Here is a 230,686-nt window from a genome sequence, read left to right on the forward strand (position 1 = left end):
GCATCAGGCCGTGCAGAGCGCCGGACGGCTCGTAACGATGGACGTTGCCGAACTCGGCAAGCTTGATCGGCAGATCGCGATAGGATTTCAGGCCGTGCTTGAAAATCTGCACGTGACCTGGGCAGTTCATCGGCTTCAATGCAAAGACGCGGTCGTCGTCGGTATCGTCACCGGCAACCGTCACCTTGAACATGTTGTCGCGATACCAGCCCCAGTGACCGGAGGTTTCCCAGAGCGACTTGTCCAGCACCTGCGGCGCGTTGACCTCCTGATAGCCGTGGCTGTCGAGGCGACGGCGCATATAGCTCACCAGATTCTGGAACATTTTCCAGCCCTTGGCATGCCAGAACACAACGCCCGGACCTTCTTCCTGAAAATGGAACAGATCCATTTCGCGGCCAAGACGACGGTGATCGCGCTTTTCGGCCTCTTCAAGCATATGCAGGTAGGCCTGAAGGTCGTTGTCGTTTGCGAAAGCGGTGCCGTAGATGCGGGTGAGCATCGGATTGTTGGAATCACCGCGCCAGTAAGCACCGGCAACCTTCATCAGCTTGAAGGAATTGCCGATCTGGCCGGTGGAAGCCATATGCGGACCACGGCAAAGATCGAACCAGTCGCCCTGGTAATAGATTTTGAGGTCCTGACCTTCCGGAATCGCATCGACGAGTTCGACCTTATAGGCTTCGCCCTTGTCGGCAAAAACCTGCCTGGCCTTGTCGCGCGACCAGATTTCCTTGGTGAACGGCTTGTTGCGCTGAATGATCTCGCGCATCTTCTTTTCGATCACCGGAAGGTCGTCCGGGGTAAACGGTTCATTGCGCGCAAAGTCGTAATAGAAGCCGTTTTCGATGACGGGGCCAATCGTAACCTGAGTGCCGGGGAAAAGCTCCTGAACGGCTTCCGCCAGAACGTGTGCCGTGTCGTGGCGGATCAGTTCGAGCGCGCGCGGATCTTCGCGGGTCAGAATCTCGATCTTGCCGGAAGCGCCAAGCGGATCGGAAAGATCGCGCACGGTGCCGTCGACGGCATAGGCCACCGCCTTTTTTGCGAGAGATTTGGAGATTGATTCCGCGAGTGCAGCGCCGGTGGTCGACGCATCATAGTCCCGTACGGAACCATCGGGGAATTGCATGGAAACGGTATTCGACATTCTATTCGTCCTTATCCAGTCCCGCCAACGATTGCGGGTGGTTCATGATCATGCGTGCTTGTATCGTGAGGCTTCTAATATTTTTTGTCCGGCCAGTAAAGCACGGCATCCCGACAGGGCTATTTGTCGGGATTTATAAGCCAATTTGTAAATGGGATGTCAGCCCTTGATAGGCAAGCAGTCGATATTCTGCTTTTTCAACTTGGCGCAGGCCTTTTCGGCGGAAGCGGAATCCTTGAAGCCGCCAAACCAGACGCGATAGACCTTGCGGCGCTTGCCGTCCGGCGAAATCTCGCCCTTCAGCCCATGAGCGACCTGATCCACCGCGGGACGGAACTTTTCCTGAAGTTCGTTGGCTCCGGCACGCGTGGGTGTTGCGGCAAGCTGAATGCGCCACGCCGCGCCTGCCGATGCGACGAGATAACCGCCGTCACCCTGTTCGATCTGGGAATCGTCGATCAGGTCTGCAACCGAATCTCTTTTCGGAGCTGCTTTTTGCGCTGGCGCAAAAGCGACCGGCTTTGCCATAGCCACAGCCGTGCCCTCGCCGCTGGCATTGCCATAGCGGGTCAGAAGCTTGGCCATCTGGCCGTCCCGCTCGCCTGCCGACCCGGCGCCCAGAACAACGCCGACAAGATGCTTGCCATCAATGATCGCAGACGAAACAAGATTGTAGCCGGATACATTCGTATAGCCCGTCTTGATTCCATCGACGCCGCCATAACGGTACATCAGATTGTTGTGGCCGTTATAAACCCGGCCGCGATAGGTGAAGGAGCGCTGGGAAAACAGCGCATATTGTTCCGGGAAATCACGGCGCAGCGCCATGCCAAGCACCGCCATGTCGCGTGCTGTGGTGAGCTGCGTCATATTGGCGGTCAGTCCTGACGGATTGACGAAGAAAGTGCTCTTCATGCCGATCTGGCGTGCGCGCTGTGTCATCAGACGCCCGAAGGCCGCTTCGGACCCGCCGATATATTCGCCCATCACAGTGGCAGCATCATTGGCCGAGATGATGATCATTGCATTGACGGTGTCGCGCACTGAAATGGTTTGCTCCGGCTTGAGCCAGAGCTTCATGCGGACTTTCGCAGCGGCATTTTTGGAGACGGGCATCTCGTCTTCCCAATGGAGACGACCCGTCTTCAGCGCTTCGAATGTGATGTAGAGCGTCATCATCTTGGCGAGCGAGGCCGGTGCGCGCTGGAGATTCGCGTCGTCCTGACCGAGTATTCGGTTGCTATCAGCGTCGAACACGACCCACGACGGCTTTGCCAATGCTGTAGAGGCACACAGAACGGTGGCTCCAAACGCTACGGAAGCAACGAAACGTGCGAAACGGGACGGCGATGTTAGCATGATGGCTCGCGGATATGGAATTGCTAGCTGGATGTGCAGGCAAATTGCGGCCTGAAAAAGACCATAACGATGCCTCAATTCTTATTCCCTAAGAAACATTGATATCGTTAATGAATTCTAAGCATCGCGTAAAAACATGGGTATTTAGTCGTGAGGAGCCGAACAGCGCCAGTAGCGCCAGGGCAAATACCATTTGAGGTCGTCCGCCAGTTCGCGCGGCACCGGATCGAAGCCATGGGTGCCAAACGGGCCACAGCGCATGACCCGAAAAAGCCCCATCCAGCCGCCGCTCCACAGGCCGTGGCGGGCGATTGCCTCATAGGCATATTCGGAACAGGTCGGCATATGGCGGCAGGAATTGCCGATCAGCGACGACAGCGTCAGCTGATAGAATCGAACGAAAGCCGTGCCGAACACCCTCCCCGGCGTTTTGCGCCAGCCTTCGGTGAAGTTGCGGCTGTATCGCTTTGCTTGAGGCGGCGTATCAGTCGTGTGGTCTTTACCACAGGAACACATGGCGTCAGGCGGCCTTGGCATTGTCTTCGATCTGGCGAATGCAATCGACAACAGCATCGAAGGTCAGAAGCGTCGATGCATGGCGGGCCTTGTATTCGCGCACCGGCTCGAAATATTTGAGGTCTTCGAATCGCCCTTCCGGAGCCGGGGCGTTTTCCTTGAGCATGGCATACATCGCATCGCGGACGGCTTTCAGTTCTTCGGCGGTCGCGCCAATGATATTGCGCGCCAGGACCGACGAGGACGCCTGCCCCAGCGCACAGGCCTTCACCTCATGCGCAAAATCGGTGACCACACCATTGGCCATCTTGAGGTAGACGGTGACCGTCGAGCCGCACAGTTTGGAATGCATGGTTGCGACGGCATCCGGCTCGGCCAACCGACCGATACGCTCCATATTGCCCGCAAATTCCAGAATGCGCTTGTTGTAAATGTCGTCGATCATATGCGTGAGCCTTCCGCCCGGTATGCTGGCTATGCAGCCTCATGTTCTTACATGGTGCCAGCAGTCAGGAACTTCAAATCCGTAGATAGCGCCAGATTCAGCTGATTTCGAATCCTGCCCCTGCCGCTTTTCATTGCGCCGAAATGATACGAATTTCACAATGGTGACACCAGCCTGAGAAAAAACAAAAAAAATGTTTTTCGACGGCAGTTTGAAGTTGCAATTTACTCCCTATATATTAGGCAAGTAATGCCTGCACTTTGGATGGTGTCAGGACGTTGGACTTAAAACTATTGTTGAACGTTCTGATAGTGTGTTTTAGAGCATGATAACGTATAAAAAAGCCTTTGTGCTTTCAGGTATCATGTTTTAGCACAACGCCGTGGTGGCGGCATGAAAACCTGTCCGGTGGGCCTAAACCGCCGGATCAATACATCGCCCGCTCGCAAAGCGTATCGTTGTATTGTCCGTTTAACTCGTCTCCTCCCCGAAGGAGACTACTGGAGAATACTGATGGACGCGCGCATCCTCAAAGAAGATGACGAATCCGGCCTGCCTTCGAAGAAGCAGGCAAATGTAACCCGTTGCACGGCACGCCAACGCAGGCCGACGCGGAAGCGGCAGTCCGCACGCTTTTGCTGTGGGCTGGCGATAATCCGGACCGCGAAGGCCTTCTGGAAACGCCAAAGCGTGTTGCCAAAGCCTATAAGGAGCTTTTTTCCGGTTATGCGGAAAGCCCCGAAGAAGTGCTTGGCACCGTGTTCGAAGAAGTCGCCGGTTATAACGATATGGTGCTGGTGAAGGACATTTCCTTCTTCTCGCATTGCGAACACCATATGGTTCCGATCATCGGCAAGGCGCATGTCGCCTATCTGCCCGACCACAAGGTTGTCGGCCTGTCGAAGATCGCCCGCGTGGTCGATATTTTCGCGCATCGCCTGCAGACGCAGGAAAGCATCACCGCCCAGATCGCCGACAGCATTCAGACCATTCTGAAGCCACGCGGCGTTGCCGTGATGATCGAGGCCGAGCATATGTGCATGGCCATGCGCGGTATCCGCAAGCAGGGTTCGACCACCATCACCACCACCTTCACCGGAGAGATGAAGACCAAGGTGGATGAACAGGTGCGCTTCATGACCCTCTCGCGCAGCAAATAATGCACTGTCCCGAAAGGTTTCGGCTTTTCGGGCATGCATGACCGACGTTGTTCAAATATTTCGAGGCACGTGGTAAAAAGCCCGTGCCTCTTATCCGTTTCAGGCGAGACAATGACGACCTTCCCTGCCCAGCCTTCCGATAAAAAGACGATAGAAGAAGGTGCGGTATTCATGCCGCGCTTCGACGCTTCCGGCCTCATCACGGCTGTCGTCACCGATGAACGGGACGGCGTGCTTTTGATGGTGGCTCATATGAATGCGGAAGCGCTGCGCCTGACGCTGGAAACGGGCATCGCGCATTACTGGTCACGCTCGCGCAACACACTTTGGAAAAAGGGTGAAACGTCCGGTAATCTGCAAAGCGTCATCGAATTGCGCACCGATTGCGATCAGGACGCCTTGTGGCTGAAGGTTCGGGTCGCTGGTGACGGTCCTACTTGCCACACCGGACGCCGGTCCTGCTTCTACCGGCAGGTGGTTACCGAGAACGGTGAAACGATGCTGGAAATGGAAGCCGACGGCGCTTGCGATCACGATCATTGATCGTTTTCAATTCGATGTGATGACGCGAATAGGTCTCGCGTCATCAATTTGCAGCATTTATTCTTTGGATACCAAGTTTCGCTAGTCTGAACGAAACGATGAGGTGTCCGTGGTGATGCTTAACTGGGGGTAAGGCGCAGGACTGTCAGTGTAGACGTCGAAGCACCTGCTCAGGAAGTCATTGAGAAGCCTGAAATCAAGCGTGAGCCGCGCAAGATTGCGCTGGCGCTTGGCGGCGGTGCTGCACGCGGCTGGTCGCATATCGGTGTGCTGCGCGCGCTGGACGAGGCCAATATCAAAATCGAAATGATTGCCGGCACATCCATCGGCGCGCTTGTCGGGGGCTGTTATCTGGCGGGCAAGCTGGACGAGCTGGAAGAATTCGCCCGCAGCCTGACCCGACGCCGCATGTTCAATCTCCTCGACATTACCTTTCGCGGCAGCGGTCTTTTCGGCGGCATGAAGCTCGATGGACGCCTTCGTGAACATCTCGATGGCCTGCGGATAGAAGAGCTTACACGGCCCTTTGTGGCGGTCTGCACGGAGTTGCGTACCGGCCATGAGATATGGCTGTCGTCGGGGCCGCTTGTGGATGCCATGCGGGCTTCCTATGCCCTGCCCGGCGTGTTTGAACCCGTGCGCTGGGACGAGCGCGTGCTTGTCGACGGTGCGCTTGTCAATCCTGTGCCGGTTTCCGTTTGCCGCGCCTATGAGCAGCGGCTCGTTCTGGCGGTCAACCTTCATTACGATCAGTATGGCCGCGCAGCGGTCATCAAACACGCGCAGATGCGTCAGGAGAGTCTGCCCGGCGCGATCCATGGTGAAAAGGAAGCGCGTCTGGGAATCACCGGCGTGATGATGGACGCCTTCAACATCATTCAGGACCGCATTTCCCGTGCGCGTATGGCGGGCGATCCACCAGACCTTTCGCTGATGCCTGTGGTTGGCCAGATTGGCCTTGCAGATTTTCACCGCGCTTCCGAGGCGATTGATGCCGGATATGTCGAAACGATCAAGCGTCTGGAGGATATCCGGCGTCTTCAGGGCATAGCGGGCTGATTTTTCAGTTTTTCACGAATCTTCTGGAGCGAGGATTCGCGATTCTTCGGACTTGCTGATCGTGTCAGCTGTTTTTGCGCTCCCAAGACGGGTTCTGTGAAGTTTTTCTGAAAAAAATATCATCCGAGGGAAGCCTTTGAAAAAGCCCGCAAAATAAGGGTTCCCGGTATTGGTGATGGTGAACGCGACGCGGTTTTTCACATTCTTTTCGAAAAAGATTGGCTGATGATGCAGATGGGGCTTGTGCACCCCAAGGTGATTTGCTAAATGCCCACTCGCCGGAGCAATTCGGCTTCTACCACGGGCGGTCGTGGCGGAATTGGTAGACGCGCAGCGTTGAGGTCGCTGTGGGGCAACCCGTGGAAGTTCGAGTCTTCTCGACCGCACCATTCTCTTTATAGAGAGTTGAAATCGTTAGATTTTAAGCAAACGCCCTTTCGGGCGTTTTTGTTTTTCCGGCTCTCGAAAGTGCTTCTCCAGCGCAAAGAAAACCCCGCCGGAGCGGGGTTGATCACTTCATTTCCGATCCAGTTCAGACCGGACTATTTCGCTATGCTCCCCAAGATTGGGTGAGCGATGGTCGGTTTTCAATTCTGCATCGGAGAAGCGGATCGGCGTACGCAATCCGGGCACGCCCTGCGGATCGATCTTCATCCCGCGTGCGATGAATTGCGGATCGGCGAAGACATCGGCGACCGAATTGATCGGCCCTGCCGGAACGCCGATCTTTTCCAGACGCGCCAGAAGGTCGTCGCGCTTCCATTGCCGCGTGCGTTCTTCCAGCCGTTCTGTCAGCGCCGTCCGGTTCGCAACGCGAGCAGCATTGGTGGCAAAGCGCTCGTCGCTCGCAAGTTCTGCAAGGTCCAAGAGACCGACCAGCCGGCCAAACTGGCCGTCATTGCCACAAGCGATGATGAAATAGCCATCGGAAACCGGCAGTGTCTGATATGGCGCGATATTGGGATGTGCGTTGCCCATGCGCTTCGGGGATACGCCGGAAGCCAGATAGTTCATGGCCTGATTGGCGAGGACTGCTGACATGCAGTCGAACAGCGCCATATCGATGTGCTGCCCCTTGCCCGTGCGCTGGCGCATGATCAGCGCCGACTGGATGGCAATCACGCTATAAAGGCCGGTGAAAATGTCCGCAAAGGCCACGCCGATCTTCTGCGGCTCGCGATCCGGCTCGCCGGTCAGGTCCATGATTCCGCCCATGCCCTGGATCATGAAGTCATAGCCTGCCCGTTCGGCATAAGGGCCATCATGTCCGGATCCGGTGATGGAGCAGTAGATAAGGCGCGGATTGACGGCCTTGAGGCTCTCATAATCAAGGCCGTATTTATCGAGGCCGCCGAGCTTGAAATTCTCGATGACAATATCCGCATCAGCCACAAGGCGGCGCACCAGATCCTGCCCTTCTTCCGAGCGGAAATCCGCTGTAATCGAGCGTTTGCCGCGATTACAGGCATGGAAATAGGCAGCCGACTTCTCGCCTTCGACTTCAATGAAGGGAGGCCCCCATTTGCGCGTATCGTCGCCTTCCGGGCTTTCGACCTTGATAACGTCCGCTCCCAGATCGGAAAGCGTCTGACCGACCCACGGGCCCGCCAGTATACGGGCCAGTTCAACCACCTTCAAACCGTCAAGCGGTGTGTTCTGCATTTCGGATACCTCGAAAAAGTAGAAAAGCCCGCCCGCGAGAAGCGAGCGGGCCTTGGGAGGATAGTGCGGGCGTTTACGATCAGAAGAAAGCCTGAATGCCGGTCTGCGCGCGTCCGAGGATCAGCGCGTGAACGTCATGCGTGCCTTCATAGGTATTCACGGTTTCGAGGTTTTGCGCGTGGCGCATGACGTGGTACTCGATCTGGATACCGTTGCCGCCATGCATGTCGCGTGCCTGACGGGCGATATCGAGTGCCTTACCGCAATTGTTGCGCTTGACGATGGAGATCATTTCCGGCGCCATTTTGCCTTCGTCGAACAGACGACCGACGCGCAGCGATGCCTGAAGGCCGAGCGTGATTTCGGTCTGCATGTCGGCGAGCTTCTTCTGGTAAAGCTGCGTACCAGCCAGCGGCTTGTCGAACTGCTTGCGATCGAGGCCGTATTGACGCGCGCGGAACCAGCAATCTTCGGCGGCGCCCAGAACGCCCCACGAAATGCCGTAGCGCGCACGGTTGAGGCAGCCGAACGGACCCTTGAGGCCCGATACGTTTGGCAACAGGGCGTCTTCCGAGACTTCCACACCGTCCATGACGATTTCGCCGGTGATCGAAGCGCGCAGCGAAAGCTTGCCACCGATCTTCGGGGCGGAAAGCCCCTTCATGCCCTTTTCGAGCACGAAGCCGCGAATGGCATTGTCATGGGCTGCCGACTTCGCCCACACCACGAACACGTCCGCGATTGGCGAATTCGAAATCCACATCTTTGAGCCGGTCAGGCGATAGCCGCCGTCGATCTTTTCAGCGCGGGTCTTCATGCCTGCAGGGTCGGAACCGGCATCCGGTTCGGTCAGACCGAAGCAGCCGATCAACTCGCCGGAGACGAGACCCGGCAGATATTTCTTGCGCTGTTCGTCAGAGCCATAGGCGTAGATCGGATACATGACGAGCGAGGACTGTACGCTCATCATCGAACGATAACCGGAATCAACGCGCTCGACTTCGCGCGCTACGAGGCCATAGGCAACATAACCGGCATTGGCCGCGCCATATTCTTCCGGCAGCGTCACGCCGAGAAGGCCAGACTGGCCCATGAGGCGGAACAGTTCCGGGTCGGTGGTTTCGTCGAGATAGGCCTTTTCCACACGCGGCAGCAAAACGTCGCTCGCGAATGCCTTCGCGGAGTCGCGGATCATGCGCTCGTCTTCGGTCAGCTGTTCGTCGAGCAGAAAGGGATCTTCCCAGTTAAAGGCCGTACGCGACATTAGAAATTCTCCTCATTTCAGAATTGACCGGACTATGAACCGCAGGGTGTCAGGCTGCAAACGATGTTTACTCATCGATCTATTCCATTTAGTAATAGATCATGACGACACTCTCGCGACGGCTCCTTCCCTCCACCAGTGCGCTTGCGGCGTTTGACGCTGTTGCGCGGCTTGCAAGCTTTTCTGCGGCTGCAGAAGAACTCGCGCTGACACAAGGCGCGGTCAGCCGTCAGATCGCGACGCTCGAAGAACAGCTTGGCACAGCACTTTTCGACCGCACCAGCCGCCACGTCGTGCTGTCGGATGCGGGACGCGCTTATTTTAATGCCGTTGCGCCTGCCCTTTCGGTTATTCGGGCCGCTTCGCTTCAGGTCATGTCGCAGATGCGTGGCAAGACATTGAACCTCGCTTTTCTGCCCACATTCGGCACGCGCTGGCTCATTCCGCGTATTCCGCGCTTTGTGGCACAATTTCCGGATATTATTCTGAATTTCGCGACCCGTATCGGCCAGTTCGACTTTGACCGTGAAGGTCTGGACGCGGCCATTCACATCGGCCAGCCGGATTGGCCGAATGCCGATTGCGTGTTTTTGATGGATGAAACGGTTGCGCCGGTTTGCAGCCCGGCTTTTTTGAAGGAGAACCCGGTGTCAGCGCCCACCGATCTTCTTCGGCTGCCCTTGTTCAACATGGCTTCGCGACCTGGAGCGTGGGATCACTGGTTCCGCAGCCTTGATATCACCGTGCCAGCGCCGGGCGGCATGCGGTTTGAACAGTTTTCCAATGTGTCGCAGGCTTGCATCGCGGGGCTCGGCGTTGCCCTCATGCCGCTTTTTCTGATCCGCTCGGAAATCGACAGCGGGCAGCTTGTGGTGGCCTACCCGCACACGGTCAAAAGCCCCAGCAGCTATTATTTCGTCACACCGAAGGCGCGCGCAAACACGCCTGCAGTCAATGCGTTTCGCGATTGGCTTCTGGGTGAAGTCAATCGCGAATTCGATCCTCACGCAATCGAGTTGCTGACAATCTCATAGGAGCGCAGGCGCTTCTTGTGATCGTGGATCATGCCGGTGATCATCAACTCATCAGCGCCGGTGCTTTCGGCAAAGGCCTGAATGCCCTTTGCCACCGTTTCAGGCCCGCCGACCACGCGGCAGGACAGCATCTGGCGAACAAGCGCTTGCGCTGGCGGGTCGAGTTGCTCCATATAGCCTTCTACCGGGGCGGGAAGCTTACCCGGACGACCGCTTCGCAAGTTCACGAAAGCCTGCAATTGCGAGGTGAAGAGATAATGCGCCTCTTCGTCTGTATCGGCGGCGATGACATTGAGGCCGAGCATGACGTAAGGCTTCTGCATATATTCCGATGGCTCGAAACGCTCGCGATAAAGCGCGATGGCGCGTTCCATCTCCGCTGGTGCAAAATGCGATGCAAAAGCGTATGGCAGGCCCAGCATGGCCGCAAGCTGCGCGCCGAACAGGCTTGAACCTAGAATCCAGACCGGAACCTCAAGCCCCTCGCCCGGAACGGCGCGGACGCGCTGGGCGGGTTCCGCCGGTTTGAAATAATTGAGCAGTTCAACCACGTCCTGCGGGAATGCGCTGGCATCGCCATCGAGATTGCGCCGCAAGGCGTGCGCCGTGATCTGGTCGGTTCCGGGCGCACGGCCAAGTCCGAGATCGATGCGGCCAGGAAAGAGCGACGCCAGCGTGCCGAACTGCTCGGCAATCACCAGCGGCGAATGGTTCGGCAGCATGATGCCACCCGCGCCGACGCGGATCGTCGAAGTGCCATTCGCGACATAGCCGATCACGACCGATGTGGCGGCACTGGCAATGCCGGGCATATTGTGATGCTCGGCCAGCCAATAGCGATGAAAGCCAAGTTTCTCCGCGTGCTGTGCAAGCTCAAGCGTGTTGCGCAGAGACTGTCCGGCATCGCTGTTATCGGGAACGGGCGAAAGATCGAGTACGGATAAAGGTATCATGCTGGCTCATATGGGCTTGAATACTGCAGTTACAACTGCCGCAAAGAAATAGGGCACCCTAGAAATAGGGCGCCCTATACTTAATTCAAAGCAACTAAGAGTGATCGAGCAATCTTAATGTAGTTGTGCCGGGGCTGAATCATGCCCCTCTTCCGGCGAAGCCACATACTCGCCTTCCACATCCTTCTTCGCGATGAAGGTGTAGAACATTGGCACCACGAACAGCGTAAACATCGTACCGATCACGATACCGGTGAAAATCACCAGACCCATCGAATAACGGGCTGCGGCACCGGCGCCGGTTGCAATGATCAGCGGAACGACGCCAAGCGCCATGGCCGCGGTGGTCATCAGGATCGGGCGCAGACGGGTTTCAGCGGCGGCGACGATTGCATCGCGACGCGAAAGCCCGTGCAGGCGGCGCTGCTGATTGGCGAATTCCACCATCAGAATGCCGTGTTTGGTTATCAGCCCGACAAGGGTGATGAGACCAACCTGCGTGTAGATGTTCAGCGTGCCGAGACCGATATTGAGCGGCACGATAGCGCCGAAGATCGAAAGCGGCACCGACATCATGATGATGAACGGATCGCGGAAGCTTTCGAACTGCGCAGCCAGAACCAGATAGATCACGATAACGGCGAGGCCGAAGGCGATCAGAATGGTGTTGCCCTGCTCCACTTCCAGACGCGACTGACCGGAATAATCCAGGAAGAAGCCTTCCGGCATCTTCGCCTTGGTCAGATCCACAAGCGTTTGCAGGCCCTGGCCCGTGGTGACGCCCGGCAGAGGCAGCGCCGAAATCGTCGCCGAATTGAGCTGGTTGAACTGCTCGATTGCGGCAGGCGATGCGTTCTGCGTGATCGTGATGACTGATGATAGCGGGATCATTGAACCCGAAACGCTGCGGACATAAAATTCACCAAGCTTTTCGGGGTTCGAACGATAGGCATCAGGCACCTGCGTGATGATGTCATAGCTGTTCGAATCGCGGTCGAACTTGGCAATCGACGCACCACCAGTCAGTAGGCCGAGCGTTGCACCGATATCACTGACCTGCACGCCAAGCGTTGCCGCGCGGTCACGGTCGATGGTGATCGTCGTTTCCGGCGCGTTGAAGGACAGCGAGTTCTGCACGATGATGAACTGTCCCGAAGCTTGCGCTTCGTTCTTGATCTCTTCGGCCAGTTCGAAAACCGTGTCCGCCGGGCCCGTAGACTGCAACGCAATCGAGATCGGCAAACCGCCTCCTGTGCCCGGAAGCGATGGTGGAGCGAAGACGAAAGCCTGCACGCCGGCAACTTTGGTCAGACGGTTGGTGAGGTCTTCCTGAATTTGCTTCTGCGAACGAGTACGGTCGTTCCAGTCGCTTAGCACCCAGAGTGCGATTCCAGAGGTGGTGCCGCCATCCATGCCGACGATCTGGAAGCGGGTCTTCTGCTCAGGCAGATCCTTCGTCAGCGCATCGATCTGTTCGGCGTAGAGGTTCGTATAGGCCGAAGTCGCATATTGCGGCGCCTGGAACATCGAGAACAGCGCGCCCGAATCTTCTTCAGGAGCCAGTTCGCTCGATGTGTTCATGAACAGAAAGCCTGTCAGGCCCATCAGCGCTACGACGATCATCAGCGTAATGCCGCGATAGTTCAGCGAGTTGGAGACCCGGCGATGATACCATTTCTCGACACGCGAGAAGGTGCGGTCGATGAACTTCTGAAACCGCGTTTCGCTGCCATGCTTGAGCATGCGCGAGCACATCATCGGAGAGATGGTCAAGGCCGCCACACCGGAGATGATAACGGCACCCGCCAGCGTGAAGGCGAATTCGCGGAACAGCGCGCCGGTCAGACCGCCGGTGAAACCGAGCGGAGCAAACACGGCCGCCAGCGTGATCGTCATGGCGATGATCGAGCCGGTGATTTCCTTCATACCTTTGAAGGCGGCATCCATAGGACGCAGGCCCTCTTCGATGTGGCGGTGAATATTCTCCAGAACGACGATGGCATCATCGACCACGAGGCCGATAGCCAGAACCATGGCCAGCAGCGAGAGAAGATTGATCGAGAAACCAAGCGCGAACAGGAAGAAGCACACACCGATCAGCGAGATCGGAATGGTCACAATCGGAATCAGAACCGAACGGAACGAACCAAGGAAGACGATGATGACCAGAATAACAATGGCCACAGCTTCGCCGATGGTCGTGAACACTTCCTTGATCGACGAACTGATCTGTTCGGTCGCGTCATAGACCAGAACCAGAGACATGCCTTCCGGCAGCGAGTTCTGGATCGAGGGCAGTTCCTTGTTGACGGCAGCCGCCATGTCGATCGGGTTTGCCGCTGGTGTCGGATAAACGCCAAGGAACGTACCAGCCGAGCCGTTGAACGACACGATGGTGTCCGTGCTTTGGGCGGCCAGTTCCACCTTCGCCACATCGCGCAGGCGCACGACTTCATCACCCGAAGTCTTGATCGGCATTGCGCCGAAGGCTTCCGGTGTTTGCAGCGTGGATTTGAGCGTGATCGCCGACGCGACATATTCGTTTTTGGTCGTGCCGGGGGCCGACAGGAAGTTCGACGCATTGATTGCGGCCAGCACTTCCGGTGCTGTGATCTGACGCGCCGCCAGCTGGATCGGATCAAGCCAGACGCGCATCGAGTAGACCTGACCACCGAGGATTTCAGCCTTGGCGACGCCCTGAATGGTAGACATGCGCGGCTGGATGACGCGTTCCAGATATTCGGTGATCTGTTCGCTGGTCATGTTCGGGTTCTGCGCAGCCAGATACATGGTTGCGAAGCTCTGGCCCGTCCCCTTGACGATGATCGGATCATCGGATTCGTCCGGCAGATCGCCGCGAACCTGATTGACCTTGGCGATAACTTCCGTCAGCGCGGCATCCGGATTGGCGCCAAGCTTCATCTGCACCGTCACCGTGCTCGACGATGGGCGGCTGGACGAGGTCACATAGTCAATGTTTTCGGTCGTCGCGACCGATTCAGCGATAGGCGCGGTGATGAAGCCCTGGATGAGTTCAGCGCTGGCACCGGCATAGTTGGTGGTGATGGTGATGACCGTTTCGTCAACCTTCGGATATTCGCGCACCGAAAGCTGCGCGATACCCTGAAGGCCGAGGAGAATGATCATGAGGGCGACCACTGTTGCAAGAACGGGTCGCCGAATGAAAATATCTGAAAAACTCATCGGTTCGCCTATTTCTTGTCAGCCGGATTGGCCGGGTTAACCGCGTTGTCGATGTTCACCGGAACGCCGGGCGAAAGTCTGTTCTGGCCAGCGGTGATGACGATGTCGCCTGCCTTGAGGCCGCTGGTGATTTCCACCACGCCATTGTAGCGACGGCCAAGCTTGACGAAGACCTGCTGCGCGACCAGCTTTTCGCCTTCTGCGGGCTTTGCATCGGCAGCAGGTGTCTTGGCCTCTTCGGCTGGCTTTGCTGCTTCCGCATTGGCCTTACCCTCTTCGGCCTTCTTTTCCGGGCGAACGGCATAGACATAATCGCCATAAAGGCTCGACACGATCGAAGTCTGCGCAATGGCGAACACATTGCTTTCTTCAGGCAGTTCAACGCGCACCTGCACGAACTGACCAGGCGTCAGCTTGTGATCCGGGTTCTTGACTTCGGCGCGCACAGAAACAAGGCGTGTGGTCGGGTCGATCTTCGGATCGATACCGACAATCGTGCCGGTGAAGTCGAGGTTTTCAGCCGTGGAGCCGACCTTGACGGTCTGGCCGAGCTTGATGGAGGCCAGCGACTGTTCCGGCACAGTGAAATCGATGCGCATCATGTTGGTGTCCTGCAAGGTGGCAATCACCGTGCCGGGCGTCAGATACTGACCGATATCGACCTTGGCGATACCGATAACGCCGGAAAACGGTGCCTTCACCGTCTTCTGCGCCAGCGTTGCGCGCATCTTTTCGACCGCTGCTTCAGCGGCGTTGGCGACCGATGCCGTCGTATCGACGTTAGAAACGGCACCGACGCCGCGTGTCCGCAGCGTATCGGCGCGCTTCAGATTCTGCTGGGCAAGAACGGCCTGCGCCTCGGCGGCGACAAGATCAGCCTTCTGGATGCTGTCTTCCAGCTGCAGCAGCACATCGCCCTGCTTCACGTCCTGATTGGAGGTGAAGTTAATCTTCTGCACGATACCGTCGAGCTGAACCGTCAGGTCAACGCCGTTCAGCGCATGAGCCGTACCGATGGCTTCAACACCCGGCTGCCATGTACCCGGCTCAACCGTGATGGTCGAAACCGTCTGGGCTGGCTGCTGCATAGTGGCGAAAAAGTCCTTGATGGCCTTCGATCTGAACAGATTGAAGCCGACAAGCCCCCGACGACGATCACCAGGAACACGATTGCCAGAATTAGGCGCTTTATCATTGCGGTTGTACTCCGGGGTGGCGCCCTGAACGCTGTTAAGAAGCGTCGAGGGGGGACGTTGAGCGCATCCCTTGGCCATCACACAAAGGTCGCGCGTATTTTACTTGAATTAGCGGAGCGAATAACTGTACCGTCTGGACGGTATTGTCAACTCATGAACTGTCAGGAGACCCGGCGAAGTTGTTAGCTAAAAAGAAGGTCTCTTCGCGTGATCGTATTTTACGCGCGGCAGTTGAGCTAGCCCGGGAAGTGGGGCCGGCTCACATTTCACTTGACGCCGTTGCCGCCCGAGCCGGGCTGTCGAAAGGCGGATTGCTTTATTCTTTTCCGACCAAGGCAAAGCTGCTCGAGGGCGTTGTCGAAGAATATATGAAAGAACATGAGCGCGCGATGGAGGTTCAGGAAACGCTCCAGTCCGGCGATAAAAACCGCGTTGCGCGGGCTTTTCTCGATGTTTATCGTGTTCAGGCCGACGATGAACCGCCCGCTTGTGGCGTTCTTGCAGCACTTGCCGAAGATCCGGGTTTCATGGTGCCCGTTCGCCAGTATCACCGGACATTTCTCGACCGCATGATCAAAGACACGACCGACCCCGATACGGCGCTGATCGTCTATCTGGCCGTGGCCGGGCTTGAGTGTTCCAAATTGATGGAATGCGAGATTTTAAGCGATGAGGAACAGCGCGCCGTTCTCTGTCGTTTGGAAAACATGCTGACAGAAAACTGACAGTATTTAAGAAAAAAGGGCGCTGAGCGCCCTTTTATTTAACAGTCTGCGAATCACAGAGCCGGAATGTCTCCCCGCTCCCACCCCGCGGTGGTTTCAGAGGCAAAATCGTTGAATCGCCCTTCGGCAATCGCTGCGCGGATGCCTTTCATCAGATACTGGTAATAGGCCAGATTGTTCCAGGTCAGCAGCATGGCGCCCAGTGCCTCACCGGACTTCACCAGATGATGCAGATAGGCGCGGCTGTAGTCGCGCGACGCCGGGCAATCGGATTCCGGATCGAGCGGACGGTGATCGTCAGCATGGCGCGCATTGCGCAGATTGACCTTGCCGAAACGCGTGAAGGCCAGACCGTGACGCCCTGCGCGGGTTGGCATGACGCAGTCGAACATGTCGATGCCGCGCGCGACAGATTTCAAAATATCGTCCGGCGTGCCGACGCCCATCAGATAGCGCGGCTTTTCAGCGGGCAGGATCGGACAGACGACTTCCAGCATGTCCAGCATGACGTTCTGCGGTTCGCCGACAGCAAGGCCACCCACCGAATAGCCCTTGAGGTCCATGGCTTTCAGCGCTTCGGCTGAACGCTCGCGCAGACGGGCATTGTCGCCGCCCTGCACAATGCCGAACATGGCCTTGTCCGGCTGGTCGCCAAAGGCCACCTTGCAACGCTCGGCCCAGCGAAGCGACAGTTCCATCGCGCGCTCGGTGTTCTTTTCCGGCGATGGCAACGCCACGCATTCATCGAGCTGCATCTGGATATCACTATCCAGCAGGCCCTGAATTTCGATGGAACGCTCCGGCGTCATTTCATAGGCTTTGCCGTCGATATGCGAGCGGAAGGTCACGCCCTTCTCATCAAGCTTGCGCAATTGTGCCAGCGACATGACCTGAAAACCACCGGAATCGGTCAGGATCGGGCCTTTCCAGCCGCCGAATTCGTGCAATCCGCCAAGGCGGGCAACACGCTCTGCGCCGGGGCGCAGCATGAGATGATAGGTATTGCCGAGGATGATATCCGCGCCAAGGTCCTTCACCTGGTCCATATACATGGCCTTGACTGTTCCGGCTGTGCCGACCGGCATGAAGGCAGGCGTGCGCACCACGCCGCGTGGCATGGAAATTTCACCCTGACGGGCCGCGCCGTCGCGGGCGAGGACTTTGAATTCAAAATTTTCGCTGGTCATGGCCGTTGTCTATTATGTCAAGCGCGTTCAAGCAAGCTGCCGTCGCCGTAGGAATAAAAGCGATAGCCGGTTTCAATGGCGCGTTCATAGGCAGCGCGCATGGTGTCGAGGCCGCTGAAGGCGGAAACCAGCATGAACAGCGTCGAACGCGGTAAGTGGAAATTGGTCATCAGCATGTCGACTGCGCGGAATTTATAGCCGGGCGTGATGAAGATGTCGGTCGGGCCGGACCAAGGACGAATGAGACCATCCTCGCCCGCAGCACTTTCAATGAGCCGGAGCGACGTCGTGCCGACACAAACCACGCGGCCACCGCGCTCATGCACGGCGTTCAGCGCATCCGCAGTCTTCTGCGAGACATAGCCGATCTCGGAATGCATTTTGTGGTCGGTGGTGTCGTCGGCCTTGACGGGCAGGAAAGTCCCCGCCCCGACATGCAGCGTCACGAAATGCTCTTCAATGCCCTTGGCCTTGATCTTTTCCAGAAGGTCGGGCGTGAAATGGAGCCCGGCGGTCGGGGCTGCGACAGCGCCTTCCTCACGGGCATAAACGGTTTGATAATCGCTGCGGTCGCGGTCGTCTTCCGCGCGCTTCGAAGCGATATACGGTGGAAGCGGGATATGTCCGACAGCAGCGATTGCTTCATCCAGCATCGCGCTGGACAGATCGAACACGAGAAGCGCCTCGCCCGCCTCGCCTTTCTCGGCAACGGTTGCGTCGAGGGTGCCAAGAAAGCAGCTTGAACCGGAATGACCGAAGCGGATGCGGTCGCCTTCCTTAACGCGCTTGGCCGGGCGCAGAAACGCCGCCCAGCGATCTGGTCCCATCCGCATATGCAAGGTTGCGCTGACTTGGCTGATATTGCCGTCGCGTTCGCGCATACCTTCAAGTTGCGCCGGTATCACCTTGGTATCATTGAAAACAAGCGCATCGCCCGGCTGCAGCAGATCGGGCAGATCATAGACGTGACGATCCTCGAAGGGCTTGCCCGGAACAACACGCAAAAGCCTAGCATGGTCGCGCGGCTCCGCTGGGCGCAGGGCAATACGCTCTTCCGGTAGATCGAAATCGAAAAGATCAACACGCATGATAGACCTCGTACATAGCTGCGGCCCCGGTATGAACCGGAGCCGCAATTTTCATTGGAAATAGTCGATCAGGCGTCGGCTGCGATGCGGGCAGACACGATCTTGTCCGGGTCGGTGACCGGCTCGCCGCGCTTGATCTTGTCGACATTGTCCATGCCTTCAATGACCTGACCCCATACGGTGTACTGGCGGTCCAGCCAGGGAGCATCGGTAAAGCAGATGAAGAACTGCGAGTTGGCAGAATTCGGGTTCTGGCTGCGTGCCATCGAAGCCGTGCCGCGCTTGTGCTGGGTGTTGGAGAACTCAGCCTTCAGGTCCGGCTTGTCCGAACCGCCCATGCCAGCGCGCGAGCCGTTGAAATGTTCGCCGCCCGACTTGCCGAACTTCACGTCGCCGGTCTGCGCCATGAAGCCATCAATGACACGGTGGAACACGACGCCATCATAAGCGCCTTCACGCGCCAGTTCCTTGATGCGTTCGACATGGCCCGGAGCCAGGTCGGGATAGAGTTCGAGCACGACATTGCCCTTGGTGGTTTCCAGAACGAGCGTGTTTTCGGGGTCTTTGTAAGCCATTGGGCCTCTCCTGTTTCAATGCGTTCGATAAGACGCGTTGTATTGGATATTTATTTCTGAATGGTCGCCTTGACGATCTTGTCCGGGTTTTCGACGGACCCATTATCGGATTCGCTGCCCTTCTTTATCTTGTCCACGGCTTCCATGCCGCTGACAACTTTGCCGACAACCGTATACTGGCCATTCAGGAAAGCACCGTCGTCGAACATGATGAAGAACTGCGAATTGGCGGAATTCGGGCTCTGGCTGCGGGCCATGCCGACCGTGCCGCGCACGAAAGGTTCTTTCGAGAATTCAGCCTTGATATCAGGCAGTTTGGAGCCGCCGGTGCCCACACGCGACGCGTCGAAGCCCTTGTTCATATTGCCGAATTCGACATCTCCGGTCTGGGCCATGAAGCCCGGAATGACACGATGGAAGGCAACGCCGTCATAGGCGCCTTCACTTGCCAGCTTCTCGATCTGGGCCACATGCTTCGGCGCGAGGTCGGGACGCAGCTGGATTGCGACATCACCGTCCTTGAGCTTCCAGAACGAGCGTGTCCGCCGCATTGGCGACGGAGGCCATCACGCCTTGAGACAGTGTAAAAATCGCGGCAGCGGCAAGCGCCGAACGGATAAATTTCATGATCGGAAAACTCCCAAACCTCAGGATTTGAATTTTGCTTCAAGGGCAGCGGCCACAACAGCCGGTACGAAAGGCCTGATATCGCCGCCCATGGACGCAATCTGGCGAACCAATGTGGCGGTAATCGTGCGCACGGCAGGATCGGCCGGCAGGAAAACGGTCTGCAATTCCGGCGCCATAGTGCCGTTCATGCCCGCCATCTGCATTTCGTAATCGAGATCGGTGCCGTCGCGCAGGCCGCGCACCATCAGCTGCGCCTTATGCTTGCGCGCCGAGTCGATCACCAATCCATCAAAGGAGATAACGGAAACGCGCGCTCCATCACCGCCAAGAACAGCTTTCGCGCTCTGGCCGATCAGTTCCACGCGTTCCTCAAAACTGAACAGCGGCTTCTTACCGGGATGCACGCCAATGGCGACAATAACCTCATCGGCAAGGCGCAAAGCACCTTTCAGGACATCCATATGGCCGTTTGTCACCGGGTCGAAGGAGCCCGCATAGATCGCGATTGTCATTTCTTCCAGCTAGCCTTTTCTGACAGGATTTTCAACAAGAACCAGAACGATAAGAAAATAGAAACCAAGAAACCAATTGAACGCGATGTGAACGATGATTTCACGGCAAGTTCACAACCGATTTACCAGAATAGGCGCAAGTTTGGTGCAACCTTTTCGTTTCTGAAGCGTATGTATGTCGAAAGGATATGACGATGATGATCTTTCTTCTGGCATTATCCATGATGGTCGCAATGGCCGCATCGGCAATCATATTGCTCCTTGAGGAGAACGAAGCCAAACGCCAACGCGTGCGTCAGGTGGCCTTCGACCTAAACAGCATGCGCAACATGCGCTCACGGTAATTCGTATCTTCCTGGCTTGAACACTCGCCTTTCGGCTTGAGATTGAGCATCCAGAAGAAGAACACATCACCGGCGGTATTCCCGAAACAAATCAACTATCTGTCGTAATGACGCAACCTGATTAGAAGATCGCCAATTCCTCCAGTCTTGGCATCTGAAAAAGGCCGATGGTTTTGCCATCGGCCTTTTTCATTGCGCTTACTCCAACCGGGGCATCAAGCTCGGCTAGTTTGCTTATTCTTCGCTGGCTGCGGGTGCTTCGCCTCCGGGCGCGGATTCGCCACCCTCAACGTCACCATTGCCGTTTTCCTCATCGCTATCCGTTTCGGAAATACGCTCGACGGAAACAACCTTTTCACCGTCAGCCGTGTTGAAGATCGTAACACCCTTGGTCGAACGGCCCGCGAGACGGATACCGTCGACAGGCACGCGGATCAGCTGGCCACCATCGGAGACGAGCAGGATCTGGTCACTTGCTTCGACCGGGAATAGCGAAACGAGCTTGCCGATTTCGTCGGTCTTCGACGTGTCGGTGGCACGGATGCCCTTGCCGCCACGGCCCGAAACACGGAACTCGTAAGACGATGAACGTTTGCCGTAGCCATATTCGCTGACCGTCAGCACGGTTTGTTCGCGCGCCTTCAGTTCCTGATACCGCTCTTCGGAAAGTTCGGCGTCGGTACCGACTTCTTCACCAACAACGACGATATCGTCGGCATCGTCCGCGCCTTGCGCCCGGCGTTCGGCAATCGAACGCTTGAGATAGGCGGAACGCTGCGAGGCATCGGCTTCGACATGGTGCAGGATCGCCATGGAGATGACCTTGTCGCCATCCGCCAGATTAATGCCGCGCACGCCGATCGAGTTGCGGCCTGCGAAGACGCGCACATCGGTAACCGGGAAGCGGATACACTGGCCGCCGGCGCAGGTCAGAAGCACGTCGTCGAATTCCGTACAGGTATCGACGGAGAGGATTTCATCCCCGTCATCCTCGAGCTTCATCGCGATCTTGCCGTTGCGGTTGACCTGAACGAAGTCCGACAGCTTGTTACGGCGAACCGTACCGCGCGTGGTCGAGAACATGACGTCCAGATTTGCCCAGGAATCTTCATCCTCCGGCAACGGCATGATGGTCGTGATGCGCTCGCCCTGCTGCAACGGCAGCATGTTGATGAGAGCCTTGCCGCGCGATTGCGGTGTGCCGACCGGCAGGCGCCAGACCTTTTCCTTGTAGACAATGCCACGCGAGGAGAAGAACAGAACCGGCGTATGCGTATTGGCGACAAACAGGCGGGTGACGAAATCTTCGTCCTTCGTCGCCATGCCGGAACGGCCCTTGCCACCGCGGCGCTGTGCGCGATAGGTCGTCAGCGGAACGCGCTTGATATAGCCCGCATGGCTGACGGTGACGACCATGTCTTCGCGAGCGATCAGGTCTTCGTCGTCCATTTCCGCGCCGCCGAAACCGATTTCGGTGCGGCGTGGCGTGCCGAACTCATCACGAACGGCAATCATCTCGTCCTTGACGATGGTCATGACGCGCAAACGCGACGAAAGGATATCCAGATAATCGCGGATTTCCTCGCCGATCTTGTTCAGTTCGTCCGCCACTTCGTCACGTCCGAGCGCGGTCAGGCGCTGCAGACGCAGTTCGAGAATGGCGCGGGCCTGTTCTTCGGAGAGGTTATAGGTGTTGTCGTCATTGATGCGGTGACGCGGATCGTCGATCAGGCGGATCAGCGGTGCAACGTCGGCGGCAGGCCAGCGGCGTTCCATCAACTGTTCACGCGCAGTCGTTGGATCAGGCGCACGGCGGATCAGTGCGATCACTTCATCGATATTGGCAACCGCAATCGCCAGACCCACCAACACATGCGCACGGTCACGTGCCTTGTTGAGCAGGAATTTCGTGCGGCGGGTGACGACTTCCTCGCGGAAGGCCACGAAGGCGCGCAGCATGTCGAGCAGCGTCAGCTGTTCCGGCTTGCCGCCATTCAGCGCCACCATGTTGCAGCCGAACGAGGTCTGCAACGGCGTGTAGCGATAGAGCTGGTTCAGCACGACATCGGCAACCGCGTCGCGCTTCAGCTCGACCACGACGCGATAGCCTTCACGGTCGGATTCGTCGCGCAGATCGGAAATGCCTTCGATGCGCTTGTCGCGCACCAGTTCGGCCATTTTCTCGATCATCGAGGCCTTATTCACCTGATACGGAATCTCGGTGATGATAATGGCTTCGCGGTCGCCGCGCATTGGCTCGATTGCCGCGCGTCCACGCATGATCACCGAACCGCGCCCGGTCGTGTAGGCGGAATTGATGCCCGCACGTCCAAGAATGATGCCTCCGGTCGGGAAATCGGGACCCGGAATGATCTCCATGATTTCTTCCAGCGGGATGGCTGGATTTTCAATCAACGCGATGCAGCCATCGATGACTTCGGCAAGGTTATGCGGCGGAATATTGGTCGCCATACCGACCGCAATACCGCCCGAACCGTTGACGAGGAGGTTCGGGAAACGCGCTGGCATAACCACCGGCTCCCGCTCGCGACCGTCGTAATTGTCCTGGAAATTGACCGTATCCTTGTCGATGTCCGACAGAAGGGCTTCGGTGAGTTTTTCCAGACGGCATTCGGTATAACGCATCGCCGCCGGGGGATCGCCGTCGATGGAACCGAAATTGCCCTGCCCGTCGACAAGGGGATCGCGCATGGAGAAATCCTGCGCCATACGCACGAGGGCATCGTAGATCGATGCATCGCCATGCGGGTGATATTTACCCATGACCTCACCGACCACACCCGCCGATTTACGGTAGGGGCGGTTATAGGCGAGATTCATCTCGTTCATGGCGTGAAGGATACGACGATGCACTGGCTTCAGGCCGTCGCGCACGTCGGGCAGAGCACGGCTCACGATAACGCTCATGGCGTAGTCGAGATATGAGCGCTGCATTTCCTCGATAATGGAAATCGGCTCAATACCGCTCGGGCCGCCATTCATATCGTCGGAACCGGGTGGAGGGGTTTGATCTGACACTATTCAGATATCTTTCTCAACAGAATCGATAAAGTCTCTTTATAAAGGAAAGCAGCGCAAAACGCCAATTTCGAGACCATTTCCGGCGGCTAAATCGTTTTTGTAAATCAATGACTTATAAGATATTCACATAAACATGGCGCAAGCTTGTTGCTCGATCCGGCACTTTGCATCGACCAATGCGGCTTGATCGTCTAGAATTCAATCGTGACAGACCAATGAGAGGGCGACAGTAGCATGGGGTTCTACGATACCGTATTCAGCGCCTTCGTCACCCTTCTTGTCACGATCGATCCGCCGGGCCTGGCGCCGCTGTTTCTGGCGTTGACGCCGGGCATGGATCGTCACCATCGCGGTCAGGTCGCGCTTCGCGCTTCCATCATCGGATTCATCGTCATGGCGCTCTTTGCCGTGGCAGGCGTGCAGATCCTCGGCATGTTCGGTATTTCCATCGGGGCTTTCCGCGTCGCCGGTGGTCTGCTGCTGTTCTGGATCGCGTTTGAAATGATTTTCGAGAAGCGAACCGAGCGCAAAGAAAAGAGTGCCGAAGTCGCGATCACCAAGGATCATATCCGCAATATTGCCGCCTTCCCGCTCGCAATACCGCTTATCGCCGGTCCCGGCGCGATCTCGGCCATCGTGCTGACGTCGAACTCATTCCATGGCTTCGGGCCGCGTATCGCCCTTCTGGGGGTGATATTCGTCTGCCTGCTCATCACTTATGTCGTGCTTCTGCTCGCAGAACGCGTCGACCGGTTCCTTGGCGAAACCGGTCGATCCATTCTTACCCGCTTGCTGGGTGTCATTCTGGCGGCACTCGCCGTTCAGTTCGTCGCCGATGGTATCAAGACGCTCATAGCCGGTTAAGAGCATTTCCAGCAAAAGTGCGAAGCGGTTTTGCGTCAGATAATGCGTATGAATGAATGTATAGAGCGGTTTCTAATAACCGCTCTATACCGATTTCTGTGCCTTCTTGCCGATCATGGCATGACGCAGCTTGGACGAGAACCAGTCGATAACCGCAACAGCAATCAGGATCATGATGATCAGGAACGAAACGTCCTGAAGGTTCAAAACCTTGATCTGTTCGGCCAGATGCGCGCCGATGCCGCCTGCCCCGACAATACCGATGATCGTTGCCGAGCGCGTGTTGGACTCGAAGAAGTACAGCACCTGACTGCCGATCAGCGGCAGAACCTGCGGCAACACGCCGAAGCGATAGCCGTGCAGGCGGTTGCCTCCCGACGACAGCACGCCTTCAACCGGCTTCTTGTCCGCGCCTTCAATGGCTTCCGAAAACAGCTTGCCGAAAGCGCCAAAGTCGGAACAGGCGATAGCCAGAATACCGGCGAAAGGTCCAAGCCCCACCACTGACACCCAGATCAGCGCCCAGATCAGCGTATCGACGCCACGGATGGTATCGAGAAAGCGACGTATGCCGAAATGCAGGAAGATGTTCGGGATGATGTTCTTCGCCGCCAGAAACCCGAACGGAAAGGCCAGTATGGCGGCCAAAAGCGTGCCCAGATAGGCAATGGCCAGCGTTTCCAGCATTGACCACAGATATAGGCTGAAACGGCCATTGGATGCCGGTGGCAGCATCATCAAGGCGAAATCGCCGAGACGACCGAAGCCGTTCAGGATACGCAGCAGCGAAAAATCCAGCCAGTAGAAGGCAAACCACAACGAGGCGATGATGAGCACGCCTGCAATCGTCAGATTGCGCCATGTGCGCGCATTGCCGAACAGTTCCGCATATTCCGCGCGCAATTCCTTTTCGTGGGCATGGGCTTCGCGGGAGAGGCTTTGCGCAATGTCTGTCATGATAAGCTCCCCTTTAACCGATGCGGCCCAGAAGCGCGTGACGCACACGCTGGGTGATGAGATCGATCACGACTATCGTGACGATAATCAGCAACAGGATGGCGCTGACATCGCTGTAATAAAATTGCCGGATGGAAGTGAGCAGTTCCTGACCGATACCGCCTGCACCGACAAAGCCCATGACGGAAGCGCCGCGCACATTGATTTCAAAGCGCAGCAACCCGTAGGAGGCGAAATTGGCGGCGACCTGTGGCAGTACGGCAAAGCGGATGACCTGAAGGCCGGAGCCGCCGGAAGCACGGATACCTTCCACCGGCCGCATGTCGATATTTTCGACCACTTCCGAAAAGAGTTTGCCGAGCGCGCCCGTCGTGTGAAGCATCAGAGCCAGCACACCGGCCATTGGTCCCAGACCGAAAGCGATAACGAATAGCAAGGCGAACACGATTTCAGGCACGGTCCGCAGCAGTTCTAGTCCACGACGAACGATGAAACGCACCGTCGAGTTCGGGGCCATATTGGAGGACGCTGCGAAGGAAGCCGCAAAAGCGATAACCGCGCCGATCAGCGTGGCGAGATAGGCGATCAACAACGTCTCGAAGAGCATCTTGAGCCAGCCGCCGATATTCCAGTACCACGCGGCCATGTCGCCCCAAAAATTGGCGATGGTCAGGTCTGGCAGAATGCGCCCGAGATAACTTGTAAAGCGAAAGAGATTTTCAACCAGTGTGCCCGGCCGAACGTCGGCAACAACAGAGGCAGCTATGGCGATAACAACAAGGCCGACGAGGAAACCGATGCCATAAAGGCGTCGTTTCCCGACTTCCCTGCGATACTCGGCGAGCAGACCCTTGGAGCCGCTGCCGTCGAGAGTGGATATCGTCATGCGAGATTCCCTAACAAAAATGCCCGAAGCTTTTGCGGCTTCGGGCATTTCGATTGTTCTTCGGATCAGGACTTGCGTGCCTTGTCGTTGAACTTCAGCATCTCGATGATCGGCTCATAATCCTTGGTTTCGGTCGCCACGAATTCCTGGTCCTTGCCATCGGAAAGGGCGTCAAATCCGGCTTTGTCCTTCTTTGGCATGTCGAGGAAAGCCTGCTTGATGTCAGCCTTCAGCTGGTCAGGCAGCGTGCTGAGCACGGCAAACGGACCTTCCGGCAGGAAGTCCGACTTGAAGATGATGCGGAAATCGTCCTTCGTCAGCGCCTTGCCGTCTGCGTCTTTGAGAACGCCGCGGCTGATCATGCGGGTCAGGTTGGAGTCGTTTTCCGAATTCCAGGAATTGGCGGCAGCGTCAGCGGTGCCCTGAGCGAGAGCCAGAACGGCGTTTTCGTGGCTGCCGGCAAAAAAGTTCTTACCGAAGAAGGTATCGACGCTATAGCCTTCGCGGTTGAGGAAGTAGCGCGGCGCATTGTTGCCAGAGGTGGAGTTCGGATCGACAAGCGCGATGCTCTTGCCCTTCAGGTCGTCCATTTTCTGGTATGGGCTGTTGGCGCGAACATAAACGACCGAATAATAGCCGTTGACGCCGGTGTCGTGACGCTGGTTGACGAGCGGCGTGGTTTCAACACCGGTCATGACGGCGCGTGCATAGGAAGCCGGGCCATAGAAAGCGATCTGGATATTGCCGGCGCGCTGGCCTTCGATGACGGCGGCATAGTCGTTGGCAACGCGCAGCGTGACCTTGGTGCCGAGTTCCTTGCCGAGATAGGCCGTCAGAGCGGCATAACGGTCGCTGGTGGTCGAAGCGTTTTCAGACGGGATGACGCCCAGAACCAGTTCCGGATATTCCTTGCTCCAGTCAGCAGCCTGAGCATGAAAGGTCATCGTGGCGGTGAGCGCAACGGCCGCCAGAAAAGTTCTACGGTTAAGCATAAGTCTCTCCTGTTAATCGTGAGTTTGGAGCGAGTTTTTTCCGCAGCTTTATTCGCTCAGGCGGAAATCTGGCGCAGTGCGGCTTCAGCCGACTGCGGAACCGGTACAGGCATTGCGTCAACCGTGTCGTCACTATCGACAACGTCGGCTGCTTCCATGCCGTAAAGATCGCGCGATGCCATATCAGTCAGCATCGACGGCGTGCCGCGGAACACGACCTTGCCAGCGGACATGCCGACGAGGCGGTCGCAATAGCTGCGCGCGATATCAAGTGAATGCAGATTGCAGAGAACGGTGATGCCGTATTCGCGATTGATACGACGCAACGCATCCATGACGCTGCGCGTATTGCGCGGATCGAGCGAAGCAATCGGTTCATCGGCAAGAATGATGCGCGGCTGCTGAACGAGTGCACGCGCAATCGCCACGCGCTGCTGCTGGCCGCCGGAAAGCTCATCGGCGCGGTGCGCGGCCAGATGGGCGATATCGAACTGCTGCAAGGCAGACAATGCGATCAGGCGCTCTTCATCGCTCCAGATGCGCAGAAGCGACTTTGGCGTCGAGACATAGTTAAGACGCCCCATAAGCACATTGGTCAGAACATCGAGACGGTCGACCAGATTGAAATGCTGAAAAATCATCGCGCATTGTGCGCGCCAGTCGCGAAGCCCGGAGCCTTTCAGGCCGGTAACATCGCGCCCCTCCCAATGAATGGTCCCTTCCGACGGTTCGACGAGGCGGTTGATCATACGCAACAGCGTCGATTTACCCGCGCCCGAACGTCCGATAATTCCCACAAACGTGCCGGGCTCGATCTCGAGGTCAACCCCCGAAACCGCCACCTTGTCATTATAGCGGCGCGTTACGTTTTTCAGTTGAAGCATGAATTCATCTCCATTCATGCTCACTCTGAATTGCTTCCATGACATTGCAATGAAAGCATCGTGACGTTTGTGTAAATTTACACGCTACTATAGGTTTATTAGTTAAGCCTTTGTTTTAGCGTACATTTCTGTCAGATGACGAATAAATGCCTCTGTGGATTCACCAACATCGCCGGAATTGTCTATTATGACAACATCGCCAGCCCCGTCATTGAAGTTCACTTCGCGCGAAAGGCGCAAGGCGATCTCGTCTTTGCTTTCGCGGCCACGGCTTGCCAGCCGTTCGGCGAGGACTTCCGCGCGTGCCGTAATGACCACCACCGAACGCGACGGATAAAGCCTGCGCATGTCGTCCAGAACGCGGCGCGAGACATTGGCAATCACCACAGTTCCGCCATCGATCAGCGTATCAAGCGACTTCGGAAGACCGTAGTTCAAACCATGGGCGCGCCAATGAAGCGCAAAGGCGCCCTCGCCCGCGACTTTCGCAAAAGCCGCTTCATCTAGACTGTCGTGGTCTTCGGTTCCCGGCATTTGAGGGCGCGTGACGATGCGGCGTACAAAATGAAAGCGCGCATCGCCTGCAAGGGCCATACGCGCGCCATCCATGATCGTGTCCTTGCCGGCCCCGCTGGGGCCGACGACAGCAACGAAACAGCCTTTCGGCCGGATATTTTCCATACGCATCAGAGCACCCGCTCGCCTTCCCGCCAGACAGTGCGCACCACCGGTATCGCACTTCTGGTGCGTGCTCGTACCAGATCGGCGCGCTTGCCGACAGCAATTTCGCCCCGGTCGTCCATGCGCATTGCATCGGCGGGGTTCTTGCTGACAAGGCGGATGGCTTCAGGAAGCCCAATCGGGCGCTCGCCGGAAGCAAGGCCGAAAGCCGACTGGATGAGGCTGAACGGAATATAGTCCGACGACAGAATATCGAGACTGCCATTATCCACCAGATCGCGGGCGGCGATATTGCCCGAATGCGAGCCGCCACGCACGATATTCGGCGCGCCCATCAGGATCGACAGGCCCGCGCCCTTGGAGGCCGAAGCCGCTTCCAGCGTGGTCGGGAACTCCGCAATACGAACGCCGTGATCAAGCGATTCCCCCACATGGGCGCTGGTGGCGTCGTCATGGCTTGCCAAAACTATACCGCGTGCCCCCGACATATCGGCAATCGCCCGTCGATGCTTGGCCGAATAGGCGTCGGAGTCTGCCATGCGCTGTTCGCAATGCAAACGAAACTCTTCGTCGTTGAGTTTCAGCTTGCGCATGTAATAGGTGCGATAGGTTTCGATCTCTGCGAACTGACGCTGCCCCGGCGCATGATCCATCAGCGAAGCAAGCTTCACCCGATCATCGTTTTCAAAAAGCGCAAAGCCTTCAAGGCAGTCGGCTGCGGAAACCTCGCAGCGCAGATGCAGGAAATGGTCGGCGCGCAGACGGTTTTCGCGCACGCCGCTTTCAATTGCATCGGCCAGCAGGCGCATATCCTTGCCAACGAAGTCGCGATCATAATCGGAACCGACCCGCATCGCATCAAAGACAGTGGTGATGCCCGATGCGGCAACCTGCGCGTCGTGGGCCTGAACGGCGGCATCCACGTTCCAACGCACCTTGGGACGCGGTGCATAATGCGATTCCAACTGGTCGGTATGGAGTTCAATCAGGCCGGGAATGACGTAATCACCATCCATATCCTCGCCGCCATTTACATTGCCCTGATCGATGGCGGCGATCTTGCCGTCGCGTATCAGGATGGAGCCGGAAACGACCTCGTCGGCGAGCACGATGCGCGCATTTTTGAGAACGATTTCATTCGCCATGAGAAAGCTCTTTCATGACCGCCTCGGTATTGGCGGCAGTTTCATATTTCGAGAGAAAAGTTTCGATATCGAGCGCGCGGAAATCATCGAGCGCGTCGTGCAGGCGTTCATGGCTCCAGTCCCACCAGCCCAGCCGGTCGAGACGATTGCCGGTCGCGGCGTCAAAGCGCTCGCGTATGAGACGCGCCGGGACACCGCCCACAATCGTGTAAGGCGCAACATCTTTGCTGACGACCGCACCGGCACCGATCACTGCGCCATTGCCCACGGTAACGCCCGGCAGGATGGTCGATCCGTGACCGAGCCATGTGTCATGGCCGATCTTAACTGCATTGCCGCGACGCCAGTCGAAAAACTCGGTTTCATTCTCCGCATCCGGCCAGTAATCGCCAGCGCGATAGGTGAAGTGATGCAAAGTTGGACGCCAGGTCGGATGATTGGTGGCATTGATGCGCACATGGCTTGCAATGTTGGAGAATTTACCGATCTCCGCGCACCAGATTTCGCAATCGATGCCGAGATAGGAGTAGTCATCCAGCACAGTTTCCGACAGACGGCTGCGCGCGCCGACTTCCGTGTAACGGCCAAGCTTGCTGCCGGTGACATCTGCCGTTTCGTGAACCAGAGGTTCAACCGATAGCTTGGTCATGCCGCCGCCCTCGGCGAAAAGGCGGTAACGTCGATGATGCGGTCGGCCACTTCCTCGCGTACATCCTCGTCGTGAAAAATGCCGAGCATTGCAACACCTTCTTCCTTTTTGGTCTTGATGAGATCCACCACGACCGCGCGGTTCTTCGCATCAAGCGAAGCTGTCGGTTCGTCCAGCAGCAACACCGGATGATCGGTGATGAAACCGCGAGCGATGTTGACGCGCTGCTGCTCGCCGCCGGAAAAGGTTGCAGGCGGCAGCGCCCAGAGGCGTTCCGGCAGGTTGAGCTTGGCCAGCAATTCCCGCGCGCGGTCCAGCGCCATGTCGTGGTCGGCACCACGAGCGATCAGAGGTTCGGCCACGACATCGATAGCCGCCACTCGGGGCAGTGCGCGCAAAAACTGGCTGACATAGCCAATCGTGTCACGACGAACGCCAAGCACTTCGCGGGGATCAGCCGTGGCCAGATCGACCGCGCGATCCGCATGACGGATCAGAATGGAGCCCCCATTCACCGCATAATTGCCGTAGACCATTTTCAGGATCGAGCTTTTGCCGGCACCCGATGGACCGCCCAGCACGGCGCATTCACCGGCATTGAGTTCAAAATTCACGCCCTGCACGACCGGCAGTTCAACGCCGCCCTGCAAATGCATGGTGAAGGTCTTGGTAACGCCGGATACCACCAGGGGCGGCGTGGATTGCGAAGCGGATGTTTGCAACAGAGACATTTCTCACCTCACGCATGAAGTTCCGTCAGTTTGGAAAAAACACGCGATAAATATCTGTTTTAATTGATCTATACCTGTAAGATCGATGATACGAGCAACTGCGTATAAGGCGCTTGCGGGTCGTCCAGCACGCGATCCGTCAAACCTTGTTCGACGATGTGACCGTCTTTCATGACCATGATCCGGTGCGACAGAAGCCGCGCTACTGCCAGATCATGCGTGACTATGACGACCGAAAGCCCCAGATCGTTGACGAGCCCGCGCAACAGATCGAGCAGGCGCGCCTGCACCGAAACGTCGAGACCACCGGTCGGCTCGTCCATGAACACCAGTCGCGGCGCGGTGACGAGATTGCGGGCAATCTGCAAACGCTGGCGCATACCGCCGGAAAAAGCGCGCGGCTGATCGTCAATGCGGTCGGCGGCGATTTCAACCCGTCCCAGCCATTGCGTGGCGGTGGAGCGGATATTGCCATAATGGCGCTCACCCACCGCCATCAGGCGCTCGCCGACATTGGCGCCAGCCGAAACCGTCATGCGCAGTCCGTCAGCCGGGTTTTGATGCACAAAACCCCAGTCAGTGCGCATCAGAAAACGGCGCTCGGCCTCGCCGATCTTGTAGAGATCGCGGAATGCGCCATCGCGCATCCGATATTCAACGGTGCCAGACGTCGGTTCCAGCCGGGTTGCAAGGCTGTTGAGCAGCGTCGTCTTGCCCGAGCCGGATTCTCCGACGATGGCCAGAACTTCGCCAGGCCAGAGATTGAAGGAGATATCCTCGCAGCCACGGCGGCTGCCGTAGAACTTCGACAGGTTGTTTACTCTCAGCAGAGGTTCGTCGTTCATTCTGCGGCCTCCTTATTGGCAGCCAGATGACCAAAATGGCCCTTTGCCTGACGGTCTTCGCAATAATCGGTATCCGAGCACACGAACATCGAGCCGCCGCGATCATCGAGCACAACTTCATCCAGATAGACGCCCTTCGCGCCACACAGCGCACAAGGTTCCTTGAACTTCTGCACTTCAAACGGATGATCCTCGAAATCGAGGCTTACGACCTGCGTGTATGGCGGAACTGCGTAGATGCGTTTTTCGCGGCCTGCGCCGAACAGCTGCAAGGCGGGCGACATATGCATTTTCGGATTGTCGAATTTCGGCGTCGGCGATGGTGCCATCACGTAGCGACCTTCGATCATCACGGGATAATCATAGGTCTTGGCGATCTGGCCGTGACGCGCAATGTCCTCGTAGAGCTTCACGTGCATGAGGCCATATTCGGCGAGCGCATGCATCTTGCGCGTTTCCGTCTCGCGGGGTTCCAGAAAGCGCAGCGGTTCCGGGATCGGCACCTGATAGACGATCACCTGCCCTTCGGTCAGCGGATATTCCGGAATGCGGTGGCGCGTCTGGATGATCGTCGCCTCGCCGGTGCTGGTGGTCACGGCCACATTGGCGGTCTTCTGGAAGAACGCGCGGATCGAAACGGCATTGGTCGTGTCGTCCGCACCCTGATCGATAACTTTCAGCACATCGTCCGGCCCAAGAATGGCAGCCGTCACCTGCACGCCACCCGTGCCCCAGCCATAGGGCATCGGCATTTCGCGGCTCGCAAAAGGTACCTGATAGCCGGGCACCGCTATGGCCTTCAATATGGCGCGGCGGATCATGCGCTTGGTCTGCTCGTCCAGATAGGCGAAATTGTAATTGGCCAGATCGCTCATTCTGCGGCCTCCTTCACTGGAGATTCTGCTTGATTTTGCGTCTTCTCATATTCAGCACGCATGCTGCGGATGAGTTCGAGCTCAGCCTGGAAATCGACGTAATGCGGCAGTTTCAGATGCTCGACGAAGCCGGTCGACTGCACATTGTCGGAGTGCGAAATGACGAATTCCTCATCCTGTGCGGGCGCGGTCACGTCGGTATCGAATTCACGAACCCGCAAGGCGCGGTCGCAGAGCGACATAGACATGGCCTTGCGTTCGCTCTGGCCAAACACCAGACCATAGCCACGCGTGAATTGCGGCGGCTGCTTTGCGGAGCCCTTGAACTGGTTCACCATTTGGCACTCGGTCAATTGCACCCGGCCAAGCGAGACGGCAAAGCCCAACTCCGGCACATCGAACTCGACCTCCACTTCGCCGATGCGAATTTCGCCGACAAAGGGGTGGGTGTTGCCGTAGCCGCGCTGGGTCGAATAACCGAGCGCGAGAAGAAAACCTTCATCGCCGCGCGCCAGCGCCTGCAAGCGCAGATCGCGTTCCATCGGGAATGTCCATGGCTCGCGTGTCAGATCGCCGGGCTCATGACCTTCCGGCAGGGAGCCATCATCCTCGATCATGCCGTTCGCGCCGAGAATATCGGTGACGCGGGGCGTCTCTTCCTTCTCGGTTTCGCGTGCTTCCGGCTCTGGCACAGCAACGTCTCCCGCCAGATCCGGATCGAGAAGACGGTGGGTGTAGTCGAAGGTCGGGCCGAGCAACTGGCCGCCCGGAAGATCCTTATAGGTCGCGGAAATGCGGCGCTCGATCAGCATCTGCCCGGTTTCCATTGGGCGGGAATAGCCAAAGCGCGGCAATGTGGTGCGATAAGCACGCACGAGGAAAATGGCCTCGATCAGATCGCCACGCGACTGACGCACGGCGAGCGCGGCCAGCTCACGATCATAGAGCGAACCTTCCGCCATCACGCGATCAACGGCCAGCGCAAGCTGCTCGACAATCTGATCCAGACGCAGTGCAGGCACTGCACGATCACCCCGGCGGCGATCATCGAGAAGTCGGTGGGCGTTACGAATGGCTGTTTCGCCACCCTTTACGGCAACATACATGTTCAGCCCTCCAGTCCGGTGATGCGCGTGGTGCGCGGAAATGCGATGACCGCGCCGTCGCAGACCAGAACCAGATCGACGCCAAGCGGATATTGCGCGCCGTTGTCTCGCCATTGCGTAACGAAGTCCTGCGGAAGTCCGTCGATGTGAATTTCCTGCTCACCGTTAATGCCCGGCCCCTTCAGAACAAGGCCCTGCCCGCTCTCAAACGACTTGACCGCCAGAACCACCGTTGTCGAACGGTCCGGAAACTCCGGCTGCCCTTGCGAGAATTCAGCCAAGGGCGGCAACAGCGAAGCATCGGTAACCAATGCGAATTGCGCAGAAGCGGAAGATTCAACCTGCGGCGCGCCGGTTTGAAATGTCAGCCAGGCTGTAGCGTCTGCATCGGCTGCAATGGCGCGGTCGCACCAGACGGTGGCATCATGGTCGAGCAAGGTGGCGGCTATGACGCCCAGTTCCGGCTTCAATGGCTGGGGCGGCGTGGCACCCCGGGTCAGAGCGTAGACGCGGCCCGGATTGGCCATCGCATGCATGACGGCATGAAATGCCGATTGGGCATCCGTGACCGGATTTGCCAAACCACCTTCGAAGGCCGGAGACGAATGGGGTGAAGAATGCAGCATCAATTGTCTCCCCGAACCATGGTGAAGAAATCAACTTTGGTGGCAGCAGCTTCGCTGCGCAGTTTTGTGTCGGCCTGTTCCAGCCGGTTGCGCAAGACGTCGAGGACCTGACGCTCCACCGCTTCACGGCGCGCTTCGTCGGTCCAGAGCGCATCAAACAAAGCGGCCAGTCGTGCCTTTTCCTGATCGCGACCGAGAGCATAGGAATGCCCGACGGAACCATCGGTCAGACGCACAGTCGCGCGCGTCACCGTCGCCTCGCCGACATTGAAAGGCGCACCGCCGCCGCCGATACGGCCGCGCAGCATTACCAGTCCTGTTTCCGGACCACGGAGAATTTCGAAATCAGGCTTGTCCGACCAATTCTGCCAGAAAGCTTTCAGCTCTTCGCCGCTTGCCTGCGCAAGCGTTGCCATGCTGGCCTGTCGTGCAGCCTGCACCGCGTCAAGCGCCTTGCTGTTGCCGGACTTGTCGTTACTGGCCGAGGCGTGCATCCCACCGGCGGCAGTGCCATTGCCTGCCTTGGGCTCTGTCGTTTGCATGAGCTTTTCCGCCCTGTTCAATTCCATTGACTTGCTTTGCACATTTGTCTATTTATCTAGACAACCATACAATAACAAAATTATTACTCCCTGCCAATGACAGGACGATGACAGTTGATGACAAAGACCAGACGAATTGAAAGAAATAGCGGCGTGGCGATTTGGCGGCAGATTGCCGATGAGATACGCGGCGACATCATGGCCGGGAAACTTCAGTCCGGCGCACGCATGCCTGCCGAAATGGAACTTGCGGATCGCTTCGGCGTCAACCGCCATACGGTGCGCAGCGCCATTGCCGCGTTGACGCAAGAAGGCGTACTTCGTGCCGAACAGGGTCGCGGCACATTCGTCGCCAATGCAAAGCGTTTGACCTACCAGATCGGGCCACGCACCCGCATTTCACAGTCACTGGGCACGCAGGCTAGCGAAGTCAAAGGCATATTGCTCAGCAGCGGCGCCGAAGTCGCGACCGCCGAAATAGCCGAAGCCCTGGGCATCGCCGCCGGAAGCGAAGTCACGCGGCTTGAGACGGCGCATAGTGCCGATGGACGCCCTGTATCACGCGCAACGCATTGGGTGGATGCGGCGCGCTTTCCCGATTTTGTTGCTGACTATGCTGAAAATGGGTCTATTACCTGGGCGCTCAGGAAAGCTGGTATCGAGGATTATTTCCGCAAATCGACAACCATATCTGCCCAGCACGCTGATTCAGATGACCTGAAACATCTGAAGCTCTCGCCCGGTGCTATCGTGCTGATGGCACGCGCCATCAATGTCGATACGAACGGTCAGCCTCTTCAATATTCTCTGACGCGGTTTTCTGCGGATCGCATGGAGTTTTCGATCGATACATATTGAGTCCATAAATTCAGTAATTTCGTTTTTAATCAGTTAGATAACATAAACTCATAAGGTTCTGATTTAATAAACCTTAAGACCAAAATAAAACGGGCGCCTAAAGCGCCCGTTAGATTCATCAAAATGGAATTTCGTCGTCGAGATCGCGGGAGAACCCACCGCCGCCGCCCGAAGAAGACGGGCCGGACGAACCGAAATCGCCACCACCGCCGGAATAATCCGACATCTGGTTACGTCCACCACCGCTGCCGCGATCAAAAGAACGGCCCTGATCGCCGCCTTCACCACGGCTATCGAGCATCTGAAGCTCACCACGGAACTTCTGTAGCACAACTTCCGTCGAATAACGGTCGTTGCCGTTCTGATCCTGCCACTTGCGGGTCTGGAGCGCGCCTTCGATATAAACCTTGGCACCCTTCTTCAGATATTGCTCTGCGACCTTGGCAAGGTTTTCGTTGAAAATAACAACGCTATGCCATTCGGTGCGGTCCTTGCGCTCGCCGGACTGGCGATCACGCCAGCTTTCCGAGGTCGCAATACGCAGATTGGCAACCACATCGCCTGAATTCAGACGACGAATTTCCGGATCGGCACCGAGATTGCCGACCAGAATGACCTTGTTGACGCTACCAGCCATCGAAAACCTACTCCGGGTCTCATGCGCGCCTCGCCGGATCTGAAATCCTCACGAGAGCGCTTCCTCAAGAAGGATCAGGCGCATGAATTGCGCCATCACCTGAAACTCAATTACCCACCTTACAGGACTGGCGCGCATCACGCTCAATTTCCCAGGCGGCGAATGGTCAATGTCCACAGAGTTTATGTTCTTGTTTTGTTCAAAATGCAAGTGCTTGTGGCATCAAATCGACAAAACATCCCTCATTTCTAACGAGGTCCAGTGACTAACGAGGAGAATGCCTGACCCGCCGCATAGCGACAGCCGAAGATACAACAAAGCGCGTCACAGTCAGACAATGAAAAGCCCCGCCGCTCACTGTTTCTTTGGCGCGCGGGGCTTGGGGTTTGAGCAATGCTCATATGTCGGCATTAATTCGTCGACAAAATCTTTCGGAACTCGAAGGCACGCGGCCAATCGTTTTCCGCGCATATATAGATTTTCGGCAATCGAACTTCTCACCAACGATGCATTATTCCATGCGAAAGAACGCATCCGCGACCAAGATCGATTGTGCTTTCATCTGTGTGAAAGCTAGGCAGTGTAGTCAGGTGGACTCATGCTCCTTTACCTCCCTACCGGATTTCCCGCCTCCTGCGAACCTCTTGCCGATATCGCGTCATCCCTCCGCAATACCTCTTCGCATCAGCGAGTAAGAGAAGTGTGCTCCTGTCAGGAGTGACAGTCAACGCTCTTGCGTTCACATTTCGTATCGCCTATCAGAAGCTTGGTTGTTCGATATTTGTTCCGGTGCTACAAGAGCGCAAATTAGGATAACCAAGCCCCTTCTTCTTTGGAGGGCTTCGCCCCATATTATGGGATTGGCGCGACGGTTCATCGCCGGGGCCAATCTATCCATGGCATCACGAAGCAGGCAGGACGCGGAATGAGCGATCAGAAATTCATTTCCATACGTGGCGCGCGCGAGCACAATCTTAAAAATGTCGATCTTGATTTGCCGCGCGACAAGCTGATCGTCATGACGGGCCTTTCCGGTTCGGGCAAGTCGTCGCTTGCCTTCGACACGATTTATGCGGAAGGCCAGCGTCGTTACGTGGAAAGCCTCTCGGCTTATGCGCGCCAGTTTCTGGAAATGATGCAGAAGCCGGATGTGGACCAGATCGATGGTCTGTCGCCCGCCATTTCCATCGAACAGAAGACGACGAGCCGTAATCCGCGCTCGACGGTCGGTACTGTCACCGAAATCTACGACTATATGCGCCTTCTTTTCGCGCGTGTGGGCGTGCCTTATTCGCCAGCGACCGGCCTTCCCATTGAAAGCCAGACCGTCAGCCAGATGGTTGATCGTGTCATTGCGCTCGAAGAAGGCACGCGTCTTTACATTCTGGCGCCGATCGTGCGCGGGCGTAAGGGCGAATATAAGAAGGAACTGGCAGAGCTTCAGAAGAAGGGCTTCCAGCGCGTCAAGGTGGACGGCACTTTCTACGAGATTGCGGATGTTCCGGCGCTCGATAAGAAATATAAGCACGATATCGATGTGGTGGTAGACCGCGTCGTCGTACGCCCTGACCTCACCTCGCGCCTTGCCGACAGTCTCGAAACTTGCCTCAAGCTCGCCGACGGTCTGGCCGTCGCGGAATTCGCCGACAAGCCGCTTCCGCCCGAAGAAACGACGGAAGGCGGCGCAGCCAACAAATCGGCCAACGAGACCCACGAGCGCATTCTGTTCTCGGAGAAATTCGCCTGTCCGGTTTCCGGTTTCACCATTCCGGAAATCGAGCCGCGCCTGTTCTCGTTCAACAATCCCTTTGGCGCCTGCCCGACCTGTGACGGACTCGGCACGCAGCAAGCCATTGACCCGAACCTGATTGTTCCCGATGAAAGCGCGGCGCTGAAAGATGGTGCGATTGCACCGTGGGCGCGGTCGTCGTCACCTTATTACAATCAGACGCTGGAAGCGCTGGGCAAGGCCTATGGCTTCAAGATCGGCACCCGTTGGTCTGATCTTTCCAAGGAAGCGCAACGCGCCATTCTTCATGGCACGGACGGCAAGGAAATCACCTTTCAGTATGACGACGGCCTGCGGTCCTATCAGACCACAAAGCCCTTCGAAGGCGTGATTCCGAACCTGGAGCGCCGGTGGAAGGAAACTGATTCTGCATGGTCGCGTGAAGAGATCGAGCGCTTCATGTCTTCGACGCCCTGCCCGGCTTGCAATGGCTATCGTCTGAAGCCGGAAGCGTTGGCCGTGAAAATCGGCATGAAGCATATCGGCGAAATCACCGAAATGTCGATCCGCAAGGCAGATGCCTGGTTCCGCGACGTCGATGGCAGCTTTAATGAAAAGCAGCGGGAAATTGCAGCGCGCATCCTCAAGGAAATCCGTGAACGCCTGCAATTCCTCAATGATGTCGGCCTCGATTATCTGACACTGGCGCGCAATTCCGGCACGCTTTCCGGTGGTGAAAGCCAGCGTATCCGCCTCGCTTCCCAGATCGGCTCTGGCCTGACTGGCGTTCTCTACGTGCTGGACGAGCCGTCCATCGGCCTGCATCAGCGCGACAATTCCCGCCTGTTGGACACGCTTCGTCATCTGCGCGATCTTGGCAATACGGTCATCGTGGTGGAGCATGATGAAGATGCGATCCTGACCGCCGATTATGTGGTCGATATTGGTCCCGCGGCTGGCGTCCATGGCGGCAAGGTGATTGCACAGGGCACGCCGAAGGACGTCATGTCCAATACCAATTCGCTGACCGGCAAATATCTCTCGGGCGTTATGGAAGTCGCTGTTCCGGCGGAACGCCGCAAGATTTCCAAGACCAAGCGTATCCGCGTCGTCGGTGCACGCGGCAACAATCTGAAAAATGTCTCGGCAGATATTCCGCTCGGTACTTTCACCGCTGTAACCGGCGTTTCAGGTGGCGGCAAGTCCACCTTCCTGATCGAAACACTGTTCAAGGCCGCTTCGCGCCGCATCATGGGTTCCCGCGAGCATCCGGCGGAGCATGACCGCATCGAAGGGCTGGAGTTCCTCGACAAGGTGATCGATATCGACCAGTCGCCGATTGGACGCACGCCGCGTTCCAACCCCGCGACCTATACCGGCGCCTTCACGCCGATCCGCGACTGGTTCGCGGGCCTGCCGGAAGCCAAGGCGCGCGGTTATCAGCCGGGTCGCTTCTCCTTCAACGTAAAGGGCGGACGCTGCGAGGCCTGTCAGGGCGACGGCGTTATCAAGATTGAAATGCACTTCCTGCCGGATGTGTATGTGACTTGTGACGTCTGCCACGGCAAGCGTTACAATCGCGAAACGCTGGAAGTGCTGTTCAAGGGCAAGTCCATCGCCGATGTGCTGGATATGACTGTCGAGGAAGGCGCGGAGTTCTTCTCCGCCGTTCCTGCTGTGCGCGACAAGCTGGAAACGCTGGTCAAGGTTGGCCTCGGCTATATCAAGGTCGGGCAGCAGGCAACAACGCTTTCCGGCGGCGAAGCGCAACGTGTCAAGCTTGCCAAGGAATTATCGCGCCGTGCAACCGGACGCACGCTTTATATTCTCGATGAGCCCACCACCGGCCTGCATTTCCACGACGTAGCAAAGCTGCTCGAAGTACTGCATGAATTGGTCGAACAGGGCAATACGGTCGTGGTGATCGAGCACAATCTCGAAGTCATCAAGACTGCCGACTGGGTGATCGACCTCGGCCCTGAAGGCGGTGACGGCGGCGGCGAGATCGTTGCTGTGGGCCGTCCAGAAGACATCGTGAAGGAAAAGCGCTCCTATACCGGCCATTTCCTCAAGGAACTGCTGGAACGACGCCCCAAGCGAAACTCGGAAGCTGCGGAGTAAGCGTACCTCGACGGTTGAAAATGCAAAAGCCGGGTCTAGCGCCCGGCTTTTTTCGCGATGAGCGGAAAATCAGCGGCGGCGTAGTATCTAAACGAAAAAAGCCCGGACAAGCCGGGCCTTCTCGACAGCCGCTCACGTTTAAACCGCAGCGACCGAAATCTTGCCTTCACACATAATGCTTCGAAAAGCCTGTCGGCTTTCCGAGATCATGCATTAGCCGTTGACGGCATCCTTCAGGCCCTTGCCGGCCGAGAACTTCGGCACGTTGCGAGCCGGAATAGCAACTTCCTTGCCGGTCGACGGATTGCGGCCGGTCGAAGCTGCACGGTGCGAAACGGAGAAAACGCCGAAGCCTGGCAGGCGGACTTCTTCACCAGCCTTCAGTGCGCCGGTGACAGCAGCGAGCACAGCGTCAACAGCCGTACCGGCATCAGCCTTCGTCAAACCGCCCTTTTCCGCGACTGCGGCAACCAATTCGTTCTTGTTCATTGGCATTTCCTTTCTTTACCTACCGGAACGGATAACGTGACCGGATTGGGCGGAGTTTATTCGAAACGCTCGCCAAACCAAGCCTGTCAATGGCAAAAAAGCCCGGTTTTCTGGGGTTAAACACAGAAATGCCGGGCTTTTGGCCCGGCATTTCGTTTGTTGGTCGTCTTACCGACTGTCAATGTGCTGTTGTGGCGCCTGCTTCATCGTCAACCGAAGGCACCTTTGCAGGTGTTTCAGGCTCGGTCCACTCAATCGGTTCGGGCTGACGCACGAGCGCGTGCTTCAGAACTTCACCGACGCGAGACACCGGAACGATCTCAAGATTGTTCTTCACATTGTCCGGAATATCCGCCAGATCCTTGGCGTTTTCTTCCGGGATCAGAACCTTCTTGATGCCGCCGCGCAGAGCCGCAAGGAGCTTTTCCTTCAGGCCACCGATCGGCAGAACCCGACCGCGCAGCGTCACTTCGCCGGTCATCGCGATGTCCTTGCGAACCGGTATGCCGGTCAGCACGGAAACGATGGTCGTGACCATGGCGATACCTGCGGACGGACCGTCTTTCGGCGTCGCACCTTCCGGCACGTGGACGTGAATGTCGCGCTTGTCGAACAATGGAGGCTCGATGCCGAAATCAACTGCTCGGCTGCGGACATAGGATGCAGCAGCGGAAATCGATTCCTTCATCACGTCACGCAGGTTACCCGTGACGGTCATGCGACCCTTGCCGGGCATCATGACGCCTTCGATGGTCAGCAACTCGCCGCCAACTTCCGTCCAGGCCAAGCCGGTAACGACACCGACCTGATCTTCGCCGTCGATCTGACCGAAGCGGAAACGCTCCACACCCAGATAGTCGGAGAGGTTCTTGTCGGTGATCTTCACCGACTTCTTCTTCGACTTCAGGATTTCGGTGACGGCCTTACGGGCGAGTGTCATCATCTCGCGCTCAAGGCTACGTACACCGGCTTCCCGTGTGTAAAGACGGATCACATTGCGCAATGCATCGTCCGTGAGCGAGAACTCCTTCGGCTGCAAAGCATGGTCCTTGATGGCCTTGGGCAGCAGGTGCCGCTTGGCGATTTCCAGCTTTTCATCCTCGGTGTAACCGGCGATACGGATGATCTCCATACGATCCAGCAACGGACCGGGGATGTTCAGCGTATTGGCGGTCGTCACGAACATGACGTTGGACAGGTCATACTCAACCTCAAGGTAATGGTCCATGAAGGTTGCGTTCTGTTCCGGGTCCAGCACCTCGAGCATTGCAGACGACGGATCACCACGGAAATCCTGGCCCATCTTGTCGATTTCATCGAGCAGGAAGAGCGGGTTGGACTTCTTCGCCTTTTTCATCGACTGGATGACCTTGCCAGGCATCGAGCCGATATAGGTGCGGCGGTGACCACGGATTTCAGCTTCGTCCCGCACGCCGCCAAGCGACATACGGACATATTCGCGGCCCGTCGCCTTGGCGATCGAGCGTGCAAGCGAGGTCTTGCCGACGCCGGGAGGTCCGACGAGGCAGATGATCGGGCCCTTGATCTTGGTCGAACGAGCCTGCACCGCCAGATACTCGACGATGCGTTCCTTGACCTTGTCGAGACCGAAGTGATCATTGTTGAGCACTTCTTCCGCAAAGTTCAGGTCCTGCTTGACCTTCGACTTCTTGCCCCACGGAATGGAGAGCAGCCAGTCGAGATAGTTGCGCACAACCGTCGCTTCCGCAGACATCGGGCTCATGGTGCGCAGCTTCTTCAGCTCTGCCTGGGCCTTTTCGCGTGCTTCCTTCGAAAGCTTGGTCTTGTTGATGCGTTCTTCCAGTTCAGCCGCTTCATCGCGACCGTCCTCGCCATCACCAAGCTCCTTCTGGATCGCCTTCATCTGCTCATTGAGATAATATTCGCGCTGCGTCTTCTCCATCTGGCGCTTGACGCGCGAGCGGATGCGCTTCTCAACCTGCAGAACCGAGATTTCGGCTTCCATGAAGGCAAGAGCCTTCTCCAGACGCTCACGCACCGAGAGAATGGACAGCATTTCCTGCTTTTCAGGAATCTTGATCGCGAGATGCGAAGCAACCGTATCGGCAAGCTTGGAATAGTCGTCGATCTGGCTGGCGGCACCAACCACTTCCGGCGAAATCTTCTTGTTCAGCTTGACGTAGTTTTCGAAGTCGGAAACCACCGAACGGGCCAGCGCCTCAATCTCTACGGCATCTTCTTCAGGCTCCGGCAGAGCCGCAGCGTAAGCTTCGTGATAGTCTTCGCGATCCGTAAACTTGGAAATCTTGGCGCGCGCCGTACCCTCAACCAGCACCTTCACAGTGCCGTCCGGCAGCTTCAAAAGCTGAAGCACATTGGCAATGGTGCCAATTTCATAAATTGCATCCGGCGCCGGATCGTCGTCGGCAGCATTTTTCTGGGTCGCAAGCAATATCTGCTTGTCGACACCCATCACTTCTTCCAGAGCGCGAATAGACTTTTCGCGTCCGACAAAAAGCGGAACGATCATGTGCGGGAAGACCACAATATCGCGCAACGGAAGAACGGCATAAAGCCCGTCTGCACCGCCCGCTTCTGCTCCACCCATCGGGGTCTTGTCTTCAATACCCGTCATAATTCAAGTCCTTTCTCAGGCCTTTCGACCCGACTGCCACGCCGACGCCCCCTTTCATCATGAGGCAGGTCGCACAGCGTGCTTCGGTTCATACTTGGAGAGCCAAGCCCGGCAATTCAATAGCCAGTTTCGGGCGGCTTTCATAGAATCGTTAACTATCCTGCGCCGTCCTGGCAATTTGCACAATATGCCGCTTTGGATATGCTCCGATACAAGCGCTTCGAACCCATAACACTAAAGCGAATTGCCAAACTGGCAACAAAAAAGGCCGCTTTCGCGGCCTTTTGAGGAGAAAATCTATCTCTTAGGCCGAAACATTGCCCTTCTCGTCCTGACGCTCCGCATAGATGTAGAGCGGACGGGCACTGCCATCCACGACATCACCGGAGATCACGACTTCGCGAACACCTTCCAGTGTCGGCAGTTCGAACATCGTGTCGAGCAGGATCTTTTCCATGATCGAGCGCAGACCGCGCGCACCCGTCTTGCGTTCAACTGCCTTGTTGGCAATGGCGCGTAGAGCGTCGTCATGGAACACCAGCTCGACATTTTCCATGTCGAACAGGCGCTGATACTGCTTCACAAGCGCATTTTTCGGCTCAGTCAGGATCTGGACCAGTGCATCGACGTCGAGGTCTTCGAGCGTTGCAATAACCGGCAGACGACCGACGAACTCCGGAATGAGACCGAATTTCAGCAGATCTTCCGGTTCCAGTTCGCGGAACACCGCACCGATACGACGTTCGTCAACCGAACGAACAGTCGCCCCGAAGCCGATGGACGTCTTTTCGCCACGAGCGGAGATGATCTTGTCGAGACCGGCAAAAGCACCGCCGCAGATGAACAGGATGTTCGTCGTATCCACCTGCAGGAATTCCTGCTGCGGATGCTTGCGACCGCCCTGCGGAGGAACCGAAGCAACGGTGCCTTCCATGATCTTCAGAAGTGCCTGCTGCACGCCCTCGCCCGATACATCGCGCGTGATGGACGGGTTGTCGGACTTGCGGCTGATCTTGTCCACTTCGTCGATATAGACGATGCCGCGCTGTGCGCGTTCGACGTTGTAATCAGCAGCCTGAAGCAGTTTCAGGATGATGTTTTCAACATCTTCACCGACATAACCGGCTTCGGTCAGCGTCGTCGCATCAGCCATGGTGAATGGCACGTCGATGATCCGAGCGAGCGTCTGGGCAAGATAGGTCTTGCCGCAGCCGGTCGGACCGACGAGAAGAATATTCGACTTCGCCAGTTCGATATCGTTGCTCTTCGACTGATGTGCGAGACGCTTGTAGTGATTGTGCACCGCGACCGACAGAACGCGCTTGGCATCCTTCTGGCCGATGACATAGTCGTCAAGAACGGCCATGATTTCCTGCGGCGTCGGCACGCCCTCGCGGGACTTCACCATCGAGGATTTGTTTTCCTCGCGGATGATATCCATGCAGAGTTCGACGCATTCGTCGCAGATGAAAACGGTCGGGCCTGCAATCAGCTTGCGCACTTCATGCTGGCTTTTGCCGCAGAACGAGCAATAAAGCGTATTCTTGGAATCGCCGCCGCTGTTGCTGACTTTGCTCATTGCAGTTTCCTTTCAATAAACCGAAACGAACCTTGGGTTGTTCATTCCGATCGTTTCTTCCGGTTCGGACCCAGTACGGAAGGAAACACTCACCTTCTACCGGTCACATTGACAGTTGATACGCACTGCCCCTGTAGTCTCTAGGATTCCAGTCACCGTGGACTCCCCGACCGAAGGAGTCTTTTGGTGACTTTTGCAGAACCTGAACCGTCGAACAAACAAAAAATAAGTTCCCGGCAAAGATCCGGCCTGATCTGACCAACTTTAGCGCCTTGATGCCCAACAGATGCTTAACGCGGCGCGTTAACCTTCACGTTGGTCCAAGAATTGAGCCCCTTTTGTGGCAAAAGGAGCCAATAATTGGAAGGGAGCCAGATTCAGGCTCACTTCGATCCGTCGGCGCTCACGTCGCGGGCTTCCACGACCTTGTCGATGAGACCGAATTCGAGCGCTTCCTGAGCGGTCATGAAATGATCGCGGTCAAGGGTACGTTCGATGGTTTCGTAGTCGCGGCCCGTGTGCTTCACATAGACTTCATTGAGACGGCGCTTCATCTTGATGATGTCCTGCGCGTGGCGTTCAATGTCGGACGCCTGTCCCTGGAAGCCGCCCGAAGGCTGGTGGACCATGATGCGGGCATTCGGCAGCGCATAACGCTGGCCGGTTGCGCCTGCAGTCAGAAGCAGCGAACCCATCGACGCGGCCTGGCCCATGCAGAGCGTGGATACCGGCGGACGGATGAACTGCATCGTGTCATAGATCGCCATGCCGGACGTCACCACGCCACCGGGCGAGTTGATGTACATGTTGATCTCTTTCTTCGGATTCTCGGCTTCAAGGAAGAGAAGCTGTGCGCAGACCAGCATCGACATGCCGTCTTCAACCGGTCCGTTGACGAAGATGATGCGTTCTTTCAGAAGGCGCGAGAAAATATCATAGGCCCGCTCGCCGCGGTTGGTCTGCTCGACCACCATCGGCACGAGGTTCATGACGGTTTCAATCGGATCTCTCATTATGGGCCTCTGCATATATTGGATGCGTATTGAGTGGATTTGAATCGTCGGACTTCCATACATAGGGCGTTGCGCCCCTTGTTCCGCAAGTGGTGCTCGGTTCCTCACGGAATCATGACTAACACTATAGTTGCATTCTTCGTGAGGTCGGTCTGCAACGAGCAATTTCCTGTGCTCCGGTGCTCACGCACCCAAAAGTACGCTCCGCTCCGGTGCTCGAAAATCACTCGTTTCGCCACGACCTGACGAATTTGCAACTGTAGTGCTAATCCCAGTCGTTTTCCGGCTTCTCCGGCTTGATGCCGCGCTTTTCGTCCAGCGTCTTGCGCGCCACTTCGGTCAGACGCGCCTGCACCCGAACCGAACCGTCTTCGAGATCTTCGCGCTGCACATCACTGCCGTGCTGGTAAATCCAGTTCAATATGTGCAACTCGAAAGGCGACAGAACGACATCCACCGTGCCAAGCACGCCCGCTATCCGCGTTTCGATCAGGTTTAGCAAGCGATCAACGCCCTCGCCTGTGATGGCTGACAGGGGGATAGGGCGGCCTTCATCACCGCCGGCTGCGGCCAGACGCAGCGCCGCTTCACGCCCGCTTTCGTCCAGATTGTCAATCTTGTTCCAGATTTCGACGACGCGCTTGCGGTCCTGCGGCTCAATCCCGAGACCAGCCAGAATATTCTCGACATCTTCAGCCTGCGCGGCATTGTCCGGATCAGAAATATCGCGCACATGCAAAATGAGATCGGCTTCCACCACTTCTTCCAGCGTCGCGCGGAAGGCAGCCACGAGATGGTGCGGCAGGTTGGAAATGAATCCAACTGTATCAGACAGGATCACCGTCTCGCCATGCGGCAGGCGAATGCGCCGCAAAGTCGGATCGAGCGTGGCGAAGAGCATGTCTTCGGCCAGCACCTCGGCACCGGTCATACGGTTGAACAGCGTGGATTTTCCGGCATTGGTATAGCCGACAAGGGCGACAATCGGATGCGGAACCTTGCGCCGCTTCTGGCGGTGCAGTGTGCGGGTGCGCACCACCGTTTCCAGTTCGCGCTTGATCTTCAGAATCTTGTCCTGCAGCAAGCGACGGTCGGCTTCGATCTGCGTTTCACCCGGACCGCCGAGGAAGCCGCCACCGCCGCGCTGACGCTCCAGGTGGGTCCAGCTGCGAACCAGTCGGCCCTTCTGGTAATTCAGATGCGCCAGCTCAACCTGCAGCGCGCCTTCCTTGGTGCGCGCACGTTCACCGAAAATCTCGAGAATCAGACCCGTGCGGTCGATGACCTTGACGTTCCATTCCTTTTCGAGATTGCGCTGCTGTACCGGTGTCAAAGCATGATCGACAATGACCAGCCCGATATCGTTTTCCTTGACCGTATCGGCAATGGCTTCGACCTTACCTGCACCAAGCAAGGTTGCGGGCCGTGGATTGGTGACAATCGCCACTTCTGCGTGAATGATTTCCAGATCGATGGCGCGCGCCAAACCGACCGCTTCCTCCAGACGTGCTTCGTTCGAGCGCTGGAACTGCGTGCGTGCGCCTTCTTCGCCCGAGCCGTTCGCACTATAGCGCTCCGGCAAAATGGGAACGACGACGGCAGCTCTGGTCGGTTCTTGTTCGGAAAGGCCGTAGCCTTTGTTCGCATCGTCTTTATGCGCGTCGAAGGATGACGCGTTTTTATCCTTGAATTTGGACAAATAAATTTTCTCCGGGGAGTGCAGAGACATTGCGCTCTATCATCAAGCACAAATAGGTCGCCGCAATGCGTGTTTCAAATGGAAGACGCCCCGGGCGTTAAAGCAAATATATCCGAGTCCCATGGCTGAGACCCGGAAATAATCGCCTAACAAAACATCCACGCGACGCGACATCGATGGACGAAGCCGCTACACCCGAATGGAATTCGGAAAGCGTCAGGCTTCCTCGCCTTCGAACATCTGAACCGGCTGGCTCGGCATGATCGTCGAAATTGCGTGCTTATAAACGAGCTGCGAATGACCATCGCGGCGCAGAAGCACACAGAAATTGTCGAACGACGTCACAATACCGGTCAGTTTTACGCCATTGATCAGAAAAATCGTCAGCGAGATCTTCTGTTTGCGTACGGAGTTCAGAAAAAGGTCTTGAAGATTTTGCGATCGTTCAGCCATTGTTTTTATTCCTTTAATCGATCAGCAGCCTGTTCGCGATACGTCAAAGCGGTGAACCCGCTTATCTCTTTGTTTTCGTGCACTTCTCGACCAGCAAAACCGTTTCACACTTTTGCTGGAATGCAGTTATTCCTTGTCTCATTTCCAAACGCAAAACCGTTTCACACTTTTGCTGGAAATGCTCCAGACGAGCATGCGCATTTGCATAAATCAAGCACCGGAGCGCGAGGCGCCAGTACAGAACTGCAATTGCTGTGGAAAGACAACTGCTTCGCCCTCTAGCTTCGGTTAACAGGATGGGAATCTTTGCGCAACCGACATTTTTGTTGAACACGCGTCAAATATTGCTCACAAGCCTGTCGGCTGTCGGTCGGCCCGCCTTTGAAAGCTCAATGTTATCATTGTGTTCCAGCAGAGGCTTAACCTGATCCCTCATCCACATGTAAAAACTTCCGGGTTGCAATGAAACAACTTCCTTGTGTTTTTTATGAACATGGAAGCCAATGAAATCGGGATGATTGAGCGGCTCCAGACCATAGGCAGGATCGTAGATACGGGTCGCATCCTTGCCCACCCAATAATAGAAATTCTCCTGCTGAGCGGCTTTTTTGAAAACTCCGTATTTGCGGGCAAGGCGTGAAATGCCGTCATTGCCGAAAACCGTGATACCGATAGATGCTGGCGTAACTTCCTTGCCGATTGCCCGGTAATAGAGCGGTCGCAGCGTTCCACGCCGTACTCCCAGCCATCGCGGCAGGGAATAAGTCGCGCCCATATAGGCTTCAAACTCGCCAATAATCGGATGGTCCGGCGGGAAATAAAGCGCCGATACACCGACGCGAAACCGGTTTTCGCGCGCAAGATACGGCTTCTGCGGATCTGGGTGGAATTGCTTTACGAGAAAAACATCCGTGTCGAGCCATACGCCCTGCTGGTGTTTCATCAGCATGATGCGGAAAATATCGCTGAACTGCACAATGGTTCGCGATGAACGAAAATTCGGATAGTCGCAATCCAGCCGTGTGAATGCACTTTCCGGCAGAACCGCATTGGCATCATGCAATTCCACCCCAGACGGCACATTTTCAATTGGCGCGTAGGCAAATAACTTCACACGCTGGCCCGTCATCACCATCGATGCCAGACAAATCCGATCGACCTCGCGCAAGCGAGGTCCGTACCAGAAGGTACAAATATCCATACAAGCCCCCAAGATTGCAGCTTGAAGACTTATACCACTCATATTTAATTAACTATATCAGAATTCTATGGTCAAAAAAATTCCAGGCTGACACGGAACATCTGTTCCACATGCTTTACAGCTTCCGCCGTAGCGAAAATAACCACCCGGTCCTTTGGCTTGATGCGGACGTCGCCATTGGGCCGGATCACCTGCCCATCCCGGTAGATCGCACCGATTCGCAAGCCGACCGGGAGATCGAGATCCCGCAATGGCGCGCCGACGAGCGATGATGTTTCCAGCGCTTCAGCTTCAATGATTTCCGCCATGTCGCGATAGACGCTATAGACGGCACGGATACGGCCGCGGCGCACATGCTGGAGGATTTTGGAGACCGTCACCGCCTTCGGATTGATATAGGCGTCGATCCCCACCATGTGGGTGAAATCCTGATAGGCGACCGTGTTGAGCAACGCCATGTTGCTTTTGCAGCCAAGGCGTTTCGCCATGATGCTGGAGAGAATATTCACCTGATCCTGATTGGTGAGCGCCACCATCAGGTCGGCATCCTGAATATCGGCCTCCTGCAGCAAAGCCTGATCCAGCGCACTGCCATGTAGCACCATGGTCCGCTTCAGCTGATCGGCAATCGTGAAGGCGCGCTCGTGGTCGCTTTCGATCATCTTCACGCGGGTTTGCCATTTGCGGTCTTCGATAGCCTTGGCGACATAAAGCCCGATATTCCCGCCGCCTGCTATGACGATGCGGCGCGCTTCCGGCTTTTCATGGCCGAACAGCGACAGCGTCCGGCGAACCTGCTCGCGCGTGGTGACCACATAAGCCAGATCGCCTGCATTCAGCTCATCGGACGAGCGCGGAATGAACAGATTTTCATTGCGCACCACGCCCACCACTGTTGCCGCGAGATCGGGAAACAGATCGGTCAACTGCTTGAGCGGCGTGTTGATGACCGGGCATTCTTCCAGACATTCGATGGCCAGGCCGATGACGCGATCATCGGCAAAGCGCAGAACATCCGTCGCACCCTGCAAGGCGATGCGGCGCAGCACCACCTCGCCCACTTCCAGTTCGGGCGAAATGATCACATCGATCGGCAGGTTTTCACGGAGAAACAGGTCCTGATATTCGGCCTGAAGGTAGGACTGGGCGCGAATGCGCGCAATCTTCGTCGGCACATTGAAAACCGAATGTGCAACCTGACAGGCGACCATATTCACTTCGTCAGACAACGTGACTGCGATGATCATATCCGCCTCGTCAGCGCCAGCCGCAGCCAGCACATCCGGCTGCGAACCATGGCCGACAAACCCACGCACATCCAGAGTATCACGCACGATTTCGATATGACGCGCCGACGTATCGATGACCGAAACGTCGTTCTCCTCGGCGGCCAGCCGCTCAGCTATGCCATAGCCGACCTGCCCCGCTCCGCATACGATCACCCGCATGACTGCTCCGCTTCTATAATCACCAGATGCTTATACGCCGAGTGATTTCAATTTACGATGCAGGGCCGAGCGTTCCATACCGACAAATTCCGCAGTACGCGAAATATTGCCGCCAAAACGGTTGATCTGCGCGATCAGATATTCCTTCTCAAAACGCTCACGCGCTTCACGCAGTGGCAACGCCATGATGTGCTGGTCCGACTCTGTCGGCGCACGCGGCAACGTGTCACCAATTTCGGCTGGCAGAAGATCAGCTGTTACCGGCGCATCCGCGTCGTCGCCCCGCGCCAGAATCATCAGGCGTTCGACATTGTTGCGCAGCTGACGAATATTGCCTGGCCAACTATGGGCCTGAAGTACGGCCATGGCATCCGCACCGATCTTGCGCGGCTTGATGCCCGCCTGCCCGGCAATCTGGGTCATGAAATATTCGACAAGCGACGGAATATCTTCGCGACGAGCTGCGAGCGGCGGAACCTGCACCGGCACAACCGACAGGCGATGGAACAGGTCTTCGCGGAATGTGCCTTCGGCAATCATGCCTTCAAGGTTCTGTGCCGAGGATGAAATGATGCGCACATCGACCTTGACGCGCTTCGTGCCGCCCACGCGCTCAAACTGCTGATCGACCAGCACGCGCAAAATCTTGTTCTGCGTTTCGCGCGGCATATCGGCAACTTCATCGAGATAGAGAATACCGCCATGCGCTTCTTCCAAAGCACCGACCTTGCGTTCGCCCCCGTCCATTTCAGTGCCGAAAAGCTCGATCTCCATGCGCTCCGGCGTGATCGTCGCCGCATTCACGGTGACGAAAGGCCCATTGGCACGCGCCGATTGCGCATGAATTGCGCGGGCTGCGAGTTCCTTGCCCGCCCCTGAAGGGCCGGTGATCATGATACGGCTGTTGGTCGGGGCAACGCGCTCGATGGTCTGCTTGAGCTGGCTCATGGCCAGCGATGCGCCGATCAGTTCCATGCTTTCGCCGGAGCGCTTGCGCAGATTGGACACTTCGCGCTTCAGCTTAGACGTTTCCAGTGCGCGCTCGGCGACGAGGATCAGGCGATCCGCCTTGAACGGCTTTTCGATGAAATCATAAGCGCCGCGACGAATGGCCGAAACCGCCGTCTCGATATTGCCGTGGCCGGAGATCATCACCACCGGCAGATCGGGGTGCTGCTTCTTGATTTCGTCCAGCAAAGCCAAACCGTCAAGACGGCTGCCCTGAAGCCAGATATCGAGAAAAACCAGTCGCGGCACGCGATCACCGATGGCGGCCAGCGCGCTGTCCGCATCGAACGCGGTACGGGTTTCATGACCCTCATCGCTGAGAATACCAGCTACGAGCTCCCGGATATCCGCTTCGTCATCAACTACAAGAATATCGGCTGCCATATCAATTCACCTGTCCAGCTATCTTTGTCTCATCATTTCCGTTGGCAGCGCCGGGTGTACCGGCCTGCGTATCAGGAAAGACCATACGTATCATCGCGCCACGACCTCCGTGGAAATCCGCTGGCGCGTCATGCAATTCGAGATGTCCGCCGTGATCCTCGACAATCTTGCGGACGATGGCGAGGCCAAGCCCCGTACCCTTTTCCCGCGTGGTCATATAGGGCTCAAGCAGCTTCTGGCGGTCGTCACCGGGCAGGCCCTTGCCATTGTCGATCACATCGACAAACAACTGCCCATCTGCCTTGTAGGACCGAATGAGAATATGCCCCTCGCCGCGGTCTTCCTTGGCAACGGCATCGATCGCTTCGCTTGCGTTCTTGATGACATTACCGAAGGCCTGACCGATCAGGCGGCTGTCAAAAGAGCCAGTCAGCTTTTCGGGGCCGAAATCATTTTCGAACTTGATATCGCTACGGCTGACTTCGATCAGGAAGGACGCTTCACGCAATGCTTCGCGCATATCCATCTGCCGCATTTCCGGTTTCGGCATGCGCGCAAAGGCGGAAAACTCATCGACCATGCGGCCAATATCGCCAACCTGACGGATAATGGTGTCGGTGCACTGGTCGAAGACCTCGCGATCCTCGGTAATGACCTTGCCATAGCGACGACGAATGCGTTCGGCAGAAAGCTGGATCGGGGTCAGAGGGTTCTTGATCTCATGCGCGATGCGCCGCGCGACATCGGCCCACGCGGACGTGCGCTGCGCCTGCACCAGATCGGTAATGTCGTCCACCGTCACGACATAGGAATGGTCTTCAGATTCAATATCTTCAACGGTAACCTGAACGTTGAATGTGCGTGCCACACCACTGCGTGTCATGCTCACCTGCTCGCGATGTACGGGTTTGTCCGCAGTGCGGGCGACTTCAAACGCCTGACCGACTTCGGGTGCGATGCTGCTCAGACTTTTGCCCACTGCATCCTCCGAAACGACCCCGAACATATGTTCGGCCGAGCGGTTGAGAATGGAGATGGAACCGTCGGTTTCGATGCCGATGACGCCAGCCGTCACGCCAGAAAGCACAGCTTCCGAGAAGCGGCGGCGTTCGTCGATCTGGTCCTTGGCCGAAATCAGTTCGTTACGCTGGCTTTTAAGCTCCGCGACCATATTATTGAACGTACCCGACAGGGCGCCGACGTCGCCGTCGGACGAACGAACCGGCACGGAAACGTCAAGATCGCCAGCTGTTACGTCATCGGCAGCGCCGATCAGCAGACGGATCGGGCGAACCAGACGATCCGCAACCGCGATACCGGTCCAGATGGCCGACAGAAGAACAATCAGGGTCAAACCGAAATACAAAAGCGCAAAGGCAATCTGGGTTGGAATGCGGTTCGCATCCATCGCCTGATAGCGCTGCGTATTGGCTTCCATCAAGCGCATTGCGTCGAGGATCTGCGGATCGACGGCGCGCACCGTATAGAGAAAAACGTCCGGAATTTCGCGCATCTTGATGATTGCGCCGACAAAATTACTGTTGCCCGGTGGAATGATGACAGGCTTGCCGTCAGTCGCGGTCTTCAGCGCATCTTCTGTCGGCGGCGGCAGGCGCGTTTCCAGCCCGGTGCCGCTTTTCACGACAATGGAACCGTTTTCGCGCACCAGAAATGCACCGAGCAGACCGCGTCCACGCGTCTGTAGCGTCATCAATTCGATGAACCCGCCCCGATCAAGGCTATAGAGCGTACGCTGCGCATCCAGATCCTGCAGCATCGAGTACGACGTGCTTTGCAGATTGAGCGCGGTCTCGCGAATATAGGCCGTGGTGAGGCTCTGTGAGGAATTCACAATGTCGCGCGTATTGGTGTCGAACCATCGATCCAGACCGAGATTAAGCGTCACCGATGCGACAATGGCTACCACAATCGCCGGAACAGCGGCGATCAGGGAGAACAGCGCGACAATGCGGACATGCAGCCGCGACGCCGCCTTGCCCGACCGCCGGGCCGTTACGATGCGGTAGACCTCACGGCAAATCAGCAAAATCAGGAACAAAATCAACGCGACATTGATGATGACCAAGGCCAGCGTGACTGTGCGGTCAGGGGTGATCGGGGTAATGCCGATCAGGATCGCAAAGGAAATAGACGCCGTTATCAGCGCCGAAACGACGGTGATAATACCGGGCAATGCAAGAAGCCTGCGCCCCTCGCCTTTGCGCGACGTTTTCTCCGCCTTATCCATATCCGTGGTCAGATTCGCTGCGTTCATATTAACCATGATACCCAATAGCGTTGCATCTATGCAACGCATTGTGGCGAAAATGCAACGTTTGTTTTCGTAGATTGTTGATATTCAACAGCACACGCATGGCGGGTGTCGGCAACTGAAAGGCGCTGCCACGGAAGCAGCTGAACATTTATTCCACTCTTTCCAGCAAAGATTGGCAAATCAAAGCGCCTGACATGCCCTGAAGAGGTCGTCTTTTCTTTGACGTTTACAGGCTATGACCTCAAAATTACCAACATGGAAACAGCTCAGTACATATTCGTACTTATTGCGGCCTCACCCTTCGTGATCTGGGGCGCCATTCTTTATGGCCTCTCCGTTGCCGTGCCTTTGAAGAGCGCATCAAACGTGAACGTGTCCGGTGAAGGAACGGCGAAAGCAACAGACAGACAATCATTTTATCTGTCCGAACTTCCTGATGTTGCGATTGAGCACTATTATATTCACCAGACTGAGCGAACACCCTTTATTTCGAGCTGAAGTCGTTCATCTTAACAAGATATACAGACATAAATTCAGTTATCGAAGACTGACATGCAATATTGTCTGGAACCAATTGCAAAATAATGCATTCTGTTCGGCACAGTCATCCAGTCCTTTGGCTGATTGAAGTGTCCGACCACGTCTGTTATGACGATCCCCCGGTCGGGCCACCTGTTTTACAACTGGAGTTCGACATGGGCATTTTCGACAAGATCAAGGGCGCCATTTGGGGTCAGGCACAAGCAGCGACACCTACCGCCGAAACGACCGCAACCGCCGAACCAAGCCAGACAACAGCAGCAGCACCTTCACCGACCGCAGCGCCAGCGCCGTCGGCACCTGCCGCCACAGGCTCTGTCGATGTCAGCGCTGTGCTTGATGCAGCGGTGGCGAAAAGCGGCCAGAAGCTCAACTGGAAAACGTCTATCGTCGATCTGATGAAGGCGCTCGGGCTCGACAGCAGCCTTGAACACCGCAAGGAACTTGCCAAGGAACTCGGTTATACCGGCGACACGAGTGATTCCGCGACGATGAATGTCTGGTTGCACAAGCAGGTCATTCAGAAGCTCAAGGACAATGGCGGCATCGTTCCAAGCGGCCTTTGATACTCTTGCGGCCAATGGGAACATTTGGCCGCATAACACGTTTATAAACAGACGCTTGGAGCGGCGAGTTTATCTGAAGGGATAAGCAGATGTTCCGGGCGTCTGTCGATAGTTCGAACGATCGATCCGATTTTGTGAAGTGTTTCCGTGCTTTTGGGACGCTTTTGAAAACCTGTTGTCTTACGTGCCTGTTTTCCGAGTGTAGCCCGCCTTGAGGGCATGATTTCGAAAGGCATATTTCAAGGTTGGGCAGATGGCTATGCCGTTTGTCGAGACCGGATTAGAGGAGTGGATCATATGAGCGGTGCAGGCGTGGGCTGGATTGCTGCCATCATCATCGGCGGCCTTGCTGGCTGGATTGCTTCCAATTTCATGAATAGCAACACCGGCATATTCATGAATATCATTTTGGGTATCATCGGCGCTGCAGTGGCGAGCTTTCTGTTCGGTCTGCTCGGTGTGTCCTTCGGTGGCTGGCTCGGTTATCTGATTTCAGGCTTCGTCGGGGCGTGTATACTCATATGGGTCGGACGAATGATCAGTTCATAAAACAAGGCGCCGCTGGCGCCTTTTTTATGCCTGTTCGCCTGCTCTCGCCCAGATATTCCTTTCATGCCTCGTACATGGCAAGCGTTCGCAACAATGTTTCGAATGTCGAAGGCTGGGCCTGATCCTGATGCGCGTCTGCCACCGCATCGGTCCTTGACGATGGCTTCCGCACACTGCTGGGGCTATAGCCGAACTGCTGTGTGAATGCGCGCGTGAAATTAGCAGCGGAATCGAACCCGAAAGCGAGCGCGACATCCGCAACCTTTCGATTTTCGGATGCATCCGCCAGCATGGCATGAGCCGCAAACAAGCGCCGTTGGCGAATATAATTCAGCACGCCGCCTGACCCTTCAAAGAGCTGATAAAGATGCGTGCGCGAAATCGCCAGTTCACGGCTCAACGCTTCCGGCGTCAAATCCCGCGACATAAGATTTTTCTGGATGAACCGCCGCGCCTTTGTCATCAATCCCAACTGGGAAATCTGCTCGCTGACGTCGATTTTCTTTACTAGCGGCGCAATGGTGTCAAATATGATCTGTCGCAGACTATCCCGCAATGCCGGCAAATCTTCGTTGGTGACCCGGCTGAGACCGTCTTCGAGGCTCGAAACGAAGTCGATCAGTAATTTGGCGCGGTAGCCGCCCAAAGTGACGTTGTTACTCGATTCAGGCATGCCGCCGCGTCCGGCAAACTGATCGACGGGGATGATCAGGGAAACGGACTCTGAAGCGATGGCCCGCCCTCGAAAAGGATAGCCGAGCGAGCGCACGTCGATCATGCCCGGCTCATTTTCCGCCACACGCCCATCAACGCCGGTCCAGCTGTGGCCGCTGCGCAAAAAGCCGATCTGCCAGTGATCTATCGTGCTGAAACGCACCTTTTCCTTCGGGCGCTCATAGCTGAAAGCCGGTGCTGACTGCTGGATGAGGAGCATGCCACCCAGATTCCACACCGTTTGAGATGCTAGAAATCCGTCGCTGGCATGAACTCCATCCGGCAGGCGCATGTCCAGCAAGGGCAGCATGTGCTGTTGCCAGGCAGCAAATTGTTCGGAGGGTTCATAAGATTCCGTGGTGAAAACCAGAGGTTCCAGACGGTTGCTACAGCCAGCAATTTCGCCCAAGGGAGAAACCGGCACGCGCACTGATTGTCGGCGCTCGACAAATTCCAACTCAAAATCTTGCGCGGTCTTGTCATTGTCGGACGTCACGGCAATTCCTTGATTTCACCGCTTGATCCAAGCGATGCACTTCGCCTTAGACTTTAGGCCTAGATGATAACATTTGGGAAAATTAAATAAATCGAATTCGCCGGCGAAATATTAAATTAGTTTCATGAATAAAGTCGGCGAAAACTTGGCGCTGACACTCCATTTTAAAAGTCATCTTGGTGTAGCGGCAAAATCCAAAATAACCAGTCGCCACGCAGTGTCCCTCAAATGCTCCATACCTCTTCGTATATTAGCATTAGCTAACAGTGGACAGGCATACGCCTTTCATGGGATATATGCGGCTGCATCCCATTTGATGAAAATTGTCTGGAATTTCCGGCAAGAATATTAAATCGCTCTTGCTAAAACACCTCCAAAATAACCAACAGGAGGCAGTCGCATGAACAATGTATTTTTCAATGCTGTACGCCGTGAAAGCGTAAAATGGGCAGCAACGGCCGCGATAGGTCTTGCAGCTTCTTTGTGTCTTTCTGCAAATGCGCAGGCCAAAGACAAATACAAACCGAAGAATGACACGCAGTCCGTTTACCTCGTGAAGTATCGCGTCAATAACGAAGTCCGTTACAACAAGAACCCGATGGGCAAGGTCGTCAAGGTTTCGGCTTCGCAGTATTATAGCGGTACTCCCTATGTCTGCACACCGAGCGGCTTTGGGCAAAAGTCACGCTGTTTTATGCGTGACTAATAATGTTCGTAACCCGGGGCCGACATTCGCATCCTTGGGACATGAATGTCGGCTTCTAACGACCACCAGCCCGCCAACTCCGCTCATGCACTCCTAACGCACGAAGTCGGCGAGCCGGTTCCCCGCCTGGGATTTATTTGGCTGACGCCTTAATTCGCATCAGTCCTTTGCTGACCAGATCGCCCCGCACGAGCTTTTGTGCTTCATCCGTCGGCTTCGAAGGGTTGTTCCGGAATATGTACCAGTCGCCGCCAATGGAGCGCTTCTGGTAGATCACGCCTGCCTTCTCGCGATGCAGGAAGCAGCTTATATCTCCGCCGCCACCACTGGATTTATTGCGCCAGTAAGCCTGCATGCAGAGCTTGCCGCCGTCGGTCGCGTACCAGCGTCCTTCACCATAGGACCAGGCTTTTCCCTTTTGGGACCAGGCCGCCAGTTTGTGTCGGTCGGCAGAGAAAAAGCCGCCGCCGTCCTTCCATTTCCATGTCTTGCCCGCATAGATCGCCTCAAGCGCCTGTGCGGACATTGGCGAAGCGGCAGCGGCCAGCTTGGCCGTTGCGTCATCTGCTTTTGGCTTCGGTGCAGCTTCGGCGACACCTGCCACGAGGAGTACGGACAGCGCCGCACTCACAGCTGTGAAACGGATCGAAACCATTTTGCTTTCCTGTCCAATCTTTCGAGTTTCGGTTAATCCAACGGATGGTTCGCGACGCGCCAGTCAGGCCGCCCGACACCCCTTGGCCACGGATAGACTTCGCGGTCATTGAAATAGACAACGGCTGTCAGTTCCGGGAATTCGGGCTGAGGCTTGTTTGCCTCCGCAGCCCATGCCCGCACATAGTCGTCGCTCCCTTCATAACCGAGTTCCGCAATAACGATCGGCTTGTTGAAGGCCACCACGCGGTCGTAACCGGGCTTTGCGCGTTCGACGAAACTCGTGGGGCGCCCGACCTCCAGCTTGTCATAAGGCTCGTAGCCGAACACCGACAGGCCGATCACATCCACGAAGGCGTCGCCCGGATAATAGGCCTGAAGTCCCTCGTCTCCCTTCGGCGACCACATATATTTGGCGTTCGGCAGAGTTTTCCGGCAGACCTTCACGGCATGCTGGTAAGCAGCGATATAACCCTGCGGCGACCAATAGGACCATGTGAACTGGCCGGTCTTGTCGTCCATTTCCTGCGCCCAGCGAATAGTCACCGGACTTTTCAGTTTTGACGCCGCCGAACAGACGGCACCCATGTTGGAGTCGTAGCGACCATTGACGATCCCGCTCAGGAGCGCATCCGGCGCAACACGCCAGTCGCGCGCCCATGACCACGGCTCGATGGTGATCAGCAGATCACGACCGCGCTCCCGCGCATAGGCATCAGCTGCGCTGAGGCTTGTCAGATCCACATCTTCCCATGGCAAGAACAGATGTTCGATCTTCGAATTGGGATCATTGGTATAATCCCCGTGCGGGTCGTAAGCGCCGGGCGTGATCGACTTCGGTGTTATCACCGGGCGCTTGTCGTGGAACAGATTGCGCGTATCGACCGTCGCACCGGAAACCCCGCTTGCGGCATAGACAGCGCTGGTAACGAATGCTCCGCAGAGCAATATCGAAGCTATCTTGTAAGGGGTTTTCATGGCCCCCTCCCTTCTATTGTTTTGGCGATTGCTGGGCGGCTTCCGCCGCTGTCAGCTCGCCATTCTTTTTTTCCGATGCAAGACTGATGGATATGAGTTTGCGCGCCTCGTCTTCCACACGACCGTCAGCGTGACGGAAGACGTACCAGACGCCGTTGGGCTCGCGCTTTTGATAGACTGCTCCATCGCCGATACGGTGCGAAAAGCACGTCTTCGCCGGAAACTTGCCTTTTTCGGTGTGCCAGTCAGCCTTGAAGCACATGCGCCCGGTCTTGGTGATCATCCAGCGACCTTCCGCCCAGGCTTTGCCCTTTTCGCCATCGACACGCGCCGTAAAACGACGATCCGCACTCACCATCTGGCCGGAGCCATCGGCCCATTGCCAGTTTTTGTCACGGTAAAGCACGTAGATTTCAAACGGCGTCATCACGCGCGTCCCGGCGGGGATATTATCACCGGGCATGGTCGCAGCTTCGGCAGCACCTGCTGCGAGACCTTTCAGGCCAGCCATCAGGGCAAGAGTTGTAAGGGACAGCCTGCTCCGGCGGCTGAAATAGCGGCCGGTATCAAACATCGATAGTTTCATTTGATCCTCCCACGATTTTGAGATTGCGCGCGCCCGCCGGGGGTTCTTGTGGTGGGCGGACGCGCGCCTGCGGCAGCAAGTTTATTGGTTTTATTTCCTGCCGCAGATGAACGGGGCGACCGATGGTCGAAATACGAAAGCCAAGCCTTTCGGCCATCGCCCGGGAAAAGACATTTCTGAGATCTATGAGAACCGGCTGGCGCATTAGCCGCTTCATGCGAACGAGATCAAGCTTGCGAATGCTGTCCCATTCGGTCACGACAACGGCGGCATCGGCATCGGCCACACAGTCATAGGCGTTCTCGCAAAACTCCATATCGCTGAGGATGCGGCGTGCATTTTCGATGCCGACCGGATCATGGGCACGAATGCGTGCGCCGAAACGCTGCAAGGTTTCAATCAGCGGAATGGACGGCGCATCGCGCATATCATCCGTATCGGGTTTGAAGGTCAGGCCAAGCACGGCAATGGTGCGGCCCTCGATATCGCCGCCGAGCGCATCCATGACCTTCAGCGCCATGCGGCGCTTGCGCGCTTCATTGGCTGTCACGGTTTCCTCGACCAGACGCAGCGCTACGCCGTGGTCCTGCGCCGTGCGCAGAAGCGCAATCGTATCCTTTGGAAAACAGGAGCCGCCATAGCCCGGACCCGCATTCAGAAAGCTGGTGCCGATCCGCTTGTCCAGCCCCATGCCCAAAGCGAGATCGGAGACATCGCTGCCCACTTCCTCGCAGAGATCGGCGAGTTCGTTGATGAAGGTGATCTTGGTGGCAAGAAACGCGTTGGCCGCATATTTGATCAGTTCGGACGTGCGGCGCTGCGTCACCACGATGGGCGTCTGGTTTGCTTCGAGTGCAGCGCTATAAAGCGCGACCAGAAGCTTGCGCGCACGCTCGTCCTCGACGCCGATAACCACGCGGTCGGGTTCCAGAAAGTCGCGGATGGCAACGCCTTCGCGCAGAAATTCCGGATTGGATGCAACAGAGAATGTTCCGGGCTTGCGCACCGAGCCGATGATCTTCTGCACCACATCGCCGGTCCCGACCGGAACAGTGGATTTCACCACGACAACCGTATTGTCATCGATGAGCGGTGCCAGTTCGCGTGCCGCCATATAGACGAAAGACAGGTCCGCATCGCCATGGCCAGCCCGCGCGGGCGTACCGACGGCGATAAGCACAAGCTCAGCGCCTTTGACGGCTTCGGCCAGATTGCAGGTGAAGCTGAGACGACCGAAGGCGAAGTTGCGTTCGACCAGTTCGTCCAGCCCCGGCTCGTAAATGGGCACGATGCCACGTTCCAGTCCGGAGATTTTCTGCGCGTCCTTGTCCACGCAGACAACCTCATGTCCCCAGGCAGCGAAGCAGGTGCCGCTGACCAAACCGACATATCCCGTTCCAATAACAGCGATCTTCATAACAAGTCCCGCCTCTCCGCTAGTTGTTTTCGTTGCGCGTGCCGCCCAATGGGTTCTCGCGCCAACGTGGGTTGAATATTGTCTTGTGCGTGTCGCGTCCGCCGACGCCTGCTCCGGCTACCGAGAATTGGTCGTCGAATACTGAAAAGCTCAATGTGCCCCAGGTGAGCGCTTCAATGCCGTCGCGGCCCCGTTCAGCGGTCGTGAAACCTGTGACCATGACAAGCGCCATGAAGCTGCTTGCGAGGACCGGCTGATAGAACCGGCTTTGCATCCGCACCTTGTTTTCATGTGCGTGCTGCACAATGATCATGCCGATCAAAAACAGGTAGAAGCACGCATTGATGATGGCGAAGACGTAGAAGCCGCGTGTTTGATCAGCGTCATCGACCAACAGAACCGGAACAAGCGACAGCATGGAGATGGAGGCATAGGGTGCAAGCACTCGGAACGGCACCGGATCGACTTCTGATGAGCCCTTCGGCGTAACGCGGAAGTCGACGAATGAACCCGTTGCCCAGTCCCGAAATGCTGCGAAGGTTCCAGCCAATACCCATGGCCAACGCGCCAACAGAAACAGCATCGCTTCCCAGCTGAAAATCTTGCCGTCGACCGGGCGGAACGTCTTGCTCGACCGCCACCAGAACGCAAGGAACAAAATCATCAGCGACTGCGGCATGAAGTGAAGCAGAAAATCCGGATATGTGACGCTTACAAAATTATCGCCATAGGCAAGGATAATGATCGGCAACAGAAAGGTCATAGCCAGGAAGAAGGCATAGAGCGGATACCAGACCTGTGAAAACAGAAACTGGAACTTCAGACGCAGCGGCAGTCGACCGATCAACTTCGGCGTGTACTGCAAAAGGATCATGACCAGACTACGCGACCACTGAAACTCCTGCGTTACCAGATCGCCGAAGGTTCGCGGACCATCGCCATGGGCAATGGCATCCAGTGCGTGAACGCCGCGCCAGCCATGCGCATTCATGAACAGGGTTGTCGAATGATCTTCTGCAAGTTCGGGACCAAGGCCGCCGATTTCCATCAAAGCCGCTGTACGAACTGCATAATGCGAACCGATGCACACAGGCGCAAAGCCGCCATTGTACCCCGCCTGCAACGAGCCATGCATGCTCGCCTCGACATAGAGACGTCCGCGTGCCGACCAGCTTTCATGGGCATTGCGATCGCAAATGCTTGGCGCTGAAACATAGCCGATTGCCGGGTCTGCGAATGGACGCAGAATGTTGTAGAGATAATCCGGCTCTGGCACATGGTCCGCATCGAGCTGCGATACGAAGTCATAGCGTTCATAGCCGTAATGATCGTAGAAGAACGCCAGATTACCTTCCTTGCAGCGCGTGCGGCGCGGCCATGTCTGCCGGTGATAATCGGCGCGTCCCTTGCGCGTTGATACGAACACACCATGCTCACGGCACCATGCCAGCGTTGATGGTGACGGATCTTCATCGGCAAGCCAGGTGTCATGCGGGACATTCTGAGCCAGCATGGCCAGCAATGTTTCCGACACGACTTCAAACGGTTCGGACGGTGCCTTGGTGACCACCATGGCCACCCGGCTTCCTTCCGGCAGCCGTAACGGGCCGGTCGGGCGCGCCGCGTGGAAGAAAATCAGGATGAAATAGAGCGGCAGGATGGTTATCCAGGCCAAAAGCGCCGTAACCAGAACAGAACCGACCGGATGGATATGTTCGGCGCTGATCAGCCACCATTGCCAGAAATAAGCAATGGCCATAGCCCAGAGAACGATGCCGATAATATATTCCACCCGCTTGCGGCCTGTGAAAATGGGTGTCAGCAAGGGTTCCTGATTGTCCGTGAGCGGAGGAATTCGAGGCGTTTTCATGATCGCGCCTCCAGACCGAAGAACGGAGCAGCGGTACGAATGATCGTATCGAGATCGGAATGAAGCGTCGTGAAGCCGAGCTTTGCGGCGGCTTCTGTCGGATCGGCGTAAAGCGCTGGCGGATCGCCTGCCCGGCGCGCGCGCATTTCTACCGGCACCTCACGTCCCGTCACCCGCCCGATGGCATCGACGATTTCCTTGATCGATGTGCCGCGTCCGGTGCCGAGATTGAGAACGAGATTGCCGCCGCCATTCACCAGATGTTCGAGGGCCAGCACATGGGCCCGCGCCAGATCGACAACGTGGATATAGTCGCGAATACAGGTGCCGTCCGGCGTATCGTAATCATCGCCGAAAACTTCAAGCACATCAGCGCTACCAGCCGCCGCCAGCATGGCGCGCGGGATAAGATGCGTTTCGGGATCGTGCTTTTCGCCCAGTTCTCCATCGATATCCGCGCCGCACGCATTGAAATAACGCAGCGCCGCATAACGCATCCCATAGGCTGTCGAATAATCGGCAAGCATATGTTCGGCGATCAACTTGGTCCGCCCATAAGGATTGATCGGACACTGCACCTCGCCTTCCCGGATCGGCAGGCGATCTGGGATGCCATAGGTCGCACAGCTGGACGAGAAGATAACCGGACGTCTGCCCGTCAAACGGCACGCTTCCAGAAGCGATTGCGTGCCGCAGACATTGTTCCGGTAATATTTGGCCGGGTCCGTGACGGATTCACCGACATAGGCCGAAGCCGCAAAATGGATGACCGCAACGGGATCAAAAGTCTCGATCGCCGCGATGAGCTTTTCCTGCGAGAGAATATCGCCTTCGACGAATTCGCCCCAACGTACCGAAGCCTTGTGACCCGTCGACAGATTGTCGTAGACGACCGGGGAAAATCCCTGCCCGGCCAAAAGCTTGGCCGTATGGCTACCGATAAAGCCAGCACCGCCGGCAACGAGTACGTTTTGCCTGGTCATCATGCCACCTCAACAAGCTCTCCCGAAGGTCGGACCAGTTGGCGCTCGAAATAAGCTATCGTTGATTTCAACCCTTCGGTGAGGGCGATCGCCGGTTCCCAGCCAAGCTCGCGCTTGGCAACGGTGATATCGGGCCGACGCTGGCGCGGGTCGTCGGTTGGCAGCGGACGCTGCACAATCCGCGATGACGAACCGGTCAGAGCGATGATCTGTTCCGCCAGTTCTCGCACCGTGAATTCGCCGGGATTGCCGAGATTGACCGGCGTGTGGATGGCAGGCTGACTGCCCATCAGGCGGCAGAAGCCTTCGATGAGATCATCGACATAGCAGAAGGAACGCGTCTGCGAGCCATCGCCATAGATGGTGATGTCATCACCCTTCAGAGCCTGTACGATGAAATTGGAAACGACGCGGCCATCGTCCGGGCGCATGCGCGGACCATAGGTGTTGAAGATGCGCACGATGCGGATATCAACGCCATATTGCTTATGGAAATCATAGAACAGCGTTTCAGCCGAACGCTTGCCCTCGTCATAGCAGGACCGTGGACCGAACGAATTGACGTTGCCCCAATAGGTTTCCGGCTGCGGGTGCACCTGCGGATCGCCATAGACTTCCGATGTCGAAGCCTGGAAAATCCGGGCCTGATAATGAGCGGCCAGTTCCAGCAGATTGAGCGAGCCGATAACGCTCGTCTTCATCGTGTGAACCGGATCAGCCTGGTAATGCGGTGGCGAAGCCGGGCATGCCAGATTGTAGATTTCATCAACCGGCAGATCGAGCGGGTGCACAATGTCATGGCGAACGAAGCTGAACGTGTCATAGCGCAACAGATTGCGCAGATTTTCGATGCGCCCCGTGGAAAAATTATCGACGCAGATAACGAAATTGCCTTCGCGCAGAAGTCGCTCGCAAAGATGCGAACCTAGGAATCCTGCACCGCCAGCAACAAGAATGCGGCGCGTAGACATGCGCTCTGCGAATATACTCGACGATTTGAAGATGATGCTCACAAAAACCTCCCGCGATACTCATCCGGTTTATGTCAATTCTTCAAATGCAAAGGACCTCCCCCAGCGACCGCATAGCAGCGGCCACTTTGAACAGTGTTTTCGGATGCCCTTTATTAGATGATTGACGATAACCGCACGGGTTGGCGCTGTCGTTAGCGTAGAATCCTGAAACTTATCCACGCGTCCAAATCTTTATAAAAACGACGCGACCGGCTTTCGGGACGAGAAAATTGAATTTCAGACGCCTTGAAGCTGCAGATTGCAGGTCGAACGCAGCCCATATCGCGGATAAAACCGCGTGTTCCGCAGCGCATATGGTACAATCAATGAGAAAACACGCCATATTACGAATTGTTGTATTTGTTTACAGCCTCAGAAATTCATTAGAATTACATTCTATTTGTATATAAAATTTTTTCTAGTTTATTCCGCTTTTCCTGGCTCTTTGGATAGCTTTTCGGCCCTGAAACCTCATCCATGTCTCTTTTTATTTATATTTGCAGTCTTTATCCATATACGAGTTTACATTAGCGTGCGCGCATTCTTGAGGTGATGAGGAGGAGACACACCGGAATGAGTGCTACACATATTGATAGCGCTGTTCGGAAGGCCACACGGCGACTGCTGCCATTTCTGGCGCTGATGCTGATCATGGCCTTTCTTGATCGCGCGAATATCGGCTTCGCCAAGAAGGAATTTCAGCTCGATACGGGCCTAAGCGATGCAGCCTATGCTTTTGGAGCGGGCATATTCTTCATCGGTTACGCGCTGTTTGAAGTGCCGAGCAACATCATCCTGCACAAAGTGGGCGCGCGGCTCTGGCTTAGCCGCATCATGATCAGCTGGGGGCTTGTATCGGCGGCGATGATGTTCGCCCATACGGAAACGGTGTTCTACACGCTGCGTTTTTTGCTGGGCGTTTGCGAGGCTGGTTTCTATCCCGGCGTTCTGCTGTATCTGACCTATTGGTTCCCAGCGAAGGAACGCGCGAAGGCGACGGGCCTGTTCTATCTCGGCGTCCCTCTGGCGCTGGTGTTGGGCAGCCCCCTGTCCGGCTGGCTTCTCACGCATCACGGCATATTCGGGCTCACCAACTGGCAATGGATGTTCCTTGTCGAAGGTCTTGGCGCCTCACTCATGGGCATCATTGCGCTCTTTTACCTGACCGACCGGCCCGAAAAGGCGAGCTGGCTCACGCCGGAAGAACGAGATGCGCTGACGACCGTTGTGAAGGCGGAAGAAGCCGCCAAGGAGAATACGCACAAGCATTCGGCACTTTCTGTTCTGAAAGACGCCAGAGTCTGGGCCTTTATCGCGATCTACTTCTTCCTGCAGATTGGTACAGCACCGCTCACGTTCTATTTCCCCTCGCGATTCGCGGACGCGGCATCGGGTGGAGAAATGAACCTCTTGATCGGCACGCTGTTGAGCCTGCCGTGGCTGTGTTCGGTGATAGCAACCCGCTATTTCACCGTGCTTGCGGATAATACCGGCAAACACCGGCTCATCTGCGCTCTGATGGTCACCGCAGGCACCATCGCCCTGGGGATGATCGGTCTGACCGGAAATGCCTGGATTATGCTGATTGCGGCCTGCATCGCCGTGCCCGGACTGACCGCATCGCAGCCGGTTTTCTGGAGCCTCCCGACGCGCTATCTCGGTGGCGTGGGTGCGGCAAGCGGTATCGCCTTTATCGTGTCCATCGGCAATCTAGGCGCATTCTTCGCGCCGCAGATCAAGAACTGGGCCGATGTCGCCGTCGGCAATCACGATGCTGGGTTCTACGTTCTGGCTCTTTTGTGTGCGCTTGCCATCGTCGTTCTGATCGGACTGCGGGCAAGGAATGGCGGAAGCGAACTCGCCAAAACTCACGCATAAAGCTTTCGAAATTCAAGCTCCCGGCTGACCGTTTGGCCGGGAGTTTTATGACCTGATGCCTATTCATCCATAGGCAACAGAACCAACTGGCGATTCATGCACCGCGCGTCAGATTTAACTTGGTTTATGAAAATAAGTCATTGATGCGATTGCGCGGTTCAGCTAGAAACGCGGCAGAACAGGCTTTTAGCCGTCCAGTTTGCACCCGTAGCTCAGCTGGATAGAGTGCTGCCCTCCGAAGGCAGAGGTCACAGGTTCGAATCCTGTCGGGTGCGCCATTTTCCAGATAGCTTTCAGTTCGCTCAGGATACCTGTAGCCAGCCGTCGATACCTTCGGCTGCGGCAACGCCCATTGCGAAACAGGCCGTTAAAAGATAGCCGCCGGTGGGTGCTTCCCAATCGACCATCTCACCGGCAACAAAGAGGCCGGGCATTTTCTGCAACATCTGATTCTGGTCGATCTCATCCCACACGATACCGCCAGCCGAAGAGATGACCTCATCTATCGGACGGGTACGCAGCAAAGGGACGCGAAGCGCCTTGATGGCATGCGCCAGCTTGTCAGGATTTTTATCGCGCAGATATTCAGCAACAAGCGCTGCCTTCACGCCGGTCAAGCCAGCGCCCTTCCGCAAAAGATTGCCAAAGCTGAGCTTGCTGTCCTGTCGTTCCAGATCGGCTTTGAGCCGCTCAACGCTACGCCCTGGCGCAAGATCGAGCACCAGATCGGCCCGCCCGTCTGCTTCCAGCGCGTCCCGCAAGGCGGCTGCGTGCGCGTAAACAAGGCCTCCTTCCACACCCGTTTTCGTGACGACGAACTCGCCCTGTGTGGTCCCCGCAACGCTTGTGATGGTGACGGATTTGACCGGTTCGCCTGCAAAACGGCTCACCAGATGCTCACTCCAGGCAACATCGAATCCGCAATTTGCGGAACGCAACGGCGCAATCGTAATGCCCTTCTCGGCAAAATGCGGCACCCAGGCGCCATTTGAACCGAGTTTCGGCCAGCTTCCGCCGCCAAAAGCAAATAGCGCAGCATCGCATTCGACGGTTTCGCGGCCTTTGGCCGTTTCCACAACAGGCCTATTGCCATCAAAGCCCACCCAGCGATGGCGCGTCAGCACCCGTACGCCTTGCGCTTCCAGACGGCGTCCCCATGCGCGCAGAAGCGGCGACGCTTTCATCGCCTTGGGAAACACCCGATCCGAGGAACCCACAAAGGTTTCAGCGCCAAGCCCGTCAGCCCAGTCGCGTAGTTGTTGAGGTCCAAACTTTTGCAGCATTGGCAGAAGCCGGGCATTGGCCGCGCCGAAACGGCTTGCGAAAACCGCGAAATCTTCCGCATGGGTGATGTTGAGGCCGGATTTTCCCGCCAGCAGAAATTTCCTTCCAACCGTCGGCATCTGCTCATAGACGGTCACGGCGTATCCGAGGGCAGATAGTTTTTCGGCTGCAATCAGTCCGGACGGACCGCCGCCGAAAACCGCAATGCGACCGCTACGCATGAGTGCTTTGCTGAAACGTGGACGTAAAATCCATCAGTCCTGCTTCTCCAGCATTTCCTTAACGGTAGTCGCCAACTGCTTGAGCGAAAACGGTTTTGGCAGGAATCCGAACTTTGCATCCGCTGGCAAGTTACGCGCAAAAGCATCTTCCGCATAACCGGAAACAAACACGAATTTGATGTCCGGATAGGTCTTGCGCAGCTCACGCAACAGCGTCGGGCCGTCCATTTCAGGCATGACCACGTCGGATACGACGATATCCACCTCGCCGCCCAGCTCTTCCATGATTTCCAGCGCTTCCACGCCGGAAGCCGCTTCATGCACCGTATAACCGCGCGACTGGAGCGCGCGCACGCCGCCCATACGCACGGCATCCTCGTCTTCCACGAGCAGGACGGTCGCGGAACCGGACAGGTCCGTTGCCTTTTCGACCTTCTTTTCCTTGACCGCGACGGGCGCGTCTTCGGCGCTCTTTTCCACGATAAGGCGCGGCAGGAAGATCTTGAAGGTCGTTCCCTTGCCGACTTCGGAATCGCAATAGATGAAGCCGCCGGTCTGCTTGATAATGCCGTAGACCATCGAAAGGCCAAGACCGGTGCCCTTGCCGACTTCCTTGGTGGTGAAGAACGGCTCGAAAATCTTTTCAAGCACATCGGCTGGAATGCCCGTGCCGGTATCTTCCACCTCGAAGACGACATAATCGGCTTCAGGAAGATCGCGATAGTTGAGCTTTGCCGCTTCATGGACGGGCACGTTGCGGGTCCGCAGCGTGATTGCACCGCCTTCAGGCATAGCATCGCGGGCATTGACGGCGAGATTGACCGCAACCTGCTCGAACTGGCCCAGATCGGCTTTGACTGGCCACAGGTCGCGGCCATGATCAATCTTCAGTTCGATATCCTTGCCGACAAGGCGCGCCAGCAACATGCGCAGATCGGCCAGAACATCGGTCAGGTCCAGCACTTCCGGACGCAGCGTCTGGCGGCGCGAGAACGCGAGAAGCTGGCGCACGAGCGAAGCGGCACGGTTTGCGTTCTGCTTGATGTTCATAATGTCCGGGAAAGACGGATCGGACGCGCGATGATTGGTCAGAAGCAGGTCCGACGACATGATGATTGCCGTCAAAACGTTGTTGAAATCATGCGCGATACCACCGGCAAGCTGGCCCACAGCCTGCATCTTTTGGCTCTGCGCCATTTGGTTTTCGAGCGCTTTCTGTTCCGTCGTTTCAACGGCGGAAATGATCGCGGCTTCTTCCGACGATTCCCCACCCATATCGCTGACCGGGCTCATATAGAAACGGATATGCCGTTCTTCATTGCCCGGAAGCACCGTATCGACGGGCGAGATACTCGCCTGTCCGGCAAATGCCGCAGCAAGCGCCTTGGTGAAGACTTCGCGGTCACGCTCATGCACGACATTTTCAAGCTTCACGCGGCGATCGACGGAATCGCGATCCACAACGGACGAGAAGATATCGAGGAAACGCGCATTGGTGCGCAGCGTGTGCCCCTGCGCATCGACGGCGGCAATGGCCATCGGCGCGGAATTGAAGAAGCGCGTGAACCGCACTTCTGCCGAACGCAGTGCAGCCGAGGAATCATCCCCCTCCGCACGATCCAGAACGATGGTGCGGCTGGTGCCGCGCGTCCCGTCGCGCGCCGCCTGCACACGATGATAAAAGCGCACGGCCAGACTCTGACCGTTGCGCTTGATGAGATCGAGATCGATCACCGTGTTGCGGCTGGTGCCGGGTTCGGCCTTGACGGCCTTGATCAGCGCCATGCCACTGCCCGCAACGATTTCGTTGAGCGTTAGCGAGCCCGGTGTGAAGGCTGTGAGATCGACGCCCAGCCACTCCGCCAACGTGGCGTTGAGATAGATGATGCGGCCCGACGGATCGGCAGAGAAGAAGCCTGCCGGTGCATGATCGAGATGATTGATCGCTTCCTGCAATTCCTGAAAGAAGCGTTCCTGTTCGGCGCGTTCTTCTGAAATGTCGGCAATCTGCCAGGCGACGAGCGGACCTTTGTAATCCTGCCCCGCTTCGATGGGACGAGCTTTGATCCGATACCAGACCGGTGCAAGCGAACCATGGGCTTCACGGGACAGCCCGCCAGACAGTCGCACTTCCTCCTGCCCGGAAAGACCGTCACGCACGGCATTCGTCAGACGGTAAATCGCGTCGGATGCTGCCGGTTCCGCCGTCAGCACATTGTCAAGCGAACGGATGCCGTCGGCATTAGCAACGCCGGTCATGTTGGCATAAGCCTGATTGGCATAAACGATCTGACCGCGAGAATCGGAGATGACAGTACCTTCCGGCTGCGAATCCATGAAGGAATGCGCCAGATCTTGCCCGCCTTTGCGCTGGCTGAACTGAATGAGTCCCGTGGCCGCGCCCAGAAGATAGAAGACGCCGACCATCGACAGAATGCCCATCAGGATAAGCGCGAAACCATCACCAATCCGGTCGCGAAACAGGAAGTAGACAACCGCCAGCCCGGTCAGCAAAAGGCCGACGATCAGCAGACGCAGCGCGCCGCTGGAATTGCGCTTCGGTGTAACGAGCGGTTTCGGATATGCGTTGTCCGTCTGTCGAGACATCAAGCCCACCGACCTTCCATACTGCATGACTGTTCTGCGCAGGCCGTGAATGTGCCGTGCATTGTTTCGATCAGCCAAGACGTCTTTTCACTCATTAAGCAACCCGATCCTGTCGCCACCCATCTTCTTGCGCGTTCTCCATAAACGATCGCGCAGCGGGGCGAAACGCCATGCATCTGGTATATCCGATTCGCAGAATGCGTTAATCGGCGAGCAGCACAAGCGTTGCTACACGGAAACGGTGTAAATGCGGTTGTTTTTCACCGTTTTGGTTGGGGATCATAGATTTCTCGCAATTCGATGGAACATTCCCAACGCTTGCAAATTCAACTACTGTCCTGGAAAGTGCAAGTTGCGCGATGATGCGGAATGTCGGGGGATGCACAATCTCCGCTCGTCGGGTTTTTCGAATATTGAATTTAAGAGGGTATCCGCATGAAGGAATGGCTCAGCGGCATCGTTGGAGAAAGCGCGGCTAATATTGTCGGCTTTATGCTTATATTTGCGATCATTCTCGGCGGAATTTTCGTTGTTTTGAGTATCATCCGCCGTTTTAGCGGTGGTACTTTCGTCTCGAACGGTCGGACACGCCAGCCGCGCCTCTCCGTCATGGATGCCGCAGCCGTGGATAGCCGCCGCAAGCTAGTTCTCATCCGTCGCGACGATGTCGAGCATCTGCTGCTTATCGGCGGCCCGACGGATGTGGTTGTCGAACAGAACATCGTTATGGAATCACGCGCCCATGCCCGCGTGCAGAACTCGCGTATCGAGCCGGAACATATCGAGCGTTTTCGTCAGCATGAAGCGACGATCACAAGCGACGTGAACGAGCGGCCAGCTTTGTCGTCACAAACATCCGCGCCAGAACCGACGCCGGCCAAGGATGAGGCGATCCAGCTGAGTTCGGCCATTGAAACGCCGGTCTACCGCAAACCGGAACCTCCGAAGGAAGAACCGGTCAGACACGAAGCCCCGCAAGTTGCTGCGCCGCGCGTACCACCGCGCCCGCCGGTGACACCAACGGTTACTCCCGCCGCCCCGCAGGCCCTGTTCGCCCTCCGGTCGCGCCGCCCGTACAGGCCGCACCACAGAATCGTCCGCAACCGCGCCCTGCACCCAATTATCCGCCGCAGCCGCGCACGGTGCTTCCAGCCCAGCCAGCACAGCCGTCGCAGCCGCCTGCCCGTGCTCATCCTGCCTATCCGCTGAGCCAGGTATCGCGCGGCGTGGTCAGCTCTACGTCAAACCTGGGAACCACCGCCGCAACAGCTGGCGCTGCTGCTGCAACGGTCGCCTCGGCAAATCTCGGCAGCATCGTGCCGGAGCGTGAACCGGTAGCCGCCGTGACAAACACGCCCACGCCTTCGCTCGACGTGACGAGCCCGTCCGTTTCGTCCACCGTGACACCGGATTTCAGCAATGTATCCGAACCGAAGCGCGTCGAGCCGGAAGTAGCAGTCGCCGCACCGGTCCAGCCCACAGCGGCAACGGAAGATGACGATCTGGAAGGACTGGGGGGTGCGTTACACGACGCCATTATGGCCGATCTTGAAACGGAAGTGACGCCGGTGAAGGAAGAAACGCCTGAACCGGAAGCGGATTTGACGACTGATTTCTTCGAAAGCGAACTTTTGAGCTCGCTTGACATCTCGGCAACCGACGACACGACGTCGGATGATATTGAAGATGAGATGGAAAAGCTTCTCGGTGAACTGACGAAGAACGAAACCCGCCCGTAAGCAGGCGGTTCTCGTTTCGGCCTAGAGCATTTCCAGCAAAAGTGCGAAGCCACTACGCAGGGAAATCAGTCCACTGGACTGATTTCTGATCCTGCTTCGATGCGTAGGATAATGCGTAAAGACAAATAGATAGAGCAGTTCTACGATTCCGTTTTAAGCGGAACCGCTCTAAAAGCGCCAGCGGTTATGCCGCTGGCGCTTTTAGTTTGGCGGGCATGCAAAAACAAAAGGCTGCGGTCACCCGCAGCCTTTGAAATTTCTCAAACCAACGTTATGTTTTAGTCGTCGCGATAAACTTTTTCACGACGCTCATGACGTTCCTGCGCCTCAATGGACAATGTCGCAATTGGGCGTGCATCCAGACGCTTCAGGCTGATCGGCTCGCCGGTTTCTTCGCAGAAACCATAAGTGCCTTCGTCAATCCGGCTCAGAGCCGCATCAATCTTGGAAATCAGCTTCCGCTGTCTGTCGCGAGCCCTAAGCTCGATTGCCCGGTCCGTTTCGGAGGATGCCCTATCCGCCAGATCGGGATGGTTTGCATTTTCCTGCTGTAGCGCATCAAGCGTTTCACGCGCTTCGCGAAGAATATCATTCCTCCAGGCGATTAGTTTCGCTCGGAAGTAAGACTTCTGCCGTTCATTCATGAACGGTTCGTCTTCAGTGGGCCTATAGTCAAGGTCGATTAATTCACTCATTCTGAATCACCCCACATCTAGGAGACGCGTGCGGTTATATAAGTCCATCGTCCAGTCGACACAACATCAAAGAAACGTATCCCACTACTTTTTAGTGCATCAATTTTGTGTGTATTTGCAAAAAATTTGTGCAAATGGCGCGCGCAACAGATACTCCGGCCATTATGTCTGGAAGATGACACAGAGGATTAAAAATAGATTGCAACGGGAAACATGATCTCAGCAATTCCGTTACCGTTGCTCTATTATGCCCAATAAATCAGCACCAATCCGCTGTGAAAAACGTCAGGCAACGGTGGAAAATTACGCCACACGATGCAGCAACCGCGCATTTTAGCGAAAATCATGGCAAAACATCTGTGTAGCCACGTTCGGGACGGTACAGATGAGTCGCTTGCTTCTCCTACGACATGCCAAAGCCGTCTGGGCAAAGCCCGGAATGAAGGATTACGACAGGCCGCTGGATGTGGAAGGCCACAACGCGCTCGACAGGCTCGCCGAGGCGATGCGCGCGACAGGCCTTCTGCCTGACCGCGTGGTGCTTTCCGGCTCCTGCCGTACGCGGGAAACCGCCTTCGGCCTGCAGACAAGGCTGGGCGTCGAGGTCGAAACCATCATAGACGACGAAATCTATAACGGCGGCGCAGCGGGAATATCTGCGCTCCGTTCGCGCGCATGGCGATGTCGAGACGCTGATGCTGGTCGGGCATAATCCGAGCATGGAAGATCTGGCGCTTGCCTTGTGCGCCAAAGGCGACCGGGAGAGCCTTGACCGTCTGCATGCCGGTTTCCCCACCGCCGCCCTCGCAACAATCATTTTTTCTGAAAAGCTGAGCGATCTCAGCCGCGAACACGGATTTCTTGAAAGTTTTCCGCAGCCGTGAGCTTGAACGGGATCCTGACGCGCCTTCGTCTTGCGAAAAGGGTTCGTCATCTTATTTATACGTGAACCGGGATTCACCCTGCGAGGACATCATTGGCAAAGCTTACCAGCATCGGCGACGAAGCCAAAATCGCACTGGACACACTGACGGAACGTGCGACCGGGCTTCTTTCTCCATCGCTGCGCCTTGGGGTGACGGGCCTGTCCCGCGCCGGTAAAACGGTTTTCATCACTGCACTGGTCCATAATCTCGTTCATGGCGGCAGGCTGCCGATGTTCGAAGCGTATAAGTCGGGGCGGATATCCCGCGCGCTTCTTGAGCCGCAGCCAGACGACGCTGTTCCGCGTTTTCAATATGAAGAACATCTGTCGGCGCTTATCGACGAACGCGTCTGGCCGGATTCCACTCGTGCCATTTCGCAGCTTCGTCTGACCATTGAGTATGAAACCGCATCAGCATGGGGGCGATGGCTGTCTCCCGGACGACTCTCGGTCGATATTGTCGATTATCCCGGCGAATGGCTGCTCGATCTGCCACTGCTCGGCAAGAACTATGCCGAATTCAGCGCAGATTCCTTCGCCTTGGCCAACGAACCGACCCATATCGATCTGGCGCAGCCGTGGCTGGCGGATGCCGCCTCGGTCGATCCAGCCGAAAAGGCGGATGAACTGACGGCGCAGCGGCTGGCAAAAAGTTTTACCGCCTATCTGCGGGCCGGAAAAGCGGACGAACGCGCATTGTCCACCCTGCCGCCCGGTCGCTTCCTGATGCCTGGCGATCTTGATGGCTCGCCTGCGCTGACCTTTGCGCCACTACCCAACCTTGCACCTGAAGACATCAAGGCCGGATCGCTCGCGGCCATGATGGAACGGCGCTATGAGGCCTATAAAACCTATGTCGTGAAACCGTTCTTTCGCGAGCATATTGCTCGGCTGGACCGCCAGATCGTGCTGATCGACGCGATGCAGGCCATGAATGCCGGAGGCGCCGTGGTGGCGGACCTCGAACGTGCACTGACCGATATCCTGTCCTGTTTCCGTCCCGGACGCTCCAATCTGCTGACCGGCCTTATCCAGCGCCGTATCGGGCGAATTCTGGTGGCCGCAACCAAGGCCGACCATCTGCATCATGAAAGCCATGATCGTTTGCAGGCCATTGTACGTCGTCTTGTAGAACGCGCCATCGAGCGCGCCAATTTTTCGGGCGCAGACATCGATGTTCTGGCCATGGCAGCCGTGCGCGCAACCCGCGAAGCGACTGTGACACAGGGAAAAGAGGTTCTTCCGGTCATCGTCGGGACGCCTCTCAAGGGCGAACGTATCGACGGCGATGTTTTCGATGGTGAAACAGAAACAGCTATATTTCCTGGAGACTTGCCAAAGAATCCTAATGCGATCTTTGAACAGGTTTCCACACCGGAAGACCCTGCCATTCGCTTCGTGCGGTTCCGCCCCCCGCGCCTTGAACGCACCGCCGAGGGTGTGACGCTATCGCTTCCTCATATAAGGCTCGACCGCGCCCTTCAGTTCCTGATCGGAGATCGTCTGGCATGAGCGATGACACACCGCGCAAACCGACCTCCTTCAAGGTTGCCCCCCAGCCACGCGTTCAACCGGTACCGGAAGCGCCTGACGAGACGCCGCGCCGACCCCGTGCCGTCAAAGATTTGGAGCAGATCGTCGTAGAGCCGGATATTTTCGAACTCAGCGACGAAGAAGCCGCCGAACTCGAAGTTCTTGATCCAGCCTTCGAAGCACCGAAGCGCAAGGGCTGGTTTGGCGGATGGTCGCTCGGCAAGATATTGACCGGCGCACTGGGTGTTCTGGTTTCTTTTGCCGTTGGCATCTGGACCGAAGATCTCATTCAGGCGCTTTTTGCCCGTGCAGGCTGGCTCGGCTGGACCGCTCTGGCGGTAGCACTCGTCGCCCTCGCCGCTTTCATCGCCATCATAACCCGTGAATTGCTGGCCCTGAGACGCCTCGCCTCCGTGCAGCATTTGCGCAGGGATGCGGCGGACGCCGCAGAGCGCGATGACATGGCGGCTGCGCGCAAAGCGGTCGATGAATTGCGCGCCATTGCGGCCAACCTGCCGGAAACGGCGCGTGGACGTCAGCTTCTGGACGGTTTGACCGACGACATCATCGATGGGCGCGATCTGATCCGACTCGCGGAAACGGAAATTCTGCGCCCGCTCGACCGTGAAGCGCGCGCGCTCATTCTCAACGCGTCGAAGCGCGTATCGATTGTGACGGCGATCAGCCCGCGGGCGCTTGTCGATATTGGCTATGTGATTTTCGAGATCGGCGCGGCTCATTCGCAGACTGTCGCAGCTTTATGGCGGCAGGCCCGGCACGCTTGGCTTTATCAAGCTCGCGCGGCGCGTTCTCGCCCATCTGGCCGTCACTGGCACCATTGCCATGGGCGACAGCGTGATTCAGCAACTGGTCGGGCAGGGTCTGGCGTCGCGGCTGTCGGCCAAGCTCGGCGAAGGCGTGGTGAACGGCCTCATGACGGCGCGGATCGGCATAGCGGCGATGGAGGTCGTGCGCCCCTTCCCGTTTAACGCTGAAAAGCGCCCCGGTATCAGCGATTTCATCGGCGATCTGGCGCGCGTCAATGGCGACCGAAACGCCGCGCCCAGGTCTGGCAAGGCCGCAGCGACCAAGGCCAAACCATGAGTTTTTTCCCGGAAAACCCACTGACTTCCAGCCCGATGAAAACCAAGCGTTAACCATTCGCGACGATTATTAGCGGATAGAAATCCTGCGTCAGAATCGCGTGATCTGGTCGTTTGGCACAATCCTGTTTCGGTGTGCCCATCCAGTCCGATTGTTTCTGATAGTGCCGGTTATTCCGGCTTTTTGCAGCGTATGACACGACATTCGGTCGTGACATACTGACCAACAACGATTAGGAATGGCGTCCAGTAAAGGTCGCAAATTCCGGGACAGAGCCGAATATGAAGAATTGCATCGCTGCCTGCCTGACGCTGCTGCCCGTCTCGCTTTCCGCTGCGCCGGTTCTGGCCGCAGACAAGGACAAGCAGTTTTTCCAGACGATCGAAGGCCAGTGGTCCGGCCCGGGCGAAATCGTTGCCGGCAAGTACAAGGGCACCAAATTCGTCTGCAATCTTGCTGGCACCACACCGGATGATGCCGTTGGCATGACGCTGGATGGCAGCTGCCGCGTCGGCGTCTTTTCGCAGCCCATGAAGGCTACCGTCACCCGCGTCGGCTCCGGCTATTCCGGCAAGTTCAATGATGGGTCGGAAGGCAAAGGCCTCGACGTTACGTCCGGTTCCGTCAGCGGCAACAAGATGGTGTTCGGCCTCAATCGCAAACAGCTGAACGGCGCCATGCTGGCCCGTATTTCCGATCAGAACACGATGAATGTCACCGTGTCGGTGCGTGTCGAAAAGGAACTCGTTCCGGTTATCGGCATGAGCCTCAAGCGCATTGATAATGTCGCCGTCGGCAGCATCGCCAAGAACTGACTTTTACAGTTTTATTGGTTCCACCAGCCCGCATCCGTGCGGGCTTTTTCTATTTCGGATGATGGAACGTCCGCTTTCCATTCTGCAACCGTTCGCCCGGCGACTTTCAAGGATGGTGCGATATCGCTGAGTGGCACAAGCACAAATGCCCGCTCCTGCATGCGCGGATGCGGCAACTGGAGTTCCGGCAGCGCCATCGCAACAGGCTGCCCGGCAGCATCTTGCATGGCCAGAATGTCGATATCGATGATGCGCGGCCCCCAACGCTCCAGCCGAACGCGTTTCAGCGAGCGCTCCACGTCGAGACATGTCGCGATCAGTTCCAGCGGTTCGAGCGTGGTTCGCAGCTCGGCGCAGGCATTGTGAAACCAAGCCTGATCGGTCTTGCCCCATGGCGGAGTGCGATAAACGGGTGAAACGGCGACCACACTCGTATCCGCGCGCGCATCCAGCATACGCAGTGCGCTGCCCATCGAAAGAATGGGGTCGTCAATATTGCCGCCGAGGCCAAGCCAGGCGCGATAGGGTCCTGCGACTGCGCTCACTGCGGATGAACCACCGTGACCTCAACATGATCCAGAACACCCGGCACTGGCGCATTGGGCTTGCGAATGGTGATTTCGGCGCGCTTGATTTGCGGAAACCGCTTGCTCAGAGCCTTGGCGACGTCAAGCGCCAGCGTTTCGATCAGATAGCGCTGGCGACCGGTGATGATTTCCTCGATCACAGTGAAAGCCGTTCCATAATGGACGGTCCCTTCAATATCATCGCTTTCCAGCGCATTGCCGGGATCGACATCCAGAATGGCGTCGACATAAAAACGCTGACCGAGTTTGTGTTCTTCATCGAACACGCCGTGGTGCGCAAAGAATGCGCAATTCATAATCCGGATCGTGTACACGGCTTCACTTTCTCATATTCTCGCTGCGCTTCACTTGCAGGATAGCATCCGCAACCGCAAGTGCGTCTCTATTAAAAGCGACATTGTGAACGCGAAAGATGTCGGCTCCTGCCAGTCGCAACGCAACCGAGGTCGCAGACGTAGCTATATCACGCTTCAAAGGGTCGGTCTCGCCCGTGATCGTGCCCACAAAGCGTTTGCGCGATGTGCCGACCAGCCACGGATAGCCGAAACGATGTAGTTCCTCCATCCGTGCCATCAAAATCACGTCGTCTTCGACGGTCTTGCCGAAACCGAAACCCGGATCAAGCATGATGCGGGATCGATCAATGCCCGCCGCAGATGCAACCTGCAGCGACTTGTTTAGAAAAACGGCGCGATCCTCGATGACATCAGGATCGGTTTCCCGCTCGCGGGTCGTATGCATGATGACAAGCCCTGCGCCCGTCTCGCGGGCAACATCGGCAATAGCCGGTTCGCGCTGCAACCCCCAGACGTCGTTGACGATATGCGCGCCAGCCTCCACCGCCGCTCTGGCCGTTGAAGCCCGATACGTATCGACTGAAATGATGCAGCCGAAACGTTCCGTCAGCGCCCGGATGACCGGCACGACGCGGGCCACCTCTGTTGCGGCATCGACGCTCTCAGCGCCCGGCCTCGTCGATTCACCGCCAACATCAATGATGGTGGCGCCGTCCTCGAGCATCTTTCCGGCAGCGGCAAGCGCCGTTTCGAATTCATTGTGATGCCCACCATCAGAAAAGGAATCCGGCGTAATGTTGAGAATGCCCATGATTACGGACTTTTCCCCGAACTCAAGGCTGCGCCCGTGAGCCAGTTGCCAGATTTTCGCCATTTCCGGATATTCCTGTATAGATGCTAATTAAGGCCCGCGATGCAACCAAGCTGGCCGAATGTCATTTAACCAAAGCGTTATAGTTCTCTTGACGTTTGCATGCCATGCTGCGACGGCAAAATATGAGTTTATTCCGAGTTTAGGAAAAAGGTGCCAGAATATGATTTTCAAAAAGCGGATTCTGGCTTTTGGCGCAGCTCTTGCAATCCTTGCATCTCAGGCCGACGCCGCATCGATCTTCCGTGAATTCAAATATTACACCGTCAATGGCAAGACAGCTGCCGAACTCGACAAGGCGCTCTCCCGCAGCGGCCCCTTTCTGAAGAAAACAGGACAGCATCATCCTGGCGCCGCTGAAATCCGATTCGACGCCAAAGTCCGCTATGGTCGTGCGCCGGGCAAGGCCTGCAAGGTGCAGGACGTCTATGTCAATGTTCACGCGAAAGTCTCGCTGCCGCGCTGGGCGCAGCGCCGCAAGGCGACAGCGGAACTGGCGCTGATCTGGGACACGCTCTATCAGGACATTCGCCGTCACGAGGAAAGTCATATCGTCATCGCGCGCAGCCATGCCAGCGAGATGGAACGACAGATCCGCGCCCTCCCCACCCGCTCGGACTGCGCCGTTTTGCGCAAGGATATCGACAGGATCACCGCCCGACTGATGGAAGCCCATGACGAAGCGCAGCAACGCTTCGACCGCGTCGAGACCATCAATTTTGAAAAGCGCTTCGAGCGGCTGCTGACCTATCGTCTTGAAAAGATGAATCAACTGCCGCGCTGATTCCTACGATCCGGCTTTATGCAACCTCTTGCGCACAGCCTGCGTCATGAGGGCGGCTTCATGAAAACCGCACAGGATTAGCTTCAGCTTGCCCGGATAATGGCAGGCATCGCCAATCGCATAGATATCGGGCTGTGAGGTCGCGAAAGTTTCAGGTGCGACAGCAATGGCATTGCCAGCCCTTTCCAAAGCGATTTCGGCCAATGGATCGGGCCGCACGATCTGGCCATCCGGTCCGAAAGCACCGAGACCCGAAGCGATCACCACGGCATCCGCCGCAAATGAAGCATCGTTGGCCGTCGTCAGGACAAGGCGATCTCCAGCGCGTTCCAACGTCGTGACGGTCTGACCGTAATGGAATGTGGGTTCGTAGGGCGCGATCTGTTCCAGGAGCCGGGAAACCAGCTCGTCGCCCATGATCGTGGGGAAACCCGGAATATCGAAGATTGGCTTGTCGGGATAGAAGGCGGAACATTGTCCGCCCGGCCGATCCAGCGCGTCGATAAGCTGACATCTGAACCCGAACAGGCCGAGCTGGAATACGGCGAAAAGTGCAACAGGCCCTGCCCCGATGATCGCTATATCATTCTTTATAACGATCCCCGGAGCAGCCGCCATTTTCTTAGTTCTGGCGTTCCGGCACCTGAACGACGAGACCGTCGATCTCATCGGTCACGCGGATCTGGCAGGACAGACGCGAAGTTGGACGCACCTCATAGGCGAAATCCAGCATGTCTTCTTCCATCGGATCAGGCCCGCCAACCGTTTCCGTCCACTCTTCATCAACATAGACGTGGCAGGTAGCACAGGCGCATGCGCCACCGCATTCGGCGTCGATGCCCGGAATGCCATTGCGAATGGCCGCTTCCATCACGCTGGAACCGTTATCGGCCTCAACTTCGGTACGTGTCGCGCCGTCAGCAGATACGAATACGATCTTGGTCATTTTCATTCCTTGAAACGCGTGAAGCCACGCGATCTTTTATCCCTTGCGATGGATCACCTGAAATTGGGATCTGCACGCATAATCTCGCAATGGCAGATACGGCGTTCCGGCCTTAGTTTCAACTGCAAGAGCCCCGTTAAGCCCAACTGCGCCAATATGCCGTGTTTTATAATGTATAAGCGGTGCGCAAGCGCCGATATAATGGGTTTTCTGCAAAACTCCGCCTTGCCGTTGCGCAAGTTTGCGGCATATGATGACAAGATGGGAATGCAGACATGTCGGATGGACGAATCCTGCACCCGGCAAATACAGCTTATAATTGCGCTATCGGATATCGAATTCGAGATACGAGCAATTTTGTTAACGAATTTGCATCGCCTTTCGAACTGCAAAAAGCGACCCCTGCTGATTTCCACAACTTGCTGATAATTGCAAAAAGCCCGAAAACACCGCATTTTTATGAACCCAAGCGTTTTCTGTTAACCTTGTATTTAAAGTTTTAGGCATCAGCGGGTGTCGCCTATTTCCTTAACAGGACCGAGCCGATACGATGCAAAATGGCGGATAAAGTTTAGTAACGGCTCTTTGACGATCCGGCCGTCACGGTAATTGAGTACGAGGTAGGCGAACAATGGCTTCCAAATCCAAGGCACAAAAGCTCGACCTTGAGGTTGAAAAGGCACTAGAACAGGCACTCGACATCGACTTCGGCGATGATCTCGATATCGATATGGATTTAAGTGCGTTCGACGAGAGTTTTTCGGTCGACGATCTGGAAGAGCAGATTTCGCGCGCCGCTGAAGAGCTGGTCGCGGAACAGAAGACGAAAGCCGCTGAACCCGAAAAGGTCGCAGCCGTGGCAGCCGAAACCAAGGTCGCTCCGATCGTTTCTGCATCCGTTATCGCCACGCCTGCAGCACCACCCGTACCGCCGGTGGTCAAGGCCGTGTCTTCCACACAGCAGCCCCTGCAGCAGATCGTCGCCAATACGCCGCATAAGCCGACCCCGATCAAGCCCGACACGACGCAAGCCGCTCCTTCGCCTCAGGTAGCAGATGTGCCGGAAGCGCCGGAAGCAATCCTGCGCCCTGTTGCACCGGCAGCGACCGTCAGCGTTGCAGCGCCTGCCGCACGCACACCCGCCAACGATGATTCGCGCAACGATCGTGCTATCGCAACCGCGCCGCGCCGCGTGACCGAGCGCACATCCAAGCTTTACTGGACCACCACAGCCATCAGCGTTTTGTGGGCAGCCGGTGGCGTCGCACTCGGCAAGGCCATCGATCCGGCTGTTTTCTCCAGCCTTGAGGCCACCAAGAACTTCTTCACCTCGCCCGCAGGCATTGGTGTGGTTGCAGGCGTCGCCCTGCCCGTTGCCATGTTCTGGGGCTTTGCGCAGCTTGTGAAGCGCGCGCAGGAAATGCACAACGCCGCACGCAGCATGTCTGAAGCGGCGATGAAGCTGCTTCAGCCCGAAGCCGTATCGGCTGATCGTGTTTCGACGCTGAGCCAGGCTGTGCGTCGCGAAGTGGCTGCCATGAACGAAGGCATCGAGCGCACACTCGCCCGCGCCGTCGAGCTGGAAACCCTCGTTCAGTCCGAGGTCAATCAGCTTGAACGCGCCTATAGCGATAATGAAGTTCGCATCCGTTCGCTGGTCGGCGATCTGGGCAATGAGCGCGAAGCCGTCGTCAGCCACGCTGAACGCGTTCGCTCGTCGATTTCCGGCGCCCACGAACAGCTCAAGGAAGAACTGTCGAGCGCATCCAACATCATCCGCGATAATGTTCTGTCTGCTTCCCAGCAGCTCAGCTCGCTGTTGAGCGAATCCGGCGAACGTCTAATCGGCAGCATCAATGAGAGCGGCAGCTCCATTGCCGAAGCCATCGAAACCCGCACGGGTGACATCGGTTCGCGCATCACGACCTCGGGCGAGGCTTTTGCCAATCTGCTCGATACGCGTATCGCAACGCTGGACGAACAGTCCCGCACGATCTCCGAACGCTTCACGACGGCTCTCGATGAACGCGCCGCTGGCATTGCCAATCTGCTTGGCAGCTCGACGCAATCGATGGTCAGCGAATTCGACACGCGCCTTGCCAATCTGGAAGGCACCTTGTCCGAACGCGGTCATGCCCTGCTTTCCGAGTTTGAGGCACGCGCTCATGCACTTGACAGCAGCACAGAGAAGCTCAACGCCGCTCTGGAAACACGCTCGCGTCAGATCAACGAGAACCTCATCGCCCGCACCCGTGAAATTGCCGAGACCTTCTCCGGCGGTCGCGCTTCGCTGAGCTCGATGATCGACGAAACCAAGACGAAGATCAGCGACGATCTGACCTCTATCGGTGAAAGCGTCGGCAATCTTCTCGGTGAAAAGGCAGCCGCCTTTGCAGGTAAGCTGGCAGAAAGCCGCGATGTGCTGGCTGCTTCGCTCGAAGGCGAAACCGACCGCGTGTCGGCAGTCATTCGCGGACATGCCGATACGCTGGCAGCCCGCACCGATGACATCCGCAATGCGATTGACGGTAGCGCATCGGCGCTCAACTCCGTCGCGGATAACCATGCGGCCATTCTGGCTGAGCGCACCAATGCGCTGCAGCAGGCAATGGCGAGCCATTCGGCACAGCTGGATAGAAGCTTTGCCGATCACGCCCGTTCGCTGGAAGAACGCGCTTCCGCCCTGCATACGGTCATCACCGGCAATCAGGCCATGCTTGCTCAGCTGATGGATGAGCGCACGGCGGCAATGCGCGATAATTTCAACGAAAATCGCGAAATCATGGCGCGCGCATTCGATGACCGCGTCAATTCGCTTCAGGCCCTGATTGCCGACAACCAGGCTTCGCTGGCGCGCATTCTGGACGAACGCGCGGCAACGCTCGGCCAGTCCATTGCCGCCGGACGCGAGGCTTTCGAAGCAACGCTTGGTGATCATGTTCGTCAGGTGGAGGAACGCACGAGTGGCCTCCGCGCCGTCCTGAGCAACCATAACGACTCGCTGGTCGATATTCTGAACGGCCATGAGCAGACGATTGAAACACGTGCCGCAGCAATCCGCGCAACGCTGAGCGACAGCACTGCCTCGCTCAACCAGTCGCTGCAAGACCATAGCGATGTTCTGGATCAGCGTACCGCCAATCTGCGCGGCGCGATTGCCGACAGTGCTTCGGCAATCGGTCAGGCGTTCGAAGGCCAGACCGGCATTATCGAAGGACACACGGCCAATCTCCGCAGTGTCATCGCCGAAAGCGGTTCCGTCATTGGCCAGGCATTCGCCAGTCAGAACGGTGCGATTGAAGAGCACACCGCCAACCTGCGAAACGTCATTGCGGATAGCAGCGCTATCATCAACGACGCGTTTGCTGGCCAGACTGGTATTATCGAAGAACGCACGCAGACCATGGAAAAGGCGCTATCCATCGGCGTCGACAATGTTCGCCGCGCACTGGAACAAAGCGCCGGTGTTGTTGCAAGCTCGCTGCGTGAGAAGATCGGCGAAGCGGCAAGCACGCTTTCCGCAGAAGCAGCAAAGGCCGGTCAGGCTCTGGATGGCTTCGGCGAAGCATTCAGCGCGCGCCTGATCGACAATCTGTCGGGCACGGAAGCACGCTTGGGCGAGCGCGCCGATGCGATTGCCGGACGCCTCGGCGATATCGAAACCCGCCTCACCGGCGAGCTCGGTTCTATCGAAGCCCGCATCGCTGACACCGCAACCAAGACAAGCGAGACCCTTGCCGGTCACAGCGAGGCTTTCGCTGCGAACGTTATCGATAATCTGGCGGGCACCGAAATCCGCCTCAATGAGCGCGCTGGCGCGATTGCAAGCGGCCTTGAAGCCATCGAAAACCGCCTCACCGGTGAACTCAGTGCCATCGAGGCCCGCATCGCCGATACGGCATCGAAGACGAGCGAAACCCTTGCTGGTCACAGCGAGAGCTTCTCTGTCAGCGTTGCCGACAATCTGGCAGGCACCGAAGCCCGCCTTGCGGAACGCGCCGACGCGATTGCCACCCGTCTGGGCGACATTGGTTCGCGCATCACGATGGAACTCGGCTCCGTGGAAGCCCGCATCGCGCAGGTCACGGATACAACGGCTGTTACCCTTGAAGAGCGCACGCGTGAACTCAATGCGGTTCTCTCGGCCCGCTCGCAGGAAATCACCAAGATCCTCAACGATACGGCTGAGCCGCTGGTCCAGCGCCTTGCCGACAGCGGACGCGGTTTGGCACAGCAGCTTGAAGAAGCAACCCATGCCGCAACCGACCGCCTGCGTTCGGAAAACGCCGCTCTGGTCAACGCACTGGCAAACCGCACGGCAGAAACCATTGCAGCCGTTCAGCAGGCAAAGGCCGGTCTGTCCGACAATGTCAGCGAGCTGATCGATCGCCTCTCCACTTCGAACGGCGAGCTTGGCAAGCTAATCGACGCTGCAACGCGCAACCTGACGGATATTGATGGACGCCTCGTCGACACCACGTCGAGCTTCGTTGAAAACACCAATCGGGCTGCTCAGATGTTCCAGGCCTCGACCGGCCTGATCGACACGAATATCGGTACGCTGCGTGCACTCTCCGACAGCACCCTGTCGCAGATTGCCGACATTGCCGACCGTTTCGAAGACCATGGAAAGGTTCTTTCCTCGGCCTCCGACATGATCAATTCGGCGCAGAACGGTCTTGTCTCCACGCTGTCCGACCGCCAGCAGGCGCTCGACAAGCTGGCTTCCGGCCTTGTCGAGAAGTCGGAAGGTATCGAGAAGCTGATGCAGTCCTTCGAAACTCTGGTTGCTTCGGCATTCCAGCGCGCAGAAGGCCAGACCCGCGCCTCGGCGGAAAAGATGCGCGAAAGCGTTTCCGAAATCGTCGAGCAGGCAGCGCAGAAGTTCTCGGCGGCAACAGACGATATCCGCCGCACCGCTGGCGAAATCCGCACCGAGCTCAACACCACGCGTGGCGAGCTGAAGCGCGGCGTTCTCGACATGCCTGCTGAAGCCAAGGAAACGACGACTGCCATGCGCAAGGCCGTCAGCGAGCAGATCAGCGCGCTTAAGGAACTGGCTGAAATCGTCAACAAGTCTGGCCGCCTGGTCGATGTTGGTGAAAGCCGCGCAGACCGTCCGGTTTCGCGTCCGGCGCCAGCTGCACAGCGCCCGGCCCCTGTTCAGGCGCCAGTTGCACCAGCGCCACAGGCTGATGTTGCCGTGCGCCAGCGCCCAGTTGAAATGCCAAAAGCTCCGGCTGCATCGGCACCTGCCGCTACCGCTGACAAGCCTCGCGGCTGGGTTTCCGATCTCCTTGCCCGCGCATCGCGTGAAGAAGAAGAAGCCGTTCAGCCCAAGGCGCAGCCAACCGCCGCTCCGCGTTCGCCGAGCCATGTGGTTGAATCGCTGAACTCGCTTTCGGTCGATATCGCCCGTGCAATCGATCATGAAGCATCGGTTGAACTGTGGGACCGCTACCGCCGCGGCGAGCGCAACGTCTTCACCCGTCGCCTTTACACGCTCAAGGGCCAACAGACGTTTGACGACATCAAGCGTAAGTATCAGACGGATGGCGAATTCCGCCGCGCCGTGGACCGCTACATGGACGACTTCCAGCGTCTGCTCGAAGACGTCGCCCGTAACGACCGCGATAATATGGTGACGCAGACCTATCTGACGTCCGACACCGGCAAGGTTTACACCATGCTGGCCCATGCCAGCGGTCGCCTGCGCTAATCAGGTACCAGATCACACGCAATTCAGAACGCGGCTTTCGGGCCGCGTTTTTTGTTTACCGAAAGGAAGTGAGACTAACAAACGTGGCAACGCGGCGATGGGTTGATAAGACCGAAATCCGGCGTGCTTTGGCTGCTACAGCTGGACAAAAGAAAAGCGGGGTTTGCACCCCGCCTTTTCATTTCAAATCATCTATTCGGCATTTGCGCGGTTTACAGCGATGAAACCGTCCAAGTGACGATTTCATTCACCGTACGATCAAAGGCAGCATCAAGCGCCTTCACGTAAGCCGCATTGCCGGTGCCGCTGACCGGCGCAGAATTCCGAAACACGCGTGTGGAGCGCACTTCACCGGTCTTGTCGTTCATGAGCTTGATGGCGAGTTCCACAACAGCCGTTCTGGAACCGCCGCTAACCTGAACGCCAAACATGCGAAGATCAGTCAGGATCTGATAATTGATCGCCAGACCATCACCCGGACGCCCAACACCGCCAAACACTCCAGTATTCTCGTAGGCCTGGACAAGGCGAGACTGGACGATATTCGTCAGCCTGTCGCCCCATTGTGCGCCCTTCAGATACTCGATGGAACCCGGCGCTGAGCTGATAACGATGTTTTCGCTGTCCAGCGCCTTCAATGCTGTTGGTGTCGGAACCAGCAACTGTAGGCTCTTGCGGCTCGGCGACGAAACAGCAGGTTTCGGCGCGCTCAGATTGAATGTATCGAGAGGTGTCGTCCCACAGCCCGCGAGAAGCGCCGCCAGCAAGAGCGAAACCGAACCCACGGCACCAATCTTGCAGCGCGATTTCAAGCCATTCGTCCCACCTGTCGAATTTCCGCTTAAGAAAATCAATGACGCGCCCTTCCGTTATACTGGGGTACACTGCCTTGCCCGCCGAAAATCAGACGCTGCGGGTTGCGTTCTAGATCTGTGATGGCCTGCTCAATACGCTGTATGGAGCGGCGGCTATCCACGACCACCGACTGCACGTCGCGCAAACCCTGACCTGAAAAACGCTGCAAATTATCTGCAATCGGTCCGAGGCGCTTGTCGAGATTGTCCGAGGTCTGGCGAATGGATTCGAGCGTCGCCTTGGCCTGCGCCACCACACCGTCCTTATCGTCCGTAGACAGAAGCTTGTCGGTCTTGGCCAGAATGCCGTCAACGCGCACCGAAGCCGCATTGAGCCGCGCCATTGTTTCCTTGGCATCCTCGATGATCTGCTTGATGTTTCCGGTGTTGGAACCCAGTTCGTCAAGCACATCGGCGTTTTTGGCCAGTGCGTCGGTGAATGTCTTGGTGTTGTTGATCGTGTCGGTCAGAGGACCACGCGCTTCTTTGACAAAGCCTTCCAGCTCGCCCAGCACAGTGTTGGCACGTCCGAAAATATCCTGCGCGGTGGCAAGGAGATTGTTGACCGCAGATGGATCGGCGTCGATACGCGCGACCGTATCCTCCTTCGCCGCTTCGGTCAGCAGGTTAGGCTCGTCCAGGCTGCCGCCCTTCAGTTCGATATAGGCCTGTCCGGTCAAGCCCTGAAAGCCGAGCGTTGCAGCCGTCGAGCGCGTGATCGGCGTGCTGCCATTCACGCGCGTCTGCACGATAACCATTTCCGGGTTGCTCTCATCAAGGCGCAGACGACGAACATCGCCAACCTTGATACCATTGAAGAGAACCTGACTGCCGACAGTCAGGCCCGTCACGGAGCCGGGAATGCGCACATCCATGGGAATGGAATCGCGGGCCTCACCGAAGCGCGCAATCCAGTACACGAATCCGAAAGCCAGCAGGCTGACAAGCAGCGTGAAAACCCCGACCAGAACGTAATTGGCTTTTGTTTCCATATCTTATCCCGTCTGCAAGCGGCTGCCGGGCCGCCGTCTTGATGGCGCCGAAGTATCGATCTGGCGCGCACGCTTGCCCCGAAAATAGGATTTAACCCATGGATCGTCTACATGCAGCATGTCTTCTATCGTGCCGCTGACGAGCACTTTTTTGTTCCCCAGAACTGCTATGCGGTCGCAGATCGCAAACAGGCTGTCGAGGTCATGCGTGACCATATAGACCGTCAAGCCCATCGTATCGCGCAAATTCGCGATCAATTCATCGAATTCCGCGGCGCCGATCGGATCGAGCCCCGAGGTCGGCTCGTCAAGAAAGACGATGTCCGGATCGAGCGCCAGCGCACGTGCCAGAGCGGCGCGCTTGATCATGCCGCCGGAAAGTTCCGACGGAAATTTCTCTGCCGTATCCGGCTTCAGTCCCACAAGATCGATCTTCAGTCGCGCCAGCTCATCCATCAGCTTTGGCGACAGATCGAGATATTCGCGCATCGGCACCTGAATATTTTCGAGCACGTTGAGCGCCGAAAACAGTGCGCCATGCTGGAAAAGAACGCCCATCCGCATGTCGATGGCCATTTTTTCCAGCTCATTGAGGTGATCGATATTGCGCCCAAGAATCTCGATTTCGCCGGACTGCTTCTTGTTCAAGCCCAATATGGTGCGCATCAGCACCGACTTGCCCGATCCGGACGGACCGATGAAGCCCAGAACCTCGCCCTTGTAGATATCGAGGGACAGCTTATCGAGCACCGGCGCACGGCCAAACGACACCGTCACGTCGCGCACCGAAATCATCGGTATCGCCGTGTGCTGGCCATCGTCCTGCTGTGGTTGCGACTCTGCGTCGATACCGTTCTCCATATCTATTCTTTAACCGAGCCGCGCTTCCGACTGAACAGCGGAAGGCCAATGCAGGATCAGATTTTTGTGTAACTGTGTCTCAAAGAACCCAAACAAAACAACGGCCATACAAAATTCTAGAAATTGATCGCTGCGTAGAACATCGCAAACATGCCATCGACAACGATAACCACAAAAATAGCCTTCACCACCGATGCTGTGACCCGGCGTCCAAGTGATTCTGCACTTCCGCCGACCTTCATACCTTCGACCGAAGCAAGAATACCGATAATCATCGCCATGAATGGCGCTTTGATCAAACCGGCGAAATAAGTGTTGAGCGCCACGGCATCATGCAGACGGCTGATAAAGGCCTCCGGCGAGATATTGGAATAGAACCATGCGACACCACCTGCCCCTACCAGTGCCGCCAGATTGGAAATAATGGTCAGCAGCGGCAGCACGATGACGAGCGCAACAAGGCGCGGAAACACCAGAACTCCAACGGGATTGAGCCCGATGACGGTCAGCGCGTCGGTTTCCTCGCGCATTTTCATGGAGCCTATTTCGGCCGTGATGGCGCTGCCGGAACGACCGGCAATCATGATCGCGGTCAAAAGCACGCCCAGTTCACGCAAAACCAGAATGCCAACCAGATCGACCACGAAGATTTCAGCGCCAAAATAGCGAAGCTGAAACGCGCCCTGCTGTGCGATAATGGCGCCCACAATCGTCGACATCAGCACGATAATGGGAATGGCACCCACGCCCATGCGGTCCATCTGCGTCACGATGGCGGCAATCGGAATTCCGCTCCCACGACCATATTTCAGCTGCGCGCCGCGAATGGTGGCGCCCAGAATATGCATCGACATCTTGAAGTCATTGTAAATCGAGACGACACCGCCACCAAGGGCTGCCAGAAACGCGATAACGAAGAACGGCTTTTTGGCGCGCGGAACGTCGAGCGCGCGTTCGACGGCACCGCCGACTTCGTCCATCAGCGGTGCCCAGGCTTCGCGGATACCTTCAAGCTGAACATCCGCCTTCTGGGTGATGAGACGCTGCCTCAGCCGCTCGACAAGCCACGCGCCTGCCGTATCGAGGCCGGAAATGCCGGAAGCATCGATATGCGTGGATTGGCCGCCCGCAACTTTTTCGAGACTGCGCATTTTGTCGTCGACAAGATGAACGCTCTGCGAAACCCAGCGTCCGCTCAGGCGAACCAGACGCACGCCATCCTGATCGGCCACATCGATCTTTGGCGCGACATTCGCAGCGGCTCTTGCTTTGTCAGCAGTGTCGGTCAACATGGCAAACCTCATATACGAGTCGTAACACGACCGAAATACAGCGTATTGGAGCATCCGCCCGTTGAATCAGACGAATACCCCAATTTCGCGCTCTCACGCACTATCTCATCCCAAAAGCCCATCAACTTTTCGGGATTGAGATTCGGAAGGCTCTCCATGCAGAATACCTTGAACATCCTCGTTGAACGCTACCCTATCGCCGGAAAATTCACAATTTCGCGCGGGTCGAAGACCGAAGCAGCAGTCGTTGTGTGTGCAATCGGCAACGGTGAACATCAGGGGCGCGGCGAATGCGTTCCCTATGCACGCTATGGCGAAAGCATCGAAAGCGTCACGGCAGCAATCGAAGCCGTCCGGGCACAGATCGAAGATGGTGCAACGCGTCAGGATATCCAGACGCTGATGCCAGCCGGTGCCGCCCGCAACGCGGTCGATTGCGCCCTGTGGGATCTGGAAGCCAAGACCACCGGCAAACGTGTTGCCGATATGCTGGGCGGTGCGTTCAAGCCGCTGGAGACCGCGATTACCGTTTCGCTGGGCACGCCGGAAGAAATGGCGGAATCGACCGCTAAAGTCGCGCATTATCCGCTGATCAAGGTGAAGATGGGCGGCGACAACGACATTGAACGCATTCGCGCCGTTGCCGCGGCAGCGCCGAACAGTCGCATCATCATCGATGCAAACGAAGGCTGGACCGATGCGAATATTGCCGAAAATATGCGCGCCGCTGCCGATGCGGGCGTGATCCTCATCGAGCAACCCCTGCCCGCTGGCAAGGATGCGATCCTGAGCCAGATCGAACGTCCGGTCATGATTTGCGCCGACGAAAGCGTTCACACGTCAGAGGGTCTGGAAGAATTAGCCAAGCGCTATGATGCCGTGAATATCAAGCTCGACAAGGCAGGCGGGCTGACCGAAGGGCTAGTGATGCGCGAAAAGGCCATTGGGCTCGGCCTGAAGATCATGGTCGGCTGCATGGTGGGCACATCGCTCGGCATGGCGCCCGCAGTTCTGCTCGCCCAGAAGGCAACGGTTGTCGATCTCGACGGACCACTGCTCCTTGCACAGGACCGCGAACCCGGCCTTCGTTATGATGGCGCGCTTGTTTATCCGCCGGAAGCGACTGTCTGGGGCTGAACTGCCTGATAGTCCCGAACGGGGGCTGTCCGCCCGCTATGGAGGTCAAAGCCTCTTCAAAGATGTCTGCGCAGGCATCCCAGGTGAAGGGTTTTAGAACCTGTTCCGGATCGAAAGGCTCAAGCTCCAGCGCGGCCAGACAGGCCGCGCGCAGATCTTCCGAAAGAACACCCGCGCCCGTCGCGCCGATGACGTCTTTCGATCCCGGTACGGGAAAAGCCGCAACAGGCAGACCGGATGAAATTGCTTCCAGCAGCACGAGGCCAAACGTGTCTGTCCGGCTCGGGAAAACAAACACGTCAGCCGACGCATAGGTTTCGGCCAGCGCCTCGCCTTCCCGCTTGCCCACAAATACCGCATCGGGAAAGCGTGATTTCAGATCATCGAGTGCCGGGCCGTCACCGACAATCAGCTTGGTGCCGGGTAGATCGAGACTGAGAAAGGCGGGTAGGTTCTTTTCCGTCGCCACGCGTCCAACACAGATGAAAACAGGTTCCGGCAGATCGCGGCTCACATTGGCGCGGGCATGGAATACACCGCGATCCACGCCGCGTGTCCACAGATTGAGGCCGGTAAAACCGCGCTCTTTCAGATCATCCAGAATGGATTGGGTGGGAACCAGCGTATGCGATGCGGCATTGTGAAACCGCCGCAGAAAGCCATAGCTCCAGCTCAAGGGAACCGGGACGCGCTCCGCAACATATTCAGGAAAGCGCGTGTGAAAACTGGTGGTGAAACTCCAGCCCTTTTTCAGACATGCCTGTCGCGCCATGTAGCCGAGCGGACCTTCGGTGGCGATGTGGATATAATCAGGCTGCATTTGCACCAACCGCCGCCGAAATGCGCCGGGTGTGGTCAGTGCCAGTCTGATTTCCGGATAGGTCGGGCACGGAACCGACTTATAGTCGAGTGGCGAAACCACAATCACTTCATAGCCCCGCGCGCGCATCATGTCCTGACATTTTGTCAGTGTCCGAACGACGCCGTTGACTTGCGGATGCCAGGCGTCGGTGACGATGACGAGCTTGTTCATCCGGCAATTTTCGCCGCGCTACGGGCAGGACGTGGCAGACGGACTATCCTGTTGTCGTCGGCCCGATTATCGTGAGCGAGAGCCCTGCCGTCGGACGATTTTTCGTCGCGCATTTCCGTCCAGCTGACCAGTTCCATACGTCCGTCGAAATGCTCCAGCACCGCTGTGCAGCTTTCCACCCAGTCGCCGGTGTTTATATATTCAACATCGTTCATCTTTTCGATGGTGGCGTGGTGAATATGACCGCAAATGACGCCATCGACACCGATGCGCTGCGCCTCTTCGGACACCACCGTTTCGAACTCGCCGATGAAATTGACCGCCTTTTTCACGCGGAATTTCGCCCAGGCCGAAAACGACCAGTAGCGCAACCCGAAGAGCGAGCGCAAACGGTTCATCGCCGTGTTGATCCAGATCGCCGTGTCATAGGCCCAGTCGCCGAGATAAGCGATGAAACGGGCATTGCGCACCACCACGTCGAACTGATCGCCATGGATCACCAGAAACTTGCGGCCATCCGCCGTCTCGTGAATGGCGCGGTTTATCACTTCGATGCCGCCGAAATGCGTTCCCTGAAAATTACGCAGGAACTCGTCGTGATTGCCTGCAATGTAGATGATGTTGGTGCCCTTGCGGCTTTTACGGAGAAGCTTCTGGACAACGTCGTTATGTTCCTGCGGCCAGTGCCAGTTGCGCCGTAATCGCCAGCCATCGACGATATCGCCGACCAGAAAAATCGTTTCCGCATCATGGTAGCGCAGGAAATCGAGAAGCAGATCGGCCTGCGCGGCCTTTGATCCCAAATGCACATCCGAGATAAAAATCGTCCGGAGTTTCTTGGCCTGCGCTGCATCGGTGCTCATTTGGTTGTCCCTCTCAATGGCAACCTGAAACTACGTGCAGAGAACCTGATTCATGTCACAGAGTTATGACGGGACTGTAATGCGCAGATGACAGTGGCCGACGAACAGACAGCCCCATGCAAAACACGATCACCGAATAGTGTGCGTGAAAAACACCGAAAAATGGTCAAATGAGCGTCGAGAAAAGTGGACACATCAGCGCGTCAACCAGAATCCGGTTGATTGCACTTGGCGCTTGGTGGCATGTCTCCATGACCTTTAAAAAGCAAAGAGGATCGAGCCGTGGATTTGGGCTTGAAAGGTCGCAAGGCAATCGTATGCGCTTCCAGCAAAGGTCTGGGTCGCGCCTGCGCCGAAGCACTGGCCGAGGCAGGATGCGATATCGTGCTGAACGGACGCAGTGAAGAAACTCTTCTTGAGACAACTGACGCCATTCGCTCGGCTTATGGTGTCAATGTGGTCGCTGTCGCCGCCGATGTTTCGACGCCAGAAGGTCAGAAGGCGCTGCTCGCCGCCTGCCCCAACCCGGATATTCTGGTCAACAATAATGGCGGACCACCCTTCCGCGACTTCCGCCTGCTCGACCGCGAAGCCCTTCTTGAAGGCGTGACGCAGAACATGGTCACCCCGATCGAACTGATCAAGGCGGTCATCGACGGAATGGTTGAGCGCGGCTTTGGCCGCATCGTCAACATCACCTCGACCTCAGTCTATGCGCCTATTCCGGGACTTGATCTTTCATCCGGCGCCCGCGCGGGACTGACGGCCTTTCTGGCCGGCGTTGCCCGTACCGTTGCCGGGGCCAATGTCACCATCAACAATATCCTGCCCGGTGCATTCGACACGGACCGCCTGCGCAAAGGCTTTGCCTTCTCCGCGCAGAAGACCGGCACCACCGCAGAAGCAGAAGCTGCCAAGCGCGCAGCCCGCATCCCTGCGGGACGCATTGGCCAGCCAGAAGAGTTTGGAAAGGCTTGCGCCTTCCTCTGCTCGCAGCATGCAGGCTATATAACGGGCCAGAATCTCGTTATTGACGGCGGCGCTTATCAGAGCGCCTTCTGACACGGCCATTACATTACAGATAAACTCATTCTCCAAAACGGGCCTAATGGGACGTCAGAGTTTGAGCTAAAACCCAAAGTGCCCGACCCACGTGTTTAAAGGCTCGGTGTGCATGTGATTGCACCCTCCACGCGCCGCTGATCATCCCGGCGGTGCGGAAAAATGGAAAGCGATGCGACTATGACCAAGAAAACTCCTTCCACGCCGACGCGTTCGGATTTCGATGAAGCAGCCCTGTTTTTCCATCGATATCCGAAGCCCGGAAAGCTGGAAATCCAGGCAACCAAGCCGCTCGGAAACCAGCGTGACCTTGCGCTCGCTTATTCGCCAGGTGTGGCAGCGCCCTGCCTCGCCATTCAGGAAGACCCTGCCACCGCTGCCGAATATACGGCGCGAGGCAATTTGGTGGCGGTGGTTTCGAACGGCACGGCTGTTCTCGGTCTTGGCAATATCGGCGCGCTCGCATCGAAGCCGGTCATGGAAGGCAAGGCCGTCCTGTTCAAGAAGTTCGCCGATATCGACGTTTTCGACATCGAAATCGACGCGCTGGAAATCAACCGCGTTGTCGACGTGGTTTCCGCTCTGGAGCCGACATTTGGCGGCATCAATCTGGAAGACATCAAGGCACCGGAATGTTTCGAAGTTGAAGAACAGCTTCGTGCCAAGATGAATATTCCGGTTTTCCATGACGACCAGCATGGGACGGCGATCATCGTGGCCGCCGCCGTGTTGAACGGTCTGGAACTTGCAGGCAAGCAGATTGCAGACGCCAAGATCGTCACCTCGGGTGCCGGTGCCGCGGCTCTCGCCTGCCTCAATCTTCTCGTCAATCTCGGCGCCAAGCGTGAAAACATCTGGGTCTGCGATCTGGAAGGTGTGGTCTATGAAGGCCGCAACACGCTGATGGACCGCTGGAAAGAAATCTATGCCCAGAAGACCGATGCGCGCACGCTGGCCGATGTCATCGGCGGGGCGGATGTGTTCCTCGGCCTTTCGGCTGCGGGCGTCTTGAAGCCGGAACTGCTCAATCAGATGGCTGAAAAGCCGCTGATCATGGCTCTCGCCAATCCAAAGCCGGAAATCATGCCGGAAGAAGCGCGTGCTGCGCGTGCCGACGCCATGATCTGCACCGGACGGTCCGACTATCCGAATCAGGTCAACAACGTTCTTTGCTTCCCCTATATCTTCCGTGGCGCTCTCGATGTCGGCGCAACCGCGATCAATGAAGAGATGAAGCTCGCCGCCGTGCGCGCCATCGCCTCGCTCGCCCGCGAAGAACCTTCCGATGTCGCCGCCAAGGCTTATTCCGGCGATACGCCGACCTTTGGCCCGGATTACATCATTCCCTCGCCTTTCGATCAGCGCCTGATCCTGCGCATCGCCCCGGCTGTGGCCAAGGCTGCGATGGAAACCGGTGTCGCAACGCGCCCCATCGAGGACATGGAAGCCTATCTCGACAGGCTGAACCGCTTCGTGTTCCGCTCCGGCCTCATCATGAAGCCGGTTTTCGCCGCCGCCCGTTCGCAGGACAAACCCAAGCGCGTCATCTATGCCGATGGTGAAGATGAGCGCGTGCTGCGTGCCGCGCAGGTGGTGATCGAAGAACGCATCGCCGCGCCGATCCTTGTCGGTCGTCCGCAGGTTGTCGAAACGCGCCTGCGCCGTTATGGCCTGAAAATCCGTCAGGGCGTCGATTTCGAACTGATCAACCCTGAAGACGATCCACGCTACCGCGACTATGTCGATCTGTACCTGTCCTATACGGGGCGTCAGGGCGTCACGCCGGAAGCGGCCCGCACCATCGTGCGAACCAATTCGACCGCCATTGCGGCGCTCGCCGTGATGCGCGACGAAGCGGATGCAATGATCTGCGGTCTCGAAGGTCGTTTCGAGCGCCATCTGCGCGTTGTGCGCCAGATCATCGGCATTGTGCCGGGTATCCGCGATTACTCCGCGCTCAGCCTCCTGATTTCGCAGCGCGGCGCGCTGTTCCTGACCGACACCTATGTCAATGTCGATCCGAACGCGAATGAAATTGCTGAAATGGCAATTCTCGCCGCCAAGGAAATCGACCGTTTTGGCATTGTCCCGAAGGCTGCTCTGGTTTCGCATTCGAATTTCGGATCGAAGGAAAGCGCCAGCGCGGAAAAGATGCGTCAGGCAGCGGCCATCCTCGCAGAAAAGGCACCGGATCTCGAATCCGACGGCGAAATGCATGGCGACTCGGCGCTGTCTCAGGCGCTGCGCGACCGCGTGTTCCCGAATTCGCGCCTCAAGGGAGAAGCCAATCTTCTGGTTTTCCCGAATCTCGATGCGGCCAATATCACGCTGAACGTGGTGAAGACCGTCACCGATGCGCTGCATGTCGGCCCGATTCTGCTCGGTGCCGCCCGCCCGGCACATATTCTAACACCTTCGGTCACGTCGCGCGGTGTCGTCAACATGACCGCTCTGTCGGTCGTGGAAGCACTGCAGCGCGCTGGCGAAGCACCGGTCCGCAAGGCAAAGATCTGCAAGTAAGCCATCCGCAAAAAGAAACAGCCGGCACAGTATCAACTGCGCCGACTGTTTTTGTTTGCAGGTACGAAAGCTATCAGGGCTTTCGCCTCTGAACCTTATCCGGCCCCATCAGCACTAGAAGGTCGGCCAGTTCGGGTCCGTGGGGTTGGCCCGTCAGTGCCAGACGCAAGGGCATGAAGAGGCCCTTGCCCTTACGTCCCGTTTCCGACTTGATGGCCTCGGTCCAGACTTTCCATGTCTGGTGGTCCCAAGGAGCTGCTGGCAACGAATTAAACGCGATACGAATAAAGTCGCGATCCTCATCGGACAGTTCCGGCGCTTCCGGCAAAACGCCAGTCACGATCTGCCACCAATGCTGCACATCGCCGAAGCGATCCAGATTGCCACGCACAGCGAGCCAGAATGATTCAGCCTTGTCGCCTTCAATACCAAGCGCTGTGAGACGAGGCTTGGCGTCGGCAAAAGACATTTCGTGCAGCAATGCGCGATTAAGCGTGTCCAGTTCCGCTGGATCGAACTTCGCCGACGATTTTGAGATGGAGGCCAGATCAAAACGTTCCGCCAGCGCATCCATGGTCGGTGCAGCGGTGACATTTTCTGACGTGCCGATCAGGATAGCCAGCGAAGCAACCGCCATCGGCTCATAGCCGTTCTCGCGCAGTGACCCGACCGAAAGCGCGCCCGTCCGCTTGGAAAGACCTTCGCCTGTCGTGGTGGTCAGCAGATTATGGTGTCCGAAGACCGGCGGTTCAGCGCCGAGCGCCCGGAAGATTGCGATCTGCACGCCGGTATTCGTCACATGGTCGTCACCACGGATAATATGGCTGACGTCGAGATCGATGTCGTCCACGACCGAAGGCAGCGTATAGAGATAGGTGCCGTCTTCACGCACCAGTACCGGGTCCGACATGGACGCCAGATCGACCACCTGGGCCCCGCGCACCAGATCATCCCAGTGAACTTCGGTGCGCTGCGTTGTGAACGGATCGCTTTCGAAATTCGGCAGCAGAAAGCGCCAATGCGGCTTGCGGCCTTCGGCTTCGAAAGCGGCCTTTTCCGCATCGGTGATTTTCAGCGCCTCGCGGCCATAAACCGGTGGCAGGCGGCGCGCGAGACGCAGCTTGCGGCGACGCTCCAGTTCGTCAGCCGTTTCATAGCAGGCATAAAGCAGCCCTGCTTCCTTCAGCTTTTCCACGGCGCGAGCATAAACATCGAAGCGTTTCGACTGATATTCGACGCGGTCCGGCTTGACGCCAAGCCAGTCCAGATCAACGGCGATCGCCTCAGCATATTCTACACGCGACCGTTCAACATCCGTGTCATCGTAACGCAGGACGAACTTGCCGCCATTCTTTTGGGCATAAAGCCAGTTCGAGAGCGCAGTGCGCGTGTTGCCGATGTGAATGTAACCCGTCGGCGACGGGGCAAAACGAACAGTAACAGTCATTCTATTATCTTTCAGCGGTCGCGGAAGCGGTTCGTTATGGGATAACGGCGATCGCGTCCAAAATTCTTCCTGGTAATCTTAACACCGGGTGCCGATTGTCTGCGTTTGTATTCAGCGAGATAAAGCAGATGTTCGATACGCTGCACGGTCTCAACCGGATGACCGCGCGCAACAATATCGGCATTGCTCATTTCATTCTCGACCAGACATTCCAGAATGTCGTCGAGCACCGGATAAGGCGGCAAGCTGTCCTGATCGGTCTGGTTCTCGCGCAGTTCGGCGGACGGCGCCTTGGAGATGATGTTGTTCGGAATCACCTCACCCGCTGGTCCGAGCGAGCCTTGCGGAACATGGCTGTTGCGCCATTCCGACATCGCATAGACCTGCATCTTGTACACGTCTTTGATCGGATTGAAGCCGCCATTCATGTCGCCATAGAGCGTGGCGTAGCCGACCGACATTTCCGACTTGTTGCCGGTCGTGACGACCATGGAGCCGAACTTGTTCGAAACGGCCATCAGGATGGTGCCGCGCGCGCGGCTTTGCAGGTTTTCTTCAGTGACACCGCTGTCCGTACCGGCAAATAGTGGCTGAAGCGCGCTCATGAAGCCCTCAACCGGCTCGGCAATGGGCACGATATCGTATCGTACGCCAAGGGCCTTGGCGCAGTCGGCTGCATCTTGCAGGGATTCACCTGACGTGTAGCGATACGGCAGCATGATGCAGCGCACACGCTCCGGCCCCAGTGCATCCACGCCCATCGCGGCGCAGATTGCTGAGTCGATACCGCCGGAAAGACCCAGAACGACATCCTTAAAACCGTTCTTGTTCACATAATCACGCAAGCCCAGCACACAGGCGGAATAGTCCGCTTCCAACTCTTCCGGAAGCAAAGCCTTCTCGCCCTCCTCGCACCGCCAGGTGTCTCCGTCGCGATGCCAGATCGTCATGGCGATCTGTTCCGAAAACTGCGGCATTTGCAGGCACGGGAACTTGTTTCCGGGATTGAAAGCGAACGATGCGCCATCGAAAATCAGCTCATCCTGACCACCAACCTGATTGGCGTAAAGCATCGGCAGTTCGGACAGCATCACCTGCTTCAAAACGACCTGATACCGGCGGTCCATCTTGGCGCGGTGATAGGGTGAACCATTCGGCACGAGCAGGAATTCTGCACCGCTTTCGGCAAGCGTTTCGGAAACGCCGAGATCGCCCCAGATATCCTCGCAGATCGGAATACCGATGCGCACGCCACGGAAATTGACTGGTCCCGGCAGCGGACCCGGCTCGAATACGCGCTTTTCATCGAATTCGCCGTAATTCGGCAGATCGACCTTGAACCGCTCAGCAATCACTTCGCCGCCATCCAGCACCATGACCGAATTATGCAAGCCACTCTCGCGGCGCAGAGGGGTTCCGATGATAACGCCCGGCCCACCATCCGCCGTATCGGCTGCAAGGTCTCGGACGGCCTTCTCGCAGGCTTCGACAAAAGATGGTTTCAGCACCAGATCCTCAGGAGGATAACCGGCAATGAACAGCTCTGTGAACAGGATCAGATCGGCTTTCATGTCGGCAGCCTGCACGCGAGCCGCGCGGGCCTTGGCCAGATTTCCGGCAATATCGCCCATGACGGGATTGAGCTGCGCGACTGCAATACGAAGCATAATGAGATTCTCACCAACACTATTTCTGCGCAAGATTTAGCGTGGGAGTGGAGGGGATGCAATGACCGGCACGCCTCCCCTCCGGTGTTTAATCTGCAGATGAAAACGAAATATCCAGAGACCACTTCAATCAGAAGAGTTTTCCTCCAGAAACTTGCGTAACATCAACCAGAAGCTATTTTCTATTCGCAAATGGATTGATGGCTGTCGCGAAGCAACCGACATACCCCCAATCACTTGAAATTTTTGCGCAGTCTTGTCCGCACTTAAACACGTTTTCACCGGAAAGAACACAAGCATTCGCCGATGCAGCACCAAAAGAGAAAACAGAAGCCACAACAACAAAAGACATAATAAACTTACTCATCCGTATTTTTCCGTTTTTAATTTACGTTTTCAGAATACGCAAATTGAAAAATTTCAAAATACCAATAATAATTAAATTACTAGCAAGATATATTTAATTTATAAAAAAAGAATATTATAAATTATAAATATATAATAATGCGATATATCCCTAAATCGTTGCAGGGAATAAATCACACCATATCTGCCTTCGGGGATCTGAGGATACAACGTGTATAATCCGCCAAGTTTTCACAACTATCGCAATGATGTGCATTCGGCTGCGACGGTGCAGTATCCGCAGCATTGGCATCAATAAAATAAAGCCCAGCTGAAATTAAGAACACCAAAAACAAAAAAAAGATAAATTATTCTCGTCATTTATATCTCCTGGAATCAACCCCAAAGAAGATATCAATTATAGAAATCCGCAAAACCGCAATTATGAACGAACTTTTGCTATTTTATCTATTTCAACTGCCATTATATTTATTTTAATAATAGAAAGACGATATGATTATATAGCCCCATGTGGCCACAACAAATATAATCGCGATCAGCACGGCCAATGAACCACAGTCCTTGGCAATCTGGATTTCCTTATGAAAATCGCGGGACACCGCATCGCATGTCGCCTCTATGCCGGTATTCAGAATTTCGACCATCATCAGAAACAGGATCGAGCCGGTCATCAGCAGGAAGGCCAGCCATGTGGGCGCAAGGAAGAAAGCGACAGGCAAGGAGACCAGAAACAATACCAGTTCCTGTTGCACGGCTTTTTCATTGCCCGCGAGATATTTCAGCGCGCGCATTGAGTTCAGAAAAGCCAGAAAAATGCGCTGCATAAATACCCCCAGAAGCCATGGACACGATTTCGCGCTTTGCCGGAGAATGCTTTAGACAACTCTGCTTCAAAAGCAACAGGGCGGAGATCGAAACCTCCGCCCTGCCCAAATGATTACAATCCAAGAGCCTTTCAGGCGCTTGCGACCTGCTTTTCAGTGCCCGCATCGCGCTCCTTCTTGAGGAGTTCGGCCAGCAGGAACGCCAGTTCCAATGCCTGATCGGCGTTAAGGCGCGGATCGCAATGCGTGTGGTAGCGATCCTGAAGATCGTCTGCGGAGATGGCGCGGGCGCCGCCCGTGCATTCCGTGACGTTCTTGCCGGTCATTTCGACATGAATACCGCCCGGATGCGTGCCCTCGGCGCGATGGATCGCGAAGAAGGATTCTACTTCCTTGAGAATGCGGTCGAACGGACGCGTCTTGTAGCCGCCAGCGGTGATCGTATTGCCATGCATCGGATCGCAGGACCAGACGACCTTGCGGCCTTCCTTTTCGACAGCGCGGATGAGCTGCGGCAGGTGATCGCCCACCTTGTCGTAGCCGAAGCGCGCGATAAGCGTCAAACGGCCAGCTTCGTTTTCCGGGTTGAGCAGGTCGATCAGGCGGATGAGATCATCCGGCTGCAAGGACGGGCCACACTTGAGACCGAGAGGGTTCTTGATACCGCGGCAATATTCGATATGTGCATGGTCGGCCTGGCGCGTGCGATCACCGATCCAGATCATGTGACCAGACGTGCCATACCAGTCGCCCGACGTGGAATCGACGCGGGTGAGCGCTTCTTCATAGCCGAGTAGCAGCGCTTCATGGCTCGTGTAGAAGTCAGTCTCGCGCAGCGAATGGTTGCTGTCAGACGTGATGCCGATAGCGCGCATGAAGTGCATCGTTTCCGAAATGCGCTGCGCCAGAGCCGTGTAACGTTCAGCCTGTGGGCTCTTGCCGACGAAGCCGAGCATCCACTGGTGCACGTTTTCCAGATTGGCATAGCCGCCCTGCGCAAAAGCGCGCAGCAGGTTCAGCGTTGCTGCGGACTGGCGGTAAGCCATGTCCTGGCGCTGCGGATCGGGCGTGCGCGAGGCTGCGTCGAAATCGATACCGTTGATGATGTCGCCACGGTAGGACGGCAGCTCGACGCCATCCTTCGTTTCCATGTCCGTCGAACGCGGCTTGGCGAACTGACCGGCAATACGACCAACCTTCACCACCGGTTTGGAAGCACCGAAGGTGAGGACGACGGCCATTTGCAGGAACACGCGGAAGAAGTCGCGAATATTATCCGCGCCATGTTCAGCGAAGCTTTCGGCGCAATCGCCGCCCTGAAGCAGAAATGCCTTGCCTTCCGCCACAGCGGCCAGCTGCTGCTTAAGCTTGCGCGCCTCGCCTGCAAAAACCAAAGGCGGATAGGTGCGAAGACGGGCCTCAACGTCGGTCAGAGCCTGTGCGTCCGGATAAAACGGCACTTGCTTGATCGGTTTGTTTCTCCAGGAATGCGGGGTCCAGTTCTTCGTCATTAGAGCACCTGTTTTGCGTTATCCGCTCGATAATCCTCGGATTATATCCTCCTTACACGAAAGCCGGAATTCCAATCATGCAGCCTGCACCTGAAGAAGATGCCAGCCACATGTCTAATCCCGGCGTGCGTGGGTCGCGCTGATATAATGCACGCGCGGGTTTTATACCAGCAATAATCGTTAATGATATTCTCCTGCGGCGAAAGGGTCAGCCTTCGACCTTTTCGCCATTTACGACGCGATAACTTGGCTTGTACATCGTGACCAGTTCTTCGGCGGCGGTCGGATGCACGGCCATGGTGCGGTCGAAATCATCCTTGGTCGCGCCAGCCTTCAGCGAAATCCCCAGAAGCTGCCCCATTTCACCGGCATCCGGTCCCATAATATGGGTGCCCAGGACGCGGCGGCTTTTGGCATCGACGACGATCTTCATCAGCATCTTTTCGTTGCGGCCCGAAAGCGTGTTCTTCATCGGACGGAACAAGGCGCGATAGACTTCGACTTCCGGATATTTCTTCGCTGCCTCTTCCTCGGTCAAACCGACAGTGCCAATTTCGGGCTGGGAAAAGACAGCCGTTGCGATCAATTCATGATCGGGCTTGGTCGGATTGTCCTTGAAAACTGTTTCAAGGAAGCACATTGCCTCGTGAATGGCCACAGGCGTCAGCTGCACGCGGTTGGTGACATCGCCGACCGCCCAGATATTGGCGGTGCTGGTGCGCGAATAGTCATCCACTTCCACGGCGCCGAGCTTGTCCAACTTCACGCCAGCGGTTTCAAGGCCGAGTCCTTCCGTGTTGGGCATGCGGCCAAGCGCCAGCATCGCCTGCCCGGCTTCGAGTGTCTCGCCATTCGACAGGGCAATGGACAACAGGCCGTTTGCCTGCTTCGTAACCTTCTCGAAAACCGCCTCACAAATGATGCGAATACCCTTGGCTTCCATGGTTTCATGCAGCAAATGGCGAACATCGCCGTCGAAACCGTTCAGGACTTCCTTGCCGCGATAGACAAGTGTGGTTTCCACGCCGAGACCATGGAAGATATTGGCGAATTCGACCGCGATATAGCCACCGCCCGCGATGACAATTGCCTTTGGCAATTCATCCAGATGAAAAGCCTCGTTCGAGCTGATGCAAAGCTCATGGCCGGGCAGAGCCGCGTGCGGGTTCGGACGTCCACCGGTGGCGATCAGAATATGTTCAGCAGTAACGCGTCGTCCATCAGCCTTCAGCTCGACCGTATGTTCATCGACGAGCACGGCGCGACTTGCAAAAATCTCGACCTTCGAATTTTCAAGCCCCTTGCGGTAGAGCCCTTCCAGACGGTCGATTTCCTTGTCCTTGGCAGCGATCAGCTTCTTCCAGTCAAAGCTGCTTTCGCCCACCCTCCAGCCGTAACCGGCGGCGTCCTCGAAATGTTCGGGAAACTGCGAGGCATAGACAAACAGCTTTTTCGGTACACAGCCGCGAATGACGCAGGTGCCGCCCATGCGATATTCCTCGGCCAGACCGACCTTCTTCCCCATGGCGCCCGCCAGTCGGCCTGCGCGCACACCACCGGAACCGCCACCGATAACAAAAAGGTCGTAGTCATACCCGGCCATGGGGAATCTCCTTCAGAATTACTGACGATGATATGTAGGCAAAAGAAAAAGCCCGGCCAAGTCGCCGGGCTTTCAAATTATTTGATCTGAGCCGTGATTTACTGCTGTGCAGGCTGCTGCGTCTGCTGGCCAGCTGCCGCACCGGCCTGAGCGGCCAGAACTTCTGCAACATCGCGAGCGAGGTCACGGGCAACACCATTTTGCCAGACATTGGCGGCCTTCACGACTTCACGGGTCACAATCGGGCCTTCCGACAGAAGCTTCTTGCCAGCTGGCGAGGTGTAGAAGGTCGAGATCGCCTTCAGTTCCTCTTCCGAAAACGCCTTTGCGTAAGCGCGTGCGGATTCGGTTTCGAGGTCCGAACGGCGGGCAGCGAGAGCCAGAGCCTTTTCATCGACGGTCTTGGTGATCAGACCTTCGAGATTGGGGTCCTTCTGGATCAGCTCGCCCTTGAGCGCGCGGGCTGCGTTCGGCAGAATCTCGTCGAACTGCTCGGTCGCGTGGATCGCGGAGATCGCTTCGCGGGCAGCCTGCAGATGGGCATCAGTGATTTCCTGCGCCGAAGCCGCATGAACGCCGGCCATCAGGGCGAATACGGAAAGCGGTGCAATCAGACGACGAAAGCCAGTTGCCGGGATCATATGCTCAATACTCCGTTCAATCAGTTCAACACCAGTAATAGCACTGGCAGTTCAAGACCGGTTCAGGGTTCGGATGCCGTCGGTGCCTGCAATTACTGCCGCACGCGCCAGCCCGATGAAAAGTCCATGCTCGACGACGCCGGGAATGGCGAAGAGAGCGTCAGATAGTGTCTTTGGCTCGGGAATGCGGCCAAAAGATGCATCGACGATGTAGTGTCCACCATCCGTTACAAAAGGCGAACCATCTTTTAAGCGCAGGTTCAGCGGGCCTGCAAGGCCGCATTTCGCGGCTGCCGCCTCGATTGCGCGCATCGTGGCGCCAAGACCGAAGCGGTTGACCTCGATGGGCAGCGGAAAACGACCCAGGGTTTCCACAACTTTCGATTGGTCGGCAATGACGATCATGGCGTCCGAGGCTGCGGCCACGATCTTTTCGCGCAACAGCGCGCCGCCGCCGCCCTTAATGAGCGACAGTTCGGAATCGACTTCGTCCGCGCCGTCAATGGTCAGATCGAGATGCGGAGTTTCTTCCAGCGTCGTCAGCGGAACGCCCAGTTCCTGACACAGGCTGGCGGTGCGTTCAGAGGTCGGCACGCCGACGATCTTGAAGCCGCCCTGCACTTTTTCGGCCAGCAGACGCACGAATTCTTCTGCCGTGGAGCCCGTGCCGATGCCAAGACGCATACCATCCTTGACATGCGTCAGCGCCTCGGCTGCGGCGGCGATCTTCAGCTTGCGTGCTTCGTCCATGAAAGAAATCCTAGCATATCCTCCGGGTTGAACCGGCGGATTCTCGTCCCAATTCGGTTCGCGTCTAGCATGCGCAGGCATGACAACAAAGCATCTATTTAAATATGACGCAGAATTTCACATCTGCGCGACCGGACTACCTGCCCTTGAGCCGTTGCACGCTATCGGTTACGTATGCCTGACGTCATCTATCCGAAAGAGACATTATGTCCGTTGCCAGTGCCAAGCCCATCATCGTTTTCGATCTCGACGGCACACTCGTCGATACCGCGCCGGACCTTCTCGACAGCCTCAATCACTGCCTGTCCATTTCCGGTCTCAAGGCCGCCGATCGGGCAGCGTTGCGCCGGTTTGTCGGTCAGGGCGGACGCACCATGATCGAACGCGCTTTCGCGGCGCAGCAGACGCAGATCGATGACACGCGCCTCGACCAGTTGGTGGAAGAGTTTCGCGAGCATTATGCGGACAACATGCCCGGACATTCCGTGTTCTTCCCCGGGGTACTGGAAGCGCTCGACCGCTTTCAGGCGCATGGCTTCGAGCTGGCTGTCTGCACGAACAAGTTCGAATCTCTTTCGGTCAAGCTGTTGACGTCAATGGGCGAAGCCGCGCGCTTTGCCGCGATCTGTGGGGCGGACACTTTCGCCTGGCGCAAGCCGGACCCGCGCCATCTGACCGACACCATTGCGCGCGCTGGCGGCAATCGTGATCGCGCGCTGATGGTCGGCGACAGCCGCACGGATATCGACACGGCCAAGGCGGCGGGTATCCCGGTAGTAGCCGTCGATTTCGGTTATACTGACCTTCCGGTCCAGCATTACGAACCGAGCCGGGTGATTTCGCATTATGACGAATTCACCCTCGAAATGGCCGAGCAGCTGATCGACGCGGTTGCAGACCCCGTCTGAAAGGATCGAGAACGGTGAAAAATACAGTTTCTCAGTTTGTTACGCTGGCTTTTTCAACCGCTATGGCATCAGGCGCTTTCGCTCAGGAAAAATCCGCGCCCGGCCTTCCGGGCGTTGAACCGCAAAAGCCTCTCGTCTCGGCGCCACCGCCCGCCCCGGAGCCGGATGGAACGCCAGCAGGCAGCTGGAAGAATTTTCGGGTCGGCAATACCGATGTGTCTGTCTCGGGCGATATCATTATTGATGTCGGCACCGGCAGAGGCGGCTCCCGTCACCGATAATCCTTAGCTTCGCGCTGAAACTGCCAATGCGGACCAGACGGCGGGCAGCAGGTCGGGCAAGTCTTCAGCGATCAATCCGTGACCGAAGCGCCGTCCCGCATCGGCATGAACCCAGACTGCCGCGCAGGCCGCCTCAAGAGGCGGCATCCCCTGCGCCAGCAGACCGGCCACAATGCCTGCCAGAACATCGCCGGAACCGGCGGTCGCCAAAAACGGCGTTCCATTTGCATTGATCGCGGCGCGACCATCCGGGGCGGCGATGACCGTATCCGGCCCCTTATAGATCACCACCGCATTGGCAAGGGTAGCCGCCTTACGGGCCTTATCGAGCTTTGACGCATCATCCTTGGCCACATCCGGGAAGAGCCGACGGAATTCTCCCTCATGCGGCGTCAAAACAAGCGCTGTCGCCGCGCCTTTTCGCGCCTCAAACAATTCTCGCGGATTCTTTTCGAATGCCGTTATGCCATCCGCATCAAGCACCAGCCCATTGAGCGCCGGAAATGCCGATGCCGAGCGCCCGCCCAGCATCAGGGCATGCTCGCGTGCGAATGCTGCGTTTCCGTAACCGGGGCCGAGCACAGCCGCCGCGACTTTTCGATCTGCGATGAACTCCCGTACATCGCTGGCACTGCGGGTTTCGCGCACCATGATGCTGGTGACATGCGCCGCATTGATTGGCACGGCATCCGGTGGCGACAATAGCGTTACGGCTCCCGCGCCGCTTCTGGCCGCAGCCAGTGCCGACAGCCGCGCTGCGCCCGTCGCGTGCATGCCACCAGAAAAGACGGCGACATGTCCGCGGCTATATTTATGCGCATTGACGTTCAAGGCAGGCAAGCTATCCACCCATAAAGCGGGAGCATTTTCGTGCGCCTGCGGGCGGATCGTGTCCAGCACACGGTCTGGAATGCCGATATCCGCCACATGCAGAACGCCGCATAACGCCCTGCCCGGCTGCAGCAAATGGCCGGGTTTCTTGCGGAAAAATGTGACGGTTGCCCGCGCTTTGACCGCCGCGCCCAGGAGTTGCCCGCTGGCGCCCGACACGCCGCTTGGCAGATCGACGGCGATAACCGGAATGTCTGATGCGTTGATCGCGTCGATGGCCACGGCTTCGGCCCCATGAACCTCACGCGTCAGTCCTGCACCGTAAATGGCATCGATGACACCGGAAAAACTGGCGGGCGAAAATTCGTTGATGCTGCGCACCTCGCCCTTGTGAAACAGCGAGGCACGAAGCGCGTCGCTGCCTTTTCGCGGCGGCGCGACGCTGAAGCACACGACCTCGAAACCCGCTTCCAGAAGATATTGCGCTGCGACATAACCGTCACCGCCATTATTGCCCGGTCCGCATAAAACCGCGACCGGCCCTTTGTCGGCGAACATGCGTTGTGCGACTTCCGCCACCGCCCGCCCCGCCGCCAGCATCAGCGAAAAGCCGTCACGCACCCCGTTATCCATGGTCCAGCGGTCCGCGGCTGCCATTTCATCGGGGTTTAGCAATTCCAACATCGCGCACCTGTTTCGTAAGACGGATTTCGCGGTGATTAAACACGCGGCAGAGCGCTTTGTGCAAGAGAGCCTATATTTGTCGCAAATTGATTACTTTTTTAATCATACATTCAATATCAGGATAGCTCTTCCACACCCCAACGATAGGCACCTCCTTGCAAAGGTGCCGCCTTTAGTGCCACTCTGCTAAGGAAATGGAAGAGAAGAGAAAATTTTGCCTAGTTTTTTCAAACTGGCACGCTTCATGCTTCTCCAACAGTGAAACGGGCACAACGCTCATTTCTGAAGAAAAGCGGAGACCATTCTCTGATGAAAAAGATCGAAGCCATCATTAAGCCCTTCAAACTCGATGAAGTGAAGGAAGCCCTTCAGGAAGTCGGCTTGCAAGGCATCACTGTCATCGAAGCCAAGGGCTTTGGACGACAGAAAGGTCATACCGAGCTTTACCGCGGTGCCGAATACGTCGTCGACTTTCTTCCCAAGGTGAAAGTCGAAGTCATTGTAGCGGATGAAACCGTGGACAACGCGATTGAAGCCATCCGCAAGGCAGCCCAGACGGGTCGCATCGGCGACGGCAAGATTTTCGTCTCCAACATTGAAGAAGTCATTCGTATCCGCACCGGTGAATCCGGCGTCGATGCCATCTGATTAACACCTGCATACCTCTCCTTCGTCGTGCAAACAGGGAATTAAAATGACGACCGCCAACGATATTCTGAAACAGATCAAAGACAACGACATCAAGTTTGTCGACCTTCGCTTCACCGACCCGAAGGGCAAGCTCCAGCACGTTACGATGGATATCGGCCTCGTTGACGAAGAAATGTTCGTTGACGGCGTCATGTTTGACGGCTCCTCGATCGCCGGCTGGAAGGCCATCAACGAATCCGACATGGTTCTGATGCCTGATCCGGCGACGGCCCATATCGACCCGTTCTTCGCCCAGTCCACGCTGGTCATTCTTTGCGACATTCTCGAGCCGATCTCGGGCGAGGCTTACAGCCGCGATCCGCGCACGACCGCAAAGAAGGCAGAAGCCTACATGAAGTCGCTCGGTATCGGCGACACGGTCTATGTCGGCCCGGAAGCTGAATTCTTCGTCTTCGACGACGTCAAGTACAAGGCAGATCCGTACAATACCGGATTCAAGCTCGATTCCACCGAACTGCCGTCCAACGACGACACCGACTATGAAACCGGCAATCTCGGCCACCGTCCGCGCGTCAAGGGCGGCTATTTCCCGGTTCCGCCGATCGACAGCTGCCAGGACATGCGTTCCGAAATGCTCACCGTTCTGACGGAAATGGGCGTAACAGTTGAAAAGCATCACCACGAAGTGGCATCGGCCCAGCACGAACTCGGCGTCAAGTTTGACTCGCTCGTTCGCAACGCCGACAAGATGCAGATCTACAAGTATGTCGTGCATCAGGTTGCCAATGCCTATGGCAAGACCGCTACCTTCATGCCAAAGCCGATTTTCGGCGACAACGGCTCGGGCATGCACGTTCACTTCTCGATCTGGAAAGACGGCAAGCCGACCTTTGCTGGCAATGAATATGCTGGTCTGTCGGAAAACTGCCTGTTCTTCATCGGCGGCGTCATCAAGCATGCCAAGGCTGTGAACGCATTCACCAACCCGTCGACCAATTCGTACAAGCGTCTGGTTCCGGGCTATGAAGCTCCGGTTCTGCTGGCCTACTCGGCACGCAACCGTTCGGCTTCCTGCCGTATTCCTTTCGGCTCTTCGCCGAAGTCGAAGCGTCTTGAAGTCCGCTTCCCGGACCCGGCTGCCAATCCGTATCTCTGCTTCGCAGCGCTGCTGATGGCTGGCCTCGACGGCATCAAGAACAAGATCCATCCGGGCCAGGCCATGGACAAGGATCTGTATGACCTGCCGGCAAAGGAACTGAAGAAGATCCCGACCGTTTGCGGCTCGCTTCGTGAAGCGCTCCAGTCGCTCGACAAGGATCGCGAATTCCTCAAGGCCGGTGGCGTGTTCACCGACGACCAGATCGACTCGTTCATCGAACTGAAGATGGCCGAAGTGATGCGTTACGAAATGACCCCGCATCCGGTCGAATTCGACATGTACTACTCGGTCTAATAACGGAGATGCGGGAGCGCTTGCGCTCCCGCCATTCCATGAGTTACCGAGGGGAACGACGCGTTTTTAAAAACGCGCAAAAGAAAACCCGGCTTTATGGCCGGGTTTTCTTTTTGTAATCAATGCTTTGGATAAACTATTTGAGAAATAGTTTCAGTTGGCTCAAAGCGCCTTGAGTACCCGCGCTGCGATCATCATTTCGACCGCGCGCGCCTTGCGCCGTGCAGCCGCTTCCGCGTCTTCGCCCCACTGTTCGGTCGTCCAGTCTTCGTCGATATGCGCCAGTGCCCAGCCGTCTTCGGCGGATACTTCGCCCTTGGCGATGGCCAGCGCGATGATGGCCGAGCCGGTTAGCGTCGTCATCGTATGGAGCGAAGCAAGCGCAATCGGGTCGGTGAATGCGGACAGATGAATGCCAAATGCCGTAATCGCCTCACGCGACTGCTCCACATGCATCACGCCTTCGGCAAGCGTAAAGCGCGCGCCCAGCGTTTCCGCCCAGTCGATCAGCGGGTCCCACCGCGCCGTCTGGCGCGACACCAGTTCCTGTGGCGCGTCGGCGCGATAGCAGAGCAAATCCGTGCCTGCGAAACGCAATATGTCTTCAAGCACCGCCTGCGGGTCCTGCGCGATGCCGTCAATGGCCGTGTTCACAAGGCGCGTTGCGGGCATTTTACCCGGATCGATAACCTTTTCCTGCGCACGGAATTCTTCAGCAACGATCTCTGCCGCCGAAGCCGTCGGAAGCATGAGGAGACTGCGCGCTGGTGTCTTTACCGGGCGACCGTCGAGATGAACGGCAAAACCACCTTCCACTTCAGCGACTTCCACCTGCTCATAGAACCGCTTCGGCAGTTGCGCCTGCATCAGCTTCTGCGCTCGTATGATGGGATTCTCGTCGGAAAGCTGCTTTCCGGCTTCAAGATCGCTCAAAGTATCACGCATGGGGTCTTTCCAACTTTTAAAAGTGCATCCATTGCTTTCAGCAGCGGATGAAGGTCGTGCGGCGTAGCCAATATGTGGTGCGCACCGGCTTCGACGAGCGCATGCCGGTCATGATAACCCCATGACACGCCCGCCGCCATGGCTCCTGCCGAGCGCGCCATCTGCATATCGTAAATCGCATCGCCGATAACAATGGTTCGGTCGGGTTCTATCCCCATTTCCGCGCAGGATTCAAGCACCATCGCCGGATGGGGTTTGGACGGGCAGTCGTCCGCCGTGCGAATGACCAGAAAATGCTTGCCGATGCCATGGCGTTCGAACACCGCATGGACGCCGCGACGCGATTTGCCCGTGACGATCCCCAACAAAAGATCGTCCCGCTCGCCGAGTTCGGTCAGAAGCGGCAGAATGCCGTCATAGAGCGGCTCCGAGAAATCCGGCGCCTGCCGCAGTCGCACGAAATTATCCTTGTAGCGCTGCGTCAACCAATTGACCTGTTCATCAGGCTCGCGGCCCAGCAATCGCGCAATGGCCAACGGAAGCGACAGACCGATGATGGAATGCGTCTGGGCTTGTTCCGGTGGCGTCAACCCCGCATCGGCAAAGCTCTCTGCCATGCAGCGATGGATGAAGTCACCGCTATCGACCAAAGTGCCGTCGCAATCGAAAAGAACAAGTTTCATCGTGCTGCTGCCGCCTTTGCCGGTCGATTGATGATTATCAAGCCAAGGCCGATCAGGATCAAGGCTGCGAATATCTTCAAGCTCAAGGCCTCGCCGAGCACGATTCCGCTCAGCAACACGCCAAAAGCGGGCGTGAGAAAGGCAAAGTTGGAAAGCTTCGACGCCGGATAGCGATTCACCATCCAGAACCAGAGCGGATAGGTGAATGCGACCACAAAGAAGGACTGAAACAGCAGCGAGATTACCGAAAGAACATTCGGATCGCGCACGAGTGGGCCGGCAAGGCCGATAAACGGTAGCGGCACCAACGTGGCGACGACCAGCTGATACAGCAGGATTTTCTCAGGAACGGCATAAGCGAGTTTGCTGCGCTTGATGACCAGCGTGGTCAGCCCCCAGAGAATGCCCGAAACAAGCGCCAGCAAATCGCCATAGAACGCATAGGGCCCCGGTCGGCTGACATGATCAGAAAACACCACAAACACACCCAGAAACGCCACGCACATGCCGATGAACGCCCGGATCGACATGCGCTCGCCGAGCAGGAAATGGCTGCCGATCGCCACCCAGAACGGCATGACATTCATCATCAGTGTCACGCGACTGACGCTGGTGAGGTCCATCGCGAGAAAAATCAGCACAAACTCGGTGCCAAACAACAGCCCCGCAAGAATGCCCGGCAGCAGGGTTCCATCATTTCTGAACAGCGGAATGCGCCGCCAGAAACACCAGAAAAACACGCACATGCCGCCCAAAGCGGAACGCCCGGCGGCCATCAGCATCGGATTGAAACCCTGATTGCCGATCTTCACGGCAACCTGATTAAGCCCCCAGCTGAACATGATGAAGATGACCAACGCCACGGCCAGCCCATCGAAAGAAGCCCGGCCCGGCGCCAGCGCTTCAACTTTCCCCTGCCCCATTTTCGCACCGAAATCGTCAGTTTGACTTTATTGGTTAATCTTCCGCACTGTCCTCATCGAAACCAAGCAGGTTCCACGACTGAACCATGTGCGGCGGCAGCGGCGCGGTCACATCAATGATCCCGCCCGATGGGTTGGGGATGCGGATGCGGCGCGCATGCAGATGCAGGCGCTTCTGGATGCCGCCGGGAAACTCCCAGTTCTGGTCGGCTTCGAAATATTTCGGATCGCCGATGATCGGATGACCGATATAGGCGGCGTGAACGCGCAGTTGGTGCGTGCGGCCCGTATAGGGCTCCATTTCCAGCCATGTCAGATTGTTGCCAACCTTTTCGATGATGCGATAATAGGAAACTGCGTGATCGGAATCCGGTTCGCCATGCTGGCAAACGCGCATCTTGTCGCCATCGGGCGTCTGTTCCTTGACCAGCCAGGTCGAAATCTTGTCTTCACGCTTGCGCGGTACACCCTTCACCAACGCCCAGTAGGTTTTTTTGGTATCACGTTCGCGGAAAGCGGCGGTCAGAGCCTGCGCCGCGCCGCGCGTGCGCGCCACCACAAGCACGCCCGATGTATCGCGGTCGATGCGATGAACAAGACGCGGCTTTTCGCCCTTCTTGTTGCGCCACGCTTCCAGCATACCGTCAACGTGACGGGTCAGTCCTGAACCGCCCTGCACGGCGAGACCCGCTGGCTTGTTGAAGACAAACACCTTCGGATCTTCATAAATCAGCATCTGCGAGAGAACGTCGCCGTCCTGCTGGCTGCGGATGGTACGCGCTGTGACTGGGCCAGTTGCCTTTTCATCGACACCGAGCGGCGGGATGCGAACCATCTGGTTCGCCTGAAGGCGCGTATCGGCCTTGGCGCGACCGCCATCGACACGAACCTGACCTGAACGCAGCAATTTTTGCAGATGGCCGAAGCCCAGCCCAGGAAAGTGAACCTTGAACCAGCGATCGAGGCGCATGCCCGCTTCGCTTGTATCCACAATCTTCTGTTCGACGCCTGCCATGAGAAACCCGATCAATATCTTTCTGCCACGCGCAATCGGCGTGTCTGAGTGTTATTCCTGTCAATAGACGTGAGTTTCCACGATTGCTAGTGCTCTGATGCCGACATTTGATTTCCGCCATCCTCAGAGCGGATTTTGACGCCGAATTCGAATGCGTGGCGTAGAATTCCATAAAACTTGAATCTGCAAGCTTTAAGTTTAGTTTTCGCTCATATTGGCGCGAAATCCGCTGAATCTTCACACTCAGTTACATACGTTTTTAATTTATGGCCGGTTTTGACACCCCATAGCCACTTCTTGCAGTCATAGAATATTGATACAAAGGCGGGGCTATACCATGTAGCCCCGTAAATAGAACGAGCGGGAGTGCGAAAGTGTCATTGCTCAAAATATACTGGCGAGCCATGGAATATCTTGCGGTCGAGAAAGCCGCAACGATATCGATGTGTGTCGCGAGTGTCCTTGTTGCCCTTGTAACGCTGGCCGAGCCTATCCTTTTCGGTAAGGTCATTCAGGCCATTTCCGACAAGGGAGATATCTTCTCCCCGCTGTCGATGTGGGCAGCGCTTGGCGTTTTCAACATCATCGCAGCCGTTTTCGTGGCGCGTGGTGCGGATAGGCTCGCGCATCGCCGCCGTCTCGGCGTGATGATCGACTCCTATGAGCGCCTGATCACCATGCCGCTTGCCTGGCATCAGAAGCGCGGCACGTCGAATGCCCTGCACACGCTGATCCGCGCGACGGACTCGCTCTTCACGCTCTGGCTCGAATTCATGCGTCAGCACCTGACCACGGTTGTGGCGCTGGCGACGCTTATTCCGGTTGCCATGAACATGGATATGCGCATGTCGCTCGTCCTGATCGTGCTCGGCGTCATTTATGTCATGATCGGCCAACTGGTCATGCGCAAGACCAAGGACGGCCAGATGGCCGTTGAGAAGCATCATCACAAGCTTTTCGAACATGTCAGCGATACAATCAGCAATGTTTCGGTCGTGCAGAGCTATAACCGCATTGCCTCTGAAACGCAGGCGCTGCGCGACTATGCCCGCAATCTGGAAAAGGCACAGTTTCCGGTTCTCAACTGGTGGGCACTTGCCAGCGGTCTGAACCGGATGGCTTCAACCTTCTCCATGGTGGTCGTGCTGGTTCTCGGTGCCTATTTCGTGACCAAGGGTCAGATGCGCGTTGGCGACGTGATTGCCTTTATCGGCTTCGCACAGCTGATGATCGGCCGTCTCGACCAGATCAGCGCCTTCATCAACCAGACTGTGACGGCACGCGCCAAGCTCGAAGAATTCTTCGAAATGGAAGATGCAACTGCCGACCGTCAGGAGCCGCAGGACGTCGCCGATCTGGAAAACGTCAAGGGCGACATCGTCTTCGACAATGTCACCTTCGAGTTCCCGAATTCGGGTCAGGGCGTCTATGATGTTTCCTTCGAGGTGAAGCCCGGCCAGACGGTGGCCATCGTCGGCCCGACCGGTGCAGGCAAGACCACGCTGATCAATATCCTTCAGCGCGTGTTCGATCCGGCTGCTGGTCGTGTGCTGATCGACGGCGTCGATACGCGCACTGTCAGCCGCCGCTCGCTGCGCCATGCGATTGCCACTGTGTTTCAGGATGCCGGTCTCTTCAATCGTACCGTGGAGGAAAATATCCGCGTCGGTCGTGAAGATGCCACGCATGAAGACGTCCATGCCGCAGCCAAGGCTGCCGCCGCGCACGACTTCGTTCTTGCCAAGGCAAACGGTTACGACACGGTTGTCGGCGAGCGCGGCTCGCAGCTTTCGGGCGGCGAACGCCAGCGTCTGGCGATTGCACGCGCCATCCTGAAGGATTCGCCGATCCTCGTGCTCGACGAAGCGACAAGCGCGCTCGACGTCGAGACCGAAGAAAAGGTGAAGCAGGCTGTGGACGATCTGAGCCAGAACCGCACAACCTTCATCATCGCGCACCGTCTTTCGACGGTACGCTCAGCGGATCAGGTTCTGTTCATGGACAAGGGCCATCTGGTCGAACGCGGCAGCTTCGATGAGCTTGCAGCCCGCGGCGGTCGTTTCTCCGATCTGCTCCGCGCCGGTGGTCTTGCTCTGGAAGACAAGCAGGCCAAGCCCGCAGAAGGCAGTAATGTGATGCCTTTCCCGGCCCGTGCCTGATCGCTGATGACAGCAAACACGAAAAAGCCCGGCAGAGATGCCGGGCTTTTTCGTTTTAGAGCGGGATTTCAAACCGGAGTCCATCATATCCGGGCTCAACATTCTCAGGCGTTTCACGCAACACCGTCTCATAATCCAGCGGCACATGCATGTGTGTGAGGATTGCCCGCCTGGGCGCGAATAGTTCGATCCATTCCAGCGCCTGTTCAAGCGAGAAATGGCTCGGATGCGGGCGATATTGCAAGGCACCAAGGATCAGCACATCGGCGTGGCGGATATGGCGCAGGCTCTCATCCGGGAACGCGCTGACATCCGTGCAATAGACAACATTGCCGATGCGGAAGCCGAGCGACTCGATATCGCCGTGGATCTGCCGGAACGGCTCGAACCGGATCTCACCACCCGCGCCGTCGATGGTGAAGGGTGTTTCGGCTGCAATATCATGCATGCTCAGGATCGGCGGATAGCTTGAGCCCGCCGGCGTCTCAAAACAATAGCCAAAGGCGTCGTAGAGCCGGTTACGCGTGAAGCGGTTGGCATAGACATCCATCAGCCGCCGATTATCCACCACATAGGTGCGCAGATCGTCGATCCCGTGAATGTGGTCGGCATGCGGATGGGTATAGACCGCCGCATCGAGCGCGTGCACGCTGGCATTGATCATCTGCGTGCGAAAATCCGGCCCCGTATCGATCACCACCGTGGTGTGGTTGCCGCTCTCATTAAAACGCTCAACCAGCAGCGAGGTACGCGTGCGACGGTTTTTCGGGTTTTGCGGATCGCATTTCCCCCAATCGCCATTGACGCGCGGCACGCCGGGCGACGAACCGCAGCCCAGAATCGTAAATCGCAGGCAATTTCGGGGAGAAGTCACGCTCAAACTTCCTCTGAAGGCCGGGGCATCTTGGAGAAGAGCCTGAACACGTTGTCGCTCGTGATGCGGGCGACTTCTTCATTGCTCACGCCAATCGTCTCGGCCAGCATGGCAGCGGTGTGCTGCACGAAAGACGGTTCGTTGCGCTTGCCACGATGCGGCAGCGGCGCAAGGAACGGCGCATCCGTTTCCACCAGCAGACGGTCACGCGGAACGATGGTCGCAATTTCGCGGATTTCCGGCGAGTTCTTGAAAGTCAGAATGCCGGAAAACGAAACATAGCCGCCCAGTTCAACACCTTTTTCCGCCAGTGCGCGACCGGACGAGAAACAATGGAGAATGAAGGGAAACGCGCCCTTGGCGGTTTCTTGCTCCAGAATTTCGGCCATGTCGTCATCGGCGCTGCGCGCATGGATGACCAGCGGCAGTTGCGTGCGGCGCGCGGCTTCGATGTGGACGAGAAACCCCTGGCGCTGCGCTTCCGGCGGAGCGTAGTCGTAATGATAATCGAGACCCGCCTCGCCTATGGCGACAACTTTCGGGTGTTCCGCGAGGCGCACCAGATCGTCAGCCGTAATGTCCAGTTCTTCATGCGCATTGTTCGGATGGGTGCCGACCGAGCAGTAGACGGACTCGTAAGATTCAGCGATGGCGCGGATCGTATCGAATTTACGCACCCGTGTGGAGATCGTCACCATGCGCTTGATCCCGGCGTCGAGCGCGCGCTGCACAACAGCATCGCGCTCCGGCTCGAAATCGGCAAAATCCAGGTGACAATGGCTATCGACAAGCATCATCGCACTCAGTTCTGCTCTTCGGTTTCCACATAGCGCGGGAAGACCGGCTGCGGGGCTGGCAGATCGGCGCCACCGATGAGCTGGCTTGCTGCCACGTCAGTGAACTGGCGCTTGTCGGCAGGGATGGCCAGAATATCGAGCAGCTTTTCCGCCGACTGCGGGATGAAAGGCTGCACCATGATGCCGACACGGCGAATAACTTCCGCCGTCACATAAAGCACAGTGCCCATGCGCGCCGGATCGGTCTTGCGCAGTGCCCATGGCTCCTGCCCGGCGAAATAGCGGTTCGCTTCGGCGACAACCGCAAAGATCGCGCCGAGCGCCAGATGCAGCGCCTGATCATCCATGGCCTTGCGCGCTGTTTCCAGCGCCGCATTGGCCTGATCGAGAATGGCCTTGTCGGCATCCGAGAATTCGCCCGGCTGCGGCACCTTGCCTTCGCAATTCTTGGCGATCATCGACAGCGAACGCTGTGCAAGATTGCCGAGGTCATTGGCAAGATCAGCATTGGTCCGGTTAACGATGGCGTCATGGCTGTAGCTGCCGTCCTGACCGAACGGCACTTCGCGCATCAGGAAGTAGCGTAGCTGATCGAGGCCGTAACGCTCCACCAGACCGAACGGATCGATGACATTGCCGAGCGACTTCGACATTTTCTCGCCGCGGTTGAACAAGAAGCCGTGTGCAAACACGCGCTTCGGCAGCGGAATGCCTGCCGACATCAGGAATGCAGGCCAGTAGACGGCGTGGAAACGCGAAATATCCTTGCCGATGATATGCGCATCGGCAGGCCAATAGGCCCACTTGTCGCTGGTCGTATCGGGATAGCCGAGTGCGGTGATGTAGTTGGTCAGCGCATCGACCCAGACATACATGACGTGCTTTTCGTCGCCCGGCACCGGAATGCCCCAATCGAAAGTGGTGCGCGAAATCGACAGGTCCTTCAGACCGGACTTCACGAAGCTCACAATTTCATTGCGGCGTTCGGCAGGCATGATGAAGCCCGGATTCTTTTCATAAAGATCGAGCAGCTTGTCCTGATATTGCGAGAGACGGAAGAAATAGCTTTCCTCTTCAACCCACTCGACAGGCGTGCCTTGTGGACCGTAGCGAACATTATCCGCGCGGACTTCGGTTTCTTCCTCGCCGTAATAGGCTTCGTCGCGAACCGAGTACCAGCCCGCATAGCCGCCCTTATAGATGTCGCCATTGGCGGCCATTGCCTCCCAGATGGACTGGCTGGCCTTGTAGTGACGCTCTTCGGAGGTGCGGATATAATCGTCGTTCGAGCTGTTCAGAACCTCGGCCATGCGACGGAAAGCTTCGGTATTGCGGTCTGCAAGCTCGCGAGGCGTGATGCCTTCCTTGCGCGCGCTTTGCAGCATCTTGATGCCGTGTTCGTCCGTACCGGTCAGGAAATGCACATCCTTGCCGTTCAGGCGCTGAAAACGCGCCATCGCGTCGGTTGCGATCAGTTCATAGGCATGACCGATATGCGGCTTGCCGTTGGGGTAAGCAATCGCGGTGGTGATATAGTATTTTTCGCGGCTCATTATGGACCCGGTCTTTCGATGTTTGAAAGCGCGCCTGACCGTTTGCGGGAACGATCACCAGACACACACAAGAAAAAATCGTCGGCTGTGACATAACCCATGTGAGCAGTCATGTCACGCCGCAGTGCAGCAAGTTGGGCCGATCTGAAGCTATGATCCAGCGCCAGTGTGAAAAGCGCGATGCGTCTTCTCCAGCAAGATCACAACCGCTTGCTTGCGATCAAGATTATAGGTTTCAGCATCGATGATCTCGCGACCGAGATCGCTCCAAAACCGCGACCACTGATCGGCCTCCCGCAATTGCCCTGCCTCGGCGCGCTGGCGCGCTTCCGTGGCGATGCGCTCCATCAGATGATCGCGGAAAAGTTGATACTGAATTTCCGCCTCACGCCCCGTCAGGACGCTGGCCAACGCCTGCGCCTTGGGCAGATCGAAGGCCGGCCTCTCCAGTATCCCATCGACGGTGTCGGAAATCTCAATGCCGCCATGCGCCAGAAGCAGAAGCGCCTTGCGCACGCTGCCTTCGGCGCGTTCCAGAAGCGTCGGCGTGACACCGGATGCATCCAGCCCGATATGCGCGCCGACATAAGTCAGCGCATCCTTCATGGCCCTCTCGTCCAGCGGACGCAGCTGAATGCTCTGGCAGCGGGAACGGATGGTCGGCAAAAGGCGACCGGATGAATGCGACACCAGCACGAACAGCGCGCGCGCTGGCGGTTCTTCCAGTGTCTTCAATAGCGCATTGGCCGCATTGCGGTTCATGTCGTCAGCGGGATCGACGATGACGATGCGCCAAGCATGGTCCGAGGCGGTGCGGGTCAGAAAATGCGTGACGCGACGGATTTCCTCGACCGTGATACCGGTGCGGAATTTGCCGGTCTTCTGGTCGAACGGGCGATTGATATGCAACACTGCTGGGTGCATGCCACCCGCGATCTGCCGCCAAAGAGGCCTCGAAAAATCCGGCGTACCGATATCTTCCGGCGCATTGGTCTGATCGCCGTGGGTCAGCATATGCCCCGCCAGATGGAAAGCGAGCGTCGCCTTGCCGATGCCCTGCTCGCCCTCGAGCAACAAAGCATGGTGCATCCGGCCTTCGCGATAGGCCTGCGCCAGAAAGCGTGTCACCTCCCCGTGACCGGTCAGATAATCACTCGCGGATGGTCCCGGAATACCTTCAATGGAATCATGCGCCTTGGGGACGTCGAGTTCGTCGATCACAACAGCCCCTTCTTTTTCAACAATTCGCTGGCCAGTGCGCCGATATCTTCAGCTATTTCTTCCTGCGATCGATCAGCTGCAACAACCTTGCAGCGCTCTGGCTCCGCAGCCGCAATGGCCAGAAATGCCTGACGGCGCGCCTCATGCACGGCAATGTCTTCCTTCTCAAATCGATCCGCAGTCTCGTTACCGCGCCGTTTTCCGGCACGGGAAAGCCCTTTTTCAGCCGGAATATCGAGAATGATTGTCATGTCGGGAACAGCACCGTCGATTGCAATACGTTCAATGGCTGCCATATAGGTCGCATCGAGATTGCCCGTCACGCCCTGATAGGCACGGCTGGAATCGATAAACCGATCACACAGCACCACGCGCCCTTCGGCAAGCGCCGGGCGTATCAGCTGGTCAACATGATCGGCGCGGGCAGCAGCGAACAACATTGCCTCCATGGCCGGACCATAGCTTTCGGCATTGCCGCTCAGGATGACGTGCCGCACAGCCTCTGCGCCCGGCGAACCACCGGGTTCGCGCGTAATGACGGGATCAAATCCGTTTGCGCGCAAATACTTGGCAAGCAAGGCGATCTGCGTCGACTTGCCTGCACCCTCGCCGCCTTCGAATGTGATGAATAATCCTGACACTCTGGCTTCCGCATTACGTTCTGAAAAGATTCAATAGCTACAAGAACTTGATTCAAGTTCATACCGGCCTTTGGCGGTGAGGTCGAGAATTTTGAGCATGTCCCGAAAACTGTCTAAAGATATTTGCGCAACCAGCCGGTCGAAAGTTCCACCGCGCTGCTCCATGCTCTTTGCGCAAGACTGCCTTTCTCGACGGATTGCGCAGCAAACAGCGGCACTTGCTGAACCATATTGCCGTTGAGATCAAACTCCAGCATACCGACCTTGCTTTCAACTGCGACCGGCGCATGCAGCGGCCCCTCATAAATGAACCGTGCCTTCAGCTTTTCCCGCCCCTCTTTGGGCAGCAGTAATTCGACATCGTCCTTCACTTTCAGCGAAACACTGGCCTGTGTCCCGCCGAAAACCTGCGCTTCACCCACAATATCGTTTGCCGAATAAAGACGCATATCGTCAAACGACGTCATGCCCCACTGGATCAGCTTTCTGGCTTCCTCTTCGCGCTCCTTGACGCTGGCAAGACCGCTCAACGCAAGAAACAGCCGCCGCCCGTTCTGCTCAGCCGATACGACTAGAGCGTAACCAGATTCTTCCGTGTAACCGGTGCCCATGCCATCCGCGCCAACATCCAGCCGCAAAAGCGGATTGCGGTTGCGCTGGGTGATGTTGTTCCAGGTAAAGGCTTCCTGCGCGTAATATTTGTAGAAATCCGGGTGAGCCGAGTGAATATGACGTGCAAGCTTGGCGAGATCATCCAGCGTGACAGACTGTCCGTTTGCTGGCAAACCGGTCGAATTCACAAACACGGAACTGGAAAGACCAAGTTCCCTGGCGCGCTGGTTCATCCGTTCCGCGAAGCTTTGCTCGCTCCCAGCCATCCCTTCAGCCAGAATGATTGCACCATCGTTAGCCGACTGAACAATCAGCCCCTGAAGAAGATCCGCGACGGTCGGTGCGGACTTGATGCGGGCGAACATGGTCGAAGTACCTGACGGAGCACCGCCGGTGCGCCAGGCATTTTCACTGACGATGTAAGGCGTTTCGAGTGTGGTCTGGCCCTTTTCCAGTGCTTCAAACACCACTTCCGCTGTCATCAGCTTGGCAAGCGATGCGGGCGGGATCGGCGTATCGGCGTTCTTTGACAGAAGGACCGTACCACTGCGGTCATCGATCAGCAGGGCTTGCGGAGCCTTGGTCACAAGCGCGGTCTCGGCTGGCGCGGCAACGGTCGCCAAAGGCAACAGAACGGCAGCGATTCCCACCGTTCCTGCTGTTAAAACGCCTGCGATTCTTGAATGAAGCCCCATGGAAATCCCGTTACGACAGCAAGGATGCAAGCTTACGCAACGAATTCGACCAAAATCAATCCTTCAAACCGCATCACTCAAATATGATGCGACTGAGGGATTAATCCATACGGACAACGAATGCATTCTTGGCCCCAGCCTTCCATGCCGCGCGCAGCAGGGCATCATTGCCGCCATTTTCTGCAACGGCCGTGAGTTCGTAGAACTCGCCCGTTTCAGTCGGCACTTTGGTGCGGTTGACTTTCGCCGTTTTCTGTAAGGCGCGCTGCATCTTTTCAGCCGCTGCAAGCGTGTCGAACAGACCGAGTTCAACATATTCGCCGTGCTCTTCGGCATTGCGGCGCTTCCATGCATCCGAAACAGCGCTTGCCGTCAGGATGCTGCCATATGTGCGTTCTTCCGTATAAGCGCTCGCTGCGATCCGGTCAGATGCATAGCCCGCCAGTCCGCTGATGTGACCCGCATTGGCCACACCAAAGCTTCCATTCGGCTTGCGCGACGGCAGAGGTACGTTCGGTGGCAAAACCGGCGCCGGACCCGACGCATCGCCATAGGCCGGATTAACCGAGAACGGCGATTCCTGCGGAACAGGTGCGGAAACCGGCATGGGTGCGCTTTGCGGCGCCATGGCAGGTATCGGAACAGCAGATTTCGGCGAGGTTGGCGTCGGGCCGTTCATGGCCATCATCACGCCCGTCGCAGGCTGGCCGATCATATCGCCGCCAGCCGGACGATAGGATGCCATCAGATAGGCATCATCCTTGCCGTCGAGCGGTGCACGCCCGACATATTCCACCTTCACATTGGCCGTGCCGTGATGCTGGTAATCGAGCATTTCCGCCGCTTTCTGCGACAGATCGATCACGCGATTATATTCGTAGGGACCGCGATCATTGACGCGCACGATGACTGAGCTACCGGTATCCATATTGGTCACGCGAGCATAGCTCGGCAACGGCATGGTCGGATGCGCTGCGGTCAGATGCGTCATGTCATAGACTTCGCCATTGGCAGTGAGACGTCCATGAAAGGCCTCGCCATACCAGGACGCACGACCGACGGCGGTATAATTTTTGTCTTCTTTGGGATAATACCAGCGGCCCTTGACCTTGTAAGGCTGGCCCGTCTGATCTCGTCCGCCCCCACGGGGCATAGGCTTGCCGGTGCCGTACGCAACACGCGGGCTTGCCTTCACGCCATATTTGGATTCTGCAAAATATTCCTTGGAGCGCTTCGGCTTCGGCTTGGAAGTCGGCGGTGTCGCGCAACCGGCCAGAGCAACGGCCATGGCCATGAAAGTCATCATGGCGACCGAGCCGCGCTTATCACGCAACATCGCCGCCTTCTCGCTGACCGAAATTTTCAGCCCACGCTTCGAACTCATACGCCACACGCCCGCTACTCGACACGCAGCCAAAAACGCTGGCTGCACTTTACATAAATCCAGTGATGTCACCGATTTATTGACGGATCATTAAAACTTTCAGAAAAGCCGTCATTTGAGTCGCCACACGCACAAGATGATTAACGGAACCGACGATCACCGCCTTGAATTGTGGAACCAATCTGCCTCCCACAGAGTTGGAAATACACAACAAGGAGAACACCATGTTTCGAGCACTCATTCTTTGGCTTCTGGGCGTACCATTCATCCTCGTGCTGATTATCTGGTATTTTTTCTTCTAAACACGGAACATTCGCAGGACTACTCCGTTTTAGAAGTGGCTCTCTTGACCTCTGAGCCAGTCACCTAACGTCATGATTAGGCCCGCGCTTCATAGCTGCGGGCCCTTTTTTTGGCTCGAGTTTACCGGTCGCGCGCCGGTTAAGTGGGAATAAGCGCGTTGATGGCCTGCCGGTGGAGCTTGAAATGCGCCGGTGTCCAGGTGGAAAGCTCGCCATCGGTATTCACCGCCCGCGGCTTCTTGGTGCGGATAATCACTTCCGTCGTCGGAAAGGCGCGCACATCATTCCATTTCGACTGCGTGCCGCGTCGCAGGCTCGGCAGTAAACGAAGCAGATGCCACCAGTGATCAACTTCGAGACTGTAGAAATCCAGCTTGCCGTCATCGACGGCCGCGTCCTTTTCAACGGCCATGCCACCACCGTAAAACTTGCCGTTGCCGACGGAAACCTGCAACGTTTTGATCTTTTCGGTGATGCCATCATGTTCGAGATAGGCAGTAAACAGCTCTGACCGCATCAAAATGCGCGCCGCGACGATACCATAGCCGAGCTTGCCCCATTTCTTTTTTCGCGTCCGCGCTCAGTTGCTGCGCAAGTTCCGCGCTGAAACCGATACTGGCGACGTTGAAATAGAGGTGACCGTTCACCTCGCCGAGATCGATGGGATGCACCTTATAGGTCGCAATCTGACGGGCCGCCTCCACCGGATCGGCAGGAATGCCCACGGTTCGGGCAAAATCATTAGCTGTTCCGAGCGGCAAAATGGCGAGCGGCATGGCGGTTTCCATAAGCCCCTTTGCAGCCGCATTGAGGGAACCGTCACCGCCGCCGATGACGACCAGATCATGGTCCCGCTCGCGCGAAATGACATCGGAGATCGTTTCGCCCTCGCGCGGCTGGTGCTCGAACAGTTCCAGCCCACCGCGCTCAAGTTCCGTCCTCATCGCGCCGCCGAATCCTTTCCCATTACGGGCATTGGGGTTCACAATCAGCAATGCGCGACGCTTCGTTGTCTTTGCCATAGAGTATCCGTCGGGTCCGTTTCGTTTCGCTCACCGCAAGTTGCAGCAAGTCGTAAAAGGCTTGTTCAGCAGATGGCGACGGATCGGCGGATATCAATATGCGCAAATGCTAATTCTGCTACCTTTGACAGCAAAGTGAAGACTGTAACAGCATGTGATCGCGTCAGCTGAGCGACTTTTCGCAGGCCCCACCCTGCCGCCGCAATCTTACAGATTGACGGGTGGATAAAGAGAACATAGCTTGTGCCCAAGAGTGCCAAACTCTCCAATCTGATCGAGCCCGATGTGGCTTCAAGATACTGAAATATCTTGCAGATTGCGGGTATGATGTAATGGTAGCCTGTCAGCTTCCCAAGCTGAACGCGCGGGTTCGATTCCCGCTACCCGCTCCAGTTTTTCTCAAATCTTCACAATCAATGACTGTTGCGACTACGTCTCGACGCATCGCATCGCGCACAGCTCTATACTTAAAATCCAGATCATTACTCAAATATAAGTATATTATAATTTAGTAATTTATAATATTTATTATTTGCTCCCTAATACTTGCCGTATTAACAATTTTCATTTCAATATAGAATTCCGAATTATTTAAGAACGAGATAGTTCATGCAGCGATATTCGATTCTGATTTCAGTGGTAACGAGAAATCGCCCGGCGATGCTCGCCGCACTTCTCAAGTCATTGGAAAGCGTCGTGGCGCCGGAACAGGTGTCGCTGCATTTTCTGGTCGTCGAGAACGATTCCCGCAAATCGCTGGATGAGCAGGTGACGGCTTTTGCCGCGCGCATGCCGCATCATATCGTGCAGTATCGGATCGAACCGAGGATCGGCATTTCGCACTCCCGCAATTGCGCGCTGAACCATGCCGTCGATAACGGCCACGATTTTCTGGTCTTCATCGATGACGACGAAATTCCAGAACCAAACTGGTTGATTGAACTCTTTGCTGAGCAACATAGGGAGAGCCTGGATATCGTCGGCTCGCCGGTGCGCCCGATGCCTGTCGAGGGCAAATTGAACATCTGGCAGAAATTCGTCTGGTCCGGGCTGGACCGCCTTGCCAGTCGCTCGGAGCGGAAATCTCGCGCGAAATGGGAAAATGGCCTGGCTGGCGGCATCAAGGTCGCTACGGGAAGCTGGATGGGCAGGCTCGATTTCTTTCGCGAGACGGGACTGCGATTCGATTCCTATTTCGGCCTGACGGGCGGCGAAGACTGGCATTTGTGGGCCAAGGCCAAAACGCTCAATGCGAAAACGGGATGGGCGCCGGACGCCATCGTCTACGAGACTGTACCGCTCAGCCGCCTGACCCTCGCCTATCACTTCCGCCGTAATCGCGATCACAACACGACGGAGTTCATTTCGTCCTACAAGAAGAACCCATCGCGGGCGCTCGGTAAACTGCCTTCGCTGCTGGCCAGCCGCAGCTGGAAATTACTGGTTTCGGTTCTCTCCATTCCGCTGAAAGGCGCGCCGGCAGTGCTGGCCTCCGCGACAGCGCTTGGAGGTCTTGTCGGGTTGCTCCGCGGCTGCCGAGGCAAGCAATCCATGCATTATGCGAAAACGACCGGGCACTGAGCATTTTTTCGAAAGTGAGCGGTTCTCGTAATAGATGGAACAAACAAAAACAGCCCCGTAAGACGGGGCTGTTTGCATTTCAAAATCTGGGCGGGCAATCAATACCAGCCGACAGCGACCTGCGCTTCTTCGGACATACGGTCTGCGGTCCATGGCGGATCGAAGGTCATCGAAACTTCGACCATGGAAACCCCTTCCACCGCTCCAACGGCGTTTTCCACCCAGCCCGGCATTTCGCCAGCCACCGGGCAGCCGGGGGCCGTCAGGGTCATTTCGATCTTTACGGTACGGTCGTCTTCGATATCGATCTTGTAGACAAGGCCAAGCTCGTAGATATCCGCCGGGATTTCCGGGTCATAGACGGTTTTCAAAGCCGCAATGATGTCATCCGTCATGCGCAGGAGTTCTTCCTGCGGAAGAGCGGAGGCAGAGAAAACAGCGCTGCCTTCGGCTTTCGCCGTTTCATCGGCAGGCTTGGTTGCAGCCTGATCCTGAACTTTTTGTTCCATCTCGGTCATCCGAAAAACTTCCTCGCCTTTTCCAAGGCTTCCGCCAATGCATCCACTTCAGCGCGGGTATTGTACATGGCAAAGGATGCACGGCATGTAGAGGTGACGCCAAAGCGTTTCAAGAGGGGCTGTGCGCAATGCGTGCCCGCGCGCACCGCCACCCCGGCCCTGTCGATCACCATCGACACATCATGCGCATGGATGCCTTCCAGCGCAAACGAGATGATCGCGCCCTTGTCCGGCGCATGACCGAAAATGCGGAGCGAATTGATTTTGCCCAGTTGTTCGTGGGCGTAATCGCGCAAATCTTCCTCATGGGCGAGAATGGCGTGACGACCAATCTTTTCCATATATTCGAGCGCCGCACCAAGACCGATTGCCTGAACGATGGGTGGCGTGCCAGCTTCAAAACGGTGTGGCGGATGATTATAGGTCACGTATTCTTCCGTGACTTCCTCGATCATTTCGCCGCCGCCCTGGAAGGGGCGCATCTTTTCCAGCATTTCGGCGCGACCATAAAGGACACCGATACCGGACGGACCATAAACTTTGTGGCCAGTGAAGACATACCAGTCGCAGCCCAGATCCTGCACATCGACCGGCAGGTGCACCGCGCCCTGACTACCATCGACCAGAACCGGAATGCCCCGCGCGTGGGCAAGCTCGACGATCTTCTTGATCGGCGTCACGGTGCCAAGCGCATTGGACATATGCGTGATGGCGACGAGCTTTGTGCGATCGGTCAGACGCTTCTCGAATTCCTCGATATGGAATATGCCCTGATCGTCCACCGGAGCGAAAACCAGCTTGGCGCCCTGCCGCTCGCGGATGAAATGCCACGGCACGATATTGGAGTGGTGCTCCATGATCGAGGTGAGGATTTCATCGCCCTCGCCGATATGTGGCATGCCGTAGCCATAGGCGACAGTGTTGATTGCTTCGGTGGCATTCTTGGTGAAGACGATCTCATCGACCGAACCAGCATTCAGAAAACGCCGCACAGTTTCGCGCGACTTTTCATAAGCATCGGTTGCAGCATTCGACAAAAAATGCAGGCCGCGATGCACATTCGCATATTCGTTGGAATAAGCGTGCGTCACCGCATCGATGACGCTTTGCGGCTTTTGCGCCGAAGCGCCATTGTCGAGATAGACAAGCGGCTTGCCGTGGACTTCGCGCGACAGAATTGGAAAATCCCGGCGGATGGCTTCCACGTCATAGGCCGCAACAAGCGGATTCTTCTGGTCCATGATCGTTCCTTTTGCCGTTCGGCAGGAAGGACGGCGCGCACATCTGAGCGCACCGCCCTATTCAATCAGGCATGAACGGCGAGCCAGTTGGACAGCACGGATTCCAGCGCTTCCACCAGCGTTTCGTCTTCCAGCTCTTCAATGATCTCGGCGATGAACGCCTTGATCAGCAGGCCACGCGCCTCGTTTTCCGGAACACCGCGGGCCATCAGATAGAACAGATAGTCCTTTGAAAGCTCGGCAACCGTTGCACCGTGACCGCAGGCCACGTCATCGGCAAAGATTTCGAGTTCCGGCTTGGCGTCGAACTCGCCTTCGTCCGAAAGCAGAAGCGTGTTGCAGGCCATGCGGGCATCGGTCTTCTGGGCGATCTGCGCAACGCGGATCATGCCCTGGAAAACGCCGCGCGCGCGGTCCTTCACCACATTGCGGATGATCTGGGTCGAACGGGTGTTCTCCACCAGATGGCCAACCGTCATGGTAATGTCGGTGTGGGTGTCGTCGGCCAGAAGATTGAGGCCGCGAAGCTCGAAGTCGGAATCTTCGCCCGTCACATTGACGTGCACTTCCTGACGAACCAGCTTGCCGCCCGCATTGACGATGTAGAGCGTGAGCTTGGAGCCTTTGCCAATCGTCGCATTGAACTGCGAAAGCTGCGTCGCCTGGCCGAAATCACGCAGGATAACCCAGAGGACTTCTGCGCCGTCGCCAACCGACACATGGCTCACCGATGTCGAGAAAGCATCGCTCTCACCGCCATTCTGGCGCTCGATGATCGTTGCCTTGACATCCGAACCGATGCGAACCGGGAAACGCGTGTGGCTCTGCCCGGCCTTCTGGATGTTCTGGATTTCGAGAGGCGCTTCTAGCTCGGTGCCGTCGGCAATCGAAATCATCCAGCCATCGCTGACATAGGCAGCGTTGATCTGGCCAATCGTATCGTCGGTGCCGCGCGCTTTAAGCTGGAGTGCCAGCGAACCGTCGGCCAGCGCTTCGCGAACCGGGGTTAGCGAAACGCCTTCCGGCGCCTTGGCGTCGAGCGCAGCGCCATTGCTGGCGGCAAGAATGGTGGAACCTGTGAGCAAAGCCGCAAGCGGCTTCGTACCGGCGGCGCTATCAAAAGGCGCGACGCCCTTCAAAAGCGTACGGAAATCCGTGTAATGCCAGCTTTCGACGCGGCGCGACGGAAGCCCGTTGCTCTTGAGCAGCTCAAGCGCCGTATCGCGTGCGACGACGACATCGCCATTGCCCGACAAATCGCCGATATAATCGCCAAAATTGTCGATCAGCGCGCTTTCAGCGGGCGTCCTCGGCTTTGCGGTCTGAGCGGTCTGGATATTCATAATCCAATCCTCCTCAGGCTGCTTCGCCGATTACTTCGGCATAACCGTTTTCTTCCAGATGCAGTGCGAGGCTCTTGTCGCCAGATTTGATGACCTGGCCCTTGTAAAGCACGTGCACGCTATCGGGAACAATGTATTCGAGCAGACGCTGATAGTGGGTGATGACGATCACGGCGCGATCCGGCGAACGCAGCGCATTGACGCCTTCCGAAACGATCTTCAGCGCATCGATGTCGAGGCCGGAGTCGGTTTCGTCGAGCACGCAGAGGCTTGGCTCCAAAAGCTGCATCTGAAGAATTTCAGCGCGCTTCTTTTCGCCGCCCGAGAAGCCAACATTGAGCGGACGCTTCAGCATGTTCATGTCGATGTTGAGGCCGCCGGCGACGTCCTTCACGCGCTTGATGAATTCCGGAATCTTCAGTTCCGGCTCGCCGCGCGCCTTGCGCTGGCTGTTCATCGCGACTTTCAGGAATTCCATCGTGGCAACGCCCGGTATTTCCATCGGATACTGGAAAGCGAGGAAAATGCCCTTGGCAGCGCGTTCTGCCGGGTCGAGTTCGAGGATCGACTCGCCGTTATAGAGAATGTCGCCTTCGGTCACTTCGTAGTCGTCGCGACCAGCGAGGATGTAGGACAGCGTGGACTTGCCCGAACCGTTCGGACCCATGATCGCAGCCACTTCACCCTTGTTCACGGTGAGGTTCAGGCCACGGATGATCTCGGTATCCGTGTCGGCGATCTTTGCATGGAGGTTCTTGATCTCAAGCATGAATGTAAACCTTGTTCTAATGCCAGGAAAAGGCTGGCCAGAAAAATCAATGGGGAAGAGGCGTGTCGATTGGTTAGCCGACACTGCCTTCAAGCGAGATGCCGATCAGCTTCTGGGCTTCGACGGCGAACTCCATCGGCAGTTCCTGAATAACTTCCTTCACGAAGCCATTGACGATGAGAGCGATTGCCTCCTCTTCCGGAATGCCGCGCTGCATCACATAGAACAGCTGGTCTTCGGAAATCTTGGAGGTGGTTGCCTCGTGCTCGAACTGCGCCGTAGCGTTCTTCGCTTCGATGTACGGCACCGTATGCGCGCCGCAATCGTTGCCGATCAAAAGCGAGTCGCACTGGGTGAAGTTGCGGGCATTCTCGGCCTTGCGATGCGCCGAAACCTGTCCGCGATAGGTGTTGTTCGACTTGCCAGCCGAAATTCCCTTGGAAATGATGCGGCTCGACGTGTTCTTGCCGAGATGGATCATCTTGGTGCCCGAGTCGATCTGCTGATAACCGTTCGACACGGCAATCGAGTAGAACTCACCGCGTGAATTGTCGCCGCGCAGAATGCAGGACGGGTATTTCCAGGTGATGGCGGAGCCGGTTTCAACCTGTGTCCAGGAGATCTTGGAATTGTCGCCACGGCAATCGCCACGCTTGGTGACGAAGTTGTAGATGCCGCCCTTGCCGCTGCTATCGCCCGGATACCAGTTCTGGACCGTCGAATACTTGATTTCGGCGTTTTCCATCGCAACCAGTTCAACCACGGCGGCGTGCAGCTGGTTTTCGTCGCGCTGCGGTGCCGTGCAGCCTTCCAGATAGGAAACATAGGCGCCTTCATCGGCGATGATGAGGGTGCGCTCGAACTGGCCGGTGTTCTTCTCGTTGATGCGGAAATAGGTCGAAAGCTCCATCGGGCAGCGAACGCCCTTCGGAACATAGACGAACGAACCGTCGGTGAAGACAGCCGAATTCAGCGTCGCATAATAGTTGTCCGACACCGGAACAACCGACGCTAGATATTTCTGCACCAGTTCAGGATGTTCACGGATAGCTTCCGAAATCGAGCAGAAGATCACGCCCGCCTTGGAGAGTTCTTCCTTGAAGGTGGTTACGACCGACACGCTGTCGAACACGGCATCGACGGCCACGCGGCCGGACGCATATACATTGTCTGACGGATTGCCGTCGATTTCGCTCGGATCGCCCTGCTTGCGCACGCCCGCAAGAATTTCCTGCTCGCGCAGCGGAATGCCAAGCTTTTCGTAGGTCTTGAGAAGTTCCGGATCGACTTCATCCAGCGACTTCGGGCCGCTCTGGTTCTTCGGGGCCGCGTAATAATAGGCGTCCTGGAAATCGATCTTTGGATAATCGACACGCGCCCAGCTTGGCTCTTCCATGGTGAGCCAGCGTTCATAGGCCTTCAGACGCCATTCCAGCATCCATTCCGGCTCATTCTTCTTGGCGGAGATGAAGCGAATGATATCTTCGTTCAGGCCCTTGGGAGCCTTCTCTGCTTCGATCGTCGTTTCGAAGCCGTACTTGTACTGATCCACGTCAAGGCCGCGGACCTGATCAATGGTCTCCTGCACTGCAGGCATTGGCGTTCTCCATCCTCGTCGGGGTCAAGGCCCGACAGTTGCAAACGTCAAGGTGATATGTCTTGAACAATACCGCCTCAATATAGTGTGCGTGACGCTTCTTTAAAACCTCTCTAAACTAGATTTCAAGCGCCGCACGTAAATTTGTCCGAAAAATTCAAGAATATTTTGGGAATGACGTAAACCCGGCAGCCATTCCGGCGTTTAAACACACTTTCGCCGCCTATTTCCTGCTTTCGTAACGCTCAACGATTTTGCGCAGGACTGTGAGAAACGCTGCGACCGAATCCATGCTCACATCCGGTTCCAGCGACACACGGATCGCGCCGGGGCCGTCCTCATGGCCCATGGCCACCAGCACGTGGCTTGGACCGACCTTGCCTGACGAACAGGCCGAACCCGCCGAAAGCGCTATTCCGCCAAGGTCGAAGGCGATCTGGACTGTCTCGGCCTTCTGGCCATCGAGCGAAAAGAACGTTGTGTTCGGAAGACGATCCACGGCCTTGCCGTAAATCACTGCCCCGGGTGCGATTTCCAAAATCCCCGCTTCCAGTCTGTCCCGCATATCGGGAGACCAGCCGCCACTTTCAAGCCGCGCTTTCGCAACGGTTGCAGCAGCGCCGAAGCCCGCAATCAGCGGCAAGGCTTCTGTACCGGCACGGTGTCCCTTCTCCTGACCGCCGCCGCGCACCAGCGCACGCGGCATCATCAGATCGGAAATGGCAATAACCGCACCGACGCCTTTCGGGCCGCCGATCTTGTGGGACGAAACGATGAGATAATCGCCGCAATTATCTGAAATATCGAGCGGAATACGCCCTGCCGCCTGAACGGCATCGACGACATAAATGCCGCCGGCAGCCTTCACGATAGCGGCAATCTCTGCCACGGGCTGAACGACACCGGTTTCGTTATTCGCGGCCTGCACGGCGACCAGCGGCAAGCCCTTGCTTTTGTCATGGGCAGCAAGCGCTTGCTCCAGCACATCGAGCCGCAAAATGCCGTTTGCATCGACAGGCAATGTCGTGATGCTGTCAGCGGCAAACTGACCGCCAGCGGTCATGCAGGGGTGTTCTGTCGCGCTGACATAAAGATGCGAAAGGCGCACCGGCGAACGCCCCATCATATAATTCGGAGTCAAAAGCGTCGATGCAGCTTCGGTCGCGCCGGAGGTAAAGAAGACATGTTCGGGCTTGGCGTTGACCAGCGACGCGACGTTGCGGCGCGCCGCTTCAACCAGCGCGCGGGCAGCGCGGCCCTCACGATGCACGGAGGACGGATTGCCCGTAATGCTCAACGCCTCGATGACCGCATTGCGCGCTTCATCGAGCAAAGGCGCACTGGCGTTATAGTCCAGATACAGCCTCTTGCCGCTCCCGTTCACCGTCCCTATCTCCTAAATAACGTCAAGAATGAGCTTCGAGCGCAATTTCCTTGAATTTTCAATCGGGAAAAGCCTATTAAGCCATTACTGCGTGCTGAACTTCAGGTTCAGCCTGTCCAAATTTCAAATCGGTTCTAGAAGCGGCGTCCCCCAACGTCAAGTTCGCAGCTTCGGTCCGATCATCCCGTTACAAGCGGAGTACACATGCCAGAAGTCATTTTTAACGGACCAGCCGGACGCCTCGAAGGCCGCTATCAGCCTTCCAAGGAAAAGAACGCGCCCATCGCGCTCATCCTGCATCCGCATCCGCAATTCGGCGGCACGATGAACAACAAGATCGTCTACGATCTGTTCTACATGTTCCAGCAGCGCGGGTTTACGACGCTGCGCTTCAACTTCCGCGGCATCGGTCGCAGCCAGGGCGAATTCGACCACGGCGCGGGCGAATTGTCGGATGCCGCGAGCGCGCTCGACTGGGTGCAGGCCCTGCATCCGGATTCCAAGAATTGCTGGGTTGCCGGTTATTCCTTCGGTTCCTGGATTGGCATGCAGCTTCTGATGCGCCGTCCGGAAATCGAAGGCTTCATCTCGGTCGCACCGCAGCCGAACACCTACGACTTCTCGTTCCTCGCGCCGTGCCCTTCGTCCGGTCTCATCATCCATGGTGATCAGGACAAAGTCGCACCGCCCAAGGATGTGCAGGCGCTGGTGGATAAGCTCAAGACCCAGAAGGGCATCACCATCACGCAAAATACGATTGAAGGCGCCAACCACTTCTTTGCCGGCCATGGCGATCAGCTGATCGAGGAATGCTCGGAATATCTCGACCGCCGGCTGATGGGCGAACTGGTCGAAGCGCGCCCGAAGCGTCTGCGCTAAACAACAAAATCGGTCGCAAACCAGATTGACCTGGTCTTATCCGGCGGATCGCTCCGCCGGATTTTTTTGTGCATATTGATTTCGTCAGATCGATTCGTTTCTCAGCAGGTGCGCCATGCCGGTCTATGCCCTTCTCGCCATTGCCATCTGCTCCGAAGTCATCGGCACATTGAGCCTCAAGGCGTCGGAAGGGTTCACCCGGCCCATTCCATCTATTATTGTGGTCGTCACCTATGGGCTTGCCTTCTATTTTCTATCCCTGACATTGAAGACTATTCCCGTCGGCATTGCCTATGCAGTCTGGTCGGGAATCGGCGTCACACTGGTCGCACTGATCGGCTGGCTCGTCTTCGGTCAGAAGCTCGATTTTGCCGCCGTGGCGGGCATGGCATTGATTATCGCAGGCGTAGTGGTTCTCAATCTGTTTTCAGGCACAGCACAGCACTGAACAATCGAAGCTGTTGACGAAACCTGCGCAAATTGCGTGTTTCGCCAGACGTTCGGGAGTTTCCTTGTTATTGGCGGTTGATTGGTGCTAAAGGCCAACTTATCACTTTGTTGTAAGCATCCGCTTACTCCAGTTTCAACTTCGCCTTACCAGTCAGGAAAAAGGAATGTCCGGTTTCAAATCCGATTTTCTTCGCACGCTTTCCGAGCGTGGCTTCATTCATCAGATTTCCGATGAAAGCGGCCTCGACGAATTGTTGGCCAAGGAAACCGTGACGGCTTATATCGGCTTCGACCCGACGGCACCAAGTCTGCACGCGGGCGGTCTTATCCAGATCATGATGCTGCACTGGTTCCAGCAGACCGGCCACAAGCCGGTGGCCCTGATGGGCGGCGGCACCGGCATGGTCGGCGATCCGTCCTTCAAGGACGAAGCGCGCAAGCTAATGACCGAAGATACGATTGCCGAGAACATTGCCGGCATCAAGCGCGTCTTCGCCAACTACCTCACCTTTGGCGACGGCGCCACCGACGCGCTGATGGTCAACAATGCCGACTGGCTGCGCAACATCAATTACCTCGAATTCCTGCGCGATGTGGGTCGTCATTTCTCGGTCAATCGCATGTTGTCCTTCGATCTCGGTGAAGATGCGCCTTGACCGCGAGCAGTCGCTGTCCTTCCTCGAATTCAACTACATGATCCTGCAGGCTTACGACTTCGTGGAACTGAGCAAGCGCCATAATATCCGCCTGCAAATGGGCGGCTCGGACCAGTGGGGCAATATCATCAACGGTATCGACCTCGGCCACCGTATGGGGACGCCGCAGCTCTATGCCCTGACCTCGCCACTGCTGACCACCGCTTCCGGCCAGAAGATGGGCAAGTCGCTGGGCGGCGCCATCTGGCTCAATGCGGACATGCTGAGCGCCTACGACTTCTGGCAATACTGGCGCAACACCGAGGACGCAGACGTGGAACGCTTCCTGAAGCTCTACACGACGCTGCCGATGGATGAGATCGCCAAGCTTGCCGCGCTCGAAGGTTCTGAGATCAACGAAGCGAAAAAGATCCTCGCGACGGAGATAACGGCTATATTGCATGGCCGTGATGCCGCCGAGGAATCCGCCGAGACGGCACGCAAGACCTTTGAAGACGGCGAACTGTCTGAAAATCTTCCGACGGTCGGCGTCCACAAGGCAACGCTCAATAGCGGCATCGGCATTCTGGCGCTGATGGTTCTGGCAGAACTCTGCACCACCAACGGTGAAGCCCGCCGTCATGTTGAAGGCGGTGCCGTGCGCATCAATGACGAGCCGGTCACCGATCCGCGCATGACGATCGACGCCGGTGCGTTGAACGATCAGGGCGTCATCAAGCTGTCGCTCGGCAAGAAGCGCCACGTGCTTATCCGCCCGGCCTGATCTGGCCAGCCCAATAATTGAAACGAAAAAGCCTGGCTCCTTGCCCGGCTTTTTCACATCCGTATTATCGGCGCTAACCCGCTTTAAAACTCGAAGATCGAGCGGAAGATGCCTGGCGCAATGATCGAAATAGGATTGACGATCACCTGCGGCTGTTTTGCGCTTCCCGAAAGCTTGTAGGTGATGCCGATCAGGCCACGGTCGCGACCATTGCCCAGCAGCATACCCACGATAGGCACTTCCCCGAACAGGCGGTTCACACCATAGGCAGGCATGAAGGTGCCGGTGATCGCCATATTGCCTTGCTTGTCGTAAAGCGTTCCCTGGAACGTTGTGCCGACCGATGGTCCGCGCACCACACCCTTCGACAGGTTGAGATAGCTATCGCCCTTTTCAATCAGCGAGAAGCCCCGCTCGACATCGACGCGCGACACGTCAATGTCACGCTTCACCGCCTGATTGAGGCTTGCACCACCGGTTGCAGGCGGGCTCGACACGAGCTTGGCCAGACGCGGCTCGTTGATGATCGCGAAGTTGCGGGCATCGATCTGTCCACGCAGCGGGCCATCGCCCTGCGCCGCAAGCCCAACGGTTATCTTGCCGCCGCGCATCTTGTCATAGAAATCGAAAAAGCGCAGCACCGCGCCCGCATCATTGGACTGGAGCGAAATTGAGCGGGCATCGCCCTGATCATTATTCGTCGCGACGAATGATTGACCGGACGAAGTCTGGGCGTTGACGGAAACACCCGCAATGCGATTGCCGGAGCTTTCATAGGAAATAGCGACATTGCGCAAGGATCCGCCGTTGAAGCCGCTGACTTCATCGACCTGCGCGCTCACGACCACACGCGGCCCCTTGCTTTTGCCGCCGCTGCCCTTGCCGCCCAGATCTGACGCCTGCTTGATCAAGGCCCGCGCATCGAATTGCGATCCGCGCACATTGACCCGATAGCCATTGGCACCCTTGGTAGCCTTGACCGACAGACGGTCATTCCGGTTGAGACGCAATTCGCTGAAATCAGCCGACTGGAAATCGCCCTTGGCAATCGACAGATCGCCCTTTACGCCGAATGCATCCCCAGTGAAGACCAGATTGTTGATATCGATCTTGCTCTTGTCGTCCGGATTCTGGATGAAATCGAAGGTGGCCTTGGCCGGTATGCCAGCGCCCTTGCGCCAGCCAAGCCATGACAGGTCCACCTGTGTTCTGCCAAGATCGGCCGTGACGTGGCGCTTACCGCCTTCCGCCATGCCGAGATCAACCGACATTGGCCCGGAAAAGACGGAGTTCAGCCCCGGAAACACCGCATTGCGTGTCTTGTCGTCGATTTCCAGCTTGATCTTCTGATCGCGCTTGGCCGGTCCGGACAGATTAACCGGCTCGGTCATCGTCACCTTGCCGGGCACGCCATCGAGTTTAGCATCAGCGGTGATGACAGCGGCGGTCTGGTCAACCTTGATCGTGCCTGTCGCATTGCTGACATTCGATCCGCCCACCGGCTTTGCGATATCCAGATTGTTGAAGCCGATATCGGCGCTCCATTTCAAAGTGCCGGGCGGCGGGTCCTTCGACACGGCAAAGCTCACCTTCACCTGCGCCTTCACATCGCCCGATACGTCTTCCGGTAGGAAGGGCACGTTTTTCAGAACATCAATGGGCTTTTTACCGGCAATCTCAGCGATGGCGGATGCATCGCCCGAAACCGTAATATCGAGATCGGAAATAACCGGACGCTGCGGCCCCCAAGGAATGATGAGCGTGCCGTTGGAAACGTCGGCCTTTCTGTTTTGCGCCGTATAGACGACCCCCCTTGGGGAGCTTGATCGTCGTATGCGCACCGCGAACGGTGATCACGCCATCGGCATCGCGCACCGGCGGCAATTCACCGACCACGTCAAGACGTGTATCAAACACCTTGAAATCGCCTTTGATTTCATCGCCCGTCAGCGGTGGCGGCAGACCCGGACCGTTAAAGCGTCCGGCAGCCAGCGAGATGTCGATCTGGCTATCTTTCAGCGTGCCGCCGTAAAGGTTTTTCAGAACCCATTCACGCGCGCCATCGGCCACGTCGATGGGCCAGAGATGCTTGGCGTCAGCCACAGGCATTTTAGGAATGCGCAGCATGAAGATCATTTCAGGCGAGCCATTGCCGAACGCCATGCCGCCCTGCCCGTAAAGCTGACCGTTTTCGGTCTGCACATCGAGATTGGCAAACTGCACACGCAGCTGATCAGCCAGAAAACGACCAGATATGCGGGTTGCGAAGGACAGCGGCTGCTCTGTAGACTCCGCTGGCATGCTCGTCGCCGAACTGGTCAGAACCTCGAAACGATAGGCCGGACCGTCCTCATTGCCCGCATCCTCCGGTTCTGGCCCGAATGCGCCGTTGAACTGCGCCTGAAGTCCCCCCAATTGCAGCCGCGATTGCTTGATCTCGATCTTGCGGCTACCCACCTGATGCTCAAGGCTCAAAAGCGCACTGCCGCGCACGTCCTCGACCCGCCCCATCTGCATGTCGATGCCATCGACGCCCAGATCAACGCCAAGGCGTTCGGGCCGGTCGCCCGTCGCGGCTGTGCCGGAAAGCGTAATTTTTGCCTGACCGTCCAGCTCGAAATGCGCCGGATTGATCCTGTTGTTCGCCATGACAGGCGTTACTTCAGGCGGCGATCCGAGCTTAACGGGAATATCATTGATGTTAAGCGCGAAGCCCTGAAGGCTGTTATCAGCAACATCGCGATCAATCTTGCCGTCAATCGCGATCCTCTTGCCCTGCCAGAGCAGATCACCCGTGATGGCGATCTTGCCTTGATCTTCCACCAGTCGCGCAGTCTTGATTTCCACGGATTGCTGAGCATCACCTGCATTGAAGCGGATGGTGCTGTTGAAAATGCCAATGGCGCGGGTGTCCTGCTGGCGCAAAAGCTCGACGCTCTTGCGCATTGCCGCGAAAATTTGCTCCGAAACCGCATCGAAATCGACGATGCCGCGCTCATCGTAAGGCAGGGACTTCCAGAAACCGTCGCCCTTCGCCTCCGGCATATCGAAGGTCACGCCCTCGACTTCGAGCTGCGCCACGCGCACCGAGCCGGTCAAGAGCGGCAGAGGCGCCAGACCAAGGCGCACAGACCGGATGCCTTTGATTTCAACGCCCTGCCTGGGGTCGGTCACGGAAACGTCCCGCGCTTCCATGGCGACATGGCTATCCTGATCGAGCGAAAGCGCGGCGCTGCCAATCGAAGCGGACGCGCCATCGCCCAGCACGCCGACCAGAGCCTTCTGCGCTTCATTACGCAAAAGCTCGCTGTTCACGCCGCCACGAAGAATGAGAAAACCCGCACCACCGACCAGAACGAGCAGAATGCAAATCGAAACGAAAGCATGGGAACAACGCGAAATAAATGACCGTCCCGAGCGCAACGGGCCGTCTGCGAGACCATCCGCGCCATCAGCGGCCAGACGCTCGATTCTATCCATCTCCCGCTTCGTGAAGCGGATTCGTTTCGGTTTTTCTGTCAACAACCCAGCCGGATATCAAGTGCTGCAATCGACGACGCTTCATAAGATGAATCATGAAACTATCGTATTGAATTGATTTTACTCACCCTTTCCATCTGAGACGGTGCCTGCGGTTTGCGCTTGCGTCCATTTTCCGACATTTCGCCAATCTGCGAAACGATGCGGTTTCCATGGTTGCACAAGCGTCACTCGAATGCGATAGCTCGGACTGTAACAGGTGATTTCCATGCTAATCCATAAAAGAAAGGCACAGATATGGCTCATCCCCAAGTTGGCGAAACGGCACCGGATTTCAGCTTGCCGTCAGATGGACTTTCGGGAAGCGGTCAACTCACCCTTTCGTCGTTGAAAGGCAAGCCTGTCGTCCTCTATTTCTATCCCAAGGATGACACATCGGGCTGCACCAAGGAAGCGATTGCCTTTTCACAATTGAAGCCGGAATTCGACAAAATCGGTGCGCGGGTAATCGGCCTGTCGCCAGACAGCGCCACGAAACATGCCAAGTTTCGCAAAAAGCACGATCTGACCGTCGATCTCGTCGCAGACGAAGAACGCACAGCTCTGGAAGCCTATGGCGTGTGGGTCGAGAAAAGCATGTATGGCCGCAAATATATGGGCGTCGAGCGTACAACCTTTCTGATCGATGCCGCTAGCCGTATCGCACGGGTCTGGAACAAGGTGAAAGTTGCCGGTCACGCCGAAGACGTGCTGGAAGCGGCTCGCGCCCTATAGCCCGACGGAGTGTATCCTGTGATGCGCGAGACCAAGGCCCCCGAACAAACGCTGCGTGGCAATGCCATTCGTGCCATTGCTGCAGCCGATCTGGACGACAAAGTCCGCCTCACGCGCGAGACGGCGGCGCGCTGGTTCGGGCGCACGCTTTCGGTGCGAAGCCCGCTCGACCCGCCTTTGCCAGATCGTCCGGGCCGTCCGGACAAGCCGGAGCTTGTCCCGCCGCGCATGATGAAGAAGCGCTCGCTCCACACGGAGCATGGCCGTATCGCGCTGATGCACGCTCTTGCGCATATCGAGTTGAATGCCATCGATCTGGCGCTCGATATCGTGGCCCGCTTTGCAGCCAAGCCCATTCCGCGGAGCTTTTTCGATGGCTGGATGAAAGTCGCTGATGACGAGGCGCGGCATTTCACTTTGCTGCGCAATCGCCTGAAAGACCTTGGCGCCGATTATGGTGACATGCCTGCTCATGACGGGCTGTGGCAATCGGCGCATCAAACGCGCAATGATCTGGAGGCGCGGCTGGCCGTGGTGCCGCTGATACTCGAAGCGCGTGGGCTGGATTTGACGCCGTCGCTTCTGGAAAAGATGATCGAAACCGGCGATCATGAGACGGCAGCGATACTGGACATCATCTATAACGACGAGAAAACCCATGTCGCGGTCGGCGCGAAATGGTTTCGCTTTTTCTGCGCGCGTAATCGCATCGATCCGGTCGCCCGCTTTCAGGAACTGGTACGCACCAATTTTCGCGGCGATCTCAAGCCGCCGTTCAACGATTTGGCACGGGCCGAAGCCGGACTGACGCCGTCCTTTTATCGCAACCTGTCTCCGGTCTCGATCTGAGACACTTTCCGGCCCGCATGGCTGGCGCAAGCCACGAATGCAAAGCTTTATTAACCCTAATAAGTTGTAATCAAACTTAGGGAATCGGTGCGTTTTCCAGAACGTTCCGCCAGAATTTTGCAGTTCGCATCCGTGTTCAGGTTCCGAGCTGCTCTATCGGGGGGCATGTGGGTGCCATGACGAATAAACGGGCGAAAACAACGGGAAAGACGGTCTTCGGTGAACGCAAGGAACCGCCTGTCGTCATTATCGCTCGCGGCGAGAAAATCAGCCATTTCACGTTTCGCCCTTGGATGGCCATTGCAGGCGGAGCGGCGTTTCTGGCGCTTTCAACTGCCTATCTCGGCTCCACCGCCTATCTCGTGCTGCGCGATGATCTGATCAGTTCCAGCATTGCGCGACAGGCACGCAACCAGCAGCTTTATGAAGACCGGATTTCGCTGCTGCGCACGGAAGTGGACCGCATTACGAGCCGCCAGATGCTTGACCAGCAGGTCATGGAAAACAAGCTCGCTGAACTCATGCAGCGACAGCAGACGCTGAGCGCGCGCGATGGCAAGCTTGCGCCTTTGCTGGAACGGGCATCGAAGTTGCAGCCAATGCCGGATATGCCGACACAGCCCGTCCCCTTCGCCGAAGAGCATAGCCAGCTTATCCCGGATGAGGCGATTGGCGAGCGGGACTTTCCCGGCATCGATCCGATCATAACCGGGCCTGTGCCCGCGAATGTCAAACTGGAGCGTCGTGCCGATGCGGGACCGCTGGGTCTGCGTCTTGCGGGCGGCATGTCAGGTGAATCCACAATCGAGACCTCCGACAAGTTGCTTGCCACCATCAACCAGACCCTCCATCGCATCGAAAGCGAACAGAATGGCAAGGTGCGCAATCTGGCGGATGCCGCTTATGAAAAAGCCGACACCATCGTCGACACGCTAAATTCCGCCGGGCTTCGCATCGAAACCTCGGACAAGGCGCATTCTGCCATGGGCGGCCCGCTGATTCCGATTTCAGCGCCCGGCACAATCGTCAATGATTTCGACATGCAGATCCGCAATCTCGACAGTGCACTGGAACGGCTCGATAGCGTTCGCAAACAAATCACGGCGATGCCGCTCGCGAACCCTGCCCCCGGTATGCCGGTGACGAGCCTTTTCGGATATCGCAGCGACCCGTTTTTCGGCAGCGCAGCCTTTCATTCAGGCATCGATTTTCGCGCCGCCTATGGCCAGACGATCCGGGCCACGGCTGCCGGAACGGTCATGAAGGCAGGACGCTTTGGCGGCTATGGCAATATGGTCGAGATTGACCACGGCAATGGTTTTGCCACACGCTTTGCGCATCTCTCGCAGGTTCTGGTCCGCGACGGGCAGAAGATCACCCGCGGCATGGTCATCGGTCAGGCGGGCAGCACCGGGCGTTCGACCGGGAGTCACCTTCATTATGAAGTGCGCGAGAACGGTCGTCCCGTCAATCCGGTCAATTTTCTCAAAGCGGGCAAACAGATAGAGCCGCTGCTTTAACAACAGCCATAAAAAAACCCGGCGCCGAGGCCGGGTTTTTGTTATTCGCGGATTTCGAACAGATATCAGTCGATATCGTCGATCATCTCGCCACCACCCTGAATGCGGTGTGCGAGCGCTGCTTCCATGAAAGGCGTTACCGCGCCATCCAGCACTTCCTGCGGATTGGTGCTTTCCACGCCGGTGCGCAAATCCTTCACCAACTGGTATGGCTGCAGAACGTAGGAACGAATCTGATGCCCCCAGCCGATATCCGTCTTGGTGGCATTGGCTGCGTCCGTCGCTTCTTCGCGCTTTTTCAGCTCTTCCTCGTACAAACGCGCCCGCAGCATCGACCATGCTTTTTCACGGTTCTTGTGCTGCGAACGTTCCGCCTGACACTGCACCACGATACCGCTCGCGATATGCGTGATACGCACTGCGGAGTCCGTCGTGTTGACGTGCTGACCACCGGCACCCGATGCACGATAGGTATCGATGCGAACGTCTGCTTCCGTCACCTGCACATCGATATTGTCATCGATCACCGGGTAAACCCAGATACTGGCGAAGGACGTATGGCGACGCGCATTGGAATCGTAGGGCGAGATGCGGACCAGACGATGAACGCCTGATTCGGTCTTCATCATGCCGTATGAATTGTGCCCCTTGACGAGAATGGTCGCGGATTTGATGCCCGCTTCATCGCCATCGTGCACTTCCATCACTTCGACCTTGCGGCCGTTGCGTTCTGCCCAGCGCGTATACATGCGCAGCAGCATCGACGCCCAGTCCTGGCTTTCCGTGCCGCCGGCGCCGGCATGCACTTCGACATAGGTGTCGTTGGCATCGGCTTCGCCCGACAGCAGCATGTCGATCTGGCGGTGATCGATCTCGACCTTGAGTTCGCGGATGGTGTTTTCCGCGTCGTCGATGATCGACTTGTCGCCTTCCTCCTCGCCCATGGCGATGAGTTCGATGCTGTCGTTCAATGTCTGGGTAAGCTGATTGATACCGTTAATGCTGTCTTCCAGCTGCTGGCGCTCACGCATCAGCTTCTGGGCTTCCTGGGCATCATTCCAGAGTGTGGGATCTTCGGCCTTCTGATTGAGATAGCCGAGACGTTTTATCGCCTGATCCCAGTCAAAGATGCCTCCTCAGCAGGCTTATGGCCTGCTTGATTTCGTCAACCAGCGTCTCGATTTCCGCGCGCATGGGCAAATCGTTCCTTCAGTAATTCCTATTTCAATGGGAAACCAAACCGGACGCAAAGCCCGGCTCGTCATTTCCAGCGTCGGACAGCCTGTCCAAGCGCCGCGGACCATAGTGACGCGGCCACGCTGTGTAAAGGCCAAAGCCCTGTAACCGGATCAGTAAAGTCCGCCCGAGCCGGAGTTGATTGCACGGGTTGCTTGCGGCGATTGCGGTGCGACAGGCGCGCCTTCACGGAACGAATCCATACCGATGACCGAATAGCTGTCGGATGGTCCCGTGCCCGGCTTGAAGGCTTCCATGATCAGATTCGGGTCACCCTCATTGGTGCGCATACCGGTCTTGCGGTTGATCGCAATCAGCGTCATGCCTTCCGGTACGCGGAAGTCCACCTTGGGCGTTCCAGCCAGCGCCTGCTCCATGAAGGATTTGAACACAGGAGCGGCCAAGCCGCCGCCGGTATTGCCGCGTCCGAGCGATGTCGGCGTGTCGTAGCCCATGAATACGCCGACCACGAGGTCCGGCGTAAAGCCGACGAACCATGCGTCCTTTTCGTCATTGGACGTGCCGGTCTTGCCAGCCAGCGGACGGTCGAGGCTCTTCAGAATCTGCGCCGTGCCGCGCTGAACAACGCCTTCCATCATTGATGTGATCTGATAGGCCGTCATCGGGTCCAGCACCTGATCGCGATTGTCGATCAGTGTCGGTTCTTCCTGATTGGCCCAATCCTGCGCATTGCAGCCTTCGCACTGGCGCGCATCGTGCTTGAACACGGTCTTGCCGTAACGGTCCTGAATACGGTCGATCATCGACGGCGTGATGCTCTGGCCACCATTGGCGATGACGGAATAGGCCGTTACCATGCGCAGTACGGTGGTTTCACCCGCGCCGAGCGACATGGAGAGAACCGGCAGCATCTTGTCGTAAACGCCGAAACGTTCGGCATATTCAGCGACAAGCTTCATGCCCATGTCCTGTGCCAGACGCACGGTCATGACGTTACGCGACTGCTCGATACCGTAGCGAAGCGTGGACGGACCGGCGAATTTGCCCGAATAGTTCTTCGGCGCCCAGACACCGAGCGTACCGCCCTGATTGACTTCCAGCGGACCGTCCAGAACCACGGAAGCAGGCGTATAACCATTGTCGAGCGCCGCAGCGTAGACGAACGGCTTGAACGACGAACCCGGCTGGCGATAGGCCTGTGTGGCGCGGTTGAATTCCGATTCCGCATAGGAGAAGCCGCCGACCATCGACAGAACACGACCCGTATGCGGGTCCATGGCGACGAGAGCGCCTTCAAGCTTCGGCGGCTGCTGAAGCCGATAGCCGTTGCCTTCCTTCGAGACATAGATGATATCGCCAGTGTTAAGCACGCCTTCCGGCGACTTCGCACTGCTGCGCTTGCCATCGATATTGGTGACGCGCATCGCCCACTTCATGTCGTCGGCGGTGATAAAGGCGCGCTTGCGCTCCTTGCTGCGCGATCCGGACGCTTCGACTTCCGGCTGGAGGCCGATATCGGCACCGGCAGCGGAAACATTCAGCACAATGGCGAGCTGCCATTCCGGAACATCCGAATAGGATTGCATGTCGCCGAAGGCGGTGCCCCAATCATTACCGAGATCGACATTCTTCAACGGCCCGCGCCAGCCGCGTGCCTCGTCATAGCGCAGAAGCGCAGACTGCAGTGATTTGCGTGCTTCGACCTGCAAGGTCGGGTTCAGTGTCGTGCGGACCGACAGGCCGCCTTCATACAGGGCGTCGACACCATATTTCTGGATGATCTGGCGGCGCACTTCCTCGGTGAAATATTCCGATGCGAAGACATAGTGCATATCGCTGCGCGATGTGACGCCGAGCGGCTGCTTCTTCGCGTCTTCCGCCTCCGCTGTCGTGATATAGCCGTTTTCGGCCATACGATCGATCACCCAGTTGCGGCGTTCCATGGCGCGGGCTGGCTGGCGGAAGGGATGATAATTGTTCGGGCCCTTCGGAAGTGCTGCGAGATACGCGCTCTCCGCGATGTTCAGTTCGCCGACCGACTTGTCAAAATAGGTCAGTGCCGCGCTGGCGATACCGTAAGAGCCAAGGCCGAAGAAGATTTCATTCAGATAGAGTTCGAGAATGCGATCCTTGGAATAGGCCTGCTCGATACGCATGGCCAGAATCGCTTCACGAATCTTGCGGTCATAGGTCTGGGTCGAGGACAGGAGGAAGTTCTTCGCGACCTGCTGCGTGATGGTCGATGCGCCCATCGGGCGGCGACCCGAGCCCATATTCTTGACGTTGGTGATAACGGCGCGTGCCAGACCACCGAAATCGAGACCATGATGTTCGTAGAAGGTCTTGTCTTCGGCGGAGATGAACGCAGCCTTGACCCGGTTCGGCACAGCCTGGATTGGCAAGTACATGCGACGCTCGCGCGCGAACTCCGCCATCAGGCTGCCGTCCGATGCATGAACGCGGGTCATGACCGGCGGCTCGTACTTCGCCAGCACCTCATAATCGGGCAAATCTTTGCTAAGGCTTCCGACGTAAAGGGCAACGCCGCCTGCTGCCAGAAGCATCAGCACCGTACCAATCCCGAAGAAATAACCGATAAGCCTTACCATATTTGCGGAATCCTGCCGTCAGATTATGCCCATGATAAGCGTCAATGCGCCAACCGCCAACCCACGAGCCCCGTAAGGTTCATGGTATCAGGCTTAGTGACCATCAAATGCGTCAAACGCAAGATCGTTTATGCGTTTTAACAGAATTAACATCTTTAGGCTCGGTCCCGGAATAAAAATACGACAAACTGTTGCATGCATGCATCGTCGTGCTGGTGCTCAACCTTTTGTTACGATTGCCGGGCGCCGTAACGTTTCGAACGACTTGATTGCCAAAGCAAGTCGGTCAGCAAGTTTTTTCCGCCATTCCGGGTTGCTTATGAGTTTTTCGTCTTCTGCATTCGACAGATAGCCGATTTCGATCAATACAGAAGGCACGTCCGGGGCGCGCAGCACCTGAAATCCGGCAAAACGGTGCGGATTGTTGATGAGATTAACCTGCCCCTGCAATTGTGCGATCACCTTTTCCGCAAAGCTCAGCGAGAAGCTATGGGTCTCGCGGCGCGTCAGATCGAGCAGGATATCGGCAACTTCCGGCACTTCTTCCGGCGCGGTGCCTCCCAGATTGTCGGATTTGTTTTCACGTTCCGCCATGGCGCGCGCTACCGCATCCGACGCCTTGTCGGAAATCGTATAGACCGTCGCGCCGCGAATATCCTGCTGATTGATCGTATCAGCATGGATGGAGATGAACAGATCGGCCTCATGCTGGCGGGCGATGCGGACGCGTTCGGACAAGCGAAGATAAGTATCGTCGTCCCGTGTCATCAGAACCTGAATGTTCTTTTCCTGCGCAAGACGGTCGCGCAATTCGACACCGAAGGCGAGCGTCAGGTCTTTTTCCTTGATACCGCTCAGGCTTTCAGCACCGCTATCGATGCCGCCATGGCCCGGATCGATCATCACCGTAAACGGTCGGGTCTCGATCTTGGTTGATTGAGCAGAAAGCGCAGCCTTGCGCTCGGTCGAACTCGTGATTTCCGAACGCCCTTGCAGTTGTGCAGTGAATTCCCGGTCGGACGTTGCGACCATATCCGCCACAAGACGATAACCCGACGCGCTTTCATTTTTCAAAACGCGCAGATTTTCCACCTTGAAGGGGCCACGCAAGGTCAGGATAAGGCGCGAACGCCCCTTCCCCGCCAGTCCGTAACGAACATTGGAAACCAGACCTCTGGCTTCAAGGCTCTTTTCGTCGAACCCGAAACGGGTTTCGGGCAACTCGATCACCAGACGATGGGGATTGTCGAAAAGGCGCGTCGTCAGTTCCGGCTCGCGGTCGAACATCACGACGATGCGGGTGCGCAGATCATCGCCTGCCATGCGAAAAGTGAGCGCCGTCAGCGGCTGTCCGGACTGATCGGCGGCCAGAGCGGCGCCCACCTGAAAGAGCCCCACAAAGAGAAAGACCGCAAGCGCCAGCCATTGCCGCACAGTTGCAGAGATTGTCGTTGCTTTTTCACCGTTTCGAAAATGCATTCGCCATCACGATCGAATAATATTGAATTGGTGACACCGAATAGCGATGCCCGCGCTTTTATGTGCGCCTCAATGCGCAACTGTCCACCCGACCCGCTGCACGCAACTCATGAAACTGTCGTACAGAACTACGGTTAACGAAGGATTTCCAGCCGCAATTGAGCCGCGAATATGACCTACATTCGGGTTACGACGAAATTGCGATGCGAATGTCAACTGATATTCGTACTTGTCATCATGCATCCGACGCCATAAAAGCTAATGCAGGTTACGGGTTAGCTGTCAGAATCGTTTGCCGGTTTTCGAATATGACCGGAGAGAACGAGAGCGAGAACAGTGGTTTATACGCTCACAGTCCCGGTGGCCGGAACAGAATTCAGTGGAGATGTGGCTCCCCCGCCCTCCACTTTTGATTGGTCGATTGCGCATTGTTACGCGCTGTCGCCACCGCATCGAACTTAAAGCCGGGTCCGGCTTCAGGATAGAACGGTGCGTGGATTTGAGAATTTAAGGTGTCCTTGTGCGTCCAGTTAGACGCACGGCGCTTTAACGCTCGAGAAGAGCAATGAAATCGGCCCGGTCTCCGGGTCATATATTGAGGTCGTTTCGTTCGGAACAGCTATGGGTCTAGTAAGACTGACCATCGCAAGCCTAAAGACCGTGATCGCCACGTGGCCGTCGCGCGTAAAGGCAGCAGCTTATGTTCCGGCGAACCCAGAACCATCCGGCAGATGCAATACGGTTAGGTCGGCAGCCTTCAGGGCTTCCTCCGGCGCACGTGTTTTGCGTCTTCGCGCCGGTAGGAAAGACACTAATGTCCAACAAAATGCTCATCGATGCCTCCCACCCGGAGGAAACCCGCGTCATTGTTACGCGCGGTAACAAGATTGAAGAATTCGACTTCGAGTCGGAACACAAGAAGCAGCTGAAAGGCAATATCTACCTCGCGCGGGTCACGCGCGTCGAACCTTCGCTTCAGGCTGCATTTGTGGAATATGGCGGCAACCGTCACGGTTTCCTCGCCTTCTCGGAAATCCATCCCGATTATTACCAGATTCCGGTCGCGGATCGTTTGGCGCTGCTTGAAGCGGAAGCCAAGGCGCAGCGCGCCGAAGACGACGATGATGACGAGCCGCGCGCCAAGAGCGAACGCTCTGGCGAGCGTTCGGGTGAACGGTCGAATGACCGCTCGCGTCGCAATCGCCGCCGCGGTGGACGCGACAACCAGAACAAGGGACAGGCCAGCGCATCGGATAACGGCCTGCCCGCAGCCGAGCCCGTCGGTCCCGGTTTTGCGAATTATGTGCCTGGCACACCTGCAAGCGCCCTGTCGCATAAGGGCGACGTGATTTCGGAAGCCATCGACAATGGCGACGAAGACGATGTCGAGCATGAAGAAGACATGGTCGAATCGGTCGGTTCGGAAGATGCGCTGGAAGAACTGCCGACGCATACCCGCACCCATCGCCGCCAGTACAACATTCAGGAAGTCATCAAGCGCCGCCAGATTCTGCTGGTGCAGGTGGTCAAGGAAGAGCGCGGCAACAAGGGCGCTGCTCTCACGACCTATCTGTCGCTGGCCGGTCGTTATTCGGTGCTGATGCCGAACACCGCGCGTGGGGGCGGCATTTCCCGCAAGATCACCCAACCGCAGGATCGCAAGCGACTGAAGGAAATCGTCAAGGAACTCGAAGTGCCGCAGGGCATGGGCGTGATCCTGCGTACCGCTGGCGCCAATCGCACCAAGGCGGAAGTCAAGCGCGACTACGAATATCTGATGCGCCTTTGGGAAAATGTCCGTACGCTGACCTTGCAGTCGACGGCGCCGTCCCTCGTCTACGAAGAAGGCAGCCTGATCAAACGCTCGATCCGCGACCTTTATAACAAGGACATCACGGAAATCCTCGTTTCCGGCGAGAACGGCTATCGCGAGGCCAAGGACTTTATGCGCATGCTCATGCCGAGCCATGCCAAGGTGGTCCAGCCCTATCGCGAACAGGTGCCGATCTTCACACGCAATGGCGTCGAAGCCCAGCTCGACCGCATGCTGCTGCCGCAGGTGACGCTGAAATCGGGTGGTTACCTGATCATCAACCAGACTGAAGCGCTGGTTGCCATCGACGTCAACTCCGGTCGCTCGACGCGCGAACATTCCATCGAAGACACCGCGCTCCAGACCAATCTGGAAGCAGCCGAAGAAGTGGCGCGCCAGCTGCGCCTGCGCGACCTTGCCGGCCTGATCGTCGTCGACTTCATCGACATGGAAGAAAAGCGCAACAATCGCGCTGTCGAAAAGAAGATGAAGGACTGCCTGAAGGACGACCGCGCCCGCATTCAGGTTGGTCGCATCTCGCATTTCGGCCTTCTGGAAATGTCGCGCCAGCGCATTCGCGCATCGGTGCTGGAAAGCACGATGCAGGTTTGCCAGCATTGCGGCGGCACCGGCCATGTCCGCTCGGACTCGTCGATGGCGCTGCATATCATTCGCGGCATTGAAGATTATCTGCTGCGTCATTCGGGCTTTGACATCAATGTTCGCACGCCAGCGGCTTCGGCGCTTTATGTGCTGAACCACAAGCGCCAGTTGCTGGCCGATCTGGAAGGCCGCTTTGGCGTCGCCATCAGCATCGACGCCGATGAAAGCGTCGGTCACCAGCATTTTGCGATCGACAAGGGCGCGCCGTCCACCCGTCCGGTGACACAGCCTCCTGTCCAGCCGATGGCCTATATCGAAGACGACATCGAAGATCCTGAAATTCCGGTCGAGGAAGACGAGGAAGAAGAAGACGTCAAGGCCGAAGCGCCGGCTCGGGAAGAGCGCAGCGAGGAAGGCGACCGCAAGCGTCGTCGCCGTCGTCGCCGTCGTGGCGGCAAGGATCGCGACAACCGCGAACAGACCGCTCAGGACAATGCTGCCACCGAAGATGCCGAAGACGATGCGGATGAAGGCGATGAAGCTTCTGAACCGCGGTCGGATGCCGCTTTGAGCGACGATGATCGCCGTAAGAAGCGCCGTCGTGGCCGTCGCGGTGGACGCAAGAATCGTCGTGAAGACGAGGTGCGCGGTCGCAAGGTTCCTGATCCGGAGTTTGTCGGCTACACGCCTGTTCTGCCGGTAAAGGCCGAGGCCGCTATTGAAGCTGCTGCAGCCGAAGTCGTCGCTGCCAAGGCCGAAATTGTTGAGGTTGTGGAAGCGGTTGCTGTTGCAACGGAAGCTGCCGAAGCGCCGGCTGAAGCCGAAAAGCCAGCCAAGGCTGCCCGCAAGCCGCGTGCCCGCAAGTCTGCAAAGACTGAGGAAGCCGCAGATGAGGTGGTTGCTGCAGAAGTCGAAGAAGCCCCTGTCAAGCCAGCCCGGAAGACCCGGTCTCGCAAGAAGGCCGACGACGCCGCACCGGAAGCCGTAGAAGCGCCTGAAGCCGTGGAAGCTGATAAGCCGAAGCGCCGCACCCGCAAAGCAGCTGCCAAGCCGGTAGAGGTTGAAGAAGGCGCTGCCGAAGCTGTTGAAGTCGAAACCGAAGTGGCTGTGATCGAAGAACCGGCCAAGAATGTTGAGCCTGTCGTCACATCGAGCGAGAGTGACGAACAGAAGCCGAAGCGTGGCGGCTGGTGGCAGAAGAAGGGTTTCTTTTAAGCTCTGCCCGAACATCAGAAATAAAAAAAACCGGCGGAAACGCCGGTTTTTTTTGCATCTTTGGTTTCAGGCTGACTGTTGCGGAAGCCAATCTTCCAGGCGGCGAACCGCTTCCTGCATTTCCTCGACTTTTCCAGCATAGGAAAAGCGCATGGTACGGTGGCCATCCAGCGGATCGAAATCGCGGCCCGGCGTTGCGGCGATGTTGATCTCGGCAATCATCTTGCGCGCAAATTCCATGCTGTCATTGGTGAAGCGTGAAACGTCGCAATAAGCGTAGAATGCACCGTCCATCGGTGCCGCGAGTTTCAGCCCCATTTGCGGCAGGTGTTCCAGCAGGATGGCGCGGTTCTGGCGATAGCGATCCTTGATGCGCTCCAGTTCGGCAGTGGCGTGGAAAGCCTCGATGGCCGCGCGCTGCGAAAGCTCTGGCGCGGAAATATAAAGGCTTTGGCTCAGCCGTTCGATGGCGCGAACATCGCCCTCCGGCAGAACCATCCAGCCGATACGCCAACCCGTCATGCAGTAATATTTCGAGAACGAATTGATGATCGTGACATCGTCGGCGATTTCAAGCGCCGTCACATCGTCGGTTTCATAGGAAAGCCGGTGATAAATTTCGTCCGAAATCACGCGAATGCCAAGCGAACGGGCCGTATCGATGATCGCCCTCAGTTCAGGCTTGGCAATGACTGCGCCTGTTGGATTGGCCGGGCTTGCAAATAATACGCCCTTCAACGGCTTTTCGGCGTGCGCAGCCGCCAAAGCCTCGGCAGTCAGCGCCGCCGATGAGCCATTGCCGGTTGGGATTTCCACCACTTCCAGCCCAAGCGCTGTCAGAATATTGCGGTAAGCCGGATAGCCCGGGCGCGTGATCGCCACCCGGTCGCCTGGATCGAAATAGACGACAAAAGCCAGATTGAAGGCCGCCGAAGAGCCGGTCGTAACCGCTATTCGATCTGCCGAAACGGAAACGCCGTAATGATCGGCATAATGCGTGGCAATCGCTTCACGCAGTTCAACCAGCCCCAGCGCGTCGGTATAGCCGATGCGCCCGTCTTTCAACGCCTGTTCGGCGGCCTGCCGCACGATTTGCGGTGCCGGATCTGCGGGCTGGCCAACCGCCATCGAAATGATCGGATGACCTGCCGCGCGGCGGCGGTTGGCTTCGGCCAGAACATCCATGGCGTGGAATGGCTCAACCGCGCTGCGGCTAGAAAGACTGATCAACTTTACCTCCAGAACATTGCAGGCGCTCCGCTGGAGCCGCCGCACGGACACAACACAACATCACCGCCGTATAAACGCCGGATTGCTAAAGCAACAGCGCTTTTAGGAAATTGGGTACATTGTCTTGGATGAATGCTTGTAAACGACACCGGTAGCGCAGTCATAACGCGCTTTGGGGTCTACAGATTGATGGCAACAATATCGGAATTGACCGGATATCAAAGTCGGCAGAGATTGCACGCCCGATATCCGACTTTTAAGATCATGCTGCCTTGTCGAGATATCGTTTAAAAAGCGCTGAGACGGCTATAAGGTCCTGAACCGGAACTTGTTTCCCGATACGATGAATGAACCGATGCGAGATTCGCATGAAATGACGAGGAGGACGACGAGCATTATGGCAGCATTGATCGCGCCGTTCCCGACTGGAACCTTATCCTTTGGACGATTTGTCCGCCGTTCTGTGGCCGCACTTTCAGCACTTGCCGTGGCAGTGACGGGAGTTATGCCTGCATCCGCCCAGTCGCGTGGTGTACCGATCGTGCGCGACGCGGAAATCGAAGCACTGGTTTCAGATTATGCCGCGCCGATCCTGAAGGCCGCTGGTCTTTCCAGCCGTGGCGTGCGCGTCATCCTCGTCAATTCGCCGAGTTTCAACGCCTTTGTCGATGGGCGGCGCATTTTCATCAATACCGGCGCGATCATGCAGGCCGATACGCCCAATGAAATCATCGGCGTGATCGCGCATGAGGCGGGCCATCTGGCGGGCGGGCATCAGGATCGCCTGCGGGAACAGTTGAGCCGCGCGCGGACCATGGCGGTGATCGGCATGTTGCTCGGCGTGGGCGCAGGCGTTGCAGGCGCAGCAGCAGGCAGCGGGTCTGCAGCCGGTGCAGGCGGCGGCATCGCGCTTGGCAGCGCCGAGGCGGCAATGCGCAGCCTGCTCAGCTATCAGCGTACCGAGGAAATGACCGCCGACCGTATGGCAGTCAATTATCTCAATGCGACCGGGCAGTCGTCCAAGGGAATGCTGGACACGTTCCAGCGTTTTGCCTCCGCCCTCTCCCTGTCAGGCACGCAGATCGATCAATATCGCATCAGCCACCCGCTTCCGCGTGAACGTATCGCCAATCTGGAAGAACTGGCCAAGAAGAGCCCAAACTTCAACAAGACGGATTCGCCCGCACTTCAATTGCGTCACGACATGGCACGCGCCAAGATTGCCGCTTATTCGGGCAATATGGGCGCGCTGCAACGCATGTTTCGCAGCAATCCCGGCGGGCTTCCGGCGCGCTATGGCAGCGCCATCACCACCTATCTGAACGGTGCTGCGCGTTCCGCCCAGCCCAAATTCGACGCGCTGATCAAGGAACAGCCGAAGAACCCTTATTTCTTTGAAATGCGCGGCGAAGTTCTCATCAAGGCGAATGATGCCGCCGGCGCAGCAAAGGCTTTCCAGACCGCCGTATCGCTCGACCCACGCAAGTCTCCGCTGCTGCGCATGAGCTACGGACGGGCACTCATGCTGACGGGCACAAAGGCGAACATGCCAACCGCGATCAAGGAGATCAAAGCGGGCATTGCTTCCGATCCCGAGTTTCCGGGCGGCTATGGATATCTCGCGCAGGCCTATGGCCAGCAGGGCAATATGGGCCTTGCAGACCTCGCAACCGCCGACATGAACTTCTATGCGGGCAAACTTCAGGATGCCCAAATATTCGCAATCCGCGCACAGAAGCAGCTGAAATCCGGCTCGCCGGACTGGTTGCGTGCGCAGGACATTATCAATACGAAGAAAAGCAAATAACGCCCGACATAGTCCTCCTGGCAGGGCGTATTTTTAAACGGATTGGAATTTGAAGATGAAGAACGCAGTTTCCATCACGCTGGCAAGCGGCATTGTCGGTCTGGCAGCGCTGGCTCTTGGCTATGGTGCGGGTCTGTCGCGCCATTCGGCTGCGCCCGTCGCCCCAGCAGCAGCGGCAGTAACAGCTGAAGCACCGCTTAACCAGCAAGCCATTGAAAATGTGGTGCGCAACTATCTTCTCAAGAACCCAGAACTGATGCTGGAAGTGCAGACCGCGCTCGAAACCAAGCAGGCGCATGACGCGCAGGAGCAGGTCAAGAAGGTGCTGGCTGCCAACCAGAGCGCACTTTACCACCCCGAGCATGACGCAGTTTTTGGCAATCCGAACGGCGACGTAACCGTCTATGAGTTCTTCGATTACAATTGCGGCTATTGCAAGCGCGCCCTGCCCGACATGCAGGCCATCCTGAAAAACGATCCGAATGTTCGTTTCGTCATGAAGGAATTCCCGATCCTCGGCCCGGATTCGGTGAAGGCGCATATTGTTGCGCAGGCCTTCAAGGCGCTGATGCCGGAAAAATATGCTGAATTCCACGGCGTATTGCTGGGCGCACAGGAGCGCGCGACCGAGGCATCTGCGATTGCCGATGCCGTCAAACTTGGCGCCGATGAAACCGCACTGCGCGAAAAGATGAAAGACCCGGCGATCACCGGCGCTTTCCAGGATACCTATCAATTGGCAACGCAGCTCAACATCACCGGCACGCCGTCCTATATCATCGGCAGCGAGCTGGTGCCGGGCGCCATCGGTGTCGATGGTCTGGTGGAGAGAATCGCCGCAGCACGTACCGCCGCCAAGAAGTAAAACTGACACCTGTGCCCGATACGCTTTTCCCTGACAGGCGTTTCGGGCACAGACTTATCAAAACTCGGTGATAACCGGCGATTAAAGCAAATATGCCGCAATGCCGGTGCATCTCGCAAAGAATAGCGGGAAAAACCGGTCAGGCAGGACATCTGCACTGAATTATAGGGTTTCGGCTTGCATCCAAGCTCTCTATATGGAAAGCGAAGTGTTACTAAATTTTCGTGGTAACACGATATCGGTTGCAAAGGATTTGGCGCGGACACAATGGCAAAGACGGTTTTTGTTCTAAACGGTCCCAATCTCAATCTTCTGGGAAAGCGTGAACCGGGGATTTATGGCGTTGCGACGCTGGCCGACATTGAAGAGGCTTGCAAGCGCAGAATCCGGTTCTCTCGATCTTGACGTTGATTTCCGCCAATCCAATTATGAAGGCGATCTGGTCACTTGGATTCAGGAAGCGGGCAAGAAAGACGCCTATGTCCTGATCAATCCGGCGGCCTACAGCCACACTTCAATTGCCATTCACGACGCGATCCGCTCTGCAAAGGTCACGGTTGTGGAAGTGCATCTTTCGAACATTCATACGCGTGAGGCCTTCCGGCACCACTCTTATGTATCCGCAGTCGCCAAAGGCGTCATTTGCGGCTTTGGCGCGGAAGGGTATCTGCTCGGCCTACGCGCGCTCGCGGCAATTGCCAAAGAACAAGAACACAACGGGCAAAGCGTAAAAGGGGCCTGATATGTCCAGCAAAAACACTGTCATCGACAAAGAAACCATCCGCGATCTGGCGGATATCCTCAACGATACCGACCTCACGGATATCGAAATCGAACATGGCGATCTGCGCATCCGCGTTTCGCGCAATGTAACGGTTCAAGCCGCAGCGACCGTTTATCCGGCCGCAGCACCGGCTGCTGTTGCAGCGCCTGCCGCCGCTCCGGCAGCCGCCGAGCCGACCAAGGCTGAACTGGCAAAGAATGCCGTTCCTTCGCCGATGGTTGGCACCGCCTATCTCGCTCCGGCACCGGGCGCCCGCAACTTTATCGAAGTCGGCACACAGGTGAAGGAAGGCCAGACCCTCCTCATCATCGAAGCCATGAAGACCATGAACCAGATCCCCGCCCCGCGCGCCGGGACGGTCAAGGCCATTTTGATTGATGACGCCCAGCCGGTTGAATTCGGCGAACCGCTCGTCGTGATCGAATAAGCGTCGCACAACCATTGTTTGACGTGTCTTCACTTCACGAAACGGGAACTGGCAGCAAGCGCATGTTTCAAAAGATCCTCATAGCCAATCGTGGCGAAATCGCTCTTCGCGTGCTCAGAGCCTGTAAGGAACTGGGCATCAAGACGGTCGCCGTTCACTCCACGGCAGATGCCGACGCGATGCATGTCCGTCTGGCGGATGAAAGTGTTTGTATTGGACCGCCGCCCTCGCGCGACAGCTATCTGAACATTCATCAGATCGTTGCTGCTTGCGAGATCACCGGCGCCGATGCGATCCATCCGGGCTACGGCTTCCTGTCCGAAAACGCAAAGTTTGCGGAAATTCTCGAAGCACACAACATCACCTTCATCGGCCCCACCGCCTCGCATATCCGCATCATGGGCGACAAGATCGAAGCCAAGCGCACAGCCAAGCGCCTTGGCATTCCGGTCGTTCCTGGTTCCGATGGCGGCATCACCGACGATGTTGAAGCTGCCCGCGTGGCCAAGGAAATCGGCTTCCCGGTCATCATCAAGGCTTCGGCCGGTGGTGGCGGTCGCGGCATGAAAGTGGCGCGTACCGAGGAAGACCTGTCGGTTGCGCTCGCAACCGCTCGCTCAGAAGCTGCTGCCGCTTTCGGTGACGATGCCGTCTATATCGAGAAATATCTCGAAAAGCCGCGTCACATCGAAGTTCAGGTCATGGGCGATGGTGCGGGCAACGCGATCCATCTGGGTGAACGCGACTGCTCCTTGCAGCGCCGTCACCAGAAGGTCTGGGAAGAAGCCAACTCTCCGGCTCTTAATTCGGAAGCGCGCGACAAGATCGGCATGATCTGCGCCAACGCTGTTGCCGAGCTTGGCTATCGCGGTGCGGGCACGATCGAGTTCCTCTATGAAAACGGCGAGTTCTATTTCATCGAAATGAACACCCGCCTGCAGGTGGAGCATCCGGTCACGGAAGCCATCACCGGCATCGATCTTGTGCATGAGCAGATTCGTGTCGCTGCGGGTCTCGGCCTTTCGGTGAAGCAGAAAGATGTGCGTTTCTCTGGCCATGCCATTGAATGCCGCATCAATGCCGAAGACCCGCGCACCTTCACGCCATCGCCGGGTCTCATCACCCACTACCATACGCCTGGTGGCCTCGGCATCCGCGTGGATTCCGGCGTTTATTCCGGCTATCGCATTCCGCCTTATTACGACAGCCTCATCGGCAAGCTCATCGTGCACGGACGCAACCGCGTCGAATGCATGATGCGTCTGCGTCGTGCGCTGGACGAATTCGTGGTGGATGGCGTCAAGACGACCCTGCCCCTGTTCCAGGAGCTGATCGGAAATCAGGACATCGCCAATGGTGCCTATGATATCCACTGGCTGGAAAAATATCTGGCCAGCCAGTCTGAGAACGAAGGCGCTTAAATAAGTGACTGCAGGAGCAAAACCGGACGACTATATAATCGAACCGGAATTGCTCCTGCGCGCTTACGCCACCGGGGTTTTCCCGATGGCCGAAGAGGCGGATGATCCAGAGGTCTTCTGGGTACGCCCTGAAAAACGCGGTGTTATTCCGCTGGATGGTTTCCACATCCCCCGCAGCCTGCAAAAGACCATTCGGCAGGGCATTTTCGATATCAGGCTGGATAGCGATTTCGAGGGCGTCATAGATGGATGCGCCAGCGGGGTCGGCGAACGTGCGCGCACATGGATCAACGGTCCAATCCGCGAAGCCTATGGCAAATTATTCGAAATCGGACATTGCCACACAGTCGAGGCATGGCACGAGGGCAAGCTGGTCGGCGGCCTTTATGGCGTGACGCTCGGGAGGGCATTTTTCGGTGAGAGCATGTTCACACGCAAGCGTGACGCTTCAAAGGTCTGCCTTGCTTATCTGGTGCAACATCTGGTCAAGCAGGGTTTTCTGTTGCTCGATACCCAATTCACCACGCCGCATCTAGAGCGGTTCGGTGCAATCGAAGTTCCCCGCAAGAAATACGAGAAAATTCTCGAGCAAGCCCTCGAAGGTATTGCCCTTTTCTAACTGTCGGAAGGTGGTTTGATCAGTTCTGCTTTGCCGCCGGTGCCGGAACGTCGGACTTCTGCTTGCAGTCTTTCAGCCAAACGTCATAGATCGGATGCTCAACGGCGTTGAGACCGGGACTGTCTGCGAACATCCAGCCGGTGAAGATACGGCGTATTTTGCGATCCAGCGTAATTTCCTCAACCTCGACAAAACTGTCGGTGCGCGGCGCTTCATTTTCGGTGCGGGAATAGCAAACCTTCGGCGTCACCTGAAGCGCGCCGAATTGAACCGTCTCATTGATATAGACGTCAAAAGTCGTAATGCGGCCTGTAATCTTATCCAGCCCCGAAAACTCCGCGACCGGATTGGAAATGCGTTCTGCCTGAGCAGCGTGCAAGCTGCCAACAGCGGTAAAAAAGCGAAATCAGGGCCACATATGCAGCCTTCTTGATTCTGTTCTTTCCGTTGCCAGCCGTGCCGGGGGAATGCTTCGTCAAAACGGAAACCCGCATCAAAGTTTGTCGAATAAACTGGAATAATTCCTAGGCATGAAATGTGACGATTCGTTGCTCTGCTGCAAGTTGCAATGCCACGATCACACCCTCGTCGCCTGTCTATCCCGGCTTTTTAAGTGAAAAAACAAGCAAGGCGACGGCAAATAAGAAAATCCGGCGTGAAAATCACGCCGGATCGTAAACTTTGTCAGTCTTAATTACCCGGCGTCCAGGCGTCATATTCGCCCGTCACACGTGGACGCTCGGCCGGTTCCGTACCCGGACGCGCAATCGAGCCCTTGGGACGATAGGCGAGCGGGGAGCCGGTCAGGTTCTGCAAATGCGGCTTCTGCCAGTCGCGCGGCTTGTAGTCTTCCTTGCTTGGCGGCGTATCGACACGATGATGCATCCAGCCGTGCCAGCCCGCAGGAATTGCACTCGCTTCCGCATAGCCATTGAAAATGACCCAGCGGCGCGTGCGACCTTCGGAGTCCTTGCCACCCTGATAGTAGATATTGCCGAACTCGTCCTCACCGACGCGCTCGCCCTTGCGCCACGTATGAAGGCGGGTGCCGAGCGTCTGGCCATTCCACCAGGTGAAGACTTGCGTAAGAAATTTCATCATGGCCTTTTCCAGATCCATCATCTCGCAGACAGCCGAAACTGCCGCTTTATTCTTGCTTATGGCCCTATCGTCCGATCAAGGCAAGGGTCAAGTTGCCGCTGTCACAAGAGTATGAAGAGCGTCACACGCTCCAGCCCTCGAGCGACTTTTCCATGACCAGAACGGGTTCCTTGCAATTCGGATCGCCCCAATCTTCGTTGCGCCCGACCGTGACATAGCCCTTGCGTTCGTAGAACCTCACCGCCTTGGCATTCTTCTCGATGACTTCGAGCTTGATCGTGCGCACATCCGGGAAAGCCATTTCGATTTCCGCAAGCAGCATCGTGCCGACGCCCTGAACCTGCACGTCGGGGCGCACATAAAGCTGGTGCAGCGATACCTTGCCTTCCTCGGACTGGCTGGCGAAGGCCATACCATCAATGCCACCCTCGCCGTTATCGGCGACGATGAATTCCGAATAAGGCTTGCGCAGATTGGCTTTCAGCGCGGCAACACTGTGCCACTGGCCGGTGACGGCGTTGACCATCTCCCGGCCCAGAATGTCGTCGAAAGTCGCGTGCCAGGTCGAAACCAGCAGTTCGTGCACTGCCTTCAGATCGGCCTCGGTGGCGCTTCGAACCCACATTACTCCTCGATCCCGAGCTTGGCCTTAACCAGATCATTAACAGCCTGTGGGTTGGCCTTGCCGCCCGTCGCCCTCATGACCTGTCCCACAAACCAGCCGGCCAGCGTCGGCTTGGCCTTGGCCTGTTCGACCTTGTCCGGGTTGGCCGCAATGATATCGTCAACAGCCTTTTCGATGGCGCCGGTGTCGGTGACCTGCTTCATGCCGCGTTCTTCAACGAGCTTCTTCGGGTCTCCGCCTTCGTTCCAGACGATTTCGAACAGATCCTTGGCGATCTTGCCGGAAATCGTGCCGTCCTTGATGAGATCGATCACCGCGCCGAGCTGTTCCGGGCTGACCGGTGATTCCTCGATGCTCTTGCCCGCCTTGTTGAGCGCGCCGAGCAGATCGTTGATGACCCAGTTGGCCGCAGCCTTGCCATCGCGACCGGCAGCGACAGATTCGTAATAGTCGGCAATCGCCTTTTCCGTGACCAGAATAGAGGCGTCGTAGATCGAAATGCCCTGCTTTTCGACCAGACGCTGCTTCTTTTCATCCGGCAGTTCCGGCAGTTCGGCAGCCAGCGCATCGACAAAGGCCTGATCAAATTCGAGCGGCAGCAGATCCGGGTCTGGGAAATAGCGGTAGTCGTGCGCTTCTTCCTTGGAGCGCATCGAACGGGTTTCGCCCTTCACGGGATCAAACAGGCGCGTTTCCTGATCAATCGAACCGCCATCTTCCAGAATGGCGATCTGACGGCGGGCCTCATATTCGATGGCCTGACCAACGAAGCGGATCGAGTTGACGTTCTTGATTTCGCAACGTGTGCCGAACTCGCCACCCGGACGACGCACGGAAACATTGACGTCGGCGCGCATGGAGCCTTCGTCCATATTGCCGTCGCAGGTGCCGAGATAGCGGACAATCGTGCGCAGCTTGGTGAGGTAGGCGCGTGCTTCATCCGACGAGCGCAGGTCCGGCTTGGAGACGATTTCCATCAGCGCCACGCCAGAGCGGTTCAGATCGACATAGGACATGGTCGGATGCTGGTCGTGCATCGACTTGCCCGCGTCCTGTTCCAGATGCAGGCGCTCGATGCCGATCTCCACATCTTCGAACTGGCCCTTATTGTCGGGGCCGACCGAAATCATGATCTTGCCCTCGCCGACAATCGGCTGCTTGAACTGCGAAATCTGATAGCCCTGCGGCAGATCGGGATAGAAGTAGTTCTTGCGGTCAAACACCGACTTCAGATTGATCTGGGCATTGAGACCGATGCCCGTGCGGACGGCCTGCTTGACGCATTCCAGATTGATGACCGGCAGCATGCCCGGCATGGCGGCATCCACCAGAGACACATTGGCGTTCGGATCGGCACCAAACGACGTGGAAGCGCCGGAGAACAGCTTCGACTCGGACGTGACCTGCGCATGGACTTCCATGCCGATGACGACTTCCCAGTCGCCGGTGGCGCCGGAGATGAAGCGTTTCGGTTCCGGTATGCGCGTATCAATAAGGGACATGCTGGCTCGCAAATATTCTGATTGAGCTAAAAACGGATTGATTACTGGCTAGAGCAAAGCCCCCATGGATGCAAGCTTTTCAGCCGTTTATCCGTGGGTTGAAACGGAAAAGGCCGCGCAATGCGCGGCCAGTTCCAAATTCGCTAGATAGAAAAGATTAAGCCTCTTCGGACTTGTCTTCGTCGGCCTTCTTCTTAGGAGCGGCCTTCTTCTTCGGTGCAGCCTTCTTTGCAGGCTTTGCTTCCGAACCGTCTTCGTCTTCAGCCGTCAGCTCTTCCTTCGAGACCTTCTTGTCGGTCACGTTGATGTTGGCGAGCAGATGATCGACGACCTTTTCTTCGAAGATCGGGGCGCGGAGGTTAGCCACGGCATCCGGCGTCTTGCGCAGGAAGTCGTAGATTTCCTTTTCCTGGCCCGGATAGCGACGAACCTGGTCATAAACGGCGCGCTGCAGTTCTTCTTCCGACACTTCTACGCCAGCCTTCTCACCGATTTCGGAGAGAACGAGGCCGAGACGAACGCGGCGTTCAGCGAGCTTGCGGTATTCTTCGCGAGCAGCTTCTTCCGTGGTTTCTTCGTCTTCGAAGGTGCGGCCAGCCTGCTGCAGGTCGAAGTTGATCTGCTGCCAGATGTTGTTGAATTCAGCGTCAACCAGCTTCTGCGGGGTTTCGAACTGATAATCGCCGTCCAGAGCGTCGAGAATCTGGCGCTTTACCTTCTGGCGGGTGATCTGGCCGTACTGGCTTTCGATCTGTTCGCGAACAACCTGACGCAGACGCTCCAGCGACTCGATGCCGAGCTTCGTCGCAGTTTCGTCGTTGAGTTCGAGTTCGTTCGGCTTGGCAACTTCCTTGACCTTGATGTCGAAGGTGGCTTCCTTGCCTGCGAGATGCGCTGCGCCGTATTCAGCCGGGAAAGTCACGTTGATGACCTTTTCGTCGCCAGCCTTGACGCCAACAAGCTGTTCTTCGAAGCCCGGAATGAACTGACCCGAACCGAGAACCAGCTGTGCGTCGTTGTCGGCGCCGCCGTCAAACGGCTCGCCATCGAGCTTACCGAGATAGTCGATCGTGACGCGATCTTCGTTTTCGGCCTTGCCCTTCTTGGTCTCAAAAGTGCGGGTCGACGAAGCGATACGCTTGACCTGCTCATCGACTTCCTCATCGGTGATGTCGACGACTTCACGGGTCACGGCGATCTTGGAGAAATCCTTGACTTCGATTGCCGGCAGAACTTCGTAGTTCAGCGAGAAAACGAAATCGGCCTTGCCGTCGAGAACCTTTTCGGCTTCTTTTTCGTCTTCCGACATGATGACTTCAGGCTGGGTGGCCGACTTTTCGTTACGGTCTGCGAGAACCGAACGCGACGAATCGCTCAGGATTTCGTTGACGATCTCGGCCATGAACGAACGGCCATACATCTTGCGCAGGTGACCGGCAGGCACCTTGCCCGGACGGAAACCATTGATCTTGGCGCGACCGCGCGCGGTATCGAGCCGCTCAACGAGCTTGGCTTCGAGATCTCCGGCCGGAACCACGACTTTAATCTCGCGCTTCAGCCCTTCATTGAGCGTTTCGGTAACCTGCATGTTCAAACCTTCACTTCTTGTCATTGTCCCGCCGTTTCCGGCATTTTGCCTCAAGACGCGGGAGAGAAATTCTTTGGCCTTATGGCAGTTGGTGCGGATAGAGGGACTCGAACCCCCACGGTCTCCCGCCAGAACCTAAATCTGGTGCGTCTACCAATTTCGCCATATCCGCTTCTGAACCGAAGCGCATTCTTTAAGAACGCACCAAATTCGTCTCAGATCTTGAACTGCCCTCGAAAGCGCGCGTCTCTATATCATCCAATTTTCCCGGTTCAAAGGAAAAAAGCCGCCTTCCCGGTATAGATTTTCCGGGTTTGGCAAGACGAAACGCTTCCGGCACTCTGCCCCTCTATATAGCGATCATTCCGCGCATGCCAAGCCTGAGATAAACTTCAGCTTGACGCGGCAATATAAGAGTGGCGAAACCGCTGGAAAACCGATCAATAGAGCGGTTCTTCATAGAGTTGCCGCCCTTCGTCCCGCAAAGCCTTGATGACCGCAGTGCCGCTGTCATCGACAGCAACGACAACGGAAATCCGGCTTTCACGTTGCCCGATCTCGATATCGCGACCCTGCCCTTCAGGAACATAATAGCGTTCGATGCCGAAATTGAGGCGGATGGTCTGATCCGGATAGCCCGAAACCGGATAAGTCGACTGGCCGCGAATCTGCACTTCATCCGGCGCCAGATCGGTGAACGGGCTGAGCGCCGCCCGCGAGAAATGCCATAGCTTTTCTGCATCCGGCTTTAGCGCCACATAGACCGTTCGTGGTTCGCCCGTGGGTTTACCCTGCACATCCTTGCCCATGACACTGGAAATTGCGTAGCCGAGGATGACGTAATCGCCGCGCATCAGATCGCGCGGATCGACCGGCTCGGTCTGCAACACGATTTCATGGCCTGAACGCAATATGGATGCGCGCTGTTCGATACCCGCATAAAGAATGCCGCTCTGCAGCAAGGCGGAGACGGCAGCACCAATATAAAGCCACTTCCTGCTCATGACTGGTTCCCCGCTTCGCGTTTTTTACCGAACCGCCGTTCCATCCGGCGGACAAAGGCCGCCAGCAGCAGCACGAGGACGCCTGCGGTCAGGAAGAAGCCCGACGTACCGATCATCGTGCCCACGGTCGTGAATGCCAGATAAAGCACCTGAAACGAAAACGCCGCATAGGCGATGGAGCGCAGTCCGCCATTGTCGCGACCACACAGGGCGATAGCGCCAATCGATAGGCCGAGGATCAGCATACTATAAAGAACATCCTGATCGAGCGAGGCAGAGCCGCCTGACGAAGAGAACATATGATTGAGCTGCAGAATGCCAAGCGACAGCAGGGCCAGCATCAGCCCATAAGAAGCCAGCGGCTGCGCGAAGCGGGTGAGCCGCTCCATCGTGTCATGTGCAAATGCATCCGCCAGCATCAACGCGATGCCGACCGCAATCATGAGGCACAGGATCACGTCGTTTTCATTCTGAACGTAAACCAGCAAGGCCCAGCCGATTGCGAACAGGGCCCAGAGATGGGCGGCATGGCGCGAACGCGTGAGGAGTGCTGCACCGACGCCGACCAGCAACAGAAGCGGACCGATCCAGCGATAGGCCAGCTCACCATTGTCAGCCGATGTGCCGTCAAACACGAATGTCGAAAGATAAAAACACGCAACGCCTGCACCGAATGCAGCCAGAACCGGCGCACGCAGCAGGAAGGCTGACGCAAGCACGCCCAGGGTCCAGTAGACGGCGGCGGAATGAACATCGCCGGACACGTGATACATCTGCCCGACAAGCGCGATACCTGCGCCGAAGGATGCGGCACCGACGACATAAAGAGCGGACGAGAACACCTTGTCGCCCCTCGCCTGTCGCCATGCGCCGCCGAGATAGCCGATCCAGATAAGTGCAAGCACCATCCCGATCCGCATCAGGCGCGGCATATCCTGCCAGTTGGCGGCAACCAGCATGATGACGGCTGCGCCCAGAAGCAGACCGCCAAGCGTGGCGAGCACCGCACCCAAGCTGAAACCCGTGGCTCGTTTTTCAAGATCCGCATTCAGGCGCGACGCGGTAACCGCATCGATCAGCCCTTCCTGCTGCCAGCGCTCAACCAGGCGCTCCACTGAGATTGAAAAAGACAAAATGACTCCCGGGTCAACGAACTGAGATGGCGGTCGCAACCGCAACCGGTTGAGAACATATAAGAAACTTCGCAACCAGCAAACCACCCGATCAAATCGCATTGCGGCAATTTTGTGCCGGAACAGTCCAATCGATTTAAAGCGTCGTGCAGGAACCGCAAGGCAGCTATGCAAAGTCGGCTCTGCAACTTGCAAAAACAATAGCTTATATCATGGGCAACAAAAGAGATGAATTGAACCCAAGCGATAGCATCGCACATTGAAGGATTAAGATCATGAACCTGTTTCGCTCTTACAACAACTGGCGCCGTTACCGTGAAACCGTCAGCGAACTGAACCAGCTTTCGACTCGCGAACTGAACGATCTCGGCATCTCCCGCGCCGACATCCCTTACGTCGCTCGTCAGAGCAAGGCTCGCTAAGCATCAAGCTGAAGACCGAAAAGCTGTTCGCGACGATTGCACTACGCTGAACGCCTTTCGATGAAAATTTCAGATTGAAGTTTCGCGCTGTGAATACCACCAGGACTGGATCCTCCTCCCGCCAGCCCTGGTTTGTTGCCAAGCCATCCTCCTCCCAGGCTTAGCGACAACGAGACCGGTTCTCCTCCTCCCAATCCGGTCTTTCCATATGGCATCCGTCGCACCTCCTCCCGCGACGGATGCCATTTGTTTTTCTGGACCTTGCTCGCCCATTGATGGCCGCCAGCAAAGGCGATATGGGAAGGACCATGACAAACACATCCGATCTCACCCCCATTCACGTCGTTGGCGGCGGTCTCGCTGGCTCCGAAGCCGCCTGGCAGATTGCGCAGGCAGGCGTTCCTGTCGTGCTGCATGAAATGCGTCCCGTGCGCGGCACTGATGCGCACAAGACCGAACAACTGGCCGAACTCGTCTGCTCCAATTCATTCCGCTCGGATGATGCCGAAACCAATGCTGTCGGCGTACTGCATGCGGAAATGCGCCTTGCAGGCTCGCTCATCATGGCCTGCGCCGATGCACATCAGGTTCCGGCGGGCGGCGCGCTTGCTGTGGACCGCGAGGGATTTGCGCAAGCCGTAACCGAAAAGCTTGAGGCTCATCCGCTGATTACCATCAAGCGCGAGGAAGTCACCGGCCTGCCGCCGGAAGAATGGGGCACGACCATCGTTGCCACCGGCCCGCTGACCGCGCCGTCGCTTGCCGAAGCCATCGCTGCGGAAACGGATGCCGATGCACTCGCCTTTTTCGATGCGATTGCGCCCATCGTGCATTTCGATTCGATCAATATGGATGTCTGCTGGTTCCAGTCGCGCTACGACAAGGTCGGCCCCGGCGGCACCGGCAAGGACTATATCAACTGCCCCATGGATAAGGAGCAGTATGAGGCGTTCGTGGCGGCGCTTGTCGAAGGCGACAAGACGGAATTCAAGGAATGGGAAGGCACGCCCTATTTCGATGGCTGTCTGCCGATTGAAGTCATGGCGGAACGCGGACCCGAAACGCTGCGCCACGGCCCGATGAAGCCTATGGGCCTGACCAATGCGCATAACCCGACCGTCAAGGCCTATGCGGTTGTGCAACTGCGTCAGGACAATGCGCTTGGCACGCTCTACAACATGGTCGGTTTCCAGACGAAGCTGAAATACGGCTCACAGACCGGCATCTTCAAGATGATTCCCGGGCTGGAAAATGCCGAATTCGCGCGCCTCGGCGGTTTGCATCGTAACACCTACCTGAACTCCCCCGTGCTGCTCGACAGCGTGCTGCGCCTGAAGTCGCGTCCGACACTGCGCTTTGCCGGCCAGGTGACGGGTTGCGAGGGCTATGTCGAATCATCGGCCATCGGCCTTCTTGCCGGTCGGTTCACCGCTGCGGAGCGACTGGGCAATGCTGCCGTCCCGCCACCGCCGACAACCGCCTTTGGCGCACTGCTTGGGCACATCACCGGCGGCCATATCGTCGCTGACGATGCCGAGCCTGGCAAGCGGTCGTTCCAGCCGATGAATGTCAATTTCGGTCTGTTTCCGCCGGTCGAAGTGCCGAAGGAAGAAGGCAAGCGTCTGCGTGGCAAGGAAAAGACCATCGCCAAGAAGCGTGCGCTTTCCGCCCGCGCGCTTGCAGATTTCCGCACATGGCTGGAACAGCTGGCCTGACGGTCAGAAATTGGCGCGAAGCATCAGCCACTGCTTACGGATAGCCGAAATATCGGCTGTCCGTTCTGCCGCCCTGCCGCCAAGGCGTTCAATCGCTTTCAGATAAGCTGGCACGATGGCCATCGGCAAAAATGCCGGTGCAAGGCTTTTTGGCAATGTCGCCCTTGCCTTATCGAAAATCGCCAGATGTTCCCGCGCCAGTGCCAGCATGACGCTGGCCACGCGCTCAAAAGCCGACGGATCGTCGTTGGCAAAAAAATGCTTCGCGCGTCACGCCGACCGATGCCAGCATGTCGGCTGGAACATAGAGCTGGCCGCGACGGCGATGAATCGGCAATAGGCGAAGCAGGCCTGTCGTCGCCTGCGCAACGCCCGCGTGACCGGCGGTTTCACTCTGCGCCTGCGCGGCGTCACGATCCAGAATAAAGCCGGCTAACTGAATGATTGCCGAAGCGGTCTCACCGCAATAGCCTTCCAGATCGTTACGGCTTGGCATCGGATCGTCATAGAGATCGAAGATACGCGCCTCGCAATAATTGTCGAAAGCGGAGCGCGGAAGCTCGTATTTGTCGATTGTTTCGACCAGAGCAGCGGCAACCGGGTGCGCATCAGCGCTGCCCCTCGCCTCGCCATTGATCAGATCGCGCCACCATTGCAGACGTACTTCGCCCGGCAACGGCTCATGAACAAGATCGCGAATGCGCGCCACTTCCGCATTGAAGGCATAGAGTGCCGCCAGCCCGCCGCGTTTATCCTCCGGCGCATAGAGCACCGACAGATAACGGTCCCGGTCAGCCTCACGAAGAAGCGCCAGGCAATGTGCCTCATTCTGGTTCATGATCGTTATTCTACTGCAATAAGCGCCGCCGCAACCGCGCGATCTTCCGCCAGCAGCACATTATAGGTCCGCACGGCAGCACCTGTGCTCATCGGATCGGATGAAATGCGATGCTCGCGCAAAACAGCGCGCACGTCTTCTGGAATACGCCGCAGATCCATTCCGGTTCCAACCAGCAGAATTTCAATATCCGAAGCCTGCTCCAGAATCAGCTCCAGATCGGCCCGCGAAAGCACCGGCGGCATTGCAGGCTTCCAGCCGTGAATACCGGAGGGCAGACACAGGATCGAACCGCGATGCGACATTTCGGCGAAACGAAAACCACCATCGCCATAAGCATCAATGGGCGCGCGCCCCGGAAAATGCGCTTCGCGTATTTCTATTCCCTTGGCCATTCTCAGCTTTCCAGATTGAGCGACTGTGCAAGTTCGTCGCCCATTTCCTCATCCTGCTCAGGCCCGCGCGGCTTCAGTCCAAACTGAACCAGCAGCGGTGCGGCGATGAAGATCGACGAATAGCTCGCCACAATAATGCCGACGCTGAGCGCCAGCGCAAACATGCGGATATCCGCGCCGCCAAAGGCGTAAAGCGGAATATGCGCGAGGAACGTCACGAAAGACGTCAGCAAGGTACGCGACAGGGTCTGGTTGATCGAGGCATCGATGATCGCAGGCAGCGGCGCGCTGCTGTAGCGGCGCAGGTTTTCGCGAACGCGGTCATAAATCACGACCGTATCGTTCAGCGAATAGCCGATGATCGTCAGGATTGCCGCGACGCTCCACAGATTGAATTCCATGCGGAAGACAATGAACATGCCTGCGAGAATAACCACGTCATGCAGGGTCGATAGCACGGCGCCAAGCGCCAGTTGCCACCGGAACCGCACCCAGACATAGATGAAAATGCCGATTAGCGACAGGACAACGGCCAGAATACCGGCGCGCGACAGCTGTTCGGAAACCGTCGGGCCGACGACTTCCACACGCTGGAACGAATAATCCTGTTCGAACTCACCGCGCAGTTTTACAGCGACCGTCTGTTCGGCGTCATCACCGACTTCCTGGCTGCCGATGATCACAAGCGCCGAGCGCGCCGATTTGGCGGGCAGAACACGGGCGCTGTCGATATTTAGTTCGGAGAGACGGTCCTGAATATCTTCCAGATTGGCGTCACCGCTGCGCGCCTGAAGCTCGACCATCGAACCGCCACGGAAATCGATGCCGTAGTTGAAGCCGATATTCACAAACAGCGCCACCACGATGGCGCAGGCCAGCACGGAGATGCCGAGCGTAATGAATTGAAGGCGCATGAACGGAATATGCGTCACCGTCGGCACCAGCTTGAGGCGGCGCTTCGGCACTTCCTTCGGCTTTGCCGTGCGCACCCATTGGGCGATCAGCAGTCGGGTAAAAGTCAGCGTGGTGAACAGCGTCGTGCCAATACCAACCGCGACGGTCAAAGCAAAGCCATGCACCGTGCCGGAACCGAGCAGGAACAGAACCAATGCGGCAATGAGTGTTGTCAGATTGGCGTCGATGATGGTCGACAGAGCGCGGTAGAAACCGGATTCCATCGCCTGCACGACGGAATAGCCCTTGCGGCGATCTTCGCGCACGCGTTCATAGATCAGAATATTCGCGTCAACCGCCATGCCGATGATGAGCACCAGACCGGCAACGCTGGCGAGGCTGATGGAAGCGCCGATCAGCGACATCACCGCAGTCAAGATGATGATATTGACCACAAGCGCGACCATGGCGATGACGCCAAGAACGCCATAGGACAGCACCATGAACAGGCCGACGAGAAGTGCGGCCAGAAGTGCAGCCGTCACGGCAGCGCTGGCATAATCCTCGCCAAGTGCCGAGGCGATGGTGCGCTCTTCAAGCACGGTCACAGCCTGTGGCAACGTGCCGGAACGCAGAACCACGGCCATATTGTTGGCAGCCTGCAAATCGAAGGCGCCTGAAATCTGCAATTCGTTGGTATCGAGCGGCTCGCTGATGACCGGCGCAGACACGACCTGATTATCGACCACGATGGCAAAGCTCTTGCCCGTCGCATTGGCGGTCAGCTCTGCCAGACCTTTGCGGCCCGCGTCATCAAGGGTCAGGGTAATAACCGGTTCATTATCATCGGAAGAAAGCGTGGCCTTCGCGTCGGTGATATTCGCGCCGGTGAGAACGGGCTGTTTCTTGACGAGATAACCGACCGGCGGATCGTCATAGGAATAGACGACTTCGCTACCCACCGGGGCGCGCCGCGAATGGCGTCATCCGGCGAAACGGAATCATCCACAGCGTGGAATGATAGATCGCCGCGAATACTCAGAATGTCTTTCAGAAGCTGCGCATCGTAAAGGCCCGGAACTTCGACGCGAATCTGGTTGCGCGCTTCGGTTTCCACAACGGGACGACCGTAACCCAGTTCCTCCAGCCGCTGCCGCATGATCTCGGCACTGTGTTCCAGATCGTTGCGGCCTGCATTTTGAACCTGCAGAACAAGGCGGGAGCCGCCGGAAAGATCAAGGCCGAGCGCGACCTGCTTCTTCGGCAGGAAACCGGGCAGATCTCGCCAGCGTTTCACGCGAGAAAAAATTAGGGGAAGCGATGACGAAGCTGACGAGAACCGCCAACCAGATCAGGGCCGATTTCCAGCGTGAAAAATAGAGCATAGAGCAGCAATTCCGTTTCAGCTTGGCCCGTTTTGGCCTGGATAGGGCATGCCGGGGTACGAATGCGCACCGCTCTCCGGCCTTGGGTCATGCGCGCATACAAAGGTCGCGCCGACCGAATATTGCACGGGCTCCGGTTAGTGAATGCTTACCGGAGCCCGTATCATCTCAAAAAGAGATTACTTGTTCTTATTATCGGCGACTGGTTCGCCCTTGACGCGCACATCCATCAGGGTGCTGCGCAGAACCTTGATGCGAACGCCTTCGGCGATTTCGACTTCGACTTCATTGTCGTCGACGACCTTCTGCACCTTGCCGACGATGCCGCCGCCGGTGACAACCGTATCGCCACGGCGCACTGCGTTCAGCATTTCCTGACGCTTCTTCATCTGGGTCCGCTGCGGGCGGATGATGAGGAAATACATGATGACGAAGATCAGGATGAACGGCAGAATGCTCATGAGCATGTCTGGGCCAAAGCGCCGCCGCCAGGTGCTTGAGCGAAAGCCGGTGTTACGAACATTAGGAACTCCTCTGAAGTCTCAAAGACAATTTGTTAAGGGCATTACAATGGTTGGCGCGCCAAATGCAACCGACGATCATCCCGCCTGCGCCAAGGTCGCACACTTTTCGCCTCCGCTGTGACATGTTAAGCCGTTCAGACACCACTAGGGGCATGGAAATGACGACCGAAGACATACTCAGCCAGAAACTGGACCGTTTGATCGCCGCGCTCGAACGTATCGCACCACCAGAAGCCAAAACGCCGGACCTCGACGCCGCAGACTGTTTTGTCTGGGCGCCGGAACGATTGACGCTTGATCCGGTGAAGCGGGTTAACCGCGTGGATATCTCCCTGATCCGTGGCGTAGATTTGGTGCGCGACCAGCTTGTAGACAATACCCGCCGCTTCGCAAATGGCTATCCGGCAAACAACGTTTTGCTATGGGGCGCACGCGGCATGGGCAAATCCTCGCTGGTGAAGGCCGCGCAGGCCAGCGTTAACGCCGAACTCACGTCCCAGAAGCCGCTTAAGCTGATCGAAATCCATCGCGAGGATATCGACAGCCTGCCGACGCTGATGAACATGATCAAGGATACGGAATATCGCTTCATCCTGTTCTGCGACGACCTTTCCTTCGACCATGACGACACGTCTTATAAGTCGCTCAAAGCCGCGCTCGAAGGCGGCGTCGAGGGCCGTCCGGGCAATGTGATCTTCTATGCAACATCGAACCGCCGCCACCTCATGCCGCGTGACATGATCGACAATGAGCGTTCCACGGCGATCAACCCGTCGGAAGCGATTGAAGAGAAAGTTTCGCTGTCGGACCGCTTCGGCCTTTGGCTCGGCTTCCATAAGTGCAGCCAAGACGATTATCTCGCCATGGTTGACGGCTATGCAGCCCATTTCAAACTGAACTACGATCAAGCCAAGCTTCACGCGGAAGCGCTGGAATGGTCAACCACGCGCGGCAACCGCTCGGGGCGCGTGGCCTGGCAATATGTGCAGGACCTTGCTGGCCGCCTCGGCGTTGCAATGTAAGAATAGAAAAAGGCGGGCTTTTCGGCCCGCCTTTTGATTTACATCTCTCAGCGCAATCAGCTTTCCAGATATTTGGAAGGATTGACCGGCGAGGAATTCTTGCGCACTTCAAAGTGCAGCTTCGGCGACTTCGCATTCCCGCTCATGCCGGACTTTGCGATATCTTCGCCACGACGAACCTTCTGGCCGCGCTGCACCAGTATCTGGCTGTTATGGCCATAGACCGTGACAAGACCGTTGTCGTGACGGATCAGAACCGTCTGACCGAATTCCTTCAAACCGTCGCCAGCATAGATGACGACGCCGTTTTCAGCGGCCTTAACCGAGGTTCCTTCCGGAACCATGATATCGATGCCATCGCTGACAGCAGTGCCTTCACGCTGACCGAAGCTCGCCAGAATACGACCGCGAACCGGCCAGCGCATCTGAGAAATACCGGTGGAAGAAGGCGCTGCGGCCTGATCCTTCTCGGCATCCTCGATCACCTTGTTGCTCGCTTGCGGCGGCGTATAAGGCTTGACGCTTCCAGCCGCTTCCGGCGCTGCGGCAACAGCCTTGGCCGGGCTTGCGGGCTGCGGCGTGACAGCGGCAACTTGCGTTACAGCAGCAGCACCGGCTGCCGGGATCACCAGCGTCTGGCCGACGCGGATTGCGCCGTTAGACAGGCCGTTGGCCTTCTTCAGGTCGTCAACCGGAACGTTGTGCTTCTGTGCGATAGAGAACAGCGAATCGCCGCTCTGGACCGTATAGCCGCCCTTTGGTGCAGGCGGCGTTGCCGTGTTCGCGCCAGCCGATGCCAGATCGGTTGCGGCAGCAGATTTCTTGCCGTTAACCGAAGGGACTGCGGGGACAACAGCTATGTTGTTGTCCGTCGGGCGCGGGGCACCCTGCCCCGGCGTTGCCGGAAGCTGGCCCAGAACCTTTTCCTTCGTGCCGTTCACGGCATTATGGGTCGTCGTGGCAGCGCTTGCCACGCGGGTCTCTGCGCCATTGACCTGATTGGCCGTCATATCGCGGGCCTGACCAACCTGGTTCTGCATCTGCGTTGATGCCGCAGCGACTGGTGCCTGAACCGACTGGCGCGCTGCGGCGACCGGTGCCGCCATCGGAGCGGAAGACACCGCAGAAGGCGCCGGAAGGGAATTGCGCTGTACCGTTCCGCTGGAAACCCGCGGGGCTGGCGCTATTGGGGCGGACGCATAAACATCGCCTGCGGGCTGTTGCGCAACGCGCTGATTGGACGTCGAACCGGTAAAGATGCCGTCTGTGAAACGCATCGTATCGGAACTGCACCCGGCTCCAAAGCCGGCAATCAGAACAATTGCGACATTCCGCAGGAGACGTTCGGACGTATGATGCAAAATTGGGAAACGCATGTTCAACTCGTCCATACTCGAAACTCAGTAAGACGATTAAAGCGCGTTAATGTTACTCGCTGGTTAAGAACGGCCCAACTTTGGAAAAAGATTCACCAATTAAACACCATAAGCCCGCATTGGCGCGCGGCCATCATCGGTGGGCACTGAAACACATGACGGGTAGATTGGAAAATGTGAATCTTCAAAGAACCGAGGAAACGCCTTCAATGAAGGGCTGATAGCGAACAGCCATCAGGTTTTCCTGCTCGAAACGGCTGCCAACCTTCGAGATTCGCGTCACGATCTGTTCGCCGTCACCGGGACCAATCGGCGTGATGAGAACCCCATGCGTTGCAAGCAGCTCCACGAAATGACGCGGCACTTCCTCGCAAGCCAGCCAGAGAATGATCTCGGTCGAACGGCCCGCCCGGCATGCCATGCCGTCCATCGGCATGCTTGACCATGATGTTCTCACGCTTGAGCGAGACGAACTGCTGCAAGGCATGGTCGCAGAGTTTGCGATAACGCTCTACGGTCGTCACACGACCGGACAGCAATGACATGACAGCGGCGGTAAAGCCCGATCCCGTGCCGATTTCCAGCACGCGATGGCCGGGTTCCAGCTTGAGCGCGGCTAGCACACGCGCCTGATCGTCAATGCCTTCGATATATTCGCCGCAATCGAGTGGCGCCGTGCGGGTGCTATAAGCCAGATGCGACCACGCCGAAGCAAGAAAGCTCTGGCGTGGGGTCGCTTCAATGGCCGCAAAGAGGCGCGGATCATCAATGCCGCGCGCGCGCATGCGCAAGACGAAGGATGCAAATCCTTCCCGGTCCGAAAGCCTTGGCCGCTCAGACGTTGCCTGCCTCATGCTTCCCCCCCGCTTCAAGCTTCAAGACCAAGCGCAGAGCTCAGTTCTGCACGAACCTTATGCGCCGTCAGGTCGAGGTGCAACGGCGTGACCGAGATGCAGTCGGAGCGGATGGCGGCCAGATCGCTGTCGTCGGCGACCGGAGCTTTGCCGCGACCGAACCGCAGCCAGAAATACGGGAAACCGCGACCGTCGCGGCGCTCATCAAGACGCGCATCGTGGCTAAGCTTGCCTTGCGCCGTCACGCGGGTGCCCTGCACTTCATCCGCACCGCAATTCGGGAAATTGAGGTTCAGCAGAACGCCTTCCGGCCAACCGGCTGCGACCAGCTTACGGATCAGGTCTGGCGCGTGCGCTTCAGCTGTTTCCCAAGGAACTATCCGGCGGTCGCCTTCATAATCATATTCCTGCGACAGGGCGATGGAGCGAATGCCGAGCAGCGTTCCTTCCATCGCACCGGCCACGGTGCCCGAATAGGTCACGTCGTCTGCGATATTCGCACCGGAATTGACGCCGGACAGGATGAGGTCCGGCGCACCCGGCAGCACATGACGGACGCCCATGATGACGCAATCGGTCGGCGTGCCGCGCAGCGCGAAATGGGTATCGTCAATCTGGCGCAGGCGCAGCGGCTCCGACAAGGTCAGCGAATGCGCCAGACCGCTCTGGTCGGTTTCCGGCGCAACCACCCAGACATCATCCGAGAGCTGTCGTGCGATTCGCTCCAGAACTGCGAGGCCTTCAGCGTGGATACCATCATCGTTCGTCAGCAAAATTCGCACGTCTTCACTCCTGCTTTAATTATTGAGATCCTGAATCACGCAGCCTTTTCAATGCGCGTGAGGCCGCCCATGTATGGCTGCAATGCTTCAGGAATATGAATGCTGCCATCTTCCTGCTGGTAATTTTCCATGACGGCAATGAGCGCGCGACCGACCGCAACGCCAGACCCGTTGAGAGTGTGGACGAAGCGCGTGGACTTCTCGCCCTCCGGGCGATAGCGGGAATTCATACGGCGACCCTGGAAATCACCGCAGACCGAGCAGCTGGAGATTTCGCGATAGGTGTTCTGACCTGGAAGCCAGACCTCGATATCGTAGGTCTTCTGCGCGCCAAAGCCCATATCGCCGGTGCAAAGCACGACGGTGCGGAACGGCAGTCCAAGACGCTTCAGCACTTCTTCGGCGCAAGCCGTCATGCGCTCATGTTCGGCAATCGAGCTTTCTGCATCGGTGATCGACACCATTTCCACTTTCTGGAACTGGTGCTGGCGCAACATGCCGCGCGTATCGCGCCCGGCGGAACCGGCTTCCGAACGGAAGCAAGGCGTCAGCGCGGTGTAGCGCTGCGGCAGGGTCTTCACATCGACGATTTCGTCGGCGACCAGATTGGTCAGCGGCACTTCCGCCGTCGGAATCAGCCAGCGCCCATCCGTGGTGCGGAACAGGTCTTCCGAGAATTTCGGCAGCTGGCCGGTGCCATAAACGGCCTCATCGCGCACCATCAAAGGCGGCATGGTTTCGGTGTAGCCATGCTGCGTCGTGTGGAGGTCGAGCATGAACTGACCAAGCGCACGCTCAAGACGCGCCAGACCGCCCTTCAGAATCGTAAAGCGCGCACCGGCGATTTTCGCGGCGCGTTCGAAATCCATCATGCCGAGCGCTTCGCCCAGCTCATAATGCTCCTTTGGCTGGAAGGAGAAATTGCGCTGATTGCCGACGCGGCGAACCTCGACATTGTCGGCTTCGTCCTTGCCAAGCGGCACATCGCCAAGCGGAACATTCGGTATTGTCGACAGCGCGTCGTTCAGTTCCTTGACCAGCCGACGCTCTTCTTCCTCAGCGTGAGCGAGGAAATTCTTGAGCTCGTTTACTTCCGCTTTCAGCTTATCGGCGGTGGCGGTGTCTTTTTCAGCCATCGCCTTGCCGATTTCCTTCGAAGCGGCATTGCGACGTTCCTGTGCGGCTTGAACCTTGCCGACATTTTCGCGGCGCTTTTCGTCGAGCGCGATCAGTTCGGACGAGAGCGGCCCTGCCCCGCGCTTTGCAAGCGCCTTATCGAGGTCTTCAGGGTTTTCGCGAATCCATTTGATGTCGAGCATGGGAAAAGCCGTTTCGTGAAATTTGAGTACAAGCGGGCCGCAAAAGCTGCGGCCAGCGGAAATCGTAGTCTACGATCAGGAGGAAGAAGCGTCGTTTTCAGCTTCTTTTGCGTTCTCTGCTTCGTCGCGTTTCTTCTCGATCATACGAGCCACGATAATGGAAATCTCGTAGAGAAGGATCGTCGGCAAGGCAAGACCGATCTGGCTCGCCGGATCGGGCGGCGTCAGAACGGCGGCCACGACGAAGGCGATCACAATCGCATATTTACGCTTGTCCTTCAGGCCCGCCGAAGTCACCAGACCAACACGCGCCATGAGGCTGGTGATGACCGGCAACTGGAAAACCAGACCGAAAGCGAAAATGAGCGTCATGATGAGGCTCAGATATTCCGAGACCTTCGGCAGAAGCGAAATCTGCACTTCCCCCGCGCCGCCCGTCTGCTGCATGGCCAGGAAGAACCACATCACCATCGGGGTGAAGAAGAAATAAACGAGCGCGCCGCCCAGCAGGAACAGAAGCGGCGATGCAATGAGGAATGGCAGGAACGCCATACGCTCGTGCTTATAAAGCCCCGGCGCTACAAACTTGTAGATCTGCGCTGCGATGATCGGGAATGCGAGCACAATACCGCCGAACATCGCCACCTTCACCTGCGTGAAGAAGAACTCCTGCGGTGCGGTATAGATCAGCTCGGCCTTGGAGCGGTCCATGCCTGCCCAGTCGATGGCCCATTGATAAGGCACCACAAGCAGATTGAAGAGATGCTTTGCGAAGGCAAAGCAGAACACGAATGCCACGAAAAATGCCAGGATTGCCCAAATGAGGCGGCGGCGCAGTTCGATCAGGTGTTCAAGCAAAGGTGCAGCACTCTGCTCGATTTCATCCTCGTCACGGGTCACGCTTTGGTTCCTGTCTTCTTGGTGGTCTTTTTGGCAGGAGCAACCGCCTTATCGGCGGCTGGCTTTGCTGTATCCGCCGCTTTCTTTGCCGCGGATTTCACCGCAGCCGGTTTTGCAGCAGGCTTTTTGACAGCAGCAGGTTTCGCGACCGCAGGCTTTGTCGTCTCGGCCTTGGCCTTTGTCACCTTCGGTGCCGCTGGCGCAGCTTTTGCCGCCGTTTTGCGGGGCGCCCGCGCAGCCTTGGCAGGCTTTTCCGGGGCAGTGTCTGCCTGAACCGGCGCAGATACAGGAACAGGCGTTCCGCTCAAATCGACCGGTGTGGTCACTTCCGCAACCTTGTCAGGCGTCGCAGGCGACATGGAGGTCGAGGATTTGATGCTCGATTTCAGGTCTTCGCCTGCACTTCGAATCGGATCGAAAACCTGCGTCAGCTTGGAGCGCGGATCGAGCTTGCGTGTTTCGTCGATGATATTCTTGACGTCTTCCAGTTCCGCCTCTTTCAAGGCTTCGTTGAACTGGTTGCGAAACTCGTTGGCTGTCGCGCGCATGCGCGCCGTCGCCTTACCGAAGGCTCTAAGCATCTTCGGCAAATCCTTGGGGCCGACGACAACGATCATCACGATCGCAATGACCAGCAATTCAGACCAACCGACATCGAGCATTTTATACCCCGCGCAATGCGCGCGCGTCCCGTCTTTCGGCGGAAAACCGCACTTTTACAGATGACAAACATGCTGCGTATCCATCGCGATACGCAGCATTCTTGATCCGATAGATCAGGACTTGGTGGTTTTCTTGACGGTGTTGACGGTTTCTTCCGCCTTGGCGTCGATCGTGCGACCGTCATCCCCAGCGTCCTTGGCAGCGTCTTCGTCGTTCATGCCCTGCTTGAAATTCTTGATGCCCTTGGCAACATCGCCCATCAGCTCGGGAATCTTGCCGCGGCCAAAAAGAAGCAGCACAACCGCCAGAACGATCAGCCAGTGCCAGATGGAAAAGCTACCCATTTCATTCCTCTCATCGCTGCTTAAACGCAGCCTGTTCCTGCAATGTCGATAGTGATTTAAGCGCTTTCAAGCAATCTTTCAAACGGAAGTATAGCTGTGAAGGCAGATGTGACGATTTTATTCGTCGCATGTGTCCTCTTTATGTGCAGCGAATTGTGGATCATGACGAGATTGGGCCTATTTCACCCTTTAGGAGCCAGCAGGCCGAGGCCTTCAAGATCGATATCCTCGAGCGGCTCTTCTTCGTCGGTTAGCTCATCCGGATCGATATTCGGCACCGGAACAGCAAAGCTTGAAGGCATGCGGGCGGAAAGAAGCCCTGCCCCGCGCAATTCTTCCAGACCCGGAAGATCGCGGATTTCCGGCAACCCGAAGTGGTCGAGAAACGATTCCGTCGTGCCATAGGTGACCGGACGGCCCGGCGTGCGGCGACGCCCGCGCAGCTTGATCCAGCCGGTTTCCATCAACACGTCCAGCGTGCCTTTCGACGTTTCGACACCGCGAATATCTTCGAGTTCAGCGCGCGTGACCGGCTGGTGATACGCAATGATCGCCAGCACTTCCATTGCAGCTCGCGACAGTTTGCGCTGCTGCACCGCCTCACGGCTCATCAGGAAAGCGAGATCGGGCGCGGTACGGAACACCCAGGCCGCACCGACCTGCACCAGATGCACCCCACGCGACTCATAGACTTTCTGGAGATGCTGCAAGATCGGAGCAAGCTCGGCTCTTGGCGGCAGGCGTTCCTGAAGGGCGCGCTCCGACACTGGTTCGGCGGAAGCAAAAATGATCGCCTCGACGATGCGCGCCAGATCGGCCAGTCCATTTGCCGGAAGCTGTGCTTCCTCAAATTCATCATCCATCTCGAATTCCGCCAGCGGGCGTTCGGCCTCAGACATCCTCGTCCTCGTCAAATTCGCTTAAACCGGGCTTGGCCCGCATATAAATCGGCTCGAACGGCGCATTCTGGCGAACTTCAAGCTTGCCTTCACGCACCAGTTCCAGACTGGCGGCAAAGGAGCTTGCGAGCGCCGACGCCCTTTCCTGCGGCGACAGCGCATAGTCGATGAGAAAACGGTCGAGCGAAATCCAGTCGCCGATATCGCCACCCATCAGGCGCACCAATGCGACACGGGCTTCTTTCAACGACCAGACGGCACGTTTGGTAATCTGCACATTCGTCACGGCTTGCCGCTGCCTTTGGGAAGCGTAAGCCGTCAGAAGATCGTATAGCGAGGCAGAAAACTGGCTGGCGCGATCGACCATCACCACTTCCGGCATGCCGCGCGCGAAGACATCGCGCCCCAGCCGGCTGCGATTGACCAAAGCGGCTGCGGCATCGCGCATTGCCTCCAGCCGTTTCAGACGAAATTGCAAGGATGCCGCAAGTTCTTCGCCGGTCTCGCCATCATCCCCTTGCTGCTTTGGAATCAGCAGCTTGGATTTCAGATAAGCGAGCCACGCCGCCATCACGAGATAATCGGCGGCCAGCTCCAGCCGGAACGCCCGGGCCTGCTCCACGAATTCGAGATATTGCTCGGCCAGCGCCAGAACGGAAATACGCGCCAGATCAACACGCTGGTTGCGCGCCAGATGCAGCAGAAGATCGAGCGGACCTTCAAAGCCCTGCACGTCGATCAGCAAGGACGGCTCGCTTTGAGCCCGTTCGGCATCGCTTTGCCACAGCGAGATCCATCGGCACGAGCGTACCGTCTTTTCCGTCCGTGTTCGTTCCTGATGCCGCCAAACCGCTAGCCTCTCGATGCGCAGTCGTCACTCACGCTGCCCGGACAAGCCGGGCAACGCATCTTTGCAGTTTACCAAGTTTTAACGATTACGCTATCGCTTCGAATATACCATTGAATTCTGCGCGCAGTTCATCTTCATCCGAAAGGTCCGGATCACCGGCGTAGACTTCGGCCAGATCAGCGCGACGCTTCGACTTGCCTTCAAGGACCGGCACGCGGGCGGCGACCTGAACCAGTTCCTCCATCACGCCTGCGCAATAAAGCACGATATCGCAGCCTGCTCCGGTGATGCCCCCAGCGATATCGCCGAGTTCGCCGGAGAGCGCTTTCATCGAAATATCGTCGCTCATGATGAGGCCATCGAACTCAATCACCTGACGGATGATCGTGTTGATCACGGTCGGCGACAGGGTGGACGGACGCTGCGGATCGAGCGCGTCGAATACGACATGCGCCGTCATCGCCATCGGTAGATCATTCAACGCCTTGAACGGCACGAAATCATGCGCCAGCAATTCGCTCAATGGCGCGTTCACCCGGGCCAGTTCCTTATGCGTATCCGCAAAGGCGCGGCCATGGCCCGGCATATGCTTCATGACCGGCAATACGCCGCCCGCCAGCAAGCCCTCGGCAGCGGCACGGCCCAATTCAGCCACCGCATGCGGATTCTTGGAATAAGCGCGGGCGCCGATCACATCATTTGCGCCCTCGACGGGGACATCGAGCACCGGCAGGCAGTCGGAGGTGACGCCAACCTTCAAAAGATCGAAGGCGTGCAGACGCGCATGCAGCCATGCGGCGCGCAGGCCCGCTTCGCGGTCACGCGTATAGATCGCTCCAATCTCTCCAGCAGAGGGATAGTTCTGCACAAGCGGCGGACGCAGGCGCTGCACGCGCCCGCCTTCCTGATCTATGAAAACCGGAGTCTGATCGCGCCCCGTCACCTCGCGCATATGCGCGGTCAGTTCGGCAACCTGTTCAAGACTTTCGACATTGCGCGCGAACAAGATAAAGCCCCAAGGCCTCTCATCGCGGAAAAAGGCAACTTCATCCGGTGTAAGTTTTGTCCCCGAAACACCGGCAATCCAGGCCTTGCACTGTTTCATGCGAATATCCCTCGTCTTTTCCGCAAATTAGAAATTTGTTCTAACGAAAATTCCATGCACTTGATAGTGCATATGAAAAGGGCGGCCTCAAGCCGCCCTGTTCCTGTCTATTGCCGTGGCTTACCGCGTTACAAGGCAGCTGCCCCCAGCCGACTTCAACCGTCCGCAGAGCGCGTTGGCATCGTCACGCGAACCCGCCTGAACGCGGACACGGTAGTAGGTGCCCTTGCCCGGAATGTCGGCGCGCTTGATATCCACGCCGCGTCCGCCGATCACATTGGCGTATTTCTGCGCCATGTTGGAATAGGACTTCTGCGCCAGTTCGGCAGAAGGCTGTGATGCGATCTGGATGAAATATCCACCGGCACCGGCTGCCGATGCAACCTGCTGATTGGCCGCCGGAGCAGCAGCGGCAGGCGCTTGTGTCTGCGTGCGCTGCGGAACATTGCCCACGATATTGACCGGCTGTTCAGCCGGGCGCGACGGGACAACCGGAGCGCGAGCTGGAAGGCGCGGCGTTTCTGCAACCGGCGCCTGAGCAACAGGGGCTGGCGCGGCGGGCTGCGGGGCCTGCTGCGGCGCAGGTGCCGAAGATTCCGGCACGGAGTTGCCCGAAGCAATTGCCGCGATTTCGTCACCACCCACCGGAGCGGAAGGCTGTTCCGAAGGCTGGGGGGTGTTGTTGGCCGTCTGCGGTGCGGGCGAATCCGGCTGCATGATCGTACCATCCGGGCGAACGATCATCGTTTCAACTTCGCGCGGCTGGATCAAAGGCGCATTTTCCTGCGCGTTCTGATTACCGGTATTGGCCTGACTGTTTTCAGCCGACAAATCCGGCGTATCGGTCATGGCTTCATTGTCGTCCGTGCCGGAAATATCAACCGGCTCCTCGCCTGAGGTGATCAGTGATTTCTGTTCCGGATTGTTCGGCAAGGTGCCTGCCACACGGTCATAGACCGCCTTGTCCTGGTTCGGCACCGTTGCGCCACCTGGGTTTTCCGGCTGCATCTTGATCGGCTGCGTGTCGGCACGAATGACGACCGGCTCTTCCGAGCCGCCGCCCATGAAGTGATATCCGATACCGCCGAGCAACACGACTGCACCGGCAACACTTGCCAGAATCAGGCCGCGACGACCGCGTACCGGACGGTTGCGATAGGCTTCCGACGCCTTGCCAAGATCGTCTTCCGGCTGCATGGCGGCACGCGCGCCATAGTCACCACCTTCAACGGTCTGTGCGCCCTGAGCAGCCCAGTGATTGTAGAAATCATCCTCGCTGCCAGCTTGCTCGCCTGCATTGTACTGGCCAGTCTGGCGCGGCTGCGCACGGCCATAGGAGGCAGCGGATGCGGCAACGGCAGCGCCAAGGCCCGCCGCGGCAGCACCTGCGGCAACACCGGCGTTCGGCAGATAGCTGGATGCGCTTTCGCGGAAAATATCCTCAAAGGCTTTGTCGGCTTCGCTCTGCGCTTCCGATGGGGTGTTCAGCTCATCGACGCCAACCGTATTGAAGACCTCGGCAAATTCAGCTTCGAGATCACCAAGACCGGCAGCGGTTTCCTCTTCACCGTAATTAACTTCCGGCAGATCCAGCGAATGGGTCTGCTCAACCTTGTTTTCGGCAACGCTCAGCGTTTCCACATCCGGCGCGGGTGCGCTGGCAGCCTGCTGCGCGCTGGCAAAATGCGGCATCGATGTGGACGGACGATAATCCTCGTCCGACAGCACCGCATGCGCATAGGCGGGCGCGGCTGCACTGTTTTCAACGCCGCCCAGATCAAGATCGTCTTCGTTGAAGAAATCATCACCGCCAAGCAGTTCTTCATCGGTCGCCTTGAGCGGTTCCGATTCGGAATAATCACCCGAAGGCTCGAAACCGAAATCGTCTTCGGTCAGGCTCAGCTCATCAAGGTCGGACAGATCGTCATCGGTGCCTTCCGCTGCGGTCGCTGCGGAGAAAGCTGGTGCGTCGAAGGAGAAATCATCATCGAACGAAAAATCGTCGTCTTGCGCTGCAACTTCGTTCGAAGCTTGTTCCGAACCCGTGAAGGCGGCGTAAGGCGCTTCCGCCTGACCAACCGGCTGCGCTGCCGTCACTGGCATTTGCGCAGCAATGCCTGAAGCAAAGTTGCCACGGGTGTAATAGGGATAACCGGATGGCTCCGTGCGCGCGACAGCTTCGTGCACCGGCGCGGCAGCTACCGGCTGATGCGGTTCTTCAAAGGTCTGCTCATCCAGTTGCAGTTCGTCGAGCTCGAGATCGTCAAATGCAGGCTCGGCTGCTTCCTCGCCCGCATAGGCATGATCCTGCGCGGACGCGTAGGACACGGCCTGTTCCGGCTCGTAAGCTGGGGTCTGCGGAGCATAGGATACCGGCTCCGGCTGGTAGCCATAAGCGCTGTCATTTGCGGATTGGGGCTGTGGCTCATCACCGAACAGCAGGTTTTCCAGTTCGTCCTCAAGCGACAAGGACTGATGCGCAGGCTCGACATCATAAGACGGCGTAGCAGGCTCAACGGCCTGCACTTCCCAGTCGCGGCTTTGCGCAGTCTGGGTCAAATAGGATTCTTCGTGCGGCTCGATAGCCGGCTGATAAATCGTCGGATCAAATGCACCGGCTTCGGTCGCATGGCTTCCACGCGCACTATCCAGCGATTCGCGATTATCATAGGCCGAGTTCTGCGCCGCATAAGGATCGCCATACGAATCGCGGGCGCTCGAATAATCGGCATAATCGAACTGCTGAACGGGTTCAGTCCGTTCGATATCTTCGAAGTCGTCCAGTTCAGGCGCAAGAACGGATGCACCGCTATCCAGATGCAGGTCGAGTTCTTCCTCAAGAGCCGAAGCAAGTTCGTCTTCATGCACCAGCGGTTCGGCACCGCGATAATACTGCGCGCTGTAGCGCTGCTCCTGAGCGGCCTCGGCCTCGGGCTCCACAGGCTGGCTCTGGCTGGCCGCCGGTGCGTAATCGTCGAAGTCGCCGAGAAGCTCGCGCTCAAGGTCAAGCGACGCATCGAAGTCAGGCTCCGCGCGCTCACGCGCCAGTTCATCTTGCGATCGGCGCTCGTTCCTAGCGGAATGATCACCTTGAGGCGCGCCAAAGTCCACGATTCGCGACAGTTCCATCAGCGGATCGTCTTCGTGCAGCGGACGCTCGCCGTAATTACGGGGATTTGCACTGCTGTCCGTCATGGTGTGTTCCTAACTCAAACCCTGGACGCCGCAAGACGTCACCTTACATTGCTTATTAGCGAGGCAATGTGGGCAAAAGTTGACGGTAGTTTCCTGCACCGAAAGACCAGAACGGGATAAACCAACACCTTCGGTTCATCCCGGTCCTTTCTCGTTAGACTTAATCGTCTGCACCCGAAAGCTTCGTTTGACTTAACGAACCCTCGATCAGTCGATCAGTCCTAGCGCATTTCCGTCGGAGCATCAGCCCCGATGATCGTCAAACCTGACGTCAGCACATCGGAAACAACCTGTACCAGCCCTAGCCTGGCTAATGACAAGTCTGGATCGTTAACCTTAATAAAACGTAAGTCCGGGTTCTCTGTGCCCTTATTCCATTGCGAATGGAACGCGCTGGCAAGATCAAACAGATAAAAAGCAAGACGATGCGGCTCCTGATGGATCGCCGCTGCTTCGATCAAACGCGGATATTCTGCAAGCTTGCGGACGAGTGCGATTTCGCTCTCGTCGGTCAGCTTGTCGAACTGGGCAGCCATCGCCACACGATCCAGATCAGCGAGACCCAACTGGTCGGCAGCCTGACGGAAAACCGAGTGCGAACGCGCCGATGCATACTGCACGTAGAACACCGGATTGTCCTTGGACTGTTCCGTCACCTTCGCAAAATCGAAATCGAGCGAGGCATCGTTTTTCCGGTAAAGCATCATGAAACGCACCGGATCACGGCCCACTTCGTCCACGACATCACGCAGGGTGATGAATTCGCCCGAACGCTTCGACATGCGCACCGGTTCGCCGTTACGGTAGAGTTTCACCAACTGGCAGATCAGCACCGTGAGCTTTGCCTTGCCGTCGGAAACAGCACGCGCGACAGCTTCAAGACGCTTCACATAGCCGCCATGATCGGCGCCCAGCACATAGATCATCTCGTTGAAGCCGCGGTCGTATTTGTCCTTGAAATAGGCAACGTCCGCCGCAAAATAGGTGAAGGAGCCGTCAGACTTCATCAGCGGACGATCGATATCGTCACCCACTTCGGTCGAGCGGAACAGGGTCTGCTCGCGATCTTCCCAATCTTCCGGTAGCTGACCCTTCGGGGGCGGAATCTTGCCCTTATAGACGTGGCCTTTCAGCGTCAGATCGTTGATCGCATTGCGAATCGCTCGCGCATGGTCAGCATGCAACTGGCGTTCGGAATAGAACACATCATGATGGACGTTCAACGCTTCCAGATCGGCGCGGATCATCGCCATCATGGCATTGATCGTGGTTTCCTTGACGATAGCCAGTGCTTCCGTCTCCGGCATTTCCAGAAGCTTGGTGCCATATTCCTTGGCAAGCGCCTGCCCCACCGGCACGAGATAATCGCCCGGATAGAGACCTGCCGGAATTTCACCGATGATTTCGCCCAGTGCTTCGCGATAACGCAGCATGACGGAGTTTGCGAGCACGTCGATCTGCGAGCCCGCATCGTTGATGTAATATTCCTTGACGACGTCATAGCCCGCAAATTTCAGCAGGTTGGCCAGCACGTCGCCGACGACGGCGCCCCGGCAGTGACCGACATGCATCGGGCCGGTCGGGTTTGCCGAAACATATTCGACATTGACCTTATTGCCCGCGCCAAGCTTGGAGCGACCGAAATCCGTGCCTTCATTGAGCATCGCGGCAAGCTCGCGCTGCCAGTAGCTGGCCTTCAGACGCAGATTGATGAAGCCCGGACCTGCAACATCGACCGTTTCAACATCCTCGTCGTTCTTCAAGGCTTCGGCGATACGCACCGCAAGTTCGCGCGGATTCTGCCCCACGGCCTTGGAAAGAACCATGGCCGCATTGGTCGCTATATCGCCATGGGTCGCATCGCGCGGCGGCTCGACACCAACGCGCGAAAGATCGAGTTCACCGCCATCTTTCGGTTTCAGATCAATATCTTGCAACGTCTTTTTGATACGTGCGTCGAAATCTGCGAAGATATTCATGGTCTGTCCTGTCAGGCTGTCGTCCGGTGTCGTGATTTGCGTATTCCGGAGTCGGCTCGTTCGATTAGGTAGTTGTGTTGCAGGGGCCTTTTCAGCCTCGCCAGCACTTCGTTTGGCCCCGATTAAGCTAAATCGGGGGTATGGTCAAACAATCGTCGGTGTTCGCGCACGGCAAAATTGTCAGTCATCCCCGCCAGATAGTCGGCCACACGGCGCGCGCGTGACGGGATATCCAGCGTTTCGCAGCCCGATTGCCACTCGGGCGGCATGATCGACGGATCGGCAAAACAGGCATCGAAAAGGTCCTGCACAATTTTGTCCGCCGCCTGCCGACGCACCACCACGCTGTCATGAAAATAGAGGTTCTTGAACAAAAACCGCTTCAGCACTTTTTCCTCGTCACGCATCGTCGGCGAAAACGCCACCAGCGACCGGGACTGGTTATGAATATCGGTAAGGCTTTGCGGCTGCGCGACAGCAAGGCGACGCTGCGCCTCGGCAATCACATCCTCAACCATGATGGTGATCTGCCTGCGGACCAGTTCGTGGCCGGTGCGCACCGCATCGAGATTGGGATAGCGTCCGCGCACCACATCAAGCAGCCGCTTCGTCAGGGGCACTTCGTCCAGCGCGTCGAGCGTCAGCAGGCCCGCGCGCAGGCCGTCATCAATATCATGGGCATTATAGGCGATGTCGTCGGCAATCGCCGCGCATTGTGCCTCCAGGCTGGCAAAACGGCCCAATTCGAGATCGTAGCGTTCGTTGAAGTCCAGAATTGGCTGCGGCACTGGCTCATCCGAATGCACAGCATGCGGCCCGACCAGCGGACCATTATGCTTCACCAGACCTTCCAGCGTCTCCCAAGACAGGTTGAGACCGTCGAAATCCGCATAACGATGCTCAAGCTTGGTGACGATGCGCAGAGACTGGGCATTGTGATCGAAGCCGCCATAATCCTTCATGCGCTCGTTGAGCGCGTCCTCGCCGGTATGGCCAAAGGGCGTATGGCCGAAATCATGTACGAGTGCGACCGCTTCGGCGAGGTCTTCATCCAGCCGCAACGCACGGGCCAGCGCGCGCGCAATCTGCGCCACTTCAATCGTATGCGTCAGCCGCGTGCGGTAATGATCGCCCTCATGCGCAATAAAAACCTGCGTCTTGTGCTTCAGGCGACGGAAAGCGGTGGAATGGATGATGCGGTCGCGATCACGCTGAAACGGTGTGCGCGTCGGGCTTTCCAGTTCCGGCACCAGTCGTCCACGGCTTGAGGCCGGATCGCAGGCATAGGGCGCGCGTTCGCGATAACCAAAGCCTATTCCTTCCAGCGACATTGCGATGCATCCTTCACTGTAATATGATTACACCAAACATTGACTTCTATCGGTAGCGTTCATAGCTATCAGAGGAATATGAAGGCAAGTCTGCGATAATGGGCAGCAGGGGAAAATCACGCTCCAGCCCAGCAACTGCAAACGGATGAGACCGATGACAGGCATTACCGTTTCCGATTCCGCCGCAAAGCGGATCGCTAAAATTCTCAATTCCGAACCGGACAAGACCGCGCTGCGCGTTTCTGTCGAGGGTGGCGGCTGCTCCGGTTTTTCCTACAAATACGATCTCGTCGACGAACAGACCGACGACGACATCGTCATCGAAAAGCTCGGCGCGAAGGTGCTGATCGATTCGATCTCGGTTCCTTATATGGACGGCTCGGAAATCGATTTCGTTGACGATCTGATGGGACAATCGTTCCAGATCCGCAATCCGAATGCGACCGCCTCTTGCGGTTGTGGCACAAGCTTCGCGATTTAGACGGTCCAGAACGCACCGCATAAAAATAAACCGGCTGCCTCGTGGCAGCCGGTTTTGTTTTGTCAGACTTTCACCGAAGCGACCGTCGCATCGATATGGTCCACCAGCGCGTCGGGCAGACCAAGACGTCCAGCCAGCATATCGAGATAGCCACGCTCCGCCCGGCTATCGGGATCGATGGTCAAACGCGAGGCGGTGTAAAGCTCCACCTTCTGCTCTTCTGTTTGTGCGGCGGCGACCAGTGCGTCGAGATCGACGGGCTCTGCCAGTTCTTTCTGGAAAAAAGCTTCCGCATCGTCATCAAGCCCCGAAATCTGAAGCTTTTCCATGATGCGCGCGCGCTCCGCGTCGTCGATATGGCCGTCTGCCTTGGCGGCGGCGATCATGGCCTGGATCAGCGTCAGGGCAAAACTGTTGCTCATGGCTGGCGAATGCGGGTGAAAAGGAGAATCGGCGGGCGGCGGCGGAAGCAGTTCCTGCTCCTTTGCCACCGGCTGTTCCACCGTTTGCGGCGATTGACCGGACTTGTAGTTCTTATAGGCCAGATAGCCGAGACCGGCGATGGCCGCAATCCCGCCAACAGTGGCGACATTGCCTGCCAGCTTGCGGCCCGTCTTGGTGCCAAGAACCGCAGCGGCGATAGCGCCAGTCGCAAGCGGGTTCTTCTTGGCCAGATCACCCACCTGCCCGGCTCTGTCCTTCACGCTCCCCGACATGCCTGGTATTTGCGATCCCAAAAACTGGTCGAGAAGTTTCTTGGCGTCGAACATCGTCATCTCCTGTCTGGCTCCATTGAGTCCGAGATAGGAACGCGATGGCGACAATACAAATACAACCGGCATCGAAATATGCACTTGGCTGCAATTTCTGTGATGAGGCCTGCGCCGTGCTTGCCCTCACCCTTTCAAGCGCCTAATCATTGAGCCATGAAGATTGCTACGTGGAACATCAACGGCGTCAAGGCCCGCATCGAGAACCTTCAGCATTGGTTGAAGGAGTCTTCGCCCGATATTGCCTGCCTGCAGGAAATCAAGTCGGTGGACGAGCAGTTCCCCCGCCTTGAGCTTGAGGCGCTTGGCTATCACGTCGAGACCCATGGCCAGAAAGGTTTCAACGGCGTCGCACTTCTCTCCAAGAAGTCACCCGATGAGGTCAATCGCGGCCTGCCCGGCGATGACAGCGACGAACAGGCGCGTTTCATCGAAGGCGTCTACTCGACCGATAAAGGCGTCATCCGCGTCGTCTCACTCTATCTGCCGAACGGCAATCCAATCGATACCGAGAAATTTCCCTACAAGCTTTCGTGGATGCGGCGTCTGGAAGCCTGGGCGAAGGATCGTCTGGCGCTTGAGGAACCGCTTGTGCTGGCTGGCGACTATAACGTCATCCCCGAGCCGCAAGACGCGAGAAACCCGGAGGCATGGCTTGGCGACGCTCTGTTTCAGCCGCAATCACGGCAAGCGTTTCGCAAGCTCGAAAATCTCGGTTTCACCGACGCTATTCGAGCGGCGACCGACGATGACGGCATCTATTCATTCTGGGATTATCAGGCCGGTGCCTGGCAGAAAAACAACGGCATTCGCATCGATCATCTGATGCTCTCGCCGGAAGCGGCCAATCGTTTCGTATCGACCGATATTGAAAAACACGTTCGCGGCTGGGAAAAGCCATCTGACCACGTGCCGGTAACGGTCACGCTGTCGGTTTAAGACACTGGAAGCTTAGCACTACAGTTGCAAATTCGTCAGGCCGTGGCGAAAAGAGTGATTTTCGAGCACCGGAGCGCAGAAAATTGCTCTTTACAGACCGGCATCACGAATTTGCAACTGTAGTGTCAGAACGACCCTTTGGTCGTCATATCGCTCGCAAGAGCCACAGCATTCCGGCGATCAGCTTCACCGACAATTGAGAAAGCCTGTTCCTGCATTTCGCGGATCCAGGTGCAATCCTCGGCGGCGCAACGCTCAGAGGCAGCCGTCATGAAAGCCAGCCCGCGCACGGTCTTGCCCGCCTGAAACAGCATGTTTCCAAGCATGGCCTGAGCGCTGACATTGCCTTTATTCGCAGCCAGCTGGAACCAGCGCGCAGCCTGAACCGAATTGCGCTCTCCGCCCTCACCGGACAGAAGCATCTTGCCAAGTTCAAACTGGGCGGCAGAGTCACCGAAATTCGATGCAGCTTGCACGTAAAGATCGCGGGCGACACCAAGATTGGCGCGTACCGGCGAACCCGGAATGCCGCGTTTCACATAGCCGGCCAGCGCGACCAGCGCGTCAGCGACATAGGAATCGTTCTCGGAACCCGGTTCGGACCCCTCACGCACGATCTTTTCGAAAATCTTGTAGGCTTCGTAATCGTTTTCCGCCACGCCGTCGCCATCCGCATACATGCGCGCCAGTTTCCACTTTGCACCCTGATGACCACGCTCGGCGGCATAACGCAGCGCCTTGATCGCCTCGTCCTTGTGGCCGTTCTTATAGGCGGAGAAGCCGAACTTGAAGAGTTCAAACGGGCTGCGCGACTTTTCAGAATCGTCGTTCAGATCAAAAGCAAAGGCACTGTTGCAGGCGATGGCCAAACCAACAGCCATGGCGATAACAGGATATGAAAAACTACGACTACGCATCACACGCCGGTCTTTCACAATAGTTGGCACAAATCGTGGAGAAAGATTTCATTACACGCAGAATAGCCACGCTTTTCGTCAAGACTGAGACCCGATCTTGGCCGAAAAAAGCCTTACCATCATTGGAAGGAATCGGAGCGGCGGCGGCAAGGTTTCCCTTGCTTGCAATCGGTGTGCTCTGCAACAACGCGCTCTTGCTCATTCCTGCCTAATCCTGCGGGAGCCTTCGCTCCAGATTGTTTGACGGCTTTTGCCTTTCCTTGACGGATGATGTCCCTTTGTGGCGGGAAATAGGCAAAAATGACCGTAGTTCTTTCTAACCTAAAGTAACGGTAAAGACTGTTGCCGTTTGACAACAAACCGATTGTTGTTGATCCCTTTGAATATGCTCCCCATGAAACAGAACGCTGACGATTGTTTCCGTCTGAGGGCCGCATAAAATAGAACGCCTATGACACCGACGATTGCAACCAACCGGATCCCATGCGCAATTACAGACGCCCCTATCGGCGCCCCAATAGGCGAAACAACTCCGGCACCCGCAAAAGCGGAATGGGAGGTCTTCGCAGCATCATACTGACTTTATTGTTCTTTTCAGCTATCGTTATCGGCATTTCATACTTGCCGAATGAAAAGCGCCCGACCGAAACGCGCGATGGGTCGGTCTATGTCATAGATGGGGATACGGTGATCATAAACAAGGTGCATATTCGCCTGAAGGGTATCGACGCACCGGAGATGACACAGAGCTGCGAGCGAAACGGCAATAGTTACGATTGCGGCAAGGAAGCTCGCAATTTCTTGCGGGCAAGAATCGGAAGGGCAACGATTCGCTGCGAGACCGAGGGCTTTGACCGTTATGGCCGCGACCTGGCGCGTTGTTATCTCGGAGAAACCGACCTCAATGGCTGGATGGTGCAGCAGGGTTGGGCGCTTGCCTATGGCGATTATGACCGCGAGGAAACAGACGCCCGCCGCAACAGCCGCGGCATGTGGGCAGGGCGTTTCGAGAAGCCCTCGTCATGGCGGAAGGAAAATCCGCGCGAGGATAAGGATGCGCAGACGGGGAGCGAGACCTCATCGCTGGACCGCAATAGTATCGACGCTTTCGTTTACTATATTAAGGAGCGTATCGCCGCCTTCATCGACCGTTTCCAATGACGACATCCCGAAATCCGGAGCGAAGCTTCGTGGAAGACCTGATCACGCTCAGCCAATCGATCAAAGCCTGCCGCATCTGCCGCGATGAGCCGCTGTTTCAGCCACCGCTGCCACATGAGCCCAATCCTGTCTGTTTTGTCTCCAATACGGCGCGTGTCGCGATCTGCGGTCAGGCACCGGGTATCCGCGTGCACAATACGTCCCTGCCCTTTAACGATCCTTCCGGCGACCGCCTGCGGCAATGGCTTGGAACGACCCGTGAGGAGTTTTATGATCCGGCCCGGTTTGCCATCGTTCCCATGGGCTTCTGCTTTCCCGGCTATAACAAGCATGGCGGCGACCTGCCCCCGCGCCGCGAATGCCGTATGACTTGGCATGACCGGGTCTTCGCTTCCATGCCGCAATTGGAGTTCGTTCTGGTGGTGGGGCAATATGCGCTGGCCTACCACTTGCCCGACTATCGCGGACGCAACCTGACCGAAACAGTGAAGAACTGGCGTCACTTCATTGAAACGCCCAACAAGGCAGGACGGATCGTGCTTCCGCTGCCTCATCCTTCCTGGCGAAACAGCGGCTGGCTGAAACGCAATCCATGGTTCGATGAAGAGGTTGTGCCTATTGTTCAGGCAAAAGTGCGAAGCCTCATCCACGACGATAAATAAATTTTACTGGATTGGTTCTCATAAGAATATTTTTCCTGTAACTTCTGCCGATAGCACATCATAAGGTATGACGTTTCGCACACTCGTAAAGTTCGGGAAACGATTTCTAAAACCGGGAACGGAAACGCATGGACAGGCTCGACAGAAAAATACTGCGCTTATTGCAGGAAGACGCAACATTGGCAGTGGCAGACGTTGCCAAGAAGGTTGGCCTTTCCACAACGCCTTGCTGGCGTCGTATCCAGAAGCTTGAAGAAGATGGTGTCATCAAGCGCCGTGTGGCGATCCTCGATCCGATCCGCGTCAATGCGCGTGTAACGGTGTTCGTATCGGTGCGCACCAGCTCGCACAGCCATGAATGGCTGAAGCGCTTCTCGGAAGTGGTGCAGGAATTCCCTGAGGTTATCGAATTCTACCGCATGAGCGGCGATGTCGATTATCTTCTGCGTGTCGCTGTACCGGATATTGCGGCCTATGACGCCTTCTACAAGCGCCTGATCAGCAAGATCGAAATCCGCGACGTGTCGTCATCCTTCGCGATGGAGCAAATCAAGTACACGACCGAGCTGCCGCTCGACTACATGGTGCTGGATAAGGAAAATAATTGACCTCCCAGTCTTTGAAATGAAAATGAAAAGCCCGGCAGCGCCGGGCTTTTTTGTTGTTGTTAGTGCTTCGCGGAGGCTACACCGGCCTGCTCGAAGGTTGCCATGCCGCTATGGCATTGTGCCGCCGCCTTGACGATGCTGGCGGCGAGTGCGGCACCGGTGCCTTCACCCAAACGCATGCCGAGATCGAGTAGCGGCTCCTTGCCAAGCTTTGCCAGCAGCAGACGATGCCCCGGCTCAGCCGACACGTGGCCGAACAGGCAGTGATCGATTGCTTCCGGATTTGCCGCATAGAGTATCGCCGCAGCCGAAGAGGCGACGAAACCGTCGATAATGACCGGGATTTTTTCCATGCGAGCGGCCAGAATGGCGCCTGCCATGGCTGCAATTTCACGCCCGCCGAGGCGGCGCAGCACTTCAAGCGGATCTTTCAGATGCGCCTGATGCAACGCAACCGCCTGACGAACGGCTGCAAGTTTGCGCTGCAACAGATCACCCGTAGAACCTGTGCCCGGCCCCACCCAGTCTTCCGCCGTGCCACCAAACAAAGCGAGCGCGATAGCCGCCGCAATGGTCGTGTTGCCGATACCCATTTCACCGATGCAGAGAAGATCGGTGCCGCCGGCAATCGCCTCCATGCCGAAAGCCATGGTCGCCGCGCAGGTGCGCTCATCCATGGCCGGTTCTTCGGTGATGTCTGCCGTCGGATGCTCCAGCGCCAGATCGAAAACCTTCAGGCCCAGATCATTGGCAATGCAGATCTGGTTGATAGCCGCACCACCTGCCGCAAAATTCTCAACCATCTGCGCCGTGACGCTCGACGGAAATGGCGTAATGTTCTTTGCCGTGACACCGTGATTGCCAGCAAACACCGCGACCAGCGGGCGGTTGATCTGCGGCGTGCGCTTTCCGGTCCATGCGGCGAGCCAGGCTGCGATGTCTTCAAGACGCCCCAGCGAACCGGCAGGCTTGGTCAGAGTTACCTCGCGCTCGCGCACGGCCCTTTCCGCACCCAGATCGGGACCGGGCAGATTGCGGATCAGTTCACGAAAATCGTCAAAAGGAAGGCCACTGGCGCTCATATCGTTCAGTCCAATCGATCATGGGAGATGCAAATCTGTTTGGCACGTCCTATAAGCACTGACACAATTTTTCAAATCACCTCTTCGAGCCAATGGCCCTTGAGGCGAAATATCGCGAGCCCCGAACCCTTCTTTGGGCGATAAAGTGTTGCGGAGCAGTCGTTTGCAGAAAAATGGTTTCATAGGCGATACAATCCGGTCGCTCGGCTTTCTGAGCCGTCTGCCGCTTCCGCGAAGCTGGTTTGAAAACACGGACGATTCGCTATTGCGCAATGCACGCGCCTTCCCGCTTGCCGGTGCTGTGCTGGGCCTGCTTGCAGGCATCGCGCTGATGGTCGCCAATTCACTGCATCTGCCGGCCCTCGCCTGCGGGTTTATCGTAATCGGCGCGCTGGCAGCCATGACCGGCGCGCTGCATGAAGACGGCCTCGGCGACACGGCTGATGGCTTCTTCGGCGGCGCAACGCCGGACCGTCGGCTCGATATCATGAAGGATTCGCGCATCGGCACGTTTGCCGCCCTCACGCTCATCACGTGGGTGGGCATCAAGGCTTCGCTTCTGGCCGCTATTATAGAGCGCGCAGGCCCCGGCTATGCATTGCTTGCTCTCATCGCCTGCGAAGCGGCGAGCCGTTCGGCCATGCTCGCCTTCTGGCATAGCCTGCCCTCCGCCCGCCCCGGCGGGCTTGCGGACAGCGTTGGTGCGCCAAGTTGGGAAACGGTCGTTTGCGGCGCGGCGCTGGGTTTCGTTATTCTGGCGGCGGGGCTGATCCCTTCAGGCGGCGTCCCGTCCGTCATCAATGCGCTTGTTCTTGTGACGCTGCTGCTTGTCGGTTTCGCCCGGCTGTGCATGTCGAAAATCGGCGGGCAGACGGGCGATACTTTGGGCGCTGCGCAACAAATCGCGTCGCTTGCGGTGTTGATCGGGCTTGTCATGGCCCTGTAATGCAACCACATTTCACGCATGAACACGGCGACAATCAAATCACCCTGCATATTGATATGCACGATGGACGCAGAAACCGGCTTTTGTCTCGGTTGCGCGCGCACGCTTGATGAAATCACGCGCTGGTCCCGGATGAGCGCCGAAGAGCAGATCACGGTGCTATCGCTTCTGCCCGACCGGCATGAAATTCTCATTGAAAAGAAAGTAGGCTGATGGGGCGTTTCTTCTGGCTCGTTATTGCCGCTGTCGCAATTGTCGCTCTGCTGCTGATGTCCAATAATGACAGCGGCACCACGATGGGGCTCGACAATGATGTCTTCGCCCGCGCAGCCTATCTTGGCATATGGGGCGTGGTTCTCGCCGCCGGTCTGCTCGGCTCCGGCATCAAGCTTTCGGATTTCGCACGTAATATGGCGGTCTGGGCGGTGATTATTCTCGGTCTCGTTGCAGGCTATCAGTACCGCTACGACCTTCAGGATGCTGCCAGCCGAATTACCGCAGGCCTTATTCCCGGCAGCCCGATTTCCGGACGAAACGCCGAAGGGTCGCTGACCGTCACACTCGCCAAAGCCGCCAATGGCCATTTCGAAGTGAATGGTCGCGTCAACGGCGCGCGCGTGCATTTTCTGGTCGATACGGGCGCATCTTCCGTCGTGCTCTCACAGCAAGACGCGGAGCGCGCGGGTCTGGATACCGCGTCGCTCAACTATAATGTGCCAGTGATGACAGCCAATGGCACCGCTTCCGCCGCCAGCATCACTATCGCGAATTTGCAAATCGGCGACATCGAACGCCAAAATATTCGCGCCATGGTCACCAAGGAAGGCCTCATGACTGGCAGTCTGCTTGGTATGAATTTCCTGCAAACGCTTGGCGGTTTCACGGTGCGTGGCGACCAGCTGATCCTGATTGATTAAGCCGCTTCGGCACTGGCTTCGGTTACAGCAGCATAGGCTTCACGCAGCACAGCGCTGGTAGCACCCGGCTTCGTCGCGTCGGTGGACAACATCTGACGCCAGCGGCGCGCGCCCGGCAGGCCGCTGAACAGGCCCACCATATGGCGACTGACATGGGAAAGCCTGCCACCTGATGCGATATGCCGGTCGGTATAGTCGCACATGGCTTCGATAATATCCGCCATTTCAACCGCGACAGGTTCATCGCCAAACAGACGGGCATCCACTTCAGCCAACAAAGCGGGATTGTGATAGGCAGCGCGTCCGAGCATCACACCATCCATCTGTTCCAGATGCGTTTTGGCTTCATCAAGCGTGGTAATACCGCCGTTGATACCGACGAAAACATCGCCAAGACGCTGCTGCAGGCGATAGACACGATCATAATCCAGCGGCGGAATTTCGCGGTTTTCCTTCGGTGACAGCCCTTTCAGCCACGCCTTGCGTGCATGCACCCACAAGGCGTCGGCGCCTGCGGCAAGCGCCAGATCGACCAGCGCATCGAGCGCCACTTCCGGGTCCTGATCATCGACGCCGATACGACACTTGACCGTGACCGGCACGGAAACAGCCGCCTTCATCGCTTCGACACAGCGCGCCACGACTTCGGGCGTCTGCATCAGGCAAGCGCCGAACGTGCCCGACTGGACGCGATCCGATGGGCAGCCGACATTGAGGTTGATCTCGTCATATCCAAAGCCGATCCCGATCTTTGCCGCTTCTGCAAGCTTCACCGGATCGGACCCACCGAGCTGCAAGGCGATTGGATGTTCTGCCGCATCAAAACCGAGCAGACGATCGCGCGGACCATGGATCGCCGCATCCGCCACAACCATTTCCGTATAAAGCAAAGCGCGCTTCGAAAAGAGCCGGTGAAGATACCTGCAATGTCTGTCAGACCAATCGATCATCGGCGCAACGGCGAAGCGATAGTCCGGATAGTTGCGATTTTTCGACGGTACATCAGTCATTTAGGCATAAATCCTGAGAAGGCGATTCATGGAGCATTTCAGAACAATCGGCTCGATTGCAGGTAATGAGGTCCCAATCTGGCACTCGAACGGCGCAAAAAGCCACACTTGCGCAAAATGTTCAAGTTTTGCGGGTTGGGTTTCGCTTTGCACCTATATAGGAGTTTATCGCGTTCAACGCCAACCAGCGCCGTTATATGCCAAAGACTGTGACTTTGGTCGCATTTGCGCATTATGATCGCGTACTAAAGCATTTCTTCCGATTCTTTTCTCATTCATTCAAGGAAATCCGGCGTGACCTCCCTTTCTCCCTTCGGCAAAACCTTCGATGCCTTCCTGTTTGACATGGACGGCACGATCCTGAGTTCCATCGCCGCGACCGAACGCGTCTGGGGAGAATGGGCCAAGCGTCATGGGATCGATCCGGTTACATTTCTGCCGACCATTCATGGCGTACGCGCAGTCGATACCGTTCGCCGCCTTGATCTCGGCCTTGACCCCGATCAGGAAGCGGCGATCCTGCTGGAAGCTGAAATGGCCGATCTGGATGGTATCGTTCCGATCGACGGTGTCTGCGATTTTCTGAAGGCCCTACCGGAAGATCGCTGGGCGATTGTCACATCCGCCCCGCTTGAGCTGGCCCGACGCCGCATCAAGGCAGCCGGACTGCCGCTGCCGAAAACCATTGTTTCGGCAGAAGATGTCGAGCGCGGCAAGCCGAGCCCCGAATGCTTCCAGCTCGGCGCAAAGAAGCTTGGTTTCGATCCACATCGCTGTCTGGTGTTCGAAGACGCTCCGGCTGGCATCGTCGCAGGCGAATCGGCTGGCGCTTGCGTGGTGGTCGTCACGGCAACGCATCCCCATTCACCGCAGACCTCGCATCGCAGCATAAACAGCTATCGCGAGTTCGAGTTGAACGTGGCCGATGACGGCAAGCTTAGCCTTGCCGCAGCAGAGCCGATGCCGGTTGGGTAAAGATTACATCCGGCAGGATCAGATAACACGTTTCCCCTCGCGCCAAACAGTCTTGATAATCGGCACATGGTCGGCCACCTGAAGGCGTACCAGATCGGCGCGCTTGCCTTCGGCAATTTCGCCGCGATCATCGAGACCCACAGCCTGCGCGGGATTCTTCGAAACCAGACGAATAGCCTGCGGAAGTGAAATTCCATCAAGCACATCGGCCAGAAAGAATGCCGACTGCATCATGCTGGCCGGAATATAATCCGACGAGATGATGTCGAGATGCCCGGCTTCAACCAGCTCGCGTGCGGACACGTTGCCCGAATGCGAGCCACCGCGAACCACATTCGGTGCGCCCATCAGCACCGACATGCCAGATTCTTTCGACGCTCTGGCCGCGGCATGAGTGGTCGGAAACTCGGCCACGCGAATGCCCTGTTCGCGCGCTTCGGCAACGTGATCCAACGTTGCATCGTCATGACTTGCGAGGATCACGCCGCGCTCGTGGCACAGATCGGCAATCGCCTTGCGGGTCGTGGCGGAATATTGCTGCGACTGGCCGATGCGGCGCTCGCAGTAAATCCGAAACTCTTCTTCCGACAGCTTGTTCTTGCCCAGGAAGTAGGCCTTGTAGGCGTCAAGATTGGTGAATTGGCGCTGTCCGGGCGCGTGATCCATCAGCGAGACCAGCCTGATCAACGGATGACTGCCGAAGCGTTCAAAGGCCGAAAGACAATCCGGCGCGGAAACTTCGCAACGCATGTGCAGGAAATGGTCGGCACGCAGCCGTCCCGCCGCACGACCTTCCGCTATTGCCGTGGAAAGCTTGAGCATATCATCGATGCCGGTTGGCGCATCATCATCCAGACCTATGCGCAAGGCGTCGAATACGGTGGTGATGCCGGAAGCAGCAATCTGCGCATCATGCGCCTGCACGGCGGCAATCGGGTTCCAGCGCACTTTCGGGCGCGGTGCATAATGCCCTTCCAGATGATCGGTGTGCAATTCGATCAGCCCCGGCGTCAGGAAGTCGCCTTCCATATCCTCGCCGACCGCTGACGGACCGCTGGCAATGTCTGCGATTTTACCGTCGACGAGCTTGATTGATCCGTCGATAACATCGTCTGCGAGAACGATACGCGCGTTGCGCAGGATAGTTTCATTGGTCATCGCTTACGGCCTCCCCACTGCCCGCTGGGTGCGCGTCTTCGTGGTTCCGCCTGTCAGCGGATGCAGCGAATGGATCTCGAAGGGCGCGCCCTTCTCAGGTTCCACAAACAGAGCGAGATTCGCAACCTCGACCGGGTCGTTCAGCAATGGCGCAAAGAATTCTTCCAGCCTGCGCTCGATCCTGGCGCGGTCACCTTCCGCGACAGGACCCGTGAGCGTCATATGGAAACGGAACTCTTCAAAAACGTATGGATAGCCCCAGCGCTCCAGATTGTGACGCTGCGCTTCGCTCAGGCGTTCAGGGCGGCGCTTGGCAATTTCAGCTTCGTTGAGCGGCGCGCGGAAGCGGTCCAGCGCGACGACAACATCATTGGCGAGTTGGTTCAATGCTGTGACAGGTTCATGCGGCACCAGCGCGAAGAACGGCCCGATGGCCTGAAGCTTCAGGCGTGGAATGACGACCGGCTCGACCGACGAGGCAAAATGCATCAATGCGGACAGGAGTTCGCTTTCCGTCTGATTGTCGTTCAGGCGAAACGGCGCTTTCATCGTGGCGTGGAAACCGTAACGACGCGGCTCTTCAGTCAGCGATGCGATCTCTTCCGTGCCAAGGGAGCGAATCGCCGGCAGCTTGACAGGCTCTCCGCTAAAGGCGTTGCGCCCCAGCCAATTGGCCGCAACCTTCAAAAGCGCATCGCTGGAAGGCGGCGTGAAATAGATTGCATAACGCATTTCAAATCCTTGGTCTGTAACGGTGTCTCACCCCAGCACGGCGCGGGATCGTTACACAACGAATGTGGCAAGTCGATAAAGCCTGTATGACAATGATGGAAGACAACTGACAAAGCGATTTTACATCACAGAAAATTGGTATAGGCGTCTGTAATCGATTTGAGGAGAAAAAGATGAGCGGTTTCGCGTCTATCGGTGAGTGCATGATTGAACTTTCGGGCGGCGAAGGCGACCAGTGGCGCATGGGTTTTGCTGGCGATACGCTGAACACCGCCTGGTATGTTCGCGCGCTGACAGACAGAGCGTTTCCGGTCGACTATGTGAGCGCATTCGGCGAAGACAATTTCTCGCAGAAACAGCGCGTTTTCTTTTCGTCCAACGGCATCGGCATTGCCCATAGCCCGGTGATTGCCGGTGTGCATCCGGGCCTTTATGCGATCACGCTGAGCGGTGCGGAACGGTCCTTCACCTATTGGCGCAGCGATGCCGCTGCGCGCCGTCTGGCCAGCGACAGAGCCGCGCTAGAGCAAAGCCTTTCCGGGCGCGACATCATCTATTTTTCCGGTATTTCGATCGCCATCGTCCTGCCGGAACATCGCGAAACCTTTTTCGACGTGCTGCGGCAATGCCGCGCTGCCGGATCGCGGATCGCTTTCGATCCGAATTTCCGTCATCAACTCTGGCCGGATCGCAAGGCAGCGCAGGAGATCATCAGTGAAGCGATGCGCCTTGCCGATATCGCTCTGCCGACCTTCCCGGATGAACAGGCGCTTTTCGGCGACACCAATGCCGAGGCCTGCGCCGAGCGCCTCATCAGCCTTGGCGTGAAGGAAGTTGTCGTCAAGGACGGCACCGAACCCGCCCTGGTTGCAGCGGGTGGCGAACAGACACTGGTTCCTGCCGTTTTCGCCAATGCCGTGGACACGACCGGCGCTGGCGACAGCTTCAACGGTGCCTATCTTGTCGCGCGCATGGAACGGCTTTCACCCGTCGAAGCCGCGCAGAAGGCCCATGCCGTCGCGGCCCGGGTGGTGGAAACGCGCGGCGCGCTCACGCCCATGGAAACAGCGCGCGCCGCTTATGCCGGATAGCATCCATTAGTCCCGGGTGAAGGCGAAACGGCTCTCCTGAGCGTAGATTTCGCCCGGGTGCAGAATGGCCTGCGGGAAATAGGGATATTCGAGCGAGCCGGGCCAAATTTGCGGCTCGAGGCAGAAGCCCGCATGTTTCCCGTAGGGCTTACCCGTCAGGCCGATGCAATCATTGGCCATCGTATTGCCGGCATAGAACTGGACGCCCGGTTCTGTCGTCAGCACATCCATACGCACACCGGACTTCGCGGCCTTGACAGAAGCGCAGAGCCGCAACGGCACACGCGCCGCCGAAAGACAAAAATTGCTGTCATACTCGACCTGTTTGCCGTTTTCAGCATGGCGGATCGGGCGATAATCGCGGAAATCATATGCCGTGTCCTTGACCGGCAGAACGCGCCCGTCTGGAATCAGCGCTTCATCCACCGGCATATAAGCGTCGGCCACAATCTTCAGCTGATGGTCGAGGATGTCGCTTTCGCCGCCGTCGTCCAGATTGAAATAGCTGTGGTGCAGAAGATTGCAGATCGTCGGCTTGTCGGTCACGGCTTCCAGCCGCACGATCAAGGCGCCATTGCCATTCAGCATATAGGTGCAGCTGATTTTGAGATTGCCGGGAAAACCCATTTCGCCATCTTCGGCAACGGTTGCAAGCGTGACATAATCGGCACCGCTGCCGGTGACTTTCCAGACGCGATTGCCGAGGCCCTTGCTGCCACCATGGAGATTATGGCGGCCGAGATAGTTTGGCTCCACCTCATAAGTCTTTCCGTCCAGCACAAAGCGCGCATCGCGAATACGATTGGCCGAGCGACCCGCAATCGCGCCCAGATGCGGCGAATGGGCCGGATAATCATCAAAATTCTGGTAACCGATCACCAGCGGCGCATCATGCCCGTCAAGACGCAGATCCTGAATGGCCGCGCCCCAGGTGATGATCTTGGCCGTGAGCGGCCCGTTGGAGATGGTCAGCCGGTGAACCGCCTGCCCGTCTGGAGCATGTCCGAAAATTTCCGATGTCACGTCTGCCGCCTGTAAAAGTATGATTTATGGGAACCGCATCAAGCCGCATCGCACGCTCTTAAGCAAGAGGGTTGCTGCTTGATCGCAATCGATTCCTCCGATATTTTTTACATCTATTTCTGTGATAGCGTACAGTATACAGCGCCCATACTTACTTTATATTTCTAATATAAATTAATAAAGGTATTGATATGCGTTCAAACTTCTCGACGATTATGCCCTATATATTTCAGGAAGAAGGCGGCTACGTCGACAATCCGGCTGATCCGGGCGGCGCAACCAATATGGGTATTACTATCGGCACTCTTTCGAAATGGACAGGTCATTCCGAGTCTGCTCAAGACGTCAAAAATCTTACGAAAGACGCTGCAACGGAAATCTACAAAAAGCAGTATTGGGACAAGATCGATGGCGACAGTCTTCCCTCAGGCGTTGACTATGCCATGCTGGACTTCGCGGTCAATTCAGGCCCCGGTCATGCGATCAAGATGTTGCAGCAAATACTTGGCGTTCTTCAGGACGGGTTTCTCGGGCCAGCAACATTTGCCGCACTTTCCGCCCGCTCCCCGCAAGACCTGATCGACAGACTTTCCGATGAACGTGCAGCCTGGCTCAGAGGACTGGCCGCCGCCGCGACCTTTGGCAAAGGCTGGCAGGCTCGTGTCGAACGCGTGCGAACACGCGCGCTGGCGCTGGCGGAAAAGCCAATCAACGATATCGACGCCGCTCATTCGGCAGGTATTTCGTTCCCGCACTCCTATGAACCGGCATATAAGGGGGCCCCGGAGGCTGAACAGCAGAGCGCGTCCATAACCACCACGTTGCAACAGCCGGGATTGCTTGGCACGCTGGCCAGCATCATATCGGGTCTCGTTGCTATCATCATACAGGACGGCCCGCTGGAAACGGCGCTTGCCTGCGCCATGATAGCGCTGTCGCTCATTGGGGTGATCTATTTCGTCAAGCGCTAAAAAAGCCACCAAAACGAGCCATATGAAGTGATTTCAAAAAATTGAGATTGCCTTTATGTTGCGCTTCGCTTGTCTCGTATCTTATATGCGCATCGAATGCCCGGTGATCTTGAAAGTAATATGACTTTCCTCGTGACCGGAAAAACGCTAGACACGCGCATACAGAGCATTTCCAGCAAATGTGCCCGGCACTTTTGCTGGCTGCGAAATGCGACGAAAAAATCAGATGCCTATAATTCGCGGCATCATCAGGAATAAAGGAATCGAAACTTGTCCTCTACTTTTGACAAAGTCGCCGACATCATCGCCGAAACCAGTGAAATCGATCGTGACACCATCACGCCGGAAAGCCACACCATCGACGATCTGGGCATCGACAGCCTCGACTTCCTCGACATCGTCTTCGCTATCGACAAGGCTTTCGGCATCAAGATTCCGCTTGAGCAGTGGACGCAGGAAGTGAACGAAGGCAAGGTTCCGACCGAAGAATACTTCGTGCTGAAGAACCTCTGCGCCAAGATCGACGAGCTGGTTGCGGCCAAGAAGGCCTGAGCTCGCTGAAAAATTGACGGTATTGAAGGGTGGACAGCAATGTTCGCCCTGATTCCGTTTCTGGAGCGCAAGATAGTTCTCGGATAGACCTTGGCCTCATCACGGCAGAACCGGACCCATGCAGAACAATAAAGTCGTCATCACCGGCATCGGCATCATTTCATCACTCGGCGAAGGCGCTGAAGTGCATTGGAACGCTTTTTCGACAGCAGGCAGCGAACCGCGCCTCGAAAAAGAAGCCTTTGCTCCCTACACCGTCCATCCACTCGGCGAAGTCGATTGGAGCCTGCAAATTCCAAAGCGTGGCGACCAGCGCCAGATGGAAACCTGGCAGCGCCTCGGCACCTATGCCGCAGGTCTCGCGCTGCAAGATGCGGGCATGAAGGATGATGAAGCGCTCTGCGCGACCATGGATATGGTTGTGGGCGCGGGTGGCGGCGAACGCGATATTACCGTCGATATGCAGATTCTTGAGGAAGGCCGCACCAGCAATAATCGCGGTGTGATGCTGAACGAGAAACTCTCGACCGAACTGCGTCCGACCCTGTTTCTGGCGCAGCTTTCCAACCTGCTCGCTGGCAATATCTCCATCGTGCACAAGGTGACGGGTTCTTCGCGCACCTTCATGGGTGAAGAAGGCTCCGGCATTTCAGCCATCGAAACCGCGGCAGCCCGCATCCGCACCGGACAAAGCACCCATGCTCTGGTGGGCGGCTCCTACAATGCCGAACATTTCGACATGATTCTCGGTCACGAATTGGGCGGATTGCTCAAGCATGACGGCTGGGCTCCGCTCTGGGAGCGTGACGGCTCGGCTGGCGGCGGCATGATTTCAGGTTCCGGCGGCGTGTTCCTCGTCCTCGAAAACGCCGAACATGCGGCAAAGCGCGGCGCACGCGCCTATGCGGAAGTAGCGGGAATCGCTGCCACGCAAATCCGCCGCGAAAGCGACGATCTTGCAAAGACCGTTCGCGACCTCGTTCTCGAAGCCAATGGCGGCAAAGAGCCTGCTTATGTCGTTTCCGGCGCGTCCGGCGCTCATGACGCGACCAAAGCCGAAAAATCCGTACTCGACGGCTTTTCCGCAGCCTATCGCGGCATATCCGGCCTGACCGGACATTTGCGCGAAGCACAATTCCCGCTGGCGCTGGCGCTGGCCGCCATTTCCGTTTGGAAAGGTGAGGCTTTTGCGCCGTTGAACGCGTCGGAAAAGGCAGCTGATGGAAAAATCAGCGAAGCCGTCGTCACCACTGTCGGAGCAACGCGCGCCGAAGGTGCCGCAAAGCTGGTGAGAGCATAAGATGACCAAATATAAAGACCATCTGGGCCGCCCCATCGTCGCCATCACGGGCGCTGGCGTTGTTTCCTCGCTCGGACAGGGCAAGGAAGATAACTGGGCCGCGCTGACCGGCGGTGTTTCGGGCATTCACAGCATTACCCGTTTTCCGTTGGAAAATCTGAACACGCGTTTTGCGGGCACGGTCGATTTCCTTCCTGAAAGCGAAGTCGGCGCGTCGGCACTGTCGGAAAAGCTGGCACGTCTGGCCGGTGAAGAGGCGCTTGCACAGTCCGGCCTTTCGACAACCAATTTCGGGGGTCCGCTCTTTCTGGCCGCTCCGCCGGTCGAACTCGACTGGAAAAGCCGCTTTGCGCTTGATGCCAGCGTGAAGAACGAAGGTCCTGCAAGCTATCAGCTTCTGCTTGAAGCCTGCCGTCGTGCACGTCACGAGGCACTCTTCAACACGACGCAGTTCGGCTATATCGCCGAACGTCTTTCGGAAGTCTTTGGCACGCGTGGTCTGCCGATCACGCTTTCCACCGCGTGCGCCTCGGGTGCAACAGCGATCCAGCTTGGCGTTGAAGCGATCCGTCGCGGCGAAAGCGACCATGTTCTGGCGATTGGCACCGATGGTTCTGTTTCGGCGGAAGCGCTCATCCGCTTCTCGCTGCTTTCCGCATTGTCCACCCAGAATGAAAAGCCGGAAAAGGCCTCAAAGCCCTTCTCCAAGGATCGCGACGGCTTTGCCATGGCCGAAGGTTCCGGCGCGCTCGTTATGGAATCGCTCGAAAGCGCGGTCGCCCGTGGTGCGAAGGTTCTCGGCATTCTGGCTGGTTGTGGCGAAAAGGCCGACGACTTCCACCGCACCCGTTCCAAGCCGGACGCCTCACCTGCCATTGGCACCGTGCGCGCGGCACTGGCTGATGCTGGCCTGACCGAAGACCAGATTTCCTACATCAACGCCCACGGCACCTCGACGCCGGAAAACGACAAGATGGAATATCTGGCCCTTTCGACGGTATTCGGCGAACGCATCGAATCCATCCCTGTTTCGTCCAACAAGTCGATGATCGGCCATACGCTGACCGCCGCCGGTGCGATTGAAGCTGTGTTCTCGCTGCTCACGATCCAGACGGGGACGCTGCCGCCGACCATCAATTACGACAATCCAGACCCGGCTATCCCGCTGGACGTTGTGCCGAATGTGAAGCGTGAGGCCAAGGTTTCCGCCGTGCTTTCGAACTCATTCGGCTTCGGCGGACAGAATACGAGCCTTGTTTTGGCGGCAAATCCGAATTAATCCGTCCGGCAAAAGAATTTTAAATTTCCTGATGATCCCGGAAGGCGGAAGCTCTCCGGGATCATGCCATGAAAGGAAGAGCCCATGCGCGCTTTGCAGCTTCTCGACGACCGTCGCCTTGAAATCACCGACATTGCACCGCCGCCGCCTCCCGGCCTTGGCGAAGTCACGGTCAAGATCAAGGCGGTCGCGCTGAACCATATCGACGTATGGGGCTGGCGCGGTATGGCTTTCGCCAAACGCAAGATGCCGCTGGTGATCGGTGCGGAAGCTTCCGGCGTTGTCGATGCCGTCGGTCCCGGCGTTTCCAATCTGCTGCCCGGCCAGCTTGTTTCGATCTATGGTGCGCGCACCTGCGGCCTTTGCCGCGCCTGCCGTGAAGGCCGTGACAATCTGTGCGAACATGTCGGCGGCGTTCATGGTTTCCATCTCGACGGCTTTGCCTGCGAGGCCGTGAACCTTCCGGCTCGCCTGCTCGTGGCAGCACCTCCCGGCGTTGACGCCATCGGCGCTGCCGTCGCGCCTGTCACCTTCGGCACGGTCGAGCACATGCTGTTCGACAATGCCAAGCTGGAACCGGGCGAAACCGTTCTCGTCCAGGCTGGCGGCTCGGGAATCGGTTCGGCGGCGATCCAGCTTGCCAAGAAGATGGGCTGCACCGTCATCACCACGGTCGGTTCTGACGACAAAATCGAGAAGGCCAAGGCTCTCGGCGCCGATCACGTCATCAACTATCGCGAAGACCGCTTCGAAGGCGTCGTGCGCAAGCTGACCAAGAAGAAGGGCGTCGATGTCGTCTTCGAACATGTCGGCGCGGATACCTGGGCCGGTTCGATGCTCTGCATGAAGCGCGGCGCGCGTCTTGTCACCTGTGGATCGACCTCGGGCGTTTCGACCAACATGAACCTTATGCAGCTCTTCCAGCAGCAGCTCAAGATTTTGGGCTCATTTGGCTGCCGCATGGAAAACATGGCGGATGCCATGCAGAAAATGGCGCGCGGCATCGTGCACCCGGTCATCGATACGGTTGTCGATTTCAACGATATCGACACGGCCCTGAAGCGCATGGAAGGCCGCGACGTCTTCGGCAAGATCATTCTCCAGATTGACTGAAGCCCGTCCTTGTCATGATGTTCAAACTGAAGCTCCTGCTCTTTCGCTGGTCGCGCAAGCTGAAGCAGTTCAATTACTGGCTCTGGGCTCAGGCCGTTTTTGTGCTGCTTGGCCTGTTGCGCCTGTTTCCGGCGAAAGCTGCCATCAGCTTTTCGGCCAAGGTGGCCCGTCTCATCGGGCCGCTGACGCCGCGCCACAAGATCGCAACCAACAATCTGCGCCAAGCCTATCCCGGAAAGAGTGACGCCGAGATCGAAGTGATCGCGCGCGACATGTGGGATTCCATGGCGCGGCTGCTGGCGGAGTATATTTTCCTCGATGCGATTTTCGATTTCGATCCGAACGCTGCCAAGCCGGGCCTGATTGAAGTCGATGGCATTCCGATTTTCGAACGCCTGCGCGATGAAAAGAAGCCGCATATCTTCTTCACCGCCCATACCGGCAATTTCGAACTGCTGCCGATCTGCGCAGCCACATTCGGCCTGAATGTCACCGCACTGTTTCGTCCGCCGAACAATCCCTATATCGCCAACAAGGTTCTGAAAGCGCGCCATACCAATATGGGCCATCTCGTGCCTTCCAAGGCAGGCGCTGCCTGGGCGCTGGCGGGTATTCTCGGCGATGGCGGCAATGTCGGTATGCTCGTTGACCAGAAATTCTCGCGTGGCGTGCCTTCCACATTCTTCAACCGCCCGGTGAAGACCAATCCGCTGCTGGCCAAGCTTGCGCGGCAATATGATTGCGATGTCTATCCGGCGCGCTGTATCCGCCTGCCCGGCGGACGCTATCGGCTTGAACTTTACGAGCGCATGGAATTGCCACGCGACGACAAGGGCCAGATCGATATCGACGCCACCGCGCAATTGCTCAATGACACGGTCGAGCAATGGGTGCGCGAATATCCGGGCCAGTGGATGTGGTTCCACAAGCGCTGGGGATAGGATTTTTGCTGTTCATATGATACGGGCAAGCCACGCTGCCAAGGAGACTATCGCCATGCGCCCCATCGCCATTGCCCCGTCCATTCTGTCCGCCGACTTTGCCCGTCTTGGCGAAGAAGTCGATGCCGTGCTGGAAGCCGGTGCCGACTGGATCCATATCGATGTCATGGACGGACATTTCGTGCCGAACATCACATTCGGCCCGCAGGTGGTGAAAGCGATCCGCCCGCGCACCAAGGCATTCTTCGACGCGCATCTGATGATTGCGCCGTGCGATCCCTATCTGGAACCCTTTGCCGATGCAGGCTGCGATCTGATCACCGTGCACGCAGAAGCCGGACCGCATACGCATCGCTCGCTGCAGTCGATCCGTGCGCTCGGCAAGAAGGCCGGTATCGCGCTCAACCCGGCAACACCGGTCGAAGCGATCAGCAATATTCTGGACGATGTAGACCTGATCCTCGTCATGACCGTCAATCCGGGCTTCGGCGGCCAGAAATTCATCACGCCGATGCTCGACAAGATCAAGCGCGTCCGTGAAATGGTTGGAGACCGTCCGATCGACATCGAAGTCGATGGTGGCGTGACGCCGGAAACCGCAGGCTCGGTGGTTGCAGCTGGCGCGAATATTCTCGTCGCGGGCTCCGCTGTCTACAAAGGCAATTCGGTCGAGACCTACCGCGCCAATATCGACGCCATTCGTGCTGCGGCGGAAGCCGCGCGTAATCGTTAAACCCTCACTTTCTACAGGACGCTCCCATGATCCCGCGCTATTCCCGGCCAGAAATGGTCGCTATCTGGTCTCCGGAAACGAAATTCCGTATCTGGTTCGAGATCGAAGCCTATGCTTGCGAAGCGCTGGCCGAACTGGGCGTCATCCCCAAGGAAGCTGCCAAGACCATCTGGGAAAAAGGTAGCGTCGCGAAGTTCGACGTCGCTCGCATCGACGAAATCGAAGCCGTCACCAAGCATGACGTCATCGCCTTCCTGACACATCTTGCCGAATTCATCGGCCCCGACAGCCGCTTTGTGCATCAGGGCATGACCTCGTCGGACGTGCTCGACACCACGCTCAACGTCCAGCTGGTTCGCGCTGCCGACCTCCTGCTCGCCGACATGGACCGCGTTCTGACCGCGCTCAAGACCCGCGCCTTCGAGCACAAGGATACGGTGCGCATCGGCCGCAGCCATGGCATTCACGCCGAACCGACCACGATGGGTCTCACCTTCGCGCGTTTCTATGCGGAAATGCAGCGGAACCGCACCCGCCTCGTCGCGGCCCGCGCAGAAATCGCAACCGGCGCGATTTCCGGTGCTGTCGGCACTTTTGCCAATATCGATCCACGCGTTGAGGAATATGTCTGCGCCAAGCTTGGCCTCGAAGCCGAGCCGGTTTCCACGCAGGTCATTCCGCGCGACCGTCATGCGATGTTCTTTGCAACACTTGGCGTCATCGCTTCGTCGATCGAAAATGTCGCCATCGAAATCCGCCACATGCAGCGCACCGAAGTTCTGGAAGCCGAAGAGTTCTTCTCTCCGGGCCAGAAGGGTTCGTCCGCCATGCCGCACAAGCGCAACCCGGTTCTGACCGAAAACCTGACCGGCCTCGCCCGTCTCGTGCGTATGTCGGTCACGCCTGCCATGGAAAATGTCGCTCTGTGGCACGAACGCGATATTTCGCATTCGAGTGTCGAGCGCGCTATTGGACCTGACACCACCATCACCCTCGACTTCGCGCTCAACCGTCTGGCTGGCGTGGTCGAAAAGCTGGTGATCTACCCGGACAACATGCTGAAAAACATGAACAAGTTCCGCGGTCTGGTGCATTCGCAGCGCGTGCTGCTGGCGCTGACGCAGGCAGGCGTATCGCGCGAAGACGCCTATCGTCTCGTGCAGCGCAACGCCATGAAAGTCTGGGAACAGGGTGCCGATTTCCTTGAAGAACTGCTGGCAGACACGGAAGTGCGCGCAGCCCTTTCCGAAGAGCAAATTCGTGAGAAGTTCGATCTCGGCTACCACACCAAGCATGTGGATACGATTTTCAAACGCGTCTTCGGTTGAGGAGATTTCGGCTCTGGCACTGCCTTTCCCTCATCCTGAGGAGCCGTTGAAAACGGCACATCATCCTGAGTATGTCGAAGGATCGAAGGAGAGGGAAACAAGCAAAGCGCCTGCCCTCGCCCTCGACACGGCGCTTCGCGCCTGCTCAGGATGAGGGAGAAAACAAGTGTCCGGCTGATCTGAAACGATCACGCCTCAAGTGATAGCCGTATACAAAAAAGCCCCATGTTTTTGAAAACATGGGGCTTTTCTATTGTGGGATATTGGTTCTATCAGGCCTTGGTCTTGATCGTATTGACCACATTGCCCCAAGGATCGACGAAGGAGCTATCGTTACCGCCGCGCGTATCTTCCAGCTCAACCCAGGCAAGTCCGGTACGATCTGCATCACGCTTACCGGCACCGGCGCTCTGCCAGGCATTGGCTGCGATATGGTGATGGTAACGCCCCGTGGACATGAACACAGCCCGGTCGCCATAGGTCTGCACCGTCTCCAGCCCAAGCTCGTTGTGCCAGAAGGTTTCGGCCTCATGCGCATTGCCAACACGCAGGTGCACATGGCCGACAACGGTGTTTTGCGGCGCGCCAGTCCATTCTCCGCCTTCGGTCTTGATGACATCAAGCAGGCCACGCACGTCGAGCGCTTCCGTGCCCATTTTCACGCGGTCACCATTCCAATGCCACTTCTCATGCGGGCGGTCGGAATAAATCTCGATGCCATTCCCTTCCGGGTCAGTCAGGTAGATGGCTTCACTGACATCATGGTCTGAAGCGCCGGCAACCGGCAATTGCTTGTCGATAGCCCGGCGCGACCAGCGCGCCAGATCGCCACGCGTCGGCAGCAAGAACGCCGTGTGGTATAGCCCGGCGCTGCGCGGATCATCCGCGCGAGCAGCGGAAAACTGTTCGATTTCCATCAGTTCGCGATCCCCAGCGCCCAACACGATGGAAGCGCCGCGGCGGCTCATTTCGCGCAAGCCGACAACGTCGCGATAATATTCGGCCAATGTTTCCGCATCGCGTGCCTTGAGACCAATACGCGCCACGCGCATTGGCGTAGTCATGGCAAATGGAAGCGGAGCAACCGGACGGGTCGTCTCGGCAACCGGCGTCTTCAATTGCTGTGTCATATCATTCTCCTTCGACGGCATGTCTGCACGCGCGGGCACTATACCGGCCATTAAAGCAGCTCCCGTAGCGCCAAGCACCGAACGTCTGCTGATTGTCATGGCCTATGCTCTCCTTCGCGTTCTGTTCCCGCTAAACATCGCTGTTTGCGGGATCGTTCACAAGATCGCGATCTGAGAACAGGCTGTTCATCATTCGTAACATTCAGCGGCATCGCCGGTGCTTGAAGAAGTCACAAAGGCAATCTAAATGGGTGCTATGAAAGTCAAAGACGCAGATATCCTCATCATCCCCGGTTACACCAATTCCGGCCCTGACCACTGGCAGACCCGTTGGGAGAACAAACTCTCGACAGCGCGCCGCGTGCAGCAGGCCGAATGGTCGAAGCCGGTTCGCGACGATTGGGTGGGCGAAGTCGTCAAGGCGGCGAATGCGGCCACCAAGCCGATAGTGCTGGTTGCGCACTCTCTCGGCGTGGCCACAGCCCTGCATGCCGTGCCGTTGATCCAGCACAAGATCGCGGGCGCATTTTTCGTTGCCCCGCCAGATGTTTCGAACGAAAGCATCCGCCCGAAGCATTTGATGACCTTCGGCCCCTATCCGCGCGACCGACTGCCTTTCCCGACCATCACGGTCGTGAGCCGCAACGATCCTTTCTCAAGCTTCGAAGCAGCCGAAGATGTCGTGAAGGATTGGGGCGCCATGCTGATCGATGCGGGCGAGTCGGGTCATATCAACGCGGATTCCGGTCACGGACCATGGCCGGAAGGCTCCATGGTGTTTGCGGAGTTTATGACGCAGCTACAAGCACCCAAGCAGCACTGAAACAAAAGGCGGGTTTGAACCCGCCTTTTTGGTAGTCAACAATGCAAGCTAAAATCAGGCGCGAACGGCGTCCACAAGCTGTTGTGCAGCAAGACGGAGGTAGCCGCCCTCATTGCTGACCGTCACGAAACGGAAACCCAGCGGAATATAACGTCGCGCAAATTCCGGCGACGGCGAATAAATGCCCGCGATCTTGCCAGCGGCAGCGGCTTTGCGCGCAATATTGCTGATCGGCTCGACAATGGCGTCGGAATTTGGGTTGGCCTCGCGTCCATTGCTCCAGGCAATCGAGAAATCGGCGGGGCCGACGAAGACACCGTCAATGCCGCGCACATCGAGAATGGCATCCAGCACATCATAAGCGTCACGCGTTTCGATCATCGCGAAAGCCAGCGTGTCCTGATTTGCCGTGGTCAGATAATCGTTGGAGCCGGGTGTGCCATAATCGGCATTGGCGCGGAAAACACCCCATGAACGTTCGCCCACCGGCGGATATTTCATGGCTGCTGCGAACTTGCGCGCATCTTCGGCGGAATTGATCATTGGAGCGATCACTGCCTCCGCGCCGAAATCCAGTGCGCGGCTTGCCATGTCGAAGCGTCCCACCGGAATACGCACCACCGGCGGCTTTCCGGCATTCAGCACGTGACCGACGCTGCGCAGCACACTCGCCTCGTCATGACCGCCATGCTGCATGTCCAGCGTCACGGCGTCAAAGGCGGTGTGTGCAAGGATTTCGACCGTCAGCGGCTCAGGGAGAGACGACCACGCGGAGAGCACGGTTTCACCGGCACGCAGACGCGAAGACAGGGACATAGGAATTTCCTTCATTTCATAAGAACGGCATTTCACAATAGCAGGTAAATAAAAATGGGGTGGAAGCACTAGCCGCACTTCCACCCCATGATATCAATCCTGCTGTATCTGACGGATCGCTTCCTCTAGGAACAGTTGCATTTTTTCGCGGATCGTTTCGTCGCTATCGGTGACACCGCCTTCGTCGAAATCGGTGCGGATCTTGCGAAACACATCGTCATCACCGGCCTCGATGAAATCGGCTGCTATGACATCGCGGGCATAGGCCTCGGCCTCGCCATCCTTTTTGCCAAGACGCTCGGCAGCCCACAATCCGAGGAGCTTGTTTCTGCGCGCTTCGGCCTTGAACCGTAAATCAGCATCGTGCGCGAATTTCTTTTCGAAAGCATCGCGGCGATCATCCATACCTGTCGTCATTCACAAAACTCCCAACAACTGCCATTAGGAATGAGATCGTCACCCATTCTCTTGCCTAAAGCTGGCAAGGGGCGCAAGATTATACAAGAGCGGCAAATCAATTTCTTGCTGTTCGTCCATAATCTTGCATGAGAACGCATCCCGAAAAGTGTAAAACCGTTTTCGGAGAAGATGCGCACCAAAACAAAGGATTGGAGTGCCAGGCTGATAGAATCGGATCGAAACGCGTTTCAGAATCACCGAAAACGGGGGAACGGGCACGAAGCAGGATTGTTAAAAGCCCTTATTTGCTATAGGTAGCCCGCGAGAATAGCGGCTTAGAGCCGATCACCATAGATATGGAAATCCGAGAAAAGCCATGAACCGTCGCCGCCGTATTTACGAGGGCAAGGCCAAGATTCTTTACGAAGGCCCCGAGCCAGGAACGCTTGTCCAGTTCTTCAAGGACGATGCAACCGCGTTCAACAAGAAAAAGCACGAAGTCGTGGACGGAAAGGGTGTACTCAACAACCGCATTTCCGAATATATTTTTACGCAGCTGAACCGCATTGGAATTCCGACCCACTTCATCCGCCGTCTCAACATGCGTGAGCAGCTGATCAAAGAAGTGGAAATCATTCCGCTTGAAGTCGTGATCCGCAACGTTGCAGCAGGCTCGCTGTCCAAGCGCCTCGGCATCGAGGAAGGCACGGTTCTGCCGCGCTCGATCATCGAGTTCTATTACAAGGCCGATGCGCTCGAAGACCCGCTGGTCACCGAAGAACACATTACGGCATTCGGCTGGGCCAGCCCGCAGGAAATCGATGACATCATGGCTCTTGCCATTCGCGTCAACGACTTCCTTTCCGGTCTGTTTCTTGGCGTCGGCATCCAGCTTGTCGATTTCAAAATCGAATGCGGACGTCTGTGGGAAGGCGACATGATGCGTATCGTCGTCGCCGACGAAATCTCCCCGGACTCGGCTCGTCTCTGGGATATCAATACCAATGACAAGCTAGACAAGGACCGTTTCCGCCGCGATATGGGCGGATTGGTCGAGGCCTATCAGGAAGTGGCGCGCCGTCTCGGCATCATGAACGAGAATGACTCGCCCCGTCCTTCCGGCCCTGTGCTTGTGAAGTAATCCGATCAGCCCGGGAGCCGCTAAGACAGACACCTTCCGGGCTGTTTCGTTCGCGACAGGCAATTCCAGATTTTCATCTGAAGTTGTAAGAACCAAATCTAGAGCTACAGGAACTTAAGAGTGATCAAGGCACGCGTCACCGTTACACTGAAAAACGGCGTTCTGGACCCGCAGGGCAAAGCTATCGTCGGCGCACTCGGCAGCCTCGGTTTCGCCGGCGTCAATTCGGTCCGTCAGGGCAAGGTGTTCGACCTCGAACTCGAAGGCACCGACAAGGCCAAGGCCGAAGCAGACCTGAAGGCCATGTGCGACAAGCTCCTCGCCAATACGGTGATCGAAGATTATTCCATCGCCATCGGCTGAGCCAAACAAAGGAAGCAGACGCTCATGAAATCCGCTGTCATTCTCCTTCCCGGCCTCAATCGCGACCGCGACATGATCGCAGCGCTCACCAAGATCACCGGTCAGGCTCCTGTCACTGTCTGGCAGACCGATACCAGCATCCCGGACGATGTCGACCTGATCCTCATCCCCGGCGGCTTCTCCTACGGCGACTATCTGCGCTGCGGCGCAATTGCGGCCCGTATGCCGGTTCTTCAGGCCGTGCGTGAGAAGGCCGACAAGGGCGTCATGGTCATGGGCGTTTGCAACGGCTTCCAGATTCTCGTTGAAGCCGGACTGCTGCCGGGCGCGCTGATGCGCAACGCCTCGCTTAAGTTCGTCTGCCGCGAAGTGAAGCTTGAAGTCAGCAATGCGAACACCGCCTTCACCCGTGGCTATCAGCCGAACCAGATCATCCGCTGCCCGGTCGCGCATCATGACGGCAATTATTTCGCCGATGCCGAGACGCTGAAGCGTATCGAAGGCGAAGGTCAGGTCGTGTTCCGTTATGCGGAAGGCACCAATCCAAACGGTTCGGTCAATGATATTGCCGGTATCGTCAATGCGCGCGGCAATGTGCTTGGCATGATGCCGCATCCGGAAAATCTGATCGAAGCGGCCCATGGCGGCGACGATGGGCGGGCGCTTTTTGCGGGCGCGCTGGGCATCGCAGCCTGATAAGTTTCGAAGAAGGGCGGTTCTCTATGAGACCGCCCTTTTTCATTTTCTTCACCGAATTGCATTGCCGGTAAGATAACGTTCCCTGCCCGCACCCTCGACGACGAAAACCAGTCTAGCTTGTCGCCTGCTTTCGTGGCAGTTTTGCCTTGGGAGAATTCCTTGGCAACCGAATCGGGGGGACAAAATCATGCAGCTTTATTCTCGGCCTCTGTCTCCTTACTCCGCTTTCGTGCGCAGCGTTCTCTATCTGAAGGACCTGCCTTTCAAGCCGATCACACTGCCCTATCCCTTCCCGGCCGATTTCGGTGAAATCACGCCTTTGCGCCGTGTTCCCGTGCTGATTACCAGTTCCGGCGAAACGCTTTTTGAAGCCGTTGTGATTGCCGAATATCTCGAAGATCATTTTCCTGAAAAGCCGCTCCTGCCCGGCACGCCGCGCCAGCGCGCGCTGATCCGGCTTCTGGCCCGCGTTGTGGAGCTGGAAGTTCTTGGACCGGCGATGAAGCTGTTCATCCTGCTGAGCAAACCGGAGCGTGACAGCGCAACCATCGACCGCCTGTTCGAAAAACTGAATACGGGCCTGTCGGTGATCGAACATCGCCTCCCGGATACGTTTTATGCCGTTGGCGAAGAGCCGACGCTGGCTGATGCCTGGCTGCTACCGGTGCGCTTTCTCATGGAACCATTGAAGAAGCTTTCGGGAAAGCCGGATTTGCTGGACGCGTTTCCGAAATTCGATGCCTATGCCGCGAAGGCAAAGCAACATCCGGCTTTTGAGCGCATCTGGAACGAGATGAGCGATGGACTAAAGGCCTTCATGCCGCAGCTGGCCTGAGAGCCCGCTGCGCCGCCCCTTCCTGTCATTATTCCCCCTCTGCGCGCCTCCAGTCCTCCCCGGTGGCACGCCCTTTTGGAGTTCGTTTCTTGACGAAAAAGACCATCGCTTTCATCGCCTTGCCTGCGATTGCGCTTCTTGCGGCCTGTACGCCGCGTCCGGCCAGTGGACCAGTCACGCAGAATGTCAGCAAGGCTGCGCTACCGACGATGGAACGCATTGCACTGGCCGCCAATAGCTGCTGGTTCAAATCGAAGGACAAGGATTTCCGCAGCTATTCGCTGGCACCGGAACTCAATTCTTTCAGCGGTCGTCCGCGTATCCTCGTCGTGCCGGGGCACAATCCGGCAGCGCGCCCGCTGCTAGTCGTTCAGGCGGAAGGCAATCCCGCCCGTGTCGAAACCTTCGGCCCGATGCTCCAGGAAAGCCACGGCAACCGCATTCTCAGTGACGTCAACCGCTGGGCATCTGGCCAGAAGGGCTGCTAAAATTGAAACCCTCCCGCAAAAATGCGGGAGGGGTCATCTCTATAACAGCTGTCGACGACAGCGAATGTGTGTTTCAGTTCTTCACATCGAATTCGTTCTTGGCAGCGCAGGCGGTCGCTTCCCGTTTCAAAGCTTCAGATTTCGTCCCGCCTGATGCCAATGTCTTTAAGCTGTCTATCGTCCAGCTCCATAAGCATCTTCCGGGTCCGACGTCTTGACGAAGATGCCCGGACTTTATCGACAAGCCCTGTCCAAGCCTTGCGTATCCTGTGCGGCACAACCGAAACTGACCGAGCGCGCAAGCCCTTGCTTAAATCACTCGCAATATCGACTTCCGGCAGAATAGTAATTGCGTCAATCACATCATTGGTTGGCCTGATGTAGTTCATTACAGCAGCCTCCTCTTTTCAAACATTAGCTTCATGCGAATGGATTGATAATTAGGATGCTACCAAATTCACCAATATGAACAATTACAAGTACTTGCGCTGGATTTCTGCCTCGCTATTTTGCCATAGCCATTATTTCGATACTGCTCATATAGAGCTCGACGATTGCAGGCATGTTCCTGCACGCGCGTAAGCCCGGAGCGGGTTTGGGAATTTCAGCGCAGATGAAAACGTACCTTGCGCGCTTCCCGCTCGGCTTCGCTTCTTCTGAGGCCAATATCGCGCAACTGCTCCTCGGTCATTTCGAACAGTGCAAGGCGACTGCGACGCATCATGCTTTTGTGTGACAGCCAGTTGAAGAGCCGACGCAGCAGGCCCGCATCCGTCGCTTCCCCCGACGCAGCCTCCAGTTGAGCATGCAACCCACGGGGCAGTTCGCTTATACGATCCGCATCCGGCATGGGGGAAATTGTATCTATTGTCTCTGTCTGCAGTCTGAAGTAAAACATCGTTCCGTCCATTCATGTGCGCGCCTGATGCCATAGGGGGCCAGATTTGAAGGTCATTCACGGCAATCTGGATATAGGGGCATCAATCGGCTGCGAAATGACTCTATAATTGACTCCGTAACCGATACAATTTATAAGTTGTCACCATGACAAATTGGATTCCTGACCTATCGTGCAAAAACCGGCCCGCTTTACCTGCAATTGGCGGATGCGATTGAGGAAGCGATCGGCAATGGTGGATTGCCTGCGGGCGTGAAACTGCCGCCGCAGCGCAATCTCGCTTACGATTTGAAGGTGACAATCGGTACAATCGGGCGCGCCTATGCGCTTGCCCATGAGCGTGGCCTCGTCACCGGTGAAGTCGGGCGCGGCACCTATGTGCTAGGTGAAGAGTCGTCCGAATCCGGGCTGGTTCCGCCCGGACTGATTGGTACGAAACCGGCTGACGTGCCAACGGGTAAAATCCGGCTCGATTCCACCTCGGCGCCGGAAGTCGGCCAGCACGATGTGCTGGCGCGGATCAGCGCCGACATTCACCGCGATTTTCCGCAGGAGATTGCCAACTATTCGCGTCAGTTTCCGCAGCATTGGCTGGAAGCGGGCCAGAAATGGCTCGGCAGGGCCGACTGGCAGCCGGATCTCGACAATATCGTCATCACCAATGGCGCGCAGGCCGCAAGCATTGCCATCATCACGGCTTTCACCAATCCGGGCGACCGCATTCTGTTTGAAAACCTGACCTATGCGCAGATCAGCCGTTCGGTGCGACTTCTCGGTCGTCGCACTATTCAGGCTGCGCATGATGAATACGGCCTCATCCCGGAGGAATTCGAGCGCGCCTGCCGCCAGCAGCACCCTACTTTGGCATTTCTCATGCCAACGCTGCACAATCCGACGCTTGCGACCATGACGGCGGAGCGTCGTCGCGCGATAGCCGATATTGCGCGGCGGTATAATGTCTGGCTCATCGAGGACGACATTTACGGCAGCATGTGCGAAAGCGACATTCCGCTCTTGGCAAGCTTTGCACCGGAGCGCACTTTCGTCGTGTCGAGCCTCTCAAAGGCGGTAGCCGCTGGCATACGCAGCGGCTGGGCCGCCTGCCCTTCGCATTGCGCGCAACGGGTCAAGGTCACGCACAAGATGATGACGGGCGGCGTGGCTTTTCTGCTGGCTGAAACCGGCGCACAGCTTGTGCTGTCCGGCGCCGCCGACGATATCCGCGAAAAAAGCCGTATAGAAACAAGAGCGCGTGAAGAAATAGCGCGCCGCGTGTTTTCCGGCTTCGATTTCGTGTCCCGCCCCAATATCCCTTTTCTCTGGATGGGACTGCCCGAGCCATGGCTCTCCGGCACATTCAAGGCTGCGGCCTATGAAAGCGGCATTCTGATTGACGATGAGGACGAATTCAAAGCCGGTCGCGTCGATCAGATTTACCACCGCGTGCGCGTCGCCTTCTCGTCACCGATAGACAGGAACATTGTCGAAGACAGCTTTCTGACGCTGCGGCGTCTGCTTGAAAACGAACAGGCGGGCTATGAGGGCAGCGTGTAAACGCTGCCGCTTGCCGGGCTGATAGAGTTTCGATGCAATCAGATGCTGAATCAGGCCGGGAAAGCGGCATTTTCCTGTCGCGCTTCCAACAGAGTTAGGTTAAAGAGACCCCTTGAAACCTTAGGTGTCCGCCCTTCGCCAGAAGTTTCCGGGTGCCACAGCCTGCGACGGGGTCCCTCATCTCCATGACTATTTCCAATAAGCGCGATATCACGCCGGAACTTATCGAATCCCACGGTCTCAAGCCGGACGAGTATCAGCGCATCCTCGAATTGATCGGTCGCGAACCGAGCTTTACTGAACTCGGCATTTTCTCGGCCATGTGGAACGAGCATTGTTCCTACAAGTCCTCGAAGAAATGGCTGCGCACGCTGCCGACCACCGGTCCGCGCGTCATTCAGGGCCCCGGCGAAAATGCAGGCGTCGTGGACATTGGTGACGGCGATTGCGTCGTCTTCAAAATGGAAAGCCACAACCACCCGTCTTATATCGAGCCCTATCAGGGCGCGGCGACCGGCGTGGGCGGCATTTTGCGTGACGTGTTCACCATGGGCGCGCGTCCCGTTGCTGCGATGAATGCGCTGCGCTTTGGCGAGCCGGATCATCCGAAGACCCGCCATCTGGTGTCCGGTGTCGTGTCCGGCGTCGGCGGCTATGGCAACGCGTTTGGCGTGCCGACCGTTGGCGGCGAAGTGAACTTTGACAAGCGTTATAACGGCAATATCCTCGTCAATGCTTTTGCAGCCGGTCTTGCCAAGCATGACGGCATCTTTTTGTCGGAAGCCAAGGGCGTCGGCCTGCCGGTCGTCTATCTTGGCGCCAAGACGGGCCGTGACGGCGTCGGCGGCGCGACCATGGCCTCGGCTGAATTCGACGAGATCGATTGAAGAAAAGCGCCCCACCGTTCAGGTCGGCGATCCCTTCACCGAAAAGTGCCTGCTTGAAGCCTGCCTTGAGCTGATGGCGTCAGGCGCAGTCATCGCCATTCAGGACATGGGTGCGGCGGGCCTCACATGTTCTGCTGTTGAAATGGGCGCAAAGGGCGACCTCGGTATCGAACTCATTCTCGATCATGTTCCGGTTCGCGAAGAGAACATGACCGCCTATGAAATGATGCTTTCGGAAAGCCAGGAGCGCATGCTCATGGTTCTGAAGCCGGAAAAGGAAGCCGAAGCCCAGGCGATCTTTCGCAAATGGGGTCTCGACTTCGCCATTGTCGGCAAGACGACTGACGATCTGCGTTTCCGCGTCATTCATCAAGGCGAAGAAGTCGCCAATCTGCCGATCAAGGATCTGGGCGACGAAGCGCCGGAATATGATCGTCCGTGGATGGAACCGGGCAAGCATGCGCCACTCCCGGCCAGCAATGTGCCGCAGGTGGAAGACTATTCGGCAGCGCTTCTCAAGCTCATCGGCTCGCCTGACCTTTCGTCGCGCCGCTGGGTCTATGAGCAATATGATACGCTCATTCAGGGCAATTCGCTGCAGGTTCCGGGCGGCGACGCCGGTGTGATCCGCGTTGAAGGCCATGACACCAAGGCGCTCGCCTTCTCGTCGGACGTGACGCCACGCTATTGCGAAGCCGATCCCTTCGAAGGTGGCAAGCAGGCGGTTGCCGAATGCTGGCGCAACATCACCGCGACCGGCGCAGAGCCGCTGGCTTCGACCGACAATCTGAACTTCGGCAATCCTGAAAAGCCGGAAATCATGGGCCAGCTCGTCAAGGCCATAGAAGGCATTGGCGAAGCCTGCCGCGCGCTCGATTTCCCGATCGTTTCGGGCAATGTCTCGCTTTATAACGAGACCAACGGTCAGGCCATTTTGCCGACGCCGACCATTGCCGGTGTCGGCCTTATTCCGGACTGGACGCAAACGGCCAAGATCGGCGGCATGCAGGACGGCGACACGCTGGTTTTGCTTGGCGGAGACGGCACGCATCTCGGCCAGTCGGTCTATCTGCGCGATCTCTTCGACCGTGCCGACGGCCCTGCCCCGTTCGTCGATCTCGCGCTTGAAAAGCGCAATGGCGAATTCGTCCGCTCGGCAATCCGCAATGGTCAGGTTACGGCCTGCCACGATCTTTCCGACGGTGGACTGGCAATCGCTGTCGCCGAAATGGCGATCAAGTCTGGCAAGGGCGCAACCCTCAATGCTGGTGACGGCCTGCCGCACGCTGTTCTGTTCGGTGAAGATCAGGCGCGCTATGTGATCGCCGCCACGCCGGAAATGGCCAAGCTCATCGCGCTCAATGCCGAGGGTGCAGGCATTCCGTTCCGCATTCTGGGTCAGGTCGGTGGCGACCGTCTGACCATCGGCGATAGCGTCAATGTCGGCGTTACCGAACTGACGCGGGCTTTCGAAGACTGGTTCCCGGGCTTCATGAGCGGTGAGTTGGTCAGCGATAACTGATCGTCGCTGAACCAGCAGAAGTTAAAACGCCTGGATGAACATCTCATCCGGGCGTTTTGCCTGTATGGACCACCTGTGTGGCATTTAAACATTAGACAGATACACATTGACGTTCCACGATGGTGCGATACGATCTCGATGGGTAACAAGAAGCTGGAAACGGCGGGAGTATTTGCATGGCTATGGACGCACATGAGATCGAAAAACTGATACGCGAAGGGATTCCCGGCGCAAAGGTGACGATCCGCGACCTTGCCGGTGACGGGGATCATTATGCAGCCGAAGTGGTCGCGGAGAGCTTCCGCGGCAAGTCGCGCGTGCAGCAGCACCAGATGGTCTATGACGCGCTGAAGGGCAATATGGGCGGCGTGCTTCACGCGCTTGCCTTGCAGACCAGCGTTCCGGAGTGAACCGAAGCGCTTATTGAGCGGACGGCATCTGCTGCGGCAAGATGTTGCCCCTTCAATCCGGCACTTCGCGCGTATTTGACTTGCTTTCACCCGCACGGGGTGGTTACGAGCATGGAAATGATTATATTGGGAGAGACCTCCCAATTAAGCCGGAAATCGACCCGGCGAGTTTGTTTGAAGCGTGATGCGGCCCCATATGTTCCAACGACATTGGGCACACGCTCTGAAAGGAAACGAGATGACCGGCATTAACGATTTCATCGACAATGAAGTGAAGACCAACGACGTCGTGCTTTTCATGAAGGGCACGCCCGGCTTTCCGCAGTGCGGCTTTTCCGGTCAGGTCGTTCAGATCCTCGACTATCTTGGCGTCGACTATAAGGGCGTGAACGTGCTTGCCTCCGACGAGATTCGCCAGGGCATCAAGGAATATTCCAGCTGGCCGACCATCCCGCAGCTTTATGTGAAGGGTGAATTCGTCGGTGGCTGCGATATCGTGCGCGAAATGTTCCAGTCCAACGAATTACAAGCACTTTTTACCGATAAAGGTATTGCCACCAAGGCTGCTTGAGGATTAATAGCCGGTCATACGGCTTTAGTCTTAGCTTTTTACAAAAGGCGCCGTTTATCGGCGCCTTTTCGTTTTTATCCGACGGCAGTTTCTGCCGGGTGCCTCATTTTCGAGATTTCGACGTTCGTACCGCCCTTTACTGGCGCGGCGCGTCAGTATGCCAAGGAATGTCAGTCATGCCGATCGACATAAAGAACGCCTCGCCGGACCAGAAGACCTCCATACACGGGCGCGGCGAATTCATTGCACTGATCGCGGCTATCATGGCCATCAATGCGCTGGCGGTTGATATCATGCTGCCCGGCCTGCCGCAGATCGGCGCGAGCCTCGGCGTGCAGTCTGAAAACCATGTGCAATTCGTGATCACCGCCTATCTGCTGGGCTTCGGTGTCTCGCAGCTGTTTTATGGACCGCTCAGCGACCGTTTCGGTCGCCGTCTGCCACTGTTCGGCGGCTTGGTGATCTATGTGCTGGCCGCGCTCGGTGCCGCCATGGTCACGGATTTCACCACGCTCATCATATTGCGCGTGCTTCAGGGACTGGGTGCCGCGGGCACCCGCGTCATTGCCGTTTCAGTGGTGCGCGACCGTTTTGCCGGTCGCCAGATGGCGGAAGTCATGTCGCTGGTGATGATGATCTTCATGATCCTGCCGGTGGTCGCACCCGCCACCGGACAGCTGATCATGCTGTTTGGCGAATGGCACCTGATCTTTCTGTCCATGGCCGTGATGGCGCTGATCGTCGGCATATGGGCCTTCATCCGCCTGCCTGAAACGCTGCCCACAGACCAGCGCCGCCCGCTGACCATCAAAAGCGTGATCGGCGGCTTCGGTATCGTGCTGTCGAACCGCGTCGCGCTGTTCTACATGCTTGGCACGTCGTTCATCCTCGGCGCGCTGTTCGGCTATATCAATTCCGCCCAACAAATCTTCGTTGATATCTACAAGCTCGGCTCCTACTTTCCGCTGGCGTTTGCTGCGGTCGCCATGACACTGGCGCTGGCGTCGTTCCTCAACTCCCGCCTCGTCGGACGGTACGGCATGCGCCGCATCTCCCAGTCCATGCTGCTGGTTTTCACCAGTTTCAGCCTGCTCTGGATGGTGCTGTCGATCGTGCTGGTCGATCCGGTGCCGTTCCCGCTGCTGATGGCGATCTACATGACCATCATGTTCTCGTTCAGCCTCGTGACGGCCAATTTCAACGCGCTTGCGATGGAGCCGCTTGGTGAAGTTGCAGGCACGGCATCGTCCGTTCTCGGCTTTGCCCAGACGGTCATCGGTGCTGCGCTGGGTGCGATCATCGGTCAGGCCTTCGACGGCACTACGACGCCGGTCGCCATGGGCTATGGCGTGCTTGGCTTCGTCGCGCTGATCTGCGTGCTGATCGCCGAACGCGGCAAGCTCTTCCGGGTGCAGAACCCGCCTGCCGAACATGTGGTCGGTTGATTTTCAATGAGAATAAAAAACCCGCCATTCCGGCGGGTTTTGTTTTTACTCTTCCCAGAGCGTGGCCTGAATAGCCTGCCAGCTGTCCTTACTCGGCGCAGCCAATATGCCCCCGCCGATATGCGACGGATGATAATCGCTACCGTCCCAACGGGCGAGATGGCCGCCTGCTTCCTGATGGATCAGTGCGCCGGGCAGATGGTCCCAGGGCATCAGCTTGTTATAGACCGCGAAATGCGCGCCGCCGGTCGCGAGAATGCGATAGTCATGCGCTGCACAGCGATAGCCGATCTGCGACAGGAATTTCGTATGATTGCGCGCAAGACGGGACCGCAGCGGTTCCGCCGTGTACTGCCACGAGATCGTGCCTGTCATCTGGTCGATAGCGGCGGGCGCTGCAACGCGGACCTTGCGCGTGCTGCCATTGGCATGGCGAATATAGCTGCCGCTGCCCTTTGTGGCCGTGATCCAGTCATTGCCGACCGGATCGTGGATGATGCCGGCAACGGTCTCGCCTTTCGACACGACCGCTAGCATAACACCGAACAGCGGTACGCCGGATGCAAAATTGAACGTGCCGTCCACCGGATCAATGGTGAAAGCAAAATCGGCATCGCCGAGTCCATCGAGCAAGGCTGGATTGTCGGAGCACGCTTCCTCGCCCACAATCATCGCATCGGGATAGCGTTCTTTCAGCTTTGCGGTGATAAAGCGCTCTGCATTGACGTCGGCTTCCGTCACCAGATCGGCGGGGGACGTTTTCTGCCGGATATCGTCCGCGTCGAGCGTGCGGAAACGCGGCATGATTTCTTGCTGGGCAGCTTCTGCCAGAAGATCGGCAAGCCAGTCGATCTGGCCTTCATCAAAGCGCACTGTCATTCCCTTCATTCTTCTCGTCCTGCGGACCAGCCATCAGGCCCGCGAAATCGAACAGCTTGCGGTCCAGAAGATGGCTCGGGCGCACATTGGTCATGGCGCGGATCATCGTGTCCTTACGGCCCGGCATGCGCTTTTCAATATCCGTCAGCATGGCCTTCATGGCATTGCGCTGAAGCCCTTCCTGGCTACCGCACAGGTCGCAGGGAATGATCGGAAACTGCATGGAGGTTGCAAATTTTTCCAGATCGTCTTCCGCCGCATAAGCCAGCGGGCGGAACACCATCAGATCGCCTTCGTCGTTCAGAAGCTTCGGCGGCATGGCGGCAAGGCGTCCGCCATGAAACAGGTTCATGAAGAAGGTTTCGAGAATATCCTCGCGATGATGGCCGAGAACGATGGCCGAGCAGCCCTCCTCGCGCGCAATGCGATAGAGATTTCCGCGACGAAGGCGCGAACAGAGCGAGCAATAGGTGCTGTTCTCTGGTAGCTTGTCCGTCACAATGGAATAGGTGTCCTGATATTCGATGCGATGCTCGATGCCATAGCGGTTCAGGAAATCCGGCAGAATGTGCTTTGGAAAATTCGGCTGTCCCTGATCCAGATTGACCGCGAGCAGTTCGACCGGTAGCAGGCCGCGCCATTTAAGATCGAGCAGCAGCGCCAGCAGGCCATAGGAATCCTTGCCGCCGGAAAGACAGATCATCCAGCGCTCGCCGGGCTTCACCATAGCAAAGTCTTCGATAGCCTGACGCGTCAGACGTAGAAGGCGCTTGCGCAGCTTGTTGAATTCGACCGTGGCGGGCACGTCGCGAAACAGCGGATGGCAACCGTCTCCGCCGGTCTCTTCCGAGATACCGGGCAAATTATCTGGCGCAATATTCGGATCGAAAGCGTTCATGGCTCTTCTCGGATGCTGTCTGGTATAGCGCTTTACATACAGAAAAGCCGCCCATGGGGAAACCATGGACGGCCATTTCTTTGCGATAAGTGGCGCCCGAAGGCGACCAGATTAACGCGAGTAGAATTCGACCACGAGGTTCGGTTCCATCTGGACGGCGTAAGGCACATCCGTCAGGGTCGGAACGCGGGCGTAGGTCGCAACCATCTTATTGTGATCAACTTCGATGTAGTCCGGCACATCGCGTTCTGCGAGCTGAACAGCTTCGAGAACAACAACCAGCTGCTTCGACTTTTCGCGAACTTCAACAACGTCACCGGCCTTCAGGCGGTAGGACTGGATGTTGACGCGACGGCCGTTCACGTTCACGTGACCGTGGTTGATGAACTGGCGTGCAGCGAAGATCGTCGGAACGAACTTTGCGCGGTACACAACAGCATCCAGACGTGATTCGAGAAGACCGATCAGGTTTTCACCCGTGTCGCCCTTGCGGCGAGCGGCTTCGTCATAGGTCTTGCGGAACTGCTTTTCCGAGATATCGCCGTAGAAACCCTTGAGCTTCTGCTTGGCGCGCAGCTGCACACCGAAGTCCGAGAGCTTGCCCTTGCGGCGCTGGCCGTGCTGACCCGGGCCATATTCACGACGGTTAACCGGGGACTTCGGGCGGCCCCAGATGTTTTCGCCAAGACGGCGATCAATCTTATACTTTGCGGATTCGCGCTTGCTCATCGCATTTCCTTCAAAAAGTTAGTGCGCCATACGGCGCAGACAGGAAACGCGCCCTCCTCTGCCCTCCGTTTTCGAGGACTGACAGGGATGAAGCGCGCGAGCGCAATCTTCATCCACGGGACACGTCAAATGAAACGCCAGCGCGTTAAAGCGCCAGCGATGGCGGGCTTTTAGTCATGTGCATGTCATCTTGTCAAGTTCGAACGCTTGCCAAAGCCCAGATAACCGGGCGTTTAAAGCGCTTTTCGCCGTCTTTTGCAACATATTGCCATCAAGCGTGAAGGAACGCGGCTTCTCTTTGCGGCATTATGCAGTCGGGGCTGTAGAAAATGAGGTATTCATTGGTGTTGCTGGTCCTACCCCGTTTCCTATCCCGTAGAAATTCAACTGCCGCTGTTCTCCTCCTCAGTTTCCTCGGTTTTACGGGAGAAACGGCTCTTTATCCTCAGCCCGCACAGGCGCAAAACTTCATCGAAAAAATCCTGAAGCGCGATGCGCAAAAGGCAAAGCAACAGCGCAAGCGCCCGTCGGCCAACCCGCAAAAGAAACGGCAGGAAAGAAAGCCGCCAGCCCGGCAGGATAAAGTTCCGACTAAACCTGCACCACAGTCAGCATTGCCTGTTGTCGTTCCTGTTCCAACACCGGCACCCAGACCAGCGCCTGCTCCCGAACCGAAGACCGAGGCAGAGCCCGCCGTCATCATTCCGCCTGAAAAGCCCACCCCGCCACAACAGGCGGAGCCAGAACAGCCGCAGCCTTCAAAACCTGCCGCTGATGGACGCGTCTATCAGGTGGCGTGCCCCGCGCTGATTTCCGG

The 230,686-nt window shown here is 57.1% G+C and carries 188 protein-coding genes, 4 tRNA genes and 23 pseudogenes (2 of these 215 cut by a window edge); 81 read left to right on the forward strand and 134 right to left on the reverse strand.

Annotation, left to right across the window (positions count from 1 at the left end; genetic code table 11):
• From thrS to QLQ11_RS03035, 4 genes are all read right to left on the reverse strand, one after another.
• Positions 1–1,150, reverse strand: partial view of a threonine--tRNA ligase gene (gene thrS / locus QLQ11_RS03020; protein ID WP_121536206.1) — the 5' portion only. Its footprint begins 830 nt before the window's first position; the window shows 1,150 of its 1,980 coding nt (coding positions 1–1,150); its start codon is at positions 1,148–1,150; its stop codon lies off the left edge, out of view.
• A 159-nt stretch (positions 1,151–1,309) separates the two neighbouring features.
• Entirely contained in the window at positions 1,310–2,509 is a 1,200-nt protein-coding gene (locus QLQ11_RS03025; protein WP_121536310.1) for a D-alanyl-D-alanine carboxypeptidase, read from the reverse strand.
• A 144-nt stretch (positions 2,510–2,653) separates the two neighbouring features.
• On the reverse strand, positions 2,654–3,025 hold the full coding sequence (gene yidD, locus QLQ11_RS03030) for a membrane protein insertion efficiency factor YidD (protein ID WP_283735844.1): 372 nt from the start codon (positions 3,023–3,025) through the stop codon (positions 2,654–2,656).
• A gap of 4 nt (positions 3,026–3,029) precedes the next feature.
• Positions 3,030–3,470, reverse strand: a complete 441-nt coding sequence (locus tag QLQ11_RS03035; protein ID WP_121536202.1) for an iron-sulfur cluster assembly scaffold protein — start codon at positions 3,468–3,470, stop codon at positions 3,030–3,032.
• A gap of 584 nt (positions 3,471–4,054) precedes the next feature.
• Here QLQ11_RS03035 and folE point away from each other — a divergent pair.
• From folE to QLQ11_RS03055, 4 genes and pseudogenes are all read left to right on the forward strand, one after another.
• Positions 4,055–4,630, forward strand: a complete 576-nt coding sequence (gene folE / locus QLQ11_RS03040) for a GTP cyclohydrolase I FolE (protein ID WP_371835912.1) — start codon at positions 4,055–4,057, stop codon at positions 4,628–4,630.
• Positions 4,631–4,741: 111 nt separating this feature from the next.
• On the forward strand, positions 4,742–5,173 hold the full coding sequence (gene hisI, locus QLQ11_RS03045; protein ID WP_121536200.1) for a phosphoribosyl-AMP cyclohydrolase: 432 nt from the start codon (positions 4,742–4,744) through the stop codon (positions 5,171–5,173).
• A gap of 103 nt (positions 5,174–5,276) precedes the next feature.
• A pseudogene (locus QLQ11_RS03050) lies at positions 5,277–6,232 on the forward strand (patatin-like phospholipase family protein).
• A gap of 304 nt (positions 6,233–6,536) precedes the next feature.
• Positions 6,537–6,621, forward strand: a tRNA-Leu gene (locus tag QLQ11_RS03055).
• Between the two features lie 127 nt (positions 6,622–6,748).
• Here QLQ11_RS03055 and QLQ11_RS03060 read toward each other — a convergent pair.
• Together QLQ11_RS03060 and QLQ11_RS03065 are read right to left on the reverse strand one after the other, a co-directional pair.
• Positions 6,749–7,894 (reverse strand): CaiB/BaiF CoA transferase family protein, encoded by a 1,146-nt coding sequence (locus tag QLQ11_RS03060; RefSeq protein WP_371835913.1) that lies wholly within the window; start codon positions 7,892–7,894, stop codon positions 6,749–6,751.
• A 79-nt stretch (positions 7,895–7,973) separates the two neighbouring features.
• Positions 7,974–9,158, reverse strand: a complete 1,185-nt coding sequence (locus tag QLQ11_RS03065; protein ID WP_078338624.1) for an acyl-CoA dehydrogenase — start codon at positions 9,156–9,158, stop codon at positions 7,974–7,976.
• A gap of 101 nt (positions 9,159–9,259) precedes the next feature.
• Between QLQ11_RS03065 and QLQ11_RS03070 the strand changes: the two genes are divergently transcribed.
• The gene (locus QLQ11_RS03070) at positions 9,260–10,192 is read left to right on the forward strand and encodes a LysR family transcriptional regulator (RefSeq protein WP_121536192.1); all 933 of its coding nucleotides are present in this window, start codon (positions 9,260–9,262) and stop codon (positions 10,190–10,192) included.
• Here the strand turns inward: QLQ11_RS03070 and QLQ11_RS03075 are convergent.
• From QLQ11_RS03075 to QLQ11_RS03085, 3 genes and pseudogenes are all read right to left on the reverse strand, one after another.
• Positions 10,162–11,145, reverse strand: coding sequence for an LLM class flavin-dependent oxidoreductase (locus QLQ11_RS03075; protein WP_121536190.1), 984 nt, complete (start codon positions 11,143–11,145; stop codon positions 10,162–10,164). The two genes, QLQ11_RS03070 and QLQ11_RS03075, sit on opposite strands and share 31 nt — an antisense overlap.
• A 114-nt stretch (positions 11,146–11,259) precedes the next feature.
• The gene (locus QLQ11_RS03080) at positions 11,260–14,349 is read right to left on the reverse strand and encodes an efflux RND transporter permease subunit (protein WP_121536188.1); all 3,090 of its coding nucleotides are present in this window, start codon (positions 14,347–14,349) and stop codon (positions 11,260–11,262) included.
• An 8-nt stretch (positions 14,350–14,357) separates the two neighbouring features.
• Positions 14,358–15,544: pseudogene (locus QLQ11_RS03085) on the reverse strand (efflux RND transporter periplasmic adaptor subunit).
• A gap of 180 nt (positions 15,545–15,724) precedes the next feature.
• Between QLQ11_RS03085 and QLQ11_RS03090 the strand changes: the two are divergent.
• Positions 15,725–16,270 (forward strand): TetR/AcrR family transcriptional regulator, encoded by a 546-nt coding sequence (locus tag QLQ11_RS03090; protein WP_121536186.1) that lies wholly within the window; start codon positions 15,725–15,727, stop codon positions 16,268–16,270.
• Positions 16,271–16,323: 53 nt separating this feature from the next.
• On the opposite strand, the gene tgt is transcribed toward QLQ11_RS03090, so the two are convergent.
• The 5 genes and pseudogenes from tgt to coaD all read right to left on the reverse strand — a co-directional run bounded on the left by tgt (position 16,324) and on the right by coaD (position 20,262).
• The gene (gene tgt, locus QLQ11_RS03095) at positions 16,324–17,457 is read right to left on the reverse strand and encodes a tRNA guanosine(34) transglycosylase Tgt (protein WP_121536184.1); all 1,134 of its coding nucleotides are present in this window, start codon (positions 17,455–17,457) and stop codon (positions 16,324–16,326) included.
• 17 nt (positions 17,458–17,474) lie between these two features.
• A complete protein-coding gene (queA, locus tag QLQ11_RS03100) occupies positions 17,475–18,545 on the reverse strand; it encodes a tRNA preQ1(34) S-adenosylmethionine ribosyltransferase-isomerase QueA (protein ID WP_121536182.1) in 1,071 nt (356 codons plus the stop codon).
• A gap of 68 nt (positions 18,546–18,613) precedes the next feature.
• The gene (locus QLQ11_RS03105) at positions 18,614–19,120 is read right to left on the reverse strand and encodes a peptidylprolyl isomerase (RefSeq protein WP_109368976.1); all 507 of its coding nucleotides are present in this window, start codon (positions 19,118–19,120) and stop codon (positions 18,614–18,616) included.
• A 50-nt stretch (positions 19,121–19,170) separates the two neighbouring features.
• Positions 19,171–19,747 (reverse strand): annotated as a pseudogene (locus QLQ11_RS03110) (peptidylprolyl isomerase).
• A gap of 20 nt (positions 19,748–19,767) precedes the next feature.
• Positions 19,768–20,262 carry a pantetheine-phosphate adenylyltransferase gene (gene coaD, locus QLQ11_RS03115; RefSeq protein WP_109368974.1) on the reverse strand — a complete coding sequence of 165 codons (495 nt, stop codon included), beginning with the start codon at positions 20,260–20,262 and terminating at the stop codon, positions 19,768–19,770.
• 194 nt (positions 20,263–20,456) lie between these two features.
• Between coaD and QLQ11_RS03120 the strand changes: the two genes are divergently transcribed.
• Positions 20,457–20,606 (forward strand): hypothetical protein, encoded by a 150-nt coding sequence (locus tag QLQ11_RS03120; RefSeq protein WP_167836029.1) that lies wholly within the window; start codon positions 20,457–20,459, stop codon positions 20,604–20,606.
• A 234-nt stretch (positions 20,607–20,840) separates the two neighbouring features.
• Here the strand turns inward: QLQ11_RS03120 and gyrA are convergent, their stop codons facing one another.
• Positions 20,841–23,609, reverse strand: a complete 2,769-nt coding sequence (gene gyrA / locus QLQ11_RS03125) for a DNA gyrase subunit A (RefSeq protein ID WP_121536176.1) — start codon at positions 23,607–23,609, stop codon at positions 20,841–20,843.
• A 273-nt stretch (positions 23,610–23,882) separates the two neighbouring features.
• On the opposite strand from gyrA, the gene QLQ11_RS03130 reads away from it, so the two are divergent.
• Complete coding sequence (locus QLQ11_RS03130; protein WP_121536175.1) at positions 23,883–24,512, forward strand: MarC family protein; 630 nt, start codon at positions 23,883–23,885, stop codon at positions 24,510–24,512.
• Between the two features lie 84 nt (positions 24,513–24,596).
• Here the strand turns inward: QLQ11_RS03130 and phnE (QLQ11_RS03135) are convergent, their stop codons facing one another.
• The 13 genes from phnE (QLQ11_RS03135) to phnG all read right to left on the reverse strand — a co-directional run bounded on the left by phnE (QLQ11_RS03135) (position 24,597) and on the right by phnG (position 35,383).
• On the reverse strand, positions 24,597–25,469 hold the full coding sequence (gene phnE / locus QLQ11_RS03135) for a phosphonate ABC transporter, permease protein PhnE (protein WP_121536174.1): 873 nt from the start codon (positions 25,467–25,469) through the stop codon (positions 24,597–24,599).
• A gap of 13 nt (positions 25,470–25,482) precedes the next feature.
• Complete coding sequence (phnE, locus tag QLQ11_RS03140; RefSeq protein WP_121536173.1) at positions 25,483–26,355, reverse strand: phosphonate ABC transporter, permease protein PhnE; 873 nt, start codon at positions 26,353–26,355, stop codon at positions 25,483–25,485.
• A 65-nt stretch (positions 26,356–26,420) separates the two neighbouring features.
• Positions 26,421–27,347 carry a phosphonate ABC transporter substrate-binding protein gene (gene phnD, locus QLQ11_RS03145; protein ID WP_109368970.1) on the reverse strand — a complete coding sequence of 309 codons (927 nt, stop codon included), beginning with the start codon at positions 27,345–27,347 and terminating at the stop codon, positions 26,421–26,423.
• Between the two features lie 56 nt (positions 27,348–27,403).
• Positions 27,404–28,231 (reverse strand): phosphonate ABC transporter ATP-binding protein, encoded by an 828-nt coding sequence (phnC, locus tag QLQ11_RS03150; RefSeq protein ID WP_109370227.1) that lies wholly within the window; start codon positions 28,229–28,231, stop codon positions 27,404–27,406.
• Between the two features lie 102 nt (positions 28,232–28,333).
• Positions 28,334–28,912 carry a phosphonate metabolism protein/1,5-bisphosphokinase (PRPP-forming) PhnN gene (gene phnN, locus QLQ11_RS03155; RefSeq protein WP_121536308.1) on the reverse strand — a complete coding sequence of 193 codons (579 nt, stop codon included), beginning with the start codon at positions 28,910–28,912 and terminating at the stop codon, positions 28,334–28,336.
• Between the two features lie 5 nt (positions 28,913–28,917).
• The gene (locus QLQ11_RS03160) at positions 28,918–30,057 is read right to left on the reverse strand and encodes an alpha-D-ribose 1-methylphosphonate 5-triphosphate diphosphatase (RefSeq protein WP_121536172.1); all 1,140 of its coding nucleotides are present in this window, start codon (positions 30,055–30,057) and stop codon (positions 28,918–28,920) included.
• Entirely contained in the window at positions 30,047–30,706 is a 660-nt protein-coding gene (locus QLQ11_RS03165; protein ID WP_121536171.1) for a DapH/DapD/GlmU-related protein, read from the reverse strand. The genes QLQ11_RS03160 and QLQ11_RS03165 overlap by 11 nt, the downstream gene beginning before the upstream one ends.
• Positions 30,703–31,437, reverse strand: coding sequence for a phosphonate C-P lyase system protein PhnL (gene phnL, locus QLQ11_RS03170; protein ID WP_121536169.1), 735 nt, complete (start codon positions 31,435–31,437; stop codon positions 30,703–30,705). The genes QLQ11_RS03165 and phnL overlap by 4 nt, the downstream gene beginning before the upstream one ends.
• Before the next feature lie 68 nt (positions 31,438–31,505).
• Positions 31,506–32,282, reverse strand: coding sequence for a phosphonate C-P lyase system protein PhnK (gene phnK / locus QLQ11_RS03175; RefSeq protein WP_121536167.1), 777 nt, complete (start codon positions 32,280–32,282; stop codon positions 31,506–31,508).
• Positions 32,279–33,157, reverse strand: coding sequence for an alpha-D-ribose 1-methylphosphonate 5-phosphate C-P-lyase PhnJ (locus tag QLQ11_RS03180; protein WP_121536165.1), 879 nt, complete (start codon positions 33,155–33,157; stop codon positions 32,279–32,281). Before QLQ11_RS03180 ends, phnK begins: the two co-directional genes overlap by 4 nt.
• Positions 33,154–34,263, reverse strand: coding sequence for a carbon-phosphorus lyase complex subunit PhnI (locus QLQ11_RS03185; RefSeq protein WP_121536163.1), 1,110 nt, complete (start codon positions 34,261–34,263; stop codon positions 33,154–33,156). Before QLQ11_RS03185 ends, QLQ11_RS03180 begins: the two co-directional genes overlap by 4 nt.
• A 2-nt stretch (positions 34,264–34,265) precedes the next feature.
• On the reverse strand, positions 34,266–34,889 hold the full coding sequence (gene phnH / locus QLQ11_RS03190) for a phosphonate C-P lyase system protein PhnH (RefSeq protein ID WP_121536161.1): 624 nt from the start codon (positions 34,887–34,889) through the stop codon (positions 34,266–34,268).
• Positions 34,889–35,383: a phosphonate C-P lyase system protein PhnG gene (phnG, locus tag QLQ11_RS03195; RefSeq protein ID WP_109370225.1), complete on the reverse strand. Its 495-nt coding sequence runs from the start codon at positions 35,381–35,383 to the stop codon at positions 34,889–34,891. The genes phnH and phnG overlap by 1 nt, the downstream gene beginning before the upstream one ends.
• A gap of 162 nt (positions 35,384–35,545) precedes the next feature.
• Between phnG and phnF the strand changes: the two genes are divergently transcribed.
• Positions 35,546–36,289, forward strand: a complete 744-nt coding sequence (phnF, locus tag QLQ11_RS03200; protein ID WP_171317852.1) for a phosphonate metabolism transcriptional regulator PhnF — start codon at positions 35,546–35,548, stop codon at positions 36,287–36,289.
• A gap of 118 nt (positions 36,290–36,407) precedes the next feature.
• Here the strand turns inward: phnF and ssb are convergent, their stop codons facing one another.
• A complete protein-coding gene (gene ssb / locus QLQ11_RS03205; protein WP_121536157.1) occupies positions 36,408–36,926 on the reverse strand; it encodes a single-stranded DNA-binding protein in 519 nt (172 codons plus the stop codon).
• A gap of 590 nt (positions 36,927–37,516) precedes the next feature.
• On the opposite strand from ssb, the pseudogene QLQ11_RS03210 reads away from it, so the two are divergent.
• Both QLQ11_RS03210 and uvrA read left to right on the forward strand, forming a co-directional pair.
• Positions 37,517–37,742 (forward strand): annotated as a pseudogene (locus tag QLQ11_RS03210) (hypothetical protein).
• A gap of 109 nt (positions 37,743–37,851) precedes the next feature.
• On the forward strand, positions 37,852–40,776 hold the full coding sequence (uvrA, locus tag QLQ11_RS03215; protein WP_283735843.1) for an excinuclease ABC subunit UvrA: 2,925 nt from the start codon (positions 37,852–37,854) through the stop codon (positions 40,774–40,776).
• A gap of 213 nt (positions 40,777–40,989) precedes the next feature.
• Here the strand turns inward: uvrA and QLQ11_RS03220 are convergent, their stop codons facing one another.
• The 10 genes from QLQ11_RS03220 to QLQ11_RS03265 form a co-directional block, all read right to left on the reverse strand.
• Complete coding sequence (locus tag QLQ11_RS03220) at positions 40,990–41,265, reverse strand: HU family DNA-binding protein (protein WP_006470422.1); 276 nt, start codon at positions 41,263–41,265, stop codon at positions 40,990–40,992.
• Between the two features lie 178 nt (positions 41,266–41,443).
• Complete coding sequence (gene lon / locus QLQ11_RS03225; RefSeq protein ID WP_121536153.1) at positions 41,444–43,882, reverse strand: endopeptidase La; 2,439 nt, start codon at positions 43,880–43,882, stop codon at positions 41,444–41,446.
• 304 nt (positions 43,883–44,186) lie between these two features.
• The gene (clpX, locus tag QLQ11_RS03230) at positions 44,187–45,461 is read right to left on the reverse strand and encodes an ATP-dependent Clp protease ATP-binding subunit ClpX (RefSeq protein WP_078338598.1); all 1,275 of its coding nucleotides are present in this window, start codon (positions 45,459–45,461) and stop codon (positions 44,187–44,189) included.
• Positions 45,462–45,844: 383 nt separating this feature from the next.
• A complete protein-coding gene (gene clpP / locus QLQ11_RS03235) occupies positions 45,845–46,474 on the reverse strand; it encodes an ATP-dependent Clp endopeptidase proteolytic subunit ClpP (RefSeq protein ID WP_371835914.1) in 630 nt (209 codons plus the stop codon).
• Between the two features lie 265 nt (positions 46,475–46,739).
• A complete protein-coding gene (hflX, locus tag QLQ11_RS03240; RefSeq protein WP_109368957.1) occupies positions 46,740–48,173 on the reverse strand; it encodes a GTPase HflX in 1,434 nt (477 codons plus the stop codon).
• A 216-nt stretch (positions 48,174–48,389) separates the two neighbouring features.
• On the reverse strand, positions 48,390–48,626 hold the full coding sequence (hfq, locus tag QLQ11_RS03245) for an RNA chaperone Hfq (RefSeq protein ID WP_002964239.1): 237 nt from the start codon (positions 48,624–48,626) through the stop codon (positions 48,390–48,392).
• 337 nt (positions 48,627–48,963) lie between these two features.
• The gene (locus QLQ11_RS03250; RefSeq protein ID WP_121536151.1) at positions 48,964–49,827 is read right to left on the reverse strand and encodes a hypothetical protein; all 864 of its coding nucleotides are present in this window, start codon (positions 49,825–49,827) and stop codon (positions 48,964–48,966) included.
• Between the two features lie 71 nt (positions 49,828–49,898).
• Positions 49,899–51,275: a Trk system potassium transporter TrkA gene (gene trkA / locus QLQ11_RS03255; protein WP_109368955.1), complete on the reverse strand. Its 1,377-nt coding sequence runs from the start codon at positions 51,273–51,275 to the stop codon at positions 49,899–49,901.
• Positions 51,276–51,305: 30 nt separating this feature from the next.
• Positions 51,306–52,667, reverse strand: coding sequence for a sigma-54 dependent transcriptional regulator (locus tag QLQ11_RS03260; protein WP_121536149.1), 1,362 nt, complete (start codon positions 52,665–52,667; stop codon positions 51,306–51,308).
• 1 nt (position 52,668) lies between these two features.
• On the reverse strand, positions 52,669–54,984 hold the full coding sequence (locus QLQ11_RS03265) for a PAS domain-containing sensor histidine kinase (protein ID WP_121536147.1): 2,316 nt from the start codon (positions 54,982–54,984) through the stop codon (positions 52,669–52,671).
• A 177-nt stretch (positions 54,985–55,161) separates the two neighbouring features.
• Here QLQ11_RS03265 and QLQ11_RS03270 point away from each other — a divergent pair, with 177 nt between their 5' ends.
• The 3 genes from QLQ11_RS03270 (at position 55,162) to QLQ11_RS03280 (ending at position 56,597) form a co-directional block, all read left to right on the forward strand.
• Positions 55,162–55,440, forward strand: a complete 279-nt coding sequence (locus tag QLQ11_RS03270; protein WP_121536145.1) for a hypothetical protein — start codon at positions 55,162–55,164, stop codon at positions 55,438–55,440.
• 197 nt (positions 55,441–55,637) lie between these two features.
• Complete coding sequence (locus tag QLQ11_RS03275; protein ID WP_121536143.1) at positions 55,638–56,048, forward strand: DUF3597 domain-containing protein; 411 nt, start codon at positions 55,638–55,640, stop codon at positions 56,046–56,048.
• Between the two features lie 297 nt (positions 56,049–56,345).
• Positions 56,346–56,597: a GlsB/YeaQ/YmgE family stress response membrane protein gene (locus tag QLQ11_RS03280; protein ID WP_109368950.1), complete on the forward strand. Its 252-nt coding sequence runs from the start codon at positions 56,346–56,348 to the stop codon at positions 56,595–56,597.
• Between the two features lie 61 nt (positions 56,598–56,658).
• On the opposite strand, the gene QLQ11_RS03285 is transcribed toward QLQ11_RS03280, so the two are convergent.
• The gene (locus QLQ11_RS03285) at positions 56,659–57,807 is read right to left on the reverse strand and encodes a helix-turn-helix domain-containing protein (protein ID WP_121536141.1); all 1,149 of its coding nucleotides are present in this window, start codon (positions 57,805–57,807) and stop codon (positions 56,659–56,661) included.
• 400 nt (positions 57,808–58,207) lie between these two features.
• Here QLQ11_RS03285 and QLQ11_RS03290 point away from each other — a divergent pair, with 400 nt between their 5' ends.
• Entirely contained in the window at positions 58,208–58,513 is a 306-nt protein-coding gene (locus QLQ11_RS03290; RefSeq protein WP_109368948.1) for a hypothetical protein, read from the forward strand.
• Between the two features lie 133 nt (positions 58,514–58,646).
• Here QLQ11_RS03290 and QLQ11_RS03295 read toward each other — a convergent pair whose 3' ends face one another.
• The 7 genes from QLQ11_RS03295 to QLQ11_RS03325 are packed head-to-tail and all read right to left on the reverse strand — an operon-like array spanning position 58,647 to position 66,014.
• Positions 58,647–59,168: a DUF995 domain-containing protein gene (locus QLQ11_RS03295; protein WP_121536139.1), complete on the reverse strand. Its 522-nt coding sequence runs from the start codon at positions 59,166–59,168 to the stop codon at positions 58,647–58,649.
• Positions 59,169–59,200: 32 nt separating this feature from the next.
• Entirely contained in the window at positions 59,201–60,145 is a 945-nt protein-coding gene (locus QLQ11_RS03300; RefSeq protein ID WP_109368946.1) for a glycoside hydrolase family 26 protein, read from the reverse strand.
• 13 nt (positions 60,146–60,158) lie between these two features.
• Positions 60,159–60,731, reverse strand: coding sequence for a DUF995 domain-containing protein (locus QLQ11_RS03305; RefSeq protein ID WP_371835915.1), 573 nt, complete (start codon positions 60,729–60,731; stop codon positions 60,159–60,161).
• Positions 60,712–62,148, reverse strand: coding sequence for a UDP-glucose/GDP-mannose dehydrogenase family protein (locus QLQ11_RS03310; RefSeq protein ID WP_121536137.1), 1,437 nt, complete (start codon positions 62,146–62,148; stop codon positions 60,712–60,714). The genes QLQ11_RS03305 and QLQ11_RS03310 overlap by 20 nt, the downstream gene beginning before the upstream one ends.
• A gap of 19 nt (positions 62,149–62,167) precedes the next feature.
• A complete protein-coding gene (locus tag QLQ11_RS03315) occupies positions 62,168–64,018 on the reverse strand; it encodes a glycosyltransferase family 2 protein (protein ID WP_121536135.1) in 1,851 nt (616 codons plus the stop codon).
• Entirely contained in the window at positions 64,015–65,001 is a 987-nt protein-coding gene (galE, locus tag QLQ11_RS03320) for a UDP-glucose 4-epimerase GalE (protein ID WP_121536306.1), read from the reverse strand. Before galE ends, QLQ11_RS03315 begins: the two co-directional genes overlap by 4 nt.
• Positions 65,001–66,014: a UDP-glucuronic acid decarboxylase family protein gene (locus QLQ11_RS03325; protein WP_371830781.1), complete on the reverse strand. Its 1,014-nt coding sequence runs from the start codon at positions 66,012–66,014 to the stop codon at positions 65,001–65,003. Before QLQ11_RS03325 ends, galE begins: the two co-directional genes overlap by 1 nt.
• A gap of 573 nt (positions 66,015–66,587) precedes the next feature.
• Here QLQ11_RS03325 and QLQ11_RS03330 point away from each other — a divergent pair.
• Together QLQ11_RS03330 and QLQ11_RS03335 are read left to right on the forward strand one after the other, a co-directional pair.
• Positions 66,588–67,892, forward strand: a complete 1,305-nt coding sequence (locus QLQ11_RS03330; protein ID WP_121536133.1) for an MFS transporter — start codon at positions 66,588–66,590, stop codon at positions 67,890–67,892.
• Between the two features lie 201 nt (positions 67,893–68,093).
• A tRNA-Arg gene (locus QLQ11_RS03335) sits at positions 68,094–68,170 on the forward strand.
• Positions 68,171–68,194: 24 nt separating this feature from the next.
• On the opposite strand, the gene QLQ11_RS03340 is transcribed toward QLQ11_RS03335, so the two are convergent.
• Both QLQ11_RS03340 and cckA read right to left on the reverse strand, forming a co-directional pair.
• Positions 68,195–69,397 carry a TIGR03862 family flavoprotein gene (locus tag QLQ11_RS03340; protein ID WP_121536131.1) on the reverse strand — a complete coding sequence of 401 codons (1,203 nt, stop codon included), beginning with the start codon at positions 69,395–69,397 and terminating at the stop codon, positions 68,195–68,197.
• Positions 69,398–69,430: 33 nt separating this feature from the next.
• Positions 69,431–72,031, reverse strand: coding sequence for a cell cycle histidine kinase CckA (gene cckA, locus QLQ11_RS03345; RefSeq protein WP_371830780.1), 2,601 nt, complete (start codon positions 72,029–72,031; stop codon positions 69,431–69,433).
• Positions 72,032–72,439: 408 nt separating this feature from the next.
• On the opposite strand from cckA, the pseudogene QLQ11_RS03350 reads away from it, so the two are divergent.
• Positions 72,440–73,743: pseudogene (locus QLQ11_RS03350) on the forward strand (hypothetical protein).
• A gap of 278 nt (positions 73,744–74,021) precedes the next feature.
• Here QLQ11_RS03350 and dksA read toward each other — a convergent pair.
• Positions 74,022–74,438, reverse strand: a complete 417-nt coding sequence (gene dksA, locus QLQ11_RS03355; protein ID WP_109368939.1) for an RNA polymerase-binding protein DksA — start codon at positions 74,436–74,438, stop codon at positions 74,022–74,024.
• Positions 74,439–74,823: 385 nt separating this feature from the next.
• On the opposite strand from dksA, the pseudogene QLQ11_RS03360 reads away from it, so the two are divergent.
• From QLQ11_RS03360 to QLQ11_RS03375, 4 genes and pseudogenes are all read left to right on the forward strand, one after another.
• A pseudogene (locus QLQ11_RS03360) lies at positions 74,824–75,322 on the forward strand (histidine phosphatase family protein).
• Positions 75,323–75,414: 92 nt separating this feature from the next.
• Positions 75,415–76,875: a YcjX family protein gene (locus QLQ11_RS03365; protein ID WP_109368937.1), complete on the forward strand. Its 1,461-nt coding sequence runs from the start codon at positions 75,415–75,417 to the stop codon at positions 76,873–76,875.
• Positions 76,872–78,000: pseudogene (locus tag QLQ11_RS03370) on the forward strand (YcjF family protein). Before QLQ11_RS03365 ends, QLQ11_RS03370 begins: the two are co-directional and overlap by 4 nt.
• Before the next feature lie 281 nt (positions 78,001–78,281).
• Positions 78,282–78,815 (forward strand): hypothetical protein, encoded by a 534-nt coding sequence (locus tag QLQ11_RS03375; RefSeq protein ID WP_109368935.1) that lies wholly within the window; start codon positions 78,282–78,284, stop codon positions 78,813–78,815.
• Positions 78,816–78,826: 11 nt separating this feature from the next.
• Here QLQ11_RS03375 and folK read toward each other — a convergent pair whose 3' ends face one another.
• The 3 genes from folK to folP form a co-directional block, all read right to left on the reverse strand.
• A complete protein-coding gene (gene folK / locus QLQ11_RS03380) occupies positions 78,827–79,288 on the reverse strand; it encodes a 2-amino-4-hydroxy-6-hydroxymethyldihydropteridine diphosphokinase (protein ID WP_235858880.1) in 462 nt (153 codons plus the stop codon).
• A 68-nt stretch (positions 79,289–79,356) separates the two neighbouring features.
• Positions 79,357–79,716, reverse strand: coding sequence for a dihydroneopterin aldolase (gene folB, locus QLQ11_RS03385; RefSeq protein ID WP_109368933.1), 360 nt, complete (start codon positions 79,714–79,716; stop codon positions 79,357–79,359).
• Positions 79,717–79,720: 4 nt separating this feature from the next.
• Positions 79,721–80,572: a dihydropteroate synthase gene (folP, locus tag QLQ11_RS03390; RefSeq protein WP_109368932.1), complete on the reverse strand. Its 852-nt coding sequence runs from the start codon at positions 80,570–80,572 to the stop codon at positions 79,721–79,723.
• 160 nt (positions 80,573–80,732) lie between these two features.
• On the opposite strand from folP, the gene QLQ11_RS03395 reads away from it, so the two are divergent.
• Positions 80,733–81,353: a DUF922 domain-containing Zn-dependent protease gene (locus QLQ11_RS03395; protein WP_109368931.1), complete on the forward strand. Its 621-nt coding sequence runs from the start codon at positions 80,733–80,735 to the stop codon at positions 81,351–81,353.
• 3 nt (positions 81,354–81,356) lie between these two features.
• Here QLQ11_RS03395 and QLQ11_RS03400 read toward each other — a convergent pair whose 3' ends face one another.
• Together QLQ11_RS03400 and QLQ11_RS03405 are read right to left on the reverse strand one after the other, a co-directional pair.
• A complete protein-coding gene (locus QLQ11_RS03400; protein WP_109368930.1) occupies positions 81,357–81,971 on the reverse strand; it encodes an NAD(P)/FAD-dependent oxidoreductase in 615 nt (204 codons plus the stop codon).
• Positions 81,972–81,975: 4 nt separating this feature from the next.
• Positions 81,976–82,299: a 2Fe-2S iron-sulfur cluster-binding protein gene (locus QLQ11_RS03405; RefSeq protein ID WP_109370221.1), complete on the reverse strand. Its 324-nt coding sequence runs from the start codon at positions 82,297–82,299 to the stop codon at positions 81,976–81,978.
• 608 nt (positions 82,300–82,907) lie between these two features.
• On the opposite strand from QLQ11_RS03405, the pseudogene QLQ11_RS03410 reads away from it, so the two are divergent.
• Positions 82,908–85,501, forward strand: a pseudogene (locus tag QLQ11_RS03410) (kinesin); the annotation flags it as partial.
• 102 nt (positions 85,502–85,603) lie between these two features.
• Positions 85,604–88,018 (forward strand): annotated as a pseudogene (locus QLQ11_RS03415) (kinesin); the annotation flags it as partial.
• 212 nt (positions 88,019–88,230) lie between these two features.
• Here the strand turns inward: QLQ11_RS03415 and QLQ11_RS03420 are convergent.
• The 4 genes from QLQ11_RS03420 to QLQ11_RS03435 form a co-directional block, all read right to left on the reverse strand.
• Positions 88,231–88,830, reverse strand: a complete 600-nt coding sequence (locus QLQ11_RS03420) for an ABC-type transport auxiliary lipoprotein family protein (RefSeq protein WP_109370220.1) — start codon at positions 88,828–88,830, stop codon at positions 88,231–88,233.
• 38 nt (positions 88,831–88,868) lie between these two features.
• Positions 88,869–89,864 carry an MlaD family protein gene (locus QLQ11_RS03425; RefSeq protein WP_109368927.1) on the reverse strand — a complete coding sequence of 332 codons (996 nt, stop codon included), beginning with the start codon at positions 89,862–89,864 and terminating at the stop codon, positions 88,869–88,871.
• A 3-nt stretch (positions 89,865–89,867) separates the two neighbouring features.
• Entirely contained in the window at positions 89,868–90,725 is an 858-nt protein-coding gene (locus tag QLQ11_RS03430) for an ABC transporter ATP-binding protein (protein WP_109368926.1), read from the reverse strand.
• A gap of 116 nt (positions 90,726–90,841) precedes the next feature.
• Positions 90,842–92,017 (reverse strand): ABC transporter permease, encoded by a 1,176-nt coding sequence (locus QLQ11_RS03435; RefSeq protein WP_109368925.1) that lies wholly within the window; start codon positions 92,015–92,017, stop codon positions 90,842–90,844.
• Between the two features lie 156 nt (positions 92,018–92,173).
• On the opposite strand from QLQ11_RS03435, the gene dgcA reads away from it, so the two are divergent.
• Complete coding sequence (gene dgcA / locus QLQ11_RS03440; RefSeq protein WP_109368924.1) at positions 92,174–93,154, forward strand: N-acetyl-D-Glu racemase DgcA; 981 nt, start codon at positions 92,174–92,176, stop codon at positions 93,152–93,154.
• 205 nt (positions 93,155–93,359) lie between these two features.
• Here dgcA and QLQ11_RS03445 read toward each other — a convergent pair.
• Together QLQ11_RS03445 and QLQ11_RS03450 are read right to left on the reverse strand one after the other, a co-directional pair.
• Positions 93,360–94,187 (reverse strand): annotated as a pseudogene (locus tag QLQ11_RS03445) (glycosyltransferase family 4 protein); the annotation flags it as partial.
• Complete coding sequence (locus QLQ11_RS03450) at positions 94,184–95,050, reverse strand: UDP-2,3-diacylglucosamine diphosphatase (protein ID WP_181376086.1); 867 nt, start codon at positions 95,048–95,050, stop codon at positions 94,184–94,186. The pseudogene QLQ11_RS03445 and the gene QLQ11_RS03450, both read right to left, overlap by 4 nt.
• A 282-nt stretch (positions 95,051–95,332) precedes the next feature.
• Between QLQ11_RS03450 and QLQ11_RS03455 the strand changes: the two genes are divergently transcribed.
• Complete coding sequence (locus QLQ11_RS03455) at positions 95,333–96,112, forward strand: SDR family oxidoreductase (RefSeq protein ID WP_109368922.1); 780 nt, start codon at positions 95,333–95,335, stop codon at positions 96,110–96,112.
• Between the two features lie 180 nt (positions 96,113–96,292).
• Entirely contained in the window at positions 96,293–98,632 is a 2,340-nt protein-coding gene (locus QLQ11_RS03460) for an NADP-dependent malic enzyme (protein WP_371835916.1), read from the forward strand.
• 73 nt (positions 98,633–98,705) lie between these two features.
• On the opposite strand, the gene gltX is transcribed toward QLQ11_RS03460, so the two are convergent.
• The 8 genes from gltX to rpiA all read right to left on the reverse strand — a co-directional run bounded on the left by gltX (position 98,706) and on the right by rpiA (position 107,441).
• A complete protein-coding gene (gene gltX, locus QLQ11_RS03465) occupies positions 98,706–100,079 on the reverse strand; it encodes a glutamate--tRNA ligase (protein ID WP_121536095.1) in 1,374 nt (457 codons plus the stop codon).
• An 11-nt stretch (positions 100,080–100,090) separates the two neighbouring features.
• Complete coding sequence (locus QLQ11_RS03470; protein WP_109368920.1) at positions 100,091–101,746, reverse strand: NAD+ synthase; 1,656 nt, start codon at positions 101,744–101,746, stop codon at positions 100,091–100,093.
• A 175-nt stretch (positions 101,747–101,921) separates the two neighbouring features.
• On the reverse strand, positions 101,922–102,113 hold the full coding sequence (locus QLQ11_RS03475; RefSeq protein WP_283735838.1) for a hypothetical protein: 192 nt from the start codon (positions 102,111–102,113) through the stop codon (positions 101,922–101,924).
• Positions 102,114–102,585: 472 nt separating this feature from the next.
• The gene (locus tag QLQ11_RS03480) at positions 102,586–102,936 is read right to left on the reverse strand and encodes a diacylglycerol kinase (RefSeq protein ID WP_109368919.1); all 351 of its coding nucleotides are present in this window, start codon (positions 102,934–102,936) and stop codon (positions 102,586–102,588) included.
• A gap of 131 nt (positions 102,937–103,067) precedes the next feature.
• A complete protein-coding gene (locus tag QLQ11_RS03485; RefSeq protein WP_109368918.1) occupies positions 103,068–104,447 on the reverse strand; it encodes a class II 3-deoxy-7-phosphoheptulonate synthase in 1,380 nt (459 codons plus the stop codon).
• 208 nt (positions 104,448–104,655) lie between these two features.
• Positions 104,656–106,050 (reverse strand): glutathione-disulfide reductase, encoded by a 1,395-nt coding sequence (gene gor, locus QLQ11_RS03490; protein ID WP_121536093.1) that lies wholly within the window; start codon positions 106,048–106,050, stop codon positions 104,656–104,658.
• Between the two features lie 98 nt (positions 106,051–106,148).
• Positions 106,149–106,691: a DUF2059 domain-containing protein gene (locus QLQ11_RS03495; RefSeq protein ID WP_109368916.1), complete on the reverse strand. Its 543-nt coding sequence runs from the start codon at positions 106,689–106,691 to the stop codon at positions 106,149–106,151.
• A gap of 51 nt (positions 106,692–106,742) precedes the next feature.
• Complete coding sequence (gene rpiA / locus QLQ11_RS03500) at positions 106,743–107,441, reverse strand: ribose-5-phosphate isomerase RpiA (RefSeq protein ID WP_109368915.1); 699 nt, start codon at positions 107,439–107,441, stop codon at positions 106,743–106,745.
• A gap of 206 nt (positions 107,442–107,647) precedes the next feature.
• Between rpiA and QLQ11_RS03505 the strand changes: the two genes are divergently transcribed.
• A complete protein-coding gene (locus tag QLQ11_RS03505) occupies positions 107,648–108,349 on the forward strand; it encodes an HAD family hydrolase (RefSeq protein ID WP_109368914.1) in 702 nt (233 codons plus the stop codon).
• Between the two features lie 62 nt (positions 108,350–108,411).
• Entirely contained in the window at positions 108,412–108,630 is a 219-nt protein-coding gene (locus QLQ11_RS03510; protein WP_109370217.1) for a hypothetical protein, read from the forward strand.
• Between the two features lie 3 nt (positions 108,631–108,633).
• Here QLQ11_RS03510 and QLQ11_RS03515 read toward each other — a convergent pair whose 3' ends face one another.
• Positions 108,634–110,145 carry an NAD(P)H-hydrate dehydratase gene (locus QLQ11_RS03515; protein WP_121536090.1) on the reverse strand — a complete coding sequence of 504 codons (1,512 nt, stop codon included), beginning with the start codon at positions 110,143–110,145 and terminating at the stop codon, positions 108,634–108,636.
• A 309-nt stretch (positions 110,146–110,454) separates the two neighbouring features.
• Here QLQ11_RS03515 and QLQ11_RS03520 point away from each other — a divergent pair, with 309 nt between their 5' ends.
• Together QLQ11_RS03520 and glnA are read left to right on the forward strand one after the other, a co-directional pair.
• The gene (locus tag QLQ11_RS03520; RefSeq protein ID WP_078338549.1) at positions 110,455–110,793 is read left to right on the forward strand and encodes a P-II family nitrogen regulator; all 339 of its coding nucleotides are present in this window, start codon (positions 110,455–110,457) and stop codon (positions 110,791–110,793) included.
• A gap of 46 nt (positions 110,794–110,839) precedes the next feature.
• Complete coding sequence (gene glnA, locus QLQ11_RS03525; RefSeq protein WP_109368912.1) at positions 110,840–112,249, forward strand: type I glutamate--ammonia ligase; 1,410 nt, start codon at positions 110,840–110,842, stop codon at positions 112,247–112,249.
• Positions 112,250–112,411: 162 nt separating this feature from the next.
• Here glnA and QLQ11_RS03530 read toward each other — a convergent pair whose 3' ends face one another.
• The 4 genes from QLQ11_RS03530 to QLQ11_RS03545 are packed head-to-tail and all read right to left on the reverse strand — an operon-like array spanning position 112,412 to position 115,815.
• Complete coding sequence (locus QLQ11_RS03530) at positions 112,412–113,194, reverse strand: ATP12 family chaperone protein (RefSeq protein WP_121536087.1); 783 nt, start codon at positions 113,192–113,194, stop codon at positions 112,412–112,414.
• Positions 113,179–113,877, reverse strand: a complete 699-nt coding sequence (locus QLQ11_RS03535; protein WP_121536084.1) for an HAD-IA family hydrolase — start codon at positions 113,875–113,877, stop codon at positions 113,179–113,181. Before QLQ11_RS03535 ends, QLQ11_RS03530 begins: the two co-directional genes overlap by 16 nt.
• Positions 113,874–114,800 (reverse strand): DMT family transporter, encoded by a 927-nt coding sequence (locus QLQ11_RS03540; protein ID WP_121536081.1) that lies wholly within the window; start codon positions 114,798–114,800, stop codon positions 113,874–113,876. The genes QLQ11_RS03535 and QLQ11_RS03540 overlap by 4 nt, the downstream gene beginning before the upstream one ends.
• Before the next feature lie 34 nt (positions 114,801–114,834).
• A complete protein-coding gene (locus QLQ11_RS03545; protein ID WP_121536300.1) occupies positions 114,835–115,815 on the reverse strand; it encodes an RluA family pseudouridine synthase in 981 nt (326 codons plus the stop codon).
• A 374-nt stretch (positions 115,816–116,189) separates the two neighbouring features.
• Between QLQ11_RS03545 and QLQ11_RS03550 the strand changes: the two genes are divergently transcribed.
• Positions 116,190–117,974 carry a glucan ABC transporter ATP-binding protein/ permease gene (locus tag QLQ11_RS03550; RefSeq protein ID WP_121536078.1) on the forward strand — a complete coding sequence of 595 codons (1,785 nt, stop codon included), beginning with the start codon at positions 116,190–116,192 and terminating at the stop codon, positions 117,972–117,974.
• A gap of 55 nt (positions 117,975–118,029) precedes the next feature.
• On the opposite strand, the gene QLQ11_RS03555 is transcribed toward QLQ11_RS03550, so the two are convergent.
• The 8 genes and pseudogenes from QLQ11_RS03555 to QLQ11_RS03590 form a co-directional block, all read right to left on the reverse strand.
• Complete coding sequence (locus tag QLQ11_RS03555; RefSeq protein WP_109368907.1) at positions 118,030–118,848, reverse strand: MBL fold metallo-hydrolase; 819 nt, start codon at positions 118,846–118,848, stop codon at positions 118,030–118,032.
• A gap of 2 nt (positions 118,849–118,850) precedes the next feature.
• Positions 118,851–119,642, reverse strand: coding sequence for a TatD family hydrolase (locus QLQ11_RS03560; RefSeq protein WP_109370215.1), 792 nt, complete (start codon positions 119,640–119,642; stop codon positions 118,851–118,853).
• Positions 119,643–119,650: 8 nt separating this feature from the next.
• Complete coding sequence (gene metG / locus QLQ11_RS03565) at positions 119,651–121,198, reverse strand: methionine--tRNA ligase (RefSeq protein WP_121536075.1); 1,548 nt, start codon at positions 121,196–121,198, stop codon at positions 119,651–119,653.
• A 150-nt stretch (positions 121,199–121,348) separates the two neighbouring features.
• A complete protein-coding gene (locus QLQ11_RS03570; protein ID WP_121536072.1) occupies positions 121,349–122,419 on the reverse strand; it encodes a DNA polymerase III subunit delta' in 1,071 nt (356 codons plus the stop codon).
• On the reverse strand, positions 122,416–123,060 hold the full coding sequence (tmk, locus tag QLQ11_RS03575; RefSeq protein ID WP_121536069.1) for a dTMP kinase: 645 nt from the start codon (positions 123,058–123,060) through the stop codon (positions 122,416–122,418). Before tmk ends, QLQ11_RS03570 begins: the two co-directional genes overlap by 4 nt.
• Positions 123,061–123,173: 113 nt before the next feature.
• A complete protein-coding gene (locus QLQ11_RS03580; RefSeq protein WP_121536066.1) occupies positions 123,174–124,367 on the reverse strand; it encodes a D-alanyl-D-alanine carboxypeptidase family protein in 1,194 nt (397 codons plus the stop codon).
• A 100-nt stretch (positions 124,368–124,467) separates the two neighbouring features.
• A complete protein-coding gene (locus tag QLQ11_RS03585; protein WP_121536063.1) occupies positions 124,468–125,751 on the reverse strand; it encodes a septal ring lytic transglycosylase RlpA family protein in 1,284 nt (427 codons plus the stop codon).
• A 441-nt stretch (positions 125,752–126,192) separates the two neighbouring features.
• Positions 126,193–127,075, reverse strand: a pseudogene (locus QLQ11_RS03590) (lipid kinase).
• A gap of 318 nt (positions 127,076–127,393) precedes the next feature.
• On the opposite strand from QLQ11_RS03590, the gene QLQ11_RS03595 reads away from it, so the two are divergent.
• Positions 127,394–127,467: transfer RNA gene (locus QLQ11_RS03595), tRNA-Gly, on the forward strand.
• 217 nt (positions 127,468–127,684) lie between these two features.
• Positions 127,685–128,656: a glycosyltransferase family 2 protein gene (locus tag QLQ11_RS03600; RefSeq protein ID WP_121536057.1), complete on the forward strand. Its 972-nt coding sequence runs from the start codon at positions 127,685–127,687 to the stop codon at positions 128,654–128,656.
• A 98-nt stretch (positions 128,657–128,754) separates the two neighbouring features.
• Here QLQ11_RS03600 and QLQ11_RS03605 read toward each other — a convergent pair whose 3' ends face one another.
• The 6 genes from QLQ11_RS03605 to QLQ11_RS03630 form a co-directional block, all read right to left on the reverse strand.
• Positions 128,755–129,174 (reverse strand): SUF system Fe-S cluster assembly protein, encoded by a 420-nt coding sequence (locus tag QLQ11_RS03605; protein WP_109368899.1) that lies wholly within the window; start codon positions 129,172–129,174, stop codon positions 128,755–128,757.
• Positions 129,171–130,415, reverse strand: coding sequence for a cysteine desulfurase (locus QLQ11_RS03610; protein WP_121536054.1), 1,245 nt, complete (start codon positions 130,413–130,415; stop codon positions 129,171–129,173). The genes QLQ11_RS03605 and QLQ11_RS03610 overlap by 4 nt, the downstream gene beginning before the upstream one ends.
• A 65-nt stretch (positions 130,416–130,480) precedes the next feature.
• Positions 130,481–131,758, reverse strand: coding sequence for a Fe-S cluster assembly protein SufD (gene sufD, locus QLQ11_RS03615; RefSeq protein WP_121536051.1), 1,278 nt, complete (start codon positions 131,756–131,758; stop codon positions 130,481–130,483).
• A 13-nt stretch (positions 131,759–131,771) separates the two neighbouring features.
• Positions 131,772–132,527: a Fe-S cluster assembly ATPase SufC gene (gene sufC, locus QLQ11_RS03620; RefSeq protein ID WP_078338532.1), complete on the reverse strand. Its 756-nt coding sequence runs from the start codon at positions 132,525–132,527 to the stop codon at positions 131,772–131,774.
• A gap of 73 nt (positions 132,528–132,600) precedes the next feature.
• Positions 132,601–134,124, reverse strand: a complete 1,524-nt coding sequence (gene sufB / locus QLQ11_RS03625; RefSeq protein WP_078338531.1) for a Fe-S cluster assembly protein SufB — start codon at positions 134,122–134,124, stop codon at positions 132,601–132,603.
• Between the two features lie 223 nt (positions 134,125–134,347).
• On the reverse strand, positions 134,348–135,508 hold the full coding sequence (locus QLQ11_RS03630; protein ID WP_371835917.1) for a cysteine desulfurase family protein: 1,161 nt from the start codon (positions 135,506–135,508) through the stop codon (positions 134,348–134,350).
• Positions 135,509–135,712: 204 nt separating this feature from the next.
• On the opposite strand from QLQ11_RS03630, the gene QLQ11_RS03635 reads away from it, so the two are divergent.
• From QLQ11_RS03635 to tyrS, 3 genes and pseudogenes are all read left to right on the forward strand, one after another.
• Entirely contained in the window at positions 135,713–136,387 is a 675-nt protein-coding gene (locus QLQ11_RS03635; RefSeq protein ID WP_078338528.1) for an alpha/beta hydrolase, read from the forward strand.
• Between the two features lie 115 nt (positions 136,388–136,502).
• Positions 136,503–136,835: a multidrug efflux SMR transporter gene (locus QLQ11_RS03640; RefSeq protein WP_109368894.1), complete on the forward strand. Its 333-nt coding sequence runs from the start codon at positions 136,503–136,505 to the stop codon at positions 136,833–136,835.
• A 166-nt stretch (positions 136,836–137,001) separates the two neighbouring features.
• Positions 137,002–138,256, forward strand: a pseudogene (gene tyrS, locus QLQ11_RS03645) (tyrosine--tRNA ligase).
• An 83-nt stretch (positions 138,257–138,339) separates the two neighbouring features.
• Here the strand turns inward: tyrS and QLQ11_RS03650 are convergent.
• Positions 138,340–141,736 (reverse strand): annotated as a pseudogene (locus QLQ11_RS03650) (RNA-binding protein).
• A gap of 297 nt (positions 141,737–142,033) precedes the next feature.
• Here QLQ11_RS03650 and QLQ11_RS03655 point away from each other — a divergent pair.
• The 3 genes from QLQ11_RS03655 (at position 142,034) to QLQ11_RS03665 (ending at position 144,879) form a co-directional block, all read left to right on the forward strand.
• Positions 142,034–142,510, forward strand: a complete 477-nt coding sequence (locus QLQ11_RS03655) for a peroxiredoxin (protein ID WP_121536042.1) — start codon at positions 142,034–142,036, stop codon at positions 142,508–142,510.
• Between the two features lie 21 nt (positions 142,511–142,531).
• Positions 142,532–143,359 carry a ferritin-like domain-containing protein gene (locus tag QLQ11_RS03660; protein WP_121536039.1) on the forward strand — a complete coding sequence of 276 codons (828 nt, stop codon included), beginning with the start codon at positions 142,532–142,534 and terminating at the stop codon, positions 143,357–143,359.
• A 176-nt stretch (positions 143,360–143,535) separates the two neighbouring features.
• Positions 143,536–144,879 (forward strand): M23 family metallopeptidase, encoded by a 1,344-nt coding sequence (locus tag QLQ11_RS03665; RefSeq protein WP_121536036.1) that lies wholly within the window; start codon positions 143,536–143,538, stop codon positions 144,877–144,879.
• Between the two features lie 65 nt (positions 144,880–144,944).
• Here the strand turns inward: QLQ11_RS03665 and prfB are convergent.
• From prfB to QLQ11_RS03685, 4 genes and pseudogenes are all read right to left on the reverse strand, one after another.
• Positions 144,945–146,073 (reverse strand): peptide chain release factor 2 gene (prfB, locus tag QLQ11_RS03670; RefSeq protein WP_121536033.1). Its coding sequence is split into 2 segments (ribosomal slippage): positions 144,945–146,003 and positions 146,005–146,073, totalling 1,128 coding nucleotides; the frame shifts between segments, so codons are not numbered across the junction.
• 155 nt (positions 146,074–146,228) lie between these two features.
• Positions 146,229–148,685, reverse strand: coding sequence for a penicillin-binding protein 1A (locus tag QLQ11_RS03675; RefSeq protein WP_121536030.1), 2,457 nt, complete (start codon positions 148,683–148,685; stop codon positions 146,229–146,231).
• 219 nt (positions 148,686–148,904) lie between these two features.
• Positions 148,905–150,164 carry an N-acetylmuramoyl-L-alanine amidase gene (locus QLQ11_RS03680; protein WP_121536027.1) on the reverse strand — a complete coding sequence of 420 codons (1,260 nt, stop codon included), beginning with the start codon at positions 150,162–150,164 and terminating at the stop codon, positions 148,905–148,907.
• A gap of 632 nt (positions 150,165–150,796) precedes the next feature.
• A pseudogene (locus QLQ11_RS03685) lies at positions 150,797–150,976 on the reverse strand (hypothetical protein); the annotation flags it as partial.
• A gap of 2 nt (positions 150,977–150,978) precedes the next feature.
• Between QLQ11_RS03685 and QLQ11_RS03690 the strand changes: the two are divergent.
• Positions 150,979–153,795, forward strand: coding sequence for a ribonuclease E/G (locus tag QLQ11_RS03690; protein WP_121536024.1), 2,817 nt, complete (start codon positions 150,979–150,981; stop codon positions 153,793–153,795).
• Positions 153,796–153,861: 66 nt separating this feature from the next.
• Here QLQ11_RS03690 and QLQ11_RS03695 read toward each other — a convergent pair whose 3' ends face one another.
• The gene (locus tag QLQ11_RS03695; protein WP_121536021.1) at positions 153,862–155,025 is read right to left on the reverse strand and encodes a pyridoxal phosphate-dependent aminotransferase; all 1,164 of its coding nucleotides are present in this window, start codon (positions 155,023–155,025) and stop codon (positions 153,862–153,864) included.
• 397 nt (positions 155,026–155,422) lie between these two features.
• On the opposite strand from QLQ11_RS03695, the gene QLQ11_RS03700 reads away from it, so the two are divergent.
• The 6 genes and pseudogenes from QLQ11_RS03700 (at position 155,423) to aat (ending at position 160,948) form a co-directional block, all read left to right on the forward strand.
• Complete coding sequence (locus QLQ11_RS03700) at positions 155,423–156,832, forward strand: M48 family metalloprotease (protein WP_121536018.1); 1,410 nt, start codon at positions 155,423–155,425, stop codon at positions 156,830–156,832.
• 55 nt (positions 156,833–156,887) lie between these two features.
• Positions 156,888–157,697 carry a DsbA family protein gene (locus QLQ11_RS03705; RefSeq protein ID WP_121536015.1) on the forward strand — a complete coding sequence of 270 codons (810 nt, stop codon included), beginning with the start codon at positions 156,888–156,890 and terminating at the stop codon, positions 157,695–157,697.
• 267 nt (positions 157,698–157,964) lie between these two features.
• Positions 157,965–158,439 (forward strand): annotated as a pseudogene (aroQ, locus tag QLQ11_RS03710) (type II 3-dehydroquinate dehydratase).
• A gap of 1 nt (position 158,440) precedes the next feature.
• Positions 158,441–158,908: an acetyl-CoA carboxylase biotin carboxyl carrier protein gene (accB, locus tag QLQ11_RS03715; protein WP_121536009.1), complete on the forward strand. Its 468-nt coding sequence runs from the start codon at positions 158,441–158,443 to the stop codon at positions 158,906–158,908.
• A 62-nt stretch (positions 158,909–158,970) separates the two neighbouring features.
• Complete coding sequence (gene accC, locus QLQ11_RS03720) at positions 158,971–160,329, forward strand: acetyl-CoA carboxylase biotin carboxylase subunit (RefSeq protein ID WP_121536006.1); 1,359 nt, start codon at positions 158,971–158,973, stop codon at positions 160,327–160,329.
• Positions 160,330–160,378: 49 nt separating this feature from the next.
• A complete protein-coding gene (aat, locus tag QLQ11_RS03725; protein ID WP_109370214.1) occupies positions 160,379–160,948 on the forward strand; it encodes a leucyl/phenylalanyl-tRNA--protein transferase in 570 nt (189 codons plus the stop codon).
• Positions 160,949–160,967: 19 nt separating this feature from the next.
• Here aat and QLQ11_RS03730 read toward each other — a convergent pair.
• From QLQ11_RS03730 to QLQ11_RS03765, 8 genes and pseudogenes are all read right to left on the reverse strand, one after another.
• A pseudogene (locus QLQ11_RS03730) lies at positions 160,968–161,442 on the reverse strand (DUF2155 domain-containing protein).
• 196 nt (positions 161,443–161,638) lie between these two features.
• A complete protein-coding gene (locus QLQ11_RS03735) occupies positions 161,639–162,049 on the reverse strand; it encodes an NADH:ubiquinone oxidoreductase subunit NDUFA12 (protein ID WP_167836027.1) in 411 nt (136 codons plus the stop codon).
• 121 nt (positions 162,050–162,170) lie between these two features.
• Entirely contained in the window at positions 162,171–162,674 is a 504-nt protein-coding gene (locus QLQ11_RS03740) for a GNAT family N-acetyltransferase (protein WP_121536003.1), read from the reverse strand.
• Positions 162,674–164,176 (reverse strand): Asp-tRNA(Asn)/Glu-tRNA(Gln) amidotransferase subunit GatB, encoded by a 1,503-nt coding sequence (gene gatB, locus QLQ11_RS03745; protein ID WP_121536000.1) that lies wholly within the window; start codon positions 164,174–164,176, stop codon positions 162,674–162,676. The genes QLQ11_RS03740 and gatB overlap by 1 nt, the downstream gene beginning before the upstream one ends.
• A 157-nt stretch (positions 164,177–164,333) precedes the next feature.
• Entirely contained in the window at positions 164,334–165,764 is a 1,431-nt protein-coding gene (tig, locus tag QLQ11_RS03750) for a trigger factor (protein ID WP_268967053.1), read from the reverse strand.
• An 89-nt stretch (positions 165,765–165,853) separates the two neighbouring features.
• Positions 165,854–165,936 (reverse strand) — tRNA-Leu (locus QLQ11_RS03755).
• Between the two features lie 268 nt (positions 165,937–166,204).
• Positions 166,205–166,768 carry a GDYXXLXY domain-containing protein gene (locus QLQ11_RS03760; RefSeq protein ID WP_121535994.1) on the reverse strand — a complete coding sequence of 188 codons (564 nt, stop codon included), beginning with the start codon at positions 166,766–166,768 and terminating at the stop codon, positions 166,205–166,207.
• On the reverse strand, positions 166,765–167,901 hold the full coding sequence (locus QLQ11_RS03765; protein ID WP_121535991.1) for a DUF2157 domain-containing protein: 1,137 nt from the start codon (positions 167,899–167,901) through the stop codon (positions 166,765–166,767). Before QLQ11_RS03765 ends, QLQ11_RS03760 begins: the two co-directional genes overlap by 4 nt.
• A gap of 275 nt (positions 167,902–168,176) precedes the next feature.
• Between QLQ11_RS03765 and QLQ11_RS03770 the strand changes: the two genes are divergently transcribed.
• Both QLQ11_RS03770 and trmFO read left to right on the forward strand, forming a co-directional pair.
• Positions 168,177–168,323, forward strand: a complete 147-nt coding sequence (locus QLQ11_RS03770; RefSeq protein WP_078338506.1) for a DUF1127 domain-containing protein — start codon at positions 168,177–168,179, stop codon at positions 168,321–168,323.
• 308 nt (positions 168,324–168,631) lie between these two features.
• On the forward strand, positions 168,632–170,038 hold the full coding sequence (gene trmFO, locus QLQ11_RS03775; protein ID WP_109368872.1) for a methylenetetrahydrofolate--tRNA-(uracil(54)-C(5))-methyltransferase (FADH(2)-oxidizing) TrmFO: 1,407 nt from the start codon (positions 168,632–168,634) through the stop codon (positions 170,036–170,038).
• Positions 170,039–170,041: 3 nt separating this feature from the next.
• On the opposite strand, the pseudogene QLQ11_RS03780 reads toward trmFO, so the two are convergent.
• The 4 genes and pseudogenes from QLQ11_RS03780 to yajC form a co-directional block, all read right to left on the reverse strand.
• Positions 170,042–170,876: pseudogene (locus QLQ11_RS03780) on the reverse strand (phytoene/squalene synthase family protein).
• Between the two features lie 5 nt (positions 170,877–170,881).
• Positions 170,882–171,271 carry an Mth938-like domain-containing protein gene (locus QLQ11_RS03785; RefSeq protein ID WP_109368870.1) on the reverse strand — a complete coding sequence of 130 codons (390 nt, stop codon included), beginning with the start codon at positions 171,269–171,271 and terminating at the stop codon, positions 170,882–170,884.
• Positions 171,272–171,273: 2 nt separating this feature from the next.
• Positions 171,274–173,550, reverse strand: a pseudogene (gene secDF, locus QLQ11_RS03790) (protein translocase subunit SecDF).
• Positions 173,551–173,729: 179 nt separating this feature from the next.
• A pseudogene (gene yajC / locus QLQ11_RS03795) lies at positions 173,730–174,073 on the reverse strand (preprotein translocase subunit YajC).
• Positions 174,074–174,232: 159 nt separating this feature from the next.
• Here yajC and QLQ11_RS03800 point away from each other — a divergent pair.
• On the forward strand, positions 174,233–175,096 hold the full coding sequence (locus QLQ11_RS03800; protein WP_167836026.1) for an ATP-binding protein: 864 nt from the start codon (positions 174,233–174,235) through the stop codon (positions 175,094–175,096).
• A gap of 56 nt (positions 175,097–175,152) precedes the next feature.
• On the opposite strand, the gene dipM is transcribed toward QLQ11_RS03800, so the two are convergent.
• From dipM to QLQ11_RS03865, 13 genes and pseudogenes are all read right to left on the reverse strand, one after another.
• Positions 175,153–176,487: a cell division endopeptidase DipM gene (gene dipM, locus QLQ11_RS03805; protein WP_121535979.1), complete on the reverse strand. Its 1,335-nt coding sequence runs from the start codon at positions 176,485–176,487 to the stop codon at positions 175,153–175,155.
• 169 nt (positions 176,488–176,656) lie between these two features.
• A pseudogene (locus tag QLQ11_RS03810) lies at positions 176,657–177,326 on the reverse strand (protein-L-isoaspartate(D-aspartate) O-methyltransferase).
• A gap of 14 nt (positions 177,327–177,340) precedes the next feature.
• Complete coding sequence (gene surE, locus QLQ11_RS03815) at positions 177,341–178,108, reverse strand: 5'/3'-nucleotidase SurE (protein WP_121535976.1); 768 nt, start codon at positions 178,106–178,108, stop codon at positions 177,341–177,343.
• Positions 178,109–178,143: 35 nt separating this feature from the next.
• Positions 178,144–179,427: a serine--tRNA ligase gene (gene serS / locus QLQ11_RS03820; RefSeq protein ID WP_121535973.1), complete on the reverse strand. Its 1,284-nt coding sequence runs from the start codon at positions 179,425–179,427 to the stop codon at positions 178,144–178,146.
• 75 nt (positions 179,428–179,502) lie between these two features.
• The gene (tatC, locus tag QLQ11_RS03825; protein ID WP_109368862.1) at positions 179,503–180,327 is read right to left on the reverse strand and encodes a twin-arginine translocase subunit TatC; all 825 of its coding nucleotides are present in this window, start codon (positions 180,325–180,327) and stop codon (positions 179,503–179,505) included.
• Entirely contained in the window at positions 180,324–180,989 is a 666-nt protein-coding gene (gene tatB, locus QLQ11_RS03830; RefSeq protein ID WP_121535970.1) for a Sec-independent protein translocase protein TatB, read from the reverse strand. Before tatB ends, tatC begins: the two co-directional genes overlap by 4 nt.
• 114 nt (positions 180,990–181,103) lie before the next feature.
• On the reverse strand, positions 181,104–181,334 hold the full coding sequence (locus QLQ11_RS03835; RefSeq protein ID WP_109368860.1) for a twin-arginine translocase TatA/TatE family subunit: 231 nt from the start codon (positions 181,332–181,334) through the stop codon (positions 181,104–181,106).
• A gap of 182 nt (positions 181,335–181,516) precedes the next feature.
• Positions 181,517–182,233, reverse strand: coding sequence for an SMC-Scp complex subunit ScpB (gene scpB, locus QLQ11_RS03840; protein WP_121535967.1), 717 nt, complete (start codon positions 182,231–182,233; stop codon positions 181,517–181,519).
• Positions 182,226–183,081, reverse strand: a pseudogene (locus QLQ11_RS03845) (ScpA family protein). Before QLQ11_RS03845 ends, scpB begins: the two are co-directional and overlap by 8 nt.
• 87 nt (positions 183,082–183,168) lie before the next feature.
• A complete protein-coding gene (gene nagZ / locus QLQ11_RS03850) occupies positions 183,169–184,188 on the reverse strand; it encodes a beta-N-acetylhexosaminidase (protein WP_121535961.1) in 1,020 nt (339 codons plus the stop codon).
• Positions 184,189–184,308: 120 nt separating this feature from the next.
• On the reverse strand, positions 184,309–187,383 hold the full coding sequence (locus QLQ11_RS03855; RefSeq protein WP_283735836.1) for an SPOR domain-containing protein: 3,075 nt from the start codon (positions 187,381–187,383) through the stop codon (positions 184,309–184,311).
• A 221-nt stretch (positions 187,384–187,604) separates the two neighbouring features.
• Entirely contained in the window at positions 187,605–189,362 is a 1,758-nt protein-coding gene (gene argS / locus QLQ11_RS03860; protein ID WP_121535955.1) for an arginine--tRNA ligase, read from the reverse strand.
• A gap of 122 nt (positions 189,363–189,484) precedes the next feature.
• Positions 189,485–190,693: a deoxyguanosinetriphosphate triphosphohydrolase gene (locus QLQ11_RS03865; protein ID WP_121535952.1), complete on the reverse strand. Its 1,209-nt coding sequence runs from the start codon at positions 190,691–190,693 to the stop codon at positions 189,485–189,487.
• Positions 190,694–190,847: 154 nt separating this feature from the next.
• On the opposite strand from QLQ11_RS03865, the gene erpA reads away from it, so the two are divergent.
• Positions 190,848–191,174, forward strand: a complete 327-nt coding sequence (gene erpA, locus QLQ11_RS03870; protein WP_078338486.1) for an iron-sulfur cluster insertion protein ErpA — start codon at positions 190,848–190,850, stop codon at positions 191,172–191,174.
• A gap of 62 nt (positions 191,175–191,236) precedes the next feature.
• On the opposite strand, the gene QLQ11_RS03875 is transcribed toward erpA, so the two are convergent.
• Positions 191,237–191,944, reverse strand: coding sequence for a tellurite resistance TerB family protein (locus tag QLQ11_RS03875; RefSeq protein WP_121535949.1), 708 nt, complete (start codon positions 191,942–191,944; stop codon positions 191,237–191,239).
• Between the two features lie 156 nt (positions 191,945–192,100).
• On the opposite strand from QLQ11_RS03875, the gene xth reads away from it, so the two are divergent.
• On the forward strand, positions 192,101–192,883 hold the full coding sequence (xth, locus tag QLQ11_RS03880) for an exodeoxyribonuclease III (protein ID WP_121535946.1): 783 nt from the start codon (positions 192,101–192,103) through the stop codon (positions 192,881–192,883).
• A 125-nt stretch (positions 192,884–193,008) separates the two neighbouring features.
• Here xth and QLQ11_RS03885 read toward each other — a convergent pair whose 3' ends face one another.
• Complete coding sequence (locus tag QLQ11_RS03885) at positions 193,009–193,800, reverse strand: tetratricopeptide repeat protein (protein ID WP_109368851.1); 792 nt, start codon at positions 193,798–193,800, stop codon at positions 193,009–193,011.
• A 552-nt stretch (positions 193,801–194,352) separates the two neighbouring features.
• On the opposite strand from QLQ11_RS03885, the gene QLQ11_RS03890 reads away from it, so the two are divergent.
• The 3 genes from QLQ11_RS03890 (at position 194,353) to QLQ11_RS03900 (ending at position 196,231) form a co-directional block, all read left to right on the forward strand.
• Positions 194,353–194,961, forward strand: a complete 609-nt coding sequence (locus QLQ11_RS03890; RefSeq protein ID WP_283735835.1) for a thermonuclease family protein — start codon at positions 194,353–194,355, stop codon at positions 194,959–194,961.
• A complete protein-coding gene (locus QLQ11_RS03895) occupies positions 194,958–195,623 on the forward strand; it encodes a uracil-DNA glycosylase family protein (protein WP_121535940.1) in 666 nt (221 codons plus the stop codon). The genes QLQ11_RS03890 and QLQ11_RS03895 overlap by 4 nt, the downstream gene beginning before the upstream one ends.
• Positions 195,624–195,751: 128 nt before the next feature.
• Positions 195,752–196,231 carry an Lrp/AsnC family transcriptional regulator gene (locus QLQ11_RS03900; protein ID WP_078338480.1) on the forward strand — a complete coding sequence of 160 codons (480 nt, stop codon included), beginning with the start codon at positions 195,752–195,754 and terminating at the stop codon, positions 196,229–196,231.
• A 59-nt stretch (positions 196,232–196,290) separates the two neighbouring features.
• On the opposite strand, the gene cobT is transcribed toward QLQ11_RS03900, so the two are convergent.
• Positions 196,291–197,313, reverse strand: coding sequence for a nicotinate-nucleotide--dimethylbenzimidazole phosphoribosyltransferase (cobT, locus tag QLQ11_RS03905; RefSeq protein ID WP_078338479.1), 1,023 nt, complete (start codon positions 197,311–197,313; stop codon positions 196,291–196,293).
• A gap of 163 nt (positions 197,314–197,476) precedes the next feature.
• Here cobT and QLQ11_RS03910 point away from each other — a divergent pair, with 163 nt between their 5' ends.
• From QLQ11_RS03910 to QLQ11_RS03920, 3 genes are read left to right on the forward strand one after another with little or no spacing between them, the layout of a single operon-like run.
• Complete coding sequence (locus QLQ11_RS03910) at positions 197,477–198,259, forward strand: adenosylcobinamide-GDP ribazoletransferase (RefSeq protein ID WP_121535937.1); 783 nt, start codon at positions 197,477–197,479, stop codon at positions 198,257–198,259.
• An 18-nt stretch (positions 198,260–198,277) separates the two neighbouring features.
• Entirely contained in the window at positions 198,278–198,472 is a 195-nt protein-coding gene (locus QLQ11_RS03915; RefSeq protein WP_121535934.1) for a DUF1289 domain-containing protein, read from the forward strand.
• Positions 198,472–199,176, forward strand: a complete 705-nt coding sequence (locus tag QLQ11_RS03920; RefSeq protein WP_121535931.1) for a TIGR02281 family clan AA aspartic protease — start codon at positions 198,472–198,474, stop codon at positions 199,174–199,176. Before QLQ11_RS03915 ends, QLQ11_RS03920 begins: the two co-directional genes overlap by 1 nt.
• Here the strand turns inward: QLQ11_RS03920 and dusA are convergent.
• A complete protein-coding gene (dusA, locus tag QLQ11_RS03925; RefSeq protein ID WP_121535928.1) occupies positions 199,173–200,186 on the reverse strand; it encodes a tRNA dihydrouridine(20/20a) synthase DusA in 1,014 nt (337 codons plus the stop codon). The genes QLQ11_RS03920 and dusA overlap by 4 nt on opposite strands.
• A gap of 294 nt (positions 200,187–200,480) precedes the next feature.
• Between dusA and QLQ11_RS03930 the strand changes: the two genes are divergently transcribed.
• Entirely contained in the window at positions 200,481–201,161 is a 681-nt protein-coding gene (locus QLQ11_RS03930; protein ID WP_121535925.1) for an HAD family hydrolase, read from the forward strand.
• 18 nt (positions 201,162–201,179) lie between these two features.
• On the opposite strand, the gene QLQ11_RS03935 is transcribed toward QLQ11_RS03930, so the two are convergent.
• Together QLQ11_RS03935 and QLQ11_RS03940 are read right to left on the reverse strand one after the other, a co-directional pair.
• Positions 201,180–202,319, reverse strand: a complete 1,140-nt coding sequence (locus tag QLQ11_RS03935; RefSeq protein WP_121535922.1) for an alpha-D-ribose 1-methylphosphonate 5-triphosphate diphosphatase — start codon at positions 202,317–202,319, stop codon at positions 201,180–201,182.
• A gap of 3 nt (positions 202,320–202,322) precedes the next feature.
• A complete protein-coding gene (locus QLQ11_RS03940; protein ID WP_121535919.1) occupies positions 202,323–203,051 on the reverse strand; it encodes a DUF1045 domain-containing protein in 729 nt (242 codons plus the stop codon).
• A gap of 173 nt (positions 203,052–203,224) precedes the next feature.
• Between QLQ11_RS03940 and QLQ11_RS03945 the strand changes: the two genes are divergently transcribed.
• Positions 203,225–204,142 (forward strand): sugar kinase, encoded by a 918-nt coding sequence (locus tag QLQ11_RS03945; protein ID WP_121535916.1) that lies wholly within the window; start codon positions 203,225–203,227, stop codon positions 204,140–204,142.
• A 6-nt stretch (positions 204,143–204,148) separates the two neighbouring features.
• On the opposite strand, the gene QLQ11_RS03950 is transcribed toward QLQ11_RS03945, so the two are convergent.
• The gene (locus tag QLQ11_RS03950) at positions 204,149–205,165 is read right to left on the reverse strand and encodes an aldose epimerase family protein (protein ID WP_121535913.1); all 1,017 of its coding nucleotides are present in this window, start codon (positions 205,163–205,165) and stop codon (positions 204,149–204,151) included.
• A 191-nt stretch (positions 205,166–205,356) separates the two neighbouring features.
• Between QLQ11_RS03950 and QLQ11_RS03955 the strand changes: the two genes are divergently transcribed.
• The 8 genes from QLQ11_RS03955 to purB all read left to right on the forward strand — a co-directional run bounded on the left by QLQ11_RS03955 (position 205,357) and on the right by purB (position 213,382).
• The gene (locus tag QLQ11_RS03955) at positions 205,357–206,136 is read left to right on the forward strand and encodes a glycoside hydrolase family 108 protein (protein ID WP_121535910.1); all 780 of its coding nucleotides are present in this window, start codon (positions 205,357–205,359) and stop codon (positions 206,134–206,136) included.
• Between the two features lie 270 nt (positions 206,137–206,406).
• Positions 206,407–206,688, forward strand: a complete 282-nt coding sequence (locus QLQ11_RS03960) for an acyl carrier protein (RefSeq protein WP_078338469.1) — start codon at positions 206,407–206,409, stop codon at positions 206,686–206,688.
• A gap of 118 nt (positions 206,689–206,806) precedes the next feature.
• Positions 206,807–207,988, forward strand: coding sequence for a beta-ketoacyl-ACP synthase (locus QLQ11_RS03965; RefSeq protein ID WP_121535907.1), 1,182 nt, complete (start codon positions 206,807–206,809; stop codon positions 207,986–207,988).
• A 1-nt stretch (position 207,989) separates the two neighbouring features.
• On the forward strand, positions 207,990–209,267 hold the full coding sequence (locus QLQ11_RS03970; protein ID WP_121535904.1) for a beta-ketoacyl-ACP synthase: 1,278 nt from the start codon (positions 207,990–207,992) through the stop codon (positions 209,265–209,267).
• Between the two features lie 84 nt (positions 209,268–209,351).
• Positions 209,352–210,380: a zinc-binding dehydrogenase gene (locus tag QLQ11_RS03975; RefSeq protein WP_121535901.1), complete on the forward strand. Its 1,029-nt coding sequence runs from the start codon at positions 209,352–209,354 to the stop codon at positions 210,378–210,380.
• A gap of 14 nt (positions 210,381–210,394) precedes the next feature.
• Positions 210,395–211,321, forward strand: a complete 927-nt coding sequence (locus QLQ11_RS03980) for a lipid A biosynthesis lauroyl acyltransferase (RefSeq protein WP_121535899.1) — start codon at positions 210,395–210,397, stop codon at positions 211,319–211,321.
• 55 nt (positions 211,322–211,376) lie between these two features.
• On the forward strand, positions 211,377–212,054 hold the full coding sequence (gene rpe / locus QLQ11_RS03985) for a ribulose-phosphate 3-epimerase (protein ID WP_109368833.1): 678 nt from the start codon (positions 211,377–211,379) through the stop codon (positions 212,052–212,054).
• A 26-nt stretch (positions 212,055–212,080) separates the two neighbouring features.
• Complete coding sequence (purB, locus tag QLQ11_RS03990) at positions 212,081–213,382, forward strand: adenylosuccinate lyase (protein WP_121535896.1); 1,302 nt, start codon at positions 212,081–212,083, stop codon at positions 213,380–213,382.
• 272 nt (positions 213,383–213,654) lie between these two features.
• Here the strand turns inward: purB and QLQ11_RS03995 are convergent, their stop codons facing one another.
• Complete coding sequence (locus QLQ11_RS03995) at positions 213,655–214,611, reverse strand: VOC family protein (protein ID WP_371830779.1); 957 nt, start codon at positions 214,609–214,611, stop codon at positions 213,655–213,657.
• A 157-nt stretch (positions 214,612–214,768) separates the two neighbouring features.
• Here QLQ11_RS03995 and QLQ11_RS04000 point away from each other — a divergent pair, with 157 nt between their 5' ends.
• Positions 214,769–215,335 carry an alpha/beta hydrolase gene (locus QLQ11_RS04000; protein WP_121536296.1) on the forward strand — a complete coding sequence of 189 codons (567 nt, stop codon included), beginning with the start codon at positions 214,769–214,771 and terminating at the stop codon, positions 215,333–215,335.
• A 54-nt stretch (positions 215,336–215,389) separates the two neighbouring features.
• Here QLQ11_RS04000 and QLQ11_RS04005 read toward each other — a convergent pair whose 3' ends face one another.
• Together QLQ11_RS04005 and QLQ11_RS04010 are read right to left on the reverse strand one after the other, a co-directional pair.
• Positions 215,390–216,157 carry an HpcH/HpaI aldolase/citrate lyase family protein gene (locus QLQ11_RS04005; protein WP_209445956.1) on the reverse strand — a complete coding sequence of 256 codons (768 nt, stop codon included), beginning with the start codon at positions 216,155–216,157 and terminating at the stop codon, positions 215,390–215,392.
• A gap of 87 nt (positions 216,158–216,244) precedes the next feature.
• Positions 216,245–216,568 carry a DUF1476 domain-containing protein gene (locus tag QLQ11_RS04010; protein ID WP_109368829.1) on the reverse strand — a complete coding sequence of 108 codons (324 nt, stop codon included), beginning with the start codon at positions 216,566–216,568 and terminating at the stop codon, positions 216,245–216,247.
• A gap of 358 nt (positions 216,569–216,926) precedes the next feature.
• Between QLQ11_RS04010 and purC the strand changes: the two genes are divergently transcribed.
• From purC to QLQ11_RS04035, 5 genes are all read left to right on the forward strand, one after another.
• Positions 216,927–217,691 carry a phosphoribosylaminoimidazolesuccinocarboxamide synthase gene (gene purC / locus QLQ11_RS04015; RefSeq protein WP_109368827.1) on the forward strand — a complete coding sequence of 255 codons (765 nt, stop codon included), beginning with the start codon at positions 216,927–216,929 and terminating at the stop codon, positions 217,689–217,691.
• 120 nt (positions 217,692–217,811) lie between these two features.
• The gene (gene purS / locus QLQ11_RS04020) at positions 217,812–218,054 is read left to right on the forward strand and encodes a phosphoribosylformylglycinamidine synthase subunit PurS (protein ID WP_124915641.1); all 243 of its coding nucleotides are present in this window, start codon (positions 217,812–217,814) and stop codon (positions 218,052–218,054) included.
• A gap of 24 nt (positions 218,055–218,078) precedes the next feature.
• Entirely contained in the window at positions 218,079–218,750 is a 672-nt protein-coding gene (purQ, locus tag QLQ11_RS04025) for a phosphoribosylformylglycinamidine synthase subunit PurQ (RefSeq protein WP_109368825.1), read from the forward strand.
• 190 nt (positions 218,751–218,940) lie between these two features.
• The gene (locus QLQ11_RS04030) at positions 218,941–219,588 is read left to right on the forward strand and encodes a glutathione S-transferase family protein (RefSeq protein WP_109368824.1); all 648 of its coding nucleotides are present in this window, start codon (positions 218,941–218,943) and stop codon (positions 219,586–219,588) included.
• A gap of 89 nt (positions 219,589–219,677) precedes the next feature.
• Complete coding sequence (locus tag QLQ11_RS04035) at positions 219,678–220,076, forward strand: hypothetical protein (protein WP_121535884.1); 399 nt, start codon at positions 219,678–219,680, stop codon at positions 220,074–220,076.
• A gap of 134 nt (positions 220,077–220,210) precedes the next feature.
• On the opposite strand, the gene QLQ11_RS04040 is transcribed toward QLQ11_RS04035, so the two are convergent.
• Both QLQ11_RS04040 and QLQ11_RS04045 read right to left on the reverse strand, forming a co-directional pair.
• Complete coding sequence (locus QLQ11_RS04040) at positions 220,211–220,465, reverse strand: DUF1127 domain-containing protein (protein ID WP_109368822.1); 255 nt, start codon at positions 220,463–220,465, stop codon at positions 220,211–220,213.
• A 215-nt stretch (positions 220,466–220,680) separates the two neighbouring features.
• Positions 220,681–220,986, reverse strand: a complete 306-nt coding sequence (locus tag QLQ11_RS04045) for a DUF1127 domain-containing protein (protein ID WP_109368821.1) — start codon at positions 220,984–220,986, stop codon at positions 220,681–220,683.
• Positions 220,987–221,120: 134 nt separating this feature from the next.
• Between QLQ11_RS04045 and QLQ11_RS04050 the strand changes: the two are divergent.
• From QLQ11_RS04050 to QLQ11_RS04070, 5 genes and pseudogenes are all read left to right on the forward strand, one after another.
• Positions 221,121–222,528, forward strand: a pseudogene (locus tag QLQ11_RS04050) (PLP-dependent aminotransferase family protein).
• Between the two features lie 185 nt (positions 222,529–222,713).
• A pseudogene (gene purL, locus QLQ11_RS04055) lies at positions 222,714–224,937 on the forward strand (phosphoribosylformylglycinamidine synthase subunit PurL).
• A gap of 176 nt (positions 224,938–225,113) precedes the next feature.
• The gene (locus tag QLQ11_RS04060) at positions 225,114–225,347 is read left to right on the forward strand and encodes a BolA/IbaG family iron-sulfur metabolism protein (RefSeq protein ID WP_007874594.1); all 234 of its coding nucleotides are present in this window, start codon (positions 225,114–225,116) and stop codon (positions 225,345–225,347) included.
• 238 nt (positions 225,348–225,585) lie between these two features.
• Positions 225,586–225,918, forward strand: a complete 333-nt coding sequence (gene grxD, locus QLQ11_RS04065; protein ID WP_078338449.1) for a Grx4 family monothiol glutaredoxin — start codon at positions 225,586–225,588, stop codon at positions 225,916–225,918.
• 176 nt (positions 225,919–226,094) lie between these two features.
• The gene (locus QLQ11_RS04070) at positions 226,095–227,363 is read left to right on the forward strand and encodes a multidrug effflux MFS transporter (RefSeq protein ID WP_121535875.1); all 1,269 of its coding nucleotides are present in this window, start codon (positions 226,095–226,097) and stop codon (positions 227,361–227,363) included.
• Between the two features lie 45 nt (positions 227,364–227,408).
• Here the strand turns inward: QLQ11_RS04070 and QLQ11_RS04075 are convergent, their stop codons facing one another.
• From QLQ11_RS04075 to rpsD, 3 genes are all read right to left on the reverse strand, one after another.
• Complete coding sequence (locus QLQ11_RS04075) at positions 227,409–228,236, reverse strand: inositol monophosphatase family protein (protein ID WP_121536294.1); 828 nt, start codon at positions 228,234–228,236, stop codon at positions 227,409–227,411.
• On the reverse strand, positions 228,226–229,140 hold the full coding sequence (gene ttcA / locus QLQ11_RS04080; protein WP_121535872.1) for a tRNA 2-thiocytidine(32) synthetase TtcA: 915 nt from the start codon (positions 229,138–229,140) through the stop codon (positions 228,226–228,228). The genes QLQ11_RS04075 and ttcA overlap by 11 nt, the downstream gene beginning before the upstream one ends.
• A gap of 111 nt (positions 229,141–229,251) precedes the next feature.
• Complete coding sequence (rpsD, locus tag QLQ11_RS04085; RefSeq protein ID WP_121535869.1) at positions 229,252–229,869, reverse strand: 30S ribosomal protein S4; 618 nt, start codon at positions 229,867–229,869, stop codon at positions 229,252–229,254.
• A gap of 329 nt (positions 229,870–230,198) precedes the next feature.
• On the opposite strand from rpsD, the gene QLQ11_RS04090 reads away from it, so the two are divergent.
• Positions 230,199–230,686, forward strand: the beginning of a protein-coding gene (locus QLQ11_RS04090) for an extensin family protein (RefSeq protein ID WP_283735828.1). 526 nt of this gene lie beyond the right edge of the window; the window shows 488 of its 1,014 coding nt (coding positions 1–488); the start codon lies at positions 230,199–230,201; its stop codon lies beyond the right edge, outside the window.

Source organism: Ochrobactrum sp. SSR, from assembly GCF_030067775.1.
Lineage (GTDB): Bacteria > Pseudomonadota > Alphaproteobacteria > Rhizobiales > Rhizobiaceae > Brucella > Brucella teleogrylli.

Excerpts from the sequence above, each read along its gene's own strand:
- QLQ11_RS03520 (WP_078338549.1), top strand. The coding sequence starts at position 110,455 with ATGAAAAAGATCGAAGCCATCATTAAGCCCTTCAAACTCGATGAAGTG.
- gatB (WP_121536000.1), bottom strand. The coding sequence starts at position 164,176 with ATGTCCCTTATTGATACGCGCATACCGGAACCGAAACGCTTCATCTCC.
- QLQ11_RS03895 (WP_121535940.1), top strand. The coding sequence starts at position 194,958 with ATGACGACATCCCGAAATCCGGAGCGAAGCTTCGTGGAAGACCTGATC.
- purC (WP_109368827.1), top strand. The coding sequence starts at position 216,927 with ATGAACCGTCGCCGCCGTATTTACGAGGGCAAGGCCAAGATTCTTTAC.
- QLQ11_RS03180 (WP_121536165.1), bottom strand. The coding sequence starts at position 33,157 with ATGAGCGATCTGGCCAATTACAATTTCGCCTATCTGGACGAGCAGACC.
- QLQ11_RS03855 (WP_283735836.1), bottom strand. The coding sequence starts at position 187,383 with ATGACGGACAGCAGTGCAAATCCCCGTAATTACGGCGAGCGTCCGCTG.
- phnN (WP_121536308.1), bottom strand. The coding sequence starts at position 28,912 with ATGGAAAATATCCGGCCGAAAGGCTGTTTCGTTGCTGTCGTCGGCCCC.
- erpA (WP_078338486.1), top strand. The coding sequence starts at position 190,848 with ATGACAGGCATTACCGTTTCCGATTCCGCCGCAAAGCGGATCGCTAAA.
- QLQ11_RS03515 (WP_121536090.1), bottom strand. The coding sequence starts at position 110,145 with ATGTTGGAATTGCTAAACCCCGATGAAATGGCAGCCGCGGACCGCTGG.
- QLQ11_RS03540 (WP_121536081.1), bottom strand. The coding sequence starts at position 114,800 with ATGGGGCAGGGGAAAGTTGAAGCGCTGGCGCCGGGCCGGGCTTCTTTC.
- QLQ11_RS03120 (WP_167836029.1), top strand. The coding sequence starts at position 20,457 with ATGATGATCTTTCTTCTGGCATTATCCATGATGGTCGCAATGGCCGCA.
- QLQ11_RS03475 (WP_283735838.1), bottom strand. The coding sequence starts at position 102,113 with ATGAGTAAGTTTATTATGTCTTTTGTTGTTGTGGCTTCTGTTTTCTCT.
- dgcA (WP_109368924.1), top strand. The coding sequence starts at position 92,174 with ATGCAGAATACCTTGAACATCCTCGTTGAACGCTACCCTATCGCCGGA.
- purB (WP_121535896.1), top strand. The coding sequence starts at position 212,081 with ATGATCCCGCGCTATTCCCGGCCAGAAATGGTCGCTATCTGGTCTCCG.
- QLQ11_RS04070 (WP_121535875.1), top strand. The coding sequence starts at position 226,095 with ATGCCGATCGACATAAAGAACGCCTCGCCGGACCAGAAGACCTCCATA.
- QLQ11_RS03250 (WP_121536151.1), bottom strand. The coding sequence starts at position 49,827 with ATGGATATTTGTACCTTCTGGTACGGACCTCGCTTGCGCGAGGTCGAT.
- QLQ11_RS03955 (WP_121535910.1), top strand. The coding sequence starts at position 205,357 with ATGCGTTCAAACTTCTCGACGATTATGCCCTATATATTTCAGGAAGAA.
- grxD (WP_078338449.1), top strand. The coding sequence starts at position 225,586 with ATGACCGGCATTAACGATTTCATCGACAATGAAGTGAAGACCAACGAC.
- QLQ11_RS03265 (WP_121536147.1), bottom strand. The coding sequence starts at position 54,984 with ATGCGTTGCATAGATGCAACGCTATTGGGTATCATGGTTAATATGAAC.
- QLQ11_RS03185 (WP_121536163.1), bottom strand. The coding sequence starts at position 34,263 with ATGTATGTTGCCGTAAAGGGTGGCGAAACAGCCATTCGTAACGCCCAC.
- QLQ11_RS03660 (WP_121536039.1), top strand. The coding sequence starts at position 142,532 with ATGCGCGAGACCAAGGCCCCCGAACAAACGCTGCGTGGCAATGCCATT.
- QLQ11_RS03580 (WP_121536066.1), bottom strand. The coding sequence starts at position 124,367 with ATGGGGCTTCATTCAAGAATCGCAGGCGTTTTAACAGCAGGAACGGTG.
- trmFO (WP_109368872.1), top strand. The coding sequence starts at position 168,632 with ATGACAAACACATCCGATCTCACCCCCATTCACGTCGTTGGCGGCGGT.
- QLQ11_RS03495 (WP_109368916.1), bottom strand. The coding sequence starts at position 106,691 with ATGATCCCGGCAACTGGCTTTCGTCGTCTGATTGCACCGCTTTCCGTA.
- metG (WP_121536075.1), bottom strand. The coding sequence starts at position 121,198 with ATGAGCCGCGAAAAATACTATATCACCACCGCGATTGCTTACCCCAAC.
- QLQ11_RS03510 (WP_109370217.1), top strand. The coding sequence starts at position 108,412 with ATGGCATCAGGCGCTTTCGCTCAGGAAAAATCCGCGCCCGGCCTTCCG.
- phnD (WP_109368970.1), bottom strand. The coding sequence starts at position 27,347 with ATGCTTAACCGTAGAACTTTTCTGGCGGCCGTTGCGCTCACCGCCACG.
- clpP (WP_371835914.1), bottom strand. The coding sequence starts at position 46,474 with ATGAGAGATCCGATTGAAACCGTCATGAACCTCGTGCCGATGGTGGTC.
- QLQ11_RS04000 (WP_121536296.1), top strand. The coding sequence starts at position 214,769 with ATGAAAGTCAAAGACGCAGATATCCTCATCATCCCCGGTTACACCAAT.
- QLQ11_RS03485 (WP_109368918.1), bottom strand. The coding sequence starts at position 104,447 with ATGACGAAGAACTGGACCCCGCATTCCTGGAGAAACAAACCGATCAAG.
- QLQ11_RS03890 (WP_283735835.1), top strand. The coding sequence starts at position 194,353 with ATGGGAGGTCTTCGCAGCATCATACTGACTTTATTGTTCTTTTCAGCT.
- QLQ11_RS03705 (WP_121536015.1), top strand. The coding sequence starts at position 156,888 with ATGAAGAACGCAGTTTCCATCACGCTGGCAAGCGGCATTGTCGGTCTG.
- phnG (WP_109370225.1), bottom strand. The coding sequence starts at position 35,383 with ATGCACGCCTCGGCCAGTAACGACAAGTCCGGCAACAGCAAGGCGCTT.
- QLQ11_RS03395 (WP_109368931.1), top strand. The coding sequence starts at position 80,733 with ATGATTTTCAAAAAGCGGATTCTGGCTTTTGGCGCAGCTCTTGCAATC.
- glnA (WP_109368912.1), top strand. The coding sequence starts at position 110,840 with ATGACGACCGCCAACGATATTCTGAAACAGATCAAAGACAACGACATC.
- QLQ11_RS03060 (WP_371835913.1), bottom strand. The coding sequence starts at position 7,894 with ATGCAGAACACACCGCTTGACGGTTTGAAGGTGGTTGAACTGGCCCGT.
- QLQ11_RS04030 (WP_109368824.1), top strand. The coding sequence starts at position 218,941 with ATGCAGCTTTATTCTCGGCCTCTGTCTCCTTACTCCGCTTTCGTGCGC.
- tatB (WP_121535970.1), bottom strand. The coding sequence starts at position 180,989 with ATGCTCGATGTCGGTTGGTCTGAATTGCTGGTCATTGCGATCGTGATG.
- QLQ11_RS03260 (WP_121536149.1), bottom strand. The coding sequence starts at position 52,667 with ATGGCAGCCGATATTCTTGTAGTTGATGACGAAGCGGATATCCGGGAG.
- sufB (WP_078338531.1), bottom strand. The coding sequence starts at position 134,124 with ATGCCTGCAGTGCAGGAGACCATTGATCAGGTCCGCGGCCTTGACGTG.
- QLQ11_RS03035 (WP_121536202.1), bottom strand. The coding sequence starts at position 3,470 with ATGATCGACGACATTTACAACAAGCGCATTCTGGAATTTGCGGGCAAT.
- QLQ11_RS03605 (WP_109368899.1), bottom strand. The coding sequence starts at position 129,174 with ATGACCGAGATGGAACAAAAAGTTCAGGATCAGGCTGCAACCAAGCCT.
- QLQ11_RS03915 (WP_121535934.1), top strand. The coding sequence starts at position 198,278 with ATGAACACGGCGACAATCAAATCACCCTGCATATTGATATGCACGATG.
- QLQ11_RS03935 (WP_121535922.1), bottom strand. The coding sequence starts at position 202,319 with ATGACCAATGAAACTATCCTGCGCAACGCGCGTATCGTTCTCGCAGAC.
- QLQ11_RS03835 (WP_109368860.1), bottom strand. The coding sequence starts at position 181,334 with ATGGGTAGCTTTTCCATCTGGCACTGGCTGATCGTTCTGGCGGTTGTG.
- QLQ11_RS03315 (WP_121536135.1), bottom strand. The coding sequence starts at position 64,018 with ATGAAAACGCCTCGAATTCCTCCGCTCACGGACAATCAGGAACCCTTG.
- QLQ11_RS03460 (WP_371835916.1), top strand. The coding sequence starts at position 96,293 with ATGACCAAGAAAACTCCTTCCACGCCGACGCGTTCGGATTTCGATGAA.
- QLQ11_RS03400 (WP_109368930.1), bottom strand. The coding sequence starts at position 81,971 with ATGGCGGCTGCTCCGGGGATCGTTATAAAGAATGATATAGCGATCATC.
- QLQ11_RS03635 (WP_078338528.1), top strand. The coding sequence starts at position 135,713 with ATGCCAGAAGTCATTTTTAACGGACCAGCCGGACGCCTCGAAGGCCGC.
- QLQ11_RS03875 (WP_121535949.1), bottom strand. The coding sequence starts at position 191,944 with ATGTTCGACGCCAAGAAACTTCTCGACCAGTTTTTGGGATCGCAAATA.
- QLQ11_RS03545 (WP_121536300.1), bottom strand. The coding sequence starts at position 115,815 with ATGGCAGGCGTCGAACAGAAGATTGTGGATACAAGCGAAGCGGGCATG.
- QLQ11_RS03275 (WP_121536143.1), top strand. The coding sequence starts at position 55,638 with ATGGGCATTTTCGACAAGATCAAGGGCGCCATTTGGGGTCAGGCACAA.
- gyrA (WP_121536176.1), bottom strand. The coding sequence starts at position 23,609 with ATGAATGGCGGCCCGAGCGGTATTGAGCCGATTTCCATTATCGAGGAA.
- phnC (WP_109370227.1), bottom strand. The coding sequence starts at position 28,231 with ATGCTTCAACTGAAAAACGTAACGCGCCGCTATAATGACAAGGTGGCG.
- QLQ11_RS04060 (WP_007874594.1), top strand. The coding sequence starts at position 225,114 with ATGGCTATGGACGCACATGAGATCGAAAAACTGATACGCGAAGGGATT.
- QLQ11_RS03690 (WP_121536024.1), top strand. The coding sequence starts at position 150,979 with ATGTCCAACAAAATGCTCATCGATGCCTCCCACCCGGAGGAAACCCGC.
- QLQ11_RS03280 (WP_109368950.1), top strand. The coding sequence starts at position 56,346 with ATGAGCGGTGCAGGCGTGGGCTGGATTGCTGCCATCATCATCGGCGGC.
- tig (WP_268967053.1), bottom strand. The coding sequence starts at position 165,764 with ATGCAGGTTACCGAAACGCTCAATGAAGGGCTGAAGCGCGAGATTAAA.
- trkA (WP_109368955.1), bottom strand. The coding sequence starts at position 51,275 with ATGCGGGTGATCGTATGCGGAGCGGGGCAGGTCGGCTATGGCATAGCT.
- QLQ11_RS03940 (WP_121535919.1), bottom strand. The coding sequence starts at position 203,051 with ATGCGTTATGCAATCTATTTCACGCCGCCTTCCAGCGATGCGCTTTTG.
- QLQ11_RS03425 (WP_109368927.1), bottom strand. The coding sequence starts at position 89,864 with ATGGAAACAAAAGCCAATTACGTTCTGGTCGGGGTTTTCACGCTGCTT.
- QLQ11_RS03640 (WP_109368894.1), top strand. The coding sequence starts at position 136,503 with ATGCCGGTCTATGCCCTTCTCGCCATTGCCATCTGCTCCGAAGTCATC.
- QLQ11_RS03535 (WP_121536084.1), bottom strand. The coding sequence starts at position 113,877 with ATGAAACTTGTTCTTTTCGATTGCGACGGCACTTTGGTCGATAGCGGT.
- accC (WP_121536006.1), top strand. The coding sequence starts at position 158,971 with ATGTTTCAAAAGATCCTCATAGCCAATCGTGGCGAAATCGCTCTTCGC.
- galE (WP_121536306.1), bottom strand. The coding sequence starts at position 65,001 with ATGACCAGGCAAAACGTACTCGTTGCCGGCGGTGCTGGCTTTATCGGT.
- QLQ11_RS04010 (WP_109368829.1), bottom strand. The coding sequence starts at position 216,568 with ATGACGACAGGTATGGATGATCGCCGCGATGCTTTCGAAAAGAAATTC.
- dusA (WP_121535928.1), bottom strand. The coding sequence starts at position 200,186 with ATGACTGATGTACCGTCGAAAAATCGCAACTATCCGGACTATCGCTTC.
- QLQ11_RS03665 (WP_121536036.1), top strand. The coding sequence starts at position 143,536 with ATGACGAATAAACGGGCGAAAACAACGGGAAAGACGGTCTTCGGTGAA.
- QLQ11_RS03330 (WP_121536133.1), top strand. The coding sequence starts at position 66,588 with ATGAGTGCTACACATATTGATAGCGCTGTTCGGAAGGCCACACGGCGA.
- QLQ11_RS03900 (WP_078338480.1), top strand. The coding sequence starts at position 195,752 with ATGGACAGGCTCGACAGAAAAATACTGCGCTTATTGCAGGAAGACGCA.
- QLQ11_RS03405 (WP_109370221.1), bottom strand. The coding sequence starts at position 82,299 with ATGACCAAGATCGTATTCGTATCTGCTGACGGCGCGACACGTACCGAA.
- gor (WP_121536093.1), bottom strand. The coding sequence starts at position 106,050 with ATGGCCGGGTATGACTACGACCTTTTTGTTATCGGTGGCGGTTCCGGT.
- dksA (WP_109368939.1), bottom strand. The coding sequence starts at position 74,438 with ATGAGTGAATTAATCGACCTTGACTATAGGCCCACTGAAGACGAACCG.
- QLQ11_RS03435 (WP_109368925.1), bottom strand. The coding sequence starts at position 92,017 with ATGTTGACCGACACTGCTGACAAAGCAAGAGCCGCTGCGAATGTCGCG.
- QLQ11_RS03480 (WP_109368919.1), bottom strand. The coding sequence starts at position 102,936 with ATGCAGCGCATTTTTCTGGCTTTTCTGAACTCAATGCGCGCGCTGAAA.
- QLQ11_RS03165 (WP_121536171.1), bottom strand. The coding sequence starts at position 30,706 with ATGACCAAGCTATCGGTTGAACCTCTGGTTCACGAAACGGCAGATGTC.
- QLQ11_RS03375 (WP_109368935.1), top strand. The coding sequence starts at position 78,282 with ATGAAGAATTGCATCGCTGCCTGCCTGACGCTGCTGCCCGTCTCGCTT.
- phnH (WP_121536161.1), bottom strand. The coding sequence starts at position 34,889 with ATGCTGCATTCTTCACCCCATTCGTCTCCGGCCTTCGAAGGTGGTTTG.
- QLQ11_RS03865 (WP_121535952.1), bottom strand. The coding sequence starts at position 190,693 with ATGTCGCTGGAAGGAATAGGCTTTGGTTATCGCGAACGCGCGCCCTAT.
- QLQ11_RS03560 (WP_109370215.1), bottom strand. The coding sequence starts at position 119,642 with ATGCTTGTCGATAGCCATTGTCACCTGGATTTTGCCGATTTCGAGCCG.
- QLQ11_RS03965 (WP_121535907.1), top strand. The coding sequence starts at position 206,807 with ATGCAGAACAATAAAGTCGTCATCACCGGCATCGGCATCATTTCATCA.
- rpiA (WP_109368915.1), bottom strand. The coding sequence starts at position 107,441 with ATGGACGAAGCACGCAAGCTGAAGATCGCCGCCGCAGCCGAGGCGCTG.
- queA (WP_121536182.1), bottom strand. The coding sequence starts at position 18,545 with ATGCGTGTTGATCTTTTCGATTTCGATCTACCGGAAGAGCGTATTGCC.
- QLQ11_RS03700 (WP_121536018.1), top strand. The coding sequence starts at position 155,423 with ATGGCAGCATTGATCGCGCCGTTCCCGACTGGAACCTTATCCTTTGGA.
- QLQ11_RS03675 (WP_121536030.1), bottom strand. The coding sequence starts at position 148,685 with ATGGTAAGGCTTATCGGTTATTTCTTCGGGATTGGTACGGTGCTGATG.
- QLQ11_RS03080 (WP_121536188.1), bottom strand. The coding sequence starts at position 14,349 with ATGAGTTTTTCAGATATTTTCATTCGGCGACCCGTTCTTGCAACAGTG.
- cckA (WP_371830780.1), bottom strand. The coding sequence starts at position 72,031 with ATGCAGTATGGAAGGTCGGTGGGCTTGATGTCTCGACAGACGGACAAC.
- QLQ11_RS03945 (WP_121535916.1), top strand. The coding sequence starts at position 203,225 with ATGAGCGGTTTCGCGTCTATCGGTGAGTGCATGATTGAACTTTCGGGC.
- argS (WP_121535955.1), bottom strand. The coding sequence starts at position 189,362 with ATGAATATCTTCGCAGATTTCGACGCACGTATCAAAAAGACGTTGCAA.
- QLQ11_RS03980 (WP_121535899.1), top strand. The coding sequence starts at position 210,395 with ATGATGTTCAAACTGAAGCTCCTGCTCTTTCGCTGGTCGCGCAAGCTG.
- QLQ11_RS03310 (WP_121536137.1), bottom strand. The coding sequence starts at position 62,148 with ATGAAGATCGCTGTTATTGGAACGGGATATGTCGGTTTGGTCAGCGGC.
- QLQ11_RS03760 (WP_121535994.1), bottom strand. The coding sequence starts at position 166,768 with ATGAGCAGGAAGTGGCTTTATATTGGTGCTGCCGTCTCCGCCTTGCTG.
- rpe (WP_109368833.1), top strand. The coding sequence starts at position 211,377 with ATGCGCCCCATCGCCATTGCCCCGTCCATTCTGTCCGCCGACTTTGCC.
- QLQ11_RS03680 (WP_121536027.1), bottom strand. The coding sequence starts at position 150,164 with ATGCATTTTCGAAACGGTGAAAAAGCAACGACAATCTCTGCAACTGTG.
- dipM (WP_121535979.1), bottom strand. The coding sequence starts at position 176,487 with ATGGACGAGTTGAACATGCGTTTCCCAATTTTGCATCATACGTCCGAA.
- QLQ11_RS03975 (WP_121535901.1), top strand. The coding sequence starts at position 209,352 with ATGCGCGCTTTGCAGCTTCTCGACGACCGTCGCCTTGAAATCACCGAC.
- QLQ11_RS03105 (WP_109368976.1), bottom strand. The coding sequence starts at position 19,120 with ATGGCTTACAAAGACCCCGAAAACACGCTCGTTCTGGAAACCACCAAG.
- folK (WP_235858880.1), bottom strand. The coding sequence starts at position 79,288 with ATGGGCAGCGCACTGCGTATGCTGGATGCGCGCGCGGATACGAGTGTG.
- QLQ11_RS03295 (WP_121536139.1), bottom strand. The coding sequence starts at position 59,168 with ATGGTTTCGATCCGTTTCACAGCTGTGAGTGCGGCGCTGTCCGTACTC.
- QLQ11_RS03885 (WP_109368851.1), bottom strand. The coding sequence starts at position 193,800 with ATGCGTAGTCGTAGTTTTTCATATCCTGTTATCGCCATGGCTGTTGGT.
- serS (WP_121535973.1), bottom strand. The coding sequence starts at position 179,427 with ATGCTCGACATCAAATGGATTCGCGAAAACCCTGAAGACCTCGATAAG.
- QLQ11_RS03025 (WP_121536310.1), bottom strand. The coding sequence starts at position 2,509 with ATGCTAACATCGCCGTCCCGTTTCGCACGTTTCGTTGCTTCCGTAGCG.
- folP (WP_109368932.1), bottom strand. The coding sequence starts at position 80,572 with ATGGCGAAAATCTGGCAACTGGCTCACGGGCGCAGCCTTGAGTTCGGG.
- QLQ11_RS04045 (WP_109368821.1), bottom strand. The coding sequence starts at position 220,986 with ATGGACGGAACGATGTTTTACTTCAGACTGCAGACAGAGACAATAGAT.
- QLQ11_RS03995 (WP_371830779.1), bottom strand. The coding sequence starts at position 214,611 with ATGACAATCAGCAGACGTTCGGTGCTTGGCGCTACGGGAGCTGCTTTA.
- QLQ11_RS03970 (WP_121535904.1), top strand. The coding sequence starts at position 207,990 with ATGACCAAATATAAAGACCATCTGGGCCGCCCCATCGTCGCCATCACG.
- ssb (WP_121536157.1), bottom strand. The coding sequence starts at position 36,926 with ATGGCTGGTAGCGTCAACAAGGTCATTCTGGTCGGCAATCTCGGTGCC.
- phnE (WP_121536173.1), bottom strand. The coding sequence starts at position 26,355 with ATGACGATATCCACTCTCGACGGCAGCGGCTCCAAGGGTCTGCTCGCC.
- ttcA (WP_121535872.1), bottom strand. The coding sequence starts at position 229,140 with ATGAACGCTTTCGATCCGAATATTGCGCCAGATAATTTGCCCGGTATC.
- QLQ11_RS03300 (WP_109368946.1), bottom strand. The coding sequence starts at position 60,145 with ATGAAAACCCCTTACAAGATAGCTTCGATATTGCTCTGCGGAGCATTC.
- QLQ11_RS03800 (WP_167836026.1), top strand. The coding sequence starts at position 174,233 with ATGACGACCGAAGACATACTCAGCCAGAAACTGGACCGTTTGATCGCC.
- QLQ11_RS03505 (WP_109368914.1), top strand. The coding sequence starts at position 107,648 with ATGTCCGTTGCCAGTGCCAAGCCCATCATCGTTTTCGATCTCGACGGC.
- QLQ11_RS03735 (WP_167836027.1), bottom strand. The coding sequence starts at position 162,049 with ATGATGAAATTTCTTACGCAAGTCTTCACCTGGTGGAATGGCCAGACG.
- QLQ11_RS03305 (WP_371835915.1), bottom strand. The coding sequence starts at position 60,731 with ATGAAACTATCGATGTTTGATACCGGCCGCTATTTCAGCCGCCGGAGC.
- phnL (WP_121536169.1), bottom strand. The coding sequence starts at position 31,437 with ATGTCTCTGTTGCAAACATCCGCTTCGCAATCCACGCCGCCCCTGGTG.
- QLQ11_RS03450 (WP_181376086.1), bottom strand. The coding sequence starts at position 95,050 with ATGAGCACCGATGCAGCGCAGGCCAAGAAACTCCGGACGATTTTTATC.
- QLQ11_RS03075 (WP_121536190.1), bottom strand. The coding sequence starts at position 11,145 with ATGATACCTTTATCCGTACTCGATCTTTCGCCCGTTCCCGATAACAGC.
- sufC (WP_078338532.1), bottom strand. The coding sequence starts at position 132,527 with ATGCTTGAGATCAAGAACCTCCATGCAAAGATCGCCGACACGGATACC.
- cobT (WP_078338479.1), bottom strand. The coding sequence starts at position 197,313 with ATGAGCGCCAGTGGCCTTCCTTTTGACGATTTTCGTGAACTGATCCGC.
- QLQ11_RS03530 (WP_121536087.1), bottom strand. The coding sequence starts at position 113,194 with ATGCGTGATACTTTGAGCGATCTTGAAGCCGGAAAGCAGCTTTCCGAC.
- uvrA (WP_283735843.1), top strand. The coding sequence starts at position 37,852 with ATGAGCGATCAGAAATTCATTTCCATACGTGGCGCGCGCGAGCACAAT.
- QLQ11_RS03220 (WP_006470422.1), bottom strand. The coding sequence starts at position 41,265 with ATGAACAAGAACGAATTGGTTGCCGCAGTCGCGGAAAAGGGCGGTTTG.
- yidD (WP_283735844.1), bottom strand. The coding sequence starts at position 3,025 with ATGTGTTCCTGTGGTAAAGACCACACGACTGATACGCCGCCTCAAGCA.
- rpsD (WP_121535869.1), bottom strand. The coding sequence starts at position 229,869 with ATGAGCAAGCGCGAATCCGCAAAGTATAAGATTGATCGCCGTCTTGGC.
- sufD (WP_121536051.1), bottom strand. The coding sequence starts at position 131,758 with ATGAATATCCAGACCGCTCAGACCGCAAAGCCGAGGACGCCCGCTGAA.
- QLQ11_RS03785 (WP_109368870.1), bottom strand. The coding sequence starts at position 171,271 with ATGGCCAAGGGAATAGAAATACGCGAAGCGCATTTTCCGGGGCGCGCG.
- hfq (WP_002964239.1), bottom strand. The coding sequence starts at position 48,626 with ATGGCTGAACGATCGCAAAATCTTCAAGACCTTTTTCTGAACTCCGTA.
- scpB (WP_121535967.1), bottom strand. The coding sequence starts at position 182,233 with ATGTCTGAGGCCGAACGCCCGCTGGCGGAATTCGAGATGGATGATGAA.
- QLQ11_RS03610 (WP_121536054.1), bottom strand. The coding sequence starts at position 130,415 with ATGGACCAGAAGAATCCGCTTGTTGCGGCCTATGACGTGGAAGCCATC.
- QLQ11_RS03340 (WP_121536131.1), bottom strand. The coding sequence starts at position 69,397 with ATGCGTAGCGGTCGCATTGCGGTTTTCGGCGGCGGTCCGTCCGGACTG.
- QLQ11_RS03065 (WP_078338624.1), bottom strand. The coding sequence starts at position 9,158 with ATGTCGCGTACGGCCTTTAACTGGGAAGATCCCTTTCTGCTCGACGAA.
- phnE (WP_121536174.1), bottom strand. The coding sequence starts at position 25,469 with ATGACAGACATTGCGCAAAGCCTCTCCCGCGAAGCCCATGCCCACGAA.
- QLQ11_RS03130 (WP_121536175.1), top strand. The coding sequence starts at position 23,883 with ATGGGGTTCTACGATACCGTATTCAGCGCCTTCGTCACCCTTCTTGTC.
- QLQ11_RS03740 (WP_121536003.1), bottom strand. The coding sequence starts at position 162,674 with ATGTGGGTTCGAAGCGCCACCGAGGCCGATCTGAAGGCAGTGCACGAA.
- hisI (WP_121536200.1), top strand. The coding sequence starts at position 4,742 with ATGACGACCTTCCCTGCCCAGCCTTCCGATAAAAAGACGATAGAAGAA.
- QLQ11_RS03470 (WP_109368920.1), bottom strand. The coding sequence starts at position 101,746 with ATGCTTCGTATTGCAGTCGCGCAGCTCAATCCCGTCATGGGCGATATT.
- QLQ11_RS03655 (WP_121536042.1), top strand. The coding sequence starts at position 142,034 with ATGGCTCATCCCCAAGTTGGCGAAACGGCACCGGATTTCAGCTTGCCG.
- clpX (WP_078338598.1), bottom strand. The coding sequence starts at position 45,461 with ATGAGCAAAGTCAGCAACAGCGGCGGCGATTCCAAGAATACGCTTTAT.
- lon (WP_121536153.1), bottom strand. The coding sequence starts at position 43,882 with ATGACGGGTATTGAAGACAAGACCCCGATGGGTGGAGCAGAAGCGGGC.
- nagZ (WP_121535961.1), bottom strand. The coding sequence starts at position 184,188 with ATGAAACAGTGCAAGGCCTGGATTGCCGGTGTTTCGGGGACAAAACTT.
- coaD (WP_109368974.1), bottom strand. The coding sequence starts at position 20,262 with ATGACAATCGCGATCTATGCGGGCTCCTTCGACCCGGTGACAAACGGC.
- QLQ11_RS03600 (WP_121536057.1), top strand. The coding sequence starts at position 127,685 with ATGCAGCGATATTCGATTCTGATTTCAGTGGTAACGAGAAATCGCCCG.
- QLQ11_RS04040 (WP_109368822.1), bottom strand. The coding sequence starts at position 220,465 with ATGAACTACATCAGGCCAACCAATGATGTGATTGACGCAATTACTATT.
- xth (WP_121535946.1), top strand. The coding sequence starts at position 192,101 with ATGAAGATTGCTACGTGGAACATCAACGGCGTCAAGGCCCGCATCGAG.
- QLQ11_RS03290 (WP_109368948.1), top strand. The coding sequence starts at position 58,208 with ATGAACAATGTATTTTTCAATGCTGTACGCCGTGAAAGCGTAAAATGG.
- QLQ11_RS03585 (WP_121536063.1), bottom strand. The coding sequence starts at position 125,751 with ATGAGTTCGAAGCGTGGGCTGAAAATTTCGGTCAGCGAGAAGGCGGCG.
- purQ (WP_109368825.1), top strand. The coding sequence starts at position 218,079 with ATGAAATCCGCTGTCATTCTCCTTCCCGGCCTCAATCGCGACCGCGAC.
- QLQ11_RS03430 (WP_109368926.1), bottom strand. The coding sequence starts at position 90,725 with ATGGAGAACGGTATCGACGCAGAGTCGCAACCACAGCAGGACGATGGC.
- phnK (WP_121536167.1), bottom strand. The coding sequence starts at position 32,282 with ATGAACGACGAACCTCTGCTGAGAGTAAACAACCTGTCGAAGTTCTAC.
- accB (WP_121536009.1), top strand. The coding sequence starts at position 158,441 with ATGTCCAGCAAAAACACTGTCATCGACAAAGAAACCATCCGCGATCTG.
- tgt (WP_121536184.1), bottom strand. The coding sequence starts at position 17,457 with ATGACCAGCGAAAATTTTGAATTCAAAGTCCTCGCCCGCGACGGCGCG.
- QLQ11_RS03070 (WP_121536192.1), top strand. The coding sequence starts at position 9,260 with ATGACGACACTCTCGCGACGGCTCCTTCCCTCCACCAGTGCGCTTGCG.
- gltX (WP_121536095.1), bottom strand. The coding sequence starts at position 100,079 with ATGACTGTTACTGTTCGTTTTGCCCCGTCGCCGACGGGTTACATTCAC.
- QLQ11_RS03920 (WP_121535931.1), top strand. The coding sequence starts at position 198,472 with ATGGGGCGTTTCTTCTGGCTCGTTATTGCCGCTGTCGCAATTGTCGCT.
- QLQ11_RS03160 (WP_121536172.1), bottom strand. The coding sequence starts at position 30,057 with ATGGCGAATGAAATCGTTCTCAAAAATGCGCGCATCGTGCTCGCCGAC.
- QLQ11_RS03770 (WP_078338506.1), top strand. The coding sequence starts at position 168,177 with ATGAACCTGTTTCGCTCTTACAACAACTGGCGCCGTTACCGTGAAACC.